At 74.7% G+C, this 221,019-nt stretch carries 212 protein-coding genes, 3 pseudogenes and 1 CRISPR repeat array (1 of these 216 cut by a window edge); of the genes and pseudogenes, 106 read left to right on the forward strand and 109 right to left on the reverse strand.

Annotated elements, in window-relative coordinates; translation table 11 throughout:
* From ABD284_RS12380 to ABD284_RS12440, 13 genes are all read left to right on the forward strand, one after another.
* Positions 1-16: the 3' portion of a hypothetical protein gene (locus ABD284_RS12380; RefSeq protein WP_344143011.1), read on the forward strand. The gene continues 152 nt to the left of window position 1, outside the view; 16 of the gene's 168 nt are visible here — the last part of the coding sequence; its start codon lies beyond the left edge, outside the window; it ends in the stop codon at positions 14-16.
* 76 nt (positions 17-92) lie between these two features.
* Complete coding sequence (locus ABD284_RS12385) at positions 93-485, forward strand: hypothetical protein (RefSeq protein WP_344143013.1); 393 nt, start codon at positions 93-95, stop codon at positions 483-485.
* A gap of 32 nt (positions 486-517) precedes the next feature.
* A complete protein-coding gene (locus tag ABD284_RS12390; protein WP_344143014.1) occupies positions 518-862 on the forward strand; it encodes a hypothetical protein in 345 nt (114 codons plus the stop codon).
* Between the two features lie 36 nt (positions 863-898).
* Complete coding sequence (locus ABD284_RS12395) at positions 899-4,603, forward strand: phage tail tape measure protein (protein WP_344143016.1); 3,705 nt, start codon at positions 899-901, stop codon at positions 4,601-4,603.
* Between the two features lie 5 nt (positions 4,604-4,608).
* Complete coding sequence (locus ABD284_RS12400) at positions 4,609-4,839, forward strand: hypothetical protein (RefSeq protein ID WP_344143017.1); 231 nt, start codon at positions 4,609-4,611, stop codon at positions 4,837-4,839.
* Positions 4,839-8,435, forward strand: a complete 3,597-nt coding sequence (locus ABD284_RS12405) for an RHS repeat domain-containing protein (RefSeq protein WP_344143018.1) — start codon at positions 4,839-4,841, stop codon at positions 8,433-8,435. Before ABD284_RS12400 ends, ABD284_RS12405 begins: the two co-directional genes overlap by 1 nt.
* An 8-nt stretch (positions 8,436-8,443) precedes the next feature.
* Positions 8,444-9,115, forward strand: coding sequence for a hypothetical protein (locus ABD284_RS12410; RefSeq protein ID WP_344143020.1), 672 nt, complete (start codon positions 8,444-8,446; stop codon positions 9,113-9,115).
* A 10-nt stretch (positions 9,116-9,125) separates the two neighbouring features.
* Complete coding sequence (locus ABD284_RS12415; protein ID WP_344143021.1) at positions 9,126-9,626, forward strand: hypothetical protein; 501 nt, start codon at positions 9,126-9,128, stop codon at positions 9,624-9,626.
* 171 nt (positions 9,627-9,797) lie between these two features.
* Positions 9,798-10,073: a hypothetical protein gene (locus ABD284_RS12420; protein WP_344143022.1), complete on the forward strand. Its 276-nt coding sequence runs from the start codon at positions 9,798-9,800 to the stop codon at positions 10,071-10,073.
* A 75-nt stretch (positions 10,074-10,148) separates the two neighbouring features.
* Entirely contained in the window at positions 10,149-10,325 is a 177-nt protein-coding gene (locus tag ABD284_RS12425) for a hypothetical protein (protein WP_344143023.1), read from the forward strand.
* Complete coding sequence (locus ABD284_RS12430; RefSeq protein ID WP_344143024.1) at positions 10,322-11,131, forward strand: peptidoglycan recognition protein family protein; 810 nt, start codon at positions 10,322-10,324, stop codon at positions 11,129-11,131. Before ABD284_RS12425 ends, ABD284_RS12430 begins: the two co-directional genes overlap by 4 nt.
* 55 nt (positions 11,132-11,186) lie before the next feature.
* Complete coding sequence (locus ABD284_RS12435) at positions 11,187-11,390, forward strand: hypothetical protein (RefSeq protein ID WP_344143025.1); 204 nt, start codon at positions 11,187-11,189, stop codon at positions 11,388-11,390.
* Between the two features lie 111 nt (positions 11,391-11,501).
* Positions 11,502-11,723, forward strand: a complete 222-nt coding sequence (locus ABD284_RS12440) for a hypothetical protein (protein ID WP_344143026.1) — start codon at positions 11,502-11,504, stop codon at positions 11,721-11,723.
* A gap of 375 nt (positions 11,724-12,098) precedes the next feature.
* Here the strand turns inward: ABD284_RS12440 and ABD284_RS12445 are convergent, their stop codons facing one another.
* The 4 genes from ABD284_RS12445 to ABD284_RS12460 form a co-directional block, all read right to left on the reverse strand.
* The gene (locus tag ABD284_RS12445; protein ID WP_344143027.1) at positions 12,099-12,380 is read right to left on the reverse strand and encodes a hypothetical protein; all 282 of its coding nucleotides are present in this window, start codon (positions 12,378-12,380) and stop codon (positions 12,099-12,101) included.
* The gene (locus ABD284_RS12450; protein WP_344143028.1) at positions 12,377-12,616 is read right to left on the reverse strand and encodes a hypothetical protein; all 240 of its coding nucleotides are present in this window, start codon (positions 12,614-12,616) and stop codon (positions 12,377-12,379) included. Before ABD284_RS12450 ends, ABD284_RS12445 begins: the two co-directional genes overlap by 4 nt.
* A gap of 62 nt (positions 12,617-12,678) precedes the next feature.
* On the reverse strand, positions 12,679-13,869 hold the full coding sequence (locus ABD284_RS12455; protein ID WP_344143029.1) for a helix-turn-helix domain-containing protein: 1,191 nt from the start codon (positions 13,867-13,869) through the stop codon (positions 12,679-12,681).
* A 54-nt stretch (positions 13,870-13,923) separates the two neighbouring features.
* Positions 13,924-14,109: a hypothetical protein gene (locus tag ABD284_RS12460; RefSeq protein ID WP_344143030.1), complete on the reverse strand. Its 186-nt coding sequence runs from the start codon at positions 14,107-14,109 to the stop codon at positions 13,924-13,926.
* Between the two features lie 290 nt (positions 14,110-14,399).
* Between ABD284_RS12460 and ABD284_RS12465 the strand changes: the two genes are divergently transcribed.
* Positions 14,400-15,725: a hypothetical protein gene (locus ABD284_RS12465; protein WP_344143031.1), complete on the forward strand. Its 1,326-nt coding sequence runs from the start codon at positions 14,400-14,402 to the stop codon at positions 15,723-15,725.
* Positions 15,722-16,282, forward strand: coding sequence for a hypothetical protein (locus ABD284_RS12470; RefSeq protein WP_344143033.1), 561 nt, complete (start codon positions 15,722-15,724; stop codon positions 16,280-16,282). The genes ABD284_RS12465 and ABD284_RS12470 overlap by 4 nt, the downstream gene beginning before the upstream one ends.
* A gap of 105 nt (positions 16,283-16,387) precedes the next feature.
* Here ABD284_RS12470 and ABD284_RS12475 read toward each other — a convergent pair whose 3' ends face one another.
* The 13 genes from ABD284_RS12475 to ABD284_RS12535 form a co-directional block, all read right to left on the reverse strand.
* The gene (locus ABD284_RS12475) at positions 16,388-16,846 is read right to left on the reverse strand and encodes a DUF6221 family protein (RefSeq protein ID WP_344143034.1); all 459 of its coding nucleotides are present in this window, start codon (positions 16,844-16,846) and stop codon (positions 16,388-16,390) included.
* Complete coding sequence (locus ABD284_RS12480; RefSeq protein ID WP_344143035.1) at positions 16,839-17,360, reverse strand: hypothetical protein; 522 nt, start codon at positions 17,358-17,360, stop codon at positions 16,839-16,841. Before ABD284_RS12480 ends, ABD284_RS12475 begins: the two co-directional genes overlap by 8 nt.
* A 14-nt stretch (positions 17,361-17,374) precedes the next feature.
* On the reverse strand, positions 17,375-17,854 hold the full coding sequence (locus ABD284_RS12485; protein ID WP_344143037.1) for a hypothetical protein: 480 nt from the start codon (positions 17,852-17,854) through the stop codon (positions 17,375-17,377).
* A 19-nt stretch (positions 17,855-17,873) separates the two neighbouring features.
* Positions 17,874-18,623 (reverse strand): metal-dependent hydrolase, encoded by a 750-nt coding sequence (locus ABD284_RS12490; protein WP_344143038.1) that lies wholly within the window; start codon positions 18,621-18,623, stop codon positions 17,874-17,876.
* Between the two features lie 87 nt (positions 18,624-18,710).
* Positions 18,711-18,902 carry a hypothetical protein gene (locus ABD284_RS12495; protein WP_344143039.1) on the reverse strand — a complete coding sequence of 64 codons (192 nt, stop codon included), beginning with the start codon at positions 18,900-18,902 and terminating at the stop codon, positions 18,711-18,713.
* 200 nt (positions 18,903-19,102) lie between these two features.
* Positions 19,103-21,223: a P-loop NTPase family protein gene (locus tag ABD284_RS12500; RefSeq protein ID WP_344143040.1), complete on the reverse strand. Its 2,121-nt coding sequence runs from the start codon at positions 21,221-21,223 to the stop codon at positions 19,103-19,105.
* Positions 21,220-21,948: a hypothetical protein gene (locus ABD284_RS12505; RefSeq protein WP_344143041.1), complete on the reverse strand. Its 729-nt coding sequence runs from the start codon at positions 21,946-21,948 to the stop codon at positions 21,220-21,222. Before ABD284_RS12505 ends, ABD284_RS12500 begins: the two co-directional genes overlap by 4 nt.
* 836 nt (positions 21,949-22,784) lie before the next feature.
* The gene (locus ABD284_RS12510; RefSeq protein WP_344143042.1) at positions 22,785-23,876 is read right to left on the reverse strand and encodes a hypothetical protein; all 1,092 of its coding nucleotides are present in this window, start codon (positions 23,874-23,876) and stop codon (positions 22,785-22,787) included.
* A 73-nt stretch (positions 23,877-23,949) separates the two neighbouring features.
* Entirely contained in the window at positions 23,950-24,144 is a 195-nt protein-coding gene (locus ABD284_RS12515; protein ID WP_344143044.1) for a hypothetical protein, read from the reverse strand.
* A gap of 9 nt (positions 24,145-24,153) precedes the next feature.
* Positions 24,154-24,360 carry a hypothetical protein gene (locus ABD284_RS12520; RefSeq protein ID WP_344143046.1) on the reverse strand — a complete coding sequence of 69 codons (207 nt, stop codon included), beginning with the start codon at positions 24,358-24,360 and terminating at the stop codon, positions 24,154-24,156.
* 97 nt (positions 24,361-24,457) lie between these two features.
* Positions 24,458-24,688 carry a hypothetical protein gene (locus tag ABD284_RS12525; RefSeq protein WP_344143047.1) on the reverse strand — a complete coding sequence of 77 codons (231 nt, stop codon included), beginning with the start codon at positions 24,686-24,688 and terminating at the stop codon, positions 24,458-24,460.
* An 84-nt stretch (positions 24,689-24,772) separates the two neighbouring features.
* Complete coding sequence (locus ABD284_RS12530) at positions 24,773-24,928, reverse strand: hypothetical protein (protein WP_344143048.1); 156 nt, start codon at positions 24,926-24,928, stop codon at positions 24,773-24,775.
* Positions 24,928-25,170, reverse strand: coding sequence for a hypothetical protein (locus ABD284_RS12535; RefSeq protein WP_344143049.1), 243 nt, complete (start codon positions 25,168-25,170; stop codon positions 24,928-24,930). Before ABD284_RS12535 ends, ABD284_RS12530 begins: the two co-directional genes overlap by 1 nt.
* Before the next feature lie 230 nt (positions 25,171-25,400).
* Between ABD284_RS12535 and ABD284_RS12540 the strand changes: the two genes are divergently transcribed.
* Complete coding sequence (locus ABD284_RS12540; RefSeq protein ID WP_344143051.1) at positions 25,401-25,808, forward strand: YetF domain-containing protein; 408 nt, start codon at positions 25,401-25,403, stop codon at positions 25,806-25,808.
* Between the two features lie 63 nt (positions 25,809-25,871).
* Positions 25,872-26,636 carry a metal-dependent transcriptional regulator gene (locus ABD284_RS12545; protein ID WP_344143052.1) on the forward strand — a complete coding sequence of 255 codons (765 nt, stop codon included), beginning with the start codon at positions 25,872-25,874 and terminating at the stop codon, positions 26,634-26,636.
* Positions 26,637-26,669: 33 nt separating this feature from the next.
* Here the strand turns inward: ABD284_RS12545 and ABD284_RS12550 are convergent, their stop codons facing one another.
* A complete protein-coding gene (locus ABD284_RS12550) occupies positions 26,670-27,668 on the reverse strand; it encodes an aldo/keto reductase (protein ID WP_344143054.1) in 999 nt (332 codons plus the stop codon).
* 258 nt (positions 27,669-27,926) lie between these two features.
* Here ABD284_RS12550 and ABD284_RS12555 point away from each other — a divergent pair, with 258 nt between their 5' ends.
* Positions 27,927-28,262 (forward strand): DUF2795 domain-containing protein, encoded by a 336-nt coding sequence (locus ABD284_RS12555; RefSeq protein ID WP_344143055.1) that lies wholly within the window; start codon positions 27,927-27,929, stop codon positions 28,260-28,262.
* Between the two features lie 69 nt (positions 28,263-28,331).
* Here ABD284_RS12555 and ABD284_RS12560 read toward each other — a convergent pair whose 3' ends face one another.
* Both ABD284_RS12560 and ABD284_RS12565 read right to left on the reverse strand, forming a co-directional pair.
* Positions 28,332-28,937: a (2Fe-2S)-binding protein gene (locus ABD284_RS12560; RefSeq protein WP_344143057.1), complete on the reverse strand. Its 606-nt coding sequence runs from the start codon at positions 28,935-28,937 to the stop codon at positions 28,332-28,334.
* A 152-nt stretch (positions 28,938-29,089) separates the two neighbouring features.
* Positions 29,090-29,884, reverse strand: coding sequence for an MHYT domain-containing protein (locus tag ABD284_RS12565; RefSeq protein ID WP_344143059.1), 795 nt, complete (start codon positions 29,882-29,884; stop codon positions 29,090-29,092).
* Positions 29,885-30,163: 279 nt separating this feature from the next.
* On the opposite strand from ABD284_RS12565, the gene ABD284_RS12570 reads away from it, so the two are divergent.
* The 20 genes from ABD284_RS12570 (at position 30,164) to ABD284_RS12665 (ending at position 57,812) form a co-directional block, all read left to right on the forward strand.
* Positions 30,164-31,210, forward strand: coding sequence for an iron-siderophore ABC transporter substrate-binding protein (locus ABD284_RS12570; RefSeq protein WP_344143060.1), 1,047 nt, complete (start codon positions 30,164-30,166; stop codon positions 31,208-31,210).
* Positions 31,211-31,376: 166 nt separating this feature from the next.
* Entirely contained in the window at positions 31,377-32,318 is a 942-nt protein-coding gene (locus tag ABD284_RS12575) for a metal ABC transporter substrate-binding protein (RefSeq protein ID WP_386699724.1), read from the forward strand.
* Between the two features lie 80 nt (positions 32,319-32,398).
* The gene (locus ABD284_RS12580) at positions 32,399-33,112 is read left to right on the forward strand and encodes a metal ABC transporter ATP-binding protein (protein WP_344143262.1); all 714 of its coding nucleotides are present in this window, start codon (positions 32,399-32,401) and stop codon (positions 33,110-33,112) included.
* A gap of 44 nt (positions 33,113-33,156) precedes the next feature.
* Positions 33,157-33,972 carry a metal ABC transporter permease gene (locus ABD284_RS12585; RefSeq protein ID WP_344143263.1) on the forward strand — a complete coding sequence of 272 codons (816 nt, stop codon included), beginning with the start codon at positions 33,157-33,159 and terminating at the stop codon, positions 33,970-33,972.
* Between the two features lie 178 nt (positions 33,973-34,150).
* Positions 34,151-35,566: an MFS transporter gene (locus ABD284_RS12590; RefSeq protein WP_344143061.1), complete on the forward strand. Its 1,416-nt coding sequence runs from the start codon at positions 34,151-34,153 to the stop codon at positions 35,564-35,566.
* Positions 35,563-37,695 carry a molybdopterin oxidoreductase family protein gene (locus ABD284_RS12595; RefSeq protein ID WP_344143063.1) on the forward strand — a complete coding sequence of 711 codons (2,133 nt, stop codon included), beginning with the start codon at positions 35,563-35,565 and terminating at the stop codon, positions 37,693-37,695. Before ABD284_RS12590 ends, ABD284_RS12595 begins: the two co-directional genes overlap by 4 nt.
* 361 nt (positions 37,696-38,056) lie before the next feature.
* On the forward strand, positions 38,057-39,502 hold the full coding sequence (locus ABD284_RS12600) for an FAD-dependent oxidoreductase (RefSeq protein WP_344143064.1): 1,446 nt from the start codon (positions 38,057-38,059) through the stop codon (positions 39,500-39,502).
* A gap of 102 nt (positions 39,503-39,604) precedes the next feature.
* Complete coding sequence (locus ABD284_RS12605) at positions 39,605-40,174, forward strand: (2Fe-2S)-binding protein (RefSeq protein WP_344143065.1); 570 nt, start codon at positions 39,605-39,607, stop codon at positions 40,172-40,174.
* Complete coding sequence (locus tag ABD284_RS12610) at positions 40,171-41,190, forward strand: FAD binding domain-containing protein (protein ID WP_344143066.1); 1,020 nt, start codon at positions 40,171-40,173, stop codon at positions 41,188-41,190. Before ABD284_RS12605 ends, ABD284_RS12610 begins: the two co-directional genes overlap by 4 nt.
* Positions 41,187-43,280 carry a xanthine dehydrogenase family protein molybdopterin-binding subunit gene (locus tag ABD284_RS12615; RefSeq protein WP_344143067.1) on the forward strand — a complete coding sequence of 698 codons (2,094 nt, stop codon included), beginning with the start codon at positions 41,187-41,189 and terminating at the stop codon, positions 43,278-43,280. Before ABD284_RS12610 ends, ABD284_RS12615 begins: the two co-directional genes overlap by 4 nt.
* Positions 43,281-43,602: 322 nt before the next feature.
* On the forward strand, positions 43,603-46,164 hold the full coding sequence (gene nirB, locus ABD284_RS12620) for a nitrite reductase large subunit NirB (RefSeq protein WP_344143068.1): 2,562 nt from the start codon (positions 43,603-43,605) through the stop codon (positions 46,162-46,164).
* 69 nt (positions 46,165-46,233) lie between these two features.
* A complete protein-coding gene (gene nirD / locus ABD284_RS12625) occupies positions 46,234-46,611 on the forward strand; it encodes a nitrite reductase small subunit NirD (protein WP_344143069.1) in 378 nt (125 codons plus the stop codon).
* A complete protein-coding gene (locus ABD284_RS12630; protein ID WP_344143070.1) occupies positions 46,608-47,813 on the forward strand; it encodes a uroporphyrinogen-III synthase in 1,206 nt (401 codons plus the stop codon). Before nirD ends, ABD284_RS12630 begins: the two co-directional genes overlap by 4 nt.
* A complete protein-coding gene (locus tag ABD284_RS12635) occupies positions 47,813-48,502 on the forward strand; it encodes a sirohydrochlorin chelatase (RefSeq protein ID WP_344143071.1) in 690 nt (229 codons plus the stop codon). Before ABD284_RS12630 ends, ABD284_RS12635 begins: the two co-directional genes overlap by 1 nt.
* A gap of 427 nt (positions 48,503-48,929) precedes the next feature.
* Positions 48,930-49,595: a septal ring lytic transglycosylase RlpA family protein gene (locus ABD284_RS12640; RefSeq protein ID WP_344143073.1), complete on the forward strand. Its 666-nt coding sequence runs from the start codon at positions 48,930-48,932 to the stop codon at positions 49,593-49,595.
* 167 nt (positions 49,596-49,762) lie between these two features.
* Positions 49,763-53,380, forward strand: a complete 3,618-nt coding sequence (locus ABD284_RS12645) for a TM0106 family RecB-like putative nuclease (RefSeq protein ID WP_344143074.1) — start codon at positions 49,763-49,765, stop codon at positions 53,378-53,380.
* Between the two features lie 260 nt (positions 53,381-53,640).
* Positions 53,641-53,955: a hypothetical protein gene (locus ABD284_RS12650; RefSeq protein WP_344143076.1), complete on the forward strand. Its 315-nt coding sequence runs from the start codon at positions 53,641-53,643 to the stop codon at positions 53,953-53,955.
* Positions 53,956-54,044: 89 nt separating this feature from the next.
* Entirely contained in the window at positions 54,045-54,554 is a 510-nt protein-coding gene (locus ABD284_RS12655; protein ID WP_344143077.1) for a hypothetical protein, read from the forward strand.
* A gap of 71 nt (positions 54,555-54,625) precedes the next feature.
* A complete protein-coding gene (locus ABD284_RS12660) occupies positions 54,626-55,924 on the forward strand; it encodes a site-specific integrase (protein WP_386699726.1) in 1,299 nt (432 codons plus the stop codon).
* Between the two features lie 34 nt (positions 55,925-55,958).
* Positions 55,959-57,812, forward strand: a complete 1,854-nt coding sequence (locus tag ABD284_RS12665) for a hypothetical protein (protein ID WP_344143078.1) — start codon at positions 55,959-55,961, stop codon at positions 57,810-57,812.
* Between the two features lie 323 nt (positions 57,813-58,135).
* Here ABD284_RS12665 and ABD284_RS12670 read toward each other — a convergent pair whose 3' ends face one another.
* Complete coding sequence (locus ABD284_RS12670; protein ID WP_344143080.1) at positions 58,136-58,642, reverse strand: hypothetical protein; 507 nt, start codon at positions 58,640-58,642, stop codon at positions 58,136-58,138.
* A 350-nt stretch (positions 58,643-58,992) separates the two neighbouring features.
* On the opposite strand from ABD284_RS12670, the gene ABD284_RS12675 reads away from it, so the two are divergent.
* A complete protein-coding gene (locus tag ABD284_RS12675) occupies positions 58,993-59,409 on the forward strand; it encodes an ankyrin repeat domain-containing protein (protein WP_344143081.1) in 417 nt (138 codons plus the stop codon).
* Positions 59,410-59,653: 244 nt separating this feature from the next.
* Here ABD284_RS12675 and ABD284_RS12680 read toward each other — a convergent pair whose 3' ends face one another.
* Both ABD284_RS12680 and ABD284_RS12685 read right to left on the reverse strand, forming a co-directional pair.
* Entirely contained in the window at positions 59,654-60,151 is a 498-nt protein-coding gene (locus ABD284_RS12680; protein WP_344143082.1) for an NUDIX domain-containing protein, read from the reverse strand.
* 104 nt (positions 60,152-60,255) lie between these two features.
* Entirely contained in the window at positions 60,256-61,665 is a 1,410-nt protein-coding gene (locus tag ABD284_RS12685; RefSeq protein ID WP_344143265.1) for an amino acid permease, read from the reverse strand.
* Positions 61,666-61,862: 197 nt separating this feature from the next.
* Between ABD284_RS12685 and ABD284_RS12690 the strand changes: the two genes are divergently transcribed.
* Both ABD284_RS12690 and ABD284_RS12695 read left to right on the forward strand, forming a co-directional pair.
* Positions 61,863-63,134, forward strand: coding sequence for a sensor histidine kinase (locus ABD284_RS12690; RefSeq protein WP_344143083.1), 1,272 nt, complete (start codon positions 61,863-61,865; stop codon positions 63,132-63,134).
* Complete coding sequence (locus ABD284_RS12695; RefSeq protein ID WP_344143085.1) at positions 63,131-63,796, forward strand: response regulator; 666 nt, start codon at positions 63,131-63,133, stop codon at positions 63,794-63,796. The genes ABD284_RS12690 and ABD284_RS12695 overlap by 4 nt, the downstream gene beginning before the upstream one ends.
* Positions 63,797-63,918: 122 nt before the next feature.
* Here the strand turns inward: ABD284_RS12695 and ABD284_RS12700 are convergent, their stop codons facing one another.
* From ABD284_RS12700 to ABD284_RS12725, 6 genes are all read right to left on the reverse strand, one after another.
* Entirely contained in the window at positions 63,919-65,556 is a 1,638-nt protein-coding gene (locus ABD284_RS12700; RefSeq protein WP_344143086.1) for an alkaline phosphatase D family protein, read from the reverse strand.
* A gap of 585 nt (positions 65,557-66,141) precedes the next feature.
* Positions 66,142-66,792, reverse strand: coding sequence for an HAD-IA family hydrolase (locus tag ABD284_RS12705; RefSeq protein WP_344143266.1), 651 nt, complete (start codon positions 66,790-66,792; stop codon positions 66,142-66,144).
* Between the two features lie 79 nt (positions 66,793-66,871).
* Positions 66,872-67,651, reverse strand: a complete 780-nt coding sequence (locus ABD284_RS12710; protein WP_344143087.1) for an alpha/beta fold hydrolase — start codon at positions 67,649-67,651, stop codon at positions 66,872-66,874.
* 67 nt (positions 67,652-67,718) lie between these two features.
* Complete coding sequence (locus ABD284_RS12715) at positions 67,719-68,519, reverse strand: exodeoxyribonuclease III (protein WP_344143088.1); 801 nt, start codon at positions 68,517-68,519, stop codon at positions 67,719-67,721.
* Between the two features lie 43 nt (positions 68,520-68,562).
* The gene (locus ABD284_RS12720) at positions 68,563-69,579 is read right to left on the reverse strand and encodes a tyrosine-type recombinase/integrase (protein ID WP_344143089.1); all 1,017 of its coding nucleotides are present in this window, start codon (positions 69,577-69,579) and stop codon (positions 68,563-68,565) included.
* Positions 69,580-69,644: 65 nt separating this feature from the next.
* Positions 69,645-70,403, reverse strand: a complete 759-nt coding sequence (locus tag ABD284_RS12725; RefSeq protein WP_344143090.1) for an SDR family NAD(P)-dependent oxidoreductase — start codon at positions 70,401-70,403, stop codon at positions 69,645-69,647.
* Between the two features lie 55 nt (positions 70,404-70,458).
* On the opposite strand from ABD284_RS12725, the gene ABD284_RS12730 reads away from it, so the two are divergent.
* Positions 70,459-70,809, forward strand: a complete 351-nt coding sequence (locus ABD284_RS12730) for an ArsR/SmtB family transcription factor (RefSeq protein ID WP_344143092.1) — start codon at positions 70,459-70,461, stop codon at positions 70,807-70,809.
* Positions 70,810-70,867: 58 nt separating this feature from the next.
* On the opposite strand, the gene ABD284_RS12735 is transcribed toward ABD284_RS12730, so the two are convergent.
* The 3 genes from ABD284_RS12735 to ABD284_RS12745 form a co-directional block, all read right to left on the reverse strand.
* Complete coding sequence (locus ABD284_RS12735) at positions 70,868-72,175, reverse strand: DUF418 domain-containing protein (protein ID WP_344143093.1); 1,308 nt, start codon at positions 72,173-72,175, stop codon at positions 70,868-70,870.
* Positions 72,176-73,767: 1,592 nt separating this feature from the next.
* On the reverse strand, positions 73,768-75,522 hold the full coding sequence (locus tag ABD284_RS12740) for a thiamine pyrophosphate-requiring protein (protein WP_344143095.1): 1,755 nt from the start codon (positions 75,520-75,522) through the stop codon (positions 73,768-73,770).
* Positions 75,523-75,591: 69 nt separating this feature from the next.
* A complete protein-coding gene (locus ABD284_RS12745) occupies positions 75,592-76,176 on the reverse strand; it encodes a TetR/AcrR family transcriptional regulator (protein ID WP_344143096.1) in 585 nt (194 codons plus the stop codon).
* 98 nt (positions 76,177-76,274) lie between these two features.
* On the opposite strand from ABD284_RS12745, the gene ABD284_RS12750 reads away from it, so the two are divergent.
* The 4 genes from ABD284_RS12750 to ABD284_RS12765 all read left to right on the forward strand — a co-directional run bounded on the left by ABD284_RS12750 (position 76,275) and on the right by ABD284_RS12765 (position 78,843).
* Complete coding sequence (locus ABD284_RS12750) at positions 76,275-76,691, forward strand: VOC family protein (protein WP_344143097.1); 417 nt, start codon at positions 76,275-76,277, stop codon at positions 76,689-76,691.
* A 111-nt stretch (positions 76,692-76,802) separates the two neighbouring features.
* Positions 76,803-77,495, forward strand: a complete 693-nt coding sequence (locus tag ABD284_RS12755) for an SRPBCC family protein (protein WP_344143098.1) — start codon at positions 76,803-76,805, stop codon at positions 77,493-77,495.
* On the forward strand, positions 77,492-78,187 hold the full coding sequence (locus tag ABD284_RS12760) for a DUF4166 domain-containing protein (RefSeq protein WP_344143099.1): 696 nt from the start codon (positions 77,492-77,494) through the stop codon (positions 78,185-78,187). Before ABD284_RS12755 ends, ABD284_RS12760 begins: the two co-directional genes overlap by 4 nt.
* Positions 78,188-78,195: 8 nt before the next feature.
* Positions 78,196-78,843, forward strand: coding sequence for a TetR/AcrR family transcriptional regulator (locus ABD284_RS12765; RefSeq protein ID WP_344143100.1), 648 nt, complete (start codon positions 78,196-78,198; stop codon positions 78,841-78,843).
* 19 nt (positions 78,844-78,862) lie between these two features.
* On the opposite strand, the gene ABD284_RS12770 is transcribed toward ABD284_RS12765, so the two are convergent.
* Both ABD284_RS12770 and ABD284_RS12775 read right to left on the reverse strand, forming a co-directional pair.
* Positions 78,863-79,630 (reverse strand): SDR family oxidoreductase, encoded by a 768-nt coding sequence (locus ABD284_RS12770; protein WP_344143101.1) that lies wholly within the window; start codon positions 79,628-79,630, stop codon positions 78,863-78,865.
* A 73-nt stretch (positions 79,631-79,703) separates the two neighbouring features.
* On the reverse strand, positions 79,704-80,534 hold the full coding sequence (locus tag ABD284_RS12775) for an alpha/beta fold hydrolase (protein WP_344143102.1): 831 nt from the start codon (positions 80,532-80,534) through the stop codon (positions 79,704-79,706).
* Positions 80,535-80,622: 88 nt separating this feature from the next.
* Here ABD284_RS12775 and ABD284_RS12780 point away from each other — a divergent pair, with 88 nt between their 5' ends.
* Complete coding sequence (locus tag ABD284_RS12780; RefSeq protein ID WP_344143103.1) at positions 80,623-81,168, forward strand: CGNR zinc finger domain-containing protein; 546 nt, start codon at positions 80,623-80,625, stop codon at positions 81,166-81,168.
* A 150-nt stretch (positions 81,169-81,318) separates the two neighbouring features.
* A complete protein-coding gene (locus tag ABD284_RS12785; RefSeq protein WP_344143104.1) occupies positions 81,319-82,683 on the forward strand; it encodes a dicarboxylate/amino acid:cation symporter in 1,365 nt (454 codons plus the stop codon).
* 111 nt (positions 82,684-82,794) lie between these two features.
* Here the strand turns inward: ABD284_RS12785 and ABD284_RS12790 are convergent, their stop codons facing one another.
* Positions 82,795-83,691 carry an RpnC/YadD family protein gene (locus ABD284_RS12790; RefSeq protein ID WP_344143106.1) on the reverse strand — a complete coding sequence of 299 codons (897 nt, stop codon included), beginning with the start codon at positions 83,689-83,691 and terminating at the stop codon, positions 82,795-82,797.
* A 714-nt stretch (positions 83,692-84,405) separates the two neighbouring features.
* Here ABD284_RS12790 and ABD284_RS12795 point away from each other — a divergent pair.
* Positions 84,406-86,076, forward strand: a complete 1,671-nt coding sequence (locus ABD284_RS12795) for a CocE/NonD family hydrolase (protein WP_344143107.1) — start codon at positions 84,406-84,408, stop codon at positions 86,074-86,076.
* 39 nt (positions 86,077-86,115) lie between these two features.
* Positions 86,116-87,069: an AraC family transcriptional regulator gene (locus tag ABD284_RS12800; RefSeq protein ID WP_344143108.1), complete on the forward strand. Its 954-nt coding sequence runs from the start codon at positions 86,116-86,118 to the stop codon at positions 87,067-87,069.
* A gap of 34 nt (positions 87,070-87,103) precedes the next feature.
* Here ABD284_RS12800 and ABD284_RS12805 read toward each other — a convergent pair whose 3' ends face one another.
* The gene (locus tag ABD284_RS12805) at positions 87,104-88,108 is read right to left on the reverse strand and encodes a Gfo/Idh/MocA family protein (protein ID WP_344143109.1); all 1,005 of its coding nucleotides are present in this window, start codon (positions 88,106-88,108) and stop codon (positions 87,104-87,106) included.
* Between the two features lie 132 nt (positions 88,109-88,240).
* Between ABD284_RS12805 and ABD284_RS12810 the strand changes: the two genes are divergently transcribed.
* Positions 88,241-88,597 (forward strand): MmcQ/YjbR family DNA-binding protein, encoded by a 357-nt coding sequence (locus ABD284_RS12810; RefSeq protein WP_344143110.1) that lies wholly within the window; start codon positions 88,241-88,243, stop codon positions 88,595-88,597.
* Between the two features lie 31 nt (positions 88,598-88,628).
* On the opposite strand, the gene ABD284_RS12815 is transcribed toward ABD284_RS12810, so the two are convergent.
* Positions 88,629-89,018, reverse strand: a complete 390-nt coding sequence (locus ABD284_RS12815) for a hypothetical protein (RefSeq protein WP_344143112.1) — start codon at positions 89,016-89,018, stop codon at positions 88,629-88,631.
* Between the two features lie 180 nt (positions 89,019-89,198).
* Between ABD284_RS12815 and ABD284_RS12820 the strand changes: the two genes are divergently transcribed.
* Positions 89,199-89,963 (forward strand): phytanoyl-CoA dioxygenase family protein, encoded by a 765-nt coding sequence (locus ABD284_RS12820; protein WP_344143114.1) that lies wholly within the window; start codon positions 89,199-89,201, stop codon positions 89,961-89,963.
* 234 nt (positions 89,964-90,197) lie between these two features.
* On the forward strand, positions 90,198-90,842 hold the full coding sequence (locus tag ABD284_RS12825; protein WP_344143116.1) for a LysE family translocator: 645 nt from the start codon (positions 90,198-90,200) through the stop codon (positions 90,840-90,842).
* Positions 90,843-90,866: 24 nt separating this feature from the next.
* Here ABD284_RS12825 and ABD284_RS12830 read toward each other — a convergent pair whose 3' ends face one another.
* The 3 genes from ABD284_RS12830 to ABD284_RS12840 form a co-directional block, all read right to left on the reverse strand.
* Complete coding sequence (locus ABD284_RS12830) at positions 90,867-91,598, reverse strand: PIG-L deacetylase family protein (RefSeq protein ID WP_344143117.1); 732 nt, start codon at positions 91,596-91,598, stop codon at positions 90,867-90,869.
* A 347-nt stretch (positions 91,599-91,945) separates the two neighbouring features.
* Positions 91,946-92,428, reverse strand: a complete 483-nt coding sequence (locus tag ABD284_RS12835; RefSeq protein WP_344143118.1) for an anthrone oxygenase family protein — start codon at positions 92,426-92,428, stop codon at positions 91,946-91,948.
* Positions 92,421-92,642, reverse strand: coding sequence for a hypothetical protein (locus ABD284_RS12840; protein ID WP_344143119.1), 222 nt, complete (start codon positions 92,640-92,642; stop codon positions 92,421-92,423). The genes ABD284_RS12835 and ABD284_RS12840 overlap by 8 nt, the downstream gene beginning before the upstream one ends.
* A gap of 116 nt (positions 92,643-92,758) precedes the next feature.
* Here ABD284_RS12840 and ABD284_RS12845 point away from each other — a divergent pair, with 116 nt between their 5' ends.
* Entirely contained in the window at positions 92,759-93,526 is a 768-nt protein-coding gene (locus ABD284_RS12845) for an SDR family NAD(P)-dependent oxidoreductase (RefSeq protein WP_344143120.1), read from the forward strand.
* A gap of 655 nt (positions 93,527-94,181) precedes the next feature.
* Complete coding sequence (locus tag ABD284_RS12850) at positions 94,182-94,568, forward strand: VOC family protein (RefSeq protein ID WP_344143121.1); 387 nt, start codon at positions 94,182-94,184, stop codon at positions 94,566-94,568.
* 417 nt (positions 94,569-94,985) lie between these two features.
* Here the strand turns inward: ABD284_RS12850 and ABD284_RS12855 are convergent, their stop codons facing one another.
* Together ABD284_RS12855 and ABD284_RS12860 are read right to left on the reverse strand one after the other, a co-directional pair.
* On the reverse strand, positions 94,986-95,609 hold the full coding sequence (locus ABD284_RS12855) for a class I SAM-dependent methyltransferase (protein WP_344143122.1): 624 nt from the start codon (positions 95,607-95,609) through the stop codon (positions 94,986-94,988).
* 388 nt (positions 95,610-95,997) lie between these two features.
* Complete coding sequence (locus tag ABD284_RS12860; RefSeq protein ID WP_344143123.1) at positions 95,998-96,885, reverse strand: alpha/beta fold hydrolase; 888 nt, start codon at positions 96,883-96,885, stop codon at positions 95,998-96,000.
* 131 nt (positions 96,886-97,016) lie between these two features.
* Between ABD284_RS12860 and ABD284_RS12865 the strand changes: the two genes are divergently transcribed.
* The gene (locus ABD284_RS12865; RefSeq protein ID WP_344143125.1) at positions 97,017-100,304 is read left to right on the forward strand and encodes an ATP-binding protein; all 3,288 of its coding nucleotides are present in this window, start codon (positions 97,017-97,019) and stop codon (positions 100,302-100,304) included.
* Positions 100,305-100,637: 333 nt separating this feature from the next.
* Here the strand turns inward: ABD284_RS12865 and ABD284_RS12870 are convergent, their stop codons facing one another.
* Positions 100,638-101,513, reverse strand: coding sequence for an SDR family NAD(P)-dependent oxidoreductase (locus ABD284_RS12870; RefSeq protein ID WP_344143126.1), 876 nt, complete (start codon positions 101,511-101,513; stop codon positions 100,638-100,640).
* 87 nt (positions 101,514-101,600) lie between these two features.
* Between ABD284_RS12870 and ABD284_RS12875 the strand changes: the two are divergent.
* Positions 101,601-101,864 (forward strand): annotated as a pseudogene (locus tag ABD284_RS12875) (helix-turn-helix domain-containing protein); the annotation flags it as partial.
* A 121-nt stretch (positions 101,865-101,985) separates the two neighbouring features.
* Here ABD284_RS12875 and ABD284_RS12880 read toward each other — a convergent pair.
* Positions 101,986-102,393, reverse strand: a complete 408-nt coding sequence (locus tag ABD284_RS12880) for a RidA family protein (RefSeq protein ID WP_344143127.1) — start codon at positions 102,391-102,393, stop codon at positions 101,986-101,988.
* Positions 102,394-102,534: 141 nt separating this feature from the next.
* Here ABD284_RS12880 and ABD284_RS12885 point away from each other — a divergent pair, with 141 nt between their 5' ends.
* Positions 102,535-102,912 carry a winged helix-turn-helix transcriptional regulator gene (locus tag ABD284_RS12885; protein WP_386699699.1) on the forward strand — a complete coding sequence of 126 codons (378 nt, stop codon included), beginning with the start codon at positions 102,535-102,537 and terminating at the stop codon, positions 102,910-102,912.
* Between the two features lie 39 nt (positions 102,913-102,951).
* On the opposite strand, the gene ABD284_RS12890 is transcribed toward ABD284_RS12885, so the two are convergent.
* Both ABD284_RS12890 and ABD284_RS12895 read right to left on the reverse strand, forming a co-directional pair.
* Entirely contained in the window at positions 102,952-104,049 is a 1,098-nt protein-coding gene (locus ABD284_RS12890) for a winged helix DNA-binding domain-containing protein (RefSeq protein WP_344143128.1), read from the reverse strand.
* 52 nt (positions 104,050-104,101) lie between these two features.
* A complete protein-coding gene (locus ABD284_RS12895; RefSeq protein WP_344143129.1) occupies positions 104,102-104,680 on the reverse strand; it encodes a DinB family protein in 579 nt (192 codons plus the stop codon).
* A 91-nt stretch (positions 104,681-104,771) separates the two neighbouring features.
* Here ABD284_RS12895 and ABD284_RS12900 point away from each other — a divergent pair, with 91 nt between their 5' ends.
* Positions 104,772-105,785, forward strand: coding sequence for a helix-turn-helix transcriptional regulator (locus tag ABD284_RS12900; protein ID WP_344143130.1), 1,014 nt, complete (start codon positions 104,772-104,774; stop codon positions 105,783-105,785).
* Positions 105,786-105,809: 24 nt separating this feature from the next.
* Here ABD284_RS12900 and ABD284_RS12905 read toward each other — a convergent pair whose 3' ends face one another.
* Positions 105,810-106,556 carry a DUF899 domain-containing protein gene (locus tag ABD284_RS12905; protein ID WP_344143131.1) on the reverse strand — a complete coding sequence of 249 codons (747 nt, stop codon included), beginning with the start codon at positions 106,554-106,556 and terminating at the stop codon, positions 105,810-105,812.
* Positions 106,557-106,741: 185 nt separating this feature from the next.
* Positions 106,742-107,686 carry an NADP-dependent oxidoreductase gene (locus ABD284_RS12910; RefSeq protein ID WP_344143133.1) on the reverse strand — a complete coding sequence of 315 codons (945 nt, stop codon included), beginning with the start codon at positions 107,684-107,686 and terminating at the stop codon, positions 106,742-106,744.
* A 169-nt stretch (positions 107,687-107,855) separates the two neighbouring features.
* On the opposite strand from ABD284_RS12910, the gene ABD284_RS12915 reads away from it, so the two are divergent.
* A complete protein-coding gene (locus ABD284_RS12915) occupies positions 107,856-108,338 on the forward strand; it encodes a TetR family transcriptional regulator (protein WP_386699698.1) in 483 nt (160 codons plus the stop codon).
* 818 nt (positions 108,339-109,156) lie between these two features.
* On the opposite strand, the gene ABD284_RS12920 is transcribed toward ABD284_RS12915, so the two are convergent.
* Both ABD284_RS12920 and ABD284_RS12925 read right to left on the reverse strand, forming a co-directional pair.
* On the reverse strand, positions 109,157-109,465 hold the full coding sequence (locus ABD284_RS12920) for a hypothetical protein (protein ID WP_344143136.1): 309 nt from the start codon (positions 109,463-109,465) through the stop codon (positions 109,157-109,159).
* A gap of 260 nt (positions 109,466-109,725) precedes the next feature.
* Positions 109,726-110,418: a TetR/AcrR family transcriptional regulator gene (locus ABD284_RS12925; RefSeq protein WP_344143137.1), complete on the reverse strand. Its 693-nt coding sequence runs from the start codon at positions 110,416-110,418 to the stop codon at positions 109,726-109,728.
* Positions 110,419-110,471: 53 nt separating this feature from the next.
* Between ABD284_RS12925 and ABD284_RS12930 the strand changes: the two genes are divergently transcribed.
* Positions 110,472-111,596: an FAD-dependent oxidoreductase gene (locus ABD284_RS12930; RefSeq protein ID WP_344143138.1), complete on the forward strand. Its 1,125-nt coding sequence runs from the start codon at positions 110,472-110,474 to the stop codon at positions 111,594-111,596.
* A gap of 84 nt (positions 111,597-111,680) precedes the next feature.
* Here ABD284_RS12930 and ABD284_RS12935 read toward each other — a convergent pair whose 3' ends face one another.
* Positions 111,681-112,634: an ethyl tert-butyl ether degradation protein EthD gene (locus ABD284_RS12935; protein ID WP_344143139.1), complete on the reverse strand. Its 954-nt coding sequence runs from the start codon at positions 112,632-112,634 to the stop codon at positions 111,681-111,683.
* Between ABD284_RS12935 and ABD284_RS25785 the strand changes: the two genes are divergently transcribed.
* Both ABD284_RS25785 and ABD284_RS12945 read left to right on the forward strand, forming a co-directional pair.
* Complete coding sequence (locus tag ABD284_RS25785) at positions 112,619-112,900, forward strand: hypothetical protein (RefSeq protein WP_386699697.1); 282 nt, start codon at positions 112,619-112,621, stop codon at positions 112,898-112,900. The genes ABD284_RS12935 and ABD284_RS25785 overlap by 16 nt on opposite strands.
* A gap of 69 nt (positions 112,901-112,969) precedes the next feature.
* Positions 112,970-113,206: a winged helix-turn-helix transcriptional regulator gene (locus ABD284_RS12945; protein ID WP_425573287.1), complete on the forward strand. Its 237-nt coding sequence runs from the start codon at positions 112,970-112,972 to the stop codon at positions 113,204-113,206.
* A gap of 60 nt (positions 113,207-113,266) precedes the next feature.
* Here the strand turns inward: ABD284_RS12945 and ABD284_RS12950 are convergent, their stop codons facing one another.
* Positions 113,267-114,010 (reverse strand): class I SAM-dependent DNA methyltransferase, encoded by a 744-nt coding sequence (locus ABD284_RS12950; RefSeq protein WP_344143140.1) that lies wholly within the window; start codon positions 114,008-114,010, stop codon positions 113,267-113,269.
* Between the two features lie 163 nt (positions 114,011-114,173).
* On the opposite strand from ABD284_RS12950, the gene ABD284_RS12955 reads away from it, so the two are divergent.
* Positions 114,174-114,641 (forward strand): DUF6653 family protein, encoded by a 468-nt coding sequence (locus tag ABD284_RS12955; RefSeq protein WP_344143141.1) that lies wholly within the window; start codon positions 114,174-114,176, stop codon positions 114,639-114,641.
* A 201-nt stretch (positions 114,642-114,842) separates the two neighbouring features.
* On the opposite strand, the gene ABD284_RS12960 is transcribed toward ABD284_RS12955, so the two are convergent.
* The 6 genes from ABD284_RS12960 to ABD284_RS12985 form a co-directional block, all read right to left on the reverse strand.
* Complete coding sequence (locus ABD284_RS12960) at positions 114,843-120,299, reverse strand: ATP-binding protein (protein ID WP_344143142.1); 5,457 nt, start codon at positions 120,297-120,299, stop codon at positions 114,843-114,845.
* A 235-nt stretch (positions 120,300-120,534) separates the two neighbouring features.
* Entirely contained in the window at positions 120,535-121,167 is a 633-nt protein-coding gene (locus ABD284_RS12965; protein WP_344143144.1) for a hypothetical protein, read from the reverse strand.
* Positions 121,168-121,285: 118 nt separating this feature from the next.
* A complete protein-coding gene (locus ABD284_RS12970; protein ID WP_344143146.1) occupies positions 121,286-121,903 on the reverse strand; it encodes a class I SAM-dependent methyltransferase in 618 nt (205 codons plus the stop codon).
* 76 nt (positions 121,904-121,979) lie between these two features.
* Positions 121,980-122,357 carry a VOC family protein gene (locus tag ABD284_RS12975; RefSeq protein ID WP_344143148.1) on the reverse strand — a complete coding sequence of 126 codons (378 nt, stop codon included), beginning with the start codon at positions 122,355-122,357 and terminating at the stop codon, positions 121,980-121,982.
* 144 nt (positions 122,358-122,501) lie between these two features.
* Complete coding sequence (locus ABD284_RS12980; protein ID WP_344143149.1) at positions 122,502-122,681, reverse strand: hypothetical protein; 180 nt, start codon at positions 122,679-122,681, stop codon at positions 122,502-122,504.
* 105 nt (positions 122,682-122,786) lie between these two features.
* Complete coding sequence (locus tag ABD284_RS12985) at positions 122,787-123,428, reverse strand: helix-turn-helix domain-containing protein (protein ID WP_344143151.1); 642 nt, start codon at positions 123,426-123,428, stop codon at positions 122,787-122,789.
* A gap of 81 nt (positions 123,429-123,509) precedes the next feature.
* On the opposite strand from ABD284_RS12985, the gene ABD284_RS12990 reads away from it, so the two are divergent.
* The 3 genes from ABD284_RS12990 to ABD284_RS13000 all read left to right on the forward strand — a co-directional run bounded on the left by ABD284_RS12990 (position 123,510) and on the right by ABD284_RS13000 (position 126,220).
* The gene (locus ABD284_RS12990) at positions 123,510-124,598 is read left to right on the forward strand and encodes an NAD(P)/FAD-dependent oxidoreductase (protein ID WP_344143152.1); all 1,089 of its coding nucleotides are present in this window, start codon (positions 123,510-123,512) and stop codon (positions 124,596-124,598) included.
* 464 nt (positions 124,599-125,062) lie between these two features.
* On the forward strand, positions 125,063-125,791 hold the full coding sequence (locus ABD284_RS12995; RefSeq protein ID WP_344143153.1) for a DUF433 domain-containing protein: 729 nt from the start codon (positions 125,063-125,065) through the stop codon (positions 125,789-125,791).
* 6 nt (positions 125,792-125,797) lie between these two features.
* Positions 125,798-126,220, forward strand: coding sequence for a PIN-like domain-containing protein (locus tag ABD284_RS13000; RefSeq protein ID WP_344143154.1), 423 nt, complete (start codon positions 125,798-125,800; stop codon positions 126,218-126,220).
* A gap of 434 nt (positions 126,221-126,654) precedes the next feature.
* On the opposite strand, the gene ABD284_RS13005 is transcribed toward ABD284_RS13000, so the two are convergent.
* Positions 126,655-127,257, reverse strand: a complete 603-nt coding sequence (locus ABD284_RS13005) for a hypothetical protein (protein ID WP_344143155.1) — start codon at positions 127,255-127,257, stop codon at positions 126,655-126,657.
* 138 nt (positions 127,258-127,395) lie between these two features.
* On the reverse strand, positions 127,396-128,250 hold the full coding sequence (locus tag ABD284_RS13010) for a glycosyltransferase family 2 protein (protein ID WP_344143156.1): 855 nt from the start codon (positions 128,248-128,250) through the stop codon (positions 127,396-127,398).
* 407 nt (positions 128,251-128,657) lie between these two features.
* Here ABD284_RS13010 and add point away from each other — a divergent pair, with 407 nt between their 5' ends.
* Positions 128,658-129,641 carry an adenosine deaminase gene (add, locus tag ABD284_RS13015; RefSeq protein ID WP_344143157.1) on the forward strand — a complete coding sequence of 328 codons (984 nt, stop codon included), beginning with the start codon at positions 128,658-128,660 and terminating at the stop codon, positions 129,639-129,641.
* Between the two features lie 202 nt (positions 129,642-129,843).
* On the opposite strand, the gene ABD284_RS13020 is transcribed toward add, so the two are convergent.
* Both ABD284_RS13020 and ABD284_RS13025 read right to left on the reverse strand, forming a co-directional pair.
* Positions 129,844-130,482, reverse strand: coding sequence for a GNAT family N-acetyltransferase (locus ABD284_RS13020; RefSeq protein ID WP_344143158.1), 639 nt, complete (start codon positions 130,480-130,482; stop codon positions 129,844-129,846).
* Between the two features lie 321 nt (positions 130,483-130,803).
* Complete coding sequence (locus ABD284_RS13025) at positions 130,804-132,201, reverse strand: FAD-binding oxidoreductase (RefSeq protein WP_344143159.1); 1,398 nt, start codon at positions 132,199-132,201, stop codon at positions 130,804-130,806.
* A 63-nt stretch (positions 132,202-132,264) separates the two neighbouring features.
* Here ABD284_RS13025 and ABD284_RS13030 point away from each other — a divergent pair, with 63 nt between their 5' ends.
* Together ABD284_RS13030 and ABD284_RS13035 are read left to right on the forward strand one after the other, a co-directional pair.
* Entirely contained in the window at positions 132,265-133,254 is a 990-nt protein-coding gene (locus tag ABD284_RS13030; RefSeq protein ID WP_344143161.1) for a helix-turn-helix transcriptional regulator, read from the forward strand.
* A gap of 125 nt (positions 133,255-133,379) precedes the next feature.
* On the forward strand, positions 133,380-134,324 hold the full coding sequence (locus ABD284_RS13035) for an NADP-dependent oxidoreductase (RefSeq protein WP_344143163.1): 945 nt from the start codon (positions 133,380-133,382) through the stop codon (positions 134,322-134,324).
* A 243-nt stretch (positions 134,325-134,567) separates the two neighbouring features.
* On the opposite strand, the gene ABD284_RS13040 is transcribed toward ABD284_RS13035, so the two are convergent.
* The 3 genes from ABD284_RS13040 to ABD284_RS13050 form a co-directional block, all read right to left on the reverse strand.
* Positions 134,568-136,661 carry an RICIN domain-containing protein gene (locus ABD284_RS13040; RefSeq protein WP_344143164.1) on the reverse strand — a complete coding sequence of 698 codons (2,094 nt, stop codon included), beginning with the start codon at positions 136,659-136,661 and terminating at the stop codon, positions 134,568-134,570.
* Positions 136,662-137,663: 1,002 nt separating this feature from the next.
* On the reverse strand, positions 137,664-138,602 hold the full coding sequence (gene pip, locus ABD284_RS13045; protein WP_344143165.1) for a prolyl aminopeptidase: 939 nt from the start codon (positions 138,600-138,602) through the stop codon (positions 137,664-137,666).
* 85 nt (positions 138,603-138,687) lie between these two features.
* Positions 138,688-138,873, reverse strand: coding sequence for a PspC domain-containing protein (locus tag ABD284_RS13050; RefSeq protein WP_344143166.1), 186 nt, complete (start codon positions 138,871-138,873; stop codon positions 138,688-138,690).
* Between the two features lie 271 nt (positions 138,874-139,144).
* Between ABD284_RS13050 and ABD284_RS13055 the strand changes: the two genes are divergently transcribed.
* On the forward strand, positions 139,145-141,259 hold the full coding sequence (locus ABD284_RS13055; RefSeq protein WP_344143167.1) for a catalase: 2,115 nt from the start codon (positions 139,145-139,147) through the stop codon (positions 141,257-141,259).
* Positions 141,260-141,372: 113 nt separating this feature from the next.
* Here the strand turns inward: ABD284_RS13055 and ABD284_RS13060 are convergent, their stop codons facing one another.
* Together ABD284_RS13060 and ABD284_RS13065 are read right to left on the reverse strand one after the other, a co-directional pair.
* Positions 141,373-141,837 carry a VOC family protein gene (locus ABD284_RS13060; RefSeq protein ID WP_344143168.1) on the reverse strand — a complete coding sequence of 155 codons (465 nt, stop codon included), beginning with the start codon at positions 141,835-141,837 and terminating at the stop codon, positions 141,373-141,375.
* Between the two features lie 115 nt (positions 141,838-141,952).
* On the reverse strand, positions 141,953-142,459 hold the full coding sequence (locus ABD284_RS13065; RefSeq protein WP_344143169.1) for an ATP-binding protein: 507 nt from the start codon (positions 142,457-142,459) through the stop codon (positions 141,953-141,955).
* 282 nt (positions 142,460-142,741) lie between these two features.
* On the opposite strand from ABD284_RS13065, the gene soxR reads away from it, so the two are divergent.
* Positions 142,742-143,251: a redox-sensitive transcriptional activator SoxR gene (gene soxR / locus ABD284_RS13070; protein WP_344143170.1), complete on the forward strand. Its 510-nt coding sequence runs from the start codon at positions 142,742-142,744 to the stop codon at positions 143,249-143,251.
* A 46-nt stretch (positions 143,252-143,297) separates the two neighbouring features.
* On the opposite strand, the gene ABD284_RS13075 is transcribed toward soxR, so the two are convergent.
* Positions 143,298-143,816, reverse strand: coding sequence for a hypothetical protein (locus ABD284_RS13075; RefSeq protein ID WP_344143171.1), 519 nt, complete (start codon positions 143,814-143,816; stop codon positions 143,298-143,300).
* 401 nt (positions 143,817-144,217) lie between these two features.
* On the opposite strand from ABD284_RS13075, the gene ABD284_RS13080 reads away from it, so the two are divergent.
* The gene (locus ABD284_RS13080; RefSeq protein WP_344143172.1) at positions 144,218-145,123 is read left to right on the forward strand and encodes an alpha/beta fold hydrolase; all 906 of its coding nucleotides are present in this window, start codon (positions 144,218-144,220) and stop codon (positions 145,121-145,123) included.
* Positions 145,120-146,022, forward strand: coding sequence for a short-chain dehydrogenase/reductase (locus ABD284_RS13085; protein ID WP_344143173.1), 903 nt, complete (start codon positions 145,120-145,122; stop codon positions 146,020-146,022). Before ABD284_RS13080 ends, ABD284_RS13085 begins: the two co-directional genes overlap by 4 nt.
* A gap of 52 nt (positions 146,023-146,074) precedes the next feature.
* Here ABD284_RS13085 and ABD284_RS13090 read toward each other — a convergent pair whose 3' ends face one another.
* Positions 146,075-146,449, reverse strand: coding sequence for a cupin domain-containing protein (locus ABD284_RS13090; protein ID WP_344143174.1), 375 nt, complete (start codon positions 146,447-146,449; stop codon positions 146,075-146,077).
* Positions 146,450-146,530: 81 nt separating this feature from the next.
* Between ABD284_RS13090 and ABD284_RS13095 the strand changes: the two genes are divergently transcribed.
* Positions 146,531-146,977 carry a MarR family winged helix-turn-helix transcriptional regulator gene (locus tag ABD284_RS13095; protein WP_344143176.1) on the forward strand — a complete coding sequence of 149 codons (447 nt, stop codon included), beginning with the start codon at positions 146,531-146,533 and terminating at the stop codon, positions 146,975-146,977.
* A gap of 13 nt (positions 146,978-146,990) precedes the next feature.
* Here ABD284_RS13095 and ABD284_RS13100 read toward each other — a convergent pair whose 3' ends face one another.
* Together ABD284_RS13100 and ABD284_RS13105 are read right to left on the reverse strand one after the other, a co-directional pair.
* Positions 146,991-147,383 carry a VOC family protein gene (locus tag ABD284_RS13100; protein WP_344143177.1) on the reverse strand — a complete coding sequence of 131 codons (393 nt, stop codon included), beginning with the start codon at positions 147,381-147,383 and terminating at the stop codon, positions 146,991-146,993.
* A 31-nt stretch (positions 147,384-147,414) separates the two neighbouring features.
* A complete protein-coding gene (locus ABD284_RS13105) occupies positions 147,415-147,816 on the reverse strand; it encodes a hypothetical protein (protein WP_344143178.1) in 402 nt (133 codons plus the stop codon).
* 334 nt (positions 147,817-148,150) lie between these two features.
* On the opposite strand from ABD284_RS13105, the gene ABD284_RS13110 reads away from it, so the two are divergent.
* Positions 148,151-148,873 carry a YdcF family protein gene (locus tag ABD284_RS13110; protein ID WP_344143179.1) on the forward strand — a complete coding sequence of 241 codons (723 nt, stop codon included), beginning with the start codon at positions 148,151-148,153 and terminating at the stop codon, positions 148,871-148,873.
* 41 nt (positions 148,874-148,914) lie between these two features.
* Here ABD284_RS13110 and def read toward each other — a convergent pair whose 3' ends face one another.
* A complete protein-coding gene (def, locus tag ABD284_RS13115; RefSeq protein ID WP_344143180.1) occupies positions 148,915-149,601 on the reverse strand; it encodes a peptide deformylase in 687 nt (228 codons plus the stop codon).
* 149 nt (positions 149,602-149,750) lie between these two features.
* Positions 149,751-150,194 carry an SMI1/KNR4 family protein gene (locus ABD284_RS13120; RefSeq protein WP_344143269.1) on the reverse strand — a complete coding sequence of 148 codons (444 nt, stop codon included), beginning with the start codon at positions 150,192-150,194 and terminating at the stop codon, positions 149,751-149,753.
* 473 nt (positions 150,195-150,667) lie between these two features.
* Between ABD284_RS13120 and ABD284_RS13125 the strand changes: the two genes are divergently transcribed.
* The 3 genes from ABD284_RS13125 (at position 150,668) to ABD284_RS13135 (ending at position 153,677) form a co-directional block, all read left to right on the forward strand.
* Positions 150,668-151,630: a hypothetical protein gene (locus ABD284_RS13125; protein ID WP_344143181.1), complete on the forward strand. Its 963-nt coding sequence runs from the start codon at positions 150,668-150,670 to the stop codon at positions 151,628-151,630.
* Between the two features lie 93 nt (positions 151,631-151,723).
* Positions 151,724-153,022: a sensor histidine kinase gene (locus ABD284_RS13130; protein ID WP_344143182.1), complete on the forward strand. Its 1,299-nt coding sequence runs from the start codon at positions 151,724-151,726 to the stop codon at positions 153,020-153,022.
* Between the two features lie 10 nt (positions 153,023-153,032).
* Positions 153,033-153,677, forward strand: coding sequence for a LuxR C-terminal-related transcriptional regulator (locus tag ABD284_RS13135; protein ID WP_344143184.1), 645 nt, complete (start codon positions 153,033-153,035; stop codon positions 153,675-153,677).
* Between the two features lie 7 nt (positions 153,678-153,684).
* Here the strand turns inward: ABD284_RS13135 and ABD284_RS13140 are convergent, their stop codons facing one another.
* From ABD284_RS13140 to ABD284_RS13155, 4 genes are all read right to left on the reverse strand, one after another.
* Positions 153,685-155,565, reverse strand: a complete 1,881-nt coding sequence (locus ABD284_RS13140) for an AMP-binding protein (RefSeq protein ID WP_344143185.1) — start codon at positions 155,563-155,565, stop codon at positions 153,685-153,687.
* Between the two features lie 205 nt (positions 155,566-155,770).
* Entirely contained in the window at positions 155,771-157,006 is a 1,236-nt protein-coding gene (locus tag ABD284_RS13145; protein ID WP_344143270.1) for a multidrug effflux MFS transporter, read from the reverse strand.
* Positions 157,007-157,405: 399 nt separating this feature from the next.
* Entirely contained in the window at positions 157,406-157,813 is a 408-nt protein-coding gene (locus ABD284_RS13150) for a DUF3037 domain-containing protein (protein WP_344143186.1), read from the reverse strand.
* The gene (locus ABD284_RS13155) at positions 157,810-158,565 is read right to left on the reverse strand and encodes a HipA family kinase (RefSeq protein ID WP_344143187.1); all 756 of its coding nucleotides are present in this window, start codon (positions 158,563-158,565) and stop codon (positions 157,810-157,812) included. Before ABD284_RS13155 ends, ABD284_RS13150 begins: the two co-directional genes overlap by 4 nt.
* Before the next feature lie 42 nt (positions 158,566-158,607).
* On the opposite strand from ABD284_RS13155, the gene ABD284_RS13160 reads away from it, so the two are divergent.
* Positions 158,608-159,384 carry a nucleotidyltransferase domain-containing protein gene (locus ABD284_RS13160; protein ID WP_344143188.1) on the forward strand — a complete coding sequence of 259 codons (777 nt, stop codon included), beginning with the start codon at positions 158,608-158,610 and terminating at the stop codon, positions 159,382-159,384.
* Between the two features lie 303 nt (positions 159,385-159,687).
* Here ABD284_RS13160 and ABD284_RS13165 read toward each other — a convergent pair whose 3' ends face one another.
* Positions 159,688-160,419: a TioE family transcriptional regulator gene (locus ABD284_RS13165; RefSeq protein ID WP_344143190.1), complete on the reverse strand. Its 732-nt coding sequence runs from the start codon at positions 160,417-160,419 to the stop codon at positions 159,688-159,690.
* Positions 160,420-160,476: 57 nt separating this feature from the next.
* On the opposite strand from ABD284_RS13165, the gene ABD284_RS13170 reads away from it, so the two are divergent.
* On the forward strand, positions 160,477-161,679 hold the full coding sequence (locus ABD284_RS13170) for an erythromycin esterase family protein (RefSeq protein WP_344143191.1): 1,203 nt from the start codon (positions 160,477-160,479) through the stop codon (positions 161,677-161,679).
* A 7-nt stretch (positions 161,680-161,686) separates the two neighbouring features.
* On the opposite strand, the gene ABD284_RS13175 is transcribed toward ABD284_RS13170, so the two are convergent.
* Positions 161,687-161,989: a hypothetical protein gene (locus ABD284_RS13175; protein WP_344143192.1), complete on the reverse strand. Its 303-nt coding sequence runs from the start codon at positions 161,987-161,989 to the stop codon at positions 161,687-161,689.
* Positions 161,990-162,814: 825 nt separating this feature from the next.
* On the opposite strand from ABD284_RS13175, the gene erm reads away from it, so the two are divergent.
* The 3 genes from erm to ABD284_RS13190 all read left to right on the forward strand — a co-directional run bounded on the left by erm (position 162,815) and on the right by ABD284_RS13190 (position 167,696).
* Positions 162,815-163,705, forward strand: coding sequence for an ErmE/ErmH/ErmO/ErmR family 23S rRNA (adenine(2058)-N(6))-methyltransferase (erm, locus tag ABD284_RS13180; protein ID WP_344143193.1), 891 nt, complete (start codon positions 162,815-162,817; stop codon positions 163,703-163,705).
* Positions 163,706-163,800: 95 nt separating this feature from the next.
* Positions 163,801-166,899 carry an SNF2-related protein gene (locus ABD284_RS13185; RefSeq protein ID WP_344143195.1) on the forward strand — a complete coding sequence of 1,033 codons (3,099 nt, stop codon included), beginning with the start codon at positions 163,801-163,803 and terminating at the stop codon, positions 166,897-166,899.
* Entirely contained in the window at positions 166,896-167,696 is an 801-nt protein-coding gene (locus ABD284_RS13190; protein ID WP_344143197.1) for an SWIM zinc finger family protein, read from the forward strand. The genes ABD284_RS13185 and ABD284_RS13190 overlap by 4 nt, the downstream gene beginning before the upstream one ends.
* Positions 167,697-167,710: 14 nt before the next feature.
* On the opposite strand, the gene ABD284_RS13195 is transcribed toward ABD284_RS13190, so the two are convergent.
* The 5 genes from ABD284_RS13195 to ABD284_RS13215 all read right to left on the reverse strand — a co-directional run bounded on the left by ABD284_RS13195 (position 167,711) and on the right by ABD284_RS13215 (position 170,949).
* Complete coding sequence (locus ABD284_RS13195) at positions 167,711-168,124, reverse strand: ACT domain-containing protein (RefSeq protein WP_344143198.1); 414 nt, start codon at positions 168,122-168,124, stop codon at positions 167,711-167,713.
* Between the two features lie 53 nt (positions 168,125-168,177).
* Positions 168,178-168,726 carry a GNAT family N-acetyltransferase gene (locus ABD284_RS13200; RefSeq protein WP_344143199.1) on the reverse strand — a complete coding sequence of 183 codons (549 nt, stop codon included), beginning with the start codon at positions 168,724-168,726 and terminating at the stop codon, positions 168,178-168,180.
* Positions 168,727-168,878: 152 nt separating this feature from the next.
* Entirely contained in the window at positions 168,879-169,082 is a 204-nt protein-coding gene (locus ABD284_RS13205; protein WP_311545090.1) for a cold-shock protein, read from the reverse strand.
* Positions 169,083-169,366: 284 nt separating this feature from the next.
* Positions 169,367-169,813, reverse strand: coding sequence for a DoxX family protein (locus ABD284_RS13210; RefSeq protein ID WP_344143200.1), 447 nt, complete (start codon positions 169,811-169,813; stop codon positions 169,367-169,369).
* 104 nt (positions 169,814-169,917) lie between these two features.
* On the reverse strand, positions 169,918-170,949 hold the full coding sequence (locus ABD284_RS13215; protein ID WP_344143201.1) for a sigma-70 family RNA polymerase sigma factor: 1,032 nt from the start codon (positions 170,947-170,949) through the stop codon (positions 169,918-169,920).
* Between the two features lie 491 nt (positions 170,950-171,440).
* Between ABD284_RS13215 and ABD284_RS13220 the strand changes: the two genes are divergently transcribed.
* From ABD284_RS13220 to ABD284_RS13230, 3 genes are all read left to right on the forward strand, one after another.
* Positions 171,441-174,560: an FAD-binding and (Fe-S)-binding domain-containing protein gene (locus tag ABD284_RS13220; protein ID WP_344143202.1), complete on the forward strand. Its 3,120-nt coding sequence runs from the start codon at positions 171,441-171,443 to the stop codon at positions 174,558-174,560.
* Positions 174,557-175,672 (forward strand): enolase C-terminal domain-like protein, encoded by a 1,116-nt coding sequence (locus tag ABD284_RS13225; RefSeq protein ID WP_344143203.1) that lies wholly within the window; start codon positions 174,557-174,559, stop codon positions 175,670-175,672. The genes ABD284_RS13220 and ABD284_RS13225 overlap by 4 nt, the downstream gene beginning before the upstream one ends.
* A 151-nt stretch (positions 175,673-175,823) precedes the next feature.
* Positions 175,824-176,363, forward strand: coding sequence for a DUF1697 domain-containing protein (locus ABD284_RS13230; protein ID WP_344143205.1), 540 nt, complete (start codon positions 175,824-175,826; stop codon positions 176,361-176,363).
* A 27-nt stretch (positions 176,364-176,390) separates the two neighbouring features.
* Here the strand turns inward: ABD284_RS13230 and ABD284_RS13235 are convergent, their stop codons facing one another.
* Positions 176,391-177,575, reverse strand: coding sequence for a low temperature requirement protein A (locus ABD284_RS13235; protein WP_344143206.1), 1,185 nt, complete (start codon positions 177,573-177,575; stop codon positions 176,391-176,393).
* A 491-nt stretch (positions 177,576-178,066) separates the two neighbouring features.
* On the opposite strand from ABD284_RS13235, the gene ABD284_RS13240 reads away from it, so the two are divergent.
* Complete coding sequence (locus tag ABD284_RS13240) at positions 178,067-178,720, forward strand: SCO family protein (protein WP_344143207.1); 654 nt, start codon at positions 178,067-178,069, stop codon at positions 178,718-178,720.
* 265 nt (positions 178,721-178,985) lie between these two features.
* The gene (locus ABD284_RS13245) at positions 178,986-180,323 is read left to right on the forward strand and encodes a Dyp-type peroxidase (RefSeq protein ID WP_344143208.1); all 1,338 of its coding nucleotides are present in this window, start codon (positions 178,986-178,988) and stop codon (positions 180,321-180,323) included.
* A gap of 431 nt (positions 180,324-180,754) precedes the next feature.
* Here ABD284_RS13245 and ABD284_RS13250 read toward each other — a convergent pair whose 3' ends face one another.
* The 3 genes from ABD284_RS13250 to ABD284_RS13260 form a co-directional block, all read right to left on the reverse strand.
* Positions 180,755-180,967: a helix-turn-helix transcriptional regulator gene (locus tag ABD284_RS13250; protein WP_344143272.1), complete on the reverse strand. Its 213-nt coding sequence runs from the start codon at positions 180,965-180,967 to the stop codon at positions 180,755-180,757.
* Between the two features lie 151 nt (positions 180,968-181,118).
* Positions 181,119-181,973: an ABC transporter permease gene (locus ABD284_RS13255; protein ID WP_344143209.1), complete on the reverse strand. Its 855-nt coding sequence runs from the start codon at positions 181,971-181,973 to the stop codon at positions 181,119-181,121.
* On the reverse strand, positions 181,970-182,938 hold the full coding sequence (locus tag ABD284_RS13260; protein ID WP_344143210.1) for an ABC transporter ATP-binding protein: 969 nt from the start codon (positions 182,936-182,938) through the stop codon (positions 181,970-181,972). The genes ABD284_RS13255 and ABD284_RS13260 overlap by 4 nt, the downstream gene beginning before the upstream one ends.
* A 363-nt stretch (positions 182,939-183,301) precedes the next feature.
* Between ABD284_RS13260 and ABD284_RS13265 the strand changes: the two genes are divergently transcribed.
* On the forward strand, positions 183,302-184,510 hold the full coding sequence (locus ABD284_RS13265) for a cytochrome P450 (protein WP_344143213.1): 1,209 nt from the start codon (positions 183,302-183,304) through the stop codon (positions 184,508-184,510).
* Between the two features lie 300 nt (positions 184,511-184,810).
* Here ABD284_RS13265 and ABD284_RS13270 read toward each other — a convergent pair whose 3' ends face one another.
* The 3 genes from ABD284_RS13270 to ABD284_RS13280 form a co-directional block, all read right to left on the reverse strand.
* Positions 184,811-185,092 carry a DUF2277 domain-containing protein gene (locus ABD284_RS13270; protein WP_344143215.1) on the reverse strand — a complete coding sequence of 94 codons (282 nt, stop codon included), beginning with the start codon at positions 185,090-185,092 and terminating at the stop codon, positions 184,811-184,813.
* A 95-nt stretch (positions 185,093-185,187) separates the two neighbouring features.
* Positions 185,188-185,841 (reverse strand): endonuclease, encoded by a 654-nt coding sequence (locus ABD284_RS13275; protein WP_344143217.1) that lies wholly within the window; start codon positions 185,839-185,841, stop codon positions 185,188-185,190.
* Between the two features lie 67 nt (positions 185,842-185,908).
* Entirely contained in the window at positions 185,909-186,547 is a 639-nt protein-coding gene (locus ABD284_RS13280; RefSeq protein ID WP_344143218.1) for an NAD(P)-dependent oxidoreductase, read from the reverse strand.
* Positions 186,548-186,853: 306 nt separating this feature from the next.
* Between ABD284_RS13280 and ABD284_RS13285 the strand changes: the two genes are divergently transcribed.
* Positions 186,854-187,519, forward strand: a complete 666-nt coding sequence (locus ABD284_RS13285) for a sulfotransferase family protein (RefSeq protein ID WP_344143220.1) — start codon at positions 186,854-186,856, stop codon at positions 187,517-187,519.
* A 46-nt stretch (positions 187,520-187,565) separates the two neighbouring features.
* Here the strand turns inward: ABD284_RS13285 and mmuM are convergent, their stop codons facing one another.
* The 3 genes from mmuM to ABD284_RS13300 form a co-directional block, all read right to left on the reverse strand.
* Entirely contained in the window at positions 187,566-188,456 is an 891-nt protein-coding gene (gene mmuM, locus ABD284_RS13290) for a homocysteine S-methyltransferase (RefSeq protein ID WP_344143222.1), read from the reverse strand.
* Positions 188,457-188,543: 87 nt separating this feature from the next.
* Positions 188,544-189,392, reverse strand: coding sequence for an urea carboxylase-associated family protein (locus ABD284_RS13295; protein WP_344143223.1), 849 nt, complete (start codon positions 189,390-189,392; stop codon positions 188,544-188,546).
* A 56-nt stretch (positions 189,393-189,448) separates the two neighbouring features.
* Positions 189,449-190,096, reverse strand: coding sequence for a ThuA domain-containing protein (locus ABD284_RS13300; RefSeq protein ID WP_344143224.1), 648 nt, complete (start codon positions 190,094-190,096; stop codon positions 189,449-189,451).
* A gap of 146 nt (positions 190,097-190,242) precedes the next feature.
* On the opposite strand from ABD284_RS13300, the gene ABD284_RS13305 reads away from it, so the two are divergent.
* Positions 190,243-190,443, forward strand: coding sequence for a DUF397 domain-containing protein (locus ABD284_RS13305; RefSeq protein WP_344143225.1), 201 nt, complete (start codon positions 190,243-190,245; stop codon positions 190,441-190,443).
* Positions 190,444-190,465: 22 nt separating this feature from the next.
* Here the strand turns inward: ABD284_RS13305 and ABD284_RS13310 are convergent, their stop codons facing one another.
* On the reverse strand, positions 190,466-192,523 hold the full coding sequence (locus tag ABD284_RS13310) for a tetratricopeptide repeat protein (protein WP_344143226.1): 2,058 nt from the start codon (positions 192,521-192,523) through the stop codon (positions 190,466-190,468).
* An 11-nt stretch (positions 192,524-192,534) separates the two neighbouring features.
* Complete coding sequence (locus ABD284_RS13315; protein ID WP_344143227.1) at positions 192,535-193,215, reverse strand: TetR/AcrR family transcriptional regulator; 681 nt, start codon at positions 193,213-193,215, stop codon at positions 192,535-192,537.
* Between the two features lie 165 nt (positions 193,216-193,380).
* Between ABD284_RS13315 and ABD284_RS13320 the strand changes: the two are divergent.
* A pseudogene (locus ABD284_RS13320) lies at positions 193,381-194,154 on the forward strand (glycoside hydrolase family 3 protein); the annotation flags it as partial.
* A 73-nt stretch (positions 194,155-194,227) separates the two neighbouring features.
* The gene (locus tag ABD284_RS13325; RefSeq protein ID WP_344143228.1) at positions 194,228-194,452 is read left to right on the forward strand and encodes a hypothetical protein; all 225 of its coding nucleotides are present in this window, start codon (positions 194,228-194,230) and stop codon (positions 194,450-194,452) included.
* An 80-nt stretch (positions 194,453-194,532) separates the two neighbouring features.
* On the opposite strand, the gene ABD284_RS13330 is transcribed toward ABD284_RS13325, so the two are convergent.
* Complete coding sequence (locus tag ABD284_RS13330; RefSeq protein WP_344143229.1) at positions 194,533-195,729, reverse strand: CaiB/BaiF CoA transferase family protein; 1,197 nt, start codon at positions 195,727-195,729, stop codon at positions 194,533-194,535.
* A 150-nt stretch (positions 195,730-195,879) separates the two neighbouring features.
* Complete coding sequence (locus ABD284_RS13335) at positions 195,880-197,376, reverse strand: carboxyl transferase domain-containing protein (RefSeq protein ID WP_344143231.1); 1,497 nt, start codon at positions 197,374-197,376, stop codon at positions 195,880-195,882.
* 213 nt (positions 197,377-197,589) lie between these two features.
* On the opposite strand from ABD284_RS13335, the gene ABD284_RS13340 reads away from it, so the two are divergent.
* A complete protein-coding gene (locus ABD284_RS13340) occupies positions 197,590-198,537 on the forward strand; it encodes a sulfite exporter TauE/SafE family protein (RefSeq protein WP_344143232.1) in 948 nt (315 codons plus the stop codon).
* A gap of 52 nt (positions 198,538-198,589) precedes the next feature.
* Here the strand turns inward: ABD284_RS13340 and ABD284_RS13345 are convergent, their stop codons facing one another.
* Complete coding sequence (locus ABD284_RS13345; RefSeq protein WP_344143273.1) at positions 198,590-199,513, reverse strand: sugar-binding transcriptional regulator; 924 nt, start codon at positions 199,511-199,513, stop codon at positions 198,590-198,592.
* 245 nt (positions 199,514-199,758) lie between these two features.
* Here ABD284_RS13345 and ABD284_RS13350 point away from each other — a divergent pair, with 245 nt between their 5' ends.
* From ABD284_RS13350 to ABD284_RS13370, 5 genes are all read left to right on the forward strand, one after another.
* Positions 199,759-200,760, forward strand: a complete 1,002-nt coding sequence (locus ABD284_RS13350; RefSeq protein ID WP_344143234.1) for an alcohol dehydrogenase catalytic domain-containing protein — start codon at positions 199,759-199,761, stop codon at positions 200,758-200,760.
* Positions 200,761-200,796: 36 nt separating this feature from the next.
* On the forward strand, positions 200,797-202,167 hold the full coding sequence (locus ABD284_RS13355; protein WP_386699691.1) for an ABC transporter substrate-binding protein: 1,371 nt from the start codon (positions 200,797-200,799) through the stop codon (positions 202,165-202,167).
* A 55-nt stretch (positions 202,168-202,222) separates the two neighbouring features.
* Positions 202,223-203,176 (forward strand): carbohydrate ABC transporter permease, encoded by a 954-nt coding sequence (locus tag ABD284_RS13360; protein ID WP_344143235.1) that lies wholly within the window; start codon positions 202,223-202,225, stop codon positions 203,174-203,176.
* Positions 203,173-204,066, forward strand: coding sequence for a carbohydrate ABC transporter permease (locus tag ABD284_RS13365; RefSeq protein ID WP_344143236.1), 894 nt, complete (start codon positions 203,173-203,175; stop codon positions 204,064-204,066). The genes ABD284_RS13360 and ABD284_RS13365 overlap by 4 nt, the downstream gene beginning before the upstream one ends.
* Positions 204,067-204,219: 153 nt before the next feature.
* Positions 204,220-205,143, forward strand: coding sequence for a Gfo/Idh/MocA family protein (locus ABD284_RS13370; RefSeq protein ID WP_344143237.1), 924 nt, complete (start codon positions 204,220-204,222; stop codon positions 205,141-205,143).
* Between the two features lie 28 nt (positions 205,144-205,171).
* On the opposite strand, the pseudogene ABD284_RS25790 reads toward ABD284_RS13370, so the two are convergent.
* A pseudogene (locus ABD284_RS25790) lies at positions 205,172-205,330 on the reverse strand (IS982 family transposase); the annotation flags it as partial.
* Positions 205,331-205,554: 224 nt separating this feature from the next.
* Entirely contained in the window at positions 205,555-206,457 is a 903-nt protein-coding gene (locus ABD284_RS13375) for a LysR substrate-binding domain-containing protein (protein ID WP_344143239.1), read from the reverse strand.
* 94 nt (positions 206,458-206,551) lie between these two features.
* On the opposite strand from ABD284_RS13375, the gene ABD284_RS13380 reads away from it, so the two are divergent.
* Positions 206,552-207,469: a threonine/serine dehydratase gene (locus ABD284_RS13380; RefSeq protein ID WP_344143240.1), complete on the forward strand. Its 918-nt coding sequence runs from the start codon at positions 206,552-206,554 to the stop codon at positions 207,467-207,469.
* 249 nt (positions 207,470-207,718) lie between these two features.
* Complete coding sequence (locus ABD284_RS13385; RefSeq protein WP_344143241.1) at positions 207,719-208,387, forward strand: lysophospholipid acyltransferase family protein; 669 nt, start codon at positions 207,719-207,721, stop codon at positions 208,385-208,387.
* A gap of 242 nt (positions 208,388-208,629) precedes the next feature.
* Here the strand turns inward: ABD284_RS13385 and ABD284_RS13390 are convergent, their stop codons facing one another.
* The 4 genes from ABD284_RS13390 to ABD284_RS13405 form a co-directional block, all read right to left on the reverse strand.
* Positions 208,630-210,141, reverse strand: coding sequence for an aminopeptidase P family protein (locus tag ABD284_RS13390; protein ID WP_344143243.1), 1,512 nt, complete (start codon positions 210,139-210,141; stop codon positions 208,630-208,632).
* Positions 210,142-210,299: 158 nt separating this feature from the next.
* Positions 210,300-210,908, reverse strand: coding sequence for a TetR/AcrR family transcriptional regulator (locus tag ABD284_RS13395; RefSeq protein WP_344143244.1), 609 nt, complete (start codon positions 210,906-210,908; stop codon positions 210,300-210,302).
* A gap of 98 nt (positions 210,909-211,006) precedes the next feature.
* The gene (locus ABD284_RS13400; protein WP_344143245.1) at positions 211,007-211,228 is read right to left on the reverse strand and encodes a DUF3099 domain-containing protein; all 222 of its coding nucleotides are present in this window, start codon (positions 211,226-211,228) and stop codon (positions 211,007-211,009) included.
* A 57-nt stretch (positions 211,229-211,285) separates the two neighbouring features.
* The gene (locus ABD284_RS13405) at positions 211,286-212,260 is read right to left on the reverse strand and encodes an oxygenase MpaB family protein (protein WP_344143246.1); all 975 of its coding nucleotides are present in this window, start codon (positions 212,258-212,260) and stop codon (positions 211,286-211,288) included.
* 155 nt (positions 212,261-212,415) lie between these two features.
* On the opposite strand from ABD284_RS13405, the gene ABD284_RS13410 reads away from it, so the two are divergent.
* Positions 212,416-213,288, forward strand: a complete 873-nt coding sequence (locus tag ABD284_RS13410) for an alpha/beta fold hydrolase (protein WP_344143247.1) — start codon at positions 212,416-212,418, stop codon at positions 213,286-213,288.
* Positions 213,289-213,620: 332 nt separating this feature from the next.
* Here the strand turns inward: ABD284_RS13410 and ABD284_RS13415 are convergent, their stop codons facing one another.
* The gene (locus tag ABD284_RS13415) at positions 213,621-214,655 is read right to left on the reverse strand and encodes a nitronate monooxygenase (RefSeq protein WP_386699690.1); all 1,035 of its coding nucleotides are present in this window, start codon (positions 214,653-214,655) and stop codon (positions 213,621-213,623) included.
* Between the two features lie 90 nt (positions 214,656-214,745).
* The gene (locus tag ABD284_RS13420) at positions 214,746-215,186 is read right to left on the reverse strand and encodes a pyridoxamine 5'-phosphate oxidase family protein (protein WP_344143249.1); all 441 of its coding nucleotides are present in this window, start codon (positions 215,184-215,186) and stop codon (positions 214,746-214,748) included.
* A gap of 219 nt (positions 215,187-215,405) precedes the next feature.
* Between ABD284_RS13420 and ABD284_RS13425 the strand changes: the two genes are divergently transcribed.
* Positions 215,406-215,645: a hypothetical protein gene (locus tag ABD284_RS13425; RefSeq protein WP_344143251.1), complete on the forward strand. Its 240-nt coding sequence runs from the start codon at positions 215,406-215,408 to the stop codon at positions 215,643-215,645.
* Between the two features lie 61 nt (positions 215,646-215,706).
* Here ABD284_RS13425 and ABD284_RS13430 read toward each other — a convergent pair whose 3' ends face one another.
* Positions 215,707-216,654, reverse strand: coding sequence for a threonine ammonia-lyase (locus ABD284_RS13430; protein ID WP_344143253.1), 948 nt, complete (start codon positions 216,652-216,654; stop codon positions 215,707-215,709).
* Between the two features lie 206 nt (positions 216,655-216,860).
* Here ABD284_RS13430 and ABD284_RS13435 point away from each other — a divergent pair, with 206 nt between their 5' ends.
* The gene (locus ABD284_RS13435) at positions 216,861-217,466 is read left to right on the forward strand and encodes a flavin reductase family protein (RefSeq protein ID WP_344143254.1); all 606 of its coding nucleotides are present in this window, start codon (positions 216,861-216,863) and stop codon (positions 217,464-217,466) included.
* 281 nt (positions 217,467-217,747) lie between these two features.
* On the opposite strand, the gene ABD284_RS13440 is transcribed toward ABD284_RS13435, so the two are convergent.
* Positions 217,748-218,680 (reverse strand): zinc-binding dehydrogenase, encoded by a 933-nt coding sequence (locus ABD284_RS13440; protein ID WP_344143255.1) that lies wholly within the window; start codon positions 218,678-218,680, stop codon positions 217,748-217,750.
* 103 nt (positions 218,681-218,783) lie between these two features.
* Between ABD284_RS13440 and ABD284_RS13445 the strand changes: the two genes are divergently transcribed.
* Positions 218,784-219,380 (forward strand): TetR family transcriptional regulator, encoded by a 597-nt coding sequence (locus ABD284_RS13445; RefSeq protein WP_344143256.1) that lies wholly within the window; start codon positions 218,784-218,786, stop codon positions 219,378-219,380.
* Between the two features lie 367 nt (positions 219,381-219,747).
* Positions 219,748-220,083: direct repeats of the CRISPR family, unit length 30 nt; unit sequence GGGGACCATCCCCGCGGGCGCGGGGAGCAT.
* The last annotated feature ends 936 nt before the right edge of the window (positions 220,084-221,019 follow it).

Consider the following 221,019-nt stretch of genomic DNA (forward strand, 5'->3'; position numbering starts at 1 on the left):
CAGCGAGCCCGCTTGAGCGTGGGGCGGCCGGGTTCTCGGGCCCCCGGCCGCCCCACATGACATCAGGCCCGATGGACCCGAGGAGGCCCGGAATGGCTGGAGCGAAGCAGCCCGTCAAGGCTGAGATGACCAAGCTCGGCGCGGACAAGACTGCACCGGAGGACGCGGCCGAGGCCGCCGAAGCCGAGGCGACCGATCGCCGCTACGTGCTGCAGGTGCCCACCGGCGAAGGGGAGACCCTGGAGCTGGTGCTCCCGCGCAGGTGGAAGCGGTTCAAGTTCATGCGGCGCATGGCCGCCGGCGACCTGTGGGGCGCGATCGAGGTGATCGGATTCGCCGAGGAACAGATGGAACGGCTCGAAGAAGCCGACATCGACGAGGACGAATTCGAGGCCTCCGTCAAGGCGCTCGCGCAGGCGGTCACCGGCAGCAGCGAGGGCGCCGAGGGGGGCGAGCAGGGAAAGTCGTCGGGCTCGAAGGGGTAGTCCCGCGGCACCTGCTGCAACTCGCCGTCCTGGTGAGCCACTACCCCGAGGACGTCGAGGCCGACCTCGCGCGCTACTACCCGCGTGACGCGGACCAGTTCGAGGCGTTCTGCCGCGGCGACATGACGATCCGCCGGCTGCATGTGCTGGTGTCGCGGCTGCCGAAGGGGTCGGCCACCTACGCGGTGCGGGCGGGCGGGCGCGACCGCGCGGACTGGGACGAGCTCGTCGAGCTGACCGCAAAGGCGGTGGAGGCCCAGCGCGAGGCGAACCTGCTGTACCAGCAGGCCAACGTCGACGACAAGAAGCGGCACACGCTACCCAAGGACATCGAGCGGGTGCCGCGGCCCTGGCCCGACGACGAAGACGACACCTGAAAAGCGAACCCGAGGGGGTGATCCGTCGTGGCGTCGGTGACCTCTCTCGGGTTCAACATCTTCGCGAAATGGTCCGGCAAGGGTGTGCGCGACGCCGTCAAGGACGTCGACGGGATGAGCGGGCGCCTGCAGTCGGCCGGGTCGGCGATGCGCGGCGTCGGCGAAACCATGACGGCGTCGGTGACCGCCCCCCTGGCGGCGGTCGGTGGGCTGGTCATCAAGACCGCCGGCGACTTCGAGCAGTCGATGCAGCGGGTCGCCGCGGTGTCGGGGGCGACCGGCGGCGAGATGTCGAAGCTGACCGAGCTCGCCAAGGATCTGGGGGCGACGACCCAGTTCTCGGCGTCGGAGGCGGCCGACGGGATGCAGTTCCTGGCCATGGCCGGGTTCGACGCCCGCGAGACGATGCAGGCGCTGCCCGGGGTGCTGGATCTCGCGGCGGCCGGCGCGGTCGAGCTCGGTGTGGCCGCCGACGTGGCGTCCAACATCCTGTCGGGCTACGGCATGGAGGCCAAGGACATCGGGGGCGTCAACGACGTCCTCGCGAAGACGTTCACCTCGACGAACACCACGTTGGAGATGCTCGGCGAGTCCATGAAGTACGTGGGCCCGGTCGCCGCGTCCGCCGGGCTCAGTTTCGAGGAGATCTCCGCCGCGATCGGCCTGCTCGGCAACGCCGGCATCCAGGGGTCCGAGGCGGGCACGGCGCTGCGCGGGTCGATCGCGCGGCTGCTGTCTCCGACGGCCGCGGTGTCCTCCAAGCTGTCGGAGCTCGGCGTGACGGTCACCGACGCGAAGGGCAACCTGCTGCCGCTGGTGAACATCATCGGGCAGTTGGAGGACTCCGGCGCGGACACCGCCGACATCATGACGATCTTCGGACAGGAAGCCGGCCCGGCGATGGCCGCCCTCATCGGGCAGGGGTCCGGCGCGCTCAAGGGCCTGACCGGTGAGCTGAAGAACGCGGGCGGCACCGCCGAATCCATCGCGAAGACGCAGATGGAGGGCTTCAACGGGTCGGTGAAGGAGCTGCAGTCGGCAGCCGAAGGCTTAGCCATCGCCGTGGCCGAGTCCGGGCTGCTGTCCTGGATGACCACGGCGGCCGAGGCGGTCACCGGGTGGGTGCAAGCGCTGGGCAAATCCAACCCGATGATCCTGAAAGTCGGGACCGTCATCGCGCTGCTCGTCGCCGTCCTGGGTCCTGTGCTGATCTTCGTGGGGGCGCTGGTCGCCTCCATCGGCGCGATCGCCGCGGTGATGACCCCGGTGATCGGGATTGTGATCGGCGTGGTTGCCGGCATCATCGCGCTCGGTGCGGCACTGGTGGTGGCGTGGAAGAGGTCCGACGTGTTCCGCAACGTCGTCATGGGTGCCTGGTCCGGCATCAAGGCCGGCTGGGACGCGCTGTGGAACGGCGCACTGAAACCCGGGCTGATGGCGCTGCTGGGCTGGTGGCGGTCAGTGTGGCCGCAGATCAAGGGCACCGCAATTGAGGTGTGGGGCGCCATCGTCGATTGGGCGATGGAGATCTGGCCCAAGCTCAAGGCCATCTTCGACCGGATCGCGATGATGGTGATGGCGACCTTCGCCGACCTCAAGGCGTTCTGGAACACCTGGGGCGGGGTGATCACCGGGATCTTCGTGGCGATCGGCGCGGTCGTCGGCGGGATTCTGCTGGGCGCGTTTCAGATCATCGTGTCCGTGGTGAAGGGGCTGTGGCAGGCCCTGTCGGGGATCATCTCCGGGATCCTCGACGTGATCATCGGGATCCTCGACGTTTTCATCGGCCTGTTCACCGGCGACTGGCAGCGCATGTGGGACGGCGTCAAGCGGATCTTCTCGGGGATCTGGACCGCCATCGTCGGTGTCTTCAAGGGCGTCGTGACGATCCTCGACGGGGTCGTCCAGGGCGTCATCACCGCGATCACGAAGCCGTTCATCTGGTTGTGGAACTGGATGGTCGGCAACTCCCTGATCCCGGACCTGGTCAACGCCGTCGTGTCGTGGTTCCGCAAGCTCCGCGCGTGGGCGGGCAAGATCTGGGACACCATCCGCGCGTGGATCGTGGCGCGGGTCATGCTGCTGTACCGGCGGGTGCTGTTCTTCGTGCTGCGGCTGCGGCTGCAGGCGATCGGGACGTTCATGAAGCTGCGGGCGCGCGCCGTCGCGATCTTCACCGCGATCCGGGATTGGATCATCGCGCGGGTGCTGTACCTGCACCGGCGGGTGGTCGCCACGGTTCTGACGCTGCGCAACACGGTGATCGCCCGGTTCCTGTACCTGCGCAACAAAGCCAGGGCGATCTGGGACACCGTCCGCGACTGGATCGTCTCCCGCGCTCGCGCGCTGCGCGACCGGGTGGTCGACGCCGTCCGCGCGCTGCGCAACCGAGTCATCGACTCGTTCCAGGCCGCGAAGGACGGGGTGAAGCGGGCGTGGAACAAGCTGCGCGACGTCGCGTCGGCCCCCGTCAAGTTCGTCGTGAACACGGTCTACAACGACGGGCTCAGGAAGCTGTGGAACAAGGTCGCCGAGAAGGTGCCCGGCATCTCCTCGATCGGGAAGGTGCGGCTGCCGCGCGGATTCTCCGGCGGCGGTGTGCTGGGCGGCTACCAGCGCGCCAAGCGCGACGACGTGATGACGCCGATGCGGCGCGGTGAGGGCGTCCTGGTGCCCGAGGTGGTCCGCGGGCTCGGGCCCGGTTTCGTGCACGCCCTCAACCACGCGGGCAACACCGGCGGCGTCTCGGCGGTGCGCAAACTGTCCGAGGAGACCAACCAGATGGGGCTCGGGCAGGCCCCGATGCACCACACCGGCCGGTATGCCAGCAAGGCGGGGTTCGCCAAGGGCGGCATCACCGGGTGGCTGTCGGACAAGTGGTCGGACGTGGTGGGCAAGGTTAAGTCGTGGGCGACCAAACCCCTCAACAGCCTGCGCGACCGGCTCGCCGACAAGTTCGGCCGCGGCGACAACTTCGAGGGCATCCCGTTCCACGTGTTCCAGATGATCCGGAAGAAGGTCATCGACCGGTTCAAGAAGGCCGACGACGATTACGCCGCGTCCATGGTGGGTGGCGCCGACTCGTGGGTGGGGCTCGCCTCGGCCAGCGAGCGGTTGCGGCGGGCGGCCCGGTTCGCGCGCGCCCAGCACGGTGAGCCCTATGTGTGGGGCGGTGCGGGGCCGCACGGGTTCGACTGCTCGGGTTTCACTGGGTCCATTGAGAACTCGATCCGCGGTGTGGGGCCCTATTTTCGGCGGTACTCCACGCACAGCTTCGTCGGGTCGGGCCCGGCCGGGTGGAAGCGGAACCTCCGCAGCCCCTACATGGTCGGGATCACCAACGCGGGCGTCGGCCACACCGCCGGGACGCTGATGGGGGTCAACGTCGAGTCGTCCGGGTCCGCCGGGGTGCGGGTCGGCGGGGGCGCCCGCGGCGCGGGCGATCCGATGTTCACCTCCCGGTGGGGGTTCGCCCCGGTCGCCGGCGACCAGGCCGCGTCCGGGAAGGCCACCGGCGGGCTGGTGTTCGACCGGGGCGGGTACGCGCCGGCGGGCAAGTCGATCATCGACAACCGGACCGGCCGCCCCGAGCCTTTGCGGCGTGGCGAGGAGCGGCCGTCGCGCAACTACTACATCACCGTCAAGGCGGGGCCCGCCTCGGATCCGGCGGCGATCGGCAAGGCCGCGGTCGAGGCGATCCAGCAGTACGAGCGTCGGTCCGGCAAACGGTGGCGGGAATAGGAGGCGTGGGCACGATGGCGGTCGCGCAGCGGTTGCAGCTCCGGCACGACGAGGACGGCACGGTGACACTGGCCGCGCCGGCGCCCGACGTCATCGCGCTCCCGCCGGATGCTCTCGCCCGCGGCGGCGACTACTTGTCCGTGGAGGACGGGTACCTGGTGGTGTGCGGCCACGCCCGCTACCGGCCCTCCTCGCACGCGCGGCTCGACCTGATCGTCTACGAGCGGGTCGCCTGATGGCACGCGTGTGGTCGTGCGGGTTCGAGCTGCACTCCGCCACCTCGGGCATGGAATGGGACGGCACCGCCGGGTCGCCGACCATCTCCACCGACGTGGCGCGCTCGCCCGGCGGCGCGTCCCTGCGGTGCAATCCCGCTGCGGGCACCGCCTACATCCAGCACCGCCTGGCGGCGGCCGACACGTCGCCGTGGTGGGTGCGCGTCTACGTCTACATCGCCGCCCTTCCTGATGCGGATGTCAGCCTCGTCGAGGCCGTCGACGACGCGAACCTGGTCGTCGCCTCCATTCGACTGACCACCACCGGAACGCTGCAACTCCACGACGACCACGAGACCCTGGTCGGCGCCAGCCAGGTCGGGTCGGACTCGGACGCGCTGTCGAACGAGACCTGGCACCGGGTCGAGCTCGGGATCCGGCCGCTGGGCTACGGCGGGGAGGCCCGCCTGGACGGCCAGGCGTTCGCCTCGACCCCTGGGACGGAGCTGGTTACCGGCGAGAATCTGACTCGGTTCCGGTTCGGCGCCATCACCACCAGCACGGTGGACCTCTACCTCGACGACCTCGCGATCAACGGCGAGGGCGCCACACCCGCGGTACTGCGCACCAACTCCATGGACGGCCCCGACGAAACCGCCGTCACCGAAGCCAACAGCGGCGACCACGGAGACGCGTTCTCCTCGGTCGCCGCGTCCGGGGTCACCTACGACACGCCGGCCGGCTACTACGGCAGCGCCGGCATCCGCCTAGACGACGCGTCCTCCTCCAATGGGATGCAGTTCGACGGCGGCCTGGGCACCGGCGACTTCGTCGTCCGGTTCTACGCCAAACGCCCCGCCGCCACCACCGACGGAAACCTGTGGTGGGAGGACGTCCTCGGTGCGGCCTCCATGTACACCGGCGGCGGCCTGTACTGGGCCGGGCTGGACGACGCCATCGACGGCGCCCTGCCCGACGACACGTGGACCCGTGTCGAGGTCACCCGCGAGGGCGACACCGGAACCCTGTCGGTCTGGTATACCGACCCGGAGTCCACCGGCGACGCCGACGCGTCGATCACCGGCACCGTCGATGCGAGCACGCTGACGCAGTGGTGGCTGGAGCACCAGGCCTCCACCGGAGCGATCCTCGTTGATGAGTGGGCGATCGACGACACCGCCACCCCCATCGGCCCCGTCACCAACCCCGACTATCCGGGCGAGGGCACCATCGTGCACCTGCGCCCCAACGCCGGCGGGAACAGCGCCGACTGGGATGTGCGCGTCGGCGGCGGGGGCGGCGCGGCGGGCAACTACACCCGGGTCGACGACCTCACCCCCGATGACGCGTCGTCCTACAACGCCGTCGGCTCCGCCGGGGCGCTGGTCGACGACCTGCAGGTGACCAACCGCGTCGACGCGGGTATCCGCGAAGACGCAGTGGTCACGGTGCTGCAGGCCGGGGCCCGCGTCGGCTCCGACGGCGCCACCGGCGACCGCGACCTCGCGCTGCGGCTCACCTCCCCCGAGGGGGTGGTGACGACCGGGGCGACGATCGACGCCGCTCTGGACGGATGGGCCACCAACGGCACCGCTTCGCCGATGCTGCCCACCATCACCGCGGCCACCAACCCCGACACCGGGGCGGCGTGGACGGTCGACGACCTCGACACGATCCAGGTCGGCTACACCACCGTCACCTCCGCGGTGACACAGCGCCGCGTCTCCGCCGTATGGGTGCTGGTCGAATTCGTCCAGGGACAGATCCCCATCGGAGGGCCGGACCTGGTGGGCCTGCCCGGGGTGCACTCCGGCGTGTCCAACATGCCGTGGCTGATCGTCGAGGCGGGTTTCACCGCGACCGTGACCACCGGCACCACCCTGCACCTGGACGACCCGCAGCGCGGCATCCTCGACACAGCCACCCTGGGCGGCGGCGAGGTGTGGACCGACATCAGCGAACACGTCCGATCCGCCTCCACTTCGCGCGGGTCCGACCGCATCACCACCCCGGTCATCGCCTACGACGCCGGCACCGGGTCGGTGGTGCTCGACAACCAGAACCGGCTCTTCGACCCCACCAACCTCGACGGCCCGTTCGTGGCCTCGGGGCTGTCGCAGGTGTCGCCGATGCGGCGCATCCGCATCCGCGCCCGGTGGGGGTCCACCACGAACTATGTGGTCAACCCCAGCTTCGAGGACGCCACCACCACGGGGTGGACCAGCAACGACCAGACGGACCTGTCGATCGTGACCGCGGCCACGTCGCCGTTCGGGGGGCACGCGCTCGCGCTGACCCGCACCGACTCCAACCTGTTCGAGGCCCACAACGCGGCCACCGCCGGCGCGGAGGGCTTCTCCGGCGGGCGGATCGGCGAGGGCGTGCAGATCACCATCTCCGCCTACGTCTACATTCCGCCGGAGGTCTACGACCAGGTGGTGGACGTCGCGATCGTGGGCGGGTCCGGCGACATCAGCGAGAACGCGATCGATTCAGCGTTCGTCGGCAAACCGTCGGCGGCCGGGGCGTGGGAGCGGGTCAGCCTCACCGGCACCGTCAACGAGGGCACCGTCCTCTACGACGTGCAGTGGTCCATCTGGACCGACGGCACCATCGACCCGGGCACCGTCGTGGGCTACCTTGACGCCGCCCAGTGCGTACTGGGGGACCGGCCGCTGCCGTTCACCGCCAACGAGGCGACCTATGACCTGCTGCGCGGCTACGCCGACCAGTGGGACATCGCCTGGACCGAACCCAACGACTCCACCGCTACCGCCACCTTCACCGACGCGTTCAAACCGTTCGGGAACCGGGAGCTGTCGCCGGCCGACGGGGCACCGGTCGGCGACGGCGAGGACGCGGGCGCCCGCGTGGAGCGGCTACTGGACGCCATCACCTGGCCCGACCAGGACCGCGACATCGCAGTTGGGGACACCACATTGCAGGGCACCGACCTGTCCGGCGATGTCCTGTCGCAGCTGCGGGAGATCGCCGAAACCGAGCTCGGCGAGATCTACATCGACGGGGCCGGCCACGTCGTGTTCCGCAACCGCAAGGCGATGTGGGAGGACGACCGCTCCACCCGCCCGCAGGTGATCTTCGGTGACGCAGGCGACGAGCACCCCTATGCGGAGCTGTCGATCGCCTACGACGACGCGACCCTGGTCAACCAGGCGAAGATCACCCGCGAGGGTGGCACCGAGCAGGTCTCCAGCGATGAGCAGTCGCGGGACGAGTTCCTGACCTACACCTATGACGCCTCCGGGCTGCTGCTGCAGACCGACGGGGAGGCGGCGGACTACGCCGACCTGCTGGTGTACATGTCCAGCAAACCGGAGTTGCGGTTCGAGTCGATCACGATCCGGCCGCGGCGGGATCGGCGGTTGTGGCCGCAGGTGCTCGGCCGCGAACTGGGTGACCGCATCCGGATCCGGCGGCGGCCGCCCGGCGGCGGCGAGGTGATCGAACGCGACTGCATCATCCGCGGCATCAGCCACGAGATCGGCCCCGACGACTGGGTGACCACGTTCGGTTTGCAGTCGGCCAGCAAGGCGGCGTTCTTCGTGCTCGACGACCCGCTGCTGGGTCGTCTGGGTGAGAACGCCCTCGGATTCTAGGAGGCCCGGTGCCCTACAAGGATTTCTCGGTTGGCGAGGTGCTGACCGCCAACGATGTGAACACCTATCTGATGCAGCAGAGCATCGCGGTGGTCACGTCGGGAACGCGGCCGAACTCGCCCGTGCAGGGTCAGATGATCTATGAGACCGACACGCAGTCGCTGGTGCTCTACACCGGCAGCGTGTGGGAGACGCTCGTCTATCACGGCCCGTTCAAGACCTACGTGCCGGCGTGGACGGCTAGTGGCACGAACCCGTCGATCGGCAACGGCGGCCTGTCGGCCCAGTATCGGCGGCTGCCTGGCCGGATGGTGTGGGTGCGGCTGTCCTGGTCGCGCGGGTCCACCACGAACTTCGGGTCGGGCACCTACTCCTTCAGCCTGCCGCCGGGGCTGCCTGCGGAGGTCGGAACCCGCTGGTTCGGAGACGTGTACGGCAGCCCGGACAACGCGAACTACCAGGTGCGGGGGATTGCCACGATCCTGGCCGGCGGGTCCGGGGAGAACATCGACCGGATCTCCTGGGACATATCGGACACGGCCGGCGGGGCGGGCGACATGGACAACTGGACGTCGACGACCCAGTCGAACAACGAGCCGCAGTTCGACGTGGACGGCTATTTCACCGTGAACCTGATGTATGAGACCACCTACATCGAGTCCGATGAGGAAGACGCGTAAGGAGTTGGCAGTGGCGGTTCGTGTGTGCTCGCTGATCCGGTCGATCAATCAGACCATTCCCGCCGACGGGAGCTACCACCTGGTCAGGTTCCCGTTCGGGTCGGAGGGCCCGGAGTCCTACGACGCGTGGGGGATGCATGATGCGTGTCAGCCCGACGACTACGCGGTCACCGACTGGGACACGGATGACCGGTCGGGGCTGATCTGGCCGTCGATGGACGGGTGGGGCGATCTGACGGCGATGGTGTATTGGGCGCCGGGCGGTTACAACGAGACCAGGGACCGGTTCGTCCGCGACCCGCTGAACCTGTCCACGGGCTATGACTCCACGGCGACGGAGGATGAGGCACCGACTCCGGGCGGCCAGTACAAGCACAAGTGCCACGGCATTTTCGTGCACCCGGGCACCCCGGTGGGGTTCATGGTGCGGGTCGCCGGCTCCCAGCCGGTGGACATCACCCACGCCCAGTTCAAGCTGGCGATCCACCCGGTTGAATCCCCTCCCGCCTGACGGGCTGGCGTGGCGGACAGTGTCGTCTCACCTGCTGGTTATTGCGCGTGACCAGAGGTGTACGGAGGGGGTTGCATGACCGATGATGAGAGAGTGCCAGCTCCGGTAGACGCCGCTCTCGCGCGAATAGAGGGCATGCTCGGAAAGGGATTCGCTGACCTGGAGGGGAAAGTGAATCTCGTACTGCAGCGCGCCGACCAGACCGATGAGCGCTTCAAGGAGCAGGCACGCATCCTCACTGACTATGACTCGCGGTTGCGCACGGTCGAGTCGACGATGGCGACCCAGGAGTGCGTGCGCGAGCTGGACGCCCGCTTCGATGGGACGGTCACCAAGGAGGAGATGGCGCAGCGGCAGAGCCGCACCCGGTGGCTGGTGGGTCTGATGGTGTCGGTTGCCGCGATCGCGGCGTCGGTGGCCATCGGCCTGATCAACGTGCTCCTCTGACCTTCGCGGGCGTTTTGCCCGCCTTCCTCCCGAGCCCGCCCAGTGCGGGCTTTTTTCATGCCCGAAGGAGGGCCCATGTCCGAGCCCGACGACCTGGCCGCGAACGCGGTCGAGATCGACCCCGAGGCCGCCGATCTGGAAAACGACGGCCGCCTCGTCGGCGTCCCCCCGGAGAACGCCGAGGCGATCGAACCGGAGGACGCCGGCTGCCGCGACGACAGCCCGGCGTTCCAGGGCGGTGCGTCCGAATGAAGTTGGTCACCAGGCGGGCGTGGGGGGCGCGGTCGCGCAGCATCCCCACCAACATCACCCCCACCGGCGGGGTCACGATCCACTACGTCGGCGGGCCCGTCCACATCTCCAGCCACTCGCGCTGCGACGACCGGGTCCGCAGCATTCAGAACCACCACATCGACGGCAACGGGTGGGCCGACATCGCCTATTCGGCGCTGGTGTGCCCGCACGGCTACGTGTACGTGGGCCGCGGCCCCAACCGGCGCACCGCCGCCAACGGAACCAACTCCGGAAACCAGTACTGGTATGCGGTGTGCGCGCTGATCGGCGGGTCGCAGCAGCCCACCGACGCCATGGTCCAAGGCATCAAGGACGCGGTCGCGTGGCTGCGCGCCAAGGGCGGCGCCGGCGGCCGGGTGAACGGCCACCGCGACCACCTCAGCACGTCGTGCCCGGGCAGTCCGCTGTACCGAATGGTGCGCCGCGGCGTGTTCGGCTCCGGCGGCACCACGTCCGGAGGAAGCTCAAGCAGCGGCGGCGCCGCAGGAATGGGAGAGGACATGCTCGGACTGGCCAAGGGCGACAAGGGCGAAGAGGTCGAGCTGCTGCAGCTCATGATCAAGCGGGCCGGCCGCGGCGACGCGCTCGGTAAGTGGGGCGTGGACAAGCACTACGGCAACGCCACCGCAGAAGGGCTGCGGCTGTGCCGCAAGGACGCCGGGTCGGCCGCCAGGGACGGCTACGGCGACCGGGTGACCGCGCACGCCCTGGAGCAGTTGTACGTGGCGTTCGCCCGACACCAGGCGCGCGAGGCAGCCAAGTAGTTCTCACATCACCGTTCCCGCGCGCTGCGTGGGGCCGACGTACTCGGGAGAGATCATGAAGGTGAAGCTGGAGAAGAAGGTTGTCGTGGCGGCGATCGTGTCCGTGCTCGTGCCGGTGGTGGCGGGTGTGCTGCCGCAGGTCGACGTCGGCGCGATCGAGGCCGTGGTCGGCGGCGTGGTGTCGCTGGCGGCGACGTTCGTCGCGGGCTACTTCACGAGCCACACTGCCCGCCCGGATCTGCCGCAGGACAAGCGCTGACCGTCCCAGCGCTGTGCGCCCCACTCACCTCACGGTGGGTGGGGCGCTTTTCGCATGTCCGGCCGCGGCCACCCGCTGCGTGTGGACCTGGTGGCCGGGCAGGATGGTCCCATGGCTGAGGTGGTGCGGGTGGTGCTGTATGGCGGGCCGCTGGACGGGCAGGTGCAGGAGCACACCCTGTGCGAGCTGGGTCCGGACACGGGCGGGTGGGGCACGCACATGGTGGTGGACGGGCCCCGCTGCTGCCCGCAGGACCCCGGGGCGCGGGCGGTGTATGAGCCCGAGCCCGGCGGAGACCCGCACGTGTGGACCTGGCGCGGCTGGAGCCCATGAGAACGCCCCCTGCCCGAGAGGATGGGCAGGGGGCCGCGGGGGCGCTGAGGCCCGTCACCCGAAGGCTTCGCCGCACGACGTGCACACCACCCCCGACGGGTCGTCGGGGTGCTCCTGCGGGGTGTGGCTGCCTCCGGTGACCGGGCAGGGCCCGTCGGGCATACCGTGCTCCTCACATCAGGGGGTGTCCCCTGCCCGGCATGCGCGCCCGCGCCTCGACCGGGCAGGGGGGTTGTGGGTGCCCGCCCGGCAGCCCCCGAGGGGGCACAGCATCGGACACCGGGCGGGCGGTTGCCGCACACGCCATATCGGTGCGACACCAGGTCCGCGCGCCGGCCTCCCCCGGGATAAGGACCCGAACCGGCGCGCGGAAGATCAGGCGCTCCAGGCGTCCCAGAGCCGCCCTTGCTCGTTGAGCCAGTCCCGCATCCACGCGGCGCTGTACCAGCCGCTCACGCCCTCCCTCACGCCCGCCTGCTCGGCCTCCGCCGGGACGGGGTGACGCCTTTTGGCGGCCCAGTACTCCGACCCGCACCACAGGTAGCACCGCACATGCCAGTGGTCGGCGTAGACCTCATGGAGGCGTTCGGGCGGGATGATCTCGCCGGGGCCGCCGCCGATCACATGCCGGTAGACCGGCTCGGTTCCGGCGCTCACTGGGGCGCCTGCAGGTCGGACAGGGCCGTGCGGACGCGCCGCGGCGGGGACGCCATCTGCGCTTCCAGCGCGGCCAGGGTGGGGGCGTGCAGCGTGGGCGCCCACTCCTCAGGGGCGCCAGCCTTCTTGGAGGCGCACCAGGCGGCGGGGCGGCCGTGGTCGTCGACGGAGCGCCATACGCGCCAGTACCGGTCGTGGTCCTCGCCGACCTGGGGATGGGGGGTCGCGGTGTCCATGCCAGCACGCTAGAGCGGCCACCCCGCGCGGAGGTTCAGGAAATTGAACCCGATCGGCCAGTTCAGATGACGCCCATGCGCCACGCCACCCCGCGCAGCACCGGGTCCTTGACCGCGGCCATGTCGCGGACCGCCTCCCGCACCATCGGGGAGTACCTGACCTGCGCAGGCGACAGCTTCTCGGCCTTTTGGAGTTCGCGCCCGGCGAGCTTGTCGCGGCCGAGCTGGTGCAGCGCCCGGAACCGGTCCATCGCCAGCGCCGCCTTGCGGTTCTTCGACGCGAGCGCGCTGGTGTCCACCTGGTCGCTGATGCGCATGGCCTCGCCGGCGTCGCCCGCTTCGACGGCGAGCATGGTCCGCCACACCCCGACGTTGCTGACGCCGAACAGTTCCCACGCCTGCGGGTCGTCGGGCTCCTCGAACCGGGCGGCCAGGTCGGCGGCCTCGGCGGCCTGGCGCTGCGCCTCGTTGTGGTTGCCGGACACCTGATTCGCCAGGGCGGCGGACAGCCGCAGCATGCCGTGCACCTGGTGCGCGAAAGGATCGTCGCCGATGTGGGGCTCCAACTCGTCGGCGACCCGCGGGGTGGCCAGCAGCGCGCGGGACCGGTTCGCGCTGGAGCGGGCGTGCGCGCGCTGGTAGGCGGCGGCCGCGCTCCACACCGGGTCGCCCAGCTCGGCGGCGGCCTGCCGGGACCGGTCGCCGCTGATCCACGCGAGGTCGGAGTGCCCGAAGTGCCGCATCACGATCACGGCGAGCCCGCACGCGGTGATGAGCTGGCGCAGCGCCTCGGACCGGTGCGGCTCTGCGAGGTGCGCCCCGGCGTGCAGCTCGGACAGTACCCGGGGCAGGGTCCGCATCATCGACTCGTAGTCGGTGCGCCGCAGTTGGTCGTCGAGCCGGGCGAGATCGGCGGCGGTCTGCTCCAGCGGCCGGACGGGCACGTCGGGCGGGTCGTCGACCGCGTACTCATGGAGCACCTCCCGCAACGCCACCAGGTTCACCGAGGGCAGGCGTGCGGGGATGTCGTCGGCGGGCTCGCCGAGCAGGGTGTCGGCGGAGACCTGGAGCACGTCGGCGATCGCGGCGATGTCGGACCTTTTGTCGAGGGCGATGTGGCCGTTCTCGACCATGCTCATCCAGCCCTTGGATTTGCCGATGAGGCCGGCCAGCGTGCCGATATTCATGCCGGTGGCTCGGCGTGCGGCGCGAACCCTCTCGCCGATGGGGGGTGTCGGGTTAGACTCGTCCATGGCTCCGCCTCCTGGTTGGTCGCACTCCCAGGCTAAGGCGGGGCCGTTTTCGTGTCAGGGCTGCTGCTGATCTGAGACCTGCTCGCCGGGGCCGTCGTCGCTCTCCCAATCCCACTCGATGGTCTTGTCGGCTCTCTCTGGGACCTCCCGCTGTCTTCGGAAGGCGGCGAGCAGCGGCCGCATGAGGTCAACGAGGAGCCCAGGCGGTCGCTTCTCCGAACTCGGGACGGTGTGCCTCATGCCTTGATCACGATGGTCCATGCCCGTGGAGACGCCTCGCGCACCCGCGATGGTTGCCCGTGTGACGTGCGGGGCGCCCGTTATGCACGTGCAGCGGTACACTGTGGGGACAACCGAAAACAGACGAGCCCGACCGGTGCTACCAACACCGAGCCGGGCTCTGACCACCGACCTGCTACATCAGGAAGGCGGCTAGGGATGAAGCCTAGCTACATGGTAGCCCCTGTTCAGAATCGGGGGGCGACTCCGCGAGTTGCACCGCTGAACCTCCCCCAGGGAGGCGACCAGCGATGAGCACCGACGAAATCGAGATCGAAGCACTCGACCAACCCAGCTTCACCCAGGTCGGCCACTGGGTCGCGTTCCGCTCCGACCTCTCACCCACCGCGCGGCACCTCTACACGGTGCTCGCCGCGTTCGTGAACCAGGGCCGCCGCGCCAACGGCGACACCGACGTGTGGCCCTCGCTGAACCTGCTCGCCGTCACCCTCGGCCTGTCCAAGGGCAAGTCCGTCACGCCCTACCTCGACGAGCTCATCCAGGCGCGGATCGTCGAGAAGACCACCAACACCATCGGCGGCATGCGGTCCCGCAACACCTACGGCATCCGCTTCAACCCGCCGCCCGGTGAGCGCTCCACAACGAGCTTCGTGGAGCTCCTGGCCCCCCTTAAGGCGATCGCTGGCGCCGCCAAGGCCATGAACAAGGCGGCGACGGAGACCCGCGATCTCATCAAGGAGCGCCGCGCGCTGGAGAGCTCGAATCGGACCGGTCGCCCCGTAGTCCCGGATTCGGGACCACGTAGTCCCGGATCGGGGGGTACGTACTCCCGAAAAGGGGACCGTAACAAGACGCAGGGCGAACTAGACGAAGGTTCTAACTCAGACGAACGTTCGTCTTCCTCGGGCGCCCCGGCAGAGCCTCCCGCTCCTGCCGCTGAGGCCCCGGCAGCGAAGAAGACGAAGAAGACGCCAGAACAGATCGTCCAAGAACGCACCGACGCCACCCTCAAGGAAGCGCGCGCGGTCGTCCGCCTGGTGCTCGCCCAAGCCGCCGCTGACGGCACACAGGTGCGTGTGCCCTACCGGTGGCTCGAGGACCGCGACCACCACGTACTCGAGCAGGATCTCGCTTCGGTGCGCCGTTCCTCGAGGAAGCCCGACGCGGCCACGTGCGGGCTCCACAGCGTCCTCCTCGAGCGGGGCGGCGGGTGCTCCTCCTGCTACGGCGACATCAAGGCAGGCGATCTCGAGACGGTGCGGGCACACCTGGCGGAGGTGGGCGCGGATGCTCGCCCGGACCTCGCGGCCGTGCTCGGCGCCCCTGAGCCGCCCGCAGGCGGCCTGTACGAACAAGACCCGGGCGCGTACTGGAAGAAGACCAACAAGGCGTTCAGGGGCGGCACACGCGGCCGTGTCATGACCCAAGAGGAAGCCGCCGGGCTCGCCGAACTCACCAACGAAGAAGCGATCAACCAGGTGCTTTTCGGAGAGTCGCCCAAGCCCGCCGGGACCACAAGCCGCCGCCAGCAGGAAAGCGACGACCTTTTCGACCGGGCCATGGAACGCGCACGGCAACGCGAAGCAGCGATGGCCAACGAAGGGACGACCCCATGACCACCATCACCAGCGCCGCGCACCCCGACAGCCTCACCCTGCCATGGTCGCCGATCGTCGCCGACGCCACCCTCTACTACCGGTTCGACGCGACCGAGCACGCCCGACGCCAGCAGACCGCAGCCGCGCCCCTCACGGTGGCGGCACTGGAGACGCTGATGTCCTTACCGCTGGACATGGGGGTGTCGCTGGCGTCCCTCACCGCGTCTGAGCGCGCCCGCGTGCACCAACTTCCCGCCGGAGCCGCCACCATCGCGGACGGCCACGTGACCCGGCGCGCGGTGCGCCCGCTCGTGGTCGACCTCGCCGCCGTGTCCGGTCCGCCCCGCAAGGCCCTGGAGCAGGCGAGCAGGTTCGCGCCGTTCTGCGCCCGCCTGGCGGTGCTGGCCCGTCCCGCACGGCACATGTGCGACTACCTCAACGAGGCCGCGTTCTGGGGGGTCGGCGTAGCGGTTGCGGGGGAGCTGGTGTTGGAGCCGTCGCCGTGGCGACCCCAGCGGCACACGGTGGCGGGGTGGCGGTTCGTGGAGCAGGTGTACGAGCGGGCCACAGGCTGACCCCGGGCACGCAGAAGGCCCGGCACGTGGTGCCGGGCCTTGGGAATGTGCCTACCCCGCCCATGCGGGCGGATCAGCGCATGCGCACAGTCTACCCGGGCGCGGTCACGGCGCCCACCCTTGCTGCCAGCCGGCGCGGTGCCGGTACCCGGACGCCAACGCGCGCACGGCCTGCTCCAAGGTGCTGATGATCGAGTCGTGCTCGTGCATCATCGTGAGCAGCACCGAACTCGTGTCCCCTGAGGAGCCCCGGTACTTGAGCCGCTCGTCCGATGCGGCCTTGCGTGCCTGCTCGTACTGGTCGACGATCCTGCGCTCCGCCTGGATGCGGGTGAGGGTGTCGCGGGGATCATGGCGGGCCATGTGGGTGCGGTCGCCGCTCTCCCGGTCGTCCACGTCGACCATGGGGTCCATCTCGGGATCCGGTGACATGCCGGGACGCCGCCCCTGAATGCCTCCGTCCTCATCGATCTCCCACGGGCCGTCGGTCGCGGCCCGCGCTGCCTGTTCGTCGGCGTCCCACACCGAGCGGAGCCACGCGACCATCGCGTCCACGTCACTCACCGGGCGCCTCCATCGTGAGCGCGGTCTCCGCCCGGTACGGCGCGAAGAACGGCTTCCCATCCGGCTCGTAGACCACAAGCGGTTCCGGCGCTGGCACCTCATCGACGATGGCCACCTGCGGCGCGAACCCCTTGAAGAGCCCGCCACCTGCCTGCAACTGCTCACCCGCGCGGCGGAACGTCTCGGTGACGTCGGCGAACGCCCGGTTGAGCGCGGACGTGTCCAACGGCGCCACCGGCGGCGGCATCAGCGCGAAGTCCGCCGGGGTCGCTCTGGCAGCGCGCCGAGTGCTCTCCATCATGATCCGCGCCGTCTCGGCCGCGAGCGCGTCGGCGTTGCGGCGCGCCCTTGCGGCCGACTCCATGAACTCCTCCAGCGCTTCGGGGCTGAACTGGGGGAGCCACCCGGCCCACGCTCCGAGCCGCGCCTCGTGCTCGCTGGCGTCGGGCGCCCACCGCATGGCGTCCGGGCCGATGCTGTTGTCGGCGAGGGCGGCGTCGATCGCGGCCGCCACACTGTTGGCTCCGCTCATCCCCAGTTCGCCCCCAACAGCCAGCGCGGCCCCTCCTGCTTCGGCGTCAGCCCGAGCACACCCAGCGCCCACGCCAACCGCTCATCCCATTCGGCGAGCTGGTCGGCGTCGTTCATGCGCGCCACGTCCAACTCCAACGCCTCACCCCAGTCGGCGCGCACCGACGAGCCCGCGGCGACCAGTATGTGGCCTTCGTGGCCGCGGCCGTCGAGCGACCCGGTGGACTCGAAGTCCACACCGAGTTGCTGCTCGGCTTCGTCGCGGCCGTCCCAGTACCCTTGGGCGGCCTGCTCGTGCGTGGCGAGCCCGGCGGCCACCAGCATGCGGACCATGGCCTGATCCGCGAAGTCGCCCTCGTCGTCGTACCAGTCGGCGGGGAACTCCTCGTCGAACTCGCCCGTCCCTTCGAGTTCCCAGTCCCCGTCGCCGCCGAGGTGGTAGCCGTAGGCGAGTACGCCGTGTGCTGCCATGCCCATTCAGATCACCTCTCGCTGTTCAACCCATGATGGCCCACGCGGTGAGCGCGGGCACCCCTACCGAGCACGCCCACCGGACGGCGCGCTCCTGCCACGAGTCGGCGTCGGCGGCGAACGCCAACGGGCTCCTGTGCATCCACCACCGCTTCCCGCGCACCTTCAGCGGCCACGCGAGCGGCACGCCCTGCCGGGTCAGCCAGTCCCCGAGGACATGCACCCACGCCCCCACGCCGACCACGGCGCCGAGCAGCACCGGGTGCGGCGGGGCCACACCCACCACCACGCCCACGATGAGCAGCGCGCCCAGGGACACGGTCAGCCAGGACGAGAGCGCCTCCCGGTCCCGACCCGTCAGGCACTGGCCCAGACCGCGCAGACCCAAGCTGACGAGCAGCCACAGCACCACCGCGCCGGACGCCGGGTGCACGCTCACCACCCCGGCCGTGAACCCGGTTAACAAGCACCAGGGGGCGGTGTGCGTCAGGTGCCGGTGCGCCCCCGCACCGCCCCGGTAACCCCCGTCGTCGTACCGCGTGCGGGTGGCCCGCCACACGGCCGACGACAGCGCCCGGACACCGCGGGACACCGCACGCGAGACGGGGCCCTGCGAGCGGGTCGCCGTGCTCTCAGGGTGGTCCAGGTCCGGCAGCAGGCCCGCCCCGGCACCCACCGCCGCGCACCACATCAGCTCCACCAGACCGCCGCCGGCGACCGCGCCCAGGGCGACACCGGCCAGCGCGCCCGTCGCCGCGTGGCTACCCGCGAGCATGACGACCGCCCCAACTATCAACCAGCGGTTGATAGTTCGCCGCTACGCGACCGGCGCCGAAAGCTCGCCGAAAGCGTGCCGAAAGCCTCAGGCCACGAGCGCCAGCAGCCGCCCCACCGCCACCGCGTCCCGCTCCGCCAGCAGCGCCTCCCGCGACAACACCACCGTGTCGCCCGGCTCCGGCCGCGCCACCACCATCCGGCCGCACCGCTCCACCAGAGCGCTGCCCGCCGGCGCATACAACAGCGCCAACACAGGGGCGGGGTCGGGGCGGGACATGACTCTCCACATCGCTCAACAAGAGGGGCCTCCAGTATCCCAGTAGCAGGGCTTCGACGGGGGGCTCACGCCCCGCCCAGCGGGGGTTTTCAGGGGGTGCCCCGGTTCCGGTACCGAGGTACCGACCCAGGTCGCAGGGGGTACCGGCCCGGTAGGGGTACCGGGCCCGGTTGCAGGTGCAACCCGAGCCTCGGTACCGCTCACTCCGGAGGGCCGATCGCGTCCCACACCTCACGCGGGCACTCCCGCTGACCGTTGCCGATCAGCGCCATCGTCAGCGTGATGTGCGCCGTCTCGTAGCCCTTCGCCTTCACTCCATCCACGGTCACGGGGTGGTCGATCGGCTCCACCCCGACCATCCGCAGCAGCTCACCCAGCCGCCGCGCGCTGATCCCGCACGCCTCGGCGAGCGTGGCCATGTGCACCCGGACACGCTCCCCGGCGGCCTGGTGGCAGCGCACCAGCAGCCACGGCACCTGCCCCTGCGCGGGCGCCTCGGGGGCGGGGCCGACGTCGGACAGCTGCTCCTCGGTCATCCGCCGGAACTCCGCGTCGTAGTCGACAGCGCCCTGACCTGGGGAGGTGTCGGTCTGCCCGAACCCCGGAAACCCGAGCCGCTGCAGCGCCTGCGTGGTGTCCCCAGGTGCGGCCGACGAGGGCTTCGGCGGGGAGGGCGAGGACACCGGTTCCGCGGCGCGTGCGACCGGCTGCTCGTCCAACCAGTCCCACCTGCGGTCCCACGCCTGGCGGTCGGTGTCGACCGTGACCTGGTCGACCTCCGGCCGCAGGTGCTCGGTGTGCTCGGCGTAGCCGGCCGCGTCCGAACGCAGCGCGCGGTAGGCCTTGAACTGGCGCGGAACCTCGGTGCCATCGGCCACGAACCCGGTGCCGGTACCCTTGGACTCCTCCGCCTTCGGGGTGCGCTTACCCCACCCGAACAGGTACGCCAACTCCTTGTCGTCGGTCACGTCCATCCCGATACGGACCTTGCCCTGAGCGAGCAGGTCGGTGGGGATGCCGCCGCCGCCCAGATCCAGGGCCCGCAGCGCACACGTCAACTGCCGAATGGACACCGCCCGCGACCGGTTGGACAGCTCCACGAGCTGCGCTTTCACCCGACTCGACAGGTTCGCGGTCTCGTCGGTGATCAGGATGATCTGCGGGAGCTGATGGGAGACGGGGATCTTGTCGTCGTCGACCTCATCCATCAGCCCTTCGTAGGCCGCCGCCCGCCGCGGGATCGCCTGCACCAGGAACCGCACGAGCTCGAACGCCCGCTCGTCGTCGCCCTCACCGCCGTCGGGCGCGATCCACTCGACCGCTGGCCGCCCCTGCCGGTTACCGGTAAGCCAGGGTTTGAGGAACGGTTTGAAGGCCTTACCCCCGTTGGGGTCGATCGCCATTACCACCACGTCGTCGCAGCGCAGCAGCTGAGTAACGGCGGCGGTAAGCATGTTCGACTTGCCCGAGCCGGTCTGGCCGATGAGGATGCCGCACACCCACCGCAGGCATACCTCGGCCAGTGACCCGTCGGCGCGCACCCCCATCGTCATGGGCTGGTTGATGGACCGCTTGGAGTAGTCTCGCGGCAGCTCGAAGTCCTCGCTGAACACGTCCACTGTGGTCACGTCGAGGACGACGCGGCGGGCTGTGGCGCCCCTGCGGACCTCGACCCCGCAGCCTTCGGGCAGGTCGGCGTCGGCGGCGAGCTCCAGTTTCTTCGCGGAGATGTCGGTCCACCGGTGCCCGCCGGAGGGCAGCACCGCCTCGATGGAGTAGCCGGTGGTGCGGGTCTGGGTGGGCTTGGCCGGGTCGGGCCGCTTCCACTCCTCCAGCGCGCCGTGGCGGGCAATGTCCACGCCCTTGATGCGGCAGACGCGGGCGATGCGGTCTTCCCACTGCTCGCACAGCCCGAGGCGGCGGCGGATCCGCTCCTCCTCCTTCGCGCGCCCGTCCACGGTCTGCTCATACACCGCGGCGGCCTGCGCGGAGGTGACGGCGACGACGGTGCCCGCGAACAGGGGCGCGAGCATCTCCACCGACCACGGGGTCGTCCCGAGCGCGAACCAGGTCCACGTCCCGCTGGCCGCCCAGGTGGCGCACCGGTGCAGCTTGGAGAACCCGGTGGTGCCGCGCTTGACGGCCTCGGCCAGGTGCAGCAAACCGCCCGCCGCCGCCACCCCGGCCGCCCACCACGGCGACAGCCCGATCTCGGGCAGCGACCCCAGCGAGGCGACGGCGAGCGAGGCCGTACCGGCGGTTACCGGGCCGGTAACGGGCCCGAAGCGGCCCACCTCGAAACGGCGCTTCTTCTTGCTCACTGGTAGTTCGACCTCGCATCCCAGTAGTGCGCCCCGACGCGCTGGAGGCGCAGAATGTCGGGCTCGTGGGCGTTGTTGAACACCGTCCGCACCTCGGACGCCTTGGCTGCCAACCACAGGATCGCGTTGGAGATGTCCAGCAGGAACTGGATCACCGCGGGCGAGAGGGGTCGGGTCTGCAGCGCGTCGACGGCCATGGCCTGCACGCCGCGCGACATCTGCTCCAGGGCGTAGGGGATGGTGTCGAGGCCGTGGCCGTAGTCGATCATGCCCATGGCGCCGTAGGCCGCGAGGGAGTCGCGGAGTTCGTCGGCGGCGGCCATGACCCGCCGCGCTTCGGGGCTGTATGCCATCTGTGGTCCTCCGTTGGTTGAGCCGCCCCCGTTGGGCTGCTGTCCTGCTCCTGGTGTGGTGCGGTCGCCGACGTCGCGCCAGCGCGGCCCGGTCGCGGGTTGGCCGGTGAGCCAGGCGACGGTGGATTGCCAGAGTCGGGCGAGTCCGCGGGCGAGCGCGGTGGCGAGGTCGGCGGAAAACTGCTGGTCTGCGGCGATGAGGCGGCGGAACAGGCCGCGCCGCGCCCAGGAGGGGCGGCGGCGGGCGCGCGCCCATGCCTTGCCTGCGCGCCCGCGGGTTGCCCAGTTGGCGGCGCGGCCGGTGCCGCGTGCGGTGGCGCCGAGTCCGCGGCCGGCGGCCATGGCGGCCCGCCCGGCGGGGTGGGATTCCATGCGGGCGCGCGCCCGGCGCAGGGATCGGCTTACCGGTCCGGTGCCCTTGCCGCGGGAGGCGGCTATATCGCGGCGGGCGGCGGAGCGCTCCCCGGCGGTAAGCCCGTCGCTGCCGACCCGGCCGCCGGTACGGCCCTTACCCGTACCGGCAGTACCGGCCCCGGGGCGCATACCGGCACCCGTACCGGTCCGCTTACCGGCCGGTGAGGTGAGGCCGCCGTGGGGCTTACCGAACGCGCTTCCGCGCCCCGCCGTACCGGAGGTACCGCTGCCGCGCTTACCCGTACCGGTGAGCCCGCCCGTACCGCCGCGGCGGCCCGAACCGACACCGGCACCGGCGCCCTTACCGCGCCACGACGCGCCCCCCGCAGACGACCCCGGCCGCGAACCGCCGCCGGCGCCGCGGGAGGGCTGGCCGCGGCCGAGCGAGGAGGCCGCGGACTTGCGCCCCGCCAGCGCCTGCCCGCCCACCGACCGCATCCGCGACCGCCCCAGCCCCGAGGAGCGGGATCGGCGCTTACGGGCCGCCCATACCGCCCCCGTACCGGCCGCGGCCGCGCCACCCGCGGCCAGCCCCCACACCCCGCCGGCGGCGTACAGCCCGGAGGCGGCGGAGGCGATACCGGAGGCGCCCATACTGCCCAGCGGCAGCAGCGGCAGGATTACCGGCGGCGGCTCACTGCCCGTACCGGTAGGGGCCGTACCGCCCGTACCGGGCTCGGGGGCGGGCGCGGGGGCAGGCGGGGCCACCGTGACCTCTGGCGCCCCGCCGCCCGTACCGGTATCCGGTGTGGTTACCGCAGTATCCGTACCGGTATCGGTCTTACTCTTACCGCTCATCCCGTCTTCTCCTGCTCTCCGCGCAGCCGCACGTGCAGCGGGTGGGCCTTGCCCATCCCGACGCCGAGCGCCTTGCGGAACTCACCGACCGGCATGCCGGGCTCGTAGACCTCGCGGGCCTTCGCGAGCAGCGCGTCGTCGTCGAGGCGGGGCCGCATCGGGGTGACCGTCCCGGCCTTCTCCCGGGCGGGCGCCGCCGTCTTCGCGGGCTCCACCGCGGGCGCGGCCGGAGCCGGGGGAGCGGCAGGCGCCTGCACCTGTGCGGCGGTCGGGGCCTCCTGCGCGCGCGGCCGGGCGATGCCGAGCTGCTCCAGCGTCTGCACACCCTCACCCTGGAACGGGGTCGCGGCGCGGACGTAGGAGTCGAACGTGGCGATCAGCCACGCGGTGGCGGCGCACCCGGCCGGGCCGATGCTGTGCGCCACCAGATCCGGCACCACGGTCCACGTCATGGCCAGGCCCGCGCCGGCGAGGTTCAGCAGGATGGACGCCGACAGCGCCGACCACTCGGCCGCGGTCGCCCGCCAGTCCACGTCGCCGCCGGCGGACCGCAGCCACGCCCGACCGAGGATCACCAGCGCCACGATGCTGATGAGCGCGGGCTCCACACCCCACGCGGCCCACCACCCGGGCGAACCTTCGGGCAGGTGCAGCATGGTGGTGACGCCGCGGTGCACACCGGCCGTCGACCAGGCGGCGAATGCGGCGAGCACCGGCAACCCGGCCTTCACCGCCACCGCACGGACACGGCTGATGCGCAGCGCCCGCACCTCCGCGGACTGCTGGATGCGGGCGGCGGTGCGCGCCCGCGCGCCCGAGACATCCGCGCGCCGGTACAGCTCCGACAGCTCCACCTGCTCGCGGGCGTCACGGCGCCGCTCCCGACGCTGCCGGGCGGCGGTGGCGGCCTGTTCGCGGACGTCGGCGAGCCCGATGCGGTGCAGCGCCCGGTCCAGGCGCGTCGCCCGCCGGTGGTAGCGCCGGGCTTCCTCGACGGCGCGCTGGGTGCCCAGCTGCGCGGCCAAGTCCCGCGGCGCGTCCGGGGACGCGAGCGGCGCGTCTTCCGTGTCCTGCTGCTGGTGCGTCATGCTGGTATCTCCTGGTGGAAGCCGGGGTGCGGCCCGCCTGGTCCTGGCAGAGTGGGCGGGCCGCGCGCGAGGGTCAGCGGGTGCGGTCGAGGCTGAAATGCAGGACCACCGGCGCGTATCCGAGATCGCGGGCGATGTCCTGCATGATGTGGTCGGCGACCGCCCCGCGGGGCTTGTCGGTGGGGGCGGCGGAGGCCCCGGTGATGGTGGCTCTGCCGTCGGGCCCGTCGATCGTGACGATCCAGCTCCATTGCGCGGACTCGGCCATGACTCCCCCTCAGAGCTGGTTGGTGGCGGCGCGCACCTGCTCTTGCAGGTGGCCGCGGGCGGCCCGGTAGGCCAGTGGGTCGGCGAGACCCGACCGGGTGTAGGCGGCGTCCAGTGCGGCGATGCGCCGGCGCAGGCGGTCGACCTCGCCGGCGGGTGTGGATCCGCGGCCGCAGTCGGTGTCGCATGCGAACGCGGCGTCGAACAGGGTGGCCATGCGGTACTCCTCGGTCGTGGACGGTGGTGTCCCCGCCCCGCTCGGAGGACGGCCGAGCGGGACAGGCGCACCGCCGGGGGGCGTGGGCGCCCCCCTTTCAGGCCTCGCGCAGGTTCGCGCGGGCGATGCGGAGGTTCGCTTCCAGGTCCCGGCGGATCGCGCGGTGGCCCTGGTGGTCGGTGGATTCGGAGCGGGCGTGCGCGGCGTCGAGGTCAGCGATTTCCCGGGTGAGTCGGTCGACGTCGGCTTGGGCGCTGCGGCGCATCCGCTCGCGGGACGCGGTGAGGGTCGCGGATTCGCGGCCCGTGATCAGGTTGAACAGGCTCATGCGGTGCTCCTCTGCTGTGCGGATGGTGTCCCGGAACCGCCCCCGGGGACGGATGCGGATGCGGGGGCGGCCCCGGCACGCCACCTACGCGCGCCAGTCCAGGGCGATCGCGGCCACCGGGCACACGATCGCGACCGCAGAAGCCGCCACCCGCACCTCGGGGGCGGCCACGCAGGCGGCGCAGGCGGCCACGGCGACGACCATCAGCGCGGCGAACGCGGCCGGGGCGGCGGTGGCCATCAGGAGTCACCCGCCTGCGCGGCCCGGTGCTCGCGGGCCTCGCGGGTGAGCCGCGCCGTCATCTCCTCGCGGGGGCGGCGCCAGCGCGAGACCACCGAGCACGCTCCGGCGAGCAGCCCCGGGATCACGGCGAAGGCGAGCAGCCACAGCCACTCGGCGGGGGAGAGGGGGAGGGCGGAGAGCACGGTCTCGACGCCCGGCAAGGTTGCGGCGGCAGTAGCGCCGGCAGATAGAGTTTCCACGGGTCCTCCCTGGTGAAGCAGGTGATGGATCAAGCTCCCGGCCGGGGTGGTTCAGACCCCGCCGGGGGCGTTTTCTTTTGTGGAGCGTCTGGAGTGGGCGATCGGATCTGGAGTGAATCTGGAGTGGACTGCCGCCCACTCACTCCATTTCGAGCCTCACCGCGCACTCCCAGTCACTCGCATGCACCCTCTGACCTGCGAATATTCGCTCACGAGGAGTTCGCTGCAACGTGGTGCAGAACGCCATCATCGGCCAGGACGACTCCCTGGTCGGCGGCGTGCTCGGCGCGGTCGTCCTGCTCGCCGTGGACGCCGTGGTGGTGCGTGCCGCAACGGCCCGCGCCTGGACCTGGCGGGCGCTCAACGGCACCCCCACGGTGCTGGCGCGCGACGGTCGCTACCTCGGCCCGGCCCTGCGGCGCCTGGCCGTGCGCCGCTCCGACGTGGACGTGCTGATCAAGAAGCAGGGGGCGCACAGCGTCGCCGACACCACGAGCGTCGTCCTCGAACCCGGCGGCGCCGTGCTGGTGGAGATGCGTCCCGACCGGCGCCCGGCCACGAGCGCCGACGCCGCCGCTCTGCACGAGCGGCTGCGGCGGATCGAGGAGCTCCTGGAGCACGGGCGCCCGCAGCCGTGAGCGGGTGCGCCGGCCCTCCGGCGCGGACGCGCCCCCGGGGCCGGGCGCGATACCGTGGCGACCATGGAGAACGCATCCGAGCGGCCGTCCACCTCGGTCGAGGACTACGTCAAGGTCATCTACGACCTGCAGGAGCGCGGTTCCGGCCCGGTGACGATCTCGGCGATGGCCGAGCGGCTCTCGGTGTCCAACTCCTCGGTTTCGGGCATGCTGCGCAAACTCGGCGAGCTGGGGCTGGTGTCGCACCGCCGCTACGGCAACGTGCGCCTCACCGAGACCGGCGACAAGGCGGCCCTGGCCGTCCTGCGCCGCCACCGGCTGCTGGAGACCTACCTGGTCGAGGCGCTGGGCTACTCCTGGGACGAGGTCCACGACGAGGCCGAGATCCTCGAGCACGTCGTCTCCGACCGGTTCGTCGACCGCATCGCCGCCTACCTGGGCGATCCCGCCGTCGACCCGCACGGCGACCCCATCCCCACCCGCGAGGGCAGCGTGCCCGAGCGCGAGACCCAGCTGCTGTCGGCCGCGGACGAGGGCACCACCGGCGTCATCGTGCGGGTCAACGACTCCGACCCCGACCTGCTGCGCCACCTCGCCGAGCAGGACATCGGCATCGGCATGCGCGTCGAGCTGGTGGAGCGCCGCCCCTTCGGCGGGCCGCTGATCGTGCGCACCGGCGCCCCCGGCGAGCAGCGCGAGCAGGCGCTGGGGCTGGTCGCCGCCGAAGCGGTGTGGGTCGCGCCCGCACACGACCACGACCGCTCCGGCGCAGGCTCCGGCTCCGGCGCGGGGGAGTCGGAGCAGGGCGGGCCCCGCCGGCGGCCCTGACGGGCCCCGCGCCGCGGCCGCCGCACGCCGGCCTCAGGCGGGCAGGTGCGGCATCAGCGCCTCGGGGTAGCGCTCGCCCGCCGCGGCGCCGCGCGGCACCGCCTTCTCGATCTCCGCGGCCTCTTCGGCGGTCAGCCCGGACTCCAGCGCGCCCAAGGCCTCGGCGAGGCGCTCGCGCCGGCGCGCGCCCACCAGCGGCACGACGTCGTCGCCGCGCGCGGCGACCCAGGCGATGGCGGCCTGGGCGGGGGTCATGCCCTTGGCTGCGGCGACGGTGCGCAGCGCCTCGACCAGGTCCAGGTTGTGCTGGAGGTTCCCGTCGCGGAACCGCGGACTGCCGGCGCGGAAGTCGCCGGGCTCCAGGCCGCGCCCGCTGCTCCAGTGGCCCGAGAGCAGGCCGCGCGAGAGGACGCCGTAGGCGGTCACCCCGATGCCCAGCTCGCGGGCGGCGGGCAGGATCTCGTCCTCGACGCCGCGGGACAGCAGCGAGTACTCGATCTGCAGGTCGGTGATGGGGTGGACGGCCGCGGCGCGCCGCAGCGTCTGCGCGCCGACCTCCGAGAGCCCGATGTGGCGCACGTAGCCGGCCTCGACCATCTCGGCGATGGCACCCACCGTCTCCTCCACCGGCACCGCGGGGTCCAGGCGGGCGGGGCGGTAGACGTCGATGTGGTCGGTGCCCAGGCGGCGCAGCGAGTAGGCGAGGAAGCTGCGCACCGCCTCCGGCCGGCCGTCGTTGCCCGACCAGGCGCCGTCGGGGCCGCGCAGGGCGCCGAACTTCACGCTGATGACGGCGTTGCCGCGGTCGCGCTCCCGCAGCGCGTCGCGCAGCAGCATCTCGTTGTCGCCCATGCCGTAGAAGTCGCCGGTGTCAAGCAGCGTGACACCGGCGTCCAGGGCGCTGTGCACGGTGGCCACCGCCTCGTCGCGGTCAGCCGGGCCGTAGAGGTCGGACATGCCCATCATCCCCAGGCCCAGGGCCGAGACCTGCGGTCCGGTGCTGCCGAGTCGGCGTGTCTGCATGGTCGCCATGAGGGTCCTAACGTTGATATCCAATATCCGTTAACGATGTTACGTTATCATTGGTATCACGGGACGGCCGCGGCGATCGCGCCGCGGCGTCGGGCGGGCCGCGGACAGCGTTCCCGCCGGTCGCTGAAGGTGCGCCGCGAATGGCGGCGGGGGCGGCAGGGTAGTCGGCGGGTGAACGCCCGGTGCCCTGGTCAGCCCGGCGCGCACCGCGCCGGCGGGTGGTGCACCGGGGCAGCGGCCGAGCGAAAGGAGCGCCCGATGGCGGTTCTGCACGACACCGAAGGGCTGAAGCGCATCCTCTCCGGTCTGGACTTTCCCGTGAGCAAGGACCGGATCGTGGAGTACGCCCAGGAGCAGGGCGCCGACCGGTACCTCCTCAGCGCCCTGCAGGCCATGCCGCCGGCGGACTTCAACGAGCCGAACGAGGTGATGCGCGCCGTGCCCCAGGACGAGCTCGGCGGGCAGAAGCGCGACGAGTCCGACCGCGCCCAGCAGCGCCGGCACCACACCAAGCCCGGCGTCTCCGAGCGCGCGCAGGAGACCGGGCCTGTCAACCCCATCGAGGAGGAGCTGGGGGAGAACCGCGGCTCCTGACGCCGCACCTCGAACCCGGCACATCGCGCGCCCCGCGGGCCGGGGGAGCGGCCGCCGGCGCGCGGCCGGTCAGCTCCTGCGGGCGCGCGCGGCGATCGGGCAGTCGCCGCAGACCGCGCCGCCGGCGGCCCGGTAGTACAGGCAGCACGTGGTGCGGGCGAACACCGCCGGTCCGGGCCCCGGCGCCGCGGGAGCGAAGCCGCCCAGCCCGCGCAGCGGCGGCCGCTCCAGCACACGGCGCGCCAGCGCGTAGGCGCCGGCGGCGTGCTCGGGCCGGGCCGCCGCCAGCGTCGCGGCGGCTCCCGCCAGCGCCGAGGCCGCGTTGCCGTAGAGCAGGCGCGGCGCCAGCCCCGTGTGTGCGCGCACCGCGCAGGCGAGGGGAGTCAGCACGGCGCCGACGACGTGTTCGGCCACCAGGTCGGCGGCCGCCTCGGCGGGCGGGCGGTCTTCGGCCGCGGCGGCGCCGGCTCCCTCGCCGAGCGCGAGGCGCAGCCGCCCCTCGGCCACGTACCAGCGCAGCGCCGCGGCCGGGGCGATGACCCCGTGGCACAGCACCGCGGCCACCTGGGGCGAGAGCAGCCGCGAGGCCAGGCCCTGGTAGGCGAGGGAGGCCGCGGTGCGCTGCTCGACCGCTGCGATCGGGCGCCCGTTGGCCGCGGCCAGCCCGGCGCGCACGGCCGCGACCTCGCCTTCCAGCAGCCGCCCGCGCTCCCACAGCTCGGGCAGCGGGTGCCGCGCGCCCGCGGCCGCCGGGCCGGTCTCGACGGCGAAGAACGCGTTGACGGCGCCGGCGTCGGCCAGCGCCGCGCGCAGGGCGGGGTCGATGGTCAGTGCCTCCGGGTGAACACCGAGTCGCGGACCGGCGGTACCGGGCTGCGACGCGGCCGCCGAGCGTCGTCGTCCTCGGCGGGCGACAGCAGCAGTATCAGGGAGATGACCATCAGCAGCAAGCCCAGTCCCACGAACACCGGCAGGAAGAAGTCCATCATGGTGGCGCCGGCGGGTTCGGCGTCGAACGGGGTCTCGGGCAGCGTGGTGACCGCCATGCCGAACATCGCGGTGTAGTGCACGGCCGAGACCGCGGCCGCCATGGCCAGCGCGCCCAGCAGCGCGGCCGCCGGGCCGCGCAGCCGCAGCGCGAGCAGCAGCACCAGGGCGAAGGCGGCGGGGGCGACGACCGCGGCGGCGGCCGTGTAGAGCGGGTCGTGGTCCATATCGGCCTGCATCCGGATGGAGGCCATGCCCGTGTAGTGCATCGCCACCACGCCCAGGCCCAGGACGGCGCCGCCGCCCGCTGTCGCCGACCGGCCGGGGCGGGCGGTGGTCCACAGCAGCGCCGCGGACACGGCGGCGACGGCCAGCAGCCCGCTGAGGACGGTCAGCAGCACGTCGTAGCGCAGCGTGGTCGACTGCACGGAGAAGCCCATCATCGCGATGAAGTGCATGGCCCACACCCCGGCGGCGCCGAGGGAGAACGAGGCGAGGACGAGCCATCCCGCGCGGACGCCGCCGGTGCTGGTCCGCGCCCGCGCCGCCGTCTGCAGGCCGATGAAGGAGCCGAGGAAGGAGACGGCGAAGGCGATGGCCGGCGTCGTCCACCCGTAGGCGAAGTGTTCGATCATGAGGGGTGTCCTGAGGGGGAGATTCATCCCGATTTAGGGGTGAATAAGGGCGGAGTAAAGCAACCCTAGTGGCGCGGTGCGGCGGTGACGGGGGCGCGCGGTGTCCGTATGCGGCCACGGGTCCGGCAGACCCTCCGCGCCGCCGCCGGTCGTCCGTGCCGGCGCATTCGGGGTGCGCTGCCGCGCCCCCGGGTGATAAACCCGGGCAAACGTGGTTTAGGGTAGCCTCACCTTGCCGCTTGTCGGCAGTTGTGCCCCTGACCTGAGAAAGGCCCACCCATGCCTTCGCTTACGAGGGCTCCGGCCCCCCTTGCCCGAATCGCCCTGGTCGCGGCCGCGGCCCTGACCGCCGCCGGCTGCGGAGCCCCCTCCGGCTCCCAGAACGACTCCGGCGGCTCCGGGGGCGACTGGTCGCCGGTGACCATCGAGCACGCCCTCGGCTCCACCACGATCGAGCAGAAGCCCGAGCGCATCGTCACCGTGGGCTGGTCCGACGAGGCCACGCTGCTGGAGCTGGGCATCGTCCCGGTGGGCATGAACGCCTCCACCTACGCCGGCGACGAGGAGGGCTACCTGCCCTGGGACCTCGAGAAGCTCGAGGAGATGGGCGCCGAGAAGCCCGAGCTGATCAACACCGACGACGGCATCTCCGCCGAGCAGGTCGCCAACCTCGCCCCCGACCTGGTGCTGGGTGTGCAGTCGGGGATGACGGAGAAGGAGTACAAGCGGCTCTCCGAGGTCGCCCCCACCATCCCCTACCTCGACGAGCCCTGGATGACCGGGTGGCAGGAGCAGACGGTCACCATCGGCAAGGCCGTCGGCAAGGAGGAGGAGGCCCGCACGATCGCGGACGAGACCGTCTCCTACATCGACGACCTGTCGGCGAAGCACCCGGAGTTCGAGGGCACGAGCTACGCCGTGGGCACGCTCATCCCCTCCACCGGCGAGTTCGGCTTCTACGTCGACAAGGACGCCCGCGTCGTCATCATGAACCAGCTCGGCCTCACGCCGGCCGCCTTCACCGACGACCTGTCCGTGGCCGACGGCGCGTTCTACGGGACGCTCAGCCAGGAGAACTCCGACAAGGTCGACGCCGACGTGCTCGTCATGTGGTTCAACAGCGCCCAGGAGCGCAAGAAGATGGAGGACAACCCCGTCTTCCAGAAGATCGACGCGGTCGAGGACGACGCCTACGTCGGCTACGTGGACCCGGCCAAGTCGATGGCGATCTCCACCCCCAACCCGCTGACCATCCCCTGGGTGATGGACGGCTTCGTCGAGGACCTCGGCAAGGCCGCCAAGGGCGAGGCCGGCGCCTCGGCCTGAGGCTTCGCCCCGCCCGGCGGCCGCCGTCCGGGCCGGAGCCGGGCACCGCCACAGGCGCCCCCGCCGCGACCGCATCCGCCGATGCGGGTCCGCGGCGGGGGCGCCCGCTTCTCGCCGGTGCCGTTCGCACGGGTTTGAATGGGTGCGCCTATGGTATTAGTTAGGCGTGCCGAACATCCAAGGTCGCCCTACTTCAATTCGCTCGGCGGCCGCGGCCGCCGCGACGGCGGTGCTGGCGGGCACCACCGCCTGCACCCCCTCCGAGCCGGCCGCCGACGACGGCGGGCTCACCGTGGTGACCACCTTCACCGTGCTGGCCGACATGGTCCGCAACGTCGCCGGCGACCGGGTCGAGGTCGTCTCCATCACCCGCCCCGGCTCCGAGATCCACGCCTACGAGCCCACCCCCGACGACCTCGTCCGCGGCGCCGACGCCGACCTCGTCCTGCACAACGGCCTGGGGCTGGAAGGCTGGTTCGCCCAGTTCACCGAGCGCATCGACGCCCCCACCGCCACCGCCTCCGAGGGCGTCGAGACGATCCCCATCACCGCCGGCGGCTACCGGGGCGAACCCAACCCCCACGCCTGGATGTCCCCGGACAACGCCCGGGTCTACGTCGACAACATCGCCGACGCCCTCAGCGGCCTCGACCCCGCCCACGCCGACGCCTACGCCGCCGACGCCGAGGACTACAAGCGCAGCATCGAGCGGATCGGCGAGGACCTCGCCGGCGACCTGTCCCGCGTCCCCGAGTCCCAGCGCGCCCTGGTCACCTGCGAGGGCGCCTTCTCCTACCTGGCACGCGACGCCGGCCTGAGCGAGCGCTACCTGTGGGCCGTCAACGCCGACACCCAGGCCACCCCGCGCCAGGTCGCCTCCGTCGTGGAGTTCGTCCGCGACAACGACGTCCCCACCGTCTTCTGCGAGACCACCGTCAACGCCGGCGCCCAGCGCCAGGTGGCCGAGGAGACCGGCGCCGAGCTCCGGCCCGCCCTCTACGTCGACTCCCTGTCGAAGCCCGACGGGCCCGTGCCCACCTACCTGGACCTGCTGCGCTACGACACCGAGGCCATCGCCTCCGGACTCACCCGCGAGGAGGACGCGTGAACGCAGTCGAGACCGAGACGGCCGGGGCGGCCCGACCGGCGCCCGAGGCGACCGCGCCGCCCGCCGTCCGCGCCGAAGGCGTGACCGTGCGCTACGGCGACGTCCTCGCCCTGGAGGACGTCAGCCTGAGCGTGGGCCAGGGCCGCATCTGCGGCCTGCTCGGCGCCAACGGCTCGGGCAAGTCCACCCTGTTCACCGCGATCATGGGCCTGACCGCGGCCGAGTCCGGCAGCGTATGCATCCTGGGGGCCGATCCCGCCGCCGCCCGCAAGCGCGGGCTGGTCGGCTACGTGCCCCAGTCCGAGCAGGTCGACTGGGCCTTCCCGGTGCGCGTCGCCGACGTGGTGATGATGGGCCGCTACGGCCGCATGGGTCCGGCCCGCCGGCCGCGCCGCGCCGACCGCGCCGCCGTCGAACAGGCCCTGGAGCGCACCGGGCTGTCCGACCTCGCCCACCGCCAGATCGGCGCCCTCTCCGGCGGGCAGCGCAAGCGCGCGTTCGTGGCCCGCGGCCTCGCCCAGGGCGCGCGCGTGTTCCTGCTCGACGAGCCCTTCGCCGGCGTCGACAAGCGCTCCGAGGCGACCATCACCGAGGTGCTGTCCGGCATGCGCGACGAGGGCCACACCCTGCTCGTGTCCACCCACGACCTGGCCGGGGTGCCCGGCCTGTGCGACGAGGCCGTACTGCTGCAGCGCCGCCTCGTCGCACACGGACCGCCCGCCGAGGTGCTCACGCCCCAGCGGCTGCTGGAGGCCTTCGGCATCGCGGCCCCTCCGGAAGGCACTGCCGCGTGAGCACGCTCGTCGAGTTCTTCGCCGTGCCGCTGCAGTTCGACTTCATGCAGCGGGCGCTGCTGGTCAGCGTCGTGGCCGGTGTCGTCTGCGCCCTGCTGTCCTGCTGGATGACGCTGACGGGCTGGTCGCTGCTGGGCGACGCGGTCTCCCACGCGGTGCTGCCCGGAGTCGTGCTCTCCTACCTGCTGGGGCTGCCCTTCGCCGTGGGCGCGCTCGTCTTCGGCGCGGGCTCGGTCGCCCTGATCGGCGCGGTCAACCGCACCTCCCGCATCAAGGAGGACGCGGCGATCGGCATCGTGTTCACCGCCATGTTCGGAATCGGCGTGGTGCTGATCTCCCGCATCCCCTCCCAGACCGACCTGATGCACATCCTCTTCGGCAACGTCCTGGGCGTCTCCGACTCCGAGATCGCGCAGATCCTGGCCATGGCGGCGCTGACGCTCGCCGTGGTGCTGGTCAAGCACCGCGACCTCACCCTCTACGCGTTCGACCCCGTCCACGCCCACGCCATCGGCCTGAGCCCCCGCCGCCTGGAGGCGCTGCTGCTGGCGCTGCTGTCGGTGACCGTGGTCGTCGCGCTGCAGGCGGTGGGCATCATCCTGGTTGTGGCGATGGTCGTGATCCCCGGCGCGACCGCCTACCTGCTCACCGACCGGTTCGAGCGCATGCTCGCCATCGCGGCGGCGGTCTCGGCGACCGCCTCGGTCCTGGGCACCTACGTCAGCTTCCACGCCGACATCGCCACCGGCGGCGCCATCGTGGTGGCCCAGGCGTGCGGCTTCGCGCTGGCCTACCTGCTCGCGCCCAGACACGGCGTCATCGCCCGGCGGGTGCGCCGCAGCGCCGTCCGCACGGGCTGACCGGGCGCGCCCCGGCGCCGCGCGCCGCCGCGTCCTGCGGGCGATCTCACCGCGGCCCGTCGGCGGCGGTGAGCGCTCCGTTTCGCGAGTGTTACGGCAGGACACGCCCCGGCAACCCCGGCTGCATACCTTCGGTCGCGTCAGGCGAAGCCGTGCGTCGACCGAGGAAGGCCAGGCCGTGACCGCACAGAGCACGAGGACCCCGACCAGCGCCGGCGGGCGCTGGATCGCCCACTGGGACCCCGAGGACACCGCATTCTGGAACACGACCGGGCGGCGGGTGGCCAACCGCAACCTGTGGGCCTCCATCTTCGCCGAGCACATCGGGTTCTCGGTGTGGAGCCTGTGGTCGGTGCTGACCCTGTTCATGACCCCCGAGACCGGGTTCGACTACACACCGGCGCAGAAGTTCCTGCTGGTCTCGATCGTCTCCCTGGTCGGCGCGGTCCTGCGGGTGCCCTACACCCTGGCCGTGCCCCGGTTCGGCGGCCGCAACTGGACGCTGATCTCGGCGGGCGCGCTGCTGGTGCCCACCGCGCTGGCGGTGGTGCTCATCCAGCGGCCCGACACCCCCTTCTGGCTGTTCCTGGTGCTGGCGGCCACCGCCGGGCTGGGCGGCGGGAACTTCTCCTCGTCGATGGCCAACATCAACTCCTTCTTCCCCGAGCGCAGCAAGGGCTGGGCGCTGGGGCTCAACGCCGGCGGCGGCAACATCGGCGTGGCCACCGTCCAGCTCGCCGGCCTGGGCGTCATCGCCGCCTTCGGCGCCGCCCAGGGCCACCTGCTGGCCGCGCTCTACATCCCCCTGCTGCTCGTGGCCGCGGCGGTGGCCTGGACGCGCATGGACAACCTCACCGGCGCCCGCGCCGACGTCGGCGCCCAGATCGCCGCCACCAAGGACCGCCACTTCTGGATCATGTCCTTCCTCTACGTCGGCACCTTCGGCTCCTTCATCGGGTTCTCCTTCGCCTTCGGGCTGCTGCTGCAGAACCAGTTCGACCGCACTCCGCTGGAGGCGGCCGCGGTGACCTTCCTCGGCCCGCTGCTGGGCTCGCTGATCCGCCCGCTCGGCGGGCGGCTGGCCGACCGGTTCGGCGGCGCGCGGGTGACCCTGGTCGACTTCGCCGGGATGGCGGCGGGCACCGCCGTGATCGTGGTCGCCTCGCTGCAGGAGTCGCTGGCGCTGTTCACCGCCGGGTTCATCGCGCTGTTCCTGCTCACCGGCATCGGCAACGGCTCGACCTACAAGATGATCCCGGCCGTCTACGCCGCCCGGGCCCAGAACCAGATAGCCGCGGGGGTGCCCGCGCAGCAGGCCCATGCGGAGAACAAGCGCATCTCCGGCGCGGTGCTGGGCCTGGTCGGTGCGGCCGGCGCGCTGGGCGGTGTGGGCATCAACCTGGCCTTCCGCCAGTCGTTTGCCAGCTTCGGCGACGCGATCCCCGCCTACGCGGCCTTCCTGGTCTTCTACCTGGTGTGCCTGGGGGTGGTCCACCGGGTCTACCTGCGCCGCCCGCGGGGCGCCGCCGGCGTCCCGGCGGCTGCGGCCCCGCCCGAACACGAGCGGGCCGAGACCGGCGGGGCGCAGCGATGAGCACGGCCACGCACTGCCCCTACTGCGCGCTGCAGTGCGCGATGCACGTGGAGGCCGGCCCCGGCGGGGCCCCGGCCGCGCGCCCGGCACCGTTTCCCACCAACCGGGGCGGGCTGTGCCGCAAGGGCTGGACCTCGGCCGAGCTGCTGAACTCGCCCGAGCGCATCGTGCGGCCGCTGCTGCGCACCGACCGAAGCGGCGGCTTCGCCGCGACCGACTGGGACACCGCGCTGGAGCACGTGGCCGGCCGGCTGAAGGGGCTGCGCGCCGAGCACGGTGCGGACGCGGTGGCGGTCTTCGGCAGCGGCGGGCTGACCAACGAGAAGTCCTACCTGCTGGGCAAGTTCGCCCGCCTGGCGCTGGGCACCTCCCGGATCGACTACAACGGCCGGTTCTGCATGTCCTCGGCGGCCGCGGCGGGCGGCCGCGCCTTCGGCCTGGACCGCGGGCTGCCGTTCCCGCTGCCCGATGTGGCCTCGGCCGAGGTCGTGCTGCTGGCCGGGGCCAACCCGGCCGAGACCATGCCGCCGATGATGGGCCACCTCTCGGGGCCGCGGCTAATCGTGGTCGACCCGCGGCACTCGGCCACCGCCGAGCAGGCCCTGGCCGGCGGGGGGCTGCACCTGGCGCCGCGCCCGGGCACCGACCCGGCGCTGGCGCTGGGGCTGCTGCACGCCGCCCGCGCCCAGCACCTGCTGGACGAGGACTACATCGCCGCGCGCACCACCGGCTTCGACCAGGCGTGGAAGCACGCGGCGGCGTTCTGGCCCGAGCAGACCGAGCAGGTCACGGGCGTGCCCGCGCAGCGTGTGCGCGAGGCGGCGCGGCTCTTGGCCACCGCGCGGGGCGCCTACGTGCTGACCGGGCGCGGCAGCGAGCAGCACGCCAAGGGCACCGACACCGTCTCGGCCTGGATCAACTTGGCGCTGGCGCTGGGCCTGCCCGGCCGCGAGGGCTCCGGCTACGGCTGCATCACCGGCCAGGGCAACGGCCAGGGCGGGCGCGAGCACGGGCAGAAGGCCGACCAGCTGCCCGGCTACCGCAGGATCGACGACCCCGCCGCCCGCGCGCACGTGGCCGAAGTGTGGGGGGTCGATCCCGACGAGCTGCCCGGGCCGGGCCCGAGCGCCTTCGAGCTGTTGGACGCGCTGGGCACCGCCTCGGGGGCGCGGGCGATGCTGGTGCTGGGGTCCAATCCCGCGGTTTCGGCGCCCGACGCCGGGCGTGTCCGAAACCGGCTGTCGGCGTTGGATCTGCTGGTGGTCTGCGACTTCGTAATGTCCGAAACCGCGGCGATGGCCGATGTGGTTCTGCCGGTGGCCCAGTGGGCCGAGGAGCGGGGCACGATGACCAACCTGGAGGGCCGCGTGCTGCGGCGCCGGGCCGTACTCGCTCCGCCGCCCGGGGTGCGCACCGACCTGGAGGTCATCGCCGGGTTGGCCGTGCGGCTGGGCCAGCCGGCCGAGCGCTTTCCCGCCGATGCCGACGCGGTCCTGGCCGAGCTGGGCCGCGCTTCGGCGGGGGGCGGCGCCGACTACGCGGGGGTGAGCCCCGAGCGGCTGGAGGCGGGCGAGGAGCTGTTCTGGCCGGTGGCCGACGCGGGGGCGAGCACGCCGCGGATGTTCTTGGACGGTTTCGCCCACCCTGACGGGCGGGCGCGGTTCGCGCCGGTGGGCCACCGGCCCGCGGCCGAGGAGCCCGACGCGGAGTTCCCGCTGATCGCGACCACGGGCCGGTTGATGGGCCATTACCAGTCGGGGGCCCAGACGCGGCGCATCGGCGAGTTGGCCGGTGCCGAGCCCGAGGCCTACGTGGAGGTGCACCCCGATACGGGAGTGCGCAGCGGGGTGGCCGACGGGGACTGGGCGCGGGTGGTCTCGCGGCGGGGGGCGGCGCTGGCGCGGGTGCGCCTGCGGGCGGACGCGCGGCCCGACACGGTGTTCCTGCCGTTTCACTTCGGTGGGGAGGAGGCGGCCAACAACGTGACCAACCCGGCGCTGGATCCGGTGAGCCGGATGCCCGAGTTCAAGGTCAGCGCCATCAGGCTGGAGCGGGCCGACCCTCCGCAGGAGGCCGCCGCCCCACGTGCCGGAGCCGGGCAGCGCGGCCCGGCCCGGCCCGCCGGCTGAGACCCGCCGCGGCCCGCACCCGACCCCGCCGGCCCGCGAACCGGCGAGAGCGGGAGCGGTGGCTCGGGTGCGGTGTCCCGGAACCGGGTCCACCCGCGACGTCCAGGTTCCACAGGTCGTAGGTCCCACAGGTAGGGGGCAGGAGCCGGTGCCCGCCCGCGCGGCACCCTCCGACCCGAGGCCCCAGAGGTAGTGGGCAGGAGCCGGTGCCCGCCCGCGCGGCACCCTCCGAGCCGAAACCCCAGAGGTAGTGGACAGGAGCCGGTGCCCGCCCGCGCGGCACCCTCCGAGCCGAAACCCCAGAGGAAGGGAGGCCGGTGCCGCGCGGCGCACTCCGCGCCGCGGCCGGCACCGACACGCCATGGTCCAACACACCGCGCGCCGCATCGTGGTGATCGGCAACGGCATGGTCGGCGCCCGCTTCGCCGAGGAGGTCGCCCGGCGCGACCCCGCCGGCGAGCGCGTCGGCGTCACCGTCGTGGGCGCCGAGGACGAGGCGGCCTACAACCGCGTCCTGCTGCCCGGCGTCCTCGCCGGACGCTACGCGCCCGACGACATCCGCCTGCCCGCGCCCGCCGAGTCGGCCGCGGTGGCCGTGCGCACCGGAACCGCCGCCACCGCGATCGATCCCGCCCGGCGCCGGGTCACCCTGGACGACGGCACCGGCCTGGACTACGACGAGCTCGTGCTGGCCACCGGCGCCCGCGCCGCGTTCCCGCCCATCCCCGGCCTGGCCGCCGCCGACGGCGCACCCGAACCGGGCGTCACCGCCCTGCGCGACCTCGCCGACTGCCACCGCCTGTCCGCTCTGGCGCGCCCGGGCGGGCCCGTCGTCGTGCTCGGCGGCGGCGTGCTCGGCCTGGAGGCCGCCCGCGCGCTGGCCGAGCGCGGCATGCGCGTCTCGCTCGTGGAGTCCTCGCCCTGGATCATGCGCCGCCAGATCGACCGGCCCGCCGCCCAGATCCTGGCCGAGCAGTACTCGCGGCTGGGAGTGGCCGTGCACTCCTGGCGGGTGGCGGCCCGCTGGCTGCCGGGCACCGGGCTGGAGCTCGACGACGGCCGCGTGCTGCCCGGCGACGCCCTCGTCGTCACCGCCGGGGTCAAGGCCAACACCGAGATCGCCGCCGGCGCCGGAATCGACGTCGAGCACGGCATCGTCGTCGACGACACCCTGGCCACCGCCGACCCCCGGGTGCACGCCGTCGGCGACTGCGCCCAGCACCCCGGCGGCGGCGCGGGACTCGTCCAGCCCGGCTGGGAGCAGGCCGCCGTGCTCGCCGACCGGCTCACCGGCACCCGCCCCGAGGCCCGCTACACCGGCGCGCGCCCCGTCACCCGCCTCAAGGCCGAAGGCATCGAGCTCACCAGCATGGGCGAGGCCGAGGCCGACGACACCGCAGAGACCGTGACCATCGCCGACGCCCACGGCGGCCGCTACGCCAAGCTCTCGGTGCGCCAAGAACGCATCGTCGGCGCCGTGCTGCTCGGCTTCGCCGACCCCGCCTCGGCCATCGCCCGGATGTACGACGACGGCGCCCCGGTGCCCGCCGACCGCCTCGCCCTGCTCACCGGCCGGCCCGCGCCCGAAACCGGGGAGACCGGCGCCGGGCCCGCAACCGACCCCCTCGTGTGCCGGTGCAACGCCGTCACCCGCGGCGGCCTGGAGACCGCCTGGCTCGACGGCGCCCGCACCCGCCCCGACATCGCCGCCGCCACCCGCGCCACCACCGGCTGCGGGGGCTGCACCCGCGACGTCGACGCCCTGCTCGCCGGCTGGAACGGCGCCAGCCCCGTTGCGGCCCCCTGACACCCGCGGCCCCGGGGCGGCCCGGCGCGCCGCGTGTTTACCCCGCTGCGCCGCGGTCAGCGGAGCGGGAAGCAGCGCCGCCGGGCGAACACCGAGGAGCCGATGCACACCGACATCACGCTGACAGTGGACGGGCACAGCCGCGCGCTGCGCGTCGACACCCGCACCACCCTGCTGGACGCGCTCCGCGAACACCTGCGCACCACCGCGCCCAAGAAGGGCTGCGACCACGGCCAGTGCGGCTCCTGCACGGTCCTGCTCGCCGGCAGGCGCGTGGTCAGCTGCCTGATCCTGGCGGCCGCGGCCGACGGCGCCGAGGTCACCACCGCCGCCGGGCTGGCCCCCGAGGGCCGCGAGCACCCGCTCCAGCGCGCGTTCGTCGACCACGACGGCCTGCAGTGCGGCTACTGCACCCCCGGCCAGATCTGCTCGGCCGCGGGCGTGCTGGAGGAGGCCGCCGCCGGCTGGCCCAGCGCCGCCACACCGCCCGGCGAACCGGCCGAAGGACAGGCGGTGCCGCTCACCGACGCCGAGATCCGCGAGCGCATGAGCGGCAACCTGTGCCGCTGCGGCGCCTACGCCGGCATCGTCGCCGCCGTCGGCGAGGCCGCACGGGCCGCCGAGGCCGCCGACCCGGCCGCGACCGAGGCGCAGAGCGGAGGAGCCCGGTGAAACCCTTCGACTACCGCCGCGCCACCGACCCCGCCGACGCCGCCGCCCTGGTCGCCGACACCCCCGGCGCGGCCTTCCTCGGCGGCGGCACCAACCTCGTCGACCACATGAAGCTGGGCGTGGCCGCCCCCGACATGCTCGTCGACATCACCGGCCTGGGCCTGGACGAGGTCGAGCCCCTGCCCGACGGCGGGCTGCGCATCGGCGCCAACGTCCGCAACAGCGACGCCGCCGCCCACCCGCTCGTCCGCGCCCGCTATCCGGTGCTCAGCCAGGCGCTGCTGTCGGGCGCCTCGGGCCAGCTGCGCAACACCGCCACCACCGGCGGCAACCTGCTGCAGCGCACCCGCTGCGTGTACTTCCAGGACACCTCCACGCCCTGCAACAAGCGCGAACCCGGCTCGGGCTGCTCGGCGCTGGAGGGCTACCAGCGCTACCACGCGATCTTCGGAGCCTCACCCGACTGCGTGGCCACCCACCCCTCCGACATGGCCGTCGCGCTCACCGCGCTGGACGCCCGGGCGGTCGTGCGCGACGCGGCCGCCGAACGGCGCATCCCCGTCGCGCAGCTGCACCGGCTGCCCGGCGAAGCGCCCGAGCACGACACCGTGCTCTCCCGCGGCGACCTGATCACCGCCGTGGAGCTGCCCGCCATGCCCATGGCGGCCCGGGCCCGCTACCGCAAGATCCGCGACCGCGCCTCCTTCGCCTTCGCGCTGGTCTCGGTCGCCGCCGCGATCGAGAGGGCCGAGGACGGCACCGTCGCCGACGTGCGCATCGCGCTGGGCGGCGTCGCGCACAAACCCTGGCGGGCGCTGCTGGCCGAGGAGGCGCTGCGCGGCGCCGCCGCCACCGACGGCGCCTTCGCCGCCGCGGCCGCGGCCGAGCTCGCCGAGGCCCGGCCCCTGCCCGGCACCGCCTTCAAGGTCCCGCTGGTCCGCGCCGCCATCACCGCCACGCTGCGCGAGGCCGCCGGCGGGCCGCCCGGCCGCGGCCCCGGGAAGGAGGAGCCGTGACCACCACCGCCGGCACGGGCACCGCCGCCGTCGGAACCGGCCCGCCGCGTGCGGACGGCCCCCGCAAGGCCGCTGGAGCCGCCGCCTACGCCTACGAGTACCCCGTCGCCGACCCCGCCTACATCGCACCCGTGCAGGCCACGGTCGCGCGCGGACGCGTACTGGAGGTCGACGCCGCGGCGGCCGAAGCCGTCGACGGCGTGCTGGCGGTCCTCTCACACGCCAACGCGCCCCGCCTGGACACCGGCGCCGAGCTCAGCGGACTGCAGCACGCGGCCGAGCTGGCCGTGCTGCAGTCCGACGAGGTCGCCTACCGCGGCCAGGTCGTGGCCGCCGTGGCCGCCGAGACCTTCGAGGCCGCCCGGCAGGCCGCCGCGCTGGTGACCGTGTCCTACGAGCAGCTGCCGCACGACCTCGACCTCTCCGACCAGCGCGCCGACGCCTTCGCGCCCGAGGAGGACCACCGCCAGGGCGACACGGCCGCCGCCGCGCCCGCCGACGCCGTGGTCGAGCAGACCTACACCACCGCGATGCAGCACAACAACCCCATGGAGCCGCACGCCACCATCGCCCACTACGGCGGCGGCGCCCTGACCCTCTACGAGTCCACCCAGGGCGCCCACGAGGTCCGCCGCACCGTCGCCGCGCTGACCGGCCTGGATCCGGAGCGCGTCCACGTCGTCGCGCCCTATGTCGGGGGCGGGTTCGGCTCCAAGGGGCCGCTGCACGCCCCCACCGCCCTGGCCGTGCTGGCCGCCCTGAGCCTGCCCGGCCGCCCGGTCAAGCTGGCGCTCACCCGCCGCCAGATGTTCACCCTGGTCGGCTACCGCAGCCCCACGATCCAGCGGGTGCGGCTCAGCGCCGGAGCCGACGGGCGGCTCTCGGGCGTGGACGTGCTGGCCACGGTGCAGACCTCCCGCCTGGCCGACTTCATCGAGCAGGCCGCGCTGCCGGCCAAGTCGATGTACGCCGCACCCCACCGGCGCATGGGCCACCGCGCGGTCCGGCTGGACGCCCCCGTGCCCACCTGGATGCGCGCCCCCGGCGAGTGCCCGGGCATGTTCGGGCCCGAGGTGGCCATGGACGAGCTCGCCTGGCAGGTGGGCCTGGACCCCGTCGAGCTGCGGCTGCGCAACGAGCCCGACCGCGACCCGCACACGCACAAGCCCTTCTCCAGCCGCAACCTGGCCGCGTGCCTGCGCGACGGGGCCCGCCGCTTCGGCTGGGCCCACCGGGCGCCCGAGCCCGCCGCCCGCACCGAGGACGGGTGGCGCACGGGCATGGGCGTGGCCGCCTCCGTCTACCCGGTCGTGCCGCCGCCCTCGGGCTCGCGCGCCCGCGTCCGCTACGAGGGCGAGGGCCGCTACCGGGTCTGCCTGGGCGCCGCCGACATCGGCACCGGCGCCTGGACCGCGCTCGCGCAGGTCGCCGCCGACGCCCTGGAGGTGCCGCTGGAGGACGTACGCCTGGACCTGGGCGACACCGCGCTGCCCGAAGCCTCGCTGGCCGGCGGCTCCACCGGGCTGATGTCCTGGGGCTCGACGATCCACGCCGCCGCCGGCGCCTTCCGCGCCCGCCACGGCACCGCGCCCCGCCCCGGCGACGAGGCCGAAGCCGACCTGCCCGACAACCCCGCCCGCGACGACTACGCCATGTACGCCTACGGAGCGCAGTTCGCCGAGGTGCGGGTGCACGCCGAGACCGGCGAGGTCCGCGTGCCCCGGCTGCTGGGCGTCTTCGCCGCCGGGCGCATCGTCAACGAGCGCACCGCGCGCTCGCAGTTCCTGGGCGGCATGACCATGGGGCTGTCGATGGCGCTGCACGAGGAGAGCGTCGTCGACCCGCGCTTCGGCCACCCCGTCAACGGCGACTTCGCCGAGTACCACATCGCCGCCAACGCCGACGTGCAGGACATCCGGGCCCACTGGATCGACGAGGACGACCCGCTCGTCAACCCGCTCGGCGCCAAGGGCATCGGCGAGATCGGCATCGTGGGCACCGCCGCGGCCGTGGCCAACGCCGCCTACCACGCCACCGGCGTGCGGGTCCGCCGGCTGCCGGTGCGCCTGGACGCCTTCCTGGACTCCTGAGCCGGAGTCCGCCGCCGGTGCGGCGCACGCGCGCCCCGCGCGGCCGGGCGCCGCCGCCCGAGCGGCCGCACCGGCCCGCCCCCGCCCGACGCGCTCGGGCGCACCTCCGCGCGCTCCCGCGCGTTGCACGCCCGCGCACCCGGGGCCGCGAAACCCCCGGTCACGGCGTTCACCAGTGCGCCACCTGCGCTGACAGGGAAACGAAACACCCCCTTCACCGACGGCTGACGGTCGCGAAACACGCTCCGGGTTGCCTGAGGGGCACAGAGCAGCGGTCTACCGCGCTCGGCGCCCCGCCCACCAGCGAGGAGAAGAACCCGGCATGAGACAGCTCGTGGTCATCGGAAACGGCATGGTCGGACACCGCCTCGTCGAGGCCGTCCTCAGCCGCGAGGCCGGCACCTGCTGGCACATCACGGTCCTGGGCGAGGAGCCCCGGCCCGCCTACGACCGCGTCGCCCTGTCCTCCTACTTCGACGGCGCCGGCGAGGAGGAGCTGCGCCTGCCCGACCTCCGGCGCCACCCCGGCGTGGACCTGCTGCTGGGCGAGCCCGCCACCGCGATCGACCGCGCCGCCCGCACCGTGACCACCGCCGCCGGCCGGGTGCTGGGCTATGACGCGCTGGTGCTGGCCACCGGCTCGTCGGCGTTCGTGCCGCCGGTGCCCGGCCGCGACCTGCCCGGCTGCCACGTCTACCGCACCATCGAGGACCTGGAGCACATCACCGCCACCGCCCAGGCGGCGACCGGCCGCGGCGACGCCGCGGGCGTCGTCATCGGCGGCGGCCTGCTCGGCCTGGAGGCGGCCAACGCGCTGAAGCTGCTGGGCATGCAACCCCACGTGGTCGAGATGGCGCCGTGGCTGATGCCCCGCCAGGTCGACGAGGGCGGGGGAGCGGTCCTGGGCCGCCTCATCGCCGACACCGGCGTCGCCTGCCACACCGCCGCCGGGCTCACCGGCATCGAACCCGCACCGCACGGCGGCGGTCTGCGCGTGCTGCTGGGCGAACAGGGACCCGACCAGCGCAGCGTCGACGCCGGCATCGTCGTCTTCTCCGTGGGCGTGCGCCCCCGCGACGAGCTCGCCCGCGCCGCAGGCCTGGAGACCGGGCCCCGCGGCGGCGTCGCCGTCGACGCCGCCTGCCGTACCGGAGACCCCCGCATCTACGCCGTGGGCGAGTGCGCCAGCGCCCAGGGGACCGTCTACGGCCTGGTCGCCCCGGGCAACGCCATGGCCGAGGTCGCCGCCGAGAACATCGCCGGCGGCGCGGCCGCGTTCACCGGCGGCGACACCTCCACCAAGCTCAAGCTGCTGGGCGTGGACGTGGCCAGCTTCGGCGACGCCCAGGGCGACACCGACGGCGCCCTGGAGGTCGTGCTCAACGACGCGCCCGGCCGCCGCTACGCCAAGCTCGTGGTCTCCGACGACGCCACGACCCTGCTGGGCGGCGTCCTGGTCGGCGACGCCTCGGCCTATGCCGGGCTGCGCCCGCTGGTGGGCCGCGAGCTGCCCGGCGACCCCCTCGACCTCATCGCACCCGACCGCGGCGGCTCCGGCGGCGCCGTCGGCGTGGCCGCGCTGCCCGACGACGCCCAGGTCTGCTCCTGCAACGCCGTCACCAAGGGCGCGATCCGCACGGCCATCACCGAGGGCAGCACCGACATCCCCGCCCTCAAGGCCTGCACCCGGGCCGGCACCAGCTGCGGCTCCTGCGTGCCGATGCTGAAGAACCTGCTGGCCGACTCCGGCGTCGAGCAGTCCAGCGCCCTGTGCGAGCACTTCGACCACTCCCGCGCCGAGCTCGTCGAGATCGTCACCGCCACCGGCGTCGCCACCTTCTCCGAGCTCATCGCCCGCCACGGCACCGGCCGCGGCTGCGACGTCTGCAAGCCCGCCGTGGCCTCCATCCTCGCCTCGCTGGGCGGCGGCCACATCCTGGAGGGCGAGCAGGCCGCGCTGCAGGACACCAACGACCACTTCCTGGCCAACATCCAGCGCAACGGCACCTACTCGGTGGTGCCGCGCGTGCCCGGCGGCGAGATCACCCCGGACCGGCTCATCGCCATCGGCGAGGTCGCCCGCGAGTTCGGCCTCTACACCAAGATCACCGGAGCCCAGCGCATCGACCTCCTCGGCGCCCGCGTCGAGCAGCTCCCCGCCGTGTGGGCCCGGCTGGTCGACGCCGGCTTCGAGTCCGGCCACGCCTACGGCAAGGCGCTGCGCACGGTGAAGTCGTGCGTGGGCAGCACCTGGTGCCGCTACGGGGTGCAGGACTCGGTGGGCATGGCGATCCGGCTGGAGCTGCGCTACCGGGGCCTGCGCTCGCCGCACAAGCTCAAGTCCGCGGTCTCGGGCTGCGCGCGCGAGTGCGCCGAGGCCCGCGGCAAGGACTTCGGCGTCATCGCCACCGAGCGCGGCTGGAACCTCTACGTCGGCGGCAACGGCGGGTTCACCCCCCGCCACGCCGAACTGCTGGCCGGCGACCTCGACGACGAGACGCTCATCCGCTACATCGACCGGTTCCTGATGTTCTACATCCGCACCGCCGACCGGCTGCAGCGCACCGCCGCCTGGATCGAGGGGCTCGACGGCGGCCTGGACCACCTGCGCGCGGTCGTGGTCGAGGACCGCCTGGGCATCGCCGCCGACCTTGAGCAGGCCATGGAGCGCCACACCGCCGGCTACGCCGACGAGTGGCGCGGGGTGCTGGAGGACCCGGAGAAGCTGGCCCGCTTCGTCTCCTTCGCCAACGCGCCGGAGGCCCCCGACCCCACCATCGCCTTCGGCGTCGAGCGCGACCAGCCGGTACCGGCCGGGCCCGTGCCGCTGGGGATGCCGAGCGTGCCGGCGGGCGCGGCCGCGCCCGCCGGAGCGCTCCGCTGAGCGCCGCGACGACCCGATCCGCCCCGGCGCCGCGGCGCCGGGCGAACGAGCCCACCTTCAGGAGCGACGATGAGCACACCCACCCTTCCCGCGAGCCCCGACCGGTTGTGGGTCGCCGCATGCGGCTCCGATAGGCTCATTCCCGAACGCGGCGTCGCCGTCCTGCTGCCCGACGGAGGGCAGGTCGCCGTCTTCCGCACGCACGACGACGTGCTCTACGCCGTGGGCAACATCGACCCCTTCAGCGGCGCCGCGGTGATGTCCCGCGGGATCGTCGGCGACCGGGCGGGCGAGCCCACCGTCGCCTCGCCCATGCTCAAGCAGGTGTTCTCCCTGCGCACCGGACGCTGCCTGGACGATCCCGGCGTGGGCCTGGCCACCTACGCCGTGGAGCCGCGCGACGGCGTGGTCCACGTCTGCACCCGACCGGACGAGGCATCCCCATGACATCCACGCCGCCGACCGCGCCCGCCGCACGCGAGGCGCCCGACGACCCCGCCGACGACCGCTCCTCCTCCGGCGCCGCCACCGTGGCGCCGCTGGCCGGGTTCACCGTCGCCGTCACCGCCGCCCGCCGCGCCGACGAGCTGGCCGCGCTGCTGCGCCGCAAGGGCGCCGAGGTGGTCAGCGCCCCGGCGCTGCGCATCGTGCCGCTCAGCGACGACCAGCGCCTGGCCACGGCATCGCGCGAGCTGATCCGCCGCCCCGCCGACGTGGTCGTGGCCACCACCGGGATCGGGTTCCGCGGCTGGGTGGAGGCCTGCGACACCTGGGGCGGCGCCGAGCGGCTGGTGCGGGCCATGGGCTCCGCCCGGGTGCTGGCGCGCGGCCCCAAGGCCAAGGGCGCCATCCGCGCCGCGGGGCTGCGCGAGGAGTGGTCCCCGCCCTCGGAGTCCTCGGCCGAGGTGCTGGACTACCTGCTGGAGTCGGGAGTGGAGGGGCTGCGCGTGGCCGTGCAGCTGCACGGCGAGCCGCTGCCCGACTTCTGCGCCGCGCTGCGCATGGCCGGCGCCGAGGTCGTGGAGGTGCCCGTCTACCGGTGGATGGAGCCCGAGGACACCGCGCCCCTGGACCGGCTGATCGAGGACGTGGCCGCGGGCGGGGTCGACGCCGTCACCTTCACCAGCGCTCCCGCGGCCGCCGCCCTGCTCGACCGCGCCCGCCGCCAGGGCCTCCACCGCCCGCTCGTCGAGCGGCTGCGCGGCGAGACCATGGCCGTGTGCGTGGGCCCGGTCACCGCCCGCCCCCTCATGGGCGAGGACGTGCCCACCGTGTGGCCCGCCCGCGCCCGCATCGGCGCCATGGTCAAGCGCCTGGCCGAGGAGCTGCCCGAACGCTTCCCCGCACTGCCCGTGGCCGGGCACCGGCTGCGGCTGCGCGGGCACGCCGCGCTGGTCGACGGCGCCGTCTGCCCGGTCTCGCCCGCGCTGATGCGGGTGCTGCGCGAGCTCGCCCGCCGCCCCGGCCAGGTCCGCGACCGCGCCGACCTGCTGGCCTCGCTGGGCGGCGACGGCGACGCCCACGCGGTCGAGACCGCGGTCGCGCGGCTGCGCAGCGCGCTGGGCGACCCCAGGATCATCCAGACCGTGGTCAAGCGCGGCTACCGGCTCGCGCTGGACACGGGAGAGTGCGCGCTGCGAGGAGACTGATGGAGCCCGCCACACTGCTGCTGGCCGTCCACGGCACCCGCGACCCGCGCGGTGTCGCCGAGGCCCGCCGGCTGGCCCGCCGCGTCGCCGAGCTGACCGGGGCGCCGGTGCGGCTCGGCTTCGCCGACGTGCTCGCGCCCGACGTGGGCCGGGTCGCGGCCGCGATCGCGGGGCCCGTCGTGGTGGTGCCCGCGTTCTTGGCCGCCGGCTACCACGTGCGCGTGGACATCCCCGCCCAGCTGGAGCGCGCCGGCCGCGGCGACGCGGTGCTCACCCCGGCGCTGGGCGCCGACGACCGGCTGCTGGACGCGGCCGTGCGCCGCCTGCGCGAGGCCGGGCGGCGCCGCGCCGACGCCGTGGTGCTGGCCGCGGCCGGCTCCTCCGACCCCGACGCGCGCGCCCAGGTCGCCGACGCCGCGCGGCGGCCCGCGCGCCGGCGCGGGGCGCCGGTGGAGGAGGGCTACGCGGCCACCGCCGAGGCCGCGGTCGCCGAGGCGGTGCGGCGCCTGCGCGCCCGCGGCCACCGGCGGGTGGCGCTGGCCTCGTGGCTGCTGGCGCCGGGCCTGTTCCATCAGCGCCTGGCCGAGGCCGGCGCCGACGCCGTCGCCGAACCGCTGTGCCCCGACGCCGGCGTCGCCGCGGCCGTGGCCGCCCGCTACCGGCGGGCCGCCGTCCTCGCGGCGGCCTGACCGGGCGCGCGGGCGCGCCGCCCGCGTCTGCGGGCCGGCGGGGCCGCCACCGGCGGGGACGTTTGACCGCACCTCCGCCAGGGGGTAGACACTGGGAGCAGTCGGCCCGGGAACCAGTACAAACCAGACGAAGTGGATGAATGCGAACAGTTGTCGCATATCTCACAGAGACGGCAATCCACTCAAGGTATCTGATTTGGTGAGTAGTCCCACAAATCGTCACCCCCTGGACGCGTTACCGTCCCGTGATGAATAATCTCGAAGCGGCGCACCTCGAACCCGCCCGCGGGCCGCCGAACCCGCGCCGAGGCCACCGCCGACACCCCCTGACCTGGGTGGCTTCCGCCGCGCTCCCTCGCGACCGCACCGCACCCCCGCCGGTCGCCGGCGCGGCCGTCCGCAGTCCCCGTCCGAAGGGCATTCCGCCGTGGGCAACCATGCGCCCTCCCGCACCTCCTTGCGGGACCGCCTCAAAGAGAAACGCTCGATCGTCGTCATCAGCGCCACCGGCGCCGCGCTCATCGCAGCCGGAACCGCCGGCGCCGCCACCGTCGACCGCCTCGCCGCCGCGCCCCAGTCCGCCACCGGCGAGGCCGCCCTGCCCCCCGCCGAGACCGCCGACGACCGCCCCGCCCCCCAAGGCTCGCCCGGCCAGGACCACGACGAGGCCCAGCAGCAGCGCCAGCAGGCGCTGGAGGCCGCCACCCAGTCCTTCACCGGCACCACCACCCAGGAGCACAAGCCCGAGCCCGAACAGGACACCGGCGGAACCGGCGGCTCGGACCAGGCGGCCGACATGAGCCCCACCGGCGAGGGCGGCGCGTGCGAGGCCTCCATGTACAGCGAGCCCCAGCCCACCGCCAGCGGCGAGCAGTTCGACCCCAGCGCCATGACCGCCGCGCACAAGAGTCTGCCGATGGACACCATGGTCCGGGTCACCAACCCCGGCACCGGCGAATCGGTCACCGTGCGCATCAACGACCGCGGCCCCTACATCGCCGGACGCTGCCTGGACCTGTCCACCGCCTCCTTCGAGCAGATCGCCTCGCCCGACGCCGGCGTCGTCGACGTCCGATGGCAGGTCGTCAGCTGACCGCCGCGGCCTGAGCTCCCCGCAGCCCGCCGCCCGCCCGCCCGCGCGCTTGCGAGCACCGGCCCGAGCACGCCCCGCCGCGCGCAGCGCCCGCGCCCGCACCCACCCGCGTGGCAGAATGCGGCGAGACGCCGGTACAGGAGTGACGGCGGGGAAGGGAGAGGCGGGTGTTCCGCACCGAATCGGGCCAGGTCATCTCGCCCACCGACCTGGTCGACACCATGGAGTGCGAACACCGCAGCGCGCTGCGCATCGCCGCGGCCGAGGACGTCCCCGGCGCGCCCGCCCCCACCGACCTCGACCCGCTCGTCGCCCAGCAGGGGGCCGCACACGAGCAGGCCGAGCTCGACAGGCTGCGCGGCCTCTTCGGCGACGGCGTGGTCGCCATCGCCGACCCCGCCCCCACCGACGCCGCCCTGCGCGCCGCCGCCGAAGCCACCGCCGAGGCGATGCGCGCCGGCGCCCCCGTCGTCTACCAGGCCTGCTTCTACGACCCCGTCACACCCGGCGTCGCCTTCCACGGCCGCGCCGACTTCCTCATCTCCACCGCCGTGGACCCCGCCACCGGCGCCGCGCGCCCCGGCGCCCCGGTGCGCTACGAACCCTGGGACACCAAGCTCGCCCGCCGCCCCGGCCCCTCGGCGATCCTCCAGCTCACCGCCTACGCCGCCGCCCTGGAACGCACCGAGACCGGCCGCGGCGAGCACATGCACCTGATCACCGGCGACCGCGGCGTGCACACCCACCGGGTCGCCGAGTTCCTGCCCGTCCTCGACGGCGTCCGCCGGCGCCTCCTGCAGGCCCTGGGCGAGCCGCCCGCCCTGCCCGACCCCCTCTGGGCGCCGCCCCGGCCCGCATGCGACGGCTGCGGCTACAGCGCCCTGTGCGCCGAAGGCCGCGCCGCCGCCCGCCACCTCTCCCTGGTCGCCGGACTCCGCACCGACCAGGCCCGCCGCCTCGACGACTGCGGGATCTCCACCATCGACGCCCTCGCCGCGGCGAGCGAGGACGACCGCCCGCCCGCCATGCCCCGCCACTCCTTCACCCGGCTGCGCGAGCAGGCGGCCCTGCAGGTGCGCCAGGACGCCACCCGCACCGCCGAGGACCCCCAGGGCACCGTCATCGCCGAGGTCCACTCGCCCGAAGGCCTGGCCGCCCTGCCCCCGCCCAGCCCCGGCGACGTCTTCTTCGACATGGAGGGCTACCCCTACTACGACGGCGCCGACGGCCGGGGCCTGGAGTACCTCTTCGGCGCCGTCACCCCCGCCGCAGACGGCGCGGGCACCGAGGAGTTCCACGCCTTCTGGGCCCACGACCGCGCCCAGGAGAAGCGCGCCTTCGCGGACTTCGTCGACTTCGTGTGCGAACGCATCGACGCCGACCCCGGCGCCCACGTCTACCACTACGCCTCCTACGAGGCCGACCGGCTCAAACTCCTGGCCGCCGCCTTCGGCACCCGCGAGGCCGAGGTCGACGAGCTGCTGCGCCACCGCCGCCTCGTCGACCTCTACACCGCCGTGAAGAAGAGCCTGCGCGTCTCCCAGCGCTCCTACTCCATCAAGTACCTCGAACCCCTCTACCTGCCGCAGAGCCGCGGCGGCGAGGTCACCACCGCCGCCTCCAGCATCGACGCCTACGCCGACTACCTCGCCGCCGCCGAGGCCGGCGAGACCGAGCGCGCCGACAAGATCGTGCGCGCCATCGCCGACTACAACCGCGACGACTGCGTCTCCACCGCGCGCCTGCGCGACTGGCTGGAGGACCTGCGCACCCGCAACGGCATCACCGCCCGCCCCGCCGGCCAGAGCGAGCTCGCCGCCGAGGACGCCGACGAGCGCGCCGACGAGCGGCGCCGCCGCCGCGAGGAGCAGGAGGCCCGGCTGCGCGCCCTGACCGACCCCCTGCTGGAGGGCGTCGCCGACGACCCCGCCGCCCGCACCCCCGACCAGCACGCCCGCGCACTGCTGGCCTCCCTGGCCGGCTACTACCGCCGCGAGGAGAACCCCTCGTGGTGGGACTACTTCCGCCGCGTCTCGGCCCCCATCGAGGAGCTGGAGGCCGACAACGAGTGCCTGGTGCCGCTGCGCGCCCGCATGGGGGAGTGGCAGGAGCCCACCGGACGCCAGAAGCTGGCCCGCCGCGAGGTCGAGCTGCGCGCCGACCCCGCCCGCCCCCACCCCTTCACCGCGGGCGACTCCGTCCGGCTGCTGTACACCGGGGCACCCGGCCAAGAGGCCGACACCGTCAGCGCCGCCGTCGAGACCGCCTCACCCGAGCGCCTCACCCTCGTCGAGACCTCCGCACCCGGCGAGACCTACGCCCGCGCCCCCGCGGCCGTGCTGCCCGGCGCGCCCGTGCGGTCGGCACCCAAGGACGACGCCCTGTGGTCCCTGGCCGCCGAAGCGGTCGAGGCGCTACCCGAGCTGCCTCCGCGCGCCGGCCTGGACGTCCTGCGCCGCCGCCCGCCGCGCACCCGCGACGGCGCCGGCCTGCCCGACCCCGCCGAGCACGGCGGCGACCTGGTCGCCTCGGTCATCGCCGCCGTCGACCGGCTCGACTCCTCCTACCTCGCCGTGCAGGGCCCGCCCGGCGCCGGCAAGACCTACCTGGCCGCCCGCCTGATCACCCACCTCGTGGCCTCCGGCCGCACCGTCGGCGTGTGCTCCACCAGCCACAAGGCCGTGGAGAACGTCCTGGCCGCCGCCGCACACGCCGCCCGCACCGCCACCGCCCCGGGCGGCGACCCGGCGCGCCCCCCGCTGCCGATCGCCAAACGCCCGCCCTCCGGCAAGGCCGACCCCAAGGCGCCCTGGGACCAGCCCAAGAGCCCCAAGGACCTGGCCGCCTGGCGCGCCGAACACACCGGCGGCCACCTCGTCGGCGGCACCGCCTGGAACCTCGCCAACCAGGCGATGCGCGCCCACCCGCTCGACGTGCTCATCATCGACGAGGCCGGCCAGTTCGCCCTCGCCGACACCCTCGCCGTCTCCACCGCCGCACGCGACCTCGTCCTGCTCGGCGACCCCCAGCAACTGCCCCAGGTCGTCCAGGGCGCCCACGGCGAGGGCGCCGCGGCCTCGGCCCTGGAGCACCTGGTCGGCGGCGCCGAGATCATCGGCCCCGACCTCGGCTACTTCCTGGACCAGACCCGCCGCATGCACCCCGCCGTGTGCGCCCCCGTCTCCCAGCTGTCCTACCGCGGCCTGCTGCGCGCCCACCCCAGCGCCGCCGAACGCGCGATGGCCGGCGTCGACGCCGGCCTCTACCGCTGCGAGACCGAGCACACCGGCCGCGCCACCCACAGCCCCGAGGAGGTCGAGGCCGTGGTGGCCATCGCAGCCGACCTGGTCGGGCGCACCTTCCACGAACCCGGCGCGGTGGCCGACCGCGAGATCACCGGCGAGGACGTCCTGGTCGTCGCACCGTTCAACCTCCAGGTCCGCGCCCTGCGCCAGGCCTTGGACGCCGCCGGGCTCGCGGGCGTGCGCGTGGGCACCGTCGACCGCTTCCAGGGCCAGGAGGCACCCGCGGTCATCTGCTCCATGACCGTCTCCAGCGCCGCCGACGCCGCCCGCGGACTCGACTTCGTACTCTCCCGCAACCGCCTCAACGTCGCCCTCTCCCGCGCCCAGACCGTGGCCGCGCTGGTCTACTCGCCGCAGCTGGCCGCCTCGGCACCGCGCTCGGTTGCCGAACTGCGCGTACTCGCCGGTTTCGCCGGCCTGCGCGAGGCCGCGGCACCCCGCCGCCACCCCGCTGCCTCCACCGCCGCCAGCGGAGGCTGACGCGGGCCCGCGGGCGATCCCGGCTTGATCATCAGGCGCAGGCCGAGTTGGATGTCCCCTATGGCAGAGACCCGGCCCGAAGCGCCCCGGCGATACCGGAGAATCGTCTCCAGGACGCCGCGACCGACCCTCGCGCCCGCTCCGCTCCGCCGCGGCCGCCCCGCGGCCCACGGCCCGACCGGCACCGCGCCGGCGTGCCCCGACACCCGCACACTCCGCGCCGCCCCCGGCGGCCGCATCGTTGGGAGAAGGTTCCCCCGTTGACGCCTGCAGAGAACGGAGACCGGCAGATCCGCAACACCCGCCACCCTCTGGGAGTCCGGATCACCGCAGGCGTGCTTGGCGCCGCCTGCCTGGTACTGGGCCCGATCGGCTACCTGCGCGCCATCGCGGCGGGCGAGGGGTCCGCGGCCGAGTGGTACACCCTGAGCTTCAGCGCTTCGGTGGGGCTGCCGCTGCTGGCCGCCGCGATCACCACGGTCGCCGGCGACCGCCGCGCGGCGCTGTGGTCGCTGGCCCTGCTGGGCTGGCCGCTGGTCTACGTGACCGCCGTCCACGTGCTGCTCGCGACCTGAACCGGACATCGCAGCGGCCCGCGGACGCTACGTTGGGGCCGGGGCGCCCGCCCCGGGCCCGCCCGCGACCGACGCGACGAGAGGCACCCGTGTCGCCTAAGAAGAGATCCAAGAAGCCCGGCCGCTCCGCCGGCGGCGCACGGCCGCCCACCGGCACCGCAGGCGCCGCGCCCACCCGAACCGCCCCGGAGCAGGAGAGGAGGGACGCCGCCGCCTCCGGCGTCAGCCGCACCCCGGTCGTGCTCGACGACCGCCGCCGCTGGCCGGTGGCGGTGTGGGCCGCCCTCACCGCGGTGTGGACCCTGGGGTCGCTGCTGTTCTTCGTGCTCTTCCTGGCCGAGGGCTTCGCCATGCTCGGCGAGACGGACGACGGCGCCGCCTCCGCGGGCATGCGCACCGCCGCCTGGTACCTGCTGGGACTGGTCGTGTGCGCCCTGGTCGCCCCCCTGGCCGGAGCCGTGTGGGCGGCGCTGCTGCGCCGCCGGATCGCGGCGATCCTGTTCACCGTCGCCCTGCTGCTCTCCGGGGGCGCCCTGTTCTCCCTGGACACCCCGGCGGGCATCGCCGAGGCGATCGGCAACGGCATCGCCTCGGGCTGAGGTGCCGCGCAGGCACTCCGCACGCGCCGCGCCGCGCCCCCGCGCGCACACGCCCGGCACCATGGGCCATCATGGCCTGCGTGGCCAACGACGACACCCCCCGCATCCGCGACAGCGCACACAGCGACCCCGAGCCCGGCACCGCCCCCGACACCGGTGCCGACGGCGTCGCCGAGATCGTCCCGGCCGAGGTGCGCGAGCACCTGGTGCGCGGCACCCGCAGCGTCCTGGTCGACGAAGGCGCCCTGGACGCGGTCCGCCGCCGCTTCGACGACGAGCAGGCCGGCGCCCTGGGCCGCTACCTCGCCTCGGCCCAGTCGGCCAACACCCTGCGCGCCTACCGCTCCGACTGGATCGCCTTCACCGCCTGGTGCCTGGCCGAGGGGCGACGGTCCCTGCCCGCCGACCCCGTCGACGTGGCCGTCTACCTCGCCGCGGCCGCCGACACCGTCCGCCCCGATGACCCCGGCCGCTGGGCCCTGGCCCCCTCCACGCTGGAGCGCAAGGCCGCCGCGATCGCCGCCGTCCACGGCGCCCAGGGCCTGGCCGCACCCACCCGCACCGAGGTCGTACGCATGACCCTGCGCGGGATCCGGCGACGCCGCCGCGCGGCGCCGCGCCGCAAGCGCCCGCTTCTGCTGCCCATGCTGGAGACGCTGCTGGCCGAGCTTCCCGAGGCCGACGACCCCGTCGGCGGCATCGCCCGGCGCCGCGACGCCCTGCTGCTGCTGGCCGGATTCGCCGGGGCCCTGCGCCGCAGCGAGCTGGCAGCCCTGGCCTTCGACGACGTCGCCCTCGACGCCGACCACCGCAGCGGCGACCCCATGATCGTCGTCCGCCTCGGCGCCACCAAGACCGACCAGGCCGCCCGCACCGAGCAGCAGATCGCCCTGCCCCGCGGGCGCCGCCCCCGCACCTGCCCCGTGTGCGCCTTCGCCGACTGGGCCGACCTGCTCGAATCCCGCCGCGACGGCGGCGCCGAAGCCGTGGCCGAACACCTCGCCCGCACGCCCGCAACCCGGCCCGGGGCCCACCGCTGCCACACCTACACCGGCACCGACCTGGCCGACGGCACCGGCCGCCCCCTGTTCCCGCCCGTGGACCGCCACGGCCGCATCGGCGACCGGGCCGTCTCCGGGCGCGCGGTGGCCGACCTCGTCAAGCGCTACACCCGCCGCGCCGGCCTGGACGCCGACGCGTTCTCCGGCCACTCGCTGCGCGCCGGCTTCGCCACCCAGGCGGCGATGGGCGGCGCCAGCGACCGCGAGATCATGCGTCAGGGGCGCTGGAGCAACCCGCGCACCGTCCACGGCTACATCCGCACCGCGAGTCCGCTTGAGGACAATGCGGTGACCCGTTTGGGCCTGTGATCAATCCGAGCCCGAAATATGTCAAGATGCGTGCGTGATCGATGAGTTTCGTGCGGCCTTCCAGGAGCTGATCGACGCCTCGGTCTCGACCGACCCCGGGCGCTTTCCTCCGGCCGTGCACACGGTGCACCAGCTGGCCGCAGAAGTGCCGCCAAGCGAGCGCGAGCTGGCGCTGGAGGCGCTGGGCCCCTTCCTCGGAGGAGGCCACACAGCCCCCGGCGTCGCCGCCGACCTGTCCCTGATCGCCGGAGCCCTGGTCGAGATGGGCGCCGACCCCGGGCCGGCGGGGGCCGAGGTCGTGCGCCTGCTGCGCAGCATCGGCCAGGGCGCGGCCGTCTTCCTGCACGCCTGGGAGCAGACCGGCGGCGGACCGGCCCCCGAGCCCGACGAGATCACCGCCGCCGCCGAGGAGCGCGTCGCCGCGCGTCTGGGCGAGAGCGCTTCCACCGCTACGGTCTGCTGGTGGACCATCCGCCGCTACGGATTGGCCGCCCGGACGATGCTCACCACGGCCGGCGTCCGCAGCGCCGTGCGGGCCGACTCCGAACTGCGCGCCGAACTCGTCGCCATCTCCAACCAGCTCAGCGGCGTGCTCCCCGAGTTCGGCGAGATCCGCGCCCTGCTGCGCATGGCCGAGGCCACCTCCGCCGTGGTGCTGGACCGCTCCTCGGGGCGCGCCTTCCGCGTGCTCTTCGACGGCATCGGCGACAACTTCCAGCTGCACACCCTGCTCGCCGACGCGCTCATCGGCCCCGAGGGGCGCGGCCTGCCCGGACGCCGCCCCGACCCCCGCTGGACCGCCGCCTTCCGCGACGGCCGGCCCGACCCCCAGGCCCGCGTGGTCCAGGGGTGGTGGAACCTCGTGGCCCTGGACGGCTCGTGGGTCTGGAACGAGGGCGTGCCCGCCGACATCCCCACCGTGGACGGCGAGCACGTGCTGGTGCTGGAGGAGCAGCCCTACCCCCGCTCGTGGAACGCCGGACGCCGCCACCCCGTGGTGAACGGCTGGCTGGAGGTCGAGGAGGAGGTCTCCGCCGAGGAGGCCCAGGCGTGGTGGAGCCGCGCGGCCCCCGCACCCGCCTCCACGCGCCCCCACACCGGTCCGGAGCCGGAGGGGGAGCCGGGGACCCTCGACACGGCCGTACCCGCCCGCGGAGGCGGTACGGCCGCCGAGGAGCCCGCACCCGCCGTCCGCCCCCAGGAGTCCTCGGGCCCGCCCTACGGCGGCCCCGCGGCCGCGCCCGAGCCGACGGCCCCGGCAGCCGGCGTCGGGGCCGCCGATGCCGCCGACGCCTTCGGCGGCATCGCAGCGGCGGTGGGGGAGGAGCATCCCGAACCGGCACCGGACCCCGCCGCACGGCCCTCCGGCGACGCCGCCGAGACCGGCCGGGCCTTTGCGGTGCAGGCGCCCCCGGACCCCGACCCGCTCGGGGCCGCCCGCGAGCGGCTTGCGGAGGGCGTCTCCGAGGGCTTCGCCCCGATCCCCGGCGGCTCCGCGAACGGCTCGCACCCGCCCGCCCCCGAGTCCCTCGCGCCGCGGCCCGCCGCAGCAGCGCCACCCCTCGGGTCCGACAAGCCCGCCGAAAGCGAGCGGCCCGCCGACCGCCCCGAGGAGGACCCCGGCGACGAGGCCCCCGCACCGCCGCTCGGGGAGCCCGCGACGGGACCGCAGCCCGCGGCGCCCGCGGCCGCCGGCGGCGAGGACGGCACCAATCGGCCTGCCGCCGCCGATGACCCCTCCGACGAGGAGGCGAACGACGGTGCGGATGAGGACGGCGCGTCCGCGGCGGGGGAGCCGGGCCCGAGGCGCGAGGCCGCCGCGCCCCCGCTGCCCCCGCTTCCTCCGGGCGTCTCCGACAGCTCCGGCTGGGGCCCGCGCTGGCTCTGACCCGGCCGGGCCCGAGGGGGAGACGCGCGAGGGGCAGGCGACTGACCCGGCGCCGCTCTGGGGCCGGCCCGCAGCGGGGGTGCGGGCGTTTACCGGGAGCAGGCGCTTCGGCGGGCCGACAGTCGGCCCAAGTAAATCTACATCGTAAAGGCGGTGGTTCGCGGTTCCCGGCCGTTCCGATCTGCAGCCGGTAGGGGAGCAGAGCCGCTGCGACTCCGGCGCACCGCCCGCTGGCCTCCGCGGCGGCGAGAGTGCGGACGGAACGGCGGTCGGCGCAGCGGTCCGCTCTGCCGGGAACGGGGAACCGGCAGCGCGCGCCGCGCTCAGGCCCGCGCGGTACGGCGGTGTGCGGCGCCGGTCTGTTGCTCCTCGTAGTCCTCGTCGTAGAGGCCGTCGAAGTACTCGTCCTCTGTCACGCCCTGCTCGCGCTCCTTGCCCGCCCAGCGGGAGGGGGCCAGCATCGGGACGAACAGCGCCAGGCCCAGGGGCAGGTAGGCCCCGATCGACAGCAGCGTCACCGCACCCTCCACGCCGGGCAGGGCGGGCACCCGCTCCACCAGCGCGGGGCGCAGGACCTGCACGGCCGTGAACCCGATCAGCGCCAGCCCCGCGATACCGGGCAGCAGCGGCGTCAGCCGCGGCGGCACCAGGACCAGCGCCACCAGCAGCCCCACGACCGTGGCGGCTCCCAGCGCGACGGCTCCGTCGACGGTGGCGAGCGAGTGGCCCGTCTCCTCCAGGCCGACGAAGCGCGGCAGCGTCCACCCGGTACCGAGCATGAGCACCGGCGCGAGCGCCAGGCCGACGATGAATCCCACGAAATGTCGCACGAGTCTTCTCCTCAGCTGTGTAGGGGCGGCGGGCGGCGGTTCGGCGCCGTTCCGCCGGCCTCCGGCGGTCGGCCGGCGCGTTCGTGCGCGGCTGACCGCGCGGTCCGGCACCGCCCGACGCGACTCCACGGGGAGTACGGGGAGTTGGGCATGCACCATAGCGACATTTGCCGCCAAATGGGCATAGTCCGCACGCCCCGTGGCGATCCAAAGGGTCATCACGCAATCCCGCAGGGTGGCACAACGCAGTTGGGGGCGACCGGAACCACCCGGAATCGGCCTGTGAAAACCGGGCAAACTCACTCTGCGTCACCTCGCCCGACCGCGCACCGCGCGCCTAGGCTGGGTCCGTGAGCAACACAGAACCCGCAGGCGGCTCTGAGCCCGACCCCGAGGTCGTCGAACTGGCCAGCCGCGTCTTCGACCTCGCCCGCCGCGGTGAGACCGACCTTCTCGCGGCCTACCTCGACGCCGGACTCCCGGTGAACCTCACCAACGACAAGGGCGACACCCTCGTCATGCTCGCCGCCTACCACGGCCACGCCCGCACCACCGCCCTGCTGTGCGAACACGGCGCCGACCCCGACCGGCTCAACGACCGCGGCCAGTCGCCGCTGGCCGGGGCGGTCTTCAAGGGCGAGGACGAGGTGGTCGACGTGCTGGTCGACCACGGCGCCGACCCGGGGGCCGGCACCCCCTCGGCCCGCGACGCCGCCCGCATGTTCGAGAAGGAGCACTACCTGCGGCGGTTCGCCGACCGGCCCTGACCCGGTCGGCGGGCGCGGGGGAGTGCGGGGCCGGCGCCCGGCGGCGGATTTCCGGGAGCGCCTCGGCGCGGGGGAGCGGCGGCCGGGTCGGGCGGATGAACGGGTGCCGCCGGACGCGCCGCCCGCCCGGTAGGGGAGCGGGTAGGACCGAGCGCGCCCAACGCCGCCGGTTGTCCCGCAGAACGAATCTACGTTGTAAAGGCGGTCGTGGACGTCACTCCACCACCCCACCAGGCCCCAACCCTCAGCCGCTCTCCAGAACCCGCCGACCGTGCTCCATATACAGCGTGGACCCGCGCATGACGGCCTCCGCGGCGGCGGTGACGCGCCGGCGCGTTCCCTCGCCCAGCAGCTCCGCCGACTCCTCGGGCGCGGCCAGCATCGCGTCGCTCAGCTCGTCGGGGGGCAGACGCACCCGCGCGAGGTCCGCCTCCTCCAGCGCACCCGAGAAGACGAAGACCGTCGCCGGCCGCCGGTCGGGATGCAGCTCGGGCGGCAGCCAGTCCACGCAGACGAGCCGGTCCAGCACCGGCACGAACCCCAGCTCCTCGCCGCACTCGCGCCGGCAGGCCGCCAGCGGCGACTCGCCCTCCTCGATGACGCCGCCGGGCAGCGACCAGCCCGGCTTGTAGGTGGGCTTGACCAGCAGCAGCCGCCCGTCGGCGGTGCTCAGCAGCGCGGCGGCCGCCCCCCGGCTGCGGGGCAGGCCCTCGAAGAACGCGTACTCGGAGTCGGCGACCACGCCGCCAGACTACGGACCTCCCCGGCAGATCCCGGCAGCCGGGGCGGCGCGCCGCCGCACATCCCGGTGCCCGGCGGGCGGGCGCGCGGCGCGCCCTTCGGGACTCACCGCGACGCGCCGGCTCCGCCCTCATCGGGCCGGTCGCCGCCCCGCTCCGCCGCTCCCGCGCCCGGCGCGGCCGCCGAGCCCAGCGGGGTCCGGCTCACCGGCCGGCGGCCGAACCGCCGCCGCAGCTCGTAGGCCACCAGCACCACCGCCACCGCGGCCAGTGTCGCCCACAGCGGCAGCCGCTGGTCGGGCAGCAGCGCCATCGCCCCCAGGATCGCGAGCAGCCCCGCCAGCGTCGCCCAGCTCAGGTACGGAAACCCCCACATCCTGAACCGCAGGGCGCCGGGGTCCTCGCGGCGCAGCCGCCGGCCCAGCACCAGCTGGGAGGCCACGATCGTCAGGAACAGCACGAGCAGGATCGCGCCGATCGAGGCCACCAGGAACGCGAAGACCGTCTCCGGCCACAGGTAGTTGCCCACCACCGACGCGTAGCCCACGGCGGTGCCCAGCAGGATCGCCCGGGTGGGTACCCCGCGCCGGCCCACGGCCGCCAGCGCCCCCGGCGCGTCGCCCTGGCGGGTCAGCACGTGCAGCATCCGCGAGGAGGTGTACAGCGCCGCGTTGAGCACGCTCAGCACGGCGATGAACACCACCACCTCCATGACCAGCGGTGCGGCGGGCACCCCGACCCGCTCCATCACCGCGACGAACGGGCTGCGCAGCAGCTCGGCGCTGTCCCACGGCAGCACCGCCACCACCACCACGATCGAGGCGACGTAGAACAGTCCGATGCGCCAGAGCACGTTGGTGGTCGCGCGCGCCACCCCGCGCTCGGGCTCGTCGCTCTCGCCCGCCGCGATGGTGACGATCTCCACGCCGCCGAACGAGAACAGCACGACCACCGTCGCCGCCAGCACCGCGCCCCACCCGTTGGGCGCGAAACCGCCGTGGGCCCACAGGTTGTCGACCGTGGGGCCCGCGCCGCCCGGCCACAGACCCGCCGCGAACAGTCCGCCCAGCACCAGGAACGCCACGATCGTGGCGACCTTGACCAGCGAGAACAGCGTCTCGGTCTCACCGAACACGCGCACCGAGACCAGGTTGGCGCCCGTCATCACCAGCAGCAGCCCCAGCGACAGCAGCCACCCCGGCAGCGGCACCCACGCCCCCAGCGTGGCCGCGCCCGCCACCGACTCCGCCGCCACAAGCACGCTGTACATCCACCAGTACAGCCACCCGATGCAGAACCCGGCGCGCGGCCCCAGCGCCAGGCGCGCGTAGTCGGAGAACGACCCCGCCGACGGCCGGGCCACGACCATCTCGCCCAGCGCCCGCAGCGTCAGCAGCACCAGCGCACCCGCCAGCGCATAGGAGAGCACGGCGGCCGGGCCCGCGGTCGTGATCACGGCGCCGGAGCCGATGAACAGCCCGGCGCCCACGGCCCCGCCGATGGCGATCATCGCCATGTGCCGCCGCCGCAGTGAGTGCGCCAGCCCCGACGTGCCGGAAGAGGTCGCGGTTGAGGTGCTGTCCCTGGTCACGGGCACCGAGGGTAGCGGCTGTGCGCGAGTGCCCCGTCACACCCCGGTCGCCCCGCGCCGCGGCGGCGGCACTCCCTCCGGCGGGGGAAGCGGCGGCCGGTCCCGCGTGCGAGTATCGCCCTGTGCCCCACATCCGCCGCCTGCTGAGCCCGCTCACCGCGGTCGCGACCTACACGCGCTGGGTCCACCTGGTCCTGGGCGGAGTGGTGTTCATGCCTTACCTCATGGCCACCGCCGTGCTCGCCTCGCTGATCCTCGCCGGAGGCGGCGGGCCCGGCGCCGGTTCGCCCGACTCGGCGCTGGCGGTGGGGCTGGTGCCGGCGCTGCTGCTGATCGCGGCCACCGCGTGGCTGCCCGGCGTGCGCACCATGTCGACCCACCTGGTGCGCGCCCTGGTCACCGGCGCGCTCGCCGCCGAGGAGGTCGCCGAGGCCCGCACCCGGCGCAGCCGCATGCGCACCGCCCTGTGGCTGGTGCTCCATCTGAGCGCGGGGTTCGCGGTGTGCCTGGCCACCATGCTGGGGCTGACCCAGTCGGCCGTGCTGGCCGCCACCGCCGTCGTGCCCGACCCGGCCGGGCTGATGGAGGGCTCGCTCTATCCGCTGGGCGGCTCCCCGCCCGCGCCGGCCGAGCGCATCGCCGCGTCCTTCGCCGGTGCCGCCCTGCTGCTGGCGGTGATCTACACCGTGGCCGGCCTCGGCGCGCTCATGTCCCGGCTCGCGCCGGTGCTGCTGGGGCCCTCGGCGGCGGAACGGCTGGCGGCGGCCCAGCAGCGCGTGGAGACCCTGGCCGAACGCAACCGCCTCGCCCGCGAGCTGCACGACTCCATCGGCCACGCCCTGTCGGTGGTCACCCTGCAGGCCGGTACGGCCGCCCGCGTCATCGACACCGACCCCGCCTTCACGCGCTCGGCGCTGGAGGCCATCGCCGAGCAGGCCCGCACCGCCACCGCCGAGCTCGACCACGTCCTGGGGCTGCTGCGCGACGAGGGCCCCACCACCGCCCCGCAGCGCGACCTGGCGCACCTGGAGAGGCTCATCGAGGCCACCCGGGCCATCGGCGCCGAGGTCTCCGCCGACATCGAGGGCGACCCGGCCGCCGTCCCCGGCGTCGTCTCCCGCGAGACCTACCGCATCTGCCAGGAAGGGCTCACCAACGTGCTCCGCCACGCGGGGCCGGTGCCCGTCGCCCTGCGCCTGCGGGTCGGCTCCGGCGGGCTGACCGTCGAGATCGCCAACCCCGCGCCCGCCGCCGCGGTTGCGGCCCGCGTCGGCGGACGCGGCCTGCGGGGGATGCGCGAGCGGCTGCGCCTGCTCGGCGGGACCCTGGATGCGGGGGCGGAGGACGGACACTGGCGCCTGCGCGCCGCCATCTCCTGGAAGGACGCACAGTGATCACGGTGGCGCTCGTCGACGACGAGGACCTCATCCGCGCGGGCCTGCGGGCCCTCATCGAGTCCGAGCCGGACCTGTCGGTGGTCGCCGAGGAGGCCGACGGCACCGGGGTGGTGGACATGGCCCGCCGCCACCGGCCCGACGTGGTGCTGATGGACGTGCGCATGCCGCGCCTGGACGGCATCGAGGCGACCCGCGCACTTGAGCGGTCGCTGGACGCGGCGCCCGCCGTCGTCGTGCTGACCACGTTCGAGAACGACGACTACGTCTACGGTGCGCTGCGCGCCGGCGCCCGCGGCTTCCTGCTCAAGCGCAGCCGCCCCGAGCAGATCCTCGACGCCCTGCGGACGGTGGTGCGGGGCGACTCGCTGCTGTTCCCCGCGGCCGTGCGCCGCCTGGCCGCTGCAGCGGGCGCGGTCGACACCCCGGCGGCGCGGGCCGTGGCGTCGCTGACCGAGCGGGAGGCGACCACGCTGCGCCTGCTCGCGCGGGGGATGTCCAACGCCGAGATCGCCGCCGAGCTGTTCGTGGGGGTGGAGACGGTCAAGACGCACGTCTCCGGCATCCTCGCCAAGCTGTCGGTGCGCGACCGCACCCAGGCGGTGGTGGCGGCCTACGACTCTGGCCTGATCCGTGTGGGCGAGGACCCGGCGCCGCGCTGAGCACTGGCCGAAAGCGGCGCCGGGTCGGCACGCATTATGAATCTACGTTGTAAAGGCCGCTATTTGGCAGGTCACTCGCTCCTCTCTCTACCGCCCAAGCGCCGAGCCCGTCACCGGGCACCTCACACCTGCTGGGCACCGGGACTGCCGTCCTCGATGACGAACGTCGCCAGGTTGCGGATCGGCGCGTCGGGCCGGGTCACGTAGTCGACGACCCGGTAGTCGGTGCGCCACTGCCCGCGGGAGACCTCGTTGCGGACATAGCCCCGGCGCCGGTTGATCAGCTTGATGTGGGGGTTCTCGGCCAGCTGGACGAGGTCGGTGCCGCGCTGGTCCTCGCCGTCGCCGCCGCTGGCGATGGAGGTGCCCACCACTTCGGTGGCCACCGTCGCCGAGTCGGGGTCGGCGAAGTCGGCCTTGACGTCGCACAGGTAGTTGGCGTGCACGTCGCCGGTGATCACCACGGGGTTGGAGGGTCCCGAGGCGAAGACGTCGCGCATCCGGTCGCGCTCGTGGCGGTAGCCGTCCCAGGCGTCGTTGGAGAAGTTGGTGCTCTCGCCCTCGTTGAAGTCGCGCTGGGAGAAGAACACCTGCTGGGCCAGGACGTTCCAGCGTGCGGTGGGCCCGGTCAGGCCCTCCTCCAGCCACTCGCGCTGCTCTGCGCCCAGCAGCGTGCGGCCGGGGTCGGCGTGGCCGCTGTCGCCGACCTGGTCGCTGCGGTACTGGCGGGTGTCGAGCAGGTGGACGTCGACGAGGTCGCCGAAGGTCAGCCGGCGGTAGAGCTGCATCGCCGAGCCGGCGGGCCGCTGGGCGCGGCGCAGCGGCATGTGCTCGTAGTAGACCTGGAAGGCGCGGGCGCGCCGGCGGAGGAAGACCGCCGGGTCCTGGTCGGGCTCGTCGTCGGGTTCGGAGACGTCGTCGGCCCAGTTGTTCTCGACCTCGTGGTCGTCGAAGACCACCGCCCAGGGGAAGGCGGCGTGGGCGGCCTGCAGGTCGGGGTCGGTCTTGTGCTGGGCGTGGCGGACGCGGTAGTCGGCGACCGAGAACACCTCGCGGGCGGGCAGGTGGCCGCGGCCGATGTCGCCCTGGGCGTCGCCCTCGTAGATGTAGTCGCCCAGGAAGCAGACCAGGTCGAGGTCCTCCTGGGCCATGTGGGCGTGGGCCGTGTAGTAGCCGGAGGGGTAGTTCTGGCAGCTGGCGAACGCGAAGGCGAAGCCGTCCAGGCGCGCTCCGGGGGCGGGCGCGGTCTTGCTGCGCCCCACGGGGCTGAGCTCGCGGCCCGCGCGGAAGCGGTAGTGGTACTCCGCGCCCGGTCGCAGCCCGTGCACCTCGACGTGCACCGAATGGCCCTCCTCGGGGCGGGCGAACTCGGCGCCGGAGGCCACGACGCGGCGGAAGCGCTCGTCGGTGGCCACCTGCCAGCGCACCCGCACCCGGCGGTCGGGCATGCCGCCGCGGCCGTCCTCGGCGAGCGGGTCGGGGGCCAGCCGGGTCCACAGCACGAAGCCGTCGGGCAGCGGGTCGCCGGAGGCCACGCCGAGGGTGAAGGGCTCGGTGATCCTCCCGCGGCCGCCCGCGCCGTTGTGGCCCGGTTGGGCCCAGGCGGGGCCGGTGCCGAGTGCGAGTGCGCCGATGGCGGCTCCGCCGGCGGTCAGTGCGCGGCGGCGCGTGGGGGATGCGGCGGCGGTGGAGAGGGGCGGGTCGGGGTTCGGGGTGTTCTCGGGGGCGGGGGATTGGGGGGATCGGGGGACGTCGGGCATGCACGGTCTCCTCAGTCGATTCGCTGGCCGCCCTCCACGGGGGAGGAGGTGCGGTGGACCGTGCTCTATGACGACATAAGGGGCATGAAACCCCAACCACCTCATAGTGAACGTTCGGCTTCGCGCGGCGCAGCCGGAAAAGCCGCTGGTCACTGGGGTTTCGTCGAGAGAAATCAGAATCGGCGAGGCAAATACGAGCGTGCGGAAACACCACTCCGCACCCCGCTTCCGCCACCATCCGCCGCCATTAGCAGAAGGCCTTCATTTCGCAACGGCGGCGGTTCATCCGCCATGGTCCGCCGGTCCGGGAATCGGCAGCGAAGCGTTCACCCGAACCCGATAGCGGCGGCGGGCGGGGCGCCCCGCGGCGCGGCCCCGGCTGTCAGGGTCGGCGGGCGCGCCGACGGGGTCGCGGAGCTCGTCGGGGCGCTCGAAGACGAACGGCCGGTCGAGGAAGGCGAGCACCGGCGGCGGAGGGGCGAGCCGCTTTACCCGTGGTTCGACGCGCGGCCGGCGCTCGGTCGCCCGTTCCGCACCCGCCGCGGGCGCGGCGGCCGACGCGGGGCTGGGATGAGGTGCCGCGGGTCAGGGGCGGATGTCGATCTCGACGGGCGGGTGCGCGGCGGGGGCGCAGTCGATGTGGCCGAGGTCGGCGACGACGGTGTCGGCGTGGGGGCGCAGTTCGTCGGCCGCGGCGGTGGTCGTCACGGCGACGGTGCGGGCGCCGGCGGCGCGGGCCGAGGCGAGTCCGGCGGGTGCGTCCTCGAAGACGACGCAGCGGGCGGGGTCGGCGTCGAGCCGGCGGGCGGCGAGGAGGTAGGGCTCGGGGTCGGGTTTGCCCGCGGTGACGTCGTCGGCGGTGATCAGCAGGGGCGGGTCGATGCCGACGGCTTTGGCGCGCGCTTGGGCGAGGGGGCGGGTGCAGGAGGTGACGATCGCCCAGGCGTCGTCGGGCAGGCTGGCCAGGAGTTCGCGGGTGCCGGGCAGGACGCGCAGGTCGGGGGCGCGGTCGATCTCCAGTTGTTCGAGGCGCTGGGTGGCTTCGGCGACGCGGTCGGCGGGCAGGAGCTGGGCGGCGATCTGGCGGGCGGGGATGCCGTGGCCGACGACCTGGGTGAAGCGGTCGCGGTCGATGCGGTACTCCTGGACCCATTGGGCCCAGGACGCTTCGATCGCGGGGCCGGAGTCGACGAGTGTGCCGTCCATGTCGAACAGGAGCGCCTGTGCAGTGATCATCACGGGGGCGAGTCTAGGCAGCGCGCCGCGGGGGCGGGGGAGTGGGCGGGTGTGGATCGGGCCACGCGCGGGGCCGGGGTCAGGCGGGGTCCTGGCGGGTGGGGTCGTCGAGCATGGGTGTGGTTCCGGGGTTGGCGGGGCGGGCGATGGCGGGGCGCAGGGAGGCGGCGTCGGCGGCGTCGGAGACGATGCGGGTGAAGTTGTCGGGCTGGTCGAGGCTGACGAGGTGGCCGGCGCGGGGGACGTTGAGCAGGCGGCCGTCGGAGCAGGCGTCGAGGAAGCGCTTCTCGTGGATGCGGAAGTGGTCGCGGGCGCCGTTGATGAGCCAGACGGGGCCGGGGTAGGCGGTGAGGGCGCCGAGGACGTCCATGTCGGCGACCTCGTCGATGACGGCGCGGGCGGCTTCCATGGCGAGGCCGCCGTCGAGGGCGGCTTGGGCGCCGTCGCCGAGGGTGAGGCGGTGGAAGCGTTCGTTGACGGCTTGGCCTTTGTCGGGGAGGCGGTCGAGGAGGGCGGTGGGGATGCGGTAGACCTGCGCGAGGGTCTGGGCGGGGCGGGCGGTGCATCCGGCGGCGACGAGGCCGGCGGTTTTGTGGGGGTAGGCGGCGGCGGTGGCGATGGAGACGAAGCCGCCGAGGCTGAGGCCGACGACGAGGGCGCGGCCGCCGAGGGTGTCGATGGTGTCGGCGACGGTTTGGACGGCGCCGGTGAGGGTGAAGTCCTCGCCGCGGCGGTTGCCGTGTCCGGGGAGGTCGCAGGCGACGGCGGTGCGGCCGGCGGCGGTGAGCTGGTCGAGTTGGGGCCGCCACATGCTGCTGGAGAAGCGGAGGCCGTGGACCAGGACGATCGGCAGGCTCATGGGCGGTCCTTGTGCTGGTTGGGGCGCGTGGGGGTGGGCGCCGGGCGGTCGGCGGGTGTGCGGGGGGTCATGGGGTGTAGGTGACGGTGACGGGTGCGTGGTCGGACCAGCGGCGGTCGTGGGTGGGGGCGCGTTCGACGCGGGCGTGGTGGGCGGTGCGGGCGAGGGCGGGGGTGGCGAGGTGGTAGTCGATGCGCCAGCCGGCGTCGTTGTCGAAGGCGCGGCCGCGGTAGGACCACCAGGTGTAGGGGCCGGGGGTGTCGGGGTGGAGGGTGCGGACGACGTCGCGGCAGCCGGTGGTGTGGAGGAGGCGGGTGAGCCAGGCGCGTTCGTGGTCGAGGAAGCCGGAGTGGTTGCGGTTGTTGCGCCAGTTCTTGAGGTCGGCGGGGTGGTGGGCGATGTTGAGGTCGCCGCAGAGGAGGAGGTGGCGGCCGCGGGTGGTGGTGTCGTGGACGCGGTGGGTGAGGTAGGGCAGGAAGGCGTCCATGAAGCGGTGTTTGGCGTCTTGGCGGGGGGTGCCGACCTCGCCTGAGGGGAGGTAGATGCTGGCGACGGTGAGGTCGCCGATGTCGGCTTCGAGGTAGCGGCCGGCTTTGTCGAATTCGGGGGTGGCGAAGCCGGTTCGGTGGGTGTGGGGCGGGGTGCGGGTGTAGATGGCCACGCCGGATCGTCCGGGTTCGTCTGCGGGGGCGAGCAGCAGGTGGTAGCGGGGGTGGCGGGTGAGTGCGGTGGTGAGCTGCTCGGGGCGTGCGCGGGTCTCCTGGAGGCAGACGATGTCGGCGCCGGTGGTGTCGAGCCAGTCCAGGAGGCCTTTGCGTGCGGCGGCGCGCAGGCCGTTGACGTTGACGGTGGTGATCGTCGTGGGCACGTCGGTAAGCGTAGTCAATCGGCGGGTGGGGCGGGTGCGGGGTTCATGCGGTGGTGGGGGGCGGGGTGAGGTCGCGCAGGGCGGTGTAGGTGCGGTTGGAGCGGGCGGCGTCGCGTTGGGCTGCGGCGGTGGTGTCGATGTAGGTCTGTGAGGAGGTGATGGCGGCGTGGCCGAGGAGGTGCATGATCTCGGTGACGGAGGCGCCGTCTTCGGCGAGGCGGGTGGCGAAGGTGTGGCGGAGGGCGTGGACGAGGGTGCCGCGGGCGACGCGGTCGTGGATGCCGGCGTGTTTGTAGCACTGGCGGACGAGGTATTGGAGGCCGCCGCGGCGCAGGGGGTGGTTGCGGGTGTCGACGAGGAGGGCGTCGTTGCCGGTGGGGGTGCGGTTGAAGCGGGCGGCGCGGCTGCGGAGGTAGTCGTCGATGAGGGCTTCGAGCGGGGGTTCGATGGGCAGCGAGCGGGTGGTGTTGCCTTTGCCGTGGACGCGGATGCGGCGTTCGCCGGGTCGGCCGCCGAGGGAGTCGATGGTGAGGTCGAGCATTTCGGCGGAGCGCAGTCCGGTGAGCAGGGCGAGGGCGAGGACGGCGAAGTCGCGTTGGGGCCAGGGGTCGCGGGCGCGGCGGCATCCGGCGGCGAGGGCGGTGAGGAGTTTTTCGGGGGTGTCTTCGCCGATGAGGGGTTTGGGTTGGTGGGGTTTGGTGCGGGGGCGGGAGACGGCGGGCATGGGGTTGCCGTCGGTGAGGTTGTGGGCGACGAGGAAGCCGAAGAAGCCGTTCCAGGTGGACCAGGCGCGGGTGACGCTGGTGGGGGCGCGGTCGGCGGCGAATCGGGCGAAGGCGTGGCGGAGGAGGGGGGCGGTGAGGTCGGCGAGGTGGAGCTGGTCGGGTCGGCAGCGTTCGGCGTCGGCGAGGTGGTGCAGGAGGGTGTGCAGGTCACGGCGGTAGGCGGCGAGGGTGTGGGGTGAGGGCTTCTGGGGTTGGCGGGCGGTGAGGTATTCGGTGATGGCGTCGTCGACGGTCATGGTGTGGGCGCGGGGGGTGGTGGGGCGGGTGCTGTCCATGGTTGAAGGATTGCCTATGGCGTGGGCGTGCACACGTGGGGGTGGCGGGGTGTCGCGGGGGTGGGTCAGGTGAGTTCGAGGCCGCCGTCGACGGTGATGACCTGGCCGGTGATCCAGGTGGCGGCGGGGTCGGCGAGGTGGGTGATCCAGGTGGCGATCTCGTGGGGTTCGCCGCGGCGGCCGAGGGGGATGCGCTGGGTTTCGTCGTGGTGGATGCGGGTGACGGTGTCGGGGTCGAGTCCGGCGGCGGTGAGGGCGTTGCTGCGGGTGGGTCCGGGTGCGAGGGCGTTGGTGCGGATGCGGTGGGGTGCGAGTTCGAGGGCCCAGCTGCGGGTGAGGGATTCGAGGGCGGCTTTGGAGGCGGCGTAGGGGGCGGCGCCGGGCATGGGGCGGTGGCCGTAGGTGGAGGAGATGTTGACGATGGCGCCGCTGGTGCGGGTGAGGGGGTCGAGTGCGGCGGCGGTGAGCAGGGTGGGTGCGGTGACGTTGAGGGTGAAGAGGTCGTCGATGGTGTCGGCGCGGGTGTCGGTGAGGGGCATTAAGGCGGTGGCGCCGGCGTTGTTGACGAGGATGTCGAGGCGTCCGTGGGCGGTGAGGGCGGCGTCGACGGCGCGGGCGGGGGTGTCGGGGGTGCGCAGGTCGGCGGGGTGGGGTGTGATGCGGGGGTGGGTTCGGGCGGTTTCGTCGAGGGCGTGTGGTGTGCGGGCGAGGGCGATGACGTGGGCTCCGGCGCGGGCGAGGGCGGTTGCGGCGGCGCGGCCGATGCCGGAGGAGGCGCCGGTGACGAGGGCGACGCGGTCGGTGAGGGGTGTGGGGGCGGGCATGGCGCATCCCTTTCATTCGATGTTTGACGAACATCGAACAAGCTAACATGGGGGCATGCGCGACGCCCACCACCCCCACACCCGCGACCTCTCGCTGGTGGAGGTCCTCTCGGCACTGGGCGACCCGGTGCGCCTGGGGCTGGTGCGGCTTCTGGCCGACGGGCGCGAGCGCGGCTGGGGCCAGCTCAGCGCCCCCGTGGCCAAGTCCACCCTCAGCCACCACCTGCGCGTGCTGCGCGACGCCGGCATCACCCGCACCCGCCAGGAGGGCACCCGCTGCTACGTCGCGCTGCGCCGCGCGGACCTCGACGCCCGGTTCCCCGGCCTGCTGGCACCGGTTCTGGAGTCGGCCGAGGCCCACGACGCGGGCGCCGGCGTGCACCTGCGCGAGTCCGGTCCCCTCTAGCGCCGGCGCGCACCGGCGGGTGCGGGGGAGCGGGGAGCGTCCGGCGGGGCCGGGCGAATCAGGGGATGCGCTTGGCGGCCCAGGAGGACACCGTGTGCAGCGGCTGCTCCAGCGGGCCGCGCCCCAGCGCCAGACGCCAGAGGGTGGCCCCGCCCAGCGCGCCGACCAGCAGCGTCAGCGCCAGGTCGTCGGTGACCCACTGCAGCGGCGTGCCCTGCCACAGGCCGTTCTCGGCCACCCAGATCAGCAGCACGTGGCCGACGTAGACGGTCAGCGCCAGCGATCCCACCGCCGCCAGCGGGTAGCCCACCCGCCGCAGCACGGGCTCGGCGAGCAGGCACAGCCCCAGCACCGCGATGGCGACCCCGCCGGCGCCTGCCAGCTCCAGCGGGGTGCCGCTGTGCGGCAGCGCGGTCAGCAGCCACACCCAGTCGTTGACCGGCACCGTGCCGCTGAACCCCTCGGCCATGGCCTGGGCGGTGCTGGTGTAGCCGCCGTGGTCGGCCATGGCGGCGGCGCTGTAGCCGGCCTCCAGGCGCGCGCGCCCGCCCATGGGGTTCATCGCCACCCACGACAGGCCGTAGCCCAGCGCGGCCAGGGCGGTGCCGGTGGCCACCAGCCCGGCGCGCACCCGCAGCGAGGTGAGGTCGAGGCGGCCCACGGCCAGGCCGGCCAGTACGTAGGGCAGCCAGGTCAGCGCCGGGTAGGAGCCGGTGACGAGCAGGTCGAGCAGGCCGCTGCCGGACAGCGCCACCATCGGGTCGTAGGCCTCGACCAGGGCCGCGGGGCCGGCGAGCGGGCCGTCGGCGATCATGGAGCGCAGCCAGAACGAGACCACGGGCCCGGCCGCGGCCAGGATCGCGGCGGTGCCGGCGACGACCTTCCAGCGCTCGTCGATCAGCGGGACGGCCAGCACGAAGAAGGCGGCGTAGTAGGCCAGGATCACCGCGACGGGTGTGCCCAGCATGGTCAGGCCCACCCCGAGGGGCAGGACGAGCAGGCCGCGCACCACGACCCGCCACAGCGCCACGCCCATGGCGCGGCCCTGCACCGGGGCCGAGCCGCCCGACAGCAGCGCGATGGACACGCCGGCCAGCACGGCGAACAGCGCGGCGGCGCGGCCGGAGACCAGGTCGGTGAGGGGGTTGGCGCCGTCGGCGCCCAGCCCCCAGCCCAGCCCGACGTGGATGACGAACATGCCCAGCACCGCCAGGCCGCGGGCCACGTCCACGCCCACCAGGCGCGGGCGCGGCGGGGGCGCGGTGGCGGCGGCGGTCGGCGCGGGCGCGCTCTGGTCGGGCGCGGCGGCCGGGTCGGCGCCGTCGCCGGACCCGCCGCGGGGTGAGGTGCTGGTGCTGTTGGACACCCTCTGAGGATCGCCTGTTCGGAGGCCGAATGCAGGTGTTCCGCTCCGCGGTGACCGGTTGTGGCCGAACCGGGGGACCGGCGGGCTCTGGAGACAACGCGGACGGGGGAGTAGGCGTCTGGGGCGCCGACCGCGGGAGGGCCGCCGTGCGCCCGGATCCCGCGGGGCGCCCGCCGCCGGGCTGACCGCGCCGAAAGGCGTGGCGGATGCCTGCTGCCCGCAGACGCCGCCCGGGGTCCGGGAGTTTCCTCCGCACACCATCCGCAAATGATGCATAACACATTTTATGCATGAAACTTAGCCATATTGGTCGAAAGGGGCGGGGGCGACGGACGACACGGGGGCGCACACGCGGCACGGCGGCACATCAGCCGCCCGGGCGCCCGGGAGCATGGCCTGCGGGCTGCGGGGCGTCCTGCGGGCCGGGGGCCAAGGATCGGAGGCGGGTGCCGTCGTGCCGAAGGGTCAGCGCCGGAAACGGCGCGGGCACCGGCCTGTGCCTGCACCTCGTCCGGTGCGACCACGGCGCGGCGTATGAGGGCAGCAGCTCCCGTACGCCGCACAGCCCGCACGGGCCGGTGTGGACGCGTCGCCGGCGCCGCTGCCGGAGTGAGTCGCCTCCCGGGTCGACCCCGCGCCCGGTGTCGTTCATGCGCGGCCGACGCCTCGGCCGGGACCACCACGTCCGGCGGCGCCACCTGCCCGGGTCGGCGGCGGATGCGTCCTCGCCCCGGCGGGCTTCGGCGCGGCGGCTGTCAGCGGCTCCGGTGCGAGGCCCCGTGCCCGGGGGCACCGCAGGGCCGGGCGGGGTCACCGAGCCGCGCCGGACTGACGGGGCCGGATAGCCGCGAAACACCCGGTGTGCACCGCTTTTCATGCTCGTCCCCGACGCGCCGATAATATACATTATGTAAAGTAAGTCCGTTATTGGGTAGTGCACCGCCGGGCGCTCGCCGCCCCCCTGTGTCACCCTGTGACGGCTCGCGCGGTCGCGTCCCCGCCCCGGTCGGCGGCGGCGCGGCCGGGCGCCGTACGCTCGCGTCGTCGCACCGCGGCGGCCTCCCGTTCAACGAACCGGCGATGCGCCCCGCGCGCCGTGGACGGCGCGTTCGTCCCCGCCCACCGCGCCGCGCTCGCCGAGCCGGTCTTCGGCGCAGCCGGTCCGGTCCCCGGGGTGGCCGAACGCCCGGTCCCGTTTGCTGTGCGCGCCGCGCGGGCGCCGGGCCCCCGGCGCGGGCCAGGTCCCCGCGTCGCGGGTGCCACTCCCCCGCTCCCCTGCGTTTTTGCAGGTGGCGGCGGTCGCACCCGCCGTGTACCGCGACACGCCGCCCACAGCGAGCGTGTCGCAGGAGCCGGTGCCTGGTCCGTGGCGCGCCGTGCTCGGCGGTGGGCGCGGGCGCCGGTGTCGGCGCGGAGCGGATACGCGCGGACACCGGCGGCACTCCCCCGTTTTATGTAATGCCCCATGTCCTGCATCAGGGCACCGGCCTCCCCCGTGCCGCGGCGGTCCGCTCCGGCGGCGGGCGGCGGTCGTGTGGGATGAGCGGGCCTTTCCGGCCGCGGTGCGGCCCCGCGGCTCCCCCGGCCCCGGGTCAGACCTTGGGCACGTGCACGCTGAGCACGGCCGGCCTGCCGCCCTGCACCGCCGCGACGGCCTCTTTGAGGGCGCCGGCGAGCTGGTCGGGGCGGTCGACGGTGCGGCCCCAGGCCCCGCCGGCGGCCGCGGCGATGCCGGGCAGGTCGGCTTCGGGGTCGAAGCCGGTGTTGAAGTCGTCGTTGGCGGCCGCCGCGCCGTCGGGGTGCACGCCCAGGGTGGAGAGTTTGGGCGACTTCCAGCCGCGGTTGTCGAAGACGACGGTGAGGGTCGGGGTGTTGTAGCGGCGGGCGACCCAGTAGGTGGAGGAGGGCACGCCGAAGAGGTAGGAGCCGTCGCCGACGAGGCTGACCACGAGGCTGTGGGGGTGGGCGAGCTTGGCGCCGATGGCGGCGCCGGCGTGCCAGCCCAGGGAGCCGCCGCCGGAGCCGATGAGGCTGCCGGGGCGGGTGGCGCCCAGGTGCTCGTTGACGGTCTGGTAGTTGGAGATGGCCTCGGTGAGCACGATGGTGTCCTGCTCGACGGTGGCGAGCAGGTCGCGCAGCTGGGCGACGAGGGACTGGGGGGTGATGGCGTCGGGGTGGGGCTGCTCGCGTTCGGCCGCGGCGGCGCGGCGCTGGTCGTGCCGGCGGTGCAGGCGGGTGCGGCGCCGGGCGACGGCGTCGCCGTCGGCGAGGCCGGTGTGGTCGATGTGGGTGCAGAGCTGGTCGAGGGCGGTGCGGGCCTGGGCGCGGGAGAAGGTTTCGGCGGGCACGTGCCACAGCGGCATCTGCTCTTTGAGGGGGTCGGTGTCGATGACGAAGATGCGGGCGTCGGGGCGGGGCGGGTTGCTCAGGGGGATCCACGGGACGTCGGTGTCGAGGGCCAGGACGGTGTCGGCTTCGGCGAGGGCGGGTGTGGGCTCCTGGGTGTTCCACTGGTAGCCGGCGTGGAGGGGGTGGTCGGCGGGGAAGTTGAGCCGCATGGGCACCGACTCCAGCACGGGGATGGCCAGTTGTTCGGCCAGGTGCACGAGCTGGGGCACGGCGCGGGGGTCGCGGCCGAGGTAGGAGGTGACGATGAGGGGGGTGTCGGCGTGGGCGAGGGCGCGGGCGACGGTGTCGGTGGTGTGGGGGTCGAGTGCGGCGGGGGCGACGGGGGGTGTGCGCTGGAGGTGGTAGCGGGGGTCGTCGGCCTGGGCGGGGTCGAGGTGCTGCTCCATGACCTCGCGGGCGCCGACGAGGTAGACGGGTCCGGCGGGTTCGCTGGTGGCGATCTGCATGGCGCGGTGGACGAGTTGTTTGACGTTGGCGCCGGTGCGGATCTCGTTGTCGTACTTGGTGTAGCCGCGGACGATGCCGCGCTGGTCGTGGACGTCTTGGATCCACTGGATGAACTCGTTGCGGCTGCCGGTGTGTTCGCCGTACTGGGTGAAGGGTGAGGCGCCGGCGAAGACGAGGACGGGGGTGCGGCCTTTGGCGGCGTTGTGGAGCATGCCGCCGATGTTCTGGGTGCCGCATTCGACGTGGACGATGACGGCTTGGGGGCGTCCGGTGGTTTGGGCGTAGCCCTGGGCGGCGGAGAAGGCGACGCTTTCGTGGGGGCAGATGATCATGCGGGGGAAGCGGTGGGCGTCGCCGTCGGCGCGGGCGTGGGCGTAGGCCTCGACGATGCCGGGGTGGTCGCTGCCGAGGTTGGCGAAGACGTATTCGACGCCGGCTTCGGTGAGGGCTTCGAGGAAGGCGGTGCTGGTGGTGTAGGGCGTGGTGTCCATGGCGCCCAGTCAAGCATCCGTGGTGGGGGTGTTCGGCCAGGGTGTGGGGCTTTTCGGTGGTGTGGCGGGTCAGGGGGTGTCGGGGGGTAGGGCGGTGTCGACGAGGTCGTCGATGATGCGGGGGAATCCGGGGTCGCGCCAGGCGTCGGGCAGGGTGAGGCGTTCGACGATCAGGCCGCTCATGGCGAGGTAGAGGGCGACGGCGGTGCGGCGGCCGCCGGGGTAGCCGCCGTCGACGTGGAAGGCGATGTTGTCGGCGATGTTGGTGCTGATGGCGGCGGTGAGGGCGTGGCGGACGTCGGGTCGGCGGATGCCTTCCAGGCGTAGTTCGAGCAGGGCGATGTAGCCGGCGGGGTCGCGGGTGATGCGGTCGTAGAGGTCGTGCATGGCGGTGCGGACGGTTTCGCGGGTGGGGGCGGGTGCGGTGAGTTCGGCCATGCGGTGGGGGGTGGGGGCCAGGCGGATGTGGACGTGGGCGCCGGCCTGGGCGAGCAGGGTGTCGCGGTCGGGGAAGTAGTTGGAGGCGGTGCCGGGGGGTACGGCGGCGGCGGTGTCGACGGCGCGGAAGGTGAGGCCGCGGGCTCCGTGGTCGGCGAGGACGTCGATGGCGGCGTCCAGGAGTGCGCGGCGGCGGGTCTCGTTGGTTCGGGCCATGGGGGGTGGTGCTCTCCTGACGTGTCGCGAAAAACCACTTCATGTGGAGTACTCCGCCCATAGTACTATGGGGTGCAGTAGTCGGCGAAGGGAGTGGTATGCAGACCAAGAACCTGGTCGGATTCGCGTTGTCGGTGCAGGACCCGGCCGGGTGTGCGCGGTGGTTCGCCGAGCATTTCGGCTTCGGCGTGAACATCGACATCGGCTGGTACGTCAACACCGCATCGCCCGATCTGCCGTCGGTGAGCCTGGACTTCGTGCACTGCGACCACGCGTCCCTGCCCGAGGGGCTGCGGGGGCGGGCGGTGGCCGGGGCGATGGTGGCGTTCTTGGTCGGCGACGTCGACGCCGAGGCCGAGCGGTTGCGCGGTGCGGGTGCGGACTTCGCGCTGGAGGTGGTCACCGAGCCGTGGGGGCAGCGGCGCTTCCAGGTCCGTGGTCCGGAGGGGGTGGTGGTGGAGGTGCTGCAGCTGGTGGAGGCGGATCCGCAGTGGCTGGCCGCCCACGGGTTGTGACGAGGGCGGCGGGCGGCGGTCGCGCCGGCCCCGCCCTTGAGCGGTCGCTCAAATCGGTTTAGGCTGCCGTTTGAGCGACCGCTCAAAAACGTCTGTGCCGGGAGGTCGGCCGTGCAGCTGTATGTGGAGACCGCCATCGCCGCCCCGATGGAGCGGGTGTGGCGCCGCACCCGCGACCCCGCCCAGCACCGGCGCTGGGATCTGCGCTTCTCCTCCATCTCCGCCTTGGACGGCGACGCCGGGCGCGCCCAGCGCTTCGCCTACGCCACGCGCCTGCTGCCCGGGGTGGTGATCACCGGGACCGGGCACACCACCGCCGAGCGCGCCCGCGCCGACGGCATCCGCACCTCGGCGCTGCGCTTCGCCTCCGACCACCCGCTGAGCCCGATCGCCCGCGGCGGCGGCCACTGGCGCTACACGCCGCGCCCCGGCGGCATCGACTTCGCCACCGGCTACCGCTACCGCCCCCGCTGGGGCCGGGCCGGCCGGGCGGCCGACGCCGTGATCGTGGGGCCGCTGATGGACTGGGCCACCGCCTGGTCCTTCGACCGCCTGCGGCTGTGGTGCGAGGAGGGCACCGCGCCCGAGCGGCTGCGCGGGCGGGCTCTGGTGAATACGGGCCTGCGCGCGCTGCTGCTGGCGGCCGCCGCGACGGCGCTGCCGGGCTGGGCCGTGGCCGCCCTGGCCGCGGCGGCGGTGCTGCTGCCGGTGCCGCGCGGCGTCCCCGCGGCGCGGCGCTGCCGCCGCCGGCCCGCCGCGCCCGCGCCCGCACCCGTCCGCGCGGGGCGGGGGGCCGTTCGATGAGCGCCGCGGAGACTCCCCCGCTGTTCGTGCGCGCGCTGGGCGCCGACTTCCAGCGGCTGCACCCCCGGCTGCAGCACCGCTTCTCAGCGGGGCTGTCCACGGGGCGGGGCTGCGTGGGCCGCGGCGTGATGCACCGCGTCTGGCACGGCCGGTGGCCGGTGCGGCCGCTGCTGGCGCTGGGCGCGCTGCGCAACGTCCTGCTGCCCGAGGCCGGGGAGAACGTGCCCTTCACCGTGGTCAACGCGCCCTACCGCGACTCGTTCGGCCGCGAGGCGCTCACCTTCGTGCGCAGCTTCGCCTTCCCCCAGCGCCGGCGGCGGTTCGACGCCCACATGGTCTACTCCCCCGAGCGCGGCTGCATCGTCGACTACCTGGGCACCCACCAGCACCTGGCCACCGATCTGCATGCGGCGGCGGGGCCCGGCGGGGAGCTGCTGATCGAGTCGGGCCGCCACCGGCTGCGCGAGGGCCCCGTCGACGCGGGCGTGCCCGCGGCGCTGGCGGGGCGGGCACGGGTGCGCGAGTCCTACGACGACCGGGCCGGGTGCTTTCGCATCGCGGTGGTGGTGGACAACCCGGTCCTGGGGGCGCTGTTCGGCTACGAGGGCTGGTTCGAGGCCGACTACCCCGACGCGGCCGCGCTGGGGCGGTGCGCCGGTCTGCGGGCGGTGCGCGAGGAGCAGCGCGTATAGTTCGGCCCATGAGCCAGGAGACCCGCACCCGGCTGCTCGCCGGGGCTTTGCAGACCCTGGTGGAGCACGGCATCGCGGGCGCCTCGGCGCGCACCATCGCGGCCGCGGCCGGGGTCAACCAGGGCCTGGTCTTCTACCACTTCGGCAGCGTGGACAACCTGCTGGCCGAGGCGTGCCGCTACGGCGTCGGGCAGCGGGTGGCGCACTACCGCGAGCGGTTCGCCGCCGTGGCGAGCCTGGACGAGCTGGTGGAGCTGGGGCGCGCGGTCCACGCCGAGGAGCGGGCGGCCGGGCATGTGGCCACCCTGGGCCAGCTGCTGGCGGGCGCCCAGAGCCACCCGCGCCTGGCCGAGGCCACCGCGGCGGGGCTGGAGCTGTGGATCGCCGAGCTGGAGCAGGTGCTGGGGCGGGTGCTCTCGGGCGGGCCGATGGCCGACCTGGTGGATGTGGGCGGGCTGGCGCGGGCGGTGGCGGCCGGTTTCGTGGGGCTGGAGCTGTACGAGGGGGCCGATGCGGCCGGCGCCGAGCGGGCGCTGGCGTCGCTGGAGCAGCTGGCCCGGACGGCGGCCGTGGTGGAGGAGATGGGGCCGCTGGCGCAGCGGGCGCTGCGCGCCCGGCTGCGGCGGGCGTCCTCGGCGCCCGCGCGCCGGGGGTAGCCGGCCGCGGGGTGCGGGCTCAGGACAGGCCGCCGTTGCTGGCGATCAGCTGGCCGTTGACCCAGCCGCCGCGGGGTGAGCAGAGGAACCCGATGAGGTCGGCGCAGTCCTGGGGGGTGCCGAGCCGGCCGAGCGGGGTGGCGCTGCGCAGGTGTTCGGCCAGTTCGGCGCTCATCCAGCCGGTGTCGACGGGGCCGGGGTTGAGGGCGTTGGCCGAGACGCCCAGGTGCGCCAGTTCGGTTGCCGCGGCCAGGGTGATGCGCTCCAGTGCGCCTTTGCTGGCGCCGTAGGGCAGGTTGTGGGCGGTGTGGTCGCTGGTGAGGGCGATGATGCGGCCGGCGCCGTGGGGGGCTTGCAGGCGCAGGGCGTACTCGCGGATGAGCAGCCAGGCGGCGCGGGTGTTGACGGCGAAGTGGCGGTCGAAGCTGTCGAGGGTGGTCTCGAGCAGGCCGGAGTCCACCGACTCGCAGTGGGCCAGGACCAGCGCGGTGGCGGGGCCCAGGCGCTCGGTGACGGTGTCCATGAGGCGGGCGGGGGCCTGGGGGTCGGCCAGGTCGGCCTCAACGCCCAGGGCGCGGACGCCGTGGTCGGTGATGGCGGCGTGCAGGGCGCGGGCGGCGCCCTCTTCGGCGCCCCAGGGCATGCGGGCGTCGTAGGGGCGGTAGTAGGTGAAGGCGACGTCCCAGCCGTGGGCGGCGAGGGTGCGCGCGGTGGCGGCGGCGATGTTGGAGGTGCGTCCGGCCCCGGTGACCAGCGCGACGGGGCGGATGGCGGTGTGGGCGTCCATGGGCGCCATCTTCGCCGCAGCCGCGGCGGGGCGCACCGGGTTTTCCTTGCGCCGCCCGGCGCCACCGGGGCGGTCAGCGGCCCAGGAAGTCGGTGATCAGGCCGGTGAGCTGGGCGGGGGCGTCGTGCTGGATGAGGTGGCCGGCGCCGGGCACGGTGTGCAGGCGGGCGTGGCCGATGGCGCGGGCCAGGCGGTGGCCGATCGAGGGCGCCAGCCAGGCGTCGTTTTGTCCCCACACGACGGTGACGGGCATGGGCAGGCGGTGCAGGTCGTCTTCGATCTCGGCGGTGTGGCGCTCGTCGGCCTGGGCGATCTGGCGGTAGAAGGCGGCCTGCCCGGTCGCGCCGAGCCAGGGGTCGGCGAGTTCGGCGGCGTCGGCGGCGCGCAGGGGGCGGTGGGCGGCGGAGGCGATGTAGGCCTCGACCAGGGCGCGGTGCATGGGTGCGGGCAGGGCGGAGAAGACGTCGGGGTGCGCGGCGACGAGGCGGAAGAGGTCGCTGCCCCAGGGGCGCAGGCTGACGGCGTCGACCAGAGCCAGGCGGCTGTAGGCGGCGCCGTCGAGCAGGGCGCTGCGCAGGGCGACGGCGCCGCCGAAGTCGTGGGCGACCACGGCGGGGGCCTCGAGGTCCCAGTGCGCCAGCAGCCGGGTGAAGGCCTGCTGCTGGGCGGCGAGGCCGACGTCCTGGTCGGGGTGCATCTGGGAGCGGCCGTAGCCGGGCATGTCCCACAGGTAGACGGTGTGGCGCGGGGCCAGGGCGGCGGCGATGTCGCGCCAGACGGCGGAGGAGAAGGGGGTGCCGTGCATGAGGACGACGGCGGGGCCCTCGCCGATGCGGGTCCAGGCGATGCGGCCGTTGGGTGCCTCGAAGGTCTCGGTGAGTGCGGTGGCGGGTGTGTCGGTCACGGCCCCTCCCCTTTCGTTACCGTCTTTGCGGATATGGCGGTAACGGTAGCAGTTACCGGCATGGCGTGCGAGGCGGTAACATCGCGGGGTGGTCTACACGCGTCCCTGCGCACCGGGCGAGCTCGCCCTGGTCGAGTCGTTCTGCAACACCGCCGCCTTCCTGCACGGCACCGACGCTCTGGCCGACAGCGCCGGCGCCCGCGCCTGGCTGGGCGGGCGGGGCTTCGCCGCCGGCGCTCTGGCACCGGGCCAGGCGCAGCGGCTGCGCGGGGTGCGCGAAGCGCTGCGCGACCACCTGCAGGGCCGCGCACCGGGCCCGGCCAGGGCGCGGCTGAGCGCGGAGTCGCGCGCCCTGCTGGGCCCGCCGCGCTGGCGGGCCGACGAGCCCGCGCCGCGCCTGCTCGGGCCCGAGGCCGAGGGCGCCCAAGGCGCGGAAGGGCTGCTCGCCGCGGTGCTGGCCGCCCTGGCCGCCGCCGAGATCGGCGGCCGGCGCGACCGGCTGAAGGTCTGCGCCGCCCCCGAGTGCCGGTGGGTCTTCTACGACCGCTCCCCCGCCAACTCCGGTAGCTGGTGCAGCATGGAGATCTGCGGCGCCCGCCACAAGATGCGCTCCTACCGCACCCGCCGCGGCTGAGCCCGCCCGGCCCCGCGCGCCGCTACCGGATGTAAAGCATCGGTTGCGATACGCGCGCCGGCGGTGCCCGGGCCCCGCCCGCGGGAAGTCACCCCAGCGAGGCGGCACACCCCCGCCGCCGCGTATACGAGCGCAAAGGACGACGTTTCCATGGCCGAGCACCCTTCGAGAACGCCGGGGAGATCCCTGTGGCGGCGCTACCTCGACTTCCCGCTCATCTACAAGCTGGCGATCGCCCTGGTGGCCGGCGCCGCCACCGGGCTGCTGGTGGGCGAGCCCGCAACCGCGCTGCAGCCGCTGGGCGACGTGTTCCTGCGGCTTCTGCAGATGCTGGTCATGCCGCTGGTCGTGCTCACCCTCATCGCCGGCGTCTCCTCCATCAGCCCGGCCCGGCTGGGCGGCATCGGCCTCAAGGCGCTGGTGTTCTACCTGGCCACCTCCGCGGTGGCGATCACCGCCGGCATCCTGCTGGCGCTGGCGGTCTCCCCCGGCGCCGGGCTGGCCGCGCCCGGCCAGGCCGAGCAGAGCCCCGAGAAGGCGCCGCCGGTGACCGAGACCCTGCTCAACGTCATCCCCGAGAACCCCTTCGCCGCCCTGGCCGAAGGCAACGTGCTGGCGGTGATGTTCGCCGCGATCGCCGCCGGCATCGCGCTGGCGTTCATGCGCGCCGGCACCGACGAGCGCGTGCGCGGCCTGGGCGAGCTGCTGCGCCGCGGCGTGGACGCGGGCGTGGAGCTGGTGTTCCTCATCGTGCGCGGCGTGCTGCACTACGCCCCGGTGGGCGTGTTCGCGCTGATCGCCGTGGTGATGGCCGAGACCGGAGCCGACGCGCTGCTGCCGCTGGCCAAGCTCACCGCCGTGGTCTACGGCGGGGTGGCCGTGCAGATCGCGGTGTATGTCGGGCTGATGGCGCTGTTCGGGATCGGGCTGCGGCGCTTCTTCGGCGCGGCGCGCGAGCCCATGGTGACGGCCTTCGCGACCCGCTCCAGCAGCGGAACCCTGCCGGTCTCCACCCGCGCCGCCCGGCGCATGGGCGTCGACGAGGGCGTCTACGGCTTCACGCTGCCGCTGGGCGCCACCGTCAACATGGACGGCACGGCGATCTACGTGGGTGCGGCCACCGTCTTCGTCGCCAACGTCGCCGGAGTCGAGCTGACCGTGGGCCAGCTGCTGATGGTGGTGCTGGTGGGCGTTCTGGCCTCGATCGGCACGGCCGGGGTGCCGGGGGCGGGGCTGATCATGCTCTCGCTGGCGGTGACCCAGGCGGGGCTGCCGTTCGCGCCGGTGGCGCTGGTGGCCGGCATCGACGCGATCCTGGACATGGTCCGCACCATGTGCAACGTCACCGGGGACCTGACGGGCACCCGCATCATCGCCCGCACCGAGCGCGGGATGATGCACGAGCCCGAGGAGGCCGGCGACTCGGGCCGGACCCAGGGCGCCGCGCCCGAAGAGCGCGCCCAGGCCGCCTCACCGGGTCCCGCCGAGGGTTCGGCGCCGCACCCGCCCGGCTGAGCCGGCGGGGACCGGCGGTCGGCGGCGCCTCATCCGAGCGCGCCGCCGACCGCAGGCGGCCGCCGCAGGCCGGGGGGAGCGCCGGCCCTGGCAGCGGCCTTCCGGAAAGCCTCAGCGGAACAGCTCGTCGACGGAGTCGACCAGGGCAGCGCGGTCCAGCCAGGCGTCGAGCCGGTCCAGATCGGTACAGGACGAGATGCGCTCCCGCGCCTCCTCCGGCACGGGGATGCCCCGGGATTGCAGAACCCGCAGCACAGCCGTGGCTTCGCCTTCGACCCTCCCCTTTACCAGGCCTTTCGCCTCGCCCCTGGCCTCGCCCTTGGCTTCGCCGATGCCCACGTACTTGCGGGCGAATTCGCTCTGGTAACTCTCAGTGGTTCGCATGAGTTCGTCCCAATTCCGTCGAGCCGCGCCGGACAGCGCCGTGGCCACGAAGTCATAGTAGAGCTTGAACAGTTCCTTAGGCACGGAATACAGAGCTTCGGCGCAGGCCACGATGGTGCGCATGTCCTCCCCGCCGTGCGCCAGAGCCGAGAGGATCGCCAGTTCGGGCACGGCGACGGCTTCCTCGACGGAGGTCACCACCGGTGTCCGGTCCTCGCCCAGTACCAGCGGAACCAGGTGCCAGTTCGGGTGGCCCATGTCGATGGGCTGGCCGGCCCACTTGGCTGTGGCCGGGTCGGGGCACATCACCAGCAGGACCGCCGGGCACTCCAGGCGGGAGCGCAACGTGGCGAGGTAGACGGGCCAGGTGTAGCGCTTGCGCTCGTCGGTTCTGCGCTGGACCTCGGTCACCACCGCCAGCCGGTCGACTCCGGCGTTTCTGAGTACGACGACCCCGTCGGGGCGGTACTCCCGGGGCTGGTTGTCGGTGCAGTCGCCCGAGGCCAGGTGGGTCTCGTCGTAGTCGGGGACGCAGATCCCGAAGGAGCGCTCCAGCAGCAGCGCCGCCAGTTCGGGGCGGTTGCGCAGGAACTCCAGCGGCATCTCGTGTTCGGTGGTGGGCATGGCAGGAAGCTACCGGGGGTGTGCGCGCCCCTGCGGGCGATTCCGCGAATCCGCCGGGGATGCCGAAAAAGCCCCGGTCACCGGGGCCGTCCGAATTGCCAAGGCGGCGTGTGGGCCGCGGCGCCACCGCTACCTCCCGCGCCGCCGGCGCAATTGCGCGGGTGCGGACCTGGTCGGCGACCTGGGCGGACGTGTCCCCCTCCGGCGGGTGCGGGCCGGTGCCCCCACCCGTCCGAAGGCGGCGCGGGTGCCGGCGCCGCCCCGACCGAAAAACCTCCCCTTTGCGCCGCGCGAGCAGCGCCGGCGACACATCGTCCGGATGTCGTCGGCGCGGTCGCCGAGTCCGGCGCCAAGGTGACCATCGTTTGAGCCCGGGGGCTTCGCCACCGGGGACGGCGCGATCCCGGATCCGCTCCACGCCGGGCCCATGGCCCGGACCGACCGGCTCACGACCTGAGCCGACGGGCAGGGCCCCTCGGCGGAGGCTCAGCAGGCCGCACAAGGCGGCTCGGTGACCGGGCCGGAGCCGGCGCGGTCGCGCGAAGGCGAGACCCGGTTCAGGACGGCCCGGACGCGGCCCTGTGGCGGCCGCACTCGGACATCCTCATGGTTTCTGAATGTTCAGAATTTTCTGAAACTTGGATATGCTGGGCCGGATCGCTACCGCAGTGCGGGGGCCGCGACGGCCCCCGCACGCCGCCGTGAGGAGTCACCGTGCCCTGGTCCGACCGCGGCGCCGGCTGGAAGGCCGGCCTGCCGCCCGTGCGCTGCCCGCGCATACTCGTCCGCCGCCGGCTGGCGATCCCCCTGCCCGGCGGCGGCCGGCTGCTGGCCGACCGCTACCATCCCGCCGACGACGAGCGCGCCCCGCTGGTGCTGATGCGCACCCCCTACGGCCGCCGCTCCGGCGCCTGGACCGCCCGGCTCATCGCCAAGCGCGGCTACCAGGTGCTGATCGTCGCCACCGCGGGCACCGGCGGCTCCAGCGGCCGCTTCCGCGGCTGGCTGCTGGACCCGGGAGAACCGGGCGCGGTCATGGACTGGCTGCGCACCCGCCCCTGGTTCTGCGGGGCGATGGCCACCTGGGGCGCCAGCTTCCTGGGCTACACGCAGTGGCAGATGGGCGCCGAGGCGATCGGCGAGTGGCGCGCCGCCCTCATCCAGGACGCACCGCCCGAGGTGTACTCGACCTTCCTCTACCGCGGCGGCGTCCTGGCGCTGGGCGACTGGCTGCGGTGGGCCCAGCAGATGAGCTCGCTGGGCCGCGCCGGCGGCGACCCCTCGCTGCTGCGCGGTGCCGCGGCCCTGCTCCCGGCGCTGCTGCGGGGCCGGCGCGCCAACGCGCACCTGCCGGTGAGCGAGGCCGACCGGGTCCTGGCCGGGCACAGGATCGACGTCTTCCAGGAGTGGCTCGCCCACCGGCGCCCCGGCGCGCTGTGGCAGGCCATGGACCACACCGCCAACGCCGAGCGCCTGCCGCCCCTCGTCCACCTGGCCGGGGGCTGGTACGACCCGTTCCTGCCCGGGGTGCTGGAGGGCTATGCGGCGCTGCGCTCGGGCGAGAGCGGCGCCCGCCGCAGCGTGCGGCTGCTGATCGGGCCCTGGACGCACGGGTGGGGCCTGTTCACCCGCACCTACATGAGCGAGGCCTTCGCCGTTCTGGAGCACGCCCTGCGCGGCGGCCGAGCGCCCGCTGAAGGCGTGCGGGTGTGGGTGGGCGGCGGCGCCGGGCGCTGGCGCGACCTCGACGCCTGGCCGCCGCCCGAGCGGACCCCGACACCGCTGTTCCTGCACCCCGGGGGCCGGCTGGGCCGCCAGCGCCCCGGCGCGTGCGCGCCCACCCCGCTGCGCTACGACCCGGCCGATCCCACCCCCTCGGTGGGCGGTCCGGTGCTCTTCGGCGGCGGCGCGAAGGACAGCCGCACCCTGCTGGGCCGCGCCGACGTGGCCGCATTCGCCGGACCCGAGTTGGAGGAGGCGGTCGAGGCGGCGGGCCCGGTCTCGGCGCAGGTCGACGTCTGCTCGGAGCTGGAGCACTGCGACGTGTTCGTGCGGCTGTGCGACGTGGACCCGCAGGGCCGGTGGGTCCACGTGTGCGACGGCGTCGTGCGGCTGGAGCCCGGCGGCCGCGGCGGCGAGGAGGCGGGCTCCGCCGGCGGCGCGGGGCGGGTGTACCGGGCGCGGGTACGGATGTGGCCCGCGGCCCACCTCTTCGCCCGCGGCCACCGCGTGGGGGTGCTGGTGACCGGTGGCGCCCACCCCCGCTACGAGCGCAACCTGGGTACCGGCGACCAGTCGGGCACCGCGATGCGAACCAACGACCTGCGCATCCTGCACGACGGCGCGCACCCCTCGGCGGTGGAGCTGCCGCTGAGCACCGCGTGAGGGCACGCGCCGGGGGCGCGCGGCGTCTAGGCTGCCGGTGTGGACGCTTTGGCCGGCCTTCTCGACGGGCCCCGCGCGCGGGGGGCGTTCCTGTGCCGTGTGGCCATGGACCCGCCCTGGGCGGTGCGGGTGCAGGACCGCGCCCCGCTGTCGCTGGTGGCCCCGCGCCGCGGCGAGACCTGGGTGGTGCCCGAGGGCGGCGAGCCGTGCCGCGTGCCGGTGGGCGGGGCGGCCCTCATGCGCGGGCCCGCCCCCTACACCTTCGCCGACGACCCCGGCACCGCGCCGCAGGTGTTCATCGAGCCCGGGGAGCACTGCACCACGCCCCAGGGAGAGCCGCTCTCGCAGGTGCTGGGGCTGGGGGTGCGGCTGTGGGGCAGCCGCGCCGACGCCCACGCGCGGCTGCTGGTGGGCACCTACCGCATGGGCGCCCAGATCGGCCACCGGCTGCTGAGCGCGCTGCCCGCGGTGGTGGTGCTGGACGCGGGAGCCTGGAGCGCGCCCCTGCTGGGCGACATCGACGCCGAGCTGGACCGCGACGAGCCCGGCCAGGACGTCGTGTTGGACCGGCTGCTGGATTTGCTGGTGATCTCGGCTCTGCGCTCCTGGTTCGCCGAACCGGGACGCGCGGTGCCGGGCTGGTACCGCGCCCAGGGCGACGCGGTGGCCGGGCCGGCGCTGCGGCTGCTGCACGAGTCGCCCGAGCGCCCCTGGACGGTGGCCGAGCTGGCGGCGGCCGCGGGGGTGTCGCGGGCGACGCTGGCGCGCCGGTTCACCGAGGCGGTGGGCGAACCGCCGATGGCCTATCTGACCGGGTGGCGGCTGGAGCTGGCGGCGCAGCTGCTGCGCGAGCCCGAGGCCACCGTCACCGCGGTGGCGCGGCGGGTCGGCTATGCCACGCCGTTCGCGCTGAGCGCGGCGTTCAAACGGGTGCACGGCATCAGCCCGGCCCAGCACCGCGGCCGCGTCGGCGCGGCGCCGGCCGGGTCCTGAGCACCGGCCGCGGGCGCGCGGGCGGGGGTGTGCGTCAGGTGTGCTCGCCGGGGTAGGCCACGCCGATGCGCTCGCGCGCGGCGTCGAGGGCCTCGGCGATGCGCACGCTCTCCCGCCAGCTCATCAGCGGGCTCTGCCGCTCGCCCGCGCGCAGCCGCCGGTGGACCTCCATGACCTCGTACTCGAACCCGTTGGCCGTGTGCGGGTAGTCGTAGCGCTCGGGGTCGGCGCCTTCGCGGTGCAGCACCAGCCCGGTCGGGCAGAACCAGTCGGTCAGGGCGATGCTGCCGCGGGTGCCGACGATGTCGGCGCGGCGCGGGATGGGCGCCTCGATCGAGCAGCTGAGCACTCCCAGGGTGCCGCCGCTTCCGGTCACCGTCATCGCGACCTGGGAGTCGACGCCGGTGGGGGCCTTGTGCGCCTGGGCCTGGATCGAGGTGAACGCGCCCAGCACCATCGAGGCGAAGGCGACGGGGTAGACGCCCACGTCCAGCAGCGCTCCGCCGGCCAGGTCCGGGGAGTACAGCCGGCCCTGCGGGTCGTAGTCCATGCGGCCGCCGATGCCGGCCTGGACCATGCGGATTTCGCCGATGGCGCCCTCGGCCAGCAGGTCGCGGACCTTGTGGGTGGCGGGGGCGAACCGGGTCCACATGGCCTCCATGAGGAACCGGTCGGCGCGTTCGGCGGCCTCGACCATCGCGGCGGCCTGGCCGGCGTTGACGGCCAGCGGCTTCTCGCACAGTACGTGGCGCCCGGCTTGCAGGCACTGCACGGTGGGCTGGTGGTGGATGTTGTGCGGGGTGGCGACGTAGACGATGTCGACGCCCTCGTCGGCGGCCAGATCGGCGTAGGTGGCGTGGGCGCGGGGGATGTCCCAGGTGCGGGCGAAGCGGTCGGCGGTGGCGGCGCTGCGCGACCCCACCGCCACGACCTCGGCGTCGGCGACGGCGCGCAGGCCGGTCATGAAGCGGTGGGCGATGGCGCCGGTGCCGAGGATGCCCCAGCGCACGGGGGTCTGCGGGGAGATGTCGTTGGTCACCGCAGCAGCCTATTCCAGGGGTGTCGGGGGCGGAGGGGGCGGGCGCACGCCCGCGGGGGTCGGCACGGTCGGGCGCAGCGGGCCCGCGGCGGGTGGCCGCGGCAGGTGCGGGGCAGCCGAAAGGAGCGGGCGATGGCGGACTGGGACGACGTGGTGGCGCTGGGGCGCGGGCTTATGGAGGTGGAGGAGTCGACCTCCTACAACACCCCGGCGCTGAAGGTGCGCGGCAGGCTGTTCGTGCGGCTGCGCAGCGAGGCCGAGGGCGCCCTGGTGGTGATGTGCGGGCTGGATGAGAAGGAGGCGCTGCTGGCCTCGGGCGATCCGGCGTTCTTCACCACCGCGCACTACGACGGCTACGGGGCGGTCCTGGTGGACCTGGAGCGGGTGGGGCACGGCGAGCTGGCCGAGCTGGTGACCGAGGCGTGGCGGATCAAGGCGCCGGCGCGGCTGCGGCGGCGGTTCGACGCCGGCCAAGCGCCCGGCCCGTGACCGGCGGCGGTCGAGGCCGCGGTCGGGGCGGTCAGCGGCGCCGGCACCGCGCGGGCGCCGCGGCGGGGATGTGGCGCAGGCTGTAGGCGCACACCGCCGCCCAACCGGCGGCGGCCGCGCCGATCTTCAGCCGCTGCTCGGCGCGCGGCAGGCGGGTTCCGAAGACGACGGCGTCGCCGAGGTCGCTGGCCACGCGCGCGGCGGTGGCCGCGCGCATCGCCGCGGGGCCGGGCGCACACAGCATCAGCGCGCCCAGCGCCATGTCGCGCACACCGATCGCATACATGAGCAGCCTGATGTCGTGCGGGACCTGCCCGTCGGGACCGGCGTGGCCGCTGGGGCGGGCCATCAGGTGCGGGCGGGCGATGATCGCGGCGCTGAAAGCGATCGTCACCGCCCCCAGCAGGCGGGGGACGAGCATGGCGCCTCCTCGTGGCGGTCGGGTCCGCACTCTGTGGGGCTTGTGCCCGCAGCCCGCACCGGCCACACCGGCCGCGGCCCACAGCCGCCGGGCGCGGGGGAAAACCGCTTGCGAGGCGTGTGCGGCGCTGGTGGGCTTGGGCGGTTCCGCTTCTACCGCCGACCTGCCGACAGGGGTGACATGTTCAGCGACGCCGACGTCGAACGCTTCGTGGACGAGGGTTTCGTGCATCTTCCCGGAGCCGTGCCGGAGGCGGTGACCGCGGCCTGCCGTGCGGAGCTGTGGCAGGCCAGCGGCTGCGACCCCGAGGACCCCGCGACCTGGACCCGGCCGGTGGTGCGGGTGCCGGGGCTGTCCAGCGCGCCGTTTCGCGAGGCCGCCAACACCGACGCGCTGCACGCCGCCTACGACCGCCTCGCCGGCGAAGGCCGCTGGCAGGCGCCCCCGGGGCTGGGCACCTTCCCGCTGCGGTTTCCCAGCAGCGAGGACCCCGGCGACGCCGGATGGCACCTGGACGCCGGCTGCACCGACGACGCCGGCGGCTACCGGGTGACGCTGCGCTCGCACGGGCGGGCGCTGCTGATGCTGTTCCTGTTCACCGACGTGGCCGCGGCCGACGCGCCCACCCGCATCCGCGCGGGCTCCCACCGCGACGTCGCGCCGCTGCTGGCCGGATTCTCCGAGCCGCCGGGGCGGGAGTGGTTCGACCTGTGCGGCGAGGCCGTGGAGGCCAGCGCCCACCGCCCGGTCGTCGATGCCGTGGGGCGGGCCGGCGACGTCTTCCTGTGCCACCCCTTCCTCGTGCACACGGCCCAGCCCCACCACGGCAGCGCACCGCGGTTCATCGCCCAGCCGCCGCTGGCGCCCACCGCCCCCCTGGACCTGCGGGCGTCGGAGCCCACCCCGGTGGAACGCGCCGTCCAGCAGGCGCTGGCCGGCGCTTAGGACGGGCGTGTCCGGGGGGGTCTGCCCCCGGGAGGGCTTCGCGTTTCCCGCCGCGCCGGCCGGATGCCCGGGGAAGGCACCCGGTCGGCGCGGCCGTCCCACACGGCTCCGCCGGGCCGCGCCGGGGCGCAGGGGAAATCGGATGGAGGCCCGCGGCCGGGCCGGAGTAGGATCGGCCGGTCGCCGTTCTGCGGCGCCGCGGGCGGGGGCGGGGTGTGCGAAACGGGGGTGCCGATGCTGGTCGATCCGCAGGAGGTCGCGGCCTTCTGCCTGGCCGCGCTGCTGATGTCGCTTGCGCCGGGCCCCGACATGATGTTCATCACCGCCACCGGCCTGTCGTCGGGGCCGCGCGCGGGGCTGCTGGCGGCGGTGGGGGTCTCGGCCGGGCTTGCGGTGCACACCAGCGCCGCCGCTCTGGGGCTGGGTGCGGTGCTGGAGGCCTTCCCGGCAGCGTTCACCGCGGTGCGGATCGCGGGCGCCTGCTACCTGGTCGTGCTGGCGGTGCTGGCGTTTCGCGACGCCGTGCGGGCCGGGGCGGCCGCAGGCGCCGCGCCCCGGGCCGCGGGCGGCGCGGGGCGGTTGCGGGTGTTCGTGCGGGCGATGCTGACCAACCTCGCCAACCCCAAGGTCATCGTGTTCTACCTGGCGTTCTTCCCGCAGTTCATCGACCCCTCGCGCGGGCACGTGGCCGCCCAGTTCTTCCTGCTGGGGGCGCTGTTCATCATGGTGGGGCTGTGCGTGGACGCCGCCGCGGGCCTGCTCTCCGGGCGGCTGGGCGACGCGCTGCGCCGCCGACCCCTGGTCCAGCGGGTGCTGCACGCGTTCTCGGGCACCGTCTTCGCGGGCTTGGCGCTGCGGTTGGCCGCCGACTCCCGCTGAGCCCGTCCGGAGGCCGTCGGGTCTCTAGCGGGGGAACAGTTCGAAGGACACGGCCGCACGCCCGCCGAAGCGCGCGGCGGTGTCGCCGGTGGCCCGGCCCAGGAACCCGCGGACGTAGGTCTCGGGGTCGGCGTCGGTCAGGGCCTCGATGTAGGCGCGGTGCTCCAGCAGTGAGCGCACGGCCCGCTCCATTCCGGGTCCGGCCTCCACGGCGTGGGTGGGCCGGGGCGAGGCGGCCACCGCGACCCAGCGCACGCCCTCCCACGGCGGCAGGCCCTGCTCGGCCAGCTCCGGGAAGATCCACCGGTTGCCCGCGTCGGCGGCGGCGTCCAGCACCGCCCGGCCCACGGCCCTGTGGTCGGGGGTGTTCCAGGAGGTGCCGCCGAAGGTGTCGCGGTGGTTGAGGGTGACGACCAGTTCGGGGCGGTGCCGGCGGATGGCGGCGGCCACGTCGCGGCGCAGCGCGGGGCCGTACTCGACGACGCCGTCGCGGTGGTCGAGGAACTCCACAGACGACACGCCCACGACGGCGGCACTGGCCCGCTGCTCGCGCTCGCGCACCTCGGCGGCGCGGGCGGGTTCCATGGTAGAGATGCCGGCTTCGCCGCGGGTGGCCAGCAGGTAGGCGACCTCGCGTCCGCCGTCGACCCAGGAGGCGATGGCCGCGGCCGCGCCGTACTCCAGGTCGTCGGGGTGGGCGACGACGGCCAGGGCGCGCTGCCAGTCGGCGGGCATGGGTTCGAGCCGGTCGGTCACGGCGGGTCCTTTCGCGCGGTAAGCCGGGCGGGTGCGGGCCGCGCCCGGTGGCGGGCCGGCGCCAGCCTATGCCCGAGCAGGTCACGGCCGCCGTCGATCGCGATCGGGTGGCCGCGTCGTCCGCCGGGGCCCGGGGGGGTCGGGCACCGCGGCGACCGGCGCGCGCCCGCCGACTCGTCCGCGTGGCGGCTCCGCTCGGTGTCGCAGGAGCGCGGGGGTGCGAGGCGGTCGGTGCGCATCGCCCGCTCCCCTTTCGCGCCGGTCCGGGCGGCCCTTGAACCATCGTGGCGCGCCGGTCCGGGCGGAGCCGGCCGGGATTCTCGCCCCGGGAACATCCGGGGGCGCCCTCAGGCGGTCAGCGCTGTTGCCGCGCAGGCCAGTGCCGCGACCGACAGCGCCGCCCGCAGCACGTTCCAGCGCACCCAGGCGGCTTCGAAGGCCCGGCGGGCCCGGGCGGCCCGGGCGGGGTCGGCGGGGTGCCCGGCCCGCTCCAGCGCGTTGTTGAGCGGCACGTTGAGCGCCATCGTCACGGCGATCACCACCGCCACCAGCGCCAGCGCCGCGCCCAGCCATGCCGCCGCGGCGCCGTCGGCGCCCAGGTGCACGGCCGCGGCCGCGGCCAGCAGCACCGGCGTGCCCGCGAAGACCACGGCGAAGACCGGGTTGAGGATGGCGGCGTTGATGCGCTGCATGGCTTCGACGAACGCGGTGTCGCCGGCGCGCGCCAGCCCGGGCATGACCGCGTAGGCGAAGGCGGTGAACAGCCCCGCGAACAGGCCGGTGTCCACCGCGGCCGCCACCAGCGCCGCCTGCCGCACGATCTCAGGCACCGGTCGCCTCCGTGCGGGCGGTGTGCCAGGCGCCGGCCGCCGCGGCGCCGCGGGCGAAGTCGGCGAAGTCGCGGGGCTCGCGCCCCAGCGCCCGGCGGACGCCGTCGGCGGTGGGGGTGTTGCGCCCGTCGAGCACCTCGCCCAGCAGCGCGGTCTTACCGGTGCCGCCCAGCACCAGCGTGGTGGATGTGCGGGTGTGCGTGTCGGTCGTCATGGCAACCAGTCAACGCCGCCGGGCGGGTGCGGGCCATGGCCGACATGCTCGTCGGCATACGCGCGCGTCTCACCGGGGCGGTTGGCGGCGCGGCCGCCGTTTGGCATGCTGCGCGCATGCGGCGCAGCTATGTGGTGACCGGAGCCGGGCGCGGGATCGGGCGCGCCATCGCCGAGCGCCTCGTGGAGGACGGCGGGGCCGTGGTGGCGGTCGACGCCGACGAGCAGGCGCTGCGGTGGGCGGCGGATCGGCCGCAGTTCCTGGCGGCGGTGCCGGGCGACGCCGCCGAGGAGGCGGTGGCCGAGGCCGCGGCAGAGGAGGCCGAGCGGTTCGGCGCCCTGGGCGGCTGGGTGAACAACGCCGCGGTCTTTCGCGACGCCGACCTGCACGCCACGGCGCCCGCGCGGATGACGGAGCTGATCACCGCCAACCTCGCGCCCGTGGTGACCGGGTGCGCGGTGGCGGTGCGCCGGTTCCTGCGGGCGGGCACCGGCGGCGCGATCGTCAACGTCTCCTCCCACCAGGCCCAGCGCCCCGTGCCCGGCGCCATGGCCTACGCGAGCGCCAAGGCGGCCGTGGAGGGCCTGACGCGGGCCCTGGCCGTGGACTACGGGCCGCACGGGGTGCGCGCCAACGCGCTGGCGCTGGGGTCGGTAGCGACCGAGCGCTACACGGCCCTGCTGGCGGGCCAGGAGCCCGGGCAGGCGCTGCGCACCCGGGAGCAGATGGCGCGGCTGCACCCGCTGGGCCGGGTGGGTGAGCCCGAGGAGGTCGCCGACGCGGTGGCCTACCTGCTCGGCGACCGGGCCGGGTTCATCAGCGGCGCCGTGCTGCCCCTGGACGGCGGCCGCTCGGTGCGCGGGCACGACCCCGAGGAGGCCTGAGCTTGGTTCTCAACCTGGTCGGACGTGGTGCTCCTGCAGGCTGACGGCGCGTTCGACGGTCCTTCCCACGTCATGGCGCGGTGCCCGGCCCCGGTTCGTCGATCCCCGTGGACGCCCGGGACCCGCAACCGGGGGTCGAGGCGCACCGGCGCGACAGGCCGCCCTCGCGCGGACGTTGCCACGGGGCGGGCCGAGCGAAGCCGGGTGTGGGCGGCGGTCACCAGCCACCTCCACCGGTCGGCCGCCTCGGGGCTGCGCAGGCGCGGGCACCGTCCACCCCGGCGTCTGCTTGAGGACCCGAAAGGTGCTCCAGGTCGAAGCGCCGAAGGAGCGCCCTGCCGGAGACGGTCCGGCAGGGCCGCGTCGCTCCCGGTCGCCGAGGACCAGAGCCGCACCGGCGGGTCGGCCTCCGCGCTCGGCGGCGACGCGCTGACTGTTGCGGGGTCGTCATCGTGCCGGTGCACGCGGCCTCCCTCGCACTCAACGCGCACACCCGCTTACCCGGCAGTCTCCGAGCCGGGGGCCTCCGGCTCCGGCAGGGTGGTCGCGGCGTTCGGCGGCCGCGCGGCCGCTCCGCAACCGCAGGCGGGAGGCGGGCGGGATCGGCGGGTATCGCGGACGGAAGCTGTCCGGGTGTGCTCCTAGAGTCGCGGCCATGGACACCGACACCACGTCCGCACCGGTCTTCCGGTATGCGGCCGTCACCTTCGACTGCCCGGACCCGGCCGCGCTGGCCCGCTTCTACAGCGGCCTCCTCGATCTGCCCGCGGTCTTCTCCAGCGACCACTTCGTCCTGCTCGGCCGGGAGGGCGAGGCGGGACTGGGGTTCAACCGGCTGACCGACTACCGCCCTCCGACCTGGCCCGACCCCGACCAGGAGAAGCAGGCCCACATCGAGCTGGGGGTGGACGACCTGGACGCCGCACAGGCCCACGTGCTGGCCCGGGGCGCGTCCGCGCCCGCGAGCCAGCCCGACCCCGACCGCTGGAGAGTGCTGCTGGACCCCGCCGGCCACCCCTTCTGCATCTCCACCCTGGTCTGACCGCACAGCCGGCCCGCGGCGCCGGGCGGCGCGGCGGGCCGGCGGCGCAGCCCGGCCACGCTCGGCTGCCGGCCCGGGCCTTTGCGAAGCTCCGGTCGGTCGTGGGACCGTGCGGCCCGCCGAGGACGCCACCGGGTTCCAGACGTCGGCGCGCCGCGGGGTGGCGGAGCCGACCTTCGCCCGGCCGGTGCGCCACCGCCGCCTGGCCCGCGACCACGAGCGCGACCCGGCCGGCGCCGAACCGTGGTCACGGCCGCGATGATCCGGCTGAGGCGCATTTCCAACGGTCTCTTCGGGGCGGAGTCTCCTTTCCCTCGAAGCGCCGGTGCTGCGGGCATGGCGTGACGGCTGTCCGTCCGCCCCGCCTGAGCACGGGCGGGGCCGGCAGCGGCGGACCGGCTCTCCTGCGGGGCGCCTTCAGCGGCGGCGCAGCTTGAGGACGCTGTCGGTGCGGTGGCCGCCGGGGCTGGGGCGGGCGCGTTCGCGCTCCTCGGCGACCTGGACCTCCCACTCCGCCTCCGGCAGCTCCAGCGACTTCAGGACCTCGGCCGCGGTGGGCTGCTCGACGTGGGAGCCGACCTCCTCCTCCCACACGCGCGCGCCGACGTGGCCGACGATCAGCAGCGTCCCGCCGGAGGCGACGCGCGAGGCGGCGGTGCGCAGCACGGGCTCGCGCGGCAGGTCCTGCCAGGAGTGCAAAAAGCACGCCGAGACCAGGTCGAAGCGGCCCTCGGGGAACGAGGCCCCCAAGCTGTGGCGCTGGAACTCGGTGCGCTCGCCCACGCCGGCCTCGTCGGCGCGGATGCGGGCGCGCTCCAGGGCGATCCCGGAGACGTCGACGCCGACCACGCGCCACCCGCGCCGCGCCAGCCACACCGTGTCGGCCCCCTCGCCGCAGCCCAGGTCCAAAGCGGTGCCGGGCTCCATGCCGGTGGTCTCGGCGACGAGGGCCGCGTTGGGCTCGCCGCTCCACACGCGCCGGCTCTCGCTGTAGCGGGCGTCCCAGAACCGCTGTCCTGCCGTGCCGGTGTCGTCGTTCATCGGGCGGTCCCCCCTTGTCCTCGCGGTCCCTGCGGCCCGGCGGCGGCTCCGGTACCGGGCGGCGCCGCCGCGCCTATGCGGGGATCCTGCGACCGCCACCGGACCGCGGACAAGCGGCGTTGCCGTTCCGGCAAGTCCGCCTGCGCTGCTCTTGACCGAGCGGGGGGCGAGCGGGACCGGGCGAGGACAGTGCGGTCCACCCGCGCACCGCCCCGGGAAGCCGCGGGCGGGGCGCTGCCCGTACTGCCCGCGCTGTGGGCGGTCCCTCCGGCAGCCGTGCCCTCACCCGCCGCCGGAGGCGCCGCGCTTCATGCGCCCTTGCCCGGTGCCGGGCGCGTGCCCGCGCACACGCCCGGCACCGCCGCCGACCGGACCCGAACCCGAACCCTCAGCGCTCCAGCAGGGCCCGCAGCGCCTTGACGACCTCGGCCGGGGCCTCCTCGGCCATGAAGTGGCCGCAGGAGACCGTGGCGTGGTCCAGGTCGGGCGCCCAGGGCCGCCACATCGCGGCGGCGTCGTAGCCCAGCACCGCGCCCCAGTCCTGTTGCAGCACCGACACCGGCATCGCCAACTGCCGGCCGGCCCGCTGGTCGGCCTCGTCGAGGTCGGCGTCGACGCCGGCCGACGCCCGGTAGTCGGCGACGATGGAGTCCACCGCCGCGGCGGACTTGGCCACATAGGCCGCGCGCAGGTGCGGCGGGATCGCGGCGGGGTCCTGGGACCAGCTGTCCAGGAAGTGGCCGAAGAACGCCTCGGGCGCGCCGGCGATGAGCTTCTCGGGCAGGTCGGCGGGCTGGGCCATCAGGTACAGGTGGAAGCCCACCGCACCCGCCCGCCCGTGCAGCGCCTCCCACATCTGCGGTACGGGCAGCACGTCCAGCGCGGCCACGTGCGTGACGGTGCCGGGGTGGTCCAGCCCGGCGCGCAGCGCCACCAGGGCGCCGCGGTCGTGGCCGGCCACCGCGAAGCGGTCGTGTCCCAGCGCGCCGGCCAGCGCGACGACGTCGGCGGCCATGGTGCGCTTGGCATAGGTCGCGCCGCCGCCCGAGTCGGCGGGCTTGTCGCTGTCGCCGTAGCCGCGCAGGTCGGGGCAGATCACAGTGTGGTCGGCGGCCAGGTCGGCGGCGACGTGGCGCCACATCAGGTGGGTCTGGGGGAAGCCGTGCAGCAGCACGACCGGGCTGCCCGAGCCCCCGACGGCGACGTTGAGCTCCACCCCCTCGGCGCCGGGCAGACGGCGGTAGTCGAATCCTTCGATGCGCGGTTGCGGTTCCACGGCGGGCTCCTTCTCGCGGTTGCGTTGCGGTACTCCCGCAGCCTGCCGTGCGGCGATGAGCAGCCGATGAGCAGCGGCCAAGTGCCGGCGCCCGGACGCCGCACCGGGTGCGCCCGGCTAGATTCGATACCATGACCAGCGATTCCGACGACCCGGCCGCGGTGCGCTTCGCCGTGCTCGGGCCCTTGGAGGCCGCCGGCCCGAACGGGGCGCCGGTACTGAAGGGGCCGCGGCAGCGGTCCCTGCTCGCGCGGCTGCTGGTGGCCGGCGGACGGGTCGTGCCGGTGGACCGGCTGGTGGAGGACCTGTGGCCCGAGCAGGCGCCCGACGGCGCGGTCGCGGCGATCCGCACGTTCGTCGCCGACCTGCGCCGCGCGCTGGAACCCGCCCGGCCGCCCCGCAGCCCGGCCCGCCTGCTGGCCACCGCCGCACCCGGCTACGTGCTGCGGGCCGCACCGGGCGCGGTCGACGCCGACCGGTTCGAGGCGGGGGCGGCGCGGGGCCGCGCGCTGCTGGCCGACGCGCGGCCGGGCCCGGCCCTGGAGGAGCTGGAGCGGGCCCTGCAGCTGTGGCGCGGTCCCGCCTACGCCGAGTTCGCCGACTACCCGTGGGCGCGCGGCGCCGCCGAGCGGCTGGAGGAGCTGCGCCTGGCCGCCGTGGAGGACCGCGCCGAGGCGCTGATCGGGTCGGGCCGGGCGGCCGAAGCGGTCCCCGACCTGAGGGCCCACGTCGGCGCCCGCCCGCTGCGCGAGGACGCCTGGCACCATTTGGCGCTGGCGCTGTATCGCTCGGGCCGCCAGGGCGAGGCGCTGGCGGCGCTGCGGCGGGCCCGCCGCACGCTGGCCGAGGAACTGGGCGTGGAGCCGGGCGAGCGGCTGCGCACGCTGGAGGCCGACATCCTCGCCCAAGCGCCGCGGCTGAGCCCGCGGCCGCCGGAGCAGGGCGCGCCCGCCCCCGCGGCGCCCGCGCCGCCGCGCCCGCCGGCGCACCCGCTGCTGGGCCGCTCCGGCGAAACCGGTGAGCTGGAGCGGGCCGCCGAGCGCGCACAGCGGGGCGGAACCGTCACGGCGCTGATCGCCGGCGGCGCCGGGGCCGGCAAGACCGCGCTGGCCCGCGACCTGGCCGCGCGCCTGTCGGCGCGGGGGTGGACCGTCGCCTGGGGCGAGTGCCCCGAGCACGAGGGCGCCCCGCCCGCCTGGACCTGGGAGCGCATCGCCGCGGCGCTGGCGGCGGCCTCCTCCACCCCCGCCGACCCCGCCGCCGCCCGGTTCCAGGCCCTGCGCCGCGCCGTCGCGCTGGTGGAGGCGGCCGCCGCCGGCGCCCCGGTCCTGCTGGTCGCCGACGACCTGCACCGCGCGGGCGAGGAGACCCTGGAGCTGCTGGCCGGGGTGGCGGCTCACCCGGGCACCCCGCCGGTGCTGGTGGTGGGCACCTACCGCAGCGACGAGATCACGCCCGCGCTGACCCGCGCGCTGGCCCGCCTGGCCGCGCGCGAACCCCTGCGCCTGTACCTGGAGGGGCTCTCCCGTAGCGACACCGGCCGGATCGTGGCCGAGACCGCCCGGCGCGGCGCCGACGAGGCCGCCGTGGCGGCGATCCACCGCCGCAGCGGCGGCAACCCCTTCTACGTGCGCGAGCTCGCCCGCCTCTACGCCGACCAGGGCGCCCGCGCGCTCGACACCGTCCCGCCCGGGGTGGGCGACCTCATCCGCCACCGCCTGGCCGGCCTCGACCCGGCCGCGCGGCGGCTCGTGGGCCGGGCCTCGGTGATCGGCCGCGACGTCGACCCCGGGGTACTGGCCGCCGTGGCCGCCGAGGAGGGAGGAGACGGCGACGGCATGCTCGACGCCCTCGACGCCGCGCTGCAGTCCGGTTTCCTCACCGAACCCGAGCCGCGCCGGCTGCGCTTCTCCCACGTTCTGGTGCGCGACGCCGTCTACACCGGGCTGTCGGGGCCGCGCCGGGCGCACTGGCACGGCGCCGCCGCCCGCGCCCTGGAGCGGCTGCGCCCCGGCGAGGCCGCGTCGCTGGCCCACCACTTCGCCCGCGCCGACACCCCCGGAGCCGACGAGCGCGCCGCCGCCTACGCGCGCGCGGCCGCCCGCGGGGCCGAGGACCGCTTCGCCCCGCACGAGGCCGCCCGCCTGTGGCGCGAGGCGGCCGAGGCGTGCGAGCGCAGCGGCGCCCCCGTGCGGGTGCACCTGGAGGCGGTCATGGGCATGGTGCGGGCGCTGGCGGTCACCGGGCGGCTGGAGGAGGCCCGCGCCCACCGGGGCCGCGCCGTGGAGGCGGCCGCCGGATTGGACGACCCCGAGCTGCTGGGGCGGGTCGTCACCGCCTTCGACGTGCCGGCGCTGTGGCCGCGCAACGACGACGAGGGCCTCTCCGCCCGCGTGGCCGGCGCCGCGCAGCAGGCGCTGTCGGCGCTGGAGGCCGCCGCCCCCGACGGCGGCGACGAGGAGCTGCGCTGCCGCCTGCTGATCACCCTCGCGCTGGAGCTGCGCGGCGATCCCGGCGAGCGCGGACCCGGCGCCGCCCGCCGGGCCGAGGCCCTCGCACGGCGCGGGGGCGATCCCGCGCTGCTGTGCGCGGCCCTCAACGCCGGGTTCATGCAGTCCTTCCACACCGCGGGAGGGGCGCGGCGGCGGGCCGGTATCGGCGCCGAGCTGGTCGAGGTTGCCTCCGGCGCGGGCCTGGTGGCCTACGAGGTGCTGGGCCGGCTCGTGCAGATGCAGGCCCGCAGCGCTCTGGCCGACTTCGCCGCCGCCGACGCCCACGCCGACGCGGCCGGCGAGCTGGGCGAGCGCTACGAGATCGGCGGCGTCGCCGTGTTCACCGGCCTGTATGCGGCCCTACGCGCGGCCGCGGCGGGCCGCTTCACCGAGGCCGAGCACGCCTACCGCGCCGCGGCCGGGCCGCTGGCGGGCTCGGGCATGCCCGGCATGGCGCGCGGCGCCGTGCCGCTGGCGCTGCTGTGCCTGCGGCTGCAGCCGGGCGGGCCCGACCCCGCCGACTGGGCGGATCTGGCGGGGGCCGAGTGGGGGCCCTACGCACCGTGGGCGCTGCCGCTGGTCGGCACGGGCGCGGCGGCCTCTCATGCGCCGCCGCCCGCGCCGGTGGGTCTGCTCAACGAGGCGCTGACCTGCCTGGACGCCCGCTCCGCGCGCGCGGTCGGCGATCAGGGCCGGATGCGGCGCGCCTACGAGCGGTTGCTGCCGGCCGCCGATGAGCTGGCCGGGGCCGGCAGCGGCCTGGTCGCGCTGGGGCCTGTCGCCCATCACCTGGGCGACCTCGCCCGCGCACTGGGGTGGGGGCCGCAGGCCGAGGACCACTACCGCCGCGCCCGCACCGTCGCCGAACACGCGGGGGCGCCGCACTGGGCGAGCGCCGCCGAGCGGGAGTTGCCCGCGCAGGACTGAACCCGCCGCGGACGGGCGGGCCCGCGCCGGCCACCGAGGCGTTGATGGTCATCCGGCCGATGCTGGGCGTCAGGTCCCACAGCACGTCGTCGTCGGGCTCCAGAACGCCCTGGCAGGCGGCGTCGCCGAAGCGGGAGAGCCGGCGCCGTGAGTGCCCGCCGACGTCGGTGCCAGCGAGCGACCGCAGCCGCCGCATGAGTTCCCCCGAGGTCGGCGGGCCCGGGACCGCCGTACGTCCCCTCCCCCGGCGGCCCGGCGCGTCCGGCGCCGATGGACCGGCTCGCGGAGTACTCCGGGTTCCCCGCGCTGTTCTCCACCCCCGCCCCACCGGTCTCAAACGCCCTCACCCGGGAGGCGACCGGTCGGGCTCCGATCGCGCGGGGCTGTGCGAGGAGACGGCCAGAGGCCACGACATCGTCCGGACGCGACCCGCAGGACGGTGCCGGTCACATAGGAGGCGCGGTCGCTCAGCAGCCAGGCGGCGGCCTGGGCGATCTCCTCGGGGGCGGCGAAGCGGCGCAGCGGGGTCAGCGTGGTGACCCGCTCCTCGACACGGGGCGAGGCCGCGATCCACTCCCGGATCATCTCGGTCATGGTGGCTCCGGGCGCGACGGCGTTGACCCGGAGCCCCTCGGGGCCGTAGGTGGCGCCGGCCGACTCCGTGAGGCTGTTGACAGCCCACTTCATGGCGCCATAGGCAGGCAGTTCGGGGTTGGCCCCCAGGCTGCCGACGCTGGAGTTGTTGACGATGGCGCCCGTGCCCGCGGTGGCGCGTATGGCGGCGACCTGGGCGGCCATGGCCAGCCAGACCCCCTTGAGGTTGACGGCGTAGACGTGGTCGGACTCGGCTTCGCTCGTGCGCTCCATCGGTCCCGGCGTCACGACCGTGGCCCCGTTGTTGAAGGCCGCGTCGAGCCGGCCGTACAGCTCGACGGTGCGGTCGACGGCCGCGTGCACGCTGTCGGCGTCGCCCAGGTCGCAGAACGTGTAGTCGGCGGTGCCGCCCGCGGCGCGGACGTCCTCGGTGACCGCCTTGAGCTGGTCCTGCGAGCGCGCCGCGAGCAGCACCCGGGCGCCCTCGCGGGCGAAGAGCCGGGCCGCGGCGGCGCCGATCCCCCGTCCGGCTCCGGTGACCAGGACCGCCTTTTCCTCCAGCAGGCCGGCGGCGGGCGCGGAGGCGCGTGTTTCGATTGCAGTGGTTGCGCCCATGGAGCCGATCCTGTTCCGGTCCGCTCGGCCCATCCAGGAATCGGCGGTACCTGGCTGAGCGCTCCGGCGCCCCTGCACACTGGGGGCGTGGACAGACGCGAACTGGCCGCGTTCCTGCGCAGCAGGCGCGAGCGGATCACCCCGGCCGTTGTGGGCCTGCCCGCGGGCAGGCGCCGGCGCACCCCGGGGCTGCGCCGCGAGGAGGTGGCGCAGCTGGCGTTCATCTCGACCGAGTACTACACGCGCCTGGAGCAGGCCCGCGGCCCCCGCCCCTCGCGCGAGGTGCTGGCCGGGATCGCCGGCTCCCTGCGGCTGACCGGCGCCGAGCGCGACCACCTGCACCACCTCGCCGAGGGCCAGGCCGGTCGCTGCGGCGGTCGGGTCGGCAGCGCGAAGCGGTTGACGGCGGCGACCGGCATCCGCCCCGGCGCCCCCGCGCCGCGCTCCTTTCAGAGACCCGCGCGGCGCCGGCTCAGTCGAGGACCGCGGTCGCCTCGACCTCCACCAGGTGCTCGGGTACGTCCAGCGCCGCCACGCCCACCAGCGTGGCGGGCGGGACCGGGGCGGCCCCCAGCTTCGCGGCCGCCCGCGCGACGCCCTCCATGAAGGGGGGCATCTTGTCGGGGGTCCAGTCGGTGACGTAGACGGTCAGCTTCGCGACGTCGTCGAAGGAGCCGCCGATTCCGGCCAGGGCGGTGGCGACGTTGAGGTAGCACTGCTCGACCTGTGCGGCGAGGTCGCCCGCGCCGACCACCCTGCCTTCCGCGTCCCAGGCCACCTGACCGGCGACGAAGACCAGCTTGGAGCCCGTGGCCACCGCCACCTGCCGGTAGGCGCCGATCTCCGGCAGTCCGCCGGGGTCGATCAGGGTGATCGCCATCGTGGGTGCCTCGTTCCCCTCGTGGTGCGAGACCGCCGGGCGTACGGCTCCGCCGGTGCTCTCTTGCGGTTACTCGGAAACCGTAGGAGAGTGTGCGCTGACATGGAAGAACGCACTTTTCGGTGACTGGGGAACCTTATAGTGACCACGCAGTACACGGGCTCGCCCGAGGACGCGGACCTGGCGCGGGCGGACTCGCTCGCGCGGGAGATCTTCTCCGACGTCGCCAACAAGTGGGCGCTTCTGATCATCGAGTTCCTCGGCGACGGCACACTGCGCTTCAACGAGCTGCGCAACAGGGTCGAGGGCATCAGCCACAAGATGCTCACCCAGAACCTGCGCATGCTGGAGCGCAACGGCCTGGTCGAGCGCACCGTGCACCCGACCGTGCCGCCGCGGGTCGAGTACACCCTCACCGAGGCCGGCCGGGGCCTGCGCGCGACGGTCGACACGATGTGCGGCTGGACCCGCCGCTACATCGGACACATCGAGGCCTCCCGCCGCCGCTTCGACACCTGAGCGGGCCGGCCGAAGCGCCGCCCGGCGGGCGCGCGGCGCTCAGCGGGGCTGTTCGGCGATGTGCACCCGGCGGCTTCGGCCCTGCGACAGCAGCGACGCCAGCGCCCGCCCCAGCTCGGCCACCTCGGCGCGCTCGGTGCCGGAGAGGCCGCGCAGCGGGGTCACCCCCACCGCGCCGTCCTCCACACTCCAGGTCGCCGCCACCCGGCCGTCCACCAGGACGAAGCGCGCCCCCGTCACCGACAGGCCGCGGTGGGCGTCGTCGATGATGCGCGTGCGGTCGTGGTAGCCCAGCACCGCGTTGTCGAAGGCGGGCAGGAACCGCACGGGAGCGGGGGTGGCGGGGTCGGGGCGCGGCGCGTCGGGCAGGTCCAGCAGCCGCCGGCCGCGCTCGTCGCGGAAGGCCACCAGCTCCTCGCGCATCGCCGAGACCGCGGCCGGGAGCCCGGCCAGACCGCACCAGGCGCGCAGGTCGGCCGATGCGGCGGGGCCGAACGCCGCCAGGTAGCGCCGTACCAGCGCCCGGCCCACAGGATCGGAGGCGTCCGGCTCCAGCGGGTCGGCCGCGCGCCCCAGCCACGACGACATCGCCATGTGGCGCACGCCCGCCGTCTGCCGCCACAGTCCGCGCGGCGGCAGCTGCACCAGCGGCACCAGTGCGCCGATCATCTCCCCCAGCGCCCGGGCGCCCGGCTCGGGCCGGTGGTCGGCCAGCTCGCGGGCGAGCTCGGCCGTCGTGCGGGGCCGGCCGTCGGCCGCCACCTCCCGGGCGGCCGCCGCGAGCGCGTCGAGGTCGACCCCCGCGAACTCGCGGCGGTAGACGCCCAGGACCCGCTGGCGCAGCATGGTCTCGTGCCGGGTCCGCCAGGCCAGGGCGTCGTCGGCGGCGAGCAGGTGGACGGTGCGGCGCATGAGATGGGTGCGCACCACGCGCCGCCCGGTCAGCAGGTCGGACAGCTCCGCCGGGTCGAAGGCGCGCAGCCGCGACCAGAGTCCGGCGAAGGGTTCCTGCGGTTCCTGGGCCTGCATGCCGCACAGGTGCGCGACCGCGTCGAGCACCGGCATGGGCGAGGGTTCGAGCAGCAGCTGGCGGGCGAGTGTGGCGCGGTTGAGCGCGCGGCTGTCGAGGAGCTCCATCGCTTCCTTCGGGCGGCGGTGCGGACGGCGGGTGCGCGGCGGTCGGCACCGGTCAGGTCGAGGTCTGGCCGTCGATCGATTCGCGCAGGATGTCGGCGTGTCCGGCGTGCTGGGCGGTCTCGGCGATGACGTGGATCAGCACCCGGCGCACGCTGTGCGCCGCTCCCGGCTCGTTCCAGGGCGCCTCCGGCAGCGGATGGGTCCTCGACAGGTCCTTTACGGAGGCGACGACCTCCTCGGTGCGGGCGGCGACCCGCGCGTAGCGGTCGAGGATTGCGGCCAGCGTCTCGCCGGGCTGCATCGCGAACTCCCTCTGGCGGTCGATCGCCCATTGCGGCATCTTCCGCGCGGTCCCGGCCATGAGGTCGTCCCAGGTGACGCCGTCGGGAAGGGTGAAGCTCATCGCCGAGGCGCCCTCGACGGCGAAGCGCATCCAGGCCTCCTCGGTGGAGGCGACGTGCTTGAGCAGCCCGCCCAGGCACAGCGCGCTGGCCGTCGGGCGCTCACCGGCCTGCGCGTCGCTGAGCCCGCGCACCGTGCCGATCAAGAACGCCCGTGCCGTGGCGAGCTCGGCGAGCAGGTCGGCCCGCTCGCCGCCGAGCGCGGCGGTCGTGGTGGGTGTGGTGTTCATGGCGGAGTCCTTCCGGCCGTCGTCGGTCATAAAAGAACAGTCGCAGCAGGAGCGGACAGGTTGTGTCCTCTTCTTCGGCCAGGATGGATTCATGCCGAAAACCTCAGCGCGGTTGCTGTCCCTGCTGTCCCTTCTCCAGGCGCGCCGGTACTGGCCGGGCGCGGTGCTGGCCGAGCGGTTGGCGGTCAGCCCGCGCACGGTGCGCCGCGACGTCGACCGGCTGCGCGAGCTGGGTTATCCCGTCGCGGCTGACAAGGGCCCCGACGGCGGGTACCGGCTCGACGCCGGCGCCGAGCTGCCGCCGCTGCGGTTCGACGACGAGCAGGCCGTCGCGCTCGCCGTGGCACTGCGGATCGCCGCCACCACCGGCGCCGGCATCGAGGAGGGGGCCGAGCGCGCGCTGAACACAGTCCGCCAGGTCATGCCCGCACGGCTGCGCCGCCGCATCGACACCTTCCAGGCCACCGCGGTCGAGCGGGCGGCGGCGGGGCCGCGGCCCCGGGTGGACAGCGGGGTGCTGATGGCGCTGAGCGCGGCCGTGCACGCCCGCGAGGTGCTGCGCTTCGACTACTCCCACGCCTCCGCGCCGGAGCCCGGCCGCGACGACCCGGCTGCTGCGCCCCGCCGGGCGCAGCCCCACCACCTCGTCACCTGGGGCGGGCGCTGGTACCTGGTCGCCTGGGACCTCGACCGGCAGGACTGGCGCACCTTCCGCGCCGACCGGATCACCCCGCGCACGCCCACGGGCCCGCGCTTCACCCCGCGTGAGCTGCCCGGGGGCGATGTGGCCGCCTTCGTCTCCGCGCGGTTCCAGGGCGGGGCCTCCGGCGGGTGGCCGTGCCGCGGCGAGGCCGTCCTCGGCCTGCCCGCCGCCGAGGTCTCGCGCTACCTGCGCGACGGCGTCGTCGAGGAGATCGGACCGCACCGGTGCCGGGTGGTGCTGGGCTCGTGGTCGTGGCCGGGGCTGGCCGCCACCCTCGGCATGTTCGACGCCGACATCGAGGTCGCGGGCCCGCCCGAGCTGGCCGCGGCCTTCGCCCACCTGGCCCGCCGCTACGCCGCCGCCGCGGCCTCCGCACCCGCCGAGGACCCGGCGCGGGAGTGAGCGGAGGGCCCGGCGCCGACGCGTTCAGGCCTCCGTTCCGTAGAGGGCGGCGAGGTCCTCGGAGCCGGGCCAGCCGCTGTAGGCGGGCGACCGGGGCCAGCCCTCGGGCGAGTCCTGCCACTCCTCCCGGCGCCCGTAGGGCAGCACGTCGATCAGCGCGAAGGTGTGGCTGAGCTGTTCGGTTCCGCGGCCGTCGGTGTGCCAGGTGCGGTAGGCGGTGCCGCCCTCGCGCAGGAACACGTTGAGGGCGAACCCGCCGCCGGGCGGGGCGCCGACGTCGGCGCCGAACGGGCTGTTCGCCGTGGAGTACCAGGTCATCCGGTTGCCGACCCGGCGCTTGTAGGCCAGTGCCTCCTCGATCGGGCCCTGGGTGACGACCACGAACCGGGCGTCGTAGTTGTCCAGGAACTCCAGCCGCGTGTACTGGGAGGTGAACCAGGTGCAGCCCCCGCACTGCCACCGCTCGCCGGGAAACCACATGTGGTGGTAGACGATCAGCTGCGAGGCGCCGCCGAAGACGTCGGCGAGCCGGACGGGGCCCTCCGCGCCCTCCAGGGTGTAGTCGGGCATCTCGACCATCGGCATGCGGCGGCGCTGGGCGGCGATCGCGTCGAGCTCGCGGGTCGCGGCCTTCTCCCGGGCGCGCAGCTCGTCGAGCCGGCGCTGCCAGGTGTCGGTGTCCACGACGGGCGGCAGGGCGTTGGCGGCCATGGCTTCCTCCCAGGGGTGTCCGGCCGCGGCGGTCGCGGCCGAGTCGCGTGTGCGGTCCACCTGGAGGGGGACCGCACACGCCGCCCGAACTCATCGGTCCCCCGGCGGTCGGGCCGGGGGCGGTTGCGCCCCCAGCCGCCGCAGGCGGTCGAGTGGCCCAGGGGCGGGTTGCGCGCGTGCGGGCGGGTGCGTCGCAGGGAGCGGACGCGCGCCTGCGCCGCGACGGGTGGAGCATGGCGCGGTGTTCAGCGGAGACGGGAGTCCAGCGTGACGACGATCTTGCCGTGGACGTGGCGTCCGGCTTGCAGTGTCACGGCATCGCGGATCCGCTCGATCGGGAAGGTCGCGGCGATCGGCACGGTGATCGCGCCGGCGAGGATCGCGTCACTGATCCGCTTCACGGCGTCCGGCTCCGCGTCGAAGCCACCGGTCGCGCGGACACCGCCGGGAGGATGGGCACCCGCGGCGATCGTGGAGATCCGCTCGGGCGCCACGCCGAGCGCGAGCGCGGCCTCGGCCGTTTCGGTACCGAACAGGTCGGTGGCCGCGGACACGCCCTCCGGCGCCAGGGTCCGCACCCGCTCCGCCAGCCCGGGGCCGTAGGCCACGGGCTCGGCACCGAACCGGCGCAGGAAGGGGAACGTGCTCTCCGCGGCGGTCCCGATCACTCGGGCACCGGCGAGCTTCGCGAGCTGCAGGGCGAACACGCCCACGCCGCCCGCGGCGCCGCCGACCAGGACGGTGTCGCCGGAGCGCGGGTCGATCGCCTCCAACGCGGCGGCGGCGGTCAGACCGGCGACGGGAAGCGTGCTCGCCACCTCGTCGCCGATGCCCTCCGGCGTGTGCCACAGCGGCTCGGTCGCATCGGCGGGCACCGCCATCACGACGAAATCGGCGGCGGCCCTTCCCAGCGCGCCGCCGTAGACGCGGTCGCCCACGGCGAATCCCGCAGCGCCGGTGCCGACCTCGTCGACGACCCCGGCGAAGTCGTAACCGAAGCCGGACGGCAGGGTGATGCCGAACCGGGCCGCCAATTCGGGCTGCGAGGCGATACCCCAGTCCATGGGATTGAGACCGGCCGCCGTCACGCGGACGCGGACCTCGCCCGGCCCGGCATGGGGCTCGGCGACCTCGCGCACCTCCAGTACCTCGGGATCTCCGAACGCCTCATAGACGACGGCTCTGCTCATGGGTATCTCCAACACGAGAGTGACGGGACTTGGTCCCATCACTGTACACGAGTGACGGCACCAAGTCCCGTACACTGTCGCCATGGCCCGATGGCAACCCCACGCATCCGAGCGACTCGTCGCCGCCGCCCTTGAGCTGTTCGAGGAACAGGGCTACGAGAAGACGACGGTGATCGAGATCGCGGAGCGTGCCGGGCTCACGAAGAGCACCTTCTTCCGGCACTTCCGGGACAAGCGGGAGGTGCTCTTCGGCGGGGGCGCGGTGGCCGGCCTGCTCGCCGACGGGATCGGCGCGGCGCCGGCCGGCGCCGGTCCTCTCGACGCCGTGGCCCATGCGCTGGACGTGATCGGAGAGCAGGTCTTCACTCCCGACCGCCGCGAATTCGGCGCCCGCAGATCGGCGGTGATCGCCGCCAACCCGGAACTGCGCGAACGCGAAGCGCTGAAGGAACTCGCCCTCACCGCGGCGATGACCGACGCGCTCAAGCGCCGCGGCTTTGCCGACCTGACCGCGCGCGTGGCCGCCGAACTGGGCGCGCTCGCCTGCACGGTCGCCTACGAGCGCTGGAGGGACGCGGCCGACCGCGGCGACTTCGGCGACATCGCCCGGCGCACTCTCCGGGAAGTGCAAGCGGCGAGCGCTTCGTGCTGAGGGCGGGACCTCGGTAGGGCGCGCCCCGCCGTCCGCGCACCCGGAGGGGCGCTCGCTCCTCACCCTCACCCTCGGCCGCGGCCGCGACGCGGGCCGTGCAGCCGTTTCCACCGCCACCACCGTCGCCTCCGGGCTCGGCGGCGGGCCGGTCGGAGCAGACGCCCGCCGGCCGGCCCGGACGAGCCCACCGCACCGTGTAGGAACCGCTGTCGGCCGTGCCCGCCGCGGACGGCTGCGGCCTCGCCGCCCCTGCGGGGCGCCCTCGGGGCTGGCGCCGCCCGCTGCCGCGCGGAGGACGCCGCCGGAGTGCGACGCCCACGGGTTGCGTGAGCCCCGGCGGCATCGCCGGCCGCCGTGCACGCGCCCGCCCGCCGCCCCGTCCTCGCCGCCGAGTTCCGTTGCACCGCCGGAAAATGGCTCCGGGAGTCCGCTCGGCCCTCGCTTCCGATAACGCTCACTTATCGGAAGCGAGGGCCCCGCGATGATTCCGTTTTCTGTTTCGTGGTTTCGTTTGCTCTTAACGTAATCATCAACGTAACAACGAAAATCTCCCCGCCGGCGGCCGGGCGGACGGTCCTCCGACGCGGCACGGGACCTCGGGGCGTAGGGGGCATCCCAGCGAGACCGGCCTCGTCGACGAGCCCCGCCCCGCCCGACCTCCGACGCGCTGCCGTCGAAGTCGACCACGACACGCAGCAGCCAGGCGCGTGCGCGCGCAGCCGGCCACGATCGGCAACTGCGACGGCTAAGCAGCCCACCACAGCGTGAAGGAGGCCGTATTCCTCCCCGGCCCCGCCCCGTCGACGGGCGCAGTACCGTCAGCGAGCCCCGTCGCAGGCCGGCCGCCCGTCAGCGCCGCCGGCCGCGCCGGCGGTGCCGAACGCGACGGTCAGCGCACTGCTGGTGAGATCCCCGCCGGTCAGGGGGAAGACCACCAGGGTCGTGCCGTCATCCAGCCGACTGACACGCCCTTCGGAGAACTGAGCGGGTTCGCCCTCCTGAGCGTCCAGGTGCGTCCCCGCTGTGGAGACCTCATCGCGGGCCTTGTCGACGTAGGAGGCGGCTTCCTCGCCGCCGACTTCCTTGGCTGCGTCAAGTGTCCCGTTCGTCGCCGCGAGCCTTTTCACGGCCGCCTGGGATGGAGGGGATGACGCACTTCCGCTGGCGCCCTCCAAGCGGACGCGGGAATAGAGTTATACCGGTGTCCCACAGGTGCTTGGCCGCATCGCTACCACCCGCGCTGCCCCGGGAAGCGCGCCTGCGGGCCACATGATGCCCTGACCAGGTCGTTTGGCGTCAAGGTTTGCGGCTGAACCGGTCGCGCAGCCTGGTGCGCAGGACGTCGGCGCCGGGCGGTGCCCCGGATGTCACCTGGAAGTCCGGAGCGTCACGCCGGCGGCCGGGCGAGTTTGGCGGCCACGGCGTCGAGGACCCACTCCAGACCGGTCGCGAATGACTCCTCGGCCTCCACCTCCGCGCCGTCGTACACGGCCTTGGACAGCGCCGGGAAGCGGCCCGTGGCCAGCATTTTCCTCAGGTGCGGGCCGGAGGCGCGCTGCCATTCGCGCTTGGACAGGCCCGTGGCGCGCTCGGCCCGCAGGTTCGCGATCTCGCGCCTGATCGCGCCGGTGGAGTAGGCGCTGACGGTCTCCACGGCGTGGCGGACGGTGTCGAGGTCGGTGAGGCCGTCGAGGGCGGCCAGCGTGGCCTCGGTCACGGCAAGCGCGTTGGGGCCCAGGGTCGGACGTCCGCCGAGCAGGTCGGCCAGCCATTCGTGGCGAAGTGCGGCCTGCCTGGTGCGGTGGGCGCGGATGCGCAGCACCTCCCGCCAGTCAGCGGGCTGCTCCTCGGGGAGGATTTCGGCGTGGACCTCGTCCACCATGAGGTCGAACAGCTCCTCCTTGGTGGAGATGTATCCGTACAGCCGCATCGGGCCGGCGTCCAGCCGGGCGGCGACCTTGCGCAGCGATACCGCCTCCAGTCCGCCCTCGTCGGCCAGCGCGATGGCGGCGGCAACGATTCGCCTCCGGTCGAGCGGCGCGGGGCGAGGCGGCGGCTCGGGCCGGTCCCACACAGTCATTCCTACACCGTACCGTTGCGATACATCGTGACAGGAGAATACAGTGTATCGATATGGGACACCGTATCGCCGTGGTCGGGGCCGGCCCCGCCGGGCTCACCTTCGCCCGCGTCCTGCACCGCCGTGACCACCCCGTCACGGTCCTCGAACGCGATCCCGCCCCCGACGCCCGTCCCCCGGGCGGCGCGTTGGACCTGCACCAAGGACTCGGCCAGCTCGCTCTGGAGAAGGCGGGGCTGCTGGCGCAGTTCCAGGCACTGTCGCGTCCCGAGGGACAGGCCATGCGCATCCTCGACGCGGACGGAACCGTCCTCCGCGACTGGCACCCCCGTCCGGGCGAGAGGGCCAATCCCGAGATCGACCGCGGGCAGCTCCGTGGCCTGCTACTCGGCCCATTGGACGTGCAGTGGGGGCGGGGCGTGACGGAGGTGGTGCCGCAGACCCGGGGCGGCGTGCTGGTCCGTTCCGCGGACGGGCGCCAGGAGACGTTCGACCTCCTGATCGGCGCGGACGGCGCCCGGTCCCGCGTCCGCCCGGCGATCTCGTCCGCGGCGCCGCACTACACCGGCGTCACCTTGGTCGAGACCTCCCTGGACGACGTCGACACCCGCCACCCCGACCTGGCCCGGCTGGTCGGCGCGGGTTCCATGGCCGTCTACGGCGTGAACCGCGCCCTCGTCGCCCAGCGCAACAGCGGTGGCCACCTCAAGGTCTACGCCCAGTTCCGCGCGCCGCTGGACCGGCACGCGAACCCGGACCCGTCCGACGCCGAGGCCGTGCGATCACGCCTGCTGGCCCTGTTCGACGGCTGGGCCGCTCCCGTCCTCGACCTCCTCCGCCGCGGCACCGCCTTCGTCCACCGCCCCCTCCACGTCCTGCCCGTGTCCCACACCTGGGCCCACGTCCCCGGGGTGACGCTTCTGGGCGACGCCGCCCACCTGATGCCCCCCTTGGGGGCGGGCGCGAACCTCGCGATGCTGGAAGGCGCCGAACTCGCCGAGTCCGTCGCCGCCGCCACCGGTCCTGGAGATCTGGACGACGCCGTCCGCGCCTTCGAGGAACAGATGTGGGCGCGGGCCGCCACGTGGGCGGAGATCACGACGGCCGGGCTGGAGCGCCTCGTGAGCCCGGACCCCGCCGAAGCCCTCGCCCTCTTCGACGAGGTCCAGCCATCCTGACTGCCGCGCGCGAGCACCGCCGCCCGCGGCTCGCGACGGCCTCGTGAACGAGCACAGCGGTGCCGCGGTCTACCGGTACCCCGGTCAGGTGTGTCGCCTGAGCTGATCCAGGCCGTGCGCGGCATCGCCGAAGAGGAGGTCCAGCACCTCCCGGCTGTGCTGATTGCCCGCACCGGCGGCGGCGATCGTCTGCACGGCCGGATAGCCCCGCAGGCCGACCTCGGTCGGCCGTCCGGCGGAGATGATCGTGTAGACCTCGCGGATCGGGTAGGTGTGCACAGCTTTGATCTGCCGGGCGAGTCCGTCGGCGCCCGAGCCGGCCAGGAGTTCGCCGAGGACGTTCTCATTGCGCACCGCCAGTTCGATCCAGCCGAGATAGGTCTCGTCGCTCGGCCATCGGTGCGCCACGCCGGGCGAGCGCATCGCCGATTGCTCGTAGGGGGGAAGCGGCTCGACGCGCAACCGCTGGACGTCGCGGTGTTCGCTCCACGGGTGCGCCACGTGCTCGATGAGGTAGCGGTGGAACTCCTCGGGCGAGGCGTGCGTCCGTGGAACGAAGCAGAGCACGAAGGCGGGCATCGGCGGAGGGCCCTGCATGGCGGGATCGTTGATCCGGTCGATGAGCGTGCGGCCCCTGGTGGCGGGTGACAGAAGCGCACCGATGCGGCCGATGAAGTTGCGCGCGTCGTTGGGGATGGCCTCCTTCGGGAGCGGATGGTTGCCGAATGCGGCCAGGTCGGCCTCGGACAGGAAGAGCCCGTGCGGTATGCCCTGCGGCTGGGCCACGCCGGGGCCGTCGAACGACAGGCCCTGGACCGCCGGCCAGAGGTCGGGCCGGTTGGCGTCCAGGCGCAGCTGCCGGTACTGCCACAGGCCGGCCACGCGCGCGAACATGAACCCGTGCACGTCGCGCCAGTAGTCCTCGCACACGTCCTGCGGGAGATCGCCGCGCCACCAGCAGAAGGACGTCACGGCCGGCCCGGCGGCGTTCTCAAGAGCGGCCGTGTCCACCGCTTCGGACGATGATCCGGTATCCACGGGTCGAGTCTGCCATCACGACGTCCGCCGGCGACATCGACAAGACGCCGCCCGGCCCGCCGCGCGTGCGCCACCGGCGTCTACCTGCCTTCCCGTGCTCCCGGGAGGCGAGCGGTCCGCGCCCCGGCGCCGACCGCTCCCAGATCAGCGCGCCGCACCGCGAACTTCTCGACCAGGTGCTCGACAAGTGGTCGCTTCAGGTCCTCGACTCGCTGTGCGAGCAGCCCTCGCGCTCAACGAGCTGCGCCGGGCGATCCCCGTCGTGACGCAGAAGTCGCTCACGGCGACGCTGCGGCGCCTGGAGCGCAACGGGATGGTCGACGTGTCGTCACGAGCTGCGCCGGGCGATCCCCGTCGTGACGCAGAAGTCGCTCACGGCGACGCTGCGGCGCCTGGAGCGCAACGGGATGGTCGAGCGTGTCGTCACGAGCACGCGCCCGCTCGCCGTGGAGTACCGCATCACGCCGCTCGGCACCTCGCTCCAGGAGCTCATCGACGCGCTGCTGCGCTGGACCACCGCCACCATGTCCGATGTCGAGCGCGCACGCGCGCGCTTCGACGACGAGGCGTAGCCGGGCGGCGCTGCCGTTCCGCGGCCGCCGAAGCGGCAGTGCGACGGCGCCGCGCGGGTCTCAGGCGGCGGGCTTCTCCCAGACCGAGACGTGCTCGGTGCTCTCGTGGGTGAAGGGCTCCTGCGACCATCCCGACCAGCGCTCGGCCAGGCGCAGCCCGGCCATCCGCGCCATCAGGTCCAGTTCGGCGGGCCAGACGTAGCGGAAGGGGATCGAGCGGCAGCTCCCGTGCCCGTCGTCGGAGACCTCGACGTAGTTGGAGCTCATGGACTGGGTGGCGGTGTCGTAGACGTCGAAGGCCAACCGCGCGGGCCGGGTGGCGAAGTGCACGACGTTCTGGCCGGGCGGGAGCAGGCGCAGGCCCGGAACGCCCGCCTCCACCACGAAGCGGCCGCCGGGTTCGAGGTGCTCGGCGGCGTTGGCGAAGCAGTCCACCTGCGCGTCCTGGCTGGTGAGGTTCATGATCGTGTTGAAGACCAGGTAGACCAGCGAGTAGCGCCCGGGCGCGCGGGCGGTGGCGAAGTCGCCGATGGTCACACCGATGGCCTCGGAGCCCGGCTTGGCGCGCAGGCGCGCCACCATCGCCTCCGACAGGTCGATGCCGTGGACCGCCACGCCGCGCCGTGCCAGCGGAAGGGCGATGCGCCCGGTGCCGATTCCCAGTTCCAGCGCCGCTTTCCCGGCGGCCAGCCGGTGCAGCACATCCGCCGTGGCCTCGACGGCGCGGGGCTGGAACATCGCGTCCGAAGGGTCGTCGTAGGCCGCCGCGACGTCCTCGCCGAAGTGGTCCGCGTGTTCGTGCATCGCACGAGGTTAGCCCGCTCCCCCCGCCGGCCGCCTCCGGTTTTTCCGGTCCGGCCGGGTTCCCGGCGCTGTTGCCCGCACCGGTCGGCGGGCGTAGCGTGCTGCGCGGTGCACCGCCCTGGTCGGCGGAGAACCGTCGGATCCGACAGGAAGGGACGTGTGCATGTCCGCCTTTTCCCCCGGCGCCCTCGCGCGCCTGCGCCGCGCCGTCTTCGCCCGCCACAGCAACCCGTGGAGCGCGTGGTCGCGGTGGGCGAGCGCCCCGCTGATCCTGGTACCGGTCTGGACCCGCAGCTGGAAGCACGCCGCGCTGGTCGCGGGATGGATGGCGCTCAACCCGGTGCTGTTTCCCGAGCCGGCCGACGACAGCGCGTGGGCGACGCGGGCGATGCTCGGTGAAGAGCGCTGGATCACCGAGCGCCCGCGTGATGCCGCGGTGGCGGTGCAGGCCGCGACCTCGGTCGCGAGCACGCTCGCCGTGGTCGCCGCCTACCGCCGCCGCCCGGTCGGCGCGGCTGCGGCCATGGCGGCGATGATGGGGCTGACGATGGTCTACTGGGAGCAGATGGCCCGCTACTACGACCGCCGCGCCGCCGACACCGACGCTTACGACGACACGGACGAGGACTGACCCGTCCGGCCCGGAGCGCGCGGTCCGGGCCGCCGCCGAGCGCGGCGGCCCTCAACGGCCGGGCGTGTTCCGGACCGCTGCCCCGGGGCAGCCCGGCGCCGCGGCGCCGCTGCGGCAACGCCGCACCGCGCCGGACGGTTGCCCAACGGCGGCGGGGCGCCTTCCTCGGCACGCCCCGCCGCAGCGCGGGTCGTCGCGGTCTCAGCCCCGGCGCGACTCGATGGCCTCGATGATGCGGGGGCGCAGCTCCGCGGCGTCGATGACCGCGTCGACCGAGCCCATCTCGACCGCGCGGCGGATGTTGTGCACGCGGTCGAACTCCGCGGCCACCTCGCCGAGCTTCTCCGCGCGCACCGCCGAGCGCAGCTCGTCGAGCTCGGCGGTCAGCGCCGCGCGGTCGGCGCCGGCGGCGGCCGCCACCCGTGCCTCCAGGCCGGTCACCCGCGCGTCGGCGGCGGTGCGGGAGTCGACCTCGCCGGAGAACACCACTGCGGCGGCCGGTGCGCCGCCCAGCACCGAGGCGAAGGAGCCTTCCACCGCGAGCACCGTCATGTCCGGGTTCAGCGCCTTGGAGAACACCACGAAAGCGCCGCCGTGGTAGCGCGAGATCACGCAGAACACGATGGGCCCGCGGAAGTTCACGATGGCGCGGCCGATCTCGGCGCCGTACTCCAGCTGCAGCTTGCGCATCGACTCGGGCGAGCCGTCGAAGCCCGACAGGTTGGCCAGTACCACCAGCGGCCGGTTGCCGCTGGCCGCGTTGATCGCCCGCGCCGCCTTCTTCGACGACCGCGGGAACAGGGTGCCCGCGGTGTAGGTGTCGGGGCCGTCCGTGGGCGGGAACCCGCGCCGCTGCACCGACCGCGACTCGATGCCCAGCAGGCACACCGGCATGCCGCCCAGGTGCGCGTCCTGCACCGCCGCGGTCTCGGCGTCGGCCATGCTCGCCCAGCGCTCCAGCACGGGGTGGTCCTGGTCGGAGACGGCGCGCATCACGGTGCGGATGTCGAAGGGCTTCTTGCGCTCGGGGTTGGCCTCGGCGGAGAAGATCTCGCCGACCGTGGTGAAGTCGCTGCCCTCCACGGCGTGCGGGAAGTCGCAGACGTCGCGGTCGGCGGGGTCGGTGGTGGCGGCCCGCCGCGGCGCCTGCTCGCCGGGGGCGATGTAGGTGTGGTCGTAGTGGCGCATGAGGATGTCGCGCGCACCGGTGAGGTCGGGCGCCCAGTACTGGGCCTGGCCGTTGGGGCCCATCACCCGGTCGTAGCCGCCGATGCCGAAGTTGTCCTCGGCCGAGACGCCGCCGGAGAAGTCCAGCGACTGCTTGCCGGTGAGCACCATCGCCGAGTCCGGCGTCATGACCAGGATGCCCTTGGTGTGCATGAGCATCGTCGCCTCGGCGTTCCAGTACGGCTGCGCGCCGACGTTGATGCCGGCGACCACGATGTTGATCTCGCCGCCGTCCTGGGTGAACTCCACGATGCGCTTGAGCGCCGCGGCCACCCAGTCCATGTTCTCGGTGCCCGACTCCATGGAGATGCGGGCGCCGGCCGAGAGCGCGTACCACTCCAGCGGCACGCCCGTGCGCTCGGCCAGGTCCAGCGCGGCGATCACGCGGCGGCACTCCGGCTCCGACAGCGCGCCCAGCGCCTTGGTCGGGTCGCCCAGCAGCACCACGCGTTTCACGCCGTCGGGGTGTCGGCGCGTGGGTGTGGTGACCACGCCCGCGACGATCGCGGCGGTGTTGCGCCCCTTGGGCCGGTCGACGGGCACCAGCGCGCCGGCGTCGTCGAGGTCGTGCTCGGTGAAGTCGCCGAGCAGGCCGGTCAGCTCGTAGGGGTAGACGGTGTTGCGGCGGCCGGCGCGCAGCACCTTCTGCCGGTAGTCGTCGAGGGGCTCGATCGGCGCGGTGGGCGGCGGCCCCACGGTCAGGTCGGTGCCGCCGGCGGCGTCGAAGGTGATGCGCACGCTGATCTTGGTCGGCTCGCCGGTGTCCCTGTCGCGCTGGCGCGCGATGACCAGGATCTCCTCCAGGCCGGCGCCGGCGGTGGTGGGCAGCACGCGGTCGGCGATGGTCTGCAGCTCCGAGCGGGTGATCTCGCTGGTCGGCCAGACGTAGACCACGATCCGGTTGGTGTTGAAGCGCTTCTTGGCGGGCCGGCGCGACTGGGCGCGGCGGATCGAGTCGAGGCAGGCGGCGACGGCGTCCTCGGCCGTGGGCAGCGCGACCAGGCGCCCGTCCTGCTCACGCAGCTCGGTCAGGTCGCGCACCTGGGCGAACGCGGCGAGGCGTTCGTCGGAGGGGGTGTCGCGCGCGACGCACTGGAAGAGGTAGACCTCCTCGTCGGAGGACGGCAGGCGGGTGAGGTCGAAGTTGCTCAGCCGCTCCATCTGCATGCGCTGGGCGATGTAGGGGTGCAGGCCGCGGATGAGGCGGTCCTCGGCCATGCCGCCGCCCGCGGGGCGGAAGGTGAAGTGGTGGTGCATCACCGCGCCGCTGCGGCCGGCGACCGTGGCGGTGAGCCTGCGCACCTGCTCGGGCAGCGGGTGGGCGGCGATGACCTCGGCCAGGGCGGCGGCCATGGCCTCGGAGTCGGCGGGCTGGTTCTCCCAGGCGAGGTAGACGTCGGCGTCGAGGGACCCGGCGTCCTCGGCCGTTCGGGCGAGCCCGCGCAGCGCGCCGCCCAGCTCCTCGAAGGACACGGCCGCGGAGGCGACGGCGGACTCGGCGCGCTGGGCGACGACGAAGGTGCAGTCCGCGGTGCGGCTGGTGCGCACGTTCGACAGGCCCTTGTTGCCGTAGTAGCGGCGGGTCAGCACCTCCAGCATGACCGTGTTGTCCCGGTCGTTGCGCAGCAGCCGCCGGCCGAGCAGCCGCACCAGCGGCTCGGTGCTGCGCACCATCTCGGCGATGCGCTCGTCGCGGTCGGGGGCGTCGGGGTGGGCGTCCAGGTGGCGCAGGTGCTTGCGGACGCCGGCGTAGACGCGGGCGCGGTTGCGGCGCAGCAGCGGCTGGCCGAACCAGGCGAAGACCACGCCGCGCGCGAGGTCGGCGACGGCGGGGAAGCGGACCTGGGTGGCCGCGACCAGCCGTTCCAGGGCCAGCCCGGCGGGCTCGCGCAGCGCCTCGTCGGGCGGCGGCTCCTGCAGCCAGGTGCGCAGCAGCGCCGCGACGGCCGCGGCGTCGGCGGAGGCCCGCTGCTGGGCGAGGAAGATGCGGAACACCGCGGCTTCCAGGTGCGGGGTGCGCTCCAGGTCGGCGACACCGTAGTGGCTCAGCGCCGTGGCCAGCTTGGCCTGGAACGACTCGGGCAGCCCAGCCCGCTCGACGTCGAGGCTCTGCAGGTAGGTGTGGAAGTACTCGCGGGGGCTGTGCACGCGGGTGTCGCCGCCGCCGTCCTCGCCCGCGGTGCGGTTGCGGCTCAGCTCGGCCAGGTCGGCGAACACCTCGACCAGCCGCAGCTCCTCGCCCAGGACGCGGTGGCCCTCGGCGGCGGCCGCGCGGCGCGCGGCGAGGTAGTGGTCGAGGACCCGCGCCTCGTCGTGCGGGTCGACGTCGAAGCCCAGCAGCAGGCCGCGCAGGTCCTCGCGGCCGCGCACGAGGCGCTGTGCTGCGGGGACGTCGGCGGCGGCCTCGGGCAGGTCCAGCTCGGCCGAGGCCGCGGCCGCGGGGTTTTCGGCCTCGCCGCCGAGCGGCTCCAGCCGCAGCAGGGCCGCGCCGGTCTCGACCTGGCTGCCGACGGAGACGACGCACTCCTTCAGCCGCGCCTTGAACGGCGCCCGCAGCACCGTCTCCATCTTCATGCTCTCCAGCACGAGCACGGGCGCGCCCGCCTCGACCTCGGCGCCGGCCTCCAGCGGCGTGGCGACCACCAGCGCGGGGGCGGGCGAGCGCACGACGCCGCCCTCGTCGCGGCTCACGCGGTGGGTGACGCCGTCGACCTCGACCAGGTGGGTGGGCCCGTGGGTGCCGGTGAGCAGCCGGTAGCGGGCGCCGTTGACGACGATGTGGCCGGTGTGGCTGTCGAAGCGGTCGAGTTCGACGTCGGCGGTGCGCGCGTCGCCGCCGCTCTCGATGCCGACGCGGAACCGGTGGGCGCCCACCCGCGCCACGCGCACCCGGTAGCCGGCACCGCGGAGTTTGAGGTCGAGCGGGCGGCCGCTCTCGTGGCGCACCTGGGGGCGCCCGCCGAAGGCGGTGGAGAGAAGGCGCTGGCGTTCGACGCGCTCCTCCTCCTCGTAGGCCTCGACGGCGGCGGCGGCCAGCGCGACGCCGGAGTGGCGGTGCGAGACGAGCCCGCCCTCGCTGCGGACGCGGTCGATCCAGCCGGTGTCGGCGGTGGCGTCGATCACCTCGGGGCGGTCGAGCAGGTCCAGGACGAAGCTCTTGTTGGTGGCGCCGCCCTCGATGACCACGACGGTCTCGGTCATGGCCCGGCGCAGCCGGCCCAGTGCCTCGTCGCGGTCGCGGCCGTAGGCGATGACCTTGGCGATCATCGAGTCGAAGTCGGTGGGGATGGTGTCGCCCTCGCTGACGCCGGTGTCCACGCGGATCCCGGGTCCGGCGGGCAGGTCCAGGCGGGCGATGCGGCCCGGGCAGGGCGCGAAGTCGCGGTCGGGGTCCTCGGCGTTGAGCCGGGCCTCGATGGCGTGGCCGCGCTCGGCGGGGGGCTCGCCGTCGAGCGTGTTGCCCGAGGCGACGTGCAGCTGGGCCTTGACCAGGTCGAAGCCGGTGGTGGACTCGGTGATGGGGTGCTCGACCTGCAGGCGGGTGTTGACCTCCAGGAACGCGAACATGCCGTCGCCGGGGTGGTAGAGGAACTCCACGGTGGCCGCGCCGCGGTAGCCCACGGCCACGGCCAGGCGCTCGGCCGAGGCCTTGAGCTCGCCCGCCTGGTCGGCGCTGAGCACGGGCGAGGCGGACTCCTCGATGACCTTCTGGTTGCGGCGCTGCACCGAGCAGTCGCGCACGCCCAGGGCCCAGGCGCTGCCCTGGCCGTCGGCGATCACCTGGACCTCGACGTGGCGGGCGCCGGTGACCAGGCGCTCCAGGAACACGACACCGCTGCCGAAGGCGCGCGCGGCCTCCTGGCTGGTGCGCTCGTAGGCGTCGGCCAGCTCGGTCTCGTCGGTGACCACGCGGATGCCGCGCCCGCCGCCGCCGGCGGCCGCCTTGAGCATCAGCGGGTAGCCGATGCGGGAGGCGGCGGCGAGGGCGTCCTCGACGCTTTCAACCGCGCCGCGGCTCCACGGGGCGACCGGGACGCCGACCTCCTCGGCGATGAGCTTCGCGCCGATCTTGTCGCCGAGCTTGCGCATCGCCTCGGCGCTGGGCCCGACGAAGGTGACGCCGACCTTCTCGCACAGCTCGGCGAAGGCCGGGTCCTCGGCGACGAAGCCCCAGCCCACCCATGCGGCGTCGGCGCCGGTCTCGACCAGCGCGCGCTCCAGCACGGCCTGGTCGAGGTAGGGGCGCGCCGCTGCGGGGCCGATCTCGTAGGTCAGGTCGGCTTCGCGGACGAAGGCCGCGGTGCGGTCGACGTCGGTGTGCAGCGCCACGGTCTCGATCCGGGCCCCCGTCTCGGCGGCCAGGTCCCGGACGGCGTGGATGAGCCGCATGGCGGCCTCACCGCGGTTGACGATGGCGACACGACTGAACACCGAAAGAGCCCTTCCCTAGAACGACAGATGGACGAAACGACGACGCGTGGAGCGGGGGGATGGCGGCCGCAACTCTCAACCCTGCCTTCTACCGGCCGGTAGTGCCATGTCGCAGCCAACGGAGGCATCCCGGCCGGTGTTGTGGGAATCGTGCAAAACCCTCCGCCTTCGGGTCGGCGAAGAGTGCGGGAGTTCACAGTCGTCGGCCCGCCCGCCCTGCCCGCCGCGGCGGGGGTCAGGCGGCGTCGAGGATGCGGTAGAGCTGGATCTGGCCGTAGACGGCGAAGTCGCCGTCGGCGGTCCGGACCAGCCGGACGGGGCGCCAGCCGGTCGCGGTGATGAAGGAGAAGTCCACGGCCGTGCGCTCCACGGTCTGCACGCTGACCTGGTGGCTGCCCTCGGCGAAGTAGCCGCGGGCGATCCGGGTGAGGGTGTCGCGGAGGCCGTCTGCGGGCACGGTGCGCATGCCGGCGCAGCCCCAGGCCTGCCGGATGCGGTCGTAGCCGCGCCGCCGCTGTGCGTCCGACAGGGCCGGCAGCCGCTCGGCCGCCCGCACGGCCTCGGCCACCTGTGCGGCGATTCGCGGCCGGCGGGCTCCGGCCTGGGCGGCCAGCTGGGCGTAGGCGGCCGCTCCGTCGCCGTACAGGTCGTCGCACACCAGGAAGTCGCATTTCCTGCAGTGGATCTGCGTCGGTTCGAACGGCCGCGAGATGCTGCGGCTCGCGCTGACGCTGTGAACCGCGGTGAACGACGCCTTCTCCCTGAACAACCGCGGCGATCCGCAGTTCTGGCACTGGTGCGGTACGGCCGCGGGCACCGCCGGTTCGGAGGGGCCCGGCCGGGCGAACAGCCGCCGGAGGGACTTCATCGCGAGGGACTCTCCATTCTTCGGTGGACCGCTCCCGAAAGCGCGCGGTGCGCCGGGCCTTGCGGTTTCGACCGCGCGCGCCTGCGGGCCGGGATCGGAGGGCGGCGCCCGGGGCGGGTTAGGGGCGGCGGTGGACGCTGACGGCGTAGCCGCCGCCGGTGTAGGCGTCGCCGTCCCAGGTGGCGTGCCGGCTGAGCGGTTCGAGTCCGGCGCCGACGCACCAGGTGTCGTAGTGGGCGAGCGTCACCGTGGCCTCGGCTAGGGGCAGGTGGTCGGCGTCGAGGCCGAAACCGGCGACGAGCAGCCCGCCGGGCCGCAGGAGCGACGCCAGCGCCGACACCACCGCGGGCTCGGTTCCGGGCGCCAGCAGCGGGACGACGTTGCCCGCCGCCACCGCCATGTCGAACCCGGGCTCCAGCCCCAGGTCGGCCACCTCCACCAGGTCGGCTTCGCACCAGGCCATCTCCGGCGCGCGGCGGCGCGCCTGGGCCAGCATGGAGGCGTCGGCGTCCACGCCCGTGCAGGAGTGCCCCAGTTCGGCGAGGCGGATGGCGACCCGGCCGGTGCCGCAGCCGGCGTCCAGCACGCGCGAGCCCGGCGCCAGCAGCCCGGCGCAGAAGTGCGCCTCGCCGTGCACGTCGGTCCCCGACTCGGCCAACGCCGCGAACCGCGCGGCATAGCGCTCCCCCGCCTCGCCTCCGGTGAGCTCGCTCCACCGGTTCCCGCGTTCGTCCACCACCGCGCCGCCTTCCTGCCGGAGAGTCCCGCTCCGACGGTATCGGGCGCCCGCCGACACATCCGCCGCGCCGGTGCTAACGGGTCAGCATCACCAGGTTGCCGTCCGGGTCGCCGATCCAGGCGATGCGCTCGCCCCACGGGGTCTCGGCCGGTTCGGCGACCGCCTCGAACCCGTCGGCGCGCGCACGGGCGAACGCCTCGTCGACGTCGTCGACGTAGACGCACAGTTCGATCCGGTGCCCGGTCGCGGGACGCTGCGCACGTCCGTGCCAGGGCTGCGCGGAGACCGGGCCGAGCCCGATCTCGGACTCGCCGAGTGCCAGGGCCACGAACTGGGGCGGGCCCTCCTCGGGGAACCGGTAGGTCTCCACGCCGCCGAGCAGTTCGCGGTAGAACGCCAGCGACCGCTCGAGGTCGCCGCAGGACAGCATCGGAAAGAGCTTGTTCGCCACGCCTTGAGTCTGGCACTCGCCGGGCGGCGGTGGCGAGGGACGCCGCGGCGGAATGCCGGATCGCGCTCGCCTGCCTGAAGGAGTCGCCGCCGCACCCCGCCCGCCGGCCGCGGACCGCTCCCCCTGCCGCCTCGGCCTGCTCCGTCAGCGCCTGCCCGTGGGTGCGCTCGCACAGCCGACGCCGGCGTCGGCCGCGCCGCTCACCTCCGCCGTCTCCTGCGTGCCGGTCGCGGCGAGCGCGCCGAGCAGGTGGAGCTCCTCGGCGGCTTCGGTGGGCGGCTTCGGTTCCCGGGGCGGCGGTGGAGACGACGCCGTGGTGGGCACCGCCCGGGACCTCCAGGACGCCGGAGTCGAGCTTCCGCGCCGAGGGAGGCGCGTCGCGGCGGATCGCGGCGGCGGCACGCGCGCACGCGCGGGCGGGGAAGGCACTCAGGACCTCCGAGCGGCGAGGTCGCCGCCGGAGCCCTCCTCGCCGTCCCCGTCGTCCTTCTTGGCGCGGGGACGGGCGCGCAGGTGGGCGCGCTCTCCCTGGCGGCCGAAAAGGCTGAGGATCTCGACCGGCCCGGTGTCGGCGGCGCCGAACCAGTGCGGCACCCGCGTGTCGAACTCGGCGGCCTCGCCGGGCGACAGCACCAGGTCGTGCTCGCCCAGCACGAGCCGCAGCCGCCCGTTGAGCACGTACAGCCACTCATAGCCCTCGTGGGTCTGCGGGTCGGGCGTGCGGCGCCCGTCGCCGCCCGGGAGGATCAGCTTGTAGGCCTGGATGCCCCCGGAGCGGCGTGTCAGCGGGAGCATCGTCATGCCGCCGCGGGTCAGGGGCCGCATGTGGATGCGCGGGTCGCCGGTGGGCGGGGCGTCGACGAGCTCGTCGAGCGTGACGCCGTGCGCCTGGGCCAACGGCAGCAGCAGTTCCAGGGTGGGCCGCCGGGCCCCCGACTCCAGCCGCGACAGGGTGCTCACCGAGATGCCGGTGGCCGCCGACAGCTCGGCCAGCGTGGTCTCGCGCTGCCGCCGCAGCGCGCGCAGGCGGGGGCCGACCGCGTCCATCGTCTGGTCGAAGGCGTCGCTCATACCCCCGATTTTGCCATATCTGCAAAGAGGTTTGCCGTGCGGTCGGGTGCGGACGCATGCTCGTCGCAGGAGGTGATCCGCATGGAAGAGCAACTGCAGGACGGATACGACGTGGTGGTCGTCGGCGGCGGCGCGGCGGGCCTGAACGGGGCGCTGATGCTGGCGCGGTCGCGCCGGTCGGTGGCCGTGGTCGACGCGGGCGCGCCCCGCAACGCACCGGCCGCGGGTGTGCACGGGCTGCTGGCCCGCGACGGGATGGCGCCCGGCGAACTGCTGGAGCGCGGACGCGCCGAAGTGCGCCGCTACGGCGGGCACGTGGCCGAGGGAGAGGTCATCGGCGCCTGGCGGGACGGCGACGCCTTCACCGTGGGCCTGGCCGACGGCCGCGCGGTGCGGGCGCGCCGGATCCTGGTGGCCGCGGGGCTCGTCGACGAGCTTCCCGACATCCCGGGACTGGCCGAGCGGTGGGGCCGCGACGTGGTGCACTGCCCCTACTGCCACGGCTGGGAGGTGCGCGACCGCGCCATAGGCGTCCTGGCGACCGGCCCCGTGCCCATGGCCGTGCACCAGGCGCACCTGTTCCGCCAACTGAGCGCCAGCGTGGTGCTGCTGACCAACGGCCGGCCCGCGCCCACGGGCGACCAGGCCGAGGAGCTGGCGGCCCGCGGCATCCGCGTGGTCGAGGGCGAGGTCACGGCCGTCGAGGTCGCCGGCGACCACATCGCGGGCCTGCGGCTGGCCGACGGCACCCTGGTGGCCCGCGAGGCGGTCGCCGTCGCACCGCGCATGCGGGCGCGCGCCGGGTTCCTCGCGGGGCTGGGCCTGCACCCGGTCGAGCACGCCATGGGTGTCGGCGACCACATCCCCGCCGACGCCGAGGGCCGCACCGAGGTCGAGGGCGTCTGGGTGGCGGGCAACACCACCGACCTGGCCGCCCAGGTCGGCGCGGCCGCTGCCGCGGGCGCGGCGGCGGGAGCCCGCATCAACGCCGACCTGATCGCCGAGGACACCCGCGCGGCGCTGGCCGCCCACCGCGACCCGTTCTCGGCCGAGGCCCAGGCGCTGCTGAGCGGCCCGGCCTCGGGCGGGGACCGCCACGGGCGGGCGGGCTCCTCGGAGCCGTCGGGGCCCTCCGCCCCGGAGGAGCCCGGAGACCGCGAAAGCGTGTGAGAGCGATCGCGGACAGCGAGGGGACGGTGATCGGGGACCTCGACCGCCCCGTCTGAGATGGGCACGGTCGCGAGCACGGACGCTGAGGAGGTGACCGGGCGGGGGCTGGACGGGTCGGCCCCCGCCCGGTCGCGTCGCCGCCTCCGGAGGGAGGGCTCGCCCCCGTCGGCGCCAGTCGCCGGACGCCGGCTGCGACCACGGCGAACGCCGCAGGGTCCGCGCCGACGAGCGTGTCCCGCCCGAAGGCCGATGCTGGGCGCGGGTGTGCGCGACACTGTGGCCGCGTCCGTACGGGACTGAGGCGGCCTGCGGGAGGAGGGCGCGTTAGATCACCGTCGCATCACACAAGCCGCCCTCCGTGGCTCGCCGCGAGTCCAACACGTTCGGGTCCAACCGGGCCGTTCGACTGCGCGCCCGGAACGAGCGGTGCCATACTTGGTACTTCTTACCAGGGAGGGAAGGCAGTGACCGGAGCGACGGCGCCTGCACGGCCACTCGACGATCCTCGCTATACCACCCCGATATACCGGCGCAGCGAGGCCGCACAGCTCGTGGGAGTACGGACGAACACGTTCCGCAACTGGGCCAACGGATACACGATCAAGCGCCCCAGCGGCCGACGGACGGTGTCGGCTTCCTTGATCACCACCGACCCGACCGTGAGTGGCCGGAAGCCGAGCGTTCCCTTCGTCGGGGTCGCTGAGTCCTACGTCATCTCGGCATTCCGCGCCGCGGGTGTGTCGATGCAGCGCATCCGGTCGGCCGTCGAGGAGCTGGAGAGGCGGTTCGGTCTTCCGCAGGCGTTGGCCAGCGAGCGCCTCTACACCGATGGCGCGGAAGTCCTTTGGAACTACGGACAGCAGTCCGACGACCCCTACGACCAGAAGATCGTCGGTGGCCTGGTGGTTCTCCGGAATAACCAAGGCGTCTTCCGCGAGGTCATCAAGGGCTACCTCACCCAGGTCACCTACGAAGACGGTTGGGCCAAGCTCATCCGCCTCCCCCGATACGAGCGAGCCGATGTCACCGTCGATCCCCGCATCAACGGCGGTGCCCCCACCGTCGCGCGGCGCGGTATCCGGGTCGCTGACATCACCGACCGCTGGCGTGCCGGGGAGAGCGCTGACGACCTCGCCTACGACTACGAGCTCACCAAGACGGAGATCACGGCTGTTCTCCCGCACGCCGCATGAGAGCGAATGAACCCCTCCTCCCCCGACGGCCTGACGTTCTTCCTCGACCGGGGGCTCGGCTCCCGTATCGTCTCCGGCATCCTGCGCGACGCCGGCTGGCAGCTGGAGACCATGGACGAGCGCTACGGCAAGGGCTTTTCGCAGTGTGTGGAAGACGTCCAGTGGATCGAAGAGGCAACCCTCAAGGGTGACGTCCTGCTGTGCAAGGACCTCCGAATCGCGTCGAATCCGCTGGAAGCCCACTGCGTCTACATGAACAGCGCCCGCGTCTTCGGACTGGCCAACCGACATATGCAGGGTCCTCCGATGGCGCAATTGTTCCTGGACCGCGCGGCCGAGGTCTGCCGCATGGCCCACTGCGCCGACGGCCCCTATGTCGTCGCGATCAGCGATCAAGCCCTTCGCCGCCGCAAGCTGCACTTTCGGTAAGGATCTGTTACCCGAACGAAGCCGACTGCTCGCACGAACAGGCATCGAATGGGTGGGACAGGACAATGGCATCCGCCGTCTCGTGCATCAAAGCCGCCTCGGGCAGTGGCCACAGGAAATATCGTTCGCCGTGTCACCGACTGCTCAGGACCTCAGGACGGCCGCCTGAGCTTCGAGGACATGGACGTCTTCTACATCCCAGCACGAGCGAACTACGACCCGAGTGACCCGCAGCGCCGATGGGCCACAACCGAAACTCCCGGCACCAGCGCGTACGGTTCTATCTCGGTTCCTCCTATGACGGCCTGCGCGCTTGGGAGGTCGCCGACGCGTGAGGTGCCGCTGCGCCCGTGGCCTCTCATAGACGAGCAGGCCGACGTCATGACGGATAGCGCGGTCTATCATCCCGTACGCGCGGGCCGCGCGGGTGGGGCTCACAGCGGGGGCATGACCCCCAGGGCGGCCAGCAGCGCCGGTATGCCCACGAACACCCCGCCCAGCAGCAGCGGCGCGCCCAGAAAGCCCACTACGGCCACGCGCGCCCGTATGCGGTGGCGGCGGGTGTGGGACACCGCCAGAGTCCCGAAGCCGGCGGCGAACAGCAGGAAGAACAGCACATAGGCGACGGCGCCCGCGCCGATCCGGCCGGGGTCGCCGGTCATGCCCGTGGCCAGGCCCAGCGCCTGGACCACCGAGCCCAGCCCGTAGACGCCCAGGGTCGCGAACCCGGCCCAGCCCAGCACGGCCACGAGGGGCGCCGGCGCCCAGCGGCGCTCGGGCGCCACCGACAGCAGCGCCACCCCCGCGCCCACGATCTTCAGGCCCACCACCAGCCAGTTCATCACCGCCAGTCCGTCGGCGTAGTCGGCGTAGGCGCCGCCGGAGAAGCGGTCGGTGAGCTCGAATACGACGTTGACCAGCGCGAAGCCCACGCAGGCCAGGATCGTCAGCACCGCCGTCGCCGTGACGGCCCTGCCGGGCCGGGCGGGCGCGCTCGCGAAGGGTCCGGACGCTGAAGGGGAGATCGAGGATGCCATGGGTCGATTCGACCCCGCCGGGCCGCCGGCGCGGCACCCCCGCCCGGGGGAGATCCGGGGGCATCGGTCCCCCGCGAGTGGGGCCGCCGCCCGCGCCCCGGCCGCAGCCAGGGGCCCGCCACGGCGCCGCGGCCGGCGTCAGGGCAGGGGCCGGCTCACGGTCGAGGAGCGGCGGAACAGCCGGCTCAGCGACAGCGTGCCGTCGTAGGGCGTGTGCGCCCGCACCAGCAGTGAGCACGGCCGCAGCAGCACCAGCCCCACCAGCAAAAACACCGCCGCTCCCCAGGCCGCGCGGCGCTGGCCGTGCAGCCGGTAGGTGTGGGGCCAGGCCCGCAGGTAGGAGTACAGGTCGCGCACCGAGGCGCCGATGCGCCGCGCCGAAACCGGTACGCGCAACCGGTCCACGTAGCGCACGCGCAGCCCGAGCCGGTTCAGGTGCACCGCCAGGTCAAGGTCCTCCCACATCCCCGGTTCGGCGCAGGTGTGGCCGCGCACCGCGCTCCAGCACCCGCGGCTCAGCGCCATGTTGGAGCCCCACAGCATCGCGTGGCCCGACAGCAGCCGGTTCAGGCGGTGGCAGAAGAAGCGGTGGGCCGCCAGCCCCGCGCGGCGCAGCGGGATGTCGTAGAACCAGGACGGCCCGGTGACGGCGTCGGGGCGCACACCGGTGCGCGGGTCGGCGGCGAAGGCCTCGGCCAGCTGGGCCACCCACTCCGGGCCGACCATGGTGTCGGCGTCGATGCGCCCCAGCACGTCGCCGCCGGCCTCGTCGAAGCCCCGGTTGCGGGCGTGCACCGCACCCTGGCGGACCTCGCGCACCACCCGCACCCCGTACGCGCCGAACGCCTCGGCCACCTCGGCGGTGCGGTCGACGGAGTTGTTGTCGACGACGATGATCTCCTCGGCGGGCCTGCTCTGGCGCGCCAGCGCCTCCAGACAGCGGCCGAGCACCGCTTCCTCGTTGTAGGCCGGGACGATCACCGAAATCCTCACGGGAGTGCCTTGTCGTAGTCGGGAACGAGCGGGGCGCGCCCGGGCCGGCCGGCGGCGACCGGGCGCGGATGCGAACGCTGCCAGCCCGGTGTATCGGCTCCGGTCCAACCGGCGGTGTCGGCCAGGTGAAATCCCGCCCGGCCGGGGCTTGTACGCTGCGAGGCAAGCATGGCACGCGCCGCGGCGCCCTCGGGCGGACAGCGGAGTCGCTCCGCGCCGCGCGGGGCGCACGAGGCCGGGCGCAGGCACTGTAGCGCGATCACGCGTGCAACGGGAAGTCGCGGCACGCCGGGCTTCGGCGCTGCCCGCCGCAGCGGTCGCGGCCGCCCCGGCGCGAGGCGCGCAGCGGGCGCGCCGGGGTGAAAAACCGGTTCGCGAACCGCCCGCCGCCGCCTAGGCTCCGGCGCATGCGCGACCTCGCCCGCCTGCCAAAGACCCACCTGCACGTTCACCTGGAGAGCACGATCCGCCCCGCCACCCTGCGCGAGATCGCCGCGGCCAACGGGATCGAACCGCCCGAGGCGGCACCGGAGCGCTTCGCCGGGTTCCGCGCCTTCGCCGACCGGGGCGCCCGGGTGCGCTCCTGCCTGCGCGGCCCCGCAGACTTCGCCCGCATCGCCCGCGAGTTCGCCGCCGACGAGGCGGCCGACGGCACCCGCTACGCCGAGGTCACCTTCAGCGCCGCCGCCCACGGGGAGCGGCTGGGCGACGCGCGCATGCCGCTGGAGGCGGTGCTCTCGGGCCTCGCGCAGGGCGGCGCGGCCCACGGCCTGCACACCCGGCTCATCCTGGACCACTCCCGGCGGCGCCCGGTGCAGAGGGCCCGCCGCACGCTCGCCCTCGCGCTGGAGCATCCCGAGCACGTGGCCGCGATCGGGATGGCCGGCGAGGAGTCCTACCCGCTGGCGCCCTTCGCCGAGGTGCTGGACGAGGCCGCCCGCGCCGGGGTCGGTATCGTCCACCACGCGGGCGAGGCCGGGGGCGCCGCGTCGGTGGCCGAGGCTCTGGACACCGGCGCCCAGCGCATCGGCCACGGCCTCGGCGCGCTCGGCGACGCCGCGGTGGTCGAGCGCGTGCGGGCGCAGGGGGCCGCCCTGGAGGTGTGCTGCTCCTCCAACGTCGCGCTCGGGTTCGCCCCCAGCCTGGCGGAGCACCCGCTGCCGCGGCTGCGCGAGGCGGGCCTGGCGGTGACGCTCAACACCGATGTGCCCGACGTCGCCCGCACCTCGCTCACGCGCGAGTACGAGCGCGTGCGGGAGGCCTTCGGCTGCAGTGACGCGGAGATGGCCGCGTTCGCGCGCGCCGCGGTCGCCGCCTCCTTCGCTCCCGCGCAGGTCAAGCGCGGCATCGAGGCGGGTATCGGCACCTGGCTGGCCGCCCCGCCGGCGTAGGGCGCGGGCGGCGGGCTCGGCGTTTCGGGCCGCGGCCGATCGTGTGCGCTTCGCGGGCGGGCGTCGCCGCCCCCACGGACCGGCGTGCGGCCGGGAAGGCGTCGAGGCCGGCCGCCCGGCTGATCGGCGGCGCCCTCCGCGGCCTTGTCCACGGGCACGGCGGTCCGCCGCACACGACCTCGCCCCGCACCCGCGACAGGGATCAGGGCTGCCAGACCATGGTGCGCTGGTGCAGGCGGCGCCCGTCGTGGCGCAGCCCGGGCACGAGCGGGGCGGGCCCGTGCTCGGCGAAGCCCATGCGCCGGAAGAACCGCACGGCCCGGGTGTTCTCGACCAGCGTCTGCAGGTGGCAGCCGGGGGAACCGGACTCGGCCACCCGCTGCTGCCAGGTCCGCATCAGGCCTTCGGCGGCACCGGTGCCGCGTGCGGGCTCGGCGACGTTGATGTGCAGGTGGGAGGGCCAGCGCGGATCGTCGAACGTGCCGGCCGCCGGTCGGCGCAGCACGCCCGCCCAGGCCGTGTCGAGCAGGCTGCGGGCGAAGAAGGCGGCGGGGCCGGGCTTGAGGACCAGCCGGTGGGCGCGGATCGCCTCGGCCATGCGCTGCTCCTCGCTGGGGAAGGCGGCGCCGTCCAGGCAGCCGGCCAGGTAGCCCACGAGCGCGCCGCCGTCCTCGGCCACCAGCACCGACCCGGCGTCCAGGTCGATGTAGGGGGTCAGATACACCGCCGCCTCCGAGGGGGCGTGGCCCCACAGCGACTCGGTGGGGGCTCCCCGGCCGGCGTAGGCGGCCAGCGCCTCCAGCTCGGCGCGGTCCCCGGGCTCGAACGCGCGGATCCGCATGCGGCCTCCTCACAGAGCTGGGCGGACTGTTCCCCCATTACTGTATATCGGATAAACAGTAGAAGAGGGAAAATGGCCGGGCCGGCCGCCTGATGGCGTCGGCTGCGCCGCCCTTGGTGCGGTCGTGCGCGGGCGTGCGGGGTTCGATCACCGCCCATGCGGCACCGGAGAGGCCGGAGAGGAGGGCACCGGGGTTCAGCGGCCCCGGGATCGCTGCGATGGCACACCACGCGATCGTTTCCGGGGCCGTCCTCGTGCCGGCGCACACTCTCCCCCATCACTCAACCCGCACACCCGCACACCCGCACAGCCAGGAGTCTCCTACCCGCGCGGGGCCGGGGGGATGGGGTGGTTGGCGCGGATGCGGTCATCGGGGTCGTAGGCGGCCTTGACCCGGCGCAGACGCCGGTAGTCCGCAGGTGCGAAGCAGGACGCCACGTCCTCCGGCGCGGCCGGGCCGAAGCTGAAGTTCAGCGACCGCCCCACCGCCTGCCCCGCGACGGGGGCCAGCACCCGCCGGTGCAGGTCTGCGGCCTCCGCCTCGCCGCCCGACTCCACCGGCGACAGCACGGAGGCGAGGTAGGCGGCGCCCCGGTGGCCCACCGCCCCCGCCCCTTCCGGTTCCCGCGCCAGCGCGCCGCCGAGGTGGCGCAGCCCCACCACGCACATCAGCGGCGCATCGGGCCCGGCCCGGCGCACCAGCTCCTGCCCCGCCCCCTCCGTGAGCGAGTCCACCAGCAGGTTCTGCGACCGGTACCCGTGCGGGACCTCGGGCTCGTCGAAGACCGCCCCGGACTCGCTGTAGTCCAGCTCGCGCAGCGTGGAGCGCACCGGCTCCCCCGCCAGGGCGACCAGCTCCCGCGCCAGCCGGCGTCCCTGCTCGGCCGGCCCCGCGTGGCAGAGCCGCACCTGGGCGAGGTGGCGGCCGCGCATCCCCTCCGGCACCCCCGCCGCATCCGGCATCACCAGCAGCGTCACCGCCGAGGTCGTCTCCTCCGGCACCGAGCGCGTCCACCGCGACCAGGCCGCCACCGCATCGGGGCGCTCGGCGAGGTCGAAGTACAGTCCGCCGCCGAAGACCCGGCGTAGCCGAACCAGGCCGATCTCCAGCGCGGTGACCACGCCGAAGCTCCCCCCGCCGCCGCGCAGCGCCCAGAACAGCTCCTGCTCGCGCTCCGCGTCGGCCGTGCGCAGCCGCCCGTCGGCGGTCACCGCCTCCACCCGGCGCACCCGGTCGGCGGCGAACCCGTAGCGGCGGGCCAGCAGCCCCACACCGCCGCCCAGGGTGTAGGAGACCGCGCCGACCCCCGGCATGCTCCCCGACAGCGGCGCCAACCCATGTTCAGCCGCCGCTTCCACCACCCGGCCCCAGGTCGCGCCGGCCTCGACCCGGGCGGTGGCCGCGCCCGCGTCCACCTCGATCCCGGCCATGCCCCGGGTGCTCACCAGCACGCCGCCGCCCAGCGCCGACGCGCGCCCGTGCCCGGTGGCCTGGACGGCCACCGGCACACCGTCCTCCGCGGCCGCGCGCACCGCCGCCTGCACGTCGGCGGCTCCGGCGGCCTCCACCACCGCCCGGGGCCGGTGGGGCTCCAGCAACTGGTAGCCGGTGCACGCGCGGTCGTAGCCCTCGGCCCCGGGCCGGTGCACCGGCCCCGCGGTGCGCTCCTCCAACCGGTTCAGGTCCGTCTTCCGTGTGCTGTGCGTCGATTGCCTCATGGCCTCCACGCTTGCAGCCCTTGCGGCCGCAACCTGTCCGCAAGGGGTGCGATCCTGGACGGCATGCAGCACACCACCGGGCCCGCCTCCACCCGCCGGGCCATGCCGGGCCGCCTGCTGCGGCTGCTGTCGCTGCTCCAGAGCCGCCGCCAGTGGCAGGGCCCCGAGCTGGCCGACCGGCTCGGCATCAGCCGCCGCACCCTGCGCCGCGACGTCGAGCGGCTGCGGGAACTGGACTACGCCGTGCAGGCCACCACCGGAACCGCCGGCGGCTACCGGCTCGCCGGCGGCGGACGGGCCACCCCCGCACTGCTGCTCGACGACGACGAGGCGCTGGCCGCGGCTCTTGCCCTGGCCACCGCGGCCGCCGGCGCACCCGCCATCGCCGAGGGCGCCGCCCGCGCCCTGACCAAGCTGGAGGCGCTGCTGCCCGCCCGCCTTCGCCCGCACCTGGCCGCCCTGGGCGGCGCCGCCGCCGCGCTCCCCCACCGCGGCGCCGTGGACATCGACCCCGCCCGGCTGGCGCTGCTGGCCGGGTGCTGCCGCGACGGCGAACTGCTCGCCTTCGACTACCGCGACCGCCGCGGCGCCACGGGCCGCCGCCGCGTCGAGCCCCACCACGTGGTCACCGCCCAGGGCCGGTGGTACCTCATCGCCTACGATCCCGAACGCGCCGACTGGCGCACCTTCCGCGCCGACCGCATCGCCGACCCGCTGCCCACCCGGCGCCGCTTCACCCCGCGCCCGCTCCCCGCCGCCGGCCCCGCCGCGTTCCTGGCCCGCGCGATGGCCGAGGCCGACTACCCCCACACCGCCCGGCTGCGCGTCGACCTGCCCGCCGAGCAGGTGCGCTCCCGCCTGTTCCACACCGTGCCCGGCACCGTCGCCCCCGACGGCGACCACCGGTGCCGCGTGCGGCTCGCCGCGCACGCCCCCGAACTCGTCGTGCACTACGTCGCGGCGATCACCGCCCTGGGCGCCCCGGTCGACATCGACGCCTCCCCCGAGGTCGCCGAACGACTGCATAGCCTGGGGCGGCGCCTGGCCCGGTGACCCGCCCCCGCCGCACGCGCCCGCGCGCTGGTCCGCAGAACGAGCGCCTGCCCCCAAGCGGCGACCGGGTTCCACCGCCGCCTGTCGCAACCGACGCCCGCGTCCCACGACACCAGGAGGACACCATGGCCCGCGCCGTCCGCTTCTCCCGCTACGGCGGCCCCGACGTGCTCACCCTGGAGGAGGTCGCTCTCCCCGAGCCCGGACCCGGCCGGGTGCGGGTGCGCGTACGCGCCGCCGGGGTCAACCCCGCCGACTGGAAGATCCGCAGCGGCGCCTTCTCCGCCGACCCCGATCAGCCACCGCAGCAGCCCCAGGGCACCGGCCTGGACCTGGCCGGCACCGTCGAGGCCGCCGGCCCCGGCGTCACCGCCTGGAGCCCGGGACAGCACGTCTTCGGCAAGGCCCACGGCGGCGCCGCCGCCACCCACGCCCTGGCCCCCGCCGACGAGCTCGCGGCCAAGCCCGACTGGCTGTCGTTCGAACTGGCCGCCGCACTGCCGACGCCCGCCGAAACCGCCTACCGCGCGCTCGGCCTGGTGGGCATGGGCCCCGGCGGCGGCCAAGGCCAGACCGTGCTCATCCACGCCGTGGCCGGCGGCGTCGGCCTGATCGCCGCCCAGCTGGCGCGGGCCCGCGGCGCGGCGGTCGTGGGCACCGCCAGCACGCGCCACCACGCCTTCCTGCGCGAACTGGGCGTCACACCCGTCACCTACGGGCCCGGGCTGGAACAGCGGCTGCGCGAGGCGGCCCCCGAGGGTGTCGACGCGGTCGTGGACGCCTCCGGCCGCGGGGTGCTGGCGGTCTCGGTGGAGCTGGCCGGGTCCGCCGACCGGGTGGTCACCGTCGCCGACCCCGCGGCGGCCGAGCACGGCGTGCGCTTCTCCGGCGGCGGCGCCGACCGCGCCCCGCTGGAGAAGGTCTTCGCCGAGGTGCTGCCGCTGATCGAACAGGGCCGGCTGCGCCTGCCCGTCGAGCACACCTTCCCGCTGGAGGAGACCGCCCGGGCCCAGCGGCTCAGCGAGGAGGGCCACCTGCGCGGCAAGATCGTCATCACCGTCGGCGACTAGGACCCGCCGCACGCCGGCGGGCCGCCTTGGCTCGCAGTCGCGTCCGGGCGCGGCCGGCGTGGAGGCATGAACGGCGGGGCGGGGCTCGTCGTCCGCCACCCCGACCCGGGAGCCGACAGCGCCGGCAGGATCGCGCCCCCGGCCGCGGCCGGCGCCCGGCTCCGACGCGGGCGCGCGGGCGGGTGGACACCCGGCCCACCAGCGGGGGCCGCGCCCCGCGGCGCGGCCCCCGAGGCCCGACCCTCACGCGTCGGTGTCGGTGACCCGCCAGCGCTGGTTGTCGCCGGAGTTGGGCGCCCACACCGACACGGGGGCGCCGTCCTCGGTGGCCCGGCCGGAGACGTCGACGACCTCGCCGGTGGCGCGGTTGACGAAGGTCCAGGTCCCGTCGCCGGTGGTGGACATGGTCCACTGGGCCACCGCTGCGGCCCGGCCCCGTGCGGGTTCCAGCACCAGCCGGTCCCCGCGCACGGCCAGGCGCAGGCCCTCGGCCCCGTTGGTCAGCACGTAGCGTTCGCGGTTGCTGTGGCCCTCGGTCACCTGCGCGATGTCCCACAGCTGCGCGGGGTCGCCGGGCTCGACGGTGCGGATCACCGCGGAGCGGCCGTCGCCGGCGGCGGTGAGCGCCTTGCCGCTGTGCACGCCGGCGAGCCGGTAGTCGTGGCCGGGCCGGACGAGCGCGGCGTCGGCCGCCACACCCCGGACACCCTCGACCACGAAGGTGGTCACCGACTCGGCCGGCACGGTGAACGCGGCCGCGCCGTTCTCCACCGCGACGGGCTCCTTGCGCACCAGGGCGCCGTCGGCGCTGGTCACCACCGGGGTCATGGTGGCGCCGGAGGCGATGCGGCCGAACTTGGACAGGTCGAGTGTGACGGTGCGCGGCGCGGCGGTGTCGTTGACGTGCACGACCGCGGCGCCCTCGCCCGAGCCGCCGATCGCGGCGGCGCTGTCGGGGTCGTCGGTGGCCACCAGCCGGTCGCCGGGGCGGATGTGGTGGGTGAAGTTGCGCGCGGTGTCGAACTTGGTGTTGGTGCGGATCGGGCAGGTCTGGAGGGTGTCCTCGGCGGTGCAGCTGAAGGGGATCTGGATGCTGCCCCAGTTGCCTCCGGTGTCCGACTCGCCGCCGGGCGCCATGTTGTCGTAGTCCTCGACGGGCTGCCAGAAGACCCAGGCGTCGGGCTCCAGCTCGCGCAGGTCGTCGACCATGAGGCCGGCCAGGCCCAGACCGGTGTCCATGGTCGCGAAGTCCTGACCGCCGCCTCCCCAGCGCTTGCCGTCGGCCCAGTCGCCGCCGGTCTCGCTCATCCACAGGGGCGTCCCGGCGGCCTTGGCGATGTCGCGCACGCTCGTGCGGCCGCCGGTGCCGTAGGTGTGCACGTTGAGCTGTCCGACGAGCGCGCGCACGTCCTCGGAGTAGGCCTGCCAGTTGCGGGCGAACCGCTGGGGGTTGGTCTCGTCCATCGCGGAGACGGCGGCCCCGGTCTCGGCCTTCGACAGCTCCTCGACCAGGGCTCCGATGACCTGCTGCTGCAGCTCGGGGCCCATGTGGGCGCCCTCCTGGCGCCCGCCCACGGGTTCGCCGCCGGGGCCCAGCGTGGTACTCCAGTAGTCGGCGTTGGGCTCGTTGAAGGGGTCGACGGTTCCGACCTCGATGCTGTGGGCGCGCTCCAGCCTCGCGGCGACCCCGGCCATGTAGGCGGCGAAGTCGTCGACGGATCCGGGCTTGAGCTGGTCGGCTTCGGGGTCGAAGCCGCCGGAGACGTAGCCGCTCTCGGTCATGAACCACGGCGGGGAGTTGCTGAAGACCTCCCAGCGGTCGACGTCGCCCTTGATGCGCTCCACCCACCAGCGCTGGGTGGCGTCGGCGTCGGGGTTCCAGTCGCGGGGGTCCTCGGCGCTCCACCAGTCGGTGTCCTCGCGGGTGGTGCCCTGGGGTGCGTTCCACCAGCCTTCGACGGCGCCGCCGGGGCGCAGGTAGTCCGGCACGTCGGGGGCGTTGCCGCCGCCGGCGTTGTAGCGGGCGATGTTGAGGTTGAGCCCGTCCTCGCCGAAGACGCGGCGGGCCAGTTCCTCGCGGATGGGCTCGGGGTAGTCGCCGGTGGCGTTGGCGAACCACGCCAGGCTGGTGCCCCAGCCCTGGAACGGCCGGCCCTGGTAGGAGGGGTCGGGGGTGACGGTCGCGGCGGCGGGCTCCTCGGCGCCGGCGGGGGCGGCGGGCGCCGCCAGCAGGCAGCCGGCCGCCAGCGCGGCGGCCAGGGCGGCGCGGGGGCGCCGGTGCGGGCGGTATGCGGGCGCGGGGCGCTCGGCTGTCGCGTGCGGTGGGAGCGTCGTCATGGGGGTCCTCGCTCACGGTCCGACCGGAATGTTTACGCAAACATCGCGGAGCGTCGGGCCCGCCGGAGGTCATGTTTGCGTAAACATCGTGTGGCGCGATACTTGCACCGGCCCCGCAGAAGCGTCAAGGACGCCGGACGCCGCCGACCGGGTGGGCTAGCGTGGGTGCGGTGAACGAGGATGCGCGGCTGGGAGCGCCGATCGACGCGCGCAGCCTGTTCGGTGCCGAACGCGCCGCGCTGCTGGAACTGCTCGCCGGCCTGGACCCGGTCGGATGGCAGCGCCCGGCCCTGCCCGGCTGGCCCGCACCCGCGACGGCCGCGACACCGGCGCCGCGCCGCGCCCCGGCGAGGCCCTCGAAGCCTTCATCCCCCGCACCAACCGCGAATGGGTCGAGGCCGCCCGCCGCATCAGCCCGCCCCTGCTGGTGGAGGCCCTGGAGCTGACCGGCCGCCACATCGCGTCCCTGTGGGCCGGGTCCGACCCCGGCGCCCGCGGCACCGGGGTCAGCTGGGCGGGCGCCGACCCCGCGCCGCTGTGGCTGGACTGCGCCCGCGACCTGAGCGAGTACTGGACCCACCGCCAGCAGATCCGCCTCGCCCTGGGCCTGGCCGCCGAGGACACCGCCGAGACCGACCGCGCCGGGGTGCTGGCCACCGTCCTCGACACGTTCATGCGGGCGCTGCCCCACACCCTGCGCGACACCCCGGCCGCGGCCGGCGCCCGCGTCGAGGTGGCCGTGACCGGCCGCGCCGGCGGCACGTGGAGGGCCGCCGCCACCGGCGACGGCCGGTGGGCGATGGAGGAGCCCGGCGCCGGGGCGGGGGTGCCCGCCGCACGCGTGCAGTGGGACGCCCCCACGGCGTGGCGGCTGTGCGTGCGCGCCGTCGGTCCCGAAACGGCGCGCGAGCGGGCCCGCATGGACGGCGAGCGCCACCTGGCCGATGCGGTGCCGGATGGTGTCGATCGTCTACTGAGCCCGGCGCCCGGCTGCGGGCGGCCTCAGCCGTTGAGGGCGGCCAGCACCCGGGCGCGCATGGCGGGGCTGCCGGTGTGGCCGGCGTCGTCCACTACCACTAGGCGCGCATCGGGCCAGGCGCGCCGCAGCTGCCAGGCGGACTCCAGCGGCGATCCCAAATCCAGGCGGCCGTGGACCAGCACACCGGGGATGCCGGCCAGCCGGGGGGCGCCCGCCAGCAGGGCGCCCTCCTCCAGCCAGGCGGCGTTGGCGAAGTAGCGGGTGCAGATGCGCACGAACGCCGACCGGTCGCGATCGGGCCGCCCGCTGTAGGCGCGAGGGTCGCCCCGGTCCTCGTGCGCGACCACCGCGTCCTCCCAATCGGTCCAGGCGCGCGCGGCCGCGTCGCGCACCGCCGGGTCGGCATCCTCCATGCGGGCGGCGTAGGCGGCCACCACGCCGCCGTCCCCGGCCGCCTCGGGCACCGCGCCGCAAAAGCGCTCCCAGGCCTCGGGCAGGAACCGGCCCACTCCGCCGAACAGCCAGTCGACCTCGCGGCGGCGGGTCATGGTCACCCCGCACAGCACCATGCGGCGCACGGACCGGGGGTGGGCCTGGGCATAGGCCAGCGCCAGCGTCGACCCCCAGGAGGCGCCGTAGACCAGCCAGCGGTCGATGCCCAGGTGGGTGCGCAGGCGCTCGATGTCGGCGACGAGGCGGCCGGTGGTGTTGGCGCCGAGGTCGGTGCCGGGATCGGCGGCGTGGGGGCGGCTGCGCCCGCAGTTGCGCTGGTCCACCAGCACGACCCGGTGGCGGCGGGGGTCGAACATGCGGCGCTGCCCGGGCGTGCAGCCCGATCCGGGGCCGCCGTGCAGCACCAGTGCGGGAGCGGCGCCGGCGTCGCCGCAGGCCTCCCAGTAGAGGAGGTTGCCCTCGCCCACATCCAGCAGGCCGTGGACGTCGGGTTCGACGGGGGGATACACGGCCGCCCATCCTAGCCCGCCGCCGCCCGCCTGCCGGGGCCGCGGCCCGGCCGCGCCCGCGGGGGCGCCGCCGGACCGGACGGGCTCAGAACTCCTGGGGAATCATGATCCACAGCGCCAGGTAGATCACCACCTGGGGCCCGGGCAGCACGCACGAGATCACGAACAGCAGCCGCACCAGAAACGGCGACAAGCCGAACCGGCGCGCCAGACCTCCGCACACGCCGGCGATGACGTTGTCGCGGGTCCGCACCAGGCCGTTCGAAGCCATCGCTGGACCCTCCTCTCTTCGTCGAGTCCCCCGAGCCCCGCTCGGGCCCGCGGCCGTCGACTCAGCGCGCGGCGGTCCGGGCGGGGCATGCACACGCCCCCTACCCCGAACGCGCCTTCGGCCCACCTCGGCTGCGGGTGCCCGATGCCACAGGGCGGGTTTGCACCCGGACTCTGCGGTCAGCGGTCGGCGCAGACGCGCATGCTCCCGGGCGGCGGGCAGGGCCCGGCCCGGGAACGTCCAGGCACCGCAGCAGCGAAGGGGCACCGCCATGTCCGAGTTCTCCCGTGACCAGGCGCCGGCGGGCGACGAGAAGGACCGCCGGCTCGAGGGGGTCCGCGACGACTCCGACAAAGCGCTGACCACCAACACCGGCGTCGCCGTCGACGACACCGACAACTCCCTCAGCGCCGGGGAGCGCGGCCCCACGCTGATGGAGGACTTCCACTTCCGCGAGAAGATCACCCACTTCGACCACGAGCGCATCCCCGAGCGGGTCGTGCACGCCCGCGGCGCCGGCGCCTACGGCTACTTCCAGGTCTACGAGTCGATGGCGCGCTACACCCGCGCCGACTTCCTGACCGACCCCGGCCTGCGCACACCGGTGTTCGTGCGCTTCTCCACCGTGGCCGGCTCGCGCGGCTCGGCCGACACCGTGCGCGACGTGCGCGGCTTCGCCACCAAGTTCTACACCCGCGAAGGCAACTACGACCTGGTCGGCAACAACATGCCGGTGTTCTTCATCCAGGACGGGATCAAGTTCCCCGACTTCGTGCACGCCGTCAAACCCGAGCCCCACAACGAGATCCCCCAGGCCCAGTCGGCCCACGACACCCTGTGGGACTTCGTCGGGCTGCAGCCGGAGACGCTGCACATGATGATGTGGCTGATGAGCGACCGCGCCCTCCCCCGCAGCTACCGCATGATGCAGGGCTTCGGCGTGCACACCTTCCGCCTGGTCAACGAGCGCGGCGAGGGCACCTTCGTCAAGTTCCACTGGAAGCCGCTGCTGGGCACGCACTCGCTGGTCTGGGACGAGACCCAGAAGATCGGCGGCAAGGACCCCGACTTCAACCGGCGCGACCTGTGGGAGGCCATCGAGTCCGGCCAGTACCCCGAGTACGAGCTGGGGATGCAGCTGGTGCCCGAGTCCCAGGAGCACGCCTTCGACTTCGACCTGCTCGACCCCACCAAGATCATCCCCGAGGAGCTGGTCCCGGTCACACCGGTGGGCAGGATGGTCCTCAACCGCAACCCGGACAACTTCTTCGCCGAGACCGAGCAGATCGCCTTCCACACCGCCAACGTGGTGCCCGGCATCGACTTCACCAACGACCCGCTGCTGCAGGCCCGCAACTTCTCCTACCTCGACACCCAGCTGATCCGGCTTGGCGGGCCCAACTTCCAGCAGCTGCCGGTCAACCGGCCGGTGGCCGAGGTCAGCAACAACCAGCGCGACGGCTTCGGCCAGCACACCGTCCACCGGGGACGCACCAGCTACTTCCCGAACTCGCTCGGCAGCGGCTGCCCCTACCTGGGCGAGGCGCCCTACACCCACTACCAGGAGCGCGTGGACGGCGCCAAGATCCGCAAGCGCAGCGAGAGCTTCAAGGACCACTACAGCCAGGCGACGCTGTTCCTCAACAGCCTCGCCGGCTGGGAGCGCGAGCACCTCACCTCGGCCTTCCAGTTCGAGCTGGGCAAGTGCGAGACAGCGGCGGTGCGCGAACGCGTGGTCGCCCACCTCAACCGCATCGACCACACCCTGGCCCGCGCGGTCGCCGTCGGCATCGGCGTCGATCCGCCCGCCGCCGAGGAGGTCGCCAACCACGGCCGCTCCTCGCCGGCGCTCAGCCAGGCCAACGCGCCCACCGACAGCGTCTTCTCGCGCCGCATCGCGGTCCTGGCCGAGGAGGGCGTCAACGCCGCGGAGGTGACGCGCTTCCGCGAGGCCATGGCCGAGCGCGGCGCGGCGGTGGAGGTGCTGGCGCCCGACGACGGCAGCGTCGCCGGCACCGACGGCGCCCGGCTCGCCGTCGACCGGGCCATGCACACCATGTCCTCGGTGCTCTACGACGCGGTGGTCGTGGCCGGCGGGGCCCGGTGCGCGGCCGCCCTGGCCGAGGACGGGCTGGCGCTGAACTACGTCGCCGAGGCCTTCAAGCACGCCAAACCGGTCGCGGGCCTGCACGAGGGCGTGGGCGTGCTGGAGGCCGCGCCCCTGCCGCGGCTGCGCCTGGCCGGCGACGGCGACGCGGCGGCGGTGGTCGACCAGGGGGTCGTCACCCACCGCGGCGGCGACCCCGAGGAGTTCTACCGCGCCTTCGCCGGGGTCCTGGCCGGCCACCGGGTCTGGGACCGCGACACCGCGCGCGTGCCGGCCTGAGGCCGCGCCGCGGCCGGCGGGCCGCGGCGCGCAGCAGGTGCGGGGGCGGGCACCGGTGCCCGCCCCCGCGTTCGTGCCCGGCCGGCGCCGCACCGGGCGGCGGGGCGGGGCCCTCAGCCCGCGTCGCCGGGTCCGAAGCGCTCGGCCATGGCCTCGGCATCCAGCGCCGCCTCGTTGAGCTCGTTGAGGCTGTACCAGTTGCCGAAGGGGTCGCGAAAGACCGCCTCGACGCCGTAGGGCACCTCGTGCGGCTCCTGCAGGAACTCCACGCCCCGCGCACGGTAGGCGGCGTAGGTGGCGCGGCAGTCGTCGGTGTTCCAGGCGCCCGCGCTCAGCGCGCCCTGGGCCACCAGCCCGCGGATCGTGCGGGCGGTCTCCTCGTCGTGCATCGGCGGCCCGGGCGCGGACAGGCTCAGCTGGAAGACGGGATCGGCCGGCGGGCCCACCGTCAGCCACCGCATCCCGTCGTCCATCATCAGGTCGAAGCGCTGCTCGAACCCGAGCTTGTCCAGGAAGAACCGCTTGGCCTCGTCGTAGTCGAACACGAACACGCTCGCCACACCCAGTCTGGTGATCACGGACTGCCCCTATCTGTGCGCTGGAAGTGTGCTGCCTCGGCTCGACGCTAGCCCGCCCCGGCCGCTTCGGCCCGCTCCGCGCGCACCGTGTCGGCGCGGCTCGGCGCAGAGGCGCCTAGCCGCGGCTCGCGGCTTCGGCCGCCAGCTCGAACCAGACGGTGTGGCCGCGCGGGTCGGGCGGGGCGGTGGTGCCGCAGTCGCCCTCGCACAGCGCGGCGACGAAGCCCAGGCCGCGGCCGTTCTCGGCGGCGCCGTCGCCCATCAGGGAGGCGTCGATGCGGGGGCGGGTGGGCCGGCCCGGCCGCGGCCCCAGGTCGGCGACCTCCACGCGCACCCGGCGGCTGTCCTGCCACAGCCGGGCGGTGAACGTGCCGCCGGGCAGCCCGGAGCCGGAGTGGCGCACCGCGTTGGTGGCGAGCTCGCTGGCGCAGACCAGCAGGTCGTCGAGGAGGCCGGCGGAGTGGTCGAAGGCGCCGCGGCGCAGGCACCGGGCGATCCAGTCGCGCATCGCGCCCACACTGGCGGCCTGCCCGGCGAAGGTGAGGGCGTGGTCGGGTTCGGGCTGCTGCGGCGGTCTGGTGGAGGGGCGGGGCGGGGAGGCGGCCTGCGGGACTGCGGTCATGTGGTGCACGGTTGAAGCTCCCCCCGGTTTCGCCGACACGCGGGGGCCGCTGCGCGCACCCGCGGGCCCGCACCGCGCCACCCCCGTGAACCCGTGGTGCGCTGGCCGTTTCCTCCCCGTCGGCCCGCGCCGGGCTCGGCATCCAATATCACCCAGGCGCTGCGGGCGTGCAAGCGCTATGGCCCAACTCGGTCGGTCTCGCCCCGCCGGTTCCGCGCGGTCCGCGGGCGCGGCTAGGCTCGAACCTCAACCAGGCTTGAAGTCGTGTGAGGGGAGGCGGCGATGACGGTCGGGCCGTCGTGGAAGGCCAAGGAGCTCACGGTGGGACAGCTCGCCCAGCGCAGCGGGGTGGCGGTCTCGGCGCTGCACTTCTACGAGCGCAAGGGGCTGATCACCAGCCGCCGCACCGCCGGCAACCAGCGCCGCTACCGCCGCGACACGCTGCGCCGGGTCGCCTTCGTCCGCGTCGCCCAGCGGGTCGGCATCCCGCTGGCCGACATCGCCGAGGCGCTGGCCACCCTGCCCGAGGCGCGCACGCCCACGCGCGAGGACTGGGCCCGGCTGTCGCAGCTGTGGCGCGACCGGCTGCAGGAGCGCATCAACCAGTTGGAGCGGCTGCGCGACGACCTGACCGACTGCATCGGCTGCGGCTGCCTGTCGCTGGAGCGCTGCGTGCTGTCCAACCCCCACGACCGCCTCGCCGCCCAGGGGCCGGGCCCGCGCCGGCTGCTGACCCCCGAGGCCCGGGAGGGCGGGCCGGCGGCCGCCGAGGCCGGGCAGGCGTGCCCCTGAGCGCCGCCGCCTCCGGTGCGGCGCGCGAGCCGGCGCCGCCCGGTGCTCAGCCGCGCCCGCGCAGCGGCTCCAGCTCCTGGGCCGAGCGGATGCGGCGCAGCGCCGCCGGCCCGGGGCCCGGCGGCCGGGTGAACACCCGCACCATCACCCCGCCGCCGTCCAGTCCGGCGCCCACCCAGGCGTGGTCGCTGCTCAGCACGGTGAAGGCGTGTTCGCGCCCGTCCAGGGCGACGGCGGCGGCCGACCAGGCGGCGTCCCCGCCCAGCGCGAAGGAGTCGGCGCCGGCGGGGTCGCGGGAGCGCCGCTCCATCAGCTCGCGCTCGGCGCAGAAGGCCCGCAGCCGCTGATCGGTGTCGCCGCCGCCGAAGCGGCGGCTGGCGATCTCCAGGTCGGGGCCGGTGTCGGGGCCCTCGGGGGTGGAGCCGAAGTCGATCACGGCCTTGAGCAGCCCGGGACCGTCGGGGTCGAGGGTGGTGGAGCTGACGCGGCCGCGCCGGGACTCGCCGACGGGGGCGTAGAGCGCCAGCCCCGCCAGGATGGTCTCGAGGGTGAGGTCCTGGTCCACGTGGCGGCCTTCCCGGTTGCGTGCGCTGGTCCGGGCCCGATTCTAGGCGCGGCGGGCGGGCGGTGGCGCCGAGCGCGCCCGGCCTGCGGGGCCCGGACCGCGCTTTCGGGGCCCCGGGCCCGCGACCGGCCGGGGAACGCGCCGCGCGGCGGCGCGGGCGGGCCCCCTCTGCCGCTGCCGCGGGAGACCGCACGCGGCGCCTTCTGCGCCCTTCCGGCCGCCGCGGGTCCCGCCATCGCCGAGGCCCCCATCGGGCGGAACGGGCCTTGGGCCGCGCCCGCCGCCGCGGGCGCCGGCGGGCGCGGGCCGGTGCGCCACGACCCTTCCAATGATCATTGTCATGGTCTAGGCTCGGGCCCCATCCGGCGGACCCGCCCCCGTCCCGCAAGGAGCAGCCGACCATGCCCACGCCCGCCCCCCGGCAGCACCTGCCCGTGCACTCGGCCGACGGCACCCGCCTGCACACCGAGATCCACGGCCCGCCCCAGGCGCCCCCCGTCGTGCTGGCCCACGGCTGGGCGTGCTCGACCCGCCTGTGGCACCCCCTCATCGCCGAACTGGGCGACCGGCTGCGCCTGGTCTGCTACGACCAGCGCGGCCACGGCCGCAGCCAGGTGCCGCGCGCCGGCGGCTACAGCACCTCGGCCCTGGCCGACGACCTGCTCGCCGTCGCCGAGGCCGCACTGGAGCCCGGTGAGCGCGCGGTCTTCGCCGGCCACAGCATGGGCGCCATGACCCTGATGGCCGCCGCCGACCGGCCCCGCTTCGCCGCCCGCGCCGCCGCCGCGCTGCTGGCCAGCACCGGCCCCAGCGACCTGCCCCGCTCCTCGCGGGTCTTCCCCGGCGCCGCCCGCTTCCCCCGGGCCGGGCGGCTGGCCCACCGCGCGATGCTCACCGCGCCGCTGCCGCTGGGCCCGCGCACCCGGCTGAGCCGGGCGGCCCTGCGCTACGCCACCATGGCCGCCGACGCGCCGCCCGACATGGTCGAGGTGTGCGCCGAGATGGTCCACGCCGTGGCGCCGACGCCCCGCGCCCGCTGGGGCCGCGTCCTGGCCGGCATCGACCTCGACCGCGCACTGGCCCGGCTGGAGGCGCCCACCCGGATCGTGGCCGGCTCCGCCGACCGGCTCACCCCCCTCGCCCACGCCCGCCGCATGGCCCGCCTGCTGCCCGACTGCCGCGGCCTGCTCGAACTCGACGGCATCGGGCACATGACCCCGCTGGAGTCGCCCGCCCCGCTGGCCCGGGCCCTGGCCGAGCTCGCCGATACCCACCTCGCCCCCCGGCCCCGCCAGGAGAGCGCATGAGCCCGCGCCGCCCCCGCCTGTCCGGACGGGTCGCCGTTGTCACCGGCGCGGCCCGCGGCCTGGGCCGCCTGCTGGCGCTGCGCCTGGCCCGCGAGGGCGCCACCCTGGTCCTGGTCGGGCTGGAACCGGAGGAGCTGGAGGCCGTCGCCGCCGAGTGCGGGCCCGCGGCCGCCGCGTTCGAGGCCGACGTCACCGACGCGGCGGCGCTGGCCGCGGCCGCCGAGCAGGCCGAGCAGCGCTTCGGCCGCATCGACGTGGTCGTGGCCAACGCCGGCATCGCCGCCGGCGGCCCCTTCACCGACATCCCCGCCGCCGCCTTCGACCGCGTCGTGGAGGTCAACCTGCTGGGATCCGTCGCCACCGCCCGCGCGTTCCTGCCCGCCCTCCAGCGCAGCCGCGGCTACCTGCTGCAGGTCGCCTCGCTGGCCGCGCTCACCCCGGCCCCGCTGATGGGCGCCTACTGCGCCGCCAAGTCCGGCGTGGAGGCCTTCGCCCACTGCCTGGCCCCCGAGCAGGCCGGCCACGGCGTGGGGGTGGGGGTGGCCTACCTCAGTTGGACCGACACCGACATGGTGCGCGGCGCCGACAGCGACGCCGCTCTGCGCGCGCTGCGCGCGCGCCTGCCCTGGCCGATGAACCGCACCTACGCGCCCGAGCCGGCCGTGGAGCGGCTGGTGGAGGGCATCGCCCGCCGCCGCGCCCACGTCTACGGCCAGCCCTGGCTGCGCGCCGTGCAGGGGCTGCGCGGCGTCCTGCCGGTGGTGATCGGCGCCGCCGCGCCGCGCGAGATCGCGCGGCTGAGCGAGCACCTGGCGGCCACCCGCCACAGCCGGGCCGCGGCGGTGGGCGCCGGCGGCACCGCCGACCTGCGCGCCCGCGCCGCCCGCCGCACCGGCTGAGCCCCGCCTTCGGACCGGCGCGCGGGTGGCGGCCGGGCCGGGGCGCGGGTCGTCAGTGCGTCCAGGGCGGGCTGATCCAGGCGCCCTCGGCGGTCACCGCGCGCAGCCCGGTGCTCGTGGCCACCCACGCCGCGCCCGTGCCGGTGCCCGGGTTGGCCACGTTCAGCCGGCTGCCGGCGCCCACCACGGCCGCGTCGCCCGGCTCCAGGCGCCAGGTGTCCCCGTCCACGCTCAGCTCCAGGACGCCCTCCAGGCCCAGGAACACCTCCTCGCGGGTGATGGCGTGCACGGCGCCGGCCGCGCCCGCCGGCACCTCCAGGCGCCAGGCGCACAGCTCACCCGAGCCCTGGGAGGGCGCGGCGTAGGAGACGAAGGCGACGCCGTGCATACGGTGCGTGCGCGCCTGGGCGCGGGTGATCAGGGGCATGGGCGGCCTCCAAATAGACAAGTAGCTTGACCATGTGGGGTCAATGGTCAGGCAGCCTGTCCGCAATGTCAAGATGGGCCCATGGCCGACACCGACCACCTGGCCCTGACCGCCCTGCTGCTCTCCGCCTCCACCGCCCTGACCGAGGCCATCGACGCCGGCGTGCACGAGGCCGGATTCACCGACCTGCGCCCCGCACACGGGTTCGCCTTCACCCGCCTGGCCCCCCACGGCGCCACCACCGCCCAGCTCGCCGCCCACCTGGGCATGACCAAGCAGGCCGCCGCCCAGCTCGTCGACGAACTGCACCGCAACGGCTACGTCACCCGCGGCCCCCACCCCGACGACGCCCGCGCCCGCCTCGTCGAACTCACCGCCAAGGGCCGCGCCGCCACCCGCGCCGCCGACGACGCCGCCGCCCGCGCCGCGGCCGCCTGGCAGGAGCGCATCGGCCCCGACCGCATGGCCCGGCTGCGCGCCGACTTGGCCGCCCTCGCCGCACCCGGGCACCTCCGCCCCGCCTGGTGAGGCGGCGCACCGCTCAGTCCCGGCGGCGCACCGGATGGTCCTCGGGCACCTCCACCACGCACACCGCCAACCCGTCCGGATCCTCCAGCCACATCTCGACCAGCCCCCACGGCTCGCGCCGGGGCTCGCGCACGATCGCCGCGCCGCGCGCGGCCAGCTCCCCGCGCGCCCGCGCGACGTCGGGCACCTGCAGCCACAGCTGGACCGCCCCCGGCGCGGGCGCCCGCTCACTGCCGCCCGACAGCTCCAAGAACCCCCCGCCCAAGAAGAACACGGTCCCGTACTCGCCGCCGCCCGTGGCGAACTCCCGGTAGATCGCCAGCCCCACCACGTCGCGGTAGAAGGCGCGGCTGCGCTCCAGGTCGGTGGGGTGGATCAGGACGCGGCTGCTGAGGACGTTGACCATGGGCCGAACCTACCCGCCGCCACCCGCGGCCTCACCGCACGACGATGTCGGCGCCCGCGACCCGGCCGGACACGACCTCCACGCCCTCCACCCGCCCGCGGTCGCCACCGCAGCGCGCCGCGATCGTGTAGGTGGCCTCCGGCAGCGCCCAGAAGTAGCGCCCCTCGGCGTCGCTGATCACCGCCGTGTCGGGGACCGGCGGCGCCCACGCCGACGTGGCCCGCGCCTCCAGCAGGCAGTGCGCCCCCGGCGCGCCCTCCACCCGCACCACCCGACCGCGCACCCCCGTGCTCCGGTCGGAGCGCACCTGCTCCGCCTGGCCGGGCCGCGCCTCGCCGCCGGCCGGGCCCGAGGGCTGCGCCCCGAGCCCGCAGCCGCCCAGCGCCGCCACGGCCACCAGCACGACCGGTCCCGCCACCGCACCTGCGCGCATCGACGGCCCCCTCCCGGGATCGCGCCTGGCACCCGCGGGCCGCGCCCCGCGCGCACCGCCCCCGCCCCCGAACCCGGCGCAACCGCCCACCGGCCGCCGGATACGGCGCTACGCACATATCTGCCCAGGCCAGGGCCGAATACCACATCCCGTCGGAGGCCGCACCGCCCCCGGCGCACCCCCACCCCCGCCGAAAAAGGGCCAATCCGCCCGGATTGGCCCCCTCGCGCCCCGCCGCAGACCCCCGCTCACCGGCCACCGGCCCCCCACACCCCCAAGGCGCCGGAGCCCGCCCGGCACCGCAGACCCCGCCCACCGCGCTAGCCTGGCCCCCGTGAGAGAGCTCGACAGCACCACCCACGCCCTGGCCGAGCTCCTGTGGGACTTCCACACCCGCCCCGCCGCCGACGCAGGCACCGGCAACGACCTGGTCCTCGTCCTGGGCAGCCACGACCTGCGCGTCGCCGAACACGCCGCCCGCCTCTTCCAGGACGGCGCCGCGCCCCTGCTGGTCTTCAGCGGCGACCGCGGCCGGCGCACCGGCGGCGACGGCCCCGCCCCGCGCTGGCCCGAGTCCGAAGCCGCCACCTTCGCCCGCGCCGCCCGCGCCACCGCGCCCATCCCCCGCGACGCCGTGCTGCTGGAGACCCGCGCCACCAACACCGCCGAGAACTTCCACCTGGCCCGCGACCTCGCCGCCACCGCCGCACCCCGGCCCCGCCGCGCCGTCGTCACCGCCAAGCCCTACATGGCCCGCCGCGCCCTGGCCACCGCCGCCGTGCACTGGCCCGGCCCCGAATGGACCTTCAGCTGCTTCGGCGGCGGCTACCGCGCCTACACCACACCCGAGCACAGCCCCGCCGAGCTGGTCGACTTCCTCGTCGGCGACCTGCAGCGGCTCGCGGTCTACGCCCGCCGCGGCTGGAGCGCACCCGTGGACGTGCCCGACCGGGTGTGGCAGGCGGGCGAGCGCCTGTGCGAGCGCGGCTTCACCGGCCACCTCGTGCCCGGCGAGAGCCTGCGCCCCGCACCCCAGGAGCCCGGAGCCGGCGCCTGACCCGCGGCCCCGCCCCGGACCCGGCCGCGCCCGGGCGCCGCCTAGGAGCCCGCGCCGCCCGCCGCCAGCCGCTCGGCGTTGGCCCGGCGCCGCTCCAGCACCTCCGCGCGCATCTCCTCCATCCGCCGCAGCACCTTGCGCCGCGTGCGCTTGGCCAACCGGTCGATGTACAACCGCCCCACAGTGTGGTCGGTCTCGTGCTGCAGGCACCGCGCGAAGTAGCCGCTGCCGGCGATCTCCACCGGCCGGCCCTCGCGGTCGAACCCGCGCACCAGCGCGTACTCGGGCCGGGCCAGCTCCGCATGGGGACCCGGCACCGACAGGCACCCCTCGTCCTCCAGCGCCAGCACCCCGCCCTCGGCCTCGCGCTCGGCCGCCACCGGGTTGCACACGTGGCCCACATGGCGCACCCCGTCGTCGTCGGGGCAGTCGTAGACGAACACCCGCAGGTCCACCCCCACCTGGTTCGCCGCCAACCCCACACCCTCGGCCGCATACATCGACGCGAACATGTCGTCGATCAGCGCCGCCAGCGCGGGCGTGGCGAACTCGGCGTCACCGACCCACCGGCACGGCCGGTGCAGCACCTCGGCCCCCACCTCGGTGATGTCGCGCACCCGGCCCCGCAGCGCCTCCGGCGCCAACTCCGGATAGGACTCCACGGGCGCTCCCTGCAGGCGCACCCGCGCCCGGTCGCCGTCGCGCTGCGCGGCCGAGGACTCAGACATCGCTGGACTCGCTCTTTCCTGCTGTGGCGGACACACACCCCGCACCCACCGGGGCAACGCACGCAAAATAGCACAAAGTCGCAGGTCAGACCGACCGAGTCACCACCGCACCGCCCCAGGGCCCAACGCCCCAGCTCAGCGGGTCCGCCTCACCGCCACCAGCCGCCGCCCTCGCCCAAACACCGCACCAGGTAGTCCCGCAGCGACACCGCCACCAGCCGCCGACGGTCCGTCTCGTGGTCCCACACCACGATCCCCGGCCCGTAGTCGGTGTGCACCCACGCGAACTGCGGCCCCATGTCGCTGTCACCGAAGAACACCAGATCGTGGAACGGCGCATACAGCTCCACATAGTCCGGCTCGGCCCGCATCGCCAGGTTGTCCTCCACCACCCGCTGCGCCGGCCACACCACAGCGTCGCCGTACTCGTTGGACACCCCGTCGCACTCGGCGAACAACGACGCCAGCTCGAACGGCACCGGCAGCCCCAACTCCTTCTCGATCAGGGCGACGGTCGCCGCGTCCGCCGGCGCGGCCGGCTCGGCCATCGGGTACAGCTCAACGATCAGTTCACGCCACACACCCAGAATCATCACAGGTTGCGGCATTGCACGGGAAACCGGAGCCCGCGAGTCCCCCGATTCGTCCCCGCGATCCCGCCCCGCCGGAATATCGCCCCACCCCACCGCCGTTACACCCACCGCGGGAGCCGGTGCGGTAGAAAGTGTCCCCCGGGCTCCATACAACGCCTTCGCGGAATACCGCGTCCGCTCGGCGCCGCACGCGCCGAACCCGGACGGACTTTCGGAGCCGCGTTGTGCCCCGCGCCGTGAGGCGACCGCCGCACCGGCTCCCGCACCCAGCACACCGGCGCCCCCGCGCCCCGCCCCACCGGCGGGCGCGGGGGCGCTCGCATGTCCGGCCCGGCCTCCGCCCCACCCCGCACCCATCCGACCGCATCACCCGAGATCGTCCCGAAAACGCCCGTCTTCGCAGGTGCGTGCCCTACCACCCCACCACGCGGCTCAATGGGCCCAACAAGGCCCGCGACCAGCCAGGAGAGCCCGTGCCCACCACACACGCCCTGCGCGCCCTCACCGCCGCCACCGCACTCACCCTCGCCGCCACACCCACCGCCGCCCACGCCCGACCCGACTACCCCGGCCACACCACCAGCCACTACATCACCGCCACCGGCACCCCCCGCGACACCGCCTACGCCGACGACGCCGGCTGCGCGGCCGCCGCAACCGGCCAGAACGGCCTGCGCATCCTCTTCCTCGGCACCCAGGAACACCCCGACCGGCTCCGCCACCCCGGCACCACCGCCCACACCACCACCCCCCGCATCCCCGCCGGCGACACCATCGACATCGCCGCCGCCTACGCCGCCGGCTTCACCCGCTGCAACGACTCCGGCACCACCGCCCACCTCGCCCTCGGCGTCAACAACAAGGACGACGGCGGCATCACCGGCCGCCGCGCCGGCCGCCAATGGGCCCGCATCGTCGACGCCGCCGCCGACCGCGCCGACACCGCCGACGTCACCGTCACCGGCGCCGTCGACGCCGAACCCTCCTGGTCCAGCCCCGCCTGGGCCCGCGCCTGGGTCGACGCCTACACCGCCACCACCGACCGCCGCCTCTACGCCGCCAACTCCGCCGGCGGCTGCCCCACCCCCGGCCAAAGCACCACCGCCTGCAACAACGGCTGGACCCTCGACGACATCCACCACCTCGCCACCGGCGCCGCCCCCACCGTCCACGCCCTGCCCCAGATCTACCGCACCGACGGCATCCAGGCCCGCCAATGGGCCCACGTCTCCGCCTGGGGCCTCCGCCACCGCGACCAGCCCCTGCGCGCCGCCGGCGCCCTGTCCCAACACACCGCCTGCACCCAGCGCGGCGGCTGCGCCCGCACCCACAACACCCCCCGCGACGCCTGGACACAGCTGCGCGACGCCCTCGACGACCACCCCACCGCACCCACCCCCCGGCTGCCCTACGCCTCCGACATGCGCTGGCCCTGACACCCACCCACACACCACCGACGCCCGCACCCGCCGCACGCCACAATGGAACGGAGGCCCCACCCGCCACCGCACCGCCCCGAAGGACCCGCCATGGCCCGACCCCACTACCGGCCCCACACCCGCTTCACCCTGCTGGTGTGGTCACCGCTGCTCACCGCACACGCCGCAGCCGGGGTCCTGCTGCTGGCCCTGAGCCTGGCCGCCGCCGCCCTCTGCGCCATCTGGGTCGGCGTGCCCCTCCTGGCCGCCCTCACCCGGCTGCTGCGCGGCCACGCCCACACCCACCGCCGCATCCTCGCCCACCTGCTCACCAACGGCGCCGTCCCCGCCCCCGCCTACCGGCCCCTGCCCGACACCCGCCTGAGCACCCAGGTCAGCACCCTGCTCACCGACCCCGCCACCCGCCGCGACTACATCTGGCTCGCCGCCAACAGCACCGCCGGCCTCGCCCTCGCCGCCCTGCCCGCCGTCCTCCTCACCCACGGCGTCCTCGCCCTCGCCCACACCTACACCTGGCGCTACAACCCCGGCATCTACGCCCTCCAACCCGTCACCACCCAAGCCGAAGCCTGGCCCTCCCTGATCACCGGCGCCCTCCTGCTCACCCTCGCCTACCTCCTCGCCCCCGCCGCCATCCACACCTACGCCCGCCTCAACCGCCGCCTGCTCGCCCCCACCGAACACGACCGCCTCACCGCCCGCGTCGCCCACCTCGCCACCAGCCGCGCCCACACCATCGACGCCCAGGCCTCCGAAGTCCGCCGCATCGAACGCGACCTCCACGACGGCGCCCAAGCCCGCCTCGTCGCCCTCGGCATGAGCCTGAGCCTCGCCGAAGAGATGCTCACCCACGACCCCCGCACCGCCCAGACCCTGCTCACCGAAGCCCGCGAAACCACCCGCCAAGCCCTCACCGAACTCCGCGACCTCGTCCGCGGCATCCACCCGCCCGTCCTCGTCGAACGCGGACTCGACGGCGCCGTCCGCGCCCTCGCCCTCACCCACCACATCCCCGTCACCGTCGACATAGACCTGCCCGGACGACCCCCCGGCCCCGTCGAGTCCGCCGCCTACTTCGCCGTCGCCGAACTCCTCACCAACACCGCCAAACACGCCGCCGCCACCCGCGCCTGGGTCCGCATCAACCACGGCCACGACCGCCTCGTCATCACCGTCGGCGACGACGGCCGCGGCGGCCTCGACCCCCGAGCCGGAACCGGCCTCACCGGCATCCGCCGCCGCCTCGCCGCATTCGATGGCACCATGAACACCACCAGCCCCACCGGCGGCCCCACCATCGCCACCATGGAACTGCCGTGCTCACTCGACCACGACACCCCCAAACCCGCCCGGACCGCCGACCCCGACCTCCCCCACCCGCACCAGTAAGGACCCCGCCGTGCGCGTCGTCATCGCCGAAGACCTCGCCCTGCTCCGCGACGGACTCATCCGCCTGCTCGAAGCACACGACTGCACCGTCCTCGCCGCCGTCGACAACGGGCCCGACCTGCACAAAGCCCTCACCGAACACCGGCCCGACGTCGCCGTCGTCGACGTGCGCCTACCCCCCACCTTCACCGACGAAGGCCTCCAAGCCGCCATCAGCGCCCGCCAAAGCCTGCCCGGCCTGCCCATCCTCGTGCTCTCCCAGCACGTCGAGCAGCTCTACGCCCGCGAACTGCTCTCCGACGACCGCGGCGCCGTCGGCTACCTCCTCAAAGACCGGGTCTTCGACATCGGCCAGTTCCTCGACGCCATCAACCGCGTCGCCGCCGGCGGCACCGCCATGGACCCCGCCGTCATCTCCCAACTCCTGGCCAAACACACCGACGCCAGCCCCCTGGCCCAACTCACCGCACGCGAACGCGAAGTCCTCGCCGAAATGGCCGAAGGCCGCTCCAACTCCGCCATCGCCGGCCGGCTCTTCATCACCGAAAAAGCCGTCAGCAAGCACATCAACAGCATCTTCACCAAACTCGACCTGCCGCCCTCCACCGACGACAGCCGCCGCGTCCGCGCCGTGCTCGCCTACCTCAACCAGTGACGGGCGCTCACTCGCCCCGCGGCGCCTCACGACTGCGGTACAGCCCCTCGATCTCCTCGGCGAACGCCCGCAGCACCGCATCGCGCCGCAGACTCCCATCGCCCAACACCAGGCCCCCCGACGCCGTGAACTCCTCGGCCAGCACATGGAAGGCCCGCACCGCCCACTCCACCGGCACCGCCTGATTGGCCGCCACCACCGCCGACCGGACCTCCGCCCCCAGATCCGCATCGGCCGCCAACTCCGCCCGCGTCATCGACAACGGCCGGTTGTTCACCAACCGCCAGTACTCCGCCTGGTCGGCCGCCAACGTCACCAGCGCACTCGCATACGGCCGCCCCTGCCAGACCACCATCGCCTGCGACACCAGCGGATGCGCACACGCCCGCTGCTCCCACACCCCCACATAATCCACCTCGGCCCCGGCCCCGCCCCCGGCCGACACCGCCGGAACCGCCGCCTCACGCGCCCGCACCCGCTCATACGTCGCCTGCGCCCGCAACCGCCGACCCACCACCACAAACCCCGCATCGTCCAGATCGCCGGCCGCACCCGAGGCCAGCCACCCCTCCCACACCGCAGACCGCCCCGCCTGCTCATCACCCCAATAGCCCGCGAACAACTGCGGACCCCGCACACACAACTCCCCCTCACCCGACGGCTGCACCGACACCCCGGCCAGCGCCCGGCCCGCCGTCCCCGCACGCCGATGCTCCGGCGACCCCGCCGCCGCGACCCCACCGACCTCCGGAACCCCCCACACCTGCACCAGCGGCACCCCCGCACCGTTGAAGAACCCGTCCAGCTCCTCCGACAGCCCGCCCGCACACACCACCAGCCGCACGTGCCCGCCCAACGCCTCACGCACCCGGCCGTACACCCACTCGTACATCGCACGCGACACCCGCCGCAACGCACCCTTGCGCTGCGCCCGGTCGAACTCCACCGCCAGATCCACCGCCACCTTGAACCGGTCCACCTGGTCCCAGCCGTTCGGCGGAGCCGACGACCGCACCGCCGCCATCACCCGCTCCATCAACCACGGCCGACACACCAGCACCCGCGGCGCGAACTCCCGCATCTGCCGGCGCATCCGCGGACCCCGCCCCACGAACCCCACCGGCGCACGCACCAGCGCACACGCCACCACACCCGCAAGCGCCCCCGGCTCCCACAACCCCAGCTCCATCAGCACCCGGCCCGCACCGCCGTCATCCCGGCGCCGGCCCTCCCCCGCCGAAGCGAACCGCTCCACCAGCGACTCCGCCGCAGCCAGCACACCGCCGTGCGTCAACACCACACCCCGCACACGCAGCGCCGTGCTCATCGGATACACCAGAGCCGCCACATCCGACCCCGACTGCTCCTCACGCCTGAACCGCACCGCCGTGGAATCCATGTACGCGCCCGGACGCGCGATCCCCTCCAGACCGCCCTCATCCAACCGCCACACCCGCACCAGATCCGTCAGCTCACGCCCCAGCACCCCCACCGCATCCGCATGGACACCGTCCTCCAGCACCACCGCCGCCGGATCGCAGTCACGCAGCACATACGACAACCGCTCCCGCGACACCTGCGGCGGCACACACACCACCACGGCCCGCACCACCCAGGTCGCCAGCACCACCAGCGCGCACTCCACCCCCGGGCGCGCCACCACCACGACCCGGTCGCCCGCACCGACACCGACCCCGATCAGGCCCTTGGCCACCGCCCCCACCTGCGACGAGAACTCCCGGCTCGACAACGCACTCCACGCCGAACCCTCAGCGTCCAACCCCAGCAGGACCTCGTCGCGCCCGGGACCATCAGCCCAGTGGTACGGCACGTCACCCAGACCGCGCAGCCGCACCCGCCCGACAGCACCATCCGACGACCCCGCCATCAACGACCACTCCTCACAGCCGGTGGGGGAACCGGCGACACCGCCCCGAGCGTGCGCGCCTCGCGCGAGCGTGCCCTACTGTGCACGCAACCCTCACCTCACGGCAACCCGTCCCCCCACCCGCCCTCCGCTACCATGCCCCGCGCACACGAAGAGGCCCCGGCCGACTACCGACCGAGGCCCCCAATCACCGCGTCATCCCACCTCAGGACGCAGATCGCACCGCCCACCGGGCCGACACCGCGAACACCCCGCCGGCCAGCAGCCCCACCGACCCCATCACCACCGCCATGCTCGCCAGACTCGCCTCACCCGAAGCCGTCCACCCCGCCAACGACGACAACCCCCCGCCCAACGCGAACTGCAGCGAACCCATCAGCGCCGAAGCCGTACCCGCCACCGCCGACGACTGCGACGAGATCGCCAGCATCGTCGCATTGGGCATCACGAACCCCACACTGAACATCATCACGAAGAACACCGACGTCAGCGCCACCAGCGCCCACGGGCCCGACACCCCGCCCAGCGCCAGCGCACCCAGCACCCCCACCGCCGCCAGCGCACCGCACAACCCCGCCGCCAGCCGCCGCGACGTATCCACCCGGCCGATCAGAAACCCGTTCACCTGCGTCCCGAGCATCAACCCCGCAGTGTTGACCGCGAACATCAGCGCGAACGCCTGCTGCGACGCCCCGAACCGGCTCTGCGACACGAACGAGAACGACGACACATAGGTGAACATCATCGCGAACACAAGCCCCAGCGTCAGCGCCGGACCCACGAACCGCACGTCACGCACCAGCGACCACACCGTCCGCGCCAGCGGCACCGCCCCGAACGGCCGCCGCACCGACCGCGGCAGCGTCTCCGGCAGCGCGAAGAACACCACCACCAGGCTCACCAGCGACACCGCACCCAGCAGCACGAAACTCACCTGCCACGGCCCGAACCGCAGCAACTGCGCACCCAGCACCGGCCCCAGCAGCGGAGCCAGACCCGTCACCAGCATCAGCCGCGAGAAGAACCGCGCGGCCTCGTCACCCTCGAACACGTCGCGCACCACCGCACGCGCGATCACCGCACCCGAAGCCCCCGCCACCCCCTGCACGAACCGCAACGCCACCAGCACCGGCACCGACGGCACCAGAGCACACGCGAACGACGCGAGCGTGAACAGCGCGAACCCGATCAGCAGCGGCCGGCGCCGCCCCACAGCATCGCTCAGCGGCCCGATCACCAGCTGACCCAGCGACAACCCCAGCATGATCGCCGTCAGCGTCAACTGGATCTGCGCCTGCGGCGCGTTCAGATCCGCCGCGATATCGGGAAACGCCGGCAGGTACAGGTCGGTCGCCAGCGGCCCCGTCGCCGTCAGAGTGCCCAGCACCAGCACCAGCAGCGCGAACGACCGCCGCGGTAGAGGCCCCGGCTCCCGGCGCAGCCACCCCGCCGACTTCGGCTCCGCGGATAACCGGCTCTGCGACACCAGACAACCCTCCAACCCATCCGACGACCCGACCACCTACCGAGTCATATCGCGGCACCGCACCGACACGCCACCACAAAAACCAACGCCGGGCCCGCCCCCGGCGCATCCCCCCACCGCACACCCCGCACGGCGATCCGGCGTGAACTCCCTCACCCAGACCGCTTAGTTAGCATAACTAAAAGCACGCACGGACCGCCCCGCCCACACCAACCCACTCGCCCCACCGACCCCGCCGCCCTACGGAACCGGCGCCGCCGCCTCCTGCGCACCGACAGCGACCACCTCAACGCACACACCAGCGCCTGAGCAGCCGCACCACCGCCCCCACGCGCGAACACCGCGCACCGCGCCTCACAGCACCAGCCGCCCCACCAACCGCTCCAGCTCACCCGCCGGATCACGCGTCAACCCCGTATGGATCGCCCCCGGCTGCACGATCGTGCTCCGCGGCGCCGTCAACCACCGGAACCGCCGCCCCGAGTCCTCGTCCCGCGCCGGCCCGGCACCCGCACCGCCCCGGCACACCAGCTCCACCGCCTCCAGCGCCCGCGCCACACCCGTCACGTCCACACCCGGATCCAGCGCCCGCAACCGCTCCTCGTCCAGCACGCACCGCGCACCCAAGAACCGCCGCGCACGGCAGTACACGATCACCCCGGCATTGACCTGCTCACCCCGCTCCAAGCGCGGAACCACACGCACCAGCGCGTACTCGAACACATCCCGATCCACCAGCACGCCCGACGCCCCGCCGCTCACCGCCGCACCTCCGGCAGCCACGAACGCTCACCGGCCCGCGCCAGCAGATGAGCCACATACGCGTCCCGCACCTCCGCAGCCGAACCGAATCCCGGCTCATCCACCAACCAGTCGTCCGGAACCAAATCCGCAACCCCACGCAACGACTCCTCCGTGACCAACGGCGCCAACTCCGCGTCCGCCGCCGCGAGATCCGGCTCCACCGGCAGCATCACGTGATCATCCGCGTCATAGGACCGCGACACCGCCCGCTCCGCGCCGCGCCAGTTGTGATGGAAGATCAGCGTCGCACCGTGATCGATCAGGTACGGCCTCCCGTGCCACACCAGCATGTTCGGATTCCGCCACGTCCGATCCACGTTCCCCACCAGTGCGTCGAACCACAGCACCCGGCCCGCGAACCCCGGATCCACCTCGAACACCAGCGGATCGAAGCCCACAGCACCCGGCAGGAAGTCCATTCCCAGATTCAAACCGTCACTGGCCTTCAACAACTCCTGAACCTCGGGATCGGGCTCACTGCGCCCGATCACCGCATCCACCCGAACCAGGGCCAGCACCGGCACCGGCAGCCCCAACGTCCGCGCCAACTCCCCCGCGATCACCTCGGAGACCAGCGACTTGCGGCCCTGCCCCGCCCCCACGAACTTCACCACGTACATACCGCAGTCGTCCGCCTCCACCAGCCCGGGAAGCGAACCGCCCTCCCGAAGCGGAAGGACATACCGCGTCGCCGAAATCTCCTCTAGCACCCCGTCAGCATACGAGGAGGCGACCGCGATACCGTTTCACGCATGCGGCTCAGCGACGACACCGAATTCAGCGAGCACGTCTCCCACACCCTGGCCGGAATCAACGGAGTCCAGGCCGTCGCACTCGGCGGCTCCCGCGCCACCGGAACCCACACCACCGACAGCGACTGGGACTTCGCCGTCTACTACCGCCACCGCTTCGACCCCGAGGACCTGCGCGCCGTCGGCTGGCCGGGCGAGGTCTCCGAGATCGGCGGCTGGGGAGGCGGCGTGTTCAACGGCGGCGCCTGGCTGGAGATCGACGGACGAAGCGTCGACATCCACTTCCGCGACCTCGACGACGTCGAATACCGCATCGCCGAGGCCCGCAAGGGACGGTTCGACGTCGAGCTCCTGCCCTTCCACCGCGCCGGGATCCCCACCTACCTCGTCGTCGCCGAACTCGCCCTCGACGAAGTCCTGCACGGAGAGCTGCCCCGCCCGGAGTTCCCCGAGGAACTGCGCCGCCTGGCCCCGGAGCGCTGGTGGACCCAGGCGAAGTTCGAGCTCGCCTACGGACGCAGCGCCTACGCCCAGCGCGGCAACCTCACCGGCACCGCCGGGGCCGTCGCCACCGCGGCGACCCAGGCCGCCCACGCGGTGATGGCCGCCCGCGCCACCTGGGTCACCAACGAGAAGCGGCTGCTCGAACGCGCCGGCCTGCGCCACGCCGACGACGTCCTCGCCGGGCTCGACACCGAGCCCGCCACCCTCATGGCGGCCGTCGACGCCACCAACCAGCTTCTGGAGAAGGCGGTCACCGAAGCGACCGACGGCTGACACGGGAGGCGTGCCGCGCGAAGCCGCTCGGCACGGCGGGGAGCGGCTGCGCTTCACGTCCCAATAGCGGGTGCGGCGTAGCCGCTCGTTAGTGTTTGCGACGCTTCTTCATTAAAAAAATAGGCACCTTTACAACGTAGATTTATTCGAGACCGCAACGGCCTGGCGCGGGTCGCCCGCGTACCGACGGATCCGCTCCCGGAATCGGTCCGTCCCGCGCGCACCGCGAGGTCGTCGCCGCCTCCCCCACTCCCCTGCGCTCCGCCTGCGCAGCCGGTCCCCTCGCCCGGCGCGCCCGGGATCTCAACCGCGCCGGCGCAGGTACTCCTCCAGTTGGGCCGCCCCGGTGAGCATCGCCCGCCCGCGGTCGGACAGCCGGCGGTGCCAGTCGTGCAGCGTGGCCTCCAGCGGCTCAAGCCCGCCGGCCGACCGCACCTGCTCGATCAGCGGGGCGATCTGCTCCAGCAGGTAGTCGCCCCTCCTCAGCTGGCGGACCAGCCGCGCGTCGCGTACGTCGCCCTCGTCGTAGACGCGGTAGCCGGTCAGCGGGTCGCGGCGCGGGCGCACCAGACCGGCGCGCTCCCACTGGCGCAGCGTGGCGGGCCGGATGCCGAGGCTGCCCGCCAGCGGCCCGATGAACGTGCCGCCCGACCCGGAGACCGCACGGGGCCCGCCCGCCGCGCCGGGCTCCAGGTCGCGCAGGGCGCTCTCCACGGCCTGGAGGGTCCGGCGGTCCTCGAGCAGTCGGGCGTGGCTCTCGTCGAGAAGGCGGAACGCCTCATCGGCCGCACTCTCGTTCACCGCCCGCATGATCGACGCCGCCGCCTGGTGGCCGTGGCCGGGCACCAGGGCCAGGAACGCGCGCAGGGCCTGGGCGTGCAACGGGGTGTAGACGCGGTAGCCGCTGGGCGTGCGAGCGGCGGCCGGAAGGATGCCGTCCTGCTCGTAGTTGCGGACCGCCTGCGTGGACAGACCGTGCCCGCGCGCCAGGTCGACCGGCCTGAGTCGATCTGCGTTTTGAAGGTTTTTCGCCATCGTCCTGCCAGTGTCGCGATAAAGTTTCAACCGAAAGTTCAACGATACCGTTGAGGTATGGTTGATTGCTCCAAAGACACCGCACCTGCCGTCGAGGCGTCCGCCGTGATGGCGCAGCTTGCGGCCCGGCCGCGGCTGCTCGCGCTGGGCGAGCCCACCCACGGCGAGGACACCCTCCTCGACATGCGCAACGGCCTCTTCCGACAGCTCGTCGAGGAGGAGGGCTACCGGACGATCGCGCTCGAGAGCGACTGCATGAAGGGCCTGGTCGTGGACGACTACGTCGCCTCGGGCGTCGGCACCCTCGACGAGGCCATGGAGCGCGGATTCAGCCACGGGTTCGGCGCCTCCGCGGCCAACCGCGAACTCGTGGGCTGGATGCGCGCCTACAACGACGGCCGGCCCGCATCCGAGCGCCTGCGCTTCGCCGGTTTCGACGGTCCGCTGGAGATCAGCGGCGCCGCGAGCCCCCGTCAGGCCCTCACCGCACTCCACGGCTACCTCGCAGCCCGGGTGGACGCGGATCTGCTCCCCTGCACGGCGGAAACGCTCGGCCGCCTGCTCGGCACCGACGACCAGTGGTGTGACACCGCCGCGATGACGGACCCGGCCCGGTCCGCGGGGCGCTCGGCCGAGGCCGAACGGCTGCGTCTGCTCGCAGACGACCTCGCGGCCCTGCTCGGCGAGCAGACGCCGCACCTGATCTCGGCGACATCGCGGGACGCGTGGGAGCGGGCGCGCCTGTACGCGCGCACCGCGACCGGCCTGCTGCGCTACCACGCGTGGATGGCCGACACCTCACCGGGCCGCATGACGCGGCTGGTGGGCCTGCGCGACCGGATCATGGCCGACAACCTCCTGGCCGCCGCCGAACGGGGCCCGACCCTCGTCCACGCCCACAACCTCCATCTCCAGCGGAACAAGAGCGCGATGCGGATGGGCGGCCTGCCGCTGGAGTGGTGGAGCGCCGGCGCGCTCGTGAGCGCCCGCCTCGGCGAGGAGTACGCCTTCCTGGCCACGGCGCTCGGCACGATCCGGCACCAGGGGGTCGAGACCCCGCCGCCGGACACCGTCGAAGGCCTCCTGTACGCGCTCCCGGGGGACCACTGCGTCCTCGGCGCCGCCCGGCTGGCGGCCACCCTCGGCTACACGCGGCCCGCTCGCCGCGTGTCCCCCTACTACGGCTACTTCCCCGTCGACCCCGCCCATCTCGACGGCAACGACGGGATCGTGTTCGTCAAGGACGTCCCGCGGAGTTAGGCCCTGTTCAAGGAGGTGCCGTTGGGAGGCCGCGCAGCCATGTGTCGATCACGGCGCTCTGGACCGCGGCCTCGTAGCGCAGGGCGAGCTCGTCGTAGCGCGTGGCCACCGCGGGGACCTGTTTGAGCGGCCCCGCGCCGCACTCCACCGCGTGGCGGTCCCGCTCGGCCCGGGCGTCGAAGGCGGGCGGACGGCCGCCGGCCGGTTCCCGGGCCTTGCGGTGGGCCCGCCGGTCGGCGGGTTCGGCGATGGTCGCGGGGATCCTCCCGCGCCGCAGGCAGGCGCGGATGCCCCGGGAGGAGTAGGCCATATCGGCCGGCACCCGGTCGGGCCGGGCGCGTCCTCGTCCGTCGGCAGGGGCCCCGCCCCGGCTCCTTCCCCGGCCGTGCGGAGCAGCAGCGGTCCTCATCGCCGCCCCGCGGCGGAGAAGCGGCGCTTCGCGCCCCGGGCGCGGGGCGCACCCGAGTGCGCCGCCCGCAACGGACAGAGCCGTCAACAGCGCCCTAAGCAGCGTCGCCGCTCCGTACCACCGGGCCGCTCGGGCGAGCGGGAGGCTGCACCCGCCGGCGCCCCGGCCGGCTGGGGGGGTCTTCCGCGATGCCGCGCGGTTCCGCAGGCACGGTCAAAGCCGGGAGCCTGAGCGAGTTGGGGTGGGTCGCAGTCGCAGGGGGTGGCATGCCGCGTTGTGGTGAGCTCACCTGGGGTTGGCTTCCTCTACACCCACCTTTACAACGTAGATTACTTCTGTGAAAACCCGTTGCGCCGCGCCTGAGCCCGCGCATAGCCTCATACGCACTATGGGAGCCTTCCACGCCATCGTCGACCGCCGGAGCACGGTCCGGTGGTCCGCGGCGCTGCTCGTGCGCCGTCCCCGCCGGTCCGCGTCCCCGGACCGGTCGACACACACGCTCGGCTGAACGACCGCCGAGCCCTTCGCCGCCGCGCTGACAGCGCGCCGCGCCGGCGCGTCCGCGCGCCTTCTCCGCATCCCGGTCCGGGGCCCGCCACCTGTCCTGATCTCCATCGGACGGGCGGCCCGGCCCCCGCGCTCGCCGCCGCCGTGCGGCCGTTCCGTGCTGTGCCCGCCGCCCGTCCCGTCCGCCGGCCCCCCGGGCCGGCTGGAGCGGAACGCCCCATGGCACGAAACCGGCACGTGCGACCGGCCGGCACCGACGGCCCGCGCCGCGGCACCGGCCCCGTCCCCGCGCGGCAGCGCCGCCGCGCCTACTCGCAGAACTTCCTCATCGACACCGGCGTCGCCCGCCGCGTGGTGCGCGCATCCGGTGTCGGCCCCGGCGACGACGTCGTCGAGGTCGGCGCCGGAGAGGGCATGCTGACCCGGTACCTTGCGCCGGCCTGCGGCCGGCTCACCGCCTACGAGATCGATCCGCGCCTGGCCGAAGCGCTGCGCTTGCGGTTCGCCTCGACCGTGCGCGTCGTCCCGACCGACTTCCGCCGCGCCCGAGCGCCCCGGGAGCCGTTCCACGTGGTGGGCAACATCCCCTACTCCGCCACGGCCGGCATCGTGCGCTGGTGTTTGGCGGCGTCCGGGTTCCCGGCCGCCTCCGGCAGCGACACCGGGCGGCCCGCCCTCGTCTCGGCCACGCTGATCACCCAACTGGAGTACGCGCGCAAGCGCACCGGCGGCTTCGGGCGCTGGAGCCGGCTGACCGTGCACACCTGGCCCCTCACCGCCTGGTCCACGGCCGGACGCGTGCCCCGCGACCGCTTCCGGCCCGTGCCCGGCGTCGACTCGGCGATCCTGCGGCTGGTCCGCCGTCCCCGTCCGCTGGTGCCGCGCAGTGAGCTGGAATCCTACCGGGAGCTGGTGGACCTGGGGTTCTCCGGCGTCGGGGGCAGCCTTCGGGCGTCGCTGCTGCGCGCCCATCCCGCGCGGCGGGTGGACTCCGCGCTCTCGGCCGCCGGCGTCGCGCGCTCGGCGCTGGTCGCCGAGGTCTCCCCCGACGGGTGGATCCTGCTGCACACGCGCCTGAACGGACGGGCGGCGCACCCGGGCGCCCGCTGAGCCGGCGGCCGACCCGGTGCGCCGCCGGGCTCGCCGGGCCCGTCGCACCCGGGCGGTAACGTCTGCGGTGCCGAGACGCGTAAGGAGGGGCGGGCGTGCTGATCCTGCATGGCCGGTGGCGGACCGCGGCGCCCGGCCGCCGGGCCGGTGCCGTGCTCTGGGCCGAGGACGGCGCCCTCCCCTCCCCCGCCGCCGGGCCCCGCCCCGCGTCCCCGGCACCCGACCACCCTTTCGCCGCATCGGCGGAGCGGCTGCTCGCGGCCGCGGCCGCGCTCGCCGGCGGCGCCGCGGCGGCCGACTGCGACACCGGTACGGCGGAACTGCACTTGCCCGCATCGGACGGCGCTCCCCTGCGCTCCACGGCGTCGGGCACGCACGGGCGGCCCACTCCCCCGCCCGGCGCCGACGACGCGGACGCGGACGAGGCCGCAAGGTGGGGCACCTGGCGGGTGCCCTGGCTGCAGTTGCCCGCCGCGCACGCACCCCCGCTGCTCGCGGCCCTGCGCTCGGCCCCGGCGGGCGGCGTGCCGAGCGGCGGCGACGCGGTCGCCGCCGGCCCGGGCCCGGCCCACCTCGCCGCCGTCGACGCCTTCGCGGAACGGCTGCTGGACGCCGGCCGGCTGCTGCCGCGCCTGGTGGGCGAACCGCCGCGGGCGCTCTGGCGGCCGGTGCTCACCGAGGCGGACACCGAGCACTTCGCCGCACTGGTGGCGGCGCTGCCGCCGTCGGCCGCCGACGACGCCCAGCCGGCGCGCACCGCCGTCTACCGGGCCCTGGGCGACCTGCTGGACGCCCGGGCCCGCTCCCGGTTGGCGGGACCGGCCGAGCAGGGAGGCCACCGGCTGACCGCCGCGCTCACCGGCGACGACGCCCGGTTGCGGCCCGGCGGCGACACCGCCGACCGCCGCCTGGCCGCCCGGCTGAGCGCCTGGCACACCGCGGCCCAGCGCGAGGCCGCCGCGGCCCGGCTGGTGTTCCGCCTGGTCGAGCCCGATCCCGAGGACCGAGCGAGCGCGGCGGGCCGCGAGGAGTGGCGGGTCGAGTTCTGGGTGCAGTCCGGCGCCGACCCCAGCCTGCAGGTCTCCCTCGCGGCGCTGTGGCTGGGCGAGGGCGCCGACCGCCTGCCGCTCGGCGTCGAGTCGGACATGCTGGCCGACCTCGACCGGGCCGCACGCCTCTACCCCGCGCTGCGCGAGGTCCTGACCGAACCGGCGCCGGCCGCGCTGACCCTGGACACCGGCCGGGCGTACGCCTTCATCCGCGACACCGCCCCGCGGCTGAGCGCCGCCGGGTTCGCCGTGGTGCTGCCCGCGTGGTCGGGCCGCACCTCCCTCGCACTGCACCTGACCGCTCGCGAACGCCCCGGAGGGGGCGGAATCGGCGCCTCCGACCTGCTGGACTTCTCCCTGGAGGCCGTCTGCGACGGCGAGCCCGTCGACACCGCCGAGCTCGCCGAGCTCGCCCGGCTCAAGCAGCCCCTGGTGCGGCTGCGCGGACGCTGGGTCGAGGTCGATCCCGCCCACCTGCGCACCGCGCTGGCCTACCTGCGCCGGCGCGGCAGCGGCACCATGCGCCGTGAGGAGGCGCTGCGCCTGCTCGTGTCGCCGACCGCCGCCCCGCTGCCGGTGGCCGACGTCGACGCCGACGGCGCCCTGGGCGAGCTGCTCAGCGCCGGAACCGACTCCCGTATGGCGCCGCTGGAGCCGCCCGAGGGCTTCACGGGCAAGCTGCGCCCTTACCAGAGCCGCGGCGCGGCGTGGCTGCGCTTCCTCGGCGAGCTGGGCCTGGGTGCGGTGCTGGCCGACGACATGGGGCTGGGCAAGACCGTGCAGCTCCTGGCCGTGCTGGCCGACGAGCGCCGTGCCGGAGCGGCCGAGCGCCCCGGTCCGACGCTGCTGGTCTGCCCGGTGTCGCTGGTGGGCAACTGGCAGCGGGAGAGCGCCGGGTTCGCCCCCGCGCTGGCGGTGCACGTCCACCACGGCCCCGCTCGCCTGCACGGCAACGCGCTGGCCCGGGCCGCGGGCACTGCCGACCTGGTGGTGACCACCTACGGGACGGTGCTGCGCGACGCCGACGAGCTCGCCGCCATGCCCTGGCACCGGGTGGTCTGCGACGAGGCCCAGGCGCTGAAGAACTCCGGCACGCGCCAGGCCGCGGCGGTGCGGCAACTGCCGGCGCGCACGCGCATCGCCCTGACGGGCACCCCGGTCGAGAACAACCTGGACGAGCTGTGGTCGGTGATGGAGTTCGCCAACCCGGGCCTGCTCGGCTCGCAGCAGGCGTTCCGCGACGGCATCGCTTCCCAGGTGGAGCGGGCCGCGGCGGCCGCCGACGGCGCCGCGGAGCCGGACGCCGGCGGCGACAGCGCGGCGCACCTGCGCCGCATCACCGGCCCCTTCATCCTGCGCCGGCTCAAGACCGACAAGGCGATCATCTCCGATCTGCCCGAGAAGCTGGAGAGCCGCGCCTGGTGCACCCTGACCCCCGAGCAGGCCAGCCTCTACCAGGCCGCCGTGGACGACATGACCGAGCGCCTGGCCGACGCCGAGGGCATCCGGCGCAAGGGCGTGGTGCTGGCGGCGATGGCGCGGCTGAAGCAGGTCTGCAACCACCCCGCCCAGTTCCTCGGCGACGGCTCGGCGCTGGCCGGGCGCTCGGGCAAGCTGGAGCGCCTGCGGGAGCTCTTGGAGCACGCGCTGGCCGCGGGCGACAAGGCGCTGTGCTTCACCCAGTACACCGCGCTGGGCGCGCGGCTGGCTCCGTACCTGGCCGAGTGCCTGGGCTGCGAGGTGCTGTGGCTGCACGGCGGCACCGCGCGCGCCGAGCGCGAGGAGATCACCCACCGGTTCCAGACGAGCCCGCGGCCGCTCGTGCTGCTGCTGTCGCTGAAGGCCGCCGGCACCGGGCTGAACCTCACCGCCGCCAACCACGTGCTGCACATCGACCGGTGGTGGAACCCCGCGGTGGAGGACCAGGCGACCGACCGCGCCTTCCGCATCGGCCAGCGCCGCGACGTGCAGGTCCGCAAGCTCGTATGCGTGGGCACCCTGGAGGAGCGGATCGACGAGATGATCGAGCGCAAGCGGCGGCTGGCCGCCACGGCGGTGGGCACCGGCGAGGACTGGCTCGGCGACCTCTCCACCGCTCGGCTGCGCGAGGTCGTGCGGCTGGCGCCCGAGGCGGTGGGGCCGTGACCGCGGGGCGGGGACGCGCGGAGTGGGTGGCCCACCGCCTGCGCGGGGCGGTGGAGCGCGACGGCGACCCGGGCCGCGTCGAGCGCGGCCGCGGCTACGCCGCCCGGGGCGCGGTGTCGGCGGTCGCGGTGCGGCCGGGCGAGGCCACGGCGCGGGTTCAAGGATCGCGGGCGCGGCCCTACCGGGTCAGTGTCATCACCCCCGTGCTGGACTCCGGAGAGTGGGCGGCGCTGGCCGAAGCGCTGGGCACCCAGCCGGTCTTCCGCGCCGCGCTGCTGGCGGGCGCCTTCCCGCAGGAGCTGGAGCGGGTCTTCGGCGTCATGGGACTGCGGATGCTGCCGGGCGGCCTGGACGATCTGGTGCTGAGCTGCTCGTGCCCCGACTGGGGGCACCCGTGCAAACACGCCGCGGCCGCGCTCTTCGCCCTGGCCGAGACACTGGCGGCGGACCCGCTGCTGCTGGTGGAGTGGCTGGGGCGGCCGCGCGGTGAGCTGCTCGCGGAGCTGCGGCGCCACGCCCGCACCCCGGTCCTTGCCGAGGACCCGGCGGCGGCCTGCGCCGAACCCGACCCGCCGGGCGTGCGCGACCCGCACCCCCTCCGGGGGCCCGGGGACTTCTGGCGCGCTCCGGCGCTGCCGGAGCCGCCGCGGCCGGACCCCGCGCGGCCCGCTGCCGACCTGGCCGAACCGCCGCCGGCGGCCGAGGACGGCACCGGTGGAGGCGGCGGCGCCGACGACCTGGCGGCGCTGCTCGCGCCGCTGTACGAGCGCATGGCCCGCGCGCGCGGCGGGCTTTGAGGCCCCCGCCTCGGTCAGTCGGCGGTGCCCGCGGCGGCCGAGAGCGTCTGCAGCACCTCGACGGCCCGCTCCCCCTGCCCGGCCGCCACGAACAGGTGGTCGTGGTGGTAGCCGGCGACCACGTTGCAGGCCAGGCCGGCCTCGGCGAGCGCCGCCGAGACCGCGCTGGTCAAACCGACCGCGTCCAGCGTCGAATGCACGAGCAGCGTGATCCAGGCGGCGGCGAAGCCGTACTCGAGCCCGGCGGCCTCGGCCTCGGCACGGGTGCAGACCACGGTCAGCCCTTCGTCCTCGGCGACGGTGACCGCCGGACGCAGCCCGCGGGGCAGGGCTTCGGCGCGGGCGAAGACGTAGGTACCGGGCCGCAGCCGCGGCTCCAGGCCGGCCAGCATGCGGCCGAGGTCGCGTTCGTGGGCGGGGGCGGGCATGCGGCTTCCTCTGCGTGGGGCCGGGCGGCGCCGCCCGGGCGGGGGCGGGCGGTTCAGCGCGACCGGTCGGGGGTGTCGGCGGGGCGGATCCGGAACGCCTGCAGCCGGGTGTTGTAGTACTTCTCGGTCTCGCCGACCCATTCCATGCCCAGCCGGCGCGCCGTGGCGATGGCGCGGGTGTTCTTGGGGCGCGCCACCGCGAACAGCTCCTCGACGCCCTGGCCGAAGGCCCACTGGACGGCGGCGCGGCCGGCCTCGGTGGCGTAGCCGTTGCCCCACGCGTCGGGGCGCAGCTGCCAGTTGAGCTCGAAGTCCTCTTCGAAGGGCGGCAGCAGGCGCAGCGAGAGGCCGCCGATCAGGTCGCCGTCGCTGCTGCGCACGATCGCCCAGCGGCCGGCCGGCGGAACGAGGTTGGGCTGGGCCTCGACCCAGGCGTGCAGCACCGAGCGCATCGCCTCGGTGTCGCGGACGGTGCGCATCTCCGGTGTCAGCCAGCGTGCGACCTCTTCTGCGCCGTAGATCCGCAGGGCCGCTTCGGCGTCGTCGGTGCTCCAGTCGCGGATCGTCAACCGCTCGGTGTGCACCTCAAGGCTCGGGGTCATATCGGGCATGCTAGCCAAGACCGTCCCAGTACTACCGTGCGCCGCGCCATGGCGGCGGGCGCGGGGCCGTTCGCAGAAGGGCCCGGACACGAAGCGGGGGCCGCGCCGGTCGCCCGGCGCGGCCCCCGGCCGCGTGCTTATGCCGCCAGGACTCAGAGGCCCTGGACGTTCTCGGCCTGCGGACCCTTGGGGCTCTGCGTGACGTCGAACTCGACGCGCTGGTTCTCCTCAAGGTTGCGGAAGCCGTTGCCCGCGATGTTGCTGTAGTGGACGAAGACGTCCGGGCCGCCGGCGTCCTGCTGGATGAAGCCGAAGCCCTTTTCGCTGTTGAACCACTTGACGGTTCCCTGCGCCATGGCGGATCTCTCCATTCCGAGATCGGTCCAGACCCGCACCCTGCGGCGTCTGGGGGTGCCGCGAACCTTTCTCTGGAATGAAAAACGCCCGCTGGTCAAAAACTCCGCGGGCGATCGTACGTGGATCATGCGAAATCAAGACTGCTGCAACCCGAAACCCAGGTTAGCACCCGGCCGGGGGGTGTGGGGAGTGTGCTGTGTCACGCGGGGGGCGGCAGCGGCGGCCGTGGCGCCGCTGCCGCCCCGGGGAGCGCGTATCCGCTCCGGTGGCCGGCCCCGCGGCCTCAGCGGCGCCGACCGCTCACCAGCCGGGCGAGGTCGCCGAGGCCGCTCCACCGTCCCCACGCGATGAGGCCGACGATGACGCCGAGGATCACGGGGGTGGCGGCGTTCTCGCCGCCCATGTAGGTCAGCTGGACGATGAACGCGCCGATCATCAGCCCGATGAAGCACAGGCCGGCGAGCGCGGCCAGGACCGGGACCATCAGGGCGATCCCGCCGGCGAGCTCCAGGACGCCGATCGTGTACATCAGCCAGGCACCGGACCCCATGTCCTCGAAGATGTCAAGGGCGTAGGGCGACGCGGTGAGCTTGGGCACGGCGCTGGCGAAGATGAAGAACAGGCCGGTGAGGACCTGCAGCACCCACAGCGCGATGTGCACCGCGCGGCGCGGGCGGGCGGTGGCGGCACGGGGCTCGGACCCCGGCGGAGTGCGGACCGGCTCGGACATGGGGACCTCCTGGCTGGGCGGGTCGTCGCAGGGGTAGACCGCCGGGGCCCGCCGGAGTCATCGCCGCCGGAGCCCCGAATCGGCGCGGGCGGCGGACGCGGAGATCAGGCCGGCTGCGGGCCGAGGTGGTCGGGCAGGCCGAACAGCGGGAACATCCGCTCGGTGTCGAGGTAGTTGGTGATGCCCACGATGCTCTCGCCCGAGGTCTCGATGACCTGCAGCGCCCACGGCTCGAAGGTCCCGCCGGGGCCGCCGGGCCGGTACTGGCCGAAGGCACCCGTGCCGTTCGCGGAGACCGGGACGAGCCGGGAGCCGCGGCAGCCGTGGCCGGGCCCGGTCATCCAGGCGGCGATGGCGCGGGTGCCGCGCAACCACAGCGCGTAGGGCGGCATCGACATGGCGGCGTCCTCGCGCAGCAGCGACGCCAGCGCGTCGAGGTCGTAGTGCTCGAAGGCGTCGACGTAGCGCTTCAGCAGCGCCTGCTGGGCGCTGTCGTCGGGCCGCAGCGGGTCGGTGGTGTCGGCGTCGCCGACCGCGGCCATGGTGGCCCGCGCGCGCTGCAGTGCGCTGTTGACCGAGGCGACCGTGGTGTCGAGCAGGTCGGCGACCTCCTGGGCGCGCCAGGCCAGGACCTCGCGCAGGATCAGCACCGCCCTCTGGCGCGGGGCCAGGTGCTGGAGCGCCGCCACGAACGCCAGCCGCACCGAGTCGCGTAGCGCCACCTGCTCGGCGGGGTCGTCGAGGGCGGGAAGCGCGCGGTGGTCGGGGAACGGCTCGACCCAGGTGTTCTCGGGGTAGACGGGCCCCAGCACGGCGTCGGTGCCCTGGGCGGGCCCCATGTCCATCGGCCGCGCGCGGCGCGAACGGCCGTTGAGGATGTCCAGGCAGGTGTTGGTGGCGATGCGGTAGAGCCACGACCGCAGCGATGAGCGCCCCTCGAAGCGGTCGATGCTGCGCCAGGCGCGCACCATCGCCTCCTGGACGGCGTCCTCGGCCTCGAACGCGGAACCGAGCATCCGGTAGCAGTAGCCGGTGAGTTCGACGCGGTAGGACTCGAGCTTCAGCTCGATGTCCTCACCCCCCGCAGCGGGGGCCGCAGCGGAGTCCTGCTCTGGTGTGGCGGCGAGATCGCTCATTTACTGGTCCCTTGGAGAGAGCCGAACACGCAGGTCACCGCCGGCGCAGGCGGTGGGCCGCGCGGTCTCCGCTGTGATTATCACCATCCTCACGCTAGCCGGGGGGTGTGACAAGAGCGGAGGATGCGCCCTCGCGGCGGTCCCCGCGGACCCGGTCGAGTGCGCAACGCCCGCAGGTGCGGCGGATGCCGTCGCCCGGTGCCGCAGGAGCGGTAGGGGCATTGGTGAAAGGCTTACCGAAACAACGACCTTTACACCGTAGATTTCTTTGGACTCCCGGGAGCGCTCCGCTGCCGCGGTCGCCGCGGGCGGGGTGTTTGCCGCGCCCCGCTGCGGTCAGCCGCGTTCGTGGGAGCCCGCGGCCCGCCCGACGCAGTGCGCGGCCGCGCGGCTCCGCCGAATCGAGCACGTCCGGCGGCCGCCGGTGCGCGTGCCACCGCCCGGCGGTCGCCGCGGTGCCGGCAGCGGCGGCCCAGCGGAGAGGGGACCTGGTGACCGCGCACGACACCGAAGCCGCCCGAGCCGACCGCTCCGAGACCGCGGCGCCCGTCGACGCCGAGGCGCTGCGCAAGGACCTGGTCGACCGCGTGGACGGCGAGGTCCGGTTCGACCACGGCACCCGCTCGATCTACGCCACCGACGCCTCCAACTACCGCCAGATCCCCATCGGCGCTGTCGTCCCGCGCAGCGTGGAGGCGGGCATCGAGGCGGTCGCCGTGTGCCGCGAACACGGCGCGCCGCTGCTCTCCCGCGGCGGGGGCACCAGCCTGGCGGGCCAGTGCTGCAACACAGCGGTGGTCCTCGACTGGTCCAAGTACTGCAACCGCCTGCTGGAGGTCGACCTGGAAGGCGGCACCGCCACCGTCGAGCCCGGGATCGTCCTCGACGACCTCAACGCGCGCACGCGCGAGCAGGGCGGGGTGATCTTCGGACCGCAGCCCTCCACCCACGACCGCTGCACCCTCGGCGGCATGATCGGCAACGACTCCTGCGGGTCGACGGCCCAGGCCTACGGCAAGACCTCGGCCAACATCCGCCGACTGGAGATCCTCACCTACGACGGCTGCCGGATGTGGGTGGGGCCCACGAGCGACGCGGAGTACGAGCGCATCCAGGCCGAGGGCGGCCGGCGCGCCGAGATCCACCGCGAGCTTCGGGAGCTCGCGCAGCGCCACGGCCAGGCGATCCGGCGCCGCTTCCCCGACATCCCGCGCCGGGTGTCGGGCTACGGCCTCGACTCGCTGCTGCCGGAGAACGGGTTCGACGTGGCCCGCGCCCTGGTGGGCTCGGAGGGCACGCTGGCCACCGTGCTGCGCGCCCAGCTGCACCTGTCGCACGAGCCGCCGGAGCGCACGCTGGTGATGTGCGCGTTCCGCGACGTGTTCGCCGCCGCCGACGCGGTGCCGCGCGTCCTGGAGTTCGAGCCGATGGCGCTGGAGGGCATCGACGACAAGCTGGTGTCCTTCGAGCGCCGCGAGGAGCTGAACGGGCAGGCGCTGGGCATGCTGCCCGACGGCGCCGGCTGGCTGATGGTGCAGTTCGGCGGCGACTCCGCCGCGGAGTCGCGGCGGCGCGCCGAGGACTTCGAGCGCGCGATGGCCGGCGCCGACGACGCGCCGGCGGTGAAGATCTACGACGAGCCCGGCGCCGCCGCGGCGATGTGGTCGGTGCGCGAAGGGGGCCTGGGCGCGACGGCGCGTGTTCCGGGAGAGCACGACACCTGGCCGGGCTGGGAGGACTCGGCGGTGCCGCCGGAGCGCTTCGGCGACTACCTGCGCGACCTGCACGCGCTGATGGAGGAGTTCGGCTACGCGCGGCGCTCGTCGTTCTACGGCCACTTCGGGCACGGCTGCCTGCACACCCGCATCCCCTTCGAGCTGACCACCGCCCGCGGGATCGCCGACTTCCGCGGCTTCGTGGAGCGCGCCGCCGACCTGGCGGCGCACTACGGGGGCTCGTTCTCCGGCGAGCACGGCGACGGCCAGGCGCGCGGCGAGCTGTGGCCGAGGATGTTCGGCACCGAGCTGATGCCGGCCTTCGCCGAGATGAAGCGGATCTTCGATCCCGGCGACCGGATGAACCCCGGCAAGCTGGTGGGCCCCGAGGGGCACCGGCCCGCCCGGCTCGACGAGCACCTGCGGCTGGGCGCCTCCTACTCCCCCGACCATCCCTCGACGCACTTCGGCTATCCCGACGACGACGGCGACTTCCACCGCGCCACGCTGCGGTGCGTGGGCGTGGGCTCCTGCCGCCAGGACAGCGGCGGGGTGATGTGCCCCAGCTACCGGGTGACGCGCGAGGAGGCCCACTCCACCCGCGGGCGCGCCCGCATCCTCAACGACATGCTGCGCGGCGACGTGATCACCGACGGGTGGCGGTCCGCGGAGGTGAACGACGCGCTGGACCTGTGCCTGGCGTGCAAGGGGTGCAAGAGCGACTGCCCGGTCGACGTGGACATGGCCACCTACAAGGCGGAGTTCCTGTCCCACCACTACTCCGGGCGCCTGCGCCCGGGCGCCCACTACTCGATGGGCTGGCTGCCGCTGTGGGCGCGGCTCGCCTCGGCCGCCCCGGAGGCGGTGAACGCGCTCAGTGCGGCGCCGCTGCTGACGAAACCGGCCAAGCGCATCGGCGGCATCGCCGCCGACCGGCCGATCCCCGCGTTCGCGCCGGTGCGGCTGCGCGACGCCTTCCGCAGGCGCCGGCGGCGCCGGGCCGGCCGCACCGGGCCGGCGACGCGCGGCGAGGTGGTCCTGTGGCCCGACACGTTCACCGACAACTTCCACCCGGAGGTCGGCGCGGCGGCGGTGCGCGTGCTGGAGAGCGCCGGTTTCGAGGTGCGCATGCCGCGCCGCACCCTGTGCTGCGGACTGACCTTGATCAGCACCGGGCAGCTGGACACGGCGCGGCGGGTCGTCTCGCGCACCGTCGCGGCGCTGCGCGAGGACGTGCGGGCCGGGGTGCCCGTCGTGGCGCTGGAGCCCTCCTGCACGGCGGTCTTCCGCGCCGACGCCCCCGAGATGTTCCCGCACGACGAGGATGTGGCGCGGCTGCGCGAGCAGACCTTCACGCTCGCCGAGTTCCTGAACGCCCACGCCCCCGACTGGGAGCCGCCGCGCCTGGAGCGCACGGCGCTGGCCCAGCCGCACTGCCACCAGCACGCGATCATGGGCTTCTCGGCGGACCGGGAGCTGCTGGAGCGGGCCGGCGCCGACGTGGACGTGCCCGACGCCGGCTGCTGCGGCCTGGCGGGCGACTTCGGCTTCGAGGACGGGCACTACGCGGTGTCGATGGCCTGCGCGGAGGAGGGGCTGCTGCCCGCGGTGCGCGGAGCCGACCCCGAGGCGCTGGTGCTGGCCGACGGGTTCAGCTGCCGCACGCAGATCGAGCACGCGGGCACCGGACGCGAGGCCGTGCACCTGGCGCAGGCGCTGGACATGGGGCTGCGCGGCGGCGCGCCGGGCCGACTGCCGGAGTCGGGGGCGCCGCGCATGACCGAGCGGCGGCGGGCGCCCGCCTACGACATCGACGCGATCCGCGAGGAGGCGGTGCGCGCGGGCTCCTCCGGCGCCTTCGCCACCGGTTCCGGACGGACCGGGGCGGGAGCGTGAGCCCGGTGGACGGCGACCCGGCGATCGACGGCGCACGTGCGGCGGCCTACACGGTGCCCACCGACCGGCACTCCGCCGACGGCACGCTGGCCTGGGATTCCACCACGATCGTGGTCGTGCGCGCCACGGGCGGCGGCCGCGAGGGGATCGGCTGGACCTACGGGCCGCCGGCCTGCGCCGGGATCGTGCGCGACCAGCTCGCCGGCGTGGTGGCCGGCCGCGCGGTGCTGGACGTGCCCGCGACCCTGGAGGCCATGGTGCGGTCGGTGCGCAACGCCGGGCGGCCCGGCGCGGTGGGCTATGCGATCTCCGCCGTCGAGACGGCGCTGTGGGACCTGAAGGCGCGCCTGCTCGGGCTGCCCCTGCACCGGCTGCTGGGCGCGATGCGCGACGAGGTCCCGCTGTACGGCAGCGGGGGGCTGACCTCCTATGGCGACGACGAGCTGCGGCGGCAGCTGCGCGGCTGGGTGCACGAGGAGGGCTTCACCCGGGTCAAGATCAAGGTCGGCGAGTCGTGGGGGACGCGGGAGCGGCGCGATCTGCACCGCGTGGAGCTGGCCCGCGACGCGGTCGGCGACGACGCGGAGCTGTTCGTGGACGCCAACGGCGCCTACACCGCCAAGCAGGCGATCCGCGTGGGGCGGGGGCTGGACGCGGCCGGCGTCCGCTGGCTGGAGGAGCCGGTCTCCTCCGACGACCTCAGCGGGCTGCGGCAGGTGCGCGAGGGTGTCGCGATGGACGTGACGGCCGGAGAGTACGGCTGTACCGTCGACTACTTCGAGGACATGTGCGCCGCCGAGGCGGTGGACTGCCTGCAGATCGACGCCACCCGCTGCGGCGGGGTGCTGGAGTTCCTGCGCGCGTGCGCGGTGGCGGCGGCCCACGGCCTGGACAACTCCGCGCACTGCGCCCCCTACCTGCACCGCCACGTGGCGGCGGCCGCGCCGCGGCTGCGGCACGTGGAGTGGTTCCATGACCACGTGCGCATCGAGCGCATGTTCTTCGACGGCGCCGACGCGCCGCGGGAGGGGATGCTGCCGCTGGATGCGCAGCGGCCGGGCCACGGTGTCGAGCTGCGTGAGGCCGATGTCGAGCCCTACCGCGTCGCGTGAGGGGCGTACCGGACTGCCGACTCCCCACCTTTACACCGTAGATTAACTGAGCGGGGCGGGGCGGGCGGGGCGGATCGTCACCGCCGGTCGATAGTCTGCCCCCTCCGCCGCCGGCCGGGGCGGCCCGGGGAGCCGAGAACGGGAGGACGCGGTGGCCAGGTACGCGGCCCTGCTGCGGGGGATCAACGTGGGCGGGCGCAACAAGGTCCGCATGGCCGATCTGCGCGCGCTGCTGGGCGGGCTGGGCTACACGGACACGGCGACGCTGCTGCAGAGCGGCAACGCCGTCTTCAGCGCCGACGGCGCCGATCCCCGCGCGATCGGCGCCGCGATCGAGGGGGCGCTCGCCGACGAGCTGGGGCTTGCGGTCGCGGTCGTCGTGCGCAGCGCCGCCGACCTGCAGCGCGTCGTCGGCGCCGTCCCGTGCGCGGTCCGCGACCCGGCCAAGTGCGCGGTGGCGTTCCTGGACTCGCCCGTCGACCGGGAGCGCCTGGCGGCCCTCGACAGCGCCGCCTACGCGCCCGAGGAGCTGGTTCCGGGCGAGCGCGAGGTGTATCTGTACTTCCCCGACGGCCTGGGGCGGGCCAAGCTGACGCCGCTCCTGGACCGCTACCTGCCCGCCCCGGTCACCGTCCGCAACTGGAACACCACCACCCGGCTGCTGGAGCTCGCCCGCGGCGCCCCCGCCTGAGCCCCCGCCCGAGGCGGCGCGGCGGGCTCAGCCGGAGGACCGGGCCCCGGCGGCCGAGCGCGAACGCGCCGTGAGTACCGCCAGCGACGCCATCACCACCAGGACCGGCAGGGTGACCGCGGCGACGGGCAGGTGGTCGTGCCAGACCGCGGCGACGGCGCCGATCACCGCGAGCAGCGCGGCGGCGATGAAGCGGGAGCGGGCGATCCGGCCGAAGCGGGAGCGCAGGAACAGCAGGTTGCCCGCCAGGTAGATCAGCGGCCCGCCGACCGCCACGAGCGCGAGGCCGGGGGTGAGGTGGTCGTGGGTGAGCCGCAGCTCCATGGACACCGCGACCACGATGGCGCCGAGGACCATGAGCGCGTGGGCGTAGGCGAACGCGAAGCGCAGCGCTCCCGTGCCGCCCTGGCCCGCGGTGACGTCGTGGCCGGCCAGTGCGAAGTAGTTCCACCACAGCACCGTGAGCCCGGCGAAGCCCAGCAGCAGGCTGAGCAGGTTGCCCGCGTCGACCACCCCCTCGTCGGCCAGGGCGCCGCCCATCAGCAGGATGGACTCGCCCAGGGCGATGATGAAGACCAGCCGGTTGCGCTCGGCGAGGTGGCCGGGATCGGTGTCCCAGCGTTCCATCGGCGCCCTGACCACGCCGGGGATCGTGAAGTCCACCAGCGGCGCCGCGTAGTCGATCGCCACCGCCAGCAGCCACACCCACAGCCGCACGTCCGGCGGCAGCAGCGCGCCGGCGATCCAGACGACGCCGGCCAGCGCGGACCAACTCAGCAGTGCCCGGTAGTTGGACGCCGTCTGCCCGCCCTTGAACGCCAGGATCATGAACACCGGGCGCAGGATCCCCATGAACACGAAGCAGCCGGCGAACAGCAGTCCCGCGTCGCCGAAGGCGTAGGGGATGGCCACGGCCATGCCCAGCGACGCCAGCATCAGCACGGCGTTGAGCAGCTGGACCGCCGTGTTGGAGGGGTTCAGCCAGTTCATCGCCCACGCGGTGTAGTTCCACCCCCACCACACCGCGGCGAAGACGACCGCGGTCTCGGCGAAGCCGTGCCAGCTGAGGTGGTCGATGAGCACGTGCGAGAGCTGGATGATCGCGAAGACGTAGACGAGGTCGAAGAAGAGCTCGACGGGTCCCACTTCGGAGCGGCGGTCGGCGTGGCGGGCGACTCCGCGCCAGGGGGGTGCGGCGGATTCTGCGGTCATGGCGTCCATGGTGGTGTCTCGTCGGCGGGTTCGCACGGTCCGCGGACCGTGTCGCCGGGCGCTGACCACTCCGGCGACCGGGAGCCGCCCGCGGGGCGCCGACGCGGTGTACCGCTCCCCCGCCGTTCCGTACCGGGCGCGCCTGCCCGCGCGGCGGCGCTCCGCGGCCCCGCGGGAAGGCGCCCCGGTGACGCTCTCGTGCGTGGCGGGCCTCCGGTCGCGGGCGCGGAGCGGAGACCGACCCCGGATCGCCGGTGCCCGACGGCGGCGGTAGCGTCGCCTCCGAGGCGCGCGTGCACGCGGATCCGCTCCGGCGGAACGCGCTGCGCTGCGGTTTCGCCGGTTCTGCGCACGGGTGCGGCGCTCGTCCGCCGCCTTCGGGGCGGGTGCGGCGATGCGCGGCTGCCGGGGCGCGGCAGTGCCGGCGGGGCGGGTGTGTGCGTCCCGCGGCGCCGATCGAGGGTCAGACGGTAGAGGGGTTGTGCTCGACGATGAGTGAGCGGCAGCGCGGCGTCGGCCGCGCCGGGCTCGGGGCGGCGGTGGCGGTGGCGGCGGCCGTGCTCGCGGCCGCGGGCTGCGGCACGGGCGAGCAGGCGCAGGGCACGCAGGGCACCCAGCAGCGCGAGGGCCCCTTCATGGAGGTCGCCGAGAGCGCGATGCCCGCGCCGCAGTACGAGTTCTCCACCGCCGAGGGCGAACCGTGGGCGTTCGGCGACGTCGCCGAGAACCGGCTCACGCTGCTCTACTTCGGCTACACCAGCTGCCCGGACGTGTGCCCCACCACCATGGCCGACATCGACGCCGCGCTGCAGCGGATGGGCGGCACGGCCGAGAAGTTCGACGTCGTGATGGTCAGCACCGATCCCGAGCGCGACACCGGTGAGCAGCTGCGCGGCTGGCTCGACTCGTTCAACCCGGAGTTCACCGGCGTACGCGGCCCCATCGACGAGGTCGTCGCGGCCGCCGAGGCCTACGGCATCCCGGTCGAGAAGCCGAAGAGGACCGACGGCGACTACCAGGTCAGCCACGGCGGCCGCGTGGCCGTACTCGACGGCGAGGGCGCGGCCGTGGGCTTCTTCGACGAGGGGACCCCGCCCGAGAGGATGACCGACGTGCTGCCCGAGCTGGCCGAGGAGCGGCTGTGAGTTCGCTCGGTCAATCTCTCTGCCGCCAACGGCGCCTTCGAGGTGGTGTCGGTCTTGCCGTTGCCTTGACGGGTGGCGGGATCGTGGCACCGGCTCAGGACGCGTGCGGCACTGGAGCGCTTCCGGCGGACGCGGGCGTCGTCCCGGGACCACGGAGTTGCCGGCGGCGGAACCGGGAACGGGGTCGGCGCCCCGGCGGTGGAGCACGGCCGGCCGGTGGCGGGCGGCGGAGACGAGCAGCCGCAGGCGAGGAGCACAGCAGGCGATGAGCGAGGGCGAGTCCGGGCAGGACGCCGGTGCGCCGCAGGAAGCGCCGAAGGAGGACCCGCGGTCCGGCGTCTCGCGGCGCGGGCTGCTCGCGCGCGTGGGCGCCGCGGCGCTCATCGGCGCCGGGACCGGTCTGGGTGCGGGCGAGGTGCTGTCGCCACGCGCGGACACCGCCGCCGACACCGGGACGCCGCCGCGGCTGCGGATGTCCGGCGCGCACGCCCCCGACGGCGGTCCCGGCCGCCTCCAGACCGGGATCACCGGCACGCCGCCGGCCTTCGCGCACGTGCTCGCGCTCGACCTGGCGGGCTCGGGCGGCGAGGGCGGCTCCTCGGCCGCCGACACCCGCGAGCGGGCGGCGGAGGTGCTGCGCGCCTGGACCGCGGCCGCCGACCGGCTGCACGAGGAAGGTCCGGCCGCCGCGCTGCCCGGTGCCCCCTCGGCCGGTCTGCTGCCGGCGTCGCTGGGCGTGACCGCGGGCCTCGGCGCGTCCCTGCTCGCGGCCGCCGGCCTGCAGGACGCCCGGCCCGAGGCGATGGCCGAGCTGCCGTCGTTCTCCACCGACGCGCTGCGCGAGGAGTGGTGCGGCGGCGACCTGCTGCTGCAGGTCGGCGCGGAGGACCCGGTGGTGGCCGCAGCGGCCGTGCAGCACCTGCTGGGCCGGGCGGGCGGACGCGTGCGCGTGCGCTGGTCGGTGCGCGGGTTCCGGCGCACCGCCGCAGCCGCCGAGGACCCGGGCGCCACGCCCCGCAACCTGATGGGCCAGATCGACGGGACCAACAACCCCGCGCCGGAAAGCCCGCTGCTCCAGCGGACCGTGCAGGTGGGCCGGGGCGCCGGGCCCGAGTGGATGGCGGGCGGCAGCTACCTGGTCGTCCGCCGCATCCGGATGCTGCTGGACGACTGGTTCGGCGAGGACGTCGGCCACCGTGAGCGTGTGATCGGCCGCGACCTGCCTACCGGCGCACCGCTCGGGCAGCAGCGCGCCGGAGCCGAGGTGGACCTCACCGCCAGGGACGCCGAGGGCCGGCCCCGCATCCCCGAGCACGCCCACATCCGGCTGGCCAGTCCGCAGAACAACCTGGGCGCCCGCATGCTGCGCCGCGGCTACAGCTTCGACGAGGGCTGGCGCGGCGACGGCACCCGCGACGCGGGCCTGCTGTTCATGGCCTGGCAGGCCGACCCGGCCCGCGGTTTCGCGGCGGTCCAGCGGAACCTGGCCGACGCGGGCGACGCGCTCAACGAGTACACCCGCCACGAGGGCAGCGCCCTGTTCGCCGTGCCCCCGGCGGCGCGCAACGGCGGCTACCTCGGCCAGGACCTGCTGGAGGCGTAGGCGCGCGCCGAGGCCCCCCGGCGCGCTGCACGCGCCCCGTCCGAGGGCGGGAGCCGGCATCACGCCCGGCCGGCGTCGCGCCGCCCGAGCCCGCCGCGCACGGGCGCGGCCTCCCCGATCCAGGGAAGACGCGCTCTTACACACGCTCGGCCGAACCCGGGCAACCCCCAGCCACCCGGGCGCCGCCGCCAAAGGCGGCCCCCGACCCGCCACACGCCACCCAGCCGCTTCCAGCCTTGAACCGGTCGAGAAGACCGCCACACGAGACCGCATCGCGCCGTCACCCCCGGTTCCCCAGAACCCGGAAACGCCCATCGACGGGCAGCCGCCCCGCCGCCCGCGGGCGGCGGGCTCGGATGGTTTCGTGCGTTCCTCCCGCGTGGGGCCGCCTGCCCCCGGCCCCGCGCCGACAGAGCGGGGCCGGGCCGGCGTCAGTCTCCGATGCGGGGGAACGGTTCGGTGGAGAAGACGACCTCGACGGGGACCTCGAAGTACCTGGCGATGCGCAGCGCCAGGTGCAGGCTGGGGTTGTACTCCCCGCGCTCCAGGTAGCCCACGGTCTGGTAGTGCACACCGAGTGCGTCGGCGAGCCGGCGCCGCGAGACGCCGCGTTCGGCGCGCAGGACGGCGATGCGGTTGTGGATGCGCTCGGGCTCGGCCCCTCCCCCGCCGGCGCGCCCTCCGCCACCGCTGCGCCGGCCGGCGCGGCCGCCGGCGGGCTCGTCTGCGGGGGCCTTCTCCGCGGCCCGATCCTCCGCCGCCCCCGGCACCGCAGACTCCTCGGTGCCGCGCACCTCAGCCACGCTGCATCGCCCTTCGGCGGCCGGCTTCGACGCGGGCGCCGGACTGGCGCCGGGCCATGCGGCGCAGGACGGGCACGGCCACCAGGAACCCCGCGACCGCCCACGCGGCGAGCACCAGGGCGGCCTGGTCCAGGCGCCAGGACTGGACGATCTCCACGACCAGCATCGAGTCCGGCAAGAACGCCGAGCGCATGCCGAGCGCGATCCAGTACAGGGGCAGGGCCTGGGCGATCCACTGCATCCACTCGGGCAGGGAGCCGGCCTGGTAGAACACGCCGGAGATGCCCATCACCGCCATGAACGGGAGCATGAGCACCGACATCACCGCCCGCGGACTGGTGATGAGCGAGCCCGCGACCGCGCCCAGCGGAGCCGTCGCGAGCAGCCCCAGGACCGTGACCCAGGCGACCGTCGCCCAGCCGACCGGGCCGCCCATGGTGAAGCCGTCCAGGAGCAGCGTCGCCAGGACGACCAGCACGGCGACGAGCGAAGCGGTGACCAGCACGATGTGCACCGCCTTGCCCACCAGGTAGCCGACCATCCCCTTGGGCACGGCCTTGGCCCGCAGCAGCGTGCCGTCCTCGCGCTCGGTCGCCAGCAGCGAGGCGACGGTCAGCACCCCGCTGATGCTCACGGTGAGGCCCATCAAGCCCGGCATCCACATGTTGGCGATGGGCACGTCGGTGCCGGCGACGTGCCGGCCGCGCATCATCAGCGACACCGCCACGAAGACGACGATCATGCCGACGTGGCTGAGCAGGTCGTCCTTGCTGGTCATCGAGTGGCGGAACTCGGTCACGCCGCGGGCGAGCCCGGCGCGCAGGGCGGTCAGGGCGGGGGTGTTCATCGGACCTCCTCCGCGAACGCCGAGGCGGCCGCGCGGGCGTCGCCGGTCTCGTGCCGGTGTACCAGGGTCATGTAGGCGTCCTCCAGGCTGGCGCGGCGGACTTCGATTCCGGCGACCTCGTCGCCGGAATCGGCCAGCAGTCCGCGCAGGAAAGCGGTGGCGTCGGGGGTGGAGTGCACGAACCGCTGCCCGCCGCGGGTCCACTTGACCTCCGCGTCGGCGGGCACCTGGGCGGCGAGCTGGTCGGCGGTCCCCTGGGCCACCACCCGGCCGCCGGCCAGGATGAGGATGCGGTCGGCCAGCTTCTCGGCTTCGTCGAGATCGTGGGTGGTCAACAGGACCGTGGTGTCCTCGTCGGCCAGTCCGTGGACGAGGTCGTGGAAGTCGCGGCGGGCCTCGGGGTCGAACCCGGCGGTGGGCTCGTCCAGGAACAGCACCTCGGGGCGGCCGACGATGCCGATGGCGACGTCGAGGCGGCGCCGCTGGCCGCCGGAGAGCGTGTTGATCCTGCGGCGCGCGCAGTCGGTCAGCCCGACGGTCTCCAGCAGCTCGTCGACGGGGCGCGGCCGGACCCGGCCGGGCTCGGAGTAGGGGGCGTAGAAGCGGGCGACGTGCGCGAGCAGTTCGTCGACCCGCCAGCGGCCGTGGTCGCGCCAGGACTGCATGACCACGCCCAGCCGGGCGCGCCAGCGCTCGTCGCCGGTAGCGGGGTCGGCGCCGAGCACGGCGACCTCGCCGGCCGAGCGCGCCCGGAAGCCCTCCAGGATCTCCACCGTGGTGGTCTTGCCCGCGCCGTTGGGCCCCAGCACCACGACGACCTCGCCGCGGCGGGCGCGCAGGTCCACACCGCAGAGCACGTCGTGGTCGCCGTAGCGCATCCGCAGTCCCGACACCTCGATGGCGGCGGCGCCGCCAAGGGCGCCGGACGGCGCCTCGGCGCGCGTGTCCTCGTCCACCATGGCCATATAACTCCTATCTCCCATATATCGACGACTACTGTTTATAGCACTCCTACTACATAATTGCCAAGGTGTACGAGAACCTGCAGGTGAGGGGTTCTCCGGCGGCAGACGAGGCGCACGCGCACCGCCGAGACGGCGGCGCGCTTGCCGGGGCCGTGCTGCTCGGCCATCATCGCCGCAGCGAGACCGCCCCCAGCCCGCCGCCGCAAGGAGACCCCCGATGCCGACGCGTCGCGGAGCGCCGGGCGGCCCGTCCGCTTCAGCCCTGCCCGCGGCGAACGCAGACCAGCCGAGCCCGGCGCCGCCGGGGTCCTGCCGACCCACCCGGCGGTCAGGGACCGACTCCCAGAAGAAAGGTGAGGACGCATGGACTTCGCCGCGCTCGACGCCTTCCAGCGCGACCCCTACCCCCACTACGCCAGGGCCCGCCGAGAGCCCGGGCTCACCTTCGTCCCCGAGCTGGACGCGTGGCTGGTGGCGCGCTTCGCAGACGTCCGCGAGGCGCTGGCCCGCCCCGACGACTTCTCCTCGGCGGGAGCGCTGCGCCCCGACGCCGTCCCCGGGCCCGAGGCGCGGGCGGCTTTGGCCGAGGGCGCCGGAGCCGGCGGCGTGGTCCTCTCCTCCGACGGACCGGCGCACCGCCGCTACCGCGCGCCGCACACGCGCGGCCTCTCGGCGGCCCGCGTCGACGCGGCAGAGGAGTTCATCCGCGAGCGCACCGCCCGGCTCGTGGACGGCCTCGCCGCCGACGGGGGCGCCGACCTGGTGGAGCGGCTCGCACGACGGCTGCCCGGCGAGGTGATCGGGCACCTGATGGGCCTGGACCCCGGCGACGTCCCGGCGGTCGTGCGCGGCGGCTACCTCGCGACCGACCTGGCGTTTCGCCCTTTGGACACCGGCGGCCAGGTCGCGGCCGCGGAGGAGATCGCACGGCTGCAGCGCCGGATGGAGGATTACGTGCGCAGCCGCCACGCCGAGCCCCGCGACGACCTCATCACGGCCTTCGTCCAGGCGCTGGCTCCCGGTGCGCAGGAGCTCACCCGCGAGCAGAGCGGCGAGTGCGTCTCGTCGCTGCAGAACCTGCTGCTGGCCGGGCACCTGACCACCAGTGCGCTGATGGCCTCGATGCTGCTGCACCTGCTGCGCCGGCGCGAGCAGTGGGAGGCGCTGTGCGAGGACCCCGGGCTGATCCCCGACGCGGTCGAGGAGTGCGCCCGCTTCGACTCCCCCATCCAGGGGTTCCGCCGCCGAGCCGTGCGCGAGACGGTCCTGGGCGGTACGGCGCTGCCGGAGGGCGCCGTCCTGTTCGTCTCCTTCGGTGCGGCCAACCGCGACCCCGCGCAGTTCGCCCGGCCCGACCGCCTCGACATCACCCGGAGCCCGCAGCGCCACCTGGGGTTCGGGCACGGCGTCCACGCCTGCCCGGGCGCGCGCCTGGCCCGCGCGCAGCTGAGCGCGGTCCTGCACGAGCTGACCCGGCGGCTGCCCGGGGCGCGAATCGATCCCCACGCGCGGATCAGCATGCTGCCCACCATGATCCACCGCTCCCCCGAGCGCCTGGACGTGCGGTGGTGAGCGGAGCGCCCGGCGCATGAGGGCCGGGCGTTGCGGAGGACGGCCGCGATCGTCGCCGCACGTGCCCGGCACCCCGGAAACCGCGTGGGCGCGCATGCTGAACCGGTCGCGGCGGCGCACGACCCGCGCGGCGCGGTGCGTCAGCGCGCCGCCGGCGCCACCGGGCGCGGCCCCGGCGTCCGCTCGCCCGATCCGGGCGCGCGTAAGCACGACGGCGGCGCCCCCGCGAGCGCCTCGCCACCCGTGCGCGACCCGCAACCGGGACCGCCCGCCGGGCGACCGCCGATCGGCGGCGGTACCTCAGGCCGACGCCGCGTCGCCGTAGCGGGACCGGGCGCGCTCGCGGGCGCGGGCGGCGTCCTCCTCGCGCGAGCGCGGCGGTGCGGTGGTGGTCAGCGACCCCAGCAGCTCGCCGGTGGCGGCGGCCACCGCCTCGACGGCGCGGTCGAACGCCGCGCGGTTGGCGGCCGAGGGGTGCGTACTGCCGCTGATCTTGCGGACGTACTGCAGCGCGGCCTCGCGGACCTCGTCCTCGGTGGCGGGCGGTTCGTAGTTGTACAGGCGGTGGATGTTGCGGCACATGCCTCCACGCTACGCCGCGCCGCCGACATTCGCCGCTTGTGGCGAGGCGGCCGCTCCGGCGCGCCCGCCTCGCCGCGACGGGGTGCCGGAGCAGGTCAGGCCGCCTGCGGCGCCACCCGCTCGGCCAGGTCGTCCCGGCGGGCGACGCGCACCAGGCCCGCGCAGAGGGAGGCCAGTTCGTCGCCGCCGACCAGCTCGGCCAGCGCGCCGCCGTCGTCGGGCAGCCCGACGCGGGCGGCGCCCTTGCGGACGAGCTTGTCGACGTAGGGCCGCAGCCACGGCCACACGTGCTGCACCTCGCGGCAGAAGATGTCGGAGCCCGTGGGCCCCACCCCCTTGAACTCCTGCAGCGCCTTGGCCAGGCGGGTGCGGCTGCCCTCCGCCTCCTCGGCGATCCGGCGCAGGTCGCCGCCGTAGCGCTCACGTGCGAGTTCGGCGCAGTCGCCCAGCCTCGTCGCGGTGCTCTCGTCGTAGCGGACGTAGCTGCCGCGCCCCAGCGCGTCCACGCGCTGCTGCCAGGTGAGCCGGGCCATGCCGTCGGGCGTGGTGCCGCCCGCCTCGTTCAGCTCCCGCGCGGCGGCCGCGGCGATGTCGGCCGAAATGCGCGCCGAGGCCAGGTTGGCCAGTACCAGCAGCTGCCACAGCGGCGCCGGCCGGTCCGCCAGGCGGATACCGGCCTCGCGGGCCATCGTGCCCCCGGCCTCGCTGATCACCTGTCGTGCGATGTCCTTCTCGCGTTTGGCGGCCATGGCGGCCTCCTCCTTGACGTCGGTGCCCTGCGGCCTCCGGCGGCCCGGCCGGGCGGCGCCGGATCGCTCAGTTGCCCACGGTGAAGCGCTCGTCGGGGTGCCGGGGCGACTCGATCTCGTCGACGAGCGCCACGGCGTAGTCCTCGGCGCTGATGCGGCTGGTGCCCTGGGCGTCGGCGACCAGCCGGTGGGTGTCGGTGCGGTAGCCGCCGGTGCGCTCGCCCGGCTCGACGACCGCCGGCGGACTGATGTTGGTCCAGCCGACGTCGGTGACGCCGCGCAGGAACTCCAGGGCCTCGCCGTGGGCGTGCATGGTCGCCAGGACGTCCTCGGGCAGCCCGGGGGTGTCCCACACCCGCTTGCCCGGGGCGGCCTCCAGGCTTCCCGCGCCGCCGACCATGATGAACCGGGGCCGGTCCTCCAGATTGCGCAGCGCCTCGACGATCGTGCGGGCCGCGGGCTCGACGACGCTGCGGTGGCCGTCGCCGCCCACGGCGCTGACCAGGACGTCCTGGCCGCGCGCCGCCGCGGTCACGTCGCCCGGGTCGAGCACGTCGGCGGTCGCGACGGCGAGCCGCTCGCCCTTGTGCGGCAGGCGCGTGCGGTCGCGTGCCAGCGCGGTGACCCCGTGGCCGCGTGCGAGGGCCTCGTCGACCACGCGGGATCCGATCATCCCGCTCGCTCCGAAAACGGCGATGTTGGCCATGGCGGGCCTGCCTTTCGTCATCGGCGCCCGCGGCGGGGCCCGGCGCGGACGCGGACCGGGCGCCGCGCCGGGCCCCTGCGCGTGCGGGCGGAACTCCCTCGTCGTTGCTCGCGCTGGTTCCGCTACCCGGCACCGTCGCCGGTAGCCGTCCGGACCGCGGAGGCCGCACCGGCCGCGGCTACCCTCCCCCGGCCCGGCCCAGACCTGTTCGCGGCGGCCCGATCCGGCCGGTGCGGCACCGTCCGGGCGCGGGCCCGGCGGGAAGGACGACTGCGCGAAACCCCGACAGGACGGAAAGGGCGGACGATGGTCCAGATCATCGGTGCGGGGCTGCCCCGCACCGGAACCAGCTCGATGAAGGCGGCGCTGGAGCAGCTCGGCTACGGTCCCTGCTACCACATGTTCGAGCTGCTCTCCCATCCCGGGCACCTCTCCCGGTGGCAGCACGCGCTCGAGGCCGAGCCGGTCGACTGGGACTCCGTCGTGCGGGGGTACCGGGCGGGCGTGGACTGGCCGTTCTCCCACTTCTGGCGCGAGCTCGCGGCGGCCTACCCCCGGGCGAAGGTGGTGCTGACCGACCGCGACCCGCGCCGCTGGTACGCGAGCATGTCCGCGACGATCTTCCGGATGGCCGAGGGGATGCTCGCGGGGACCTCCGCCGGCCCGCGGGAGGCGGAGCTCTTTGAGATCCTGCACCCGATTTGGAGCTCGCTCTTCGGCGAGGCGGCCGGCGTCCCCGGTCGGGAGCAGGCGCTCGCGGCGTTCGAGCGGCACCGCGCCGAGGTCGTCGAGGCGGTGCCCGCCGAGCGGCTGCTGGTCTACCGCCTCGGCCAGGGCTGGGGGCCGCTGTGCGGGTTCCTGGGCGCCGACGAGCCCGCCACCCCGTTCCCCCACCTCAACGAGACCGGGGTGATGCACCGGGTGATGGGCGAGGTCCGGGCGGGCGGGGACGTGGCGCCGCCCTTCGGCTGAGGGCGGCGCACGCGCCCGCAGTCCCCGGCTCGGCGGGACCGGGCGCTCAGTCCAGGTGCGCGCGGATCCGGCGGACGTGCTCGGGTGTGGTGCGGCAGCACCCGCCGATCAGCCGCGCGCCGGCGCGCCGCCATTCCCGGGCCGCCGCGCCGAACGCCGCGGGGTCCCGGGCGCCGCGCCAGGTGCGGGCGCCGGCATCCCAGATCTCGCCGGAGTTGGGGTAGGCGACCGCGGGCACGCCCCGGACCCCGCTGACCAGCTCGGGGATGTGGCGCGGCGCGGTGCAGTTGGCGCCGACGGCCACCACCTGGTCGTGTCCGGCCAGCAGGGCGGCGCATTCGGCCAGCGGCGTGCCGTCGCTGATGCGCTCGCCGTCGCGGCAGCTGAAGCTGAACCACGCGCGCACACCGGGGGTCTCCGCCAGCAGCCGGACGAGGGCCTGCGCCTCGGTGCAGGAGGGCAGGGTCTCGCAGGCGAGCAGGTCGGCGCCGCTTTCGGCGAGCAGGTGCCAGCGTTCGCGGTGCCAGTCGGCCAGCGCGTCGGCGGTGCCCGCCCGCGGGCCGTAGTCGCCGGTGTACTCCGATCCGTCGGCACGGGCGGCGCCGTAGGGCCCGACGGAGGCCGCGACGATCCCGCCTCCGGCCTCGTCGCGGGCCTGGGCGGCCACCTCCACCGAGCGGGCGATCAGGGCGCGGGCCTCGCCGCGGCTCAGCCCGCGGGCGGTGAACCCGGGGACCGAGGCCTGGTAGGACGCGGTGATGGCGACGTCGGCTCCGGCCGCGAAGAAGTCGCGGTGGGCGCGGCGGAGGACGGCGGGGTCGTCGTGCAGCAGCCGCGCCGACCACAGCTCGTCGCGCAGGTCGCAGCCGAGGTCCTCCAGCCGCGTGGCCAGTCCGCCGTCGAGCACGAGCGTCCGCTCGCCGGGCAGGGCGTCCATACCGCCAGCGTATGCGGCGTCGAGCGGTCCGGCCGCGGCCAACCGGTCCTCCGCGGTCGGACCGTCCACGGGCGCCCGCGCCGCCGCTCAGCCGGCGTCCGCGCCCCACTGGGGCCGGTGCAGGCCGTGCAGGCCGGCGTAGTCGGCCCGTCGCGGCGGCGACCAGCCGTCGAGCAGCTCCTCCGGCGGGCGCAGCACCTCCACGGCCAGCGGGCGGCACACCTGGAGCGGGTCGCCGGCGTTCGGGCCCCACAGGTCCACCGACAGGTCGCCGCCGGGGCAGGTCGACAGCGCCATCAGCAGGTCGGTCTCGGCGAAGAACGCGATGTGGTCGCCCGCCCGCGCGGGGCTGGCCTTCATGAAGTACCGGTCCTCGTCGTTGAGCCCGGTGCACTGGAAGACGTTGAGGACGTCGTGCACGTCGAACTCGGTGAGCCCGTAGGGCATGACCGCGCGGGTGAGGTTGGAGTGGCAGTGGAAGTCGAAGTCCCCGCCGGTGAGCATCCGGTTGACGTAGGGGTCGCAGCGGGTGCCCAGCAGGTCGTGGACGCGGCCGCCGTCGGCGTCGGTGCCGTGGTCGGCGAGGGTGTCGGCGGTGACGGTGGCCAGCGGCCGCAGGAAGGGCAGCGTGGACCACAGGCGGTCGTAGGTGGTGATGTGGGCGGCCTGCAGCTGCCGGGTGCGCGAGGCCCACAGGCGCTCGCGGGGGTCGTGCCGGTTCCAGATGTTCAGATCGCCCACCTGGGGGCCTTCAGGGGTGCTGATCCGGCACAGGTGGCCGGCGGGCACCTCCCAGGCGCGGCCGGAGCGGATGGGCAGGGTGAACGACTCCGCGGTCGCGCACTCGGCGGCGGCCAACCGCGCGTAGAAGGCGCGGTCCACGTCGAGGGCCCCTCCGGGGCCGGACCCCTGGTAGGCGGCGGGCGGTGATGCCATCGTCGTTCTCCCTTCGGATCGGCTCGGTTCCGGACGCCGTGCGCTGCGACCAGCGGTTACCATGCGGCGGCATAGCGTATACCGCCGAGCAGGTGGGCGCGGAAGCCCGGGTCGTCGTAGGCGGACGCGGGGTGGCCCAGGGCCGTGTAGAAGGAGCGCCCCGCGCCGACGCCGCGGCACCAGGCGACGGGGTGGCCCGGGCCCATGCCCCCGCCCTGGTAGCTGGCCTCGTCGACGGCGAGCAGGACCCGCACGTCCGCGCGCGGGTCGCGGTCGAAGTCGTACCACTCGTCGGTGAGCGTCCAGGTCGCGCCCAGGTGGGCGGTGGCGGGGTGGTCGCCGTCCTCGACGCGCACCCGCGCGGGCTGGACCTCGGGGTGGCGGGTGAAGCGGGCGCCGACGAGCTCGGCGTAGAAAGGCCAGTCGCGCTCGGCGGTGGAGGCCGCGTGGACGCCGCAGAAGCCGCCGCCGGAGCAGACGTAGTCGGCCAGTGCGGTCCGTCCGGTCTCGTCCAGGACGCCGCCGGAGGGGCTGAGGAACACCACGGCGCTGTAGCCGTGCAACCGGTGGCAGGCGGCGGGGTCCTCGGAGGCGTCGACCGCGAACCCGCGGCTCCGGCCGAGCTCCTCGACCGCGCGGATTCCGGCAGGTATGGAGTCGTGGCGGTATCCGGCGGTGCGGCTGAACACGAGTACTCGTTCCATGTGTCCACACGCTACTCGCGGGCGGTCACGGCCCCGCGGGGCGGGCACGCGGCGCCCGGCGGCGCCGTTGCGGGGCGGGGCGGGGCGTGGTGCACTCGGGGGTGCGCGGCAAAGGCCGCGGTGCGTGGCGGATCCGGGGAGGCGCCGTGCTGGTCGCTCAGGCGGGATGGGTGCGCAGCCGCCGCTCGTCGGCGGTGGGCAACTGCGTGGAGGCGGCGTTCACCGGGGACTCGGTGCGGGTGCGGGACTCGGCGACGCCGAATCCGCCGCAGCTGGAGTTCGCGCCCGGCGCATGGGCGGAGTTCGTGCGCTGGAGCGCCGCCGCCGCGCCGGTCGAGGGCGGCTGAGCGGGCTCCCGGCGGCGCCGGTTCAGCCCTGCGCGCCGCCGGCGGCGCGGGCGCCGTCGAACAGGGCGCGCATCTCGGCGAGCTCGGGGTGGTCGGCGCCGAGCCGGTGCTCGCTGCGGCGCAGCGCGTCGGCGAAGCCCTCCTCGGCGGGCCCGGCCTCGCCCCGCTCCATCCGGCTGACGGCGAGGTAGAGCCGCGCGAGGGTGACGGCGGGCTCCTCGGTCCCCTCTTGCGCACCGGACTCGGCGATGACGCGCCGGAGGCCCTCTTCGGCCGCGGCGTGCCGGCCCTGGCGCAGCCGTGCGTAGCAGAGGTTGACGCGCGCGAACAGCACGCCCGGAGAAGCGGCGGCCCGGTCGCTCGCGCGGTGGGCGAGCACGGTCTCCAGCTCGGCGGCGGCGGTCTCCCAATCGTGCCTGCGCAGGGCGACGGTGGCGAGTTGGTGGCGCTCCTCGTCGGTATCCGGCGCGTCGGGGCCCAGCGCGCGGGTGCGGGCGGCGAGCAGGTCGCGGAACAGGCTGTCGGCCTCGTCGAGGCGGCCGAGGGCGATGAGGGCGTCGCCGCGGTGGTGCAGGGCCCGCAGGCCGACCGGGTGGTCGGCCCCGAGGGCGCCGGCGGCGCGCCGGGCGAGTCCGGCCAGCTCCGCCGCAGCGCCGGAGGCGTCGCCCCGCTGGAGGCGCCGGCGGGCGATGCCGACCTCGGCGCCGATGGTGTCGGGGTGGTCCGGGCCCAGGGCGGCCGAGCACACCTCGACCAGGGCGCGGTGGGCGGCCCGCTCCAGCGCGGGGTCGCGGTCGCGCTGGTGGTCGAGGAGGAGTGCGGCCGTGCGGGCGACGGGCGCGGCGCGGTCGCCGAGCCCCTCGCGGGTGGTCTCGCCGATCAGCGGGTGGATGCGCAGGGCGCGCTCGCCGCCGACGGACGTCAGGGCCGCCAGGCCGTGGACGGCCAGCGCGTTGAGCGCGGCGGCCAGCGCGGTCTCGTCGAGGTGTTCGTTGTGCGGCTCGCCGCCGCTGCCCCAGTCGCCACCGCGCAGCAGGGACAGGGGCAGGCGCCGCAGCGGGACCTCCAGGCCGTCGGCGCCCAGGACGGACAGCAGCCGCAGCAGACCAGGGGCGTGCGGCGCGGTGTCCAGCAGCTCCATGGAGGCCTCCCAGACGCCGGCGAGTGTGCTGCGGCGGGGCCGGCGGCCCGGGTGGGTGAGGGGGCGCGAGAGGCGGTCCACGCGCAGCACCGAGGCCGAGAGGTGTTCCCCCAGCGCGCCGAGGTCGGCGAAGAGTGCGGGGTGGGAGGCCGCGGCGCCGCCGGCCAGGGTGAGGGCCAGGGGGATGCCGCCGAGGCGGTCGGCGAGGCCGCGGGCGCCCGCGGCGCCGACCGGGCCGGCCCGGTCGGCCAGCACGGCGGCGGCGTCGTCCGGTGCGAGCTCGCCGACCTCGCGGATCAGGGCGGGCTCCCACAGGGCGGGGTCGCCGATGCGGGTGGTGACGACGACGCCTCCGCGGGGGCTGGTGCGCAGCCAGCCCAGGCCCTCGCCGGGCCGGTGGTCGGGGTCGAGTTCGTCGGGGCGGTCGGCGTTGTCCAGCACGAGCAGCCAGGGGCGCGGCGCGGCGTCCAGGTGCCGCCAGGCCCAGCGGGCGGCGCGCCGCGGCGAGGACGCGAGCCGGTCGGCCTCGGCGCGGGAGCCGCCGGCCTCGACGGCCGCCTCCAGCAGGGCGGGGGCGACGGTGCCCGCCCGGACCCAGAACACGTCGCGGCCGCGGTCGGCGGCGCGCCGGGCGAGAGCGGCGGCGACGGCGGACTTGCCGATACCGCCCGGCCCGGTGAGCACGGCAGGGCGGTCCGCGCCTTCGGCCGCGGCGGTTTCGAGCTCGGCGAGCAGGTCGTCGCGCCCGCGCAGGGGCTCGGGCGGGCGGGGGGCGTCGAGGCTGACGTCGGGGGGCGCTTCAGCGGGAGCGGGCGGGTGCAGATGGATCCCGCCGTGGATGTCGCGGGCCTGCAGCAGGGTGCCGTGCACGGCTGCGAGCGCTGCCGTGTTGTGGTGCGGCTGCCGGGGCGCGGGGGTCTCGGGCGTGGGTTCGGGCACCGGGCGGCGCCTCAGGCGGTGCGGTCGGCGGCGCCGGGGCCGGCGGCGGGCCCGTCTCCGGTGCCGGCGAGGTGGGTGACCAGGGCGTCGGCGACCAGCCGGGTGACGGCGGCCATGTCGACGGCGTCGGGGTCCAGCAGCCACTGGACCTGGAGGCCGTCCATGACCGCGAGGATCGCCGCGGCGGCCTCGCGGGTGGGGCGGGCGGCCTCGGGCACGCCGTCGGCGGCGGGGACGGCGGCGCCGGGGTCCAGCCGGTCCACGACGGCCGCTTCGACGTCGGCGCGCAGCTCGGCGTAGCGGTGGCGGAACCAGTCCTGGGCGGGATGGCCCTCGGTGACGCTCTCGGCGGAGAGGACGGCGTAGAGCCGGGTCGTGCCGGGCCGGGCGGCGTTGCGCTCGGCGGTGTCGACCAGGTGGTCCAGGAACCGCCGGCCCTTGGGCGGCGGGTCGGCGCTGTCGCGCAGTTCCAGCACGGCGGTGAGCAGGTCGGTCTTGGACCCGAAGTGGTGCAGCACCCCGGCGGGCGTGATGCCCAGCGTGGCGGCGATGTCGGCGAGCGAGGCGTTGTGGAAGCCCTGCGAGGCGAAGACGTCGGCGGCGGCCCGCAGGATCTCCTCGCGCCGGTTGACCCGCTTGCCCGGCGTGTTGCCCGGCGTGGCCGCCGGGGTCTGCTGCGCCGGCTCGCTCATGCTGCTCAACTCCTGGTCTTCGCACGCGGGGGACCTGCTGGGGCGGCCCGAGCGGGTGGAGGGCCCGGGTTCACGCTATCCGAGTGTTTCACGGGAGTCTTGCTTAATGAATGTTCAGTAAGTAAGGTCCGGGCGGTAGAGACGTACATCACAAGGCAAGGACACATGGACCACGACCTGCTCGCCCGCGTGGCCGCGCTCAGCCTCCAGGACAAGGTCGCCCTGCTGACGGGCCGCACCGCATGGGTCCTGCACGGCGCCCCGGCGGCCGGCCTGCTGCCCGTCACCCTCTCCGACGGGCCCGCGGGCGTGCGGGGCGGCGAACGCACCGAGGCCGACCACTCCGCGAGCCTGACCAGCCCCACCGGGATCGCCGCGGCCTGGGACGAGGACCTGATGGAGCGGGTGGGCCGGTTCTTCGCCGCCGAGGCGCGGCGCCAGGGGGTGGACGCGGTCCTGGCGCCCGTGGTCAACCTCCAGCGCTCCCCCGCAGGCGGCCGCCACTTCGAGTGCTTCTCCGAGGACCCTCTGCTGACCGGGCGCATGGGCGCCGCCTTCGTCCGCGCGCTGCAGGGCGAGGGCGTGGGCGCGTGCGTGAAGCACTTCATCGGCAACGAGACCGAGTACCGGCGCACCTCCTACCTCGCCCGCCTCGACGAGCGCACCCTGCGCGAGGTCTACCTGCCGCCGTTCGAGGACGCGGTGTGCGGGGCCGGCGCGTGGATGGTGATGGCGGCCTACAACGGCGCCGACGACGGCACCGAGGCCGCGCCGATGACCGCACACCGCCGCCTGCTCACCGGGCTGCTCAAGGGCGAGCTGGGCTTCGACGGGGTCGTGGTCAGCGACTGGTCGGCCGCCACGACCACCGCCGAGTCCGCCGCGGCGGGGCTCGACCTGGTGATGCCCGGGCCGCTGGGGCCCTGGCGCGACGCGCTCGTCGCGGCCGTGCGCGCGGGCGAGGTCGCCGAGTCGTCCCGAGGTGATGCGGTTCAGCGTCGACGGGCGCATCGTGCAGAAGACCACGCGCCAGAAGCTGGAGTCCACCCGCGGCCAGTGGGTCTTCGACGGCGACCAGTACGTGATCTTCAACCTGGCGCTGGGCGGGGCCTATCCTGCGGGCCACAACCAGGTCGAGGAGCCCTACTGGGGGCTGCCGCAGTCCAGCGTGGACCGCATCGCCCAGGGCGGCGTGCGCGCCGAGGTCGACTGGGTCGAGGTGGAGCAGAAGACCTGAGGCGGCGCCGAGGACGGCATCGGCACCGTGGCCGGGGCGGGTTCCCGCGGGGGCCCGCCCCGGCTGCGTGTCGCCGCGGCCTACTCCCCGGAGCCGTCGAGGGTGTCCAGCCAGGCGCGCACGGACGCGTTGTGCTCGCCGAGGCGGGGCGGCGGGCGGTGGTCGGGCGGTGTTTCGGAGGCGGGGTCGCCGGCGTCGGCGAAGCGCACGGCGGACCCCGGCAGTTCGATGGGGCCCAGCACCGGGTGCTCCACCTCGGCCACCAGGCCCTGGGAGCGCACCTGGTCCCACTCATAGACCTGGTCGAGGGTGCGCACGGCGCCGCAGGGGATGCCGATGGCGCCGATGCGCCCCAGCCAGGTGTCGCGGGGGGCGGTGGCGAGCACGGCCTCGACGGCCTCGTTGAGCTGCGGGCGGTTGGCTACCCGGGAGGCGTTGTCGGCGAAGCGGGGGTCGGAGGCGTCGATACCCAGCAGCCCGGCGAACTTCGACCACTGGCCCTGGCTGGCGACCGCGACCTGCAGCATGCCGTCGGCGCAGGTGTAGGCGCCGTAGGGGGCGATCGAGGGGTGGTGGTTGCCGATCGCCCGGGGCACCTCCCCGCCCACGGTCCAGCGGGTGCCCTGAAAGGCGTGCACGCCCACGATGGAGGACAGCAGCGAGGTGCGCACCACGCGGCCGCGGCCGGTGCGCTCGCGCTCGTAGAGGGCGCTGAGCACGCCGTAGGCGCCGTTCATCCCGGCCAGGAGGTCGCCGATGGGCACACCCACCTTGGTGGGCTCCTCGGGCCCGGGGCCGGTGAGGCTCATCAGCCCGGCCTCGCCCTGGGCGATCTGGTCGTAGCCGGCGCGCCCGCCTTCAGGCCCGTCGTGGCCGAAGCCGCTGATGGAGCACAGCACCAGGCGCGGGTTGAGCTCGGCCAGGCGCTCGGCGGAGAACCCGAGGCGGTCGAGCACGCCGGGGCGGAAGTTCTCCACCAGCACGTCGGCGGCGCGCACCAGGCGGGTGAGCACCGAGGCGCCGTCCTCGGACTTCAGGTCCAGCTCGACCGACTCCTTGTTGCGGTTGCAGGAGAGGAAGTAGGTGCTGATCCGCTCGTCCTCGGGCCCGGCGAAGGGAGGCCCCCAGCCGCGGGTGTCGTCGCCGGTCGCGGGCTGCTCGACCTTGATCACGCGCGCGCCGAGGTCGCCCAGCAGCATGGCGGCGTGCGGCCCGGCCAGGGCCCGCGACAGGTCGACCACCACGATTCCGCTCAACGGCCCCTGGGATGTGCTCACTCGCTCCGCCACAGGACGGGCCCCCTTCGACTGCTCCGCGCCGGTCGCGCCGCCGCGTGGTGTCCGGTGTTGTCTGGTCATTGTGCCGACGCGCTGTGCGCGTGATCACAGCGGGGCCCCCGGCGAGGCGCCGGGCCGACCGGGCGCGGCTCAGCCGGGCAGGCCCAGGCGGCGGTAGCGGGCGTGGCGGCACGCCAGGCGCCGGTCGGGGTCGGCGCGCAGCAGTGCGGCGAGCTCGTGGCGCAGCGCGGCGCCCATCCGGGCGCAGAACGCCGCGGGTTCGTCGGCGGCGTCGGGGCGCTCGGCCACGACGCGGTCGACGATGCCGTTCGCGCGCAGCCGCGCCGTGCTCACCCCCTGCCGTTCGGCGAGTTCGGGGGCGCGATCGGTGGTGCGGTGCACGATGGCGCTCGCGCCCTCCGGCGGCAGCGGCGACAGCCAGGCGTGCTGCGCGCCGACGACGCGGTCGGCCGGTACCAGGGCCAGCGCCCCTCCCCCGGTGCCCTGGCCCATGAGCACGGCCAGGGTGGGCGCGCGCAGGGTGACCAGCTCCGCCAGGCAGCGGGAGATCTGCCCGGCCAGGCCCTGCTCCTCGGCCTCGCGGGAGAGCGCGGCGCCGGGCGTGTCGATGACGGTGACCAGCGGAAGGTCCAGTTCCTCGGCGATGCGCATGCCGCGGCGGGCCTCGCGCAGCGCGGCCGGGCCGAGGGGGTGGTCGCTGGTCTGCCGGGAGCGGTCCTGGCCCAGCAGGACGCACGGCGCACCGCCGAAGCGGGCCAGGGCCAGCAGCAGGCCGGGGTCGGCCTCGCCCTCGCCGGTGCCCTTGAGGGGGACGACGTCGCCGGCCGCGCGCCGCAGCAGCTCGCGCACGCCGGGGCGGTCGGGGCGCCGGGAGCGGGTGATCGACTCCCAGGCGGGCACCTCGGCGGTCGGCTCCTCGGGGACCGCGGGCTCCTCGGGCAGCGCGCCGGCGCGGGCGAGCAGCACGTTGAGGGTGCGGTCGGCGGTGCCGGGCAGGTCGTCGGCGCCGAGCACGGCGTCGACGAGGCCGCGGCGGTGGAGGTTCTCCGCCGACTGCACGCCCTCGGGGAAGGGCCGGTCGTAGAGCTGCTCGTAGACGCGGGGGCCGAGGAAGCCGATCAGCGCGCCCGGTTCGGCGACGGTGACGTGGCCCTGGGAGCCCCAGGAGGCCAGGACGCCGCCCGTGGTGGGGTGGCGCAGGTAGACGAGGAAGGGCAGGCCGGCCGCCTTGTGCGCCGCGACGGCGGCGGAGATCTTTACCATGGTCAGGAACGCGACGGTGCCCTCCTGCATGCGGGTGCCCCCGGAGGCGGGTGCGGCCAGCAGCGGGAGGCGCTCGGCGGTGGCGCGTTCGACCGCGGATGTCAGCCGCTCGGCCGCGGCGACCCCGATCGAGCCGGCGAGGAAGTCGAACTCGCAGGCCACGACGGCGACGCGGCGACCGCGCAGCAGGCCCTCGCCGGTGACCACGGCCTCGTCGCAGCCGCTGCGCTCGCGGGCCCGGGCCAACTCGGCGGCGTAGCCGGGGTCGGGCGCGACGTCCAGCGGCGGCCCGTCCCAGGAGCGGAACGAGCCGGCGTCCAGTGTCGCCTCCAGCAGCTCGTGCGCGCCGTACCCGCGGCCCATGGCACCTCCGTCGGCAGTCGCGGCCGGTCGCCGCCCCGGCCGCGCACGGCCGGGTGATCGACTCTAGCCGCGGCCCGTCCGAGGCGTCAGCGGCGGGAGGCGGCGCGGCGGCCCGGCGCCCCCAATTCCCCTATTGCCCGGTAGGAAAAACGGGGTTAATATCCCACTGAGCCTATAGGGAAAATCTGGTTCCTCACCGGGAAGCGGCACGGCATGCAGACACTCGTCATCTTCGCCCTCGTCGGGCTGCTGGCCCAACTCGTCGACGGCAGCCTGGGGATGGCCTACGGCGTCACCTCCACCACCCTGATGCTGGCCGCGGGCACCACGCCCGCGGCCGCCTCGGCGACGGTGCACCTGGCCGAGATCGGCACCACCCTGGCCTCGGGCGCCGCGCACTGGCGGCTGGGCAACGTCGACTGGCGGGTGGTCCGTCGCATCGCCCTGCCCGGGGCGATCGGCGCGTTCGCCGGGGCGACCTTCCTCAGCGGGCTGTCCACCGCGGCCGCGGCGCCGCTCATGTCGGTCGTGCTGCTGGTGCTGGGCGCCTATGTGCTCGTGCGATTCACGCTCTGGCCGCTCTCGCGCGCCCGGCTGGGCACGCCGGTCCGACGGCGCCTCCTGGTGCCGCTGGGCCTGGCCGGCGGGTTCCTCGACGCCACCGGCGGTGGCGGCTGGGGGCCGGTGGGCACGCCGGCGCTGCTGGCCGGCGGGCGCATCGAGCCCCGCAAGGTGATCGGCTCGATCGACACCAGCGAGTTCATCGTCGCCCTCGCCGCCAGCGCCGGGTTTTTCGTCGGGCTCGGCGGTGCGGGGATCAACCCCCTCTGGGCGGGCGGCCTGCTGATCGGCGGCGTCGTGGCGGCCCCCGTCGCGGCGTGGATCGTGCGGCGGGTGCCGCCGCGGGTGCTCGGCTCGGCCGTAGGCGGCCTCATCGTGCTGACCAACACCCGCAGCCTGCTGGAGGCGGTGTGGCCCGAGGCGGCGCCGGGCGCCCTCACCGCGGTCTACGTCGCACTGGCCGCGGCCTGGGCGGCGGCGGTCGCCTGGTCGGTGCGTGCGCACCTGGCCGAGCGCGCTCCCGAAGGCGCCCCGGCGCCCGGCTCCCCGGCGGACGCCGCCGGCGGGCCCGGCCGCGCCCGGGCCGGCGCGGCCGAGTAGCGGCGCGCGTCCGGGCCGGGCCCGATGCCGTTCTAAGCACCGGCGGCGGCCCTCAGCCCAGCAGCTCCTGTGCCGTGTCCGCGTCGGTGACCAGAGTCGATATCAGCCCGCTGCGCAGCACCACGCCGATGGCCTCGGTCTTGCCGGGGCCGCCGGCCACCGCGATCACATCGGGCACGCGCGCGAGCTGGGCGTCGGTGATGGCCAGTACCCGCTCGTCGAGCTCGCTGTGCACCCGGGTCCCCTCGGAGTCGAACAGCTGCGCGGAGATCTCGGCGCGCACGCCCCTTTCGCGCAGCTCCTCGCGGGGGCCGGGATCCAGGCACGAGTACACCGTGGAGCTCTGCTCGTCCCAGCCGCCGATGGAGACCACCGCCTTGGTCAGCCGGTCGAAGCGGGCCAGCGCCCCCGCGATGCCCGGGTCGGAGCGCAGCGCGCGGGCGGTGGTCGCATCGGGCAGGATCAGCGGCGCGTAGATGGGATAGGCGGAGCCGCCGGAGAGCTGGGCCGCCCGCCGCACCGACTCGACCGATCCCTCGCTGGCGTCCTCGCCGTAGGTGCGGTGCGAGACCACGCCGCCCAGCTGCACCGTCGTGCAGTGGGCCAGCCGGGTCAGCTCGGCGCCGACGGCGTTGACCGTGCGCCCCCAGGCGAACCCGAGCACGTCGTCGTCCTCGACGATCTCGGCCAGCAGGTCGGCGGCCACCGCGCCGAGCTGGCGGTGGGTCTCGGCCGGGTCCTCGGAGCCGTCGACGACGATGGCGCGCTCCAGCCCGAAGGCCGCGCGCAACCGGTCGGAGAGGTCGGGGTCGATCCGGGCGGGCACCCGGATGGAGATCCGCACGATCCCGCTCTCCCGCGCGGTGTCGAGTGCGCGGGCGACTTTGAAGCGACTCACGCCGAACTCCTCGGCGATCTCCACCTTCGAGCGCCCGTCCAGGTAGAACCGGCGCGCGACGGTGGAGACCAGCACCAGTTCGGCGGGCCCCTTGAACGGTGATTTCCGCTGCTGGGGCGCCGCGGCGCCGCCCTCGCCCTCGGTGCTCGCCACCCTGCTCACCTGATCACTACTCCGCTCATTCGTTAAGCATACGTTGACACGGCATTTCGGATGGGTTTTGAATGTCCTTCATCACATGAGCATCGTAACGCTCAGGTGAGCGAGACAACCATCGGTGTGCCGGATCACGCACACCCACCGTCCGTGAACGAGGAGCGGCAGTGCGCGCAGCGATCATCGAACGTCCGGGAAGCGTCACCGTGGGGGAACGGCCCGATCCGACTCCCGCGGCCGACGGCGTGGTGCTGCGTGTGGGAGCCTGCGGCATCTGCGGCACCGACCTGCACATCGCCGACGGCGAGTTCCCGCCCAGCCCCTACCCGCTGGTGCCCGGCCACGAGTTCGCCGGCGAAGTGGTGGCCGTGGGCCCGCAGGCCCCGGGCGGGCTGCGCGAGGGCGACCGGGTGGCCGTGGACCCCTCCCTGTTCTGCGGGTACTGCGAGTACTGCCGGGCCGGGCGCGGCAACCTGTGCGCCAACTGGGGCGCCATCGGCGACACCGTCGACGGCGCCTTCGCCGAGTACGTGGCGGCCCCCGCCGTCAACTGCCACCGCCTGCCCGAGCACGTCGGCGACCGCGAGGCCGCGCTGATCGAGCCGCTGTCATGCGCCGTGCACGGCGTGCGACGCATCGGCGTGCACACCGGAGAGCGCTTCCTTCTGCTCGGCGCGGGCACCATGGGCCTGCTGCTGCAGCAGCTCCTGCAGCAGGGCGGCGCGCAGGTCACCGTCGTCGACCGCAACACCGAGCGGCTGAAGCTGGCCAAGGCGCTGGGCGCCGCCGCCACCGCCGCGGACACCGCCGACCTCGGCGACGAGCGCTTCGACGCCGCGGCCGACGCCACCGGCGCTCCCGCGGCGATCGAGGCCGCGTTCTGGGCGCTGCGCCGCGGCGGGCGCCTGCTGGTCTTCGGCGTGGCGCCGGACGACGCCCGCGTCTCGCTGTCGCCGTTTCGCATGTACAACGACGAGATCACCGTGGTCGGCTCCATGGCCGTGCTGCACAGCTACGGCGCCGCGCTGGACCTGCTGGCCGCGGGCCGGGTGCGCACGGACGAGCTGCTCACCCACGCCCTGCCGCTGGCCGAGTTCCCGGGGGCACTCGACCTGATGCGCTCGGGAGCCGGTGTGAAGGTGCAGGTCCTGCCCACCGCCTCGGCCTGACGAGACGGAGTTTCGACCGTGGAGAAGGAGAACCCGTTGCCGAGCACGAAACGCCGCCCCGGGCGGCTCGCGGCACTGGGCGCCGCAGGCGCCGCAGTGTCACTGGTATCGGGCTGCGCGGGCGCGGGTGCCGTCGCCGCGGGCGGCGACGGCACCACGCTGGTCGTGGCCATCGTGTCCAACCCCCAGATGGAGGACGCCATCTCGCTGCGCGCGGACTTCGCGCGCGAGCACCCCGACGTCAACCTGCGCTTCGTCACGCTGCCGGAGAACGAGGCCCGCGCCAAGATCACCACCTCCATCGCCGCCGGCGGCGGCGAGTTCGACGCGGTGATGATCAGCAACTACGAGACCCGCATGTGGGCCGAGAACGGGTGGCTGGCCAACCTGCAGCCGCACATCGACGCCACCGAGGGCTACGACGACGAGGACTTCCTGGAGCCGATCCGCGAGGACCTCTCCTACCAGGGCGACATGTACTCGGTGCCCTTCTACGGCGAGTCGTCGTTCCTGGCCTACCGCAAGGACCTGTTCGAGAAGGCCGGCGTCGAGATGCCGGAGAACCCCACCTGGTCGGAGGTCGCCGACCTGGCGGCGGAGCTCGACGGCGTCGAGGAGGGCGTCGCCGGGATCTGCCTGCGCGGCCTGCCCGGCTGGGGCGAGGTGCTCGCGCCCTTCAACAGCATGCTCAACACCTTCGGCGGGCGCTGGTACGACCGCGACTGGAACGCCCAGCTCACCTCGCCCGAGTTCCGCCGCACCGCGGAATTCTACGTGGACCTGGTGCGCGAGCACGGCCAGCCCGGCGCGGCCAACAGCGGGTTCGGCGACTGCCTGACCCACTACAGCCAGGGCAACGCCGCCATGTGGTACGACGCGACGGCCATGGTCAGCACCGTGGAGGACCCCGAGTCCAGCAAGGTCGTCGGCAAGAGCGGGTACGCCCCCGCGCCCGTGCAGAAGACCGGCTACGGCGGCTGGCTCTACACCTGGTCGCTGGCCATCCCCGCCTCCTCGCAGCACAAGGACGCCGCCTGGGACTTCCTGTCCTGGATGACCGACAAGGAGTACATCCGCATGGTCGGCGAGGAGTACGGCTGGCAGCGCGTTCCGCCGGGCAGCCGGGTCTCGACCTTCGAGAACCCCGAGTACCAGGAGGCCGCGTCGGCCTACGCCGAACCGATGCGCGAAGGCATCGAGAACGCCGACCCCAAGAACCCGGGCACCCGGCCCGTGCCCTACACCGGCATCGGGTTCCTGGCCATCCCCGAGTTCCAGGACTTGGGCACGCGGGTGAGCCAGCAGCTCAGCGCGGCGATCGCCGGGCAGATCAGCGTCGACGAGGCGCTGGCGCAGAGCCAGCAGTACGCGCAGTCGGTCGGCGACAGCTACAAGGAGGCACAGTGAGCATTCCACGACGCCGCCGGCGGGCGGCGCGCACCGTCCGGGGGAGGCTGCCGCGATGAGCGCGACCGCCACCGCCCCCGCCCCTCAGCGGCCCGTGCCCGCCGCCCGGTCCGCCAAGCGCGCCGAGCGCGCCCGCGGCTGGTCGCTGCGCGCCCCGCTGCTGCCGGCGCTGATCTTCACGATCCTGGTCACCCAGCTGCCGTTCCTGTTCACCATCTTCTACTCGCTGCAGTCGTGGAACCTCGTGCGCCCCGGGTCGCGGAGCTTCACGGGCCTGGCCAACTACGCCGCGGTACTGACCGACGCGCAGTTCCTCGGCGCGGCGCTGAACACCGTCGTCATCACCGCCGCGTGCGTACTGATCTCGATGGCGGTCGGCATCGGCCTCGCGATGCTGCTGGACCGCAAGTTCGCGGGCCGCGGCGTGGTGCGAACCCTGCTGATCACGCCGTTCCTGATCATCCCGGTGGCGACCGCGCTGCTGTGGAAGACCACCATGTTCGACCCGGTCTTCGGGCTGGTCGGGTTCGTGCTCACGCCCTTCGGGCTCGGCGACGTCGACTGGGTGTCGCAGTTCCCGGTGGTGTCGGTGGTCACCGCACTGGTGTGGCAGTGGAGCCCCTTCATGATGCTGCTGGTGCTGGCCGGGCTGCAGAGCCAGGGCGGCGACGTCATCGAGGCGGGCCAGGTCGACGGCGCGAGCAAGTGGCAGATGTTCACCAACATCACGCTGCCGCACCTGCGGCGCTACATCGAGCTGGGCGTGCTGCTGGGGTCGATCTACGTGGTCAACACCTTCGACACGATCTACATGATGACCCAGGGCGGGCCCGGTACCGCCAGCGCGAACCTGCCGTTCTACATCTACCAGCGGACCTTCCTCGGGTTCGACATCGGCCAGTCGGCGGCGATGGGCGTCGTCGTGGTGATCGGCACCATCGCCGTGGCGATGCTCGCGCTGCGGCTGATCTTCCGCACGTTCATGTCCGATCAGGAGGCGAACTCGTGACCGCCACCGCCCCCGCACCCCGATCCAGCGCGGCCGCCGCACCGAACCCGCGCCCGGCGGCGGCGCGCGCCCGGCGGCGCGGCGGCGTCGGCGGAGCCGCGCTGACGACGCTGACCTGGGCCATCGCCCTGGTGTTCGTCTCACCGGCCCTGTGGCTGGTGCTGACCTCCTTCAAGAGCGAGGCCATCGCCCAGACCGATCCCCCGACGCTGTTCTTCCAGCCGACGCTGGACCAGATCGCCGGCGTCATCGACTCCGACTTCCTGCCGTACCTGGCCAACTCGCTGATCGCGACCCTGGCCTCCACGGCGCTGGTGCTGCTGCTGGGCACGCCCGCCGCCTACGCGCTGTCGATCCGCCCGGTCAAGCGCACCAAGGACGTGCTGTTCTTCTTCATCTCCACCAAGATGCTGCCGGTGGTGGCCGTGATCGTGCCGATCTACGTCGCCGCGGCCGAGGTCGCCATGCTGGACAGCATCTGGACGCTGGTGGTGCTCTACACCGCGATGAACCTGCCGATCGCGGTGTGGATGATGCGCTCGTTCTTCCTGGAGGTCCCCTCGGGCGTGGTCGAGGCCGCGCGGATGGAGGGCGCGAGCCTGCCGCGGGTGCTGTGGTCGGTGATGCTGCCGATCATGGCCCCCGGTGTCGCCGCGACGGCGCTGATCTGCATGATCTTCTCCTGGAACGAGTTCTTCTTCGCGGTGAACCTGACGGCCTCGCAGGCCGCCACCGTGCCGGTGTTCCTGGTCGGGTTCATCACCAGTGAAGGGCTCTACTGGGCGCAGTTGGCGGCCGCGGCCACCCTGGCGTCGCTGCCGATCGTGATCATCGGCTGGATGGCCCAGCGCCAGCTCGTGCGCGGTCTGTCCATGGGCGCGGTCAAGTAGGCCGGGCCCCATCACAGGGGACGGGGCGGCCGGGAGCCGCGGCCGGTTGCGGGGCCGCGGCGCACCCGGCCGCCCCGCTGTGTCTCCGCGACCGCGGGCCGGGCAGAATGGCGCCGGACGCGACACCGAGCCGCCGCCGGAAGGGACCGCCGCATGGGGTTGAGGATCGGACTGCTGGGCACGGGCTACTGGGCACGCGAGACGCAGGGCGCGGCGCTGGCCGCCCACCCCGGCGCCGAGTTCGTCGGCGTGTGGGGACGCAGCGCCGAGCGGACGCGGGCCCTGGCCGACCGCTACGGCGTGGCCGCCTACTCCGACTCCGAGGCCCTCTTCGCCGACGTCGACGCCGTGGCGATCGCGCTGCCGCCGGACGTGCAGGCCGAGGCCGCGCTGCGTGCCGCGCGGGCAGGCCGCCACCTGCTGCTGGACAAGCCGGTGGCCTTCACCACCGAGGCCTCCGGCGCCGTCGCGGCCGAGGCCGGGCGCCGGGGGCTGGCGAGCGTCGTCTTCTTCACCATGCGCTTCTCGCCGGGCGTCGAGGACTTCCTGCGCGAGACCGCCGCGGCCGGGCGCTGGGACGGCGCCCAGGGGGTGATGCTGGCGTCGGCGCTCAGCACGGACAGCCCCTATGCCGAGTCGCCGTGGCGCCGGGAGCGCGGCGGCCTGTGGGACATCGGCCCGCACGCCCTGTCGGTGCTGCTGCCGGTGATGGGGCCGGTCGGGGAGGTCACCGCCGTGGCGGGGCCGCGCAGGACCACCCACCTGCTGCTGGGCCACCGCGGCGGAGGCGTCAGCTCGCTGGCGCTCACCCTGGAGGCCCCGCCCGCGGGGGGCCGCAAGGAGTTCCTCTTCCACGGCGAGAACGGCGTGGCGCACCTTCCCGAGGCCGAGCTGGGCCCGGTGCCCGCGTTCTCCGCGGCGATCGATCGGCTGCTGGCCGCCGCCGAGCAGGGCCCGGACGCCCCCGCCGACCCCTGCGGCATCGGATTCGGCCACGAGGTGGTCGCGGTGCTGGAGGCGGCGGCGCTCGCGCTCGAACGGCGGGCGACGGTGCCGGTCGGCGCGTCCGGGAGCTGACACCGCGCAGGCGGCGTCGGCGCGTCGGGTGCCGGATCGCGGCGTTGAGTGCGCAGATACGCCGGCATACCCGCACCCACAGGCCCTCGGCGGTGCGCGCGGCGTGGCGTTCCGGCCCGGGCTGGTTCTTCAACGTCCGGATGATCGCCTCGATGCTCCGGCGCAGTCAGTCCGGGAAGTACCGTGGGTCGGCCCGCGCTTCTTCTCCGACTCCCGAGCCGGGCGCACGACGGTGTGGCCCGACCCCTTCGCCGGCGCCGGCGAAGGTTGCACACGATCGGGACCGGCCCCGGTGCGGCCCGCTGGACGTGGAGCAGGTGCGGGGCCTGCTTGCGCTGCTCGGTCACATCGCTGGTGGCAGGCGGCGGAGCGGGCGGCCCCCGAGCGCGCCGGCGCGGCCCGGGGCCTCGGTCAGTACGGCGGGCGCCGCGCCGAGCGGCGCAGCATATCCACCATGGCCGGCACCGGTGCCGGCGGCCGGCGCCGGTGCACGATGGAGATCTCGCGCTCCAGCGCCGTGCCGCCGGGCGGCGCCGCCACCCAGCCGCCGCCGGGCGCGGCGTCCAGGATCATCCGCGGCACCAGGCCGATGCCCACGCCCGCACGGATCAGCGCCAGCATCACCTCGTAGTCGCGGGTCTCATAGGCGACCTGCAGGCGCACCCCCTCGTCGGCGGCCGCCGCCTCAAGCGCGACGCGGTTGGAGATGCCGGGCGCGCCGCAGATCCATTCCTGGTCGGTCAGATCGGCCAGGCGCGGCGCGGTGCCTGCCGCCGGGTGGCCTTCGGGCAGCACCAGCAGCAGCGGGTCGACCAGGATGCGCTCGCGGTGCAGCCCGGTCGAGGCGGGAGGCTGCACCCCCGGGTAGCGGTGCGTGATGAGCAGGTCGAGCTCGCCGGAGGTCACCAGCCCGTAGCCGTCGGGCGGCTCGACGTCCGACAGCGACAGCCGCACCTGCGGGTGGGCCTGCCCGAACGCGGCCAGCGCGCCCGGCACCAGCAGCCGGCCCGCGCTGGCGAAGGCGCCCAGCGAGAGCCGCACCTGCGCCTCGCCGGCGGCGGCGCGCACCGCCGCCTCGGCGTCGCGCAGCTCGCCGACGACCCGCTCCCCGTAGGCCAGCAGCACCCGGCCCGCGCGGGTGAGCCGGACTCCGGTCCGCGAGCGCTCCACCAGTGCGCACCCCAGCTCCCGCTCCAGCTTGGTGAGCTGCTGGGACAGCGCGGGCGCGGTGAAGGACATGCGCTCGGCGGCCGCGGCGATGGAGCCCGCGTGGGCGACCTCGACCAGCACGCGCACCCGGTCGGCGTCCAGCACCGGACCACCCCCTGCCCCCGGAACCAAAGCCGTGCTTAATCATCGTAAGCAACCGCAACTTCAACTTAAGCACGCGACAGGGCAGTGTGGAGGCATGACAGCCACGACCTCCCTGCCCACCGCCGCCGACGTCGCCGCGGCGGCCGAGCGCATCGCACCCTATGCGCGGCGCACGCCGGTACTGAGCACGCGCGTGGACGGGCGCCCGCTCTCCCTGAAGCTGGAGCACCTGCAGATCACCGGCGCCTTCAAGCTCCGGGGCGCGCTCAACGCGATGCTGGCCGCCGGCGCACCGGAGCGGGTGGTGACCGCCTCGGGCGGCAACCACGGCCTCGGTGTGGCGGCCGCTGCACGGATGCTGGGCGCCGAGGCGCTGGTGTACGTGCCCGAGACCGTTCCCGAGGCCAAGGCGCGCCGCCTGGAGGCCTCCGGCGCGGAGCTGGTCCGCACCGGCGCCCACTACGCCGAGGCGGCCGAGGCGGCGCGCGCCCGCGCCGGCGCCGAAGGGCTGCGCTACCTGCACGCCTACGACGACCCTGACGTGGTCGCCGGCCAGGGCACCATCGGCCACGAGATCGCCGTCGACGCGCCCGAGTGCGACAGCGTCGCGGTGGCCGTGGGAGGCGCCGGCCTGGTGGCGGGCGTTCGCCTGGGCGCGGCCGGCCTCCGCGTGACCGGCGTCGAGCCCGAGGGCTGCCGCAGCCTGCACGCCGCGCTGGCAGCGGGCGAGCCGGTGGACACGCCCGTCGACTCGGTCGCCTCCTCGGCGCTGGGCGCGGCGCGGGTGGGCGACGTGCCCTTCGCCGTGCTGGGCGCGCACCCCGTGGGCACCGCACTGGTGACCGACGCCGAGATCACCGCGGCGCGCGACCGGCTGTGGGAGGAGTTCCGCATCGCCGCCGAGCCCGCCGCCGCCGTCCCCTTCGCCGCGTGGCTGGCCGACCGACTCCCCGGCGAGCACACCTGCCTGGTGGTCTGCGGCGCCAACGCCTCCTGGACTCCCGAGGGGTAGGCCGCCCCGCCTCCTCGCCGCCCCCGCCGCCGCGCAGGGGCACCGGGCGCCCGGCGGTGCGGGCGGCGGCGCACCGCCGCCCGCGGCGGAGGCCGACCCGCCCTCCGGCGGTGCGGGAGACGGGGTCCGCCCGCACCGGCCGCTCCGGCCTCCGATAACCTGACCGCGTCGGGGACCGCCGGGCGTACGCAGGGGCGGGGGACGCGTCGGATCGGGCGGTGCGCCGCGCCCGCGCTCGGAGGGGGCATCGTGCTCTACGACACCGCGCGCACCGTCGGCTCACGGGTGGGCCGCGTGCTCTACCGGCCGACCATCGAAGGCCTGGAGCACATCCCCGCCTCCGGCCCGGTCATCCTGGCCGCCAACCACCTCTCCTTCTGCGACAGCGTCGTCATTCCACTGGCGGTGCCGCGCCGCATCCGGTTCCTGGCCAAGGCCGAGTACTTCTCGGGCACCGGCGTGCGGGGCCGGATGTCGCGGGCGGCCTTCACCTCGCTGGGCGCCGTCCCGGTGGAGCGCGGCAGGAGCGGCGGCGCGCTGGAGGCGCTGGAGATCGGGCTGCGCTGGCTCAAGGACGGCGGAGTGTTCTCGATCTACCCGGAAGGCACCCGCTCGCCCGACGGGCGGCTCTACCGCGGCCGCACCGGCGTGGCCCACCTCGCGCTGACCTCGGGTGCACCCGTCGTACCGGTGGGGCTGGCCGGCACCGAGCGCGTCCAGCCGATCGGCGCCCGCCTTCCCCGCATCGCGCCCGTCACCGTGCGCTTCGGGGCGCCGCTGGACTTCTCCGCGGGCTACGGCGACCTCAGGACCGGGCGGGCGCGCCGGCTCGTCACCGACGAGGTCATGGCCGCCGTCCAGCGGCTGACCGGCCAGGAGGGGGCCGGGACCTACAACGACCGCGCGGCCGGGGAGTGACCCCATTGCGTCTTCCCGGCACCGCCCGGAGGCGGCCGCGCACCCCGCCGCCCGCACCCGCCCTTGCGCCCCCGCACGGTTCCCGCCTACCGCACGGAAACGCCTGACCTCCGCGGCGTACGGCGACCCCCTGAAGTCGCGCCGCGCGGTGCGAGGCGTCGCTGCACGCGACGGCCCGCGGGCCTCGGCGGCCGGGACCGCGCGGTGCCCCCGCCCGGGGGCGCGGGCACCGCGCGGGCGGGTCAGCCGCGGGGCAGGCGCTCGGCCAGCCAGGCCTCGACGTCGTCGGCGGTGCGCGGCAGCGCCGCGGAGAGCACGCGGTTGCCCTCGGCGGTGACGAGGACGTCGTCCTCGATGCGCACGCCGATCCCGCGCAGCTCCTCGGGCACGGTGAGGTCGTCGGGCTGGAAGTACAGCCCCGGCTCGACCGTGAGCACGGTGCCGGGCCGCAGCTCGCCGTGGAGGTGGACCTCGGTGCGCGAGCGCGCGCAGTCGTGGACGTCCAGACCGAGCATGTGCCCGGTGCCGTGCAGGGTGTAGCGCCGCTGCAGGCCGAGCTCGACGACGCGGTCGGCCGGGCCTTCGAGCAGGCCCCACTCGACCAGCCCTTCGGCCAGGACGCGCTGGGCGACCTCGTGGTACTCGGTGAAGGGGCGCCCCGGCGCGACGGCCGCGATCGCCGCCTCCTGAGCGGCGTAGACCAGGTCGTAGACCCGGCGCTGCACCGGGTCGAACCGGCCGGAGACCGGCAGGGTGCGGGTGATGTCGGCGGTGTAGAGCGTGGTGGTCTCGACGCCGGCGTCGAGCAGCAGCAGCTCGCCCTCGCGCACCGGGCCGTCGTTGCGCATCCAGTGCAGCGTGGTGGCGTTGGGGCCCGAGGCCGCGATGGTGCCGTAGCCGACGTCGTTGCCCTCGACGCGGGCGCGCAGGAAGAACGTGCCCTCGATGTAGCGCTCGGAGGTGGCCCGGGCCTCGGGCAGCGCGGCGGCGACGTCGCCGAAGCCCCGCACCGTGGCGTCGACGGCGCGCTGCAGCTGGGCGACCTCCCACTCGTCCTTGACCAGCCGGTGGTCGTGCAGGGCGACGGCCAGTTCCTCGTCGCGTTCGGCGGCGGCCTCGCCGTCCTCGGCGCCGCCGGCGCGCACGCCGGCGACCAGCTCCTCCAGGGAGGCGTCGTGGCCGCGCAGGATGCGCACCGGAGCCGCCGGGGCGTCGCGGAGCACCTCGGGCAGCCGGCGCACGTCGTCGGTGTCGGTGCCCAGGCGCTGGGCGGACTCGGCGAGGCTGTGCCGGCGCCCGCTCCACAGTTCGCCGTGCCCGTCGAGCCAGAACTCGCCGTTCTCGCGGTTGGAGCGGGGACGCAGGTAGACGGTGGCGTCGTGGCCGCCGCCCGGGCGGGGCTCCAGAACCACGCAGCCGTCGTCGGAGAGGTCGCCGCTCAGGTAGACGTAGTCGCAGGAGGGCCGGAACGGGTACTCGGTGTCGTTGGAGCGGGTCTTGAGGTTGCCGGCGGGCACGACCAGCCGCTCGCCGGGGAAGCGCGCGCTGAGCGCGGCGCGGCGCTTGGCGGTGTAGGCGGCCTGCTCGATCGGCTCGGGGTCGCGGATCTCGGTGTCGGCCCAGCCGGTGCGCATCCACGCGGCGAGCTCCTCGGACACCCCCTGGGCCTGGCCGTTCTTGCGCGGGGTGAACACCGGTGCCTCGGCGGCGCCGTCCCCCTCCGCCTTGGGATCGCTGCTGTGGTGTTCACTCACGGTTGTGCCTCCCGGTCACGGCTCGACGCTGGTGGGGCCGCTTGTGGCGGCCCTTCTCCATCCTACGGCCGGGCGGTGCCGCGCACCGGCGCCGATCCGCCGCCTGTGGACCGCGCCCGCGGCGGCGGATCGCCCTCCTCCTCGGGGTTCCGGCCGGATCACCGCGCCAGCGCGTCGGCGTAGGCTCCCAGGACGGCGGCGAGCTCGCGCCCGTAGACCGGGTCGCGCCCGCCCTCGGCGTCGACGGCCCGCGCCAGCAGGCCGGCCAGGGACTCGACGTAGACGGCGGCCGCGGCGGCGCAGCGGTCGGGGTCGACCCCGGCGCCGCCGAAGGCGGCCGCCAGGCGCCGGGCCATGGCCTGCTGCAGCCCGGCCGCCGCCTCGGCGTGGACGGGCGAGGCGAACGTCGGGCACAGCAGCGCCCGCACCGCCGGTGCGCGGGAGGCGTAGTCGAGGACTCCCTCGGACAGCGCGCGGTGCACCGCGGCGGGACCCGGTCCCGCCGCGTCCAGGGCGGAGGCGGCGACCCGGTCGAGCTCGGCGCCGTGGCGCCGCACCACGGCCTCCAGCAGCGCCCCCTTGTGCGGGAAGAACTGGTAGAGCGAGCCGACCGAGCACCCGGCGCGCGCGGCGATGCCCGTGGTGCCGGCGCCGTCGAAGCCGACGCGCGCGAACTCGCCCTCGGCGGCGGCCATCAGGGCCTCGACCCGCTGCCTGCTGCGGCGCTGCACCGGCGTGCGGCGCAGGGACGCCTCGGCGTCGCCCATCTCCTCCTCCGTCCACGGCCTGCCGGATACCGGTTGCGCCGGCCGGCGGCGCGCGCCTGCCGCGCCCGGGCGCGGGGCGGCGGGCGGCGGCGCGGGGGTCAGTGCGGCGCGTTGGGCCCGTATCGGGTGTCGCGGTCCTCAGGGTCGGAGGGGTCGGCGGAGTTGCCGACGATGACCGCGATGGGCGGCAGGACCATGGCCACCGCGCACATCGCCAGCGCCCAGCCGGTGCCCAGCAGATAGTAGACGGGGAGCGACCCGCCGAAAAGCACCAGACAGGTGGTCATCAGCCCGACATAGCGGCGCTTGCGCCGTCGCATACTGCCAGCCTAGCGCCGATTCCACGCTCGGAGGGGGCGGCGGAGGCGCTGTTCCGGCTAGAGCGTGCTCACCGGGCGAGCCGGTCCGGCGCCGCCCTCAGCCGGTCCCGCCTCGGGCGCTCGCCCGTGGGCGCCTTCTCCATCGGGCCAGGTGGCGGGGTCGGTCAGGGCCGCCAACCCGCCGCGCACGTCGTAGCCCGCCGCCGCCAGGCGCTCGCGGGCGCGGACGGCGCGCTCCACGGTGGCGCGGTCGAACAGGCGCAGGTAGAGCGGGGTGGGCGTGTGGTCGAGTCCGGCGCGCGCCGCACGCAGCGCGGCGGTGGTCGCGGCGCCGATACCGGGCGGTTCGGGCAGGACCCGGTAGGCGCGGCGGGCCCAGTCGGGCAGGGTGTAGTAGGACAGCGCGCCCACCGGCAGCCACAGCGGCTTCAGCCACGCCAGCCCCCTGAGCCGCTCGGGCACCGTCGGCCAGAGCAGGAAGCGCACGGCTGCGGCGGCTTCGGGAGTGGCCCGCAGCAGCGGGCGCGTGCGCGCCAGGTAGGCGCGCATCTGCGCGACCGAGCCGGGCACCTCGGCGGGGTCCAAGCCGACCAGGGCCGCGGTCCGGGTCTGCTCGGCGAAGTAGGAGTCGGCCTCGCGCGCGCTCAGCCGCACGCCCGCGCGCGTGACGACCTCCAGATAGGAGACCACCTCGGCGCAGTGCACCCACAGCAGCAGCTCGGGCTCGTCGACGCGGTGCGCCCGCCCTGTGGCGGGGTCGGTGAACGCCAGCCGGGCGTGCACGGCGCGCACCCTCCGCCCCAGTTCGGCGGCCTCCCCAGGGCTGCCGTAGGTGGTGGTGGCGACGAAGTCGGCGGTGCGGGTCAGCCGTCCGGTGGGGTCGTCCATGAAGTCCGAGCGCTGCCAGACCCCCTGCATGGCCAGCGGATGCAGGGCCTGGAGCATGAGCGCGCGCACGCCCGCCACCCACATGGCGCGGTCGATCTGCACGCGCCAGGTGGCGCTTCGGGGTGAGGCGACGGTCGGCTGCATCGGGGCGCTCCCTGCCCGCCCGGAACCGGTCCGGCCGACCGGCACCGGGACGTTCACCGCGACGACGCCACCGAGTCTAACCACCGCCCCGGCACCGAGCGGCGGGCGGAGTAGCCTTGCCCGGGCCGGGTTCCATCCACCAGCTGGAGGCAGACATGGCGGACATCCTCGCCCCCGACACCGAGGCGCTGACCCTGCGCCGCGGCGACCTGGAGTTCGACGCACTGGCGGCCGGACCGGCCGACGGGCCGCTCGTACTGTTCCTGCACGGCTTCCCCGAGTTCGCCACGTGCTGGCGCCGGCACATGGCGGCGGCCGCCGAGGCGGGCTACCGCGCGGTCGCGGTCGACCAGCGCGGCTACTCGCCGGGCGCCCGTCCGCTCAACGCCGAGGAGTACGTGGTACCGGAGCTGGTGGGCGACGTCGCCGCCTTCGCCGACGGCCTCGGCGCCGAGCGCTTCCACCTGGTCGGCCACGACTGGGGCGGCGTGGTCGCCTGGCCCGCGGCGGCACAGCAGGCCGAGCGGGTGGCGAGCCTGACGGTGCTGTCGACGCCGCACCCGGCCGCGCTGGCGGAGGCCACGGCCGCCTCGCCCGAGCAGCGCGAGGCGCTGTCCTACATCCGGCTGTTCCAGACCCCCGGCGCAGCGGAGGAGTCGCTGCTCGACAACGACGCCGCCGCCCTGGTCGGCATCTACGAGGGCCGGGTGCCCGAGGACCTGGTCGCCGACAACGTCGGCCGCCTCGTACAAGCGGGCGCGCTCACGGCGGCGCTGAACTGGTATCGCGCCCTGGGGCTGGACGGCGGCTCCACCGAGGCACCGGCGATCAGCGTGCCCACGCTGTACGTGTGGGGCACCCGCGACCTGGCGTTCACCGCCCGGGCCGCCCGCGGGACCGGCGAGTGGGTCGCCGCACCGTACCGCTACATCGAGCTGGAGGGGTTCTCGCACTGGCTCCCCGAAGAGGCGGCCGAGCGGACGATCCCGCCGCTGCTGGAGCACCTGGCCGCGGCCGAGGAGGACTGAGGACCCCGCCGCGGACGCGGGCCGCCGCGCGCGGTCGGCGGACCGCCGCCCCGGCACACGCGTGCACCGGCGAGCGCTGATGCCCGCGCGACAGCGGCCGGATGTGGTGTTCCGGGATTGGTAACGCGGCCGGCGGGAGTGCGGCCGCCGATCCCGGCAGCGCGCCGGGCGGAGTCTGCCGGTGGGGGTCAGAGGGGCGTTGCGGTGGCACATGACGGCCTCCTGAGCATCGGCGTAGATGTCGCAATCCACACCGGGATCAGAAGGCCTTCTTCTTGTTCGACCGCTGCCGCAGGCGTGTCGGCTGGTACCCACGTGCCGGGACATCGCATCTAGAGTCCGGCTGCGACGCCGGCGACGACGCGGGCGGTCGGCAGCTCCGACGCGGAGCGAAAGCCCGTCCCCGCCCACAGGTGCAGCGTGTCGGCGTCCGCGGCGCGTGCGGCGGCCGCGCGGATGGGTGCGGTCATGTGGTGGACCTGCGGGTAGGCGCCGGGCGCCAGTCCGCCGTGCTCGGCGACGAACCGGTTCGCCAGGGCGCGTGCCCGGCGCCCGCTGAAGGCGCGGGTGACCACGGTGCGGGTGAAGCGCTCCCGGGCCAGGGCGTCCTTGTGCACCGCTGAAGCGCCGCTCTCCGGGGTGCGCAGCAGCGCGGTGCCCAGCTGCGCGGCGAGCGCACCGCCCGCGAGGGCGCGCCCCGCCGACGCCGCGTCGGTTATCCCGCCGGCGGCGACCACGGGCAGGCGCACCCGGCCGCGCACCTCGGCCAGCAGCTGAGCGAGCGGGGTGGTGCGCTCGTGGGTGTCCTCGAACGAGGCCTGGTGGCCGCCCGCCTCGGCGCCCTGGACGCACAGCGCCGCGGCCCCCGCGTCGTCCGCGGCCGCGGCCTCCTCGGCCGTGGTGACGGTGACCAGCACCTCGGTGCCCGCCCGCTGCAGGGCCGCGATCTCGTCCGGTGCGGGGCAGCCGAAGGTGAAGCTCACCATCGGCACGGGGTCGGCGCGCAGCGCGGCGAGCTTGTCCCGGTAGGCGTCGTCGCCCCACAGCGCGGGCCCGGTCTCCACGCCCAGGCGCGCGGCGTCGGCCGCCAGGCGCTGCCGGTAGGCGGACAGGGCCCGGGGGTCGGCGGCGTCGCGGTCGGGGACGAAGACGTTCACCCCGAACGGGCGCGCGGTGAGTGCGCGCAGCCGGCCGATCCGCTCGGTCATCGCCTCCGCCGAAAGGTATCCGGCGGCCAAGAAGCCCAGGCCGCCGGCGGCGTTGGCGGCGGCGGCGAGTTCAGGGGTGCTCACTCCCCCGGCCATCGGCGCGGCGATCACGGGGACGTCGAGCTCGTGAAGTAGCCCCAACCCACATCCTTCTGACATGCCGGACAAAAGCGGCCATCAGCTTCGCACGGCGCCCCGCGCCGCCGGGCACCCGGCCCTGCCGTACGGGCGTGACCGGGCGCGGACCGGTCACATCGCGAGGATGCGGGCCGGTCTGATCAGTACGGCGCTGCGGCGCTGCTCGGCCATCGCGCGGTCGTAGGCGCCCCAGTCGTCGTGGGCGCCTCCGGCGGCGGTGAAGACCTCGCGCAGGAGGCGGCGCAGCCCGTCGCCGTCGACGCCGGGGTAGGGATCGTCGTAGCCGACGAGGTCCGCCGCACCGTCGGCGGACGCCCAGTGGTAGCCCGACTGGAACACGATCGTGGCCTGCGGACGGCGCCGCAGGAAGCGGAGCTTGGCGCTGCGGCCGGCGGTGGTGAAGGCGATCACCCGTTCGCCGGAGACCGGGTGGGCCGCGATCCCGGCGGTGACCACGGTGGACTGGATCGAGCCGTCGGCGCGCACGGTCGAGACGACGGCGAGGTGCCCGCCCCGGCCGATGACGCCGGCGACGTCCTCGATCGTGGCCATGGGCCTCCTTCTGTGCACGGCCGCGGCGCGGCCGGGCGCGCGTTCCGCACGCTGGGGTCAGTTCTTCCCTGGAAGGCGGCGTCGACACGGCCGCCTCCGGCCGGAATCGCCGGGGATTATGGTGCGACTCACGCACGGAAACAGCAGAAACTTTCGTTAACGGCGATTACCATCGACCGCGGAAGGCGTCATGGCCGATCGAGCAGCGGAGGTGCCCGCGTGGTCGACAACGAACTCCTCATGACCGGACTCGTCGTGATTCTGGCCGGGATCGGGCTTATCCTGCTCGGCGCAGTGGCGTACATCGCCTACGACGCGCGCGAGCGCCGCCTCGACGAGCGCGCGGGGGTCGGAGCGCCGGAGGAGGCGCCCGCGCCCGCCGCCGCGGGCGCCCGGGGCGAGCGGGCGGGCGGGGACGCCCGGTCCCGGCGCCGACCGCACGCGCACCAGCCCGCCTGAACCCGCGGTGCCGCGCCGGCGCGGCGGGCGAAGGCCGGAAGGGGCGGGGCGCCGCCGGGGCTCAGCCCTCGGCGGCGACCGCGCGCGCCAGCACATCGGGCATCACGTTGCCGCCCGAGATCACCGCGACGGTGCGCCCGGGCGGCGTGCGGCCCGCCAGGTAGGCGGCCGTGGCGACCGCACCGCTGGGCTCGGCCACCAGGCGGGCGCTGCGCGCGAGCGCGCCGACAGCGGCCAGGATCTCCTCCTCGGTCACCGTGACGATCCCGTCCAGCCGTGCGCGCAGGTGCGCGAACGTCAACTCGGAGGGCCCGACCCGCACACCGTCGGCGACGGTGCGCCCGGTGCGCTCCGGCGGCCACGTCACGAGCCGCCCGCTTTCCAGGCTCTCCTTGGCGTCGGCGGCCAGCTCGGGTTCGACGCCTATCACCGCCGCGCCGGGGCACCGGGCCTTGACGGCGGTGGCCACCCCGGCGGCGAGCCCGCCGCCGCCCACCGGCACCAGCACCGCCTCGATGTCGGGCCGGTCGGCGGCGATCTCGCTGCCGACCGTTCCCTGGCCCGCGATCACGTCGGGGTGGTCGAACGGCGGCACCAGCGTCAGCCCCTGCTCGTCGGCGAGCCCGCGCGCCGTCTCGGCGCGCCGGGCGGGCTCCACCTCCACGGTCTCGGCACCGAAGCGGTGCATCGCGTCCACCTTGACCCGCGGCGCGCCTGCGGGCACGACCACAACGCAGCGGACGCCGTGCGCGCGGGCCGCGTAGGCCAGAGCCTGGCCGTGGTTGCCCGAGGAGTGCGTGATCACGCCCGACCGCCTCCGCTCGGGGACGAGCCGGGCGAGCGCGTTGGCGGCGCCGCGGATCTTGAAGGCGCCGACCGGCTGCAGGTTCTCCGGCTTCACCAGCAGTTCCCCGGGCGCCCATTCGCAGGGCACCAGCGGCGTGCGCACGGTGATCCCGGCCAAGCGCTCCTCGGCGGCGGCCACATCGGCGGACGTGATCAACTCCATGCGGGCAGTATGCCCCTTCGACGGCACCGCGTGCCCGCGGGTGGCCGCAGGCGTCGACGCGGGGCTCGGCGCCCCTGCTCGCCGGCGCACCTGCTCACCGGCGTCGTCCGCCTCGGCTGACGGGCGCTCCCCGCCGCCGAGGCTGTCCCCGGCACGGTGCCCGGCCGGATTGGGCCTACGAGGGCGTTGGGTGGATACTGCGGTCCATGCGCGTCGACTTCGACCCCCGGTCCACCGCCGGCCCGGACTTCTACCGGCTGCTGACGGCGACCGTCGTGCCGCGGCCCATCGCGTGGGTCTCGACGGTCTCGGCCGTCGGCGTCGACAACCTCGCGCCCCACTCCTTCTTCACCGTGGCGTGCGCGAGTCCGCCGATCGTGCAGTTCACCTCCGTCGGGCGCAAGGACCACCTGCGCAACGTGGAGCAGACCCGCGAGTTCGTGGTCAACCTCGCGCCGGAGTGGCTGCAGCGAGAGATCAACGCGACCGCGACCGACTTCCCGCCGGAGGTCAGCGAGTTCGACGCGGTGGGCGTGCGCCGCGAGCGGAGTGCGGTGGTCACGCCGCCGCGCGTTGCCGACTCCCCCGCCGCGCTGGAGTGCCGTCTGCACTCGACACTGCGCCTGGGCGACTCCACGGTCGTCTTCGGGGAAGTGGTGCACGCCGCGGTCGAGGAGTCCGTGCTGGCGCAGGGGCACCCGGAGATCAGCCTGCTGCGGCCGATAGCGCGGCTGGGCAAGGACGAGTGGGGCACGCTCGGCGAGGTGACCTCGCTGCGCCGCATCCGCTACGCCGACTGGCCCGGCGAGTGAGCCGCGGCGCGTCCGCGGCCCGCCGGGGTCGGCGGGCCGCCGCGGGGCGAATGGGGCGGTTGCACCCGTTGACAGCCGACGCTCCGCTGCTTACATTCGTGGGAGCGCTCCCAGAGCGCAGGTCCCACTCCCGTCCACCGCCGCGGGGCCGGCCCGGCACCCCCTCCCCTGGGCCGGCGAACGGCGCGGAGAACGGCGGGGGAGGCCGAACCCATCGGCCTCCCCCGCCGTCGCCCGACCCTCCGCCGGTGTGACCGGAATGCAGGCGCCGCCCGCCGCGCTCAGCCGACCTCCAGCACCGCCTTGCCGTGCAACCGCCCCTCCAGCAGGGCGCCCGCCGCCTCGGCGAAGCGCGTCCACGGGCCGCGCCAGCTGATCCCCGGATCGAGCCGGCCCGCGGCCACCTCCGCCGCCAGCCAGGACAGGTCGGCGGAGAAGTCGACCGCCGGGTCACCGTAGAGGAAGAACGTCCTGATCGACCGGTCGTGCCCGCCGCCGGCGCCCTGCAGGGCCTCGGGCGCCAGTACCGCGTCCTCTTCGGCGGAGCGCCCGACGCTGACCAGCACTCCCCCGGCCTGCAGCGCCGCGAACGCGTCGACCAGGTAACGGCCGCCGACAGCGTCGAGCACCGCGAAGACCGGCCGTTCGACGGCGGCCGGCTCGGCGCGGACCTCGTGGGCGCCGAGCCCCCGAAGCTCGTCAGCGCGGGCGGGGTCCCGACTGATCGCCACCACCTCCCCACCCGCGCGGGCGGCGAGCTGCACCGTGTAGCGGCCCACGCCACCGGAGGCGCCGGTGACCATCACCCGGCGGCCCAGCAGCGAACCCGTGCGGCGCAGCACGTGCAGGGCACTCAGGCCCGCGACCGGGACGGTGCTGGCCGCGCCGGGATCGGCCCCCTCGGGCACAGCGCCCAGCAAGGACGCGGGCACGGCCCGGAGCTCGGCCCAACCGGCCTCACCGAGCGTGGTGACCCGGGTTCCCTCAGCCGGTCCCGACCCGTCGGCTGCCGCCCGGACGACCACGCCGGCGGCGTCCCAGCCGACCGGGGTGCCGTCCGGCCGGTCGAGCGAGGCCGCCTCGGCGACCTCCCCGTAGTTCAACGAGACGGCCTCGACGCGCACCAGCACCTCGTGCGGGGCGGGACGGGGGTCGGCCACCTCGGTGCGGGCCAGATGGCCCTCGGCGGCGTCGTCGACGACGAGTGCGCGCACGGTCGCGCTCCTTCCGGTCGGGACAGCATTGAAATGCCACAGTGTGGCGTTTGCTCCATAGAAGCATATGCTCAATCGGCGCGCACACGTTAGACTGGGGTCGATGACGACCGCCCCGCAGCCCGCCACCCTCCGCGAACGCAAGAAGCAGCGCACCCGCCGGGTCCTCGCCGAGACCGCCGTGACGCTGTTCACCGAGCGCGGATTCGACGAGACGCCGCTGGACGTGCTGCTCGACGAGGTCGAGGTGTCGCGGCGCACCTTCTTCCGCAACTTTCGGTCGAAGGAGGACGTGGCGCTCACCGCCCTCAAGCAGCTCTGGAGCGCCTACCTGGACGTCTTGGACGAAACCCCGAAATCCGGGCGGCTGGTCGACGTCCTGCGCGACGCGATGCTGGCGACCGTGGAGCGCATGGACGGCGACTGGTACCGCCGCTTCGCGCCGACGCTGCGCCTGGTCGCCCGCTCCGCCGCACTGGAGGGCCACTCCCTGCGGCACTGCGCCGAGATGCAGACCCGGATCGCCGACCGGCTCGGTACCGCCGACAGCCTTGAGCTGCGGCTGCTGATCGAGTTCGCCGTGGCCGCATGGCGCTGCGCGCTCGATGAGTGGCTGCCCGACTGCGACCCGCGCGAGCTGCCCGCCTGCGTGCGGCGGGCCTTCGCGAGCATGGACGCCGGACTGCACCTGGAGGCCTAGCTAGGCACTGCTTCTTGGAATCGGCAGCGGAGCAGGGCCCGCACCGGCACACTCGACGGCCGTGTCCGGTCCTTTCGAACTCACCGATGCCGAGTGGGCCCTGCCGACCCCGCTCATGCCCGCCGATCCCCACAAAAGCGGGTAGATCCCCTACGTTGCTTCGGCCTCGACGTGGCGGCCGTCGGCGAACAGAGCCCGCAGTCGGCTCGTCTGCTTGTCAGTGAGCAATTCGGCGCCGGGGTGCGGGGGCGGCGGAACTTGTGAAGAGAGTCGTCCCTGAAGCCGCGGTCCCCATCGATCCGCAACTGCACTCTTCGTCGACAGCGGTCGAGGGCGCCGCCTGCCAGGCGGGGAAGGTGGCAGGGATTGGGACCATCCCCGCGTACGCGGGGAGCATCGCCACCACTTCTGCCGGGCCTGCGGCCGCCGGGGACCATCCCCGCGGGCGCGGGGAGCATCCCCGCGTGGTCACCGGCCGGGTCCACACCGCGGGACCATCCCCGCGGGTGCGGGGAGCATGCTGTCGGCGATGAACAGGCTGTAGCTGCGGGGGGACCATCCCCGCGGGCGCGGGGAGCATAGGACGCGCTGTACATCGAGGTGCTGCGGGCGGGGACCATCCCCGCGGGCGCGGGGAGCATCGCAGACATCCTGCACGTCCTACGGGGCCACGGGGGACCATCCCCGCGGGCGCGGGGAGCATACTGAGTGACCTGCGTGTTCGCAGAGCCTACAGGCCTGTTTCATTCGCTTTGCGAGAAGCCGACAAAAGCCTCACTCTTCCGCAAGGTGAAGCCCCTCGCCGGCTGGAGCTCCCGCTGGGGCACTCCGGGACGGCTCGCGGCGGCGCTGGGCGCGTGCGTGACGTGCGGAGTGCTCTCGGCTCCCTCACCTGCGATGGACCACGGGCACGGCCCGTGAAGTCCAGGCGCGTGATTCCCCCACCGGGCGGCGCCGCCCCCTCCCCGGTGGCACGGGAGGGAGGGGGCGGGCCCGGCCCGGCCACGCGGACGCGGCCGGGGGTCGAGTCGGGCCGCGCCGACCGCAGGTGCCGCGCGGACGCACGCACCCGCGGGGGCGCCTCCGCGCGTCGCCGCGCAACGCCCCGATCGCCAGGCGGTCCGGGCGCGGCCGCCGCGGGATCCGCACCACTCACGAAGTCCGGCAAGAACATCACTGAACCGGTTCAGCGGTCAACACCCGTTACCGAATCTGAACCGGTTCAGGCCGTCCGGAGCCTCCGGCGCCGCGCCGCAGCCACACCCTTCCGGAGACGCCGCAGGTGCCGGCTACCTGGGCTGCGGCGGATCCCGCCGCGCCCGCACCCGGCACCTTCGCCGCACGCCGGGGCGCGGGCGGCCGATCGCCGACCTGCAGCGCGGCCGCCGAGGGCGGCGAGGGGAACCGTCCGGCCCGCGCGGCGGCGCCGACCGGGCCCGCCGAGCAGGGGACGCCGCCACCTCCGCTCCCCCGGGTACGGCGCCCGCGGCGGGCGCACCCCGGACAGCGCAGCTAGGCCCTGTTTAAGAAGCCCGGCTTGTTCTGCTTCTCCGGCATGTCGGGGCTGCGCATAAGCGAGGTCTCCGGTAGATGGATCAACGACCAAGCAGACCGTCTACACGGAGACCTCGGTGGCCAG

The sequence above is a fragment of the Streptomonospora arabica genome (assembly GCF_039531585.1).
Taxonomy (GTDB): Bacteria; Actinomycetota; Actinomycetes; order Streptosporangiales; family Streptosporangiaceae; genus Streptomonospora; species Streptomonospora halophila.

Coding starts and splice junctions, on each gene's coding strand:
- ABD284_RS12385 (WP_344143013.1), top strand. CDS start 93: ATGGCTGGAGCGAAGCAGCCCGTCAAGGCTGAGATGACCAAGCTCGGC.
- ABD284_RS12405 (WP_344143018.1), top strand. CDS start 4,839: ATGGCACGCGTGTGGTCGTGCGGGTTCGAGCTGCACTCCGCCACCTCG.
- ABD284_RS12425 (WP_344143023.1), top strand. CDS start 10,149: ATGTCCGAGCCCGACGACCTGGCCGCGAACGCGGTCGAGATCGACCCC.
- ABD284_RS12430 (WP_344143024.1), top strand. CDS start 10,322: ATGAAGTTGGTCACCAGGCGGGCGTGGGGGGCGCGGTCGCGCAGCATC.
- ABD284_RS12435 (WP_344143025.1), top strand. CDS start 11,187: ATGAAGGTGAAGCTGGAGAAGAAGGTTGTCGTGGCGGCGATCGTGTCC.
- ABD284_RS12440 (WP_344143026.1), top strand. CDS start 11,502: ATGGCTGAGGTGGTGCGGGTGGTGCTGTATGGCGGGCCGCTGGACGGG.
- ABD284_RS12450 (WP_344143028.1), bottom strand. CDS start 12,616: ATGGACACCGCGACCCCCCATCCCCAGGTCGGCGAGGACCACGACCGG.
- ABD284_RS12455 (WP_344143029.1), bottom strand. CDS start 13,869: ATGGACGAGTCTAACCCGACACCCCCCATCGGCGAGAGGGTTCGCGCC.
- ABD284_RS12460 (WP_344143030.1), bottom strand. CDS start 14,109: ATGAGGCACACCGTCCCGAGTTCGGAGAAGCGACCGCCTGGGCTCCTC.
- ABD284_RS12465 (WP_344143031.1), top strand. CDS start 14,400: ATGAGCACCGACGAAATCGAGATCGAAGCACTCGACCAACCCAGCTTC.
- ABD284_RS12470 (WP_344143033.1), top strand. CDS start 15,722: ATGACCACCATCACCAGCGCCGCGCACCCCGACAGCCTCACCCTGCCA.
- ABD284_RS12485 (WP_344143037.1), bottom strand. CDS start 17,854: ATGGGCATGGCAGCACACGGCGTACTCGCCTACGGCTACCACCTCGGC.
- ABD284_RS12490 (WP_344143038.1), bottom strand. CDS start 18,623: ATGCTCGCGGGTAGCCACGCGGCGACGGGCGCGCTGGCCGGTGTCGCC.
- ABD284_RS12495 (WP_344143039.1), bottom strand. CDS start 18,902: ATGTCCCGCCCCGACCCCGCCCCTGTGTTGGCGCTGTTGTATGCGCCG.
- ABD284_RS12505 (WP_344143041.1), bottom strand. CDS start 21,948: ATGGAATCCCACCCCGCCGGGCGGGCCGCCATGGCCGCCGGCCGCGGA.
- ABD284_RS12510 (WP_344143042.1), bottom strand. CDS start 23,876: ATGACGCACCAGCAGCAGGACACGGAAGACGCGCCGCTCGCGTCCCCG.
- ABD284_RS12515 (WP_344143044.1), bottom strand. CDS start 24,144: ATGGCCGAGTCCGCGCAATGGAGCTGGATCGTCACGATCGACGGGCCC.
- ABD284_RS12520 (WP_344143046.1), bottom strand. CDS start 24,360: ATGGCCACCCTGTTCGACGCCGCGTTCGCATGCGACACCGACTGCGGC.
- ABD284_RS12525 (WP_344143047.1), bottom strand. CDS start 24,688: ATGAGCCTGTTCAACCTGATCACGGGCCGCGAATCCGCGACCCTCACC.
- ABD284_RS12530 (WP_344143048.1), bottom strand. CDS start 24,928: ATGGCCACCGCCGCCCCGGCCGCGTTCGCCGCGCTGATGGTCGTCGCC.
- ABD284_RS12545 (WP_344143052.1), top strand. CDS start 25,872: ATGGAGAACGCATCCGAGCGGCCGTCCACCTCGGTCGAGGACTACGTC.
- ABD284_RS12550 (WP_344143054.1), bottom strand. CDS start 27,668: ATGGCGACCATGCAGACACGCCGACTCGGCAGCACCGGACCGCAGGTC.
- ABD284_RS12555 (WP_344143055.1), top strand. CDS start 27,927: ATGGCGGTTCTGCACGACACCGAAGGGCTGAAGCGCATCCTCTCCGGT.
- ABD284_RS12565 (WP_344143059.1), bottom strand. CDS start 29,884: ATGATCGAACACTTCGCCTACGGGTGGACGACGCCGGCCATCGCCTTC.
- ABD284_RS12570 (WP_344143060.1), top strand. CDS start 30,164: ATGCCTTCGCTTACGAGGGCTCCGGCCCCCCTTGCCCGAATCGCCCTG.
- ABD284_RS12585 (WP_344143263.1), top strand. CDS start 33,157: ATGCAGCGGGCGCTGCTGGTCAGCGTCGTGGCCGGTGTCGTCTGCGCC.
- ABD284_RS12595 (WP_344143063.1), top strand. CDS start 35,563: ATGAGCACGGCCACGCACTGCCCCTACTGCGCGCTGCAGTGCGCGATG.
- ABD284_RS12600 (WP_344143064.1), top strand. CDS start 38,057: ATGGTCCAACACACCGCGCGCCGCATCGTGGTGATCGGCAACGGCATG.
- ABD284_RS12605 (WP_344143065.1), top strand. CDS start 39,605: ATGCACACCGACATCACGCTGACAGTGGACGGGCACAGCCGCGCGCTG.
- nirB (WP_344143068.1), top strand. CDS start 43,603: ATGAGACAGCTCGTGGTCATCGGAAACGGCATGGTCGGACACCGCCTC.
- nirD (WP_344143069.1), top strand. CDS start 46,234: ATGAGCACACCCACCCTTCCCGCGAGCCCCGACCGGTTGTGGGTCGCC.
- ABD284_RS12630 (WP_344143070.1), top strand. CDS start 46,608: ATGACATCCACGCCGCCGACCGCGCCCGCCGCACGCGAGGCGCCCGAC.
- ABD284_RS12635 (WP_344143071.1), top strand. CDS start 47,813: ATGGAGCCCGCCACACTGCTGCTGGCCGTCCACGGCACCCGCGACCCG.
- ABD284_RS12660 (WP_386699726.1), top strand. CDS start 54,626: ATGGCCTGCGTGGCCAACGACGACACCCCCCGCATCCGCGACAGCGCA.
- ABD284_RS12685 (WP_344143265.1), bottom strand. CDS start 61,665: ATGGCGATGATCGCCATCGGCGGGGCCGTGGGCGCCGGGCTGTTCATC.
- ABD284_RS12700 (WP_344143086.1), bottom strand. CDS start 65,556: ATGCCCGACGTCCCCCGATCCCCCCAATCCCCCGCCCCCGAGAACACC.
- ABD284_RS12705 (WP_344143266.1), bottom strand. CDS start 66,792: ATGATCACTGCACAGGCGCTCCTGTTCGACATGGACGGCACACTCGTC.
- ABD284_RS12710 (WP_344143087.1), bottom strand. CDS start 67,651: ATGAGCCTGCCGATCGTCCTGGTCCACGGCCTCCGCTTCTCCAGCAGC.
- ABD284_RS12720 (WP_344143089.1), bottom strand. CDS start 69,579: ATGGACAGCACCCGCCCCACCACCCCCCGCGCCCACACCATGACCGTC.
- ABD284_RS12725 (WP_344143090.1), bottom strand. CDS start 70,403: ATGCCCGCCCCCACACCCCTCACCGACCGCGTCGCCCTCGTCACCGGC.
- ABD284_RS12730 (WP_344143092.1), top strand. CDS start 70,459: ATGCGCGACGCCCACCACCCCCACACCCGCGACCTCTCGCTGGTGGAG.
- ABD284_RS12740 (WP_344143095.1), bottom strand. CDS start 75,522: ATGGACACCACGCCCTACACCACCAGCACCGCCTTCCTCGAAGCCCTC.
- ABD284_RS12745 (WP_344143096.1), bottom strand. CDS start 76,176: ATGGCCCGAACCAACGAGACCCGCCGCCGCGCACTCCTGGACGCCGCC.
- ABD284_RS12750 (WP_344143097.1), top strand. CDS start 76,275: ATGCAGACCAAGAACCTGGTCGGATTCGCGTTGTCGGTGCAGGACCCG.
- ABD284_RS12760 (WP_344143099.1), top strand. CDS start 77,492: ATGAGCGCCGCGGAGACTCCCCCGCTGTTCGTGCGCGCGCTGGGCGCC.
- ABD284_RS12765 (WP_344143100.1), top strand. CDS start 78,196: ATGAGCCAGGAGACCCGCACCCGGCTGCTCGCCGGGGCTTTGCAGACC.
- ABD284_RS12770 (WP_344143101.1), bottom strand. CDS start 79,630: ATGGACGCCCACACCGCCATCCGCCCCGTCGCGCTGGTCACCGGGGCC.
- ABD284_RS12785 (WP_344143104.1), top strand. CDS start 81,319: ATGGCCGAGCACCCTTCGAGAACGCCGGGGAGATCCCTGTGGCGGCGC.
- ABD284_RS12790 (WP_344143106.1), bottom strand. CDS start 83,691: ATGCCCACCACCGAACACGAGATGCCGCTGGAGTTCCTGCGCAACCGC.
- ABD284_RS12810 (WP_344143110.1), top strand. CDS start 88,241: ATGGCGGACTGGGACGACGTGGTGGCGCTGGGGCGCGGGCTTATGGAG.
- ABD284_RS12815 (WP_344143112.1), bottom strand. CDS start 89,018: ATGCTCGTCCCCCGCCTGCTGGGGGCGGTGACGATCGCTTTCAGCGCC.
- ABD284_RS12820 (WP_344143114.1), top strand. CDS start 89,199: ATGTTCAGCGACGCCGACGTCGAACGCTTCGTGGACGAGGGTTTCGTG.
- ABD284_RS12825 (WP_344143116.1), top strand. CDS start 90,198: ATGCTGGTCGATCCGCAGGAGGTCGCGGCCTTCTGCCTGGCCGCGCTG.
- ABD284_RS12840 (WP_344143119.1), bottom strand. CDS start 92,642: ATGACGACCGACACGCACACCCGCACATCCACCACGCTGGTGCTGGGC.
- ABD284_RS12845 (WP_344143120.1), top strand. CDS start 92,759: ATGCGGCGCAGCTATGTGGTGACCGGAGCCGGGCGCGGGATCGGGCGC.
- ABD284_RS12850 (WP_344143121.1), top strand. CDS start 94,182: ATGGACACCGACACCACGTCCGCACCGGTCTTCCGGTATGCGGCCGTC.
- ABD284_RS12855 (WP_344143122.1), bottom strand. CDS start 95,609: ATGAACGACGACACCGGCACGGCAGGACAGCGGTTCTGGGACGCCCGC.
- ABD284_RS12865 (WP_344143125.1), top strand. CDS start 97,017: ATGACCAGCGATTCCGACGACCCGGCCGCGGTGCGCTTCGCCGTGCTC.
- ABD284_RS12870 (WP_344143126.1), bottom strand. CDS start 101,513: ATGGGCGCAACCACTGCAATCGAAACACGCGCCTCCGCGCCCGCCGCC.
- ABD284_RS12880 (WP_344143127.1), bottom strand. CDS start 102,393: ATGGCGATCACCCTGATCGACCCCGGCGGACTGCCGGAGATCGGCGCC.
- ABD284_RS12890 (WP_344143128.1), bottom strand. CDS start 104,049: ATGGAGCTCCTCGACAGCCGCGCGCTCAACCGCGCCACACTCGCCCGC.
- ABD284_RS12895 (WP_344143129.1), bottom strand. CDS start 104,680: ATGAACACCACACCCACCACGACCGCCGCGCTCGGCGGCGAGCGGGCC.
- ABD284_RS12900 (WP_344143130.1), top strand. CDS start 104,772: ATGCCGAAAACCTCAGCGCGGTTGCTGTCCCTGCTGTCCCTTCTCCAG.
- ABD284_RS12910 (WP_344143133.1), bottom strand. CDS start 107,686: ATGAGCAGAGCCGTCGTCTATGAGGCGTTCGGAGATCCCGAGGTACTG.
- ABD284_RS12925 (WP_344143137.1), bottom strand. CDS start 110,418: ATGACTGTGTGGGACCGGCCCGAGCCGCCGCCTCGCCCCGCGCCGCTC.
- ABD284_RS12930 (WP_344143138.1), top strand. CDS start 110,472: ATGGGACACCGTATCGCCGTGGTCGGGGCCGGCCCCGCCGGGCTCACC.
- ABD284_RS25785 (WP_386699697.1), top strand. CDS start 112,619: ATGATCCGGTATCCACGGGTCGAGTCTGCCATCACGACGTCCGCCGGC.
- ABD284_RS12950 (WP_344143140.1), bottom strand. CDS start 114,010: ATGCACGAACACGCGGACCACTTCGGCGAGGACGTCGCGGCGGCCTAC.
- ABD284_RS12955 (WP_344143141.1), top strand. CDS start 114,174: ATGTCCGCCTTTTCCCCCGGCGCCCTCGCGCGCCTGCGCCGCGCCGTC.
- ABD284_RS12965 (WP_344143144.1), bottom strand. CDS start 121,167: ATGAAGTCCCTCCGGCGGCTGTTCGCCCGGCCGGGCCCCTCCGAACCG.
- ABD284_RS12985 (WP_344143151.1), bottom strand. CDS start 123,428: ATGAGCGACGCCTTCGACCAGACGATGGACGCGGTCGGCCCCCGCCTG.
- ABD284_RS12990 (WP_344143152.1), top strand. CDS start 123,510: ATGGAAGAGCAACTGCAGGACGGATACGACGTGGTGGTCGTCGGCGGC.
- ABD284_RS13000 (WP_344143154.1), top strand. CDS start 125,798: ATGAACCCCTCCTCCCCCGACGGCCTGACGTTCTTCCTCGACCGGGGG.
- ABD284_RS13005 (WP_344143155.1), bottom strand. CDS start 127,257: ATGGCATCCTCGATCTCCCCTTCAGCGTCCGGACCCTTCGCGAGCGCG.
- add (WP_344143157.1), top strand. CDS start 128,658: ATGCGCGACCTCGCCCGCCTGCCAAAGACCCACCTGCACGTTCACCTG.
- ABD284_RS13020 (WP_344143158.1), bottom strand. CDS start 130,482: ATGCGGATCCGCGCGTTCGAGCCCGGGGACCGCGCCGAGCTGGAGGCG.
- ABD284_RS13025 (WP_344143159.1), bottom strand. CDS start 132,201: ATGAGGCAATCGACGCACAGCACACGGAAGACGGACCTGAACCGGTTG.
- ABD284_RS13030 (WP_344143161.1), top strand. CDS start 132,265: ATGCAGCACACCACCGGGCCCGCCTCCACCCGCCGGGCCATGCCGGGC.
- ABD284_RS13035 (WP_344143163.1), top strand. CDS start 133,380: ATGGCCCGCGCCGTCCGCTTCTCCCGCTACGGCGGCCCCGACGTGCTC.
- ABD284_RS13040 (WP_344143164.1), bottom strand. CDS start 136,661: ATGACGACGCTCCCACCGCACGCGACAGCCGAGCGCCCCGCGCCCGCA.
- ABD284_RS13050 (WP_344143166.1), bottom strand. CDS start 138,873: ATGGCTTCGAACGGCCTGGTGCGGACCCGCGACAACGTCATCGCCGGC.
- ABD284_RS13055 (WP_344143167.1), top strand. CDS start 139,145: ATGTCCGAGTTCTCCCGTGACCAGGCGCCGGCGGGCGACGAGAAGGAC.
- ABD284_RS13065 (WP_344143169.1), bottom strand. CDS start 142,459: ATGACCGCAGTCCCGCAGGCCGCCTCCCCGCCCCGCCCCTCCACCAGA.
- soxR (WP_344143170.1), top strand. CDS start 142,742: ATGACGGTCGGGCCGTCGTGGAAGGCCAAGGAGCTCACGGTGGGACAG.
- ABD284_RS13080 (WP_344143172.1), top strand. CDS start 144,218: ATGCCCACGCCCGCCCCCCGGCAGCACCTGCCCGTGCACTCGGCCGAC.
- ABD284_RS13085 (WP_344143173.1), top strand. CDS start 145,120: ATGAGCCCGCGCCGCCCCCGCCTGTCCGGACGGGTCGCCGTTGTCACC.
- ABD284_RS13090 (WP_344143174.1), bottom strand. CDS start 146,449: ATGCCCCTGATCACCCGCGCCCAGGCGCGCACGCACCGTATGCACGGC.
- ABD284_RS13095 (WP_344143176.1), top strand. CDS start 146,531: ATGGCCGACACCGACCACCTGGCCCTGACCGCCCTGCTGCTCTCCGCC.
- ABD284_RS13100 (WP_344143177.1), bottom strand. CDS start 147,383: ATGGTCAACGTCCTCAGCAGCCGCGTCCTGATCCACCCCACCGACCTG.
- ABD284_RS13105 (WP_344143178.1), bottom strand. CDS start 147,816: ATGCGCGCAGGTGCGGTGGCGGGACCGGTCGTGCTGGTGGCCGTGGCG.
- def (WP_344143180.1), bottom strand. CDS start 149,601: ATGTCTGAGTCCTCGGCCGCGCAGCGCGACGGCGACCGGGCGCGGGTG.
- ABD284_RS13120 (WP_344143269.1), bottom strand. CDS start 150,194: ATGATTCTGGGTGTGTGGCGTGAACTGATCGTTGAGCTGTACCCGATG.
- ABD284_RS13130 (WP_344143182.1), top strand. CDS start 151,724: ATGGCCCGACCCCACTACCGGCCCCACACCCGCTTCACCCTGCTGGTG.
- ABD284_RS13140 (WP_344143185.1), bottom strand. CDS start 155,565: ATGGCGGGGTCGTCGGATGGTGCTGTCGGGCGGGTGCGGCTGCGCGGT.
- ABD284_RS13160 (WP_344143188.1), top strand. CDS start 158,608: ATGCGGCTCAGCGACGACACCGAATTCAGCGAGCACGTCTCCCACACC.
- ABD284_RS13165 (WP_344143190.1), bottom strand. CDS start 160,419: ATGGCGAAAAACCTTCAAAACGCAGATCGACTCAGGCCGGTCGACCTG.
- ABD284_RS13170 (WP_344143191.1), top strand. CDS start 160,477: ATGGTTGATTGCTCCAAAGACACCGCACCTGCCGTCGAGGCGTCCGCC.
- ABD284_RS13175 (WP_344143192.1), bottom strand. CDS start 161,989: ATGGCCTACTCCTCCCGGGGCATCCGCGCCTGCCTGCGGCGCGGGAGG.
- erm (WP_344143193.1), top strand. CDS start 162,815: ATGGCACGAAACCGGCACGTGCGACCGGCCGGCACCGACGGCCCGCGC.
- ABD284_RS13195 (WP_344143198.1), bottom strand. CDS start 168,124: ATGCCCGCCCCCGCCCACGAACGCGACCTCGGCCGCATGCTGGCCGGC.
- ABD284_RS13200 (WP_344143199.1), bottom strand. CDS start 168,726: ATGACCCCGAGCCTTGAGGTGCACACCGAGCGGTTGACGATCCGCGAC.
- ABD284_RS13205 (WP_311545090.1), bottom strand. CDS start 169,082: ATGGCGCAGGGAACCGTCAAGTGGTTCAACAGCGAAAAGGGCTTCGGC.
- ABD284_RS13210 (WP_344143200.1), bottom strand. CDS start 169,813: ATGTCCGAGCCGGTCCGCACTCCGCCGGGGTCCGAGCCCCGTGCCGCC.
- ABD284_RS13215 (WP_344143201.1), bottom strand. CDS start 170,949: ATGAGCGATCTCGCCGCCACACCAGAGCAGGACTCCGCTGCGGCCCCC.
- ABD284_RS13235 (WP_344143206.1), bottom strand. CDS start 177,575: ATGACCGCAGAATCCGCCGCACCCCCCTGGCGCGGAGTCGCCCGCCAC.
- ABD284_RS13240 (WP_344143207.1), top strand. CDS start 178,067: ATGAGTGAGCGGCAGCGCGGCGTCGGCCGCGCCGGGCTCGGGGCGGCG.
- ABD284_RS13245 (WP_344143208.1), top strand. CDS start 178,986: ATGAGCGAGGGCGAGTCCGGGCAGGACGCCGGTGCGCCGCAGGAAGCG.
- ABD284_RS13255 (WP_344143209.1), bottom strand. CDS start 181,973: ATGAACACCCCCGCCCTGACCGCCCTGCGCGCCGGGCTCGCCCGCGGC.
- ABD284_RS13260 (WP_344143210.1), bottom strand. CDS start 182,938: ATGGCCATGGTGGACGAGGACACGCGCGCCGAGGCGCCGTCCGGCGCC.
- ABD284_RS13265 (WP_344143213.1), top strand. CDS start 183,302: ATGGACTTCGCCGCGCTCGACGCCTTCCAGCGCGACCCCTACCCCCAC.
- ABD284_RS13270 (WP_344143215.1), bottom strand. CDS start 185,092: ATGTGCCGCAACATCCACCGCCTGTACAACTACGAACCGCCCGCCACC.
- ABD284_RS13275 (WP_344143217.1), bottom strand. CDS start 185,841: ATGGCCGCCAAACGCGAGAAGGACATCGCACGACAGGTGATCAGCGAG.
- ABD284_RS13280 (WP_344143218.1), bottom strand. CDS start 186,547: ATGGCCAACATCGCCGTTTTCGGAGCGAGCGGGATGATCGGATCCCGC.
- ABD284_RS13285 (WP_344143220.1), top strand. CDS start 186,854: ATGGTCCAGATCATCGGTGCGGGGCTGCCCCGCACCGGAACCAGCTCG.
- mmuM (WP_344143222.1), bottom strand. CDS start 188,456: ATGGACGCCCTGCCCGGCGAGCGGACGCTCGTGCTCGACGGCGGACTG.
- ABD284_RS13295 (WP_344143223.1), bottom strand. CDS start 189,392: ATGGCATCACCGCCCGCCGCCTACCAGGGGTCCGGCCCCGGAGGGGCC.
- ABD284_RS13300 (WP_344143224.1), bottom strand. CDS start 190,096: ATGGAACGAGTACTCGTGTTCAGCCGCACCGCCGGATACCGCCACGAC.
- ABD284_RS13315 (WP_344143227.1), bottom strand. CDS start 193,215: ATGAGCGAGCCGGCGCAGCAGACCCCGGCGGCCACGCCGGGCAACACG.
- ABD284_RS13335 (WP_344143231.1), bottom strand. CDS start 197,376: ATGGGCCGCGGGTACGGCGCGCACGAGCTGCTGGAGGCGACACTGGAC.
- ABD284_RS13340 (WP_344143232.1), top strand. CDS start 197,590: ATGCAGACACTCGTCATCTTCGCCCTCGTCGGGCTGCTGGCCCAACTC.
- ABD284_RS13360 (WP_344143235.1), top strand. CDS start 202,223: ATGAGCGCGACCGCCACCGCCCCCGCCCCTCAGCGGCCCGTGCCCGCC.
- ABD284_RS13370 (WP_344143237.1), top strand. CDS start 204,220: ATGGGGTTGAGGATCGGACTGCTGGGCACGGGCTACTGGGCACGCGAG.
- ABD284_RS13380 (WP_344143240.1), top strand. CDS start 206,552: ATGACAGCCACGACCTCCCTGCCCACCGCCGCCGACGTCGCCGCGGCG.
- ABD284_RS13395 (WP_344143244.1), bottom strand. CDS start 210,908: ATGGGCGACGCCGAGGCGTCCCTGCGCCGCACGCCGGTGCAGCGCCGC.
- ABD284_RS13400 (WP_344143245.1), bottom strand. CDS start 211,228: ATGCGACGGCGCAAGCGCCGCTATGTCGGGCTGATGACCACCTGTCTG.
- ABD284_RS13405 (WP_344143246.1), bottom strand. CDS start 212,260: ATGCAGCCGACCGTCGCCTCACCCCGAAGCGCCACCTGGCGCGTGCAG.
- ABD284_RS13410 (WP_344143247.1), top strand. CDS start 212,416: ATGGCGGACATCCTCGCCCCCGACACCGAGGCGCTGACCCTGCGCCGC.
- ABD284_RS13415 (WP_386699690.1), bottom strand. CDS start 214,655: ATGTCAGAAGGATGTGGGTTGGGGCTACTTCACGAGCTCGACGTCCCC.
- ABD284_RS13420 (WP_344143249.1), bottom strand. CDS start 215,186: ATGGCCACGATCGAGGACGTCGCCGGCGTCATCGGCCGGGGCGGGCAC.
- ABD284_RS13430 (WP_344143253.1), bottom strand. CDS start 216,654: ATGGAGTTGATCACGTCCGCCGATGTGGCCGCCGCCGAGGAGCGCTTG.
- ABD284_RS13435 (WP_344143254.1), top strand. CDS start 216,861: ATGCGCGTCGACTTCGACCCCCGGTCCACCGCCGGCCCGGACTTCTAC.
- ABD284_RS13445 (WP_344143256.1), top strand. CDS start 218,784: ATGACGACCGCCCCGCAGCCCGCCACCCTCCGCGAACGCAAGAAGCAG.